The sequence below is a fragment of the Streptomyces sp. SS7 genome, assembly GCF_037993025.1.
Classification (GTDB): Bacteria; Actinomycetota; Actinomycetes; order Streptomycetales; family Streptomycetaceae; genus Streptomyces.
On sequence record NZ_CP141223.1, the window covers coordinates 9,133,652 to 9,363,036 of the forward strand.

The 229,385-nt window shown below is 71.8% G+C and carries 191 protein-coding genes, 25 pseudogenes and 1 riboswitch (2 of these 217 running past the window's edge); of the genes and pseudogenes, 114 read left to right on the plus strand and 102 right to left on the minus strand.

Going from position 1 to position 229,385, the window contains the following annotated elements; translation table 11 throughout:
* From U5640_RS41075 to gndA, 3 genes are all read left to right on the plus strand, one after another.
* Positions 1-552: the 3' portion of an LLM class flavin-dependent oxidoreductase gene (locus tag U5640_RS41075; protein ID WP_340384314.1), read on the plus strand. It extends 360 nt beyond the left edge of the window; 552 of the gene's 912 nt are visible here — the last part of the coding sequence; the start codon falls outside the window, past its left edge; its stop codon occupies positions 550-552.
* Positions 553-554: 2 nt separating this feature from the next.
* On the plus strand, positions 555-1,061 hold the full coding sequence (locus U5640_RS41080) for a MarR family winged helix-turn-helix transcriptional regulator (protein ID WP_340384315.1): 507 nt from the start codon (positions 555-557) through the stop codon (positions 1,059-1,061).
* Positions 1,062-1,205: 144 nt separating this feature from the next.
* Positions 1,206-2,645, plus strand: coding sequence for an NADP-dependent phosphogluconate dehydrogenase (gene gndA, locus U5640_RS41085; protein WP_340384316.1), 1,440 nt, complete (start codon positions 1,206-1,208; stop codon positions 2,643-2,645).
* 103 nt (positions 2,646-2,748) lie between these two features.
* Here gndA and U5640_RS41090 read toward each other — a convergent pair whose 3' ends face one another.
* The 4 genes from U5640_RS41090 to U5640_RS41105 all read right to left on the minus strand — a co-directional run bounded on the left by U5640_RS41090 (position 2,749) and on the right by U5640_RS41105 (position 7,429).
* Positions 2,749-3,768 carry a LacI family DNA-binding transcriptional regulator gene (locus U5640_RS41090; protein ID WP_340385633.1) on the minus strand — a complete coding sequence of 340 codons (1,020 nt, stop codon included), beginning with the start codon at positions 3,766-3,768 and terminating at the stop codon, positions 2,749-2,751.
* Positions 3,769-4,035: 267 nt separating this feature from the next.
* On the minus strand, positions 4,036-5,484 hold the full coding sequence (locus U5640_RS41095; protein WP_340384317.1) for a glyceraldehyde-3-phosphate dehydrogenase: 1,449 nt from the start codon (positions 5,482-5,484) through the stop codon (positions 4,036-4,038).
* Between the two features lie 54 nt (positions 5,485-5,538).
* Positions 5,539-6,999 carry an MFS transporter gene (locus U5640_RS41100; protein WP_340384318.1) on the minus strand — a complete coding sequence of 487 codons (1,461 nt, stop codon included), beginning with the start codon at positions 6,997-6,999 and terminating at the stop codon, positions 5,539-5,541.
* A 28-nt stretch (positions 7,000-7,027) separates the two neighbouring features.
* Positions 7,028-7,429, minus strand: coding sequence for a DUF3291 domain-containing protein (locus U5640_RS41105; RefSeq protein ID WP_340384319.1), 402 nt, complete (start codon positions 7,427-7,429; stop codon positions 7,028-7,030).
* Positions 7,430-7,563: 134 nt separating this feature from the next.
* Here U5640_RS41105 and U5640_RS41110 point away from each other — a divergent pair, with 134 nt between their 5' ends.
* The 3 genes from U5640_RS41110 to U5640_RS41120 all read left to right on the plus strand — a co-directional run bounded on the left by U5640_RS41110 (position 7,564) and on the right by U5640_RS41120 (position 10,191).
* A complete protein-coding gene (locus U5640_RS41110) occupies positions 7,564-8,181 on the plus strand; it encodes a MerR family transcriptional regulator (protein ID WP_340384320.1) in 618 nt (205 codons plus the stop codon).
* Positions 8,182-8,601: 420 nt separating this feature from the next.
* Positions 8,602-9,000 carry an SseB family protein gene (locus tag U5640_RS41115; protein WP_340384321.1) on the plus strand — a complete coding sequence of 133 codons (399 nt, stop codon included), beginning with the start codon at positions 8,602-8,604 and terminating at the stop codon, positions 8,998-9,000.
* Between the two features lie 54 nt (positions 9,001-9,054).
* Entirely contained in the window at positions 9,055-10,191 is a 1,137-nt protein-coding gene (locus U5640_RS41120) for a hypothetical protein (RefSeq protein ID WP_340384322.1), read from the plus strand.
* Between the two features lie 84 nt (positions 10,192-10,275).
* Here the strand turns inward: U5640_RS41120 and U5640_RS41125 are convergent, their stop codons facing one another.
* The 6 genes from U5640_RS41125 to U5640_RS41150 form a co-directional block, all read right to left on the minus strand.
* Positions 10,276-10,668, minus strand: coding sequence for a MarR family transcriptional regulator (locus tag U5640_RS41125; RefSeq protein WP_340384323.1), 393 nt, complete (start codon positions 10,666-10,668; stop codon positions 10,276-10,278).
* A 66-nt stretch (positions 10,669-10,734) separates the two neighbouring features.
* Positions 10,735-11,088 carry a VOC family protein gene (locus U5640_RS41130; protein WP_340384324.1) on the minus strand — a complete coding sequence of 118 codons (354 nt, stop codon included), beginning with the start codon at positions 11,086-11,088 and terminating at the stop codon, positions 10,735-10,737.
* Between the two features lie 113 nt (positions 11,089-11,201).
* Complete coding sequence (locus U5640_RS41135) at positions 11,202-12,233, minus strand: LacI family DNA-binding transcriptional regulator (RefSeq protein ID WP_340384325.1); 1,032 nt, start codon at positions 12,231-12,233, stop codon at positions 11,202-11,204.
* The gene (locus U5640_RS41140; protein WP_340384326.1) at positions 12,230-13,135 is read right to left on the minus strand and encodes a carbohydrate ABC transporter permease; all 906 of its coding nucleotides are present in this window, start codon (positions 13,133-13,135) and stop codon (positions 12,230-12,232) included. Before U5640_RS41140 ends, U5640_RS41135 begins: the two co-directional genes overlap by 4 nt.
* Entirely contained in the window at positions 13,132-14,055 is a 924-nt protein-coding gene (locus U5640_RS41145; RefSeq protein WP_340384327.1) for a sugar ABC transporter permease, read from the minus strand. The genes U5640_RS41140 and U5640_RS41145 overlap by 4 nt, the downstream gene beginning before the upstream one ends.
* Positions 14,052-15,371 carry an extracellular solute-binding protein gene (locus U5640_RS41150; protein ID WP_340384328.1) on the minus strand — a complete coding sequence of 440 codons (1,320 nt, stop codon included), beginning with the start codon at positions 15,369-15,371 and terminating at the stop codon, positions 14,052-14,054. Before U5640_RS41150 ends, U5640_RS41145 begins: the two co-directional genes overlap by 4 nt.
* Before the next feature lie 161 nt (positions 15,372-15,532).
* Here U5640_RS41150 and U5640_RS41155 point away from each other — a divergent pair, with 161 nt between their 5' ends.
* The 15 genes and pseudogenes from U5640_RS41155 (at position 15,533) to U5640_RS41225 (ending at position 31,945) form a co-directional block, all read left to right on the plus strand.
* Positions 15,533-17,554 carry a beta-galactosidase gene (locus U5640_RS41155; protein WP_340384329.1) on the plus strand — a complete coding sequence of 674 codons (2,022 nt, stop codon included), beginning with the start codon at positions 15,533-15,535 and terminating at the stop codon, positions 17,552-17,554.
* Between the two features lie 105 nt (positions 17,555-17,659).
* Positions 17,660-19,228, plus strand: coding sequence for an arabinogalactan endo-1,4-beta-galactosidase (locus tag U5640_RS41160; protein ID WP_340384330.1), 1,569 nt, complete (start codon positions 17,660-17,662; stop codon positions 19,226-19,228).
* 206 nt (positions 19,229-19,434) lie between these two features.
* Positions 19,435-19,722, plus strand: coding sequence for an ArsR family transcriptional regulator (locus U5640_RS41165; protein WP_340384331.1), 288 nt, complete (start codon positions 19,435-19,437; stop codon positions 19,720-19,722).
* Positions 19,723-19,801: 79 nt separating this feature from the next.
* Entirely contained in the window at positions 19,802-20,779 is a 978-nt protein-coding gene (locus U5640_RS41170) for an SMP-30/gluconolactonase/LRE family protein (protein ID WP_340384332.1), read from the plus strand.
* Positions 20,780-20,835: 56 nt separating this feature from the next.
* Positions 20,836-21,297, plus strand: a complete 462-nt coding sequence (gene crcB, locus U5640_RS41175; protein WP_340384333.1) for a fluoride efflux transporter CrcB — start codon at positions 20,836-20,838, stop codon at positions 21,295-21,297.
* On the plus strand, positions 21,297-21,677 hold the full coding sequence (locus U5640_RS41180; RefSeq protein WP_340384334.1) for a DUF190 domain-containing protein: 381 nt from the start codon (positions 21,297-21,299) through the stop codon (positions 21,675-21,677). The genes crcB (U5640_RS41175) and U5640_RS41180 overlap by 1 nt, the downstream gene beginning before the upstream one ends.
* Entirely contained in the window at positions 21,674-22,039 is a 366-nt protein-coding gene (gene crcB, locus U5640_RS41185) for a fluoride efflux transporter CrcB (protein ID WP_340384335.1), read from the plus strand. Before U5640_RS41180 ends, crcB (U5640_RS41185) begins: the two co-directional genes overlap by 4 nt.
* Before the next feature lie 94 nt (positions 22,040-22,133).
* Complete coding sequence (locus U5640_RS41190) at positions 22,134-22,970, plus strand: undecaprenyl-diphosphate phosphatase (protein WP_340384336.1); 837 nt, start codon at positions 22,134-22,136, stop codon at positions 22,968-22,970.
* 195 nt (positions 22,971-23,165) lie between these two features.
* Complete coding sequence (locus U5640_RS41195; protein ID WP_340385635.1) at positions 23,166-23,843, plus strand: FadR/GntR family transcriptional regulator; 678 nt, start codon at positions 23,166-23,168, stop codon at positions 23,841-23,843.
* A pseudogene (locus U5640_RS41200) lies at positions 23,840-25,280 on the plus strand (amino acid permease). Before U5640_RS41195 ends, U5640_RS41200 begins: the two are co-directional and overlap by 4 nt.
* A 41-nt stretch (positions 25,281-25,321) precedes the next feature.
* The gene (locus tag U5640_RS41205) at positions 25,322-26,341 is read left to right on the plus strand and encodes an asparaginase (RefSeq protein WP_340384337.1); all 1,020 of its coding nucleotides are present in this window, start codon (positions 25,322-25,324) and stop codon (positions 26,339-26,341) included.
* A gap of 285 nt (positions 26,342-26,626) precedes the next feature.
* Positions 26,627-28,039, plus strand: a complete 1,413-nt coding sequence (aspA, locus tag U5640_RS41210) for an aspartate ammonia-lyase (RefSeq protein ID WP_340384338.1) — start codon at positions 26,627-26,629, stop codon at positions 28,037-28,039.
* 47 nt (positions 28,040-28,086) lie between these two features.
* A complete protein-coding gene (locus U5640_RS41215; RefSeq protein WP_340384339.1) occupies positions 28,087-29,025 on the plus strand; it encodes a glutaminase in 939 nt (312 codons plus the stop codon).
* Positions 29,026-29,159: 134 nt separating this feature from the next.
* On the plus strand, positions 29,160-30,557 hold the full coding sequence (gene mptB / locus U5640_RS41220; protein ID WP_340384340.1) for a polyprenol phosphomannose-dependent alpha 1,6 mannosyltransferase MptB: 1,398 nt from the start codon (positions 29,160-29,162) through the stop codon (positions 30,555-30,557).
* Positions 30,554-31,945 carry a glycosyltransferase 87 family protein gene (locus U5640_RS41225; protein ID WP_340384341.1) on the plus strand — a complete coding sequence of 464 codons (1,392 nt, stop codon included), beginning with the start codon at positions 30,554-30,556 and terminating at the stop codon, positions 31,943-31,945. The genes mptB and U5640_RS41225 overlap by 4 nt, the downstream gene beginning before the upstream one ends.
* A 35-nt stretch (positions 31,946-31,980) precedes the next feature.
* Here U5640_RS41225 and U5640_RS41230 read toward each other — a convergent pair.
* From U5640_RS41230 to U5640_RS41240, 3 genes and pseudogenes are all read right to left on the minus strand, one after another.
* Positions 31,981-32,874 (minus strand): annotated as a pseudogene (locus tag U5640_RS41230) (serine hydrolase); the annotation flags it as partial.
* A gap of 82 nt (positions 32,875-32,956) precedes the next feature.
* On the minus strand, positions 32,957-34,102 hold the full coding sequence (rho, locus tag U5640_RS41235) for a transcription termination factor Rho (protein ID WP_340384342.1): 1,146 nt from the start codon (positions 34,100-34,102) through the stop codon (positions 32,957-32,959).
* A gap of 438 nt (positions 34,103-34,540) precedes the next feature.
* The gene (locus U5640_RS41240; protein ID WP_340384343.1) at positions 34,541-34,990 is read right to left on the minus strand and encodes a helix-turn-helix domain-containing protein; all 450 of its coding nucleotides are present in this window, start codon (positions 34,988-34,990) and stop codon (positions 34,541-34,543) included.
* Positions 34,991-35,134: 144 nt separating this feature from the next.
* Here U5640_RS41240 and U5640_RS41245 point away from each other — a divergent pair, with 144 nt between their 5' ends.
* Positions 35,135-35,968 (plus strand): alpha/beta hydrolase, encoded by an 834-nt coding sequence (locus U5640_RS41245; RefSeq protein ID WP_340384344.1) that lies wholly within the window; start codon positions 35,135-35,137, stop codon positions 35,966-35,968.
* Positions 35,969-36,108: 140 nt separating this feature from the next.
* On the plus strand, positions 36,109-37,026 hold the full coding sequence (locus tag U5640_RS41250) for a hypothetical protein (RefSeq protein ID WP_340384345.1): 918 nt from the start codon (positions 36,109-36,111) through the stop codon (positions 37,024-37,026).
* Positions 37,027-37,075: 49 nt separating this feature from the next.
* Here U5640_RS41250 and U5640_RS41255 read toward each other — a convergent pair whose 3' ends face one another.
* Complete coding sequence (locus tag U5640_RS41255; RefSeq protein ID WP_340384346.1) at positions 37,076-37,480, minus strand: nuclear transport factor 2 family protein; 405 nt, start codon at positions 37,478-37,480, stop codon at positions 37,076-37,078.
* Between the two features lie 80 nt (positions 37,481-37,560).
* On the opposite strand from U5640_RS41255, the gene U5640_RS41260 reads away from it, so the two are divergent.
* Together U5640_RS41260 and U5640_RS41265 are read left to right on the plus strand one after the other, a co-directional pair.
* On the plus strand, positions 37,561-38,124 hold the full coding sequence (locus U5640_RS41260; protein WP_340384347.1) for a PadR family transcriptional regulator: 564 nt from the start codon (positions 37,561-37,563) through the stop codon (positions 38,122-38,124).
* A 5-nt stretch (positions 38,125-38,129) separates the two neighbouring features.
* Entirely contained in the window at positions 38,130-38,855 is a 726-nt protein-coding gene (locus tag U5640_RS41265; protein WP_340384348.1) for a class I SAM-dependent methyltransferase, read from the plus strand.
* Between the two features lie 17 nt (positions 38,856-38,872).
* Here U5640_RS41265 and U5640_RS41270 read toward each other — a convergent pair.
* The 5 genes and pseudogenes from U5640_RS41270 to U5640_RS41290 form a co-directional block, all read right to left on the minus strand.
* Positions 38,873-40,040, minus strand: a pseudogene (locus tag U5640_RS41270) (serine hydrolase domain-containing protein).
* Between the two features lie 103 nt (positions 40,041-40,143).
* On the minus strand, positions 40,144-41,112 hold the full coding sequence (locus U5640_RS41275; RefSeq protein ID WP_340384349.1) for an acetylxylan esterase: 969 nt from the start codon (positions 41,110-41,112) through the stop codon (positions 40,144-40,146).
* Positions 41,113-41,210: 98 nt separating this feature from the next.
* On the minus strand, positions 41,211-41,798 hold the full coding sequence (locus tag U5640_RS41280) for a hypothetical protein (RefSeq protein WP_340384350.1): 588 nt from the start codon (positions 41,796-41,798) through the stop codon (positions 41,211-41,213).
* A gap of 133 nt (positions 41,799-41,931) precedes the next feature.
* Entirely contained in the window at positions 41,932-42,702 is a 771-nt protein-coding gene (locus U5640_RS41285; protein ID WP_340384351.1) for a ferredoxin reductase, read from the minus strand.
* Positions 42,695-43,300 carry a sulfite oxidase-like oxidoreductase gene (locus tag U5640_RS41290; protein WP_340384352.1) on the minus strand — a complete coding sequence of 202 codons (606 nt, stop codon included), beginning with the start codon at positions 43,298-43,300 and terminating at the stop codon, positions 42,695-42,697. The genes U5640_RS41285 and U5640_RS41290 overlap by 8 nt, the downstream gene beginning before the upstream one ends.
* A 168-nt stretch (positions 43,301-43,468) precedes the next feature.
* On the opposite strand from U5640_RS41290, the gene U5640_RS41295 reads away from it, so the two are divergent.
* Both U5640_RS41295 and U5640_RS41300 read left to right on the plus strand, forming a co-directional pair.
* Positions 43,469-44,395 carry an NADP-dependent oxidoreductase gene (locus tag U5640_RS41295; RefSeq protein WP_340385637.1) on the plus strand — a complete coding sequence of 309 codons (927 nt, stop codon included), beginning with the start codon at positions 43,469-43,471 and terminating at the stop codon, positions 44,393-44,395.
* A complete protein-coding gene (locus U5640_RS41300; RefSeq protein ID WP_340384353.1) occupies positions 44,392-45,093 on the plus strand; it encodes a GNAT family N-acetyltransferase in 702 nt (233 codons plus the stop codon). The genes U5640_RS41295 and U5640_RS41300 overlap by 4 nt, the downstream gene beginning before the upstream one ends.
* Positions 45,094-45,171: 78 nt before the next feature.
* Here the strand turns inward: U5640_RS41300 and U5640_RS41305 are convergent, their stop codons facing one another.
* Both U5640_RS41305 and U5640_RS41310 read right to left on the minus strand, forming a co-directional pair.
* A complete protein-coding gene (locus U5640_RS41305) occupies positions 45,172-45,948 on the minus strand; it encodes a hypothetical protein (protein ID WP_340384354.1) in 777 nt (258 codons plus the stop codon).
* A gap of 109 nt (positions 45,949-46,057) precedes the next feature.
* Positions 46,058-46,492 (minus strand): MarR family winged helix-turn-helix transcriptional regulator, encoded by a 435-nt coding sequence (locus tag U5640_RS41310; protein WP_340384355.1) that lies wholly within the window; start codon positions 46,490-46,492, stop codon positions 46,058-46,060.
* Positions 46,493-46,642: 150 nt separating this feature from the next.
* On the opposite strand from U5640_RS41310, the gene U5640_RS41315 reads away from it, so the two are divergent.
* Positions 46,643-47,443 (plus strand): putative protein N(5)-glutamine methyltransferase, encoded by an 801-nt coding sequence (locus tag U5640_RS41315; protein ID WP_340384356.1) that lies wholly within the window; start codon positions 46,643-46,645, stop codon positions 47,441-47,443.
* Positions 47,444-47,679: 236 nt separating this feature from the next.
* Here the strand turns inward: U5640_RS41315 and U5640_RS41320 are convergent, their stop codons facing one another.
* Entirely contained in the window at positions 47,680-48,378 is a 699-nt protein-coding gene (locus U5640_RS41320) for a hypothetical protein (RefSeq protein WP_340384357.1), read from the minus strand.
* Between the two features lie 140 nt (positions 48,379-48,518).
* Positions 48,519-50,582 carry a SpoIIE family protein phosphatase gene (locus U5640_RS41325; RefSeq protein WP_340384358.1) on the minus strand — a complete coding sequence of 688 codons (2,064 nt, stop codon included), beginning with the start codon at positions 50,580-50,582 and terminating at the stop codon, positions 48,519-48,521.
* A 340-nt stretch (positions 50,583-50,922) separates the two neighbouring features.
* Between U5640_RS41325 and U5640_RS41330 the strand changes: the two genes are divergently transcribed.
* The 3 genes from U5640_RS41330 to U5640_RS41340 all read left to right on the plus strand — a co-directional run bounded on the left by U5640_RS41330 (position 50,923) and on the right by U5640_RS41340 (position 54,182).
* Positions 50,923-51,291 (plus strand): hypothetical protein, encoded by a 369-nt coding sequence (locus tag U5640_RS41330; protein WP_340384359.1) that lies wholly within the window; start codon positions 50,923-50,925, stop codon positions 51,289-51,291.
* Positions 51,292-51,390: 99 nt separating this feature from the next.
* Positions 51,391-53,406, plus strand: a complete 2,016-nt coding sequence (locus U5640_RS41335; RefSeq protein ID WP_340384360.1) for an NADPH-dependent 2,4-dienoyl-CoA reductase — start codon at positions 51,391-51,393, stop codon at positions 53,404-53,406.
* 221 nt (positions 53,407-53,627) lie between these two features.
* Entirely contained in the window at positions 53,628-54,182 is a 555-nt protein-coding gene (locus tag U5640_RS41340) for a PadR family transcriptional regulator (protein WP_340384361.1), read from the plus strand.
* A 40-nt stretch (positions 54,183-54,222) separates the two neighbouring features.
* On the opposite strand, the gene U5640_RS41345 is transcribed toward U5640_RS41340, so the two are convergent.
* Complete coding sequence (locus tag U5640_RS41345) at positions 54,223-54,765, minus strand: hypothetical protein (protein WP_340384362.1); 543 nt, start codon at positions 54,763-54,765, stop codon at positions 54,223-54,225.
* A gap of 191 nt (positions 54,766-54,956) precedes the next feature.
* Positions 54,957-55,904 carry a fibronectin type III domain-containing protein gene (locus tag U5640_RS41350; protein WP_340385639.1) on the minus strand — a complete coding sequence of 316 codons (948 nt, stop codon included), beginning with the start codon at positions 55,902-55,904 and terminating at the stop codon, positions 54,957-54,959.
* A gap of 407 nt (positions 55,905-56,311) precedes the next feature.
* Between U5640_RS41350 and U5640_RS41355 the strand changes: the two are divergent.
* Positions 56,312-57,007, plus strand: a pseudogene (locus U5640_RS41355) (glycoside hydrolase family 75 protein); the annotation flags it as partial.
* Between the two features lie 343 nt (positions 57,008-57,350).
* Here U5640_RS41355 and U5640_RS41360 read toward each other — a convergent pair.
* Genes U5640_RS41360 through dhaK form a run of 3 tightly spaced genes read right to left on the minus strand, consistent with a single transcriptional unit; the run spans position 57,351 to position 59,382 of the window.
* Positions 57,351-57,761, minus strand: coding sequence for a PTS fructose transporter subunit IIA (locus tag U5640_RS41360; RefSeq protein WP_340384363.1), 411 nt, complete (start codon positions 57,759-57,761; stop codon positions 57,351-57,353).
* A 17-nt stretch (positions 57,762-57,778) separates the two neighbouring features.
* Positions 57,779-58,378, minus strand: coding sequence for a dihydroxyacetone kinase subunit DhaL (gene dhaL, locus U5640_RS41365; RefSeq protein WP_340384364.1), 600 nt, complete (start codon positions 58,376-58,378; stop codon positions 57,779-57,781).
* Positions 58,379-58,389: 11 nt separating this feature from the next.
* Positions 58,390-59,382 (minus strand): dihydroxyacetone kinase subunit DhaK, encoded by a 993-nt coding sequence (gene dhaK, locus U5640_RS41370; protein ID WP_340384365.1) that lies wholly within the window; start codon positions 59,380-59,382, stop codon positions 58,390-58,392.
* Between the two features lie 172 nt (positions 59,383-59,554).
* Here dhaK and U5640_RS41375 point away from each other — a divergent pair, with 172 nt between their 5' ends.
* Complete coding sequence (locus U5640_RS41375; protein ID WP_340384366.1) at positions 59,555-60,862, plus strand: MFS transporter; 1,308 nt, start codon at positions 59,555-59,557, stop codon at positions 60,860-60,862.
* Positions 60,863-60,885: 23 nt separating this feature from the next.
* Here U5640_RS41375 and U5640_RS41380 read toward each other — a convergent pair whose 3' ends face one another.
* Positions 60,886-61,215: an FAD-dependent monooxygenase gene (locus U5640_RS41380; RefSeq protein WP_340385641.1), complete on the minus strand. Its 330-nt coding sequence runs from the start codon at positions 61,213-61,215 to the stop codon at positions 60,886-60,888.
* Positions 61,216-61,276: 61 nt separating this feature from the next.
* Here U5640_RS41380 and icmF point away from each other — a divergent pair, with 61 nt between their 5' ends.
* Positions 61,277-64,507 carry a fused isobutyryl-CoA mutase/GTPase IcmF gene (gene icmF / locus U5640_RS41385; RefSeq protein WP_340384367.1) on the plus strand — a complete coding sequence of 1,077 codons (3,231 nt, stop codon included), beginning with the start codon at positions 61,277-61,279 and terminating at the stop codon, positions 64,505-64,507.
* A 117-nt stretch (positions 64,508-64,624) separates the two neighbouring features.
* Positions 64,625-65,215: a TetR/AcrR family transcriptional regulator gene (locus U5640_RS41390; protein WP_340384368.1), complete on the plus strand. Its 591-nt coding sequence runs from the start codon at positions 64,625-64,627 to the stop codon at positions 65,213-65,215.
* A 28-nt stretch (positions 65,216-65,243) separates the two neighbouring features.
* Here the strand turns inward: U5640_RS41390 and U5640_RS41395 are convergent, their stop codons facing one another.
* From U5640_RS41395 to U5640_RS41415, 5 genes are all read right to left on the minus strand, one after another.
* Positions 65,244-65,720 (minus strand): tautomerase enzyme, encoded by a 477-nt coding sequence (locus U5640_RS41395; protein ID WP_340384369.1) that lies wholly within the window; start codon positions 65,718-65,720, stop codon positions 65,244-65,246.
* An 80-nt stretch (positions 65,721-65,800) separates the two neighbouring features.
* The gene (locus tag U5640_RS41400) at positions 65,801-67,321 is read right to left on the minus strand and encodes a sigma-70 family RNA polymerase sigma factor (protein WP_340384370.1); all 1,521 of its coding nucleotides are present in this window, start codon (positions 67,319-67,321) and stop codon (positions 65,801-65,803) included.
* Positions 67,322-67,421: 100 nt separating this feature from the next.
* Positions 67,422-68,714: a sugar ABC transporter permease gene (locus U5640_RS41405; RefSeq protein WP_340384371.1), complete on the minus strand. Its 1,293-nt coding sequence runs from the start codon at positions 68,712-68,714 to the stop codon at positions 67,422-67,424.
* Positions 68,715-68,719: 5 nt separating this feature from the next.
* Positions 68,720-69,493, minus strand: coding sequence for an ATP-binding cassette domain-containing protein (locus U5640_RS41410; protein WP_340384372.1), 774 nt, complete (start codon positions 69,491-69,493; stop codon positions 68,720-68,722).
* Positions 69,494-69,550: 57 nt separating this feature from the next.
* A complete protein-coding gene (locus tag U5640_RS41415; RefSeq protein ID WP_340384373.1) occupies positions 69,551-70,639 on the minus strand; it encodes a substrate-binding domain-containing protein in 1,089 nt (362 codons plus the stop codon).
* Between the two features lie 153 nt (positions 70,640-70,792).
* Here U5640_RS41415 and U5640_RS41420 point away from each other — a divergent pair, with 153 nt between their 5' ends.
* Positions 70,793-73,243, plus strand: coding sequence for a SpoIIE family protein phosphatase (locus tag U5640_RS41420; protein ID WP_340384374.1), 2,451 nt, complete (start codon positions 70,793-70,795; stop codon positions 73,241-73,243).
* A pseudogene (locus U5640_RS41425) lies at positions 73,240-74,067 on the plus strand (substrate-binding domain-containing protein); the annotation flags it as partial. The gene U5640_RS41420 and the pseudogene U5640_RS41425, both read left to right, overlap by 4 nt.
* Before the next feature lie 245 nt (positions 74,068-74,312).
* On the opposite strand, the gene U5640_RS41430 reads toward U5640_RS41425, so the two are convergent.
* On the minus strand, positions 74,313-74,558 hold the full coding sequence (locus U5640_RS41430) for a zinc-ribbon domain-containing protein (RefSeq protein WP_340385643.1): 246 nt from the start codon (positions 74,556-74,558) through the stop codon (positions 74,313-74,315).
* A 208-nt stretch (positions 74,559-74,766) separates the two neighbouring features.
* Between U5640_RS41430 and U5640_RS41435 the strand changes: the two genes are divergently transcribed.
* The gene (locus tag U5640_RS41435; protein WP_340384375.1) at positions 74,767-75,747 is read left to right on the plus strand and encodes a hypothetical protein; all 981 of its coding nucleotides are present in this window, start codon (positions 74,767-74,769) and stop codon (positions 75,745-75,747) included.
* A 1-nt stretch (position 75,748) separates the two neighbouring features.
* Here U5640_RS41435 and U5640_RS41440 read toward each other — a convergent pair whose 3' ends face one another.
* Genes U5640_RS41440 through U5640_RS41455 form a run of 4 tightly spaced genes read right to left on the minus strand, consistent with a single transcriptional unit; the run spans position 75,749 to position 81,071 of the window.
* Complete coding sequence (locus U5640_RS41440) at positions 75,749-77,446, minus strand: amidohydrolase (protein ID WP_340384376.1); 1,698 nt, start codon at positions 77,444-77,446, stop codon at positions 75,749-75,751.
* Positions 77,447-77,481: 35 nt separating this feature from the next.
* Entirely contained in the window at positions 77,482-78,453 is a 972-nt protein-coding gene (locus U5640_RS41445) for an ABC transporter permease (RefSeq protein WP_340384377.1), read from the minus strand.
* Positions 78,450-80,021: a sugar ABC transporter ATP-binding protein gene (locus U5640_RS41450; protein WP_340384378.1), complete on the minus strand. Its 1,572-nt coding sequence runs from the start codon at positions 80,019-80,021 to the stop codon at positions 78,450-78,452. The genes U5640_RS41445 and U5640_RS41450 overlap by 4 nt, the downstream gene beginning before the upstream one ends.
* 9 nt (positions 80,022-80,030) lie before the next feature.
* A complete protein-coding gene (locus tag U5640_RS41455) occupies positions 80,031-81,071 on the minus strand; it encodes a substrate-binding domain-containing protein (RefSeq protein ID WP_340384379.1) in 1,041 nt (346 codons plus the stop codon).
* A 242-nt stretch (positions 81,072-81,313) separates the two neighbouring features.
* Between U5640_RS41455 and U5640_RS41460 the strand changes: the two genes are divergently transcribed.
* Positions 81,314-82,327, plus strand: a complete 1,014-nt coding sequence (locus tag U5640_RS41460) for a LuxR C-terminal-related transcriptional regulator (RefSeq protein WP_340384380.1) — start codon at positions 81,314-81,316, stop codon at positions 82,325-82,327.
* Between the two features lie 249 nt (positions 82,328-82,576).
* Here U5640_RS41460 and U5640_RS41465 read toward each other — a convergent pair whose 3' ends face one another.
* Positions 82,577-83,173, minus strand: a complete 597-nt coding sequence (locus U5640_RS41465) for a sigma-70 family RNA polymerase sigma factor (RefSeq protein WP_340384381.1) — start codon at positions 83,171-83,173, stop codon at positions 82,577-82,579.
* 85 nt (positions 83,174-83,258) lie between these two features.
* On the opposite strand from U5640_RS41465, the gene U5640_RS41470 reads away from it, so the two are divergent.
* Positions 83,259-84,161 (plus strand): alpha/beta hydrolase, encoded by a 903-nt coding sequence (locus U5640_RS41470; protein ID WP_340384382.1) that lies wholly within the window; start codon positions 83,259-83,261, stop codon positions 84,159-84,161.
* Here U5640_RS41470 and U5640_RS41475 read toward each other — a convergent pair.
* Positions 84,097-84,624, minus strand: coding sequence for an SMI1/KNR4 family protein (locus tag U5640_RS41475; RefSeq protein WP_340384383.1), 528 nt, complete (start codon positions 84,622-84,624; stop codon positions 84,097-84,099). The genes U5640_RS41470 and U5640_RS41475 overlap by 65 nt on opposite strands.
* Positions 84,625-84,735: 111 nt before the next feature.
* On the opposite strand from U5640_RS41475, the gene U5640_RS41480 reads away from it, so the two are divergent.
* From U5640_RS41480 to U5640_RS41495, 4 genes are all read left to right on the plus strand, one after another.
* A complete protein-coding gene (locus U5640_RS41480; protein WP_340384384.1) occupies positions 84,736-85,617 on the plus strand; it encodes a hypothetical protein in 882 nt (293 codons plus the stop codon).
* Positions 85,618-85,723: 106 nt separating this feature from the next.
* Positions 85,724-86,179, plus strand: a complete 456-nt coding sequence (locus U5640_RS41485; RefSeq protein WP_340384385.1) for an RpiB/LacA/LacB family sugar-phosphate isomerase — start codon at positions 85,724-85,726, stop codon at positions 86,177-86,179.
* Positions 86,180-86,312: 133 nt separating this feature from the next.
* Positions 86,313-88,697: a phosphoketolase family protein gene (locus tag U5640_RS41490; protein WP_340384386.1), complete on the plus strand. Its 2,385-nt coding sequence runs from the start codon at positions 86,313-86,315 to the stop codon at positions 88,695-88,697.
* A 340-nt stretch (positions 88,698-89,037) separates the two neighbouring features.
* Positions 89,038-90,015: an alpha-L-glutamate ligase gene (locus U5640_RS41495; protein ID WP_340384387.1), complete on the plus strand. Its 978-nt coding sequence runs from the start codon at positions 89,038-89,040 to the stop codon at positions 90,013-90,015.
* Here the strand turns inward: U5640_RS41495 and U5640_RS41500 are convergent.
* Entirely contained in the window at positions 89,999-91,909 is a 1,911-nt protein-coding gene (locus U5640_RS41500) for a PAS domain S-box protein (RefSeq protein ID WP_340384388.1), read from the minus strand. The two genes, U5640_RS41495 and U5640_RS41500, sit on opposite strands and share 17 nt — an antisense overlap.
* A gap of 222 nt (positions 91,910-92,131) precedes the next feature.
* Here U5640_RS41500 and U5640_RS41505 point away from each other — a divergent pair.
* Positions 92,132-93,002: pseudogene (locus tag U5640_RS41505) on the plus strand (fructosamine kinase family protein).
* A 16-nt stretch (positions 93,003-93,018) separates the two neighbouring features.
* Here U5640_RS41505 and U5640_RS41510 read toward each other — a convergent pair.
* Entirely contained in the window at positions 93,019-93,384 is a 366-nt protein-coding gene (locus tag U5640_RS41510; RefSeq protein WP_340384389.1) for a DUF6479 family protein, read from the minus strand.
* A 268-nt stretch (positions 93,385-93,652) separates the two neighbouring features.
* Between U5640_RS41510 and U5640_RS41515 the strand changes: the two genes are divergently transcribed.
* The gene (locus U5640_RS41515) at positions 93,653-94,015 is read left to right on the plus strand and encodes a ferredoxin (protein ID WP_340385645.1); all 363 of its coding nucleotides are present in this window, start codon (positions 93,653-93,655) and stop codon (positions 94,013-94,015) included.
* Positions 94,016-94,022: 7 nt separating this feature from the next.
* Here U5640_RS41515 and U5640_RS41520 read toward each other — a convergent pair whose 3' ends face one another.
* Positions 94,023-96,014 carry a PE-PGRS family protein gene (locus U5640_RS41520; protein WP_340384390.1) on the minus strand — a complete coding sequence of 664 codons (1,992 nt, stop codon included), beginning with the start codon at positions 96,012-96,014 and terminating at the stop codon, positions 94,023-94,025.
* 114 nt (positions 96,015-96,128) lie between these two features.
* On the opposite strand from U5640_RS41520, the gene U5640_RS41525 reads away from it, so the two are divergent.
* A complete protein-coding gene (locus tag U5640_RS41525; RefSeq protein ID WP_340385647.1) occupies positions 96,129-97,307 on the plus strand; it encodes an acyl-CoA dehydrogenase family protein in 1,179 nt (392 codons plus the stop codon).
* Positions 97,308-97,338: 31 nt separating this feature from the next.
* On the opposite strand, the pseudogene U5640_RS41530 reads toward U5640_RS41525, so the two are convergent.
* The 3 genes and pseudogenes from U5640_RS41530 to U5640_RS41540 form a co-directional block, all read right to left on the minus strand.
* Positions 97,339-97,698, minus strand: a pseudogene (locus tag U5640_RS41530) (transposase); the annotation flags it as partial.
* Between the two features lie 129 nt (positions 97,699-97,827).
* On the minus strand, positions 97,828-99,396 hold the full coding sequence (locus U5640_RS41535; protein ID WP_340384391.1) for an alpha-L-arabinofuranosidase B: 1,569 nt from the start codon (positions 99,394-99,396) through the stop codon (positions 97,828-97,830).
* Between the two features lie 244 nt (positions 99,397-99,640).
* Positions 99,641-101,068, minus strand: a complete 1,428-nt coding sequence (locus tag U5640_RS41540) for a glycoside hydrolase family 43 protein (RefSeq protein WP_340384392.1) — start codon at positions 101,066-101,068, stop codon at positions 99,641-99,643.
* A gap of 966 nt (positions 101,069-102,034) precedes the next feature.
* Here U5640_RS41540 and U5640_RS41545 point away from each other — a divergent pair.
* On the plus strand, positions 102,035-104,338 hold the full coding sequence (locus U5640_RS41545; protein ID WP_340384393.1) for a beta-L-arabinofuranosidase domain-containing protein: 2,304 nt from the start codon (positions 102,035-102,037) through the stop codon (positions 104,336-104,338).
* A gap of 248 nt (positions 104,339-104,586) precedes the next feature.
* Here the strand turns inward: U5640_RS41545 and U5640_RS41550 are convergent, their stop codons facing one another.
* On the minus strand, positions 104,587-104,829 hold the full coding sequence (locus U5640_RS41550; protein ID WP_340384394.1) for a hypothetical protein: 243 nt from the start codon (positions 104,827-104,829) through the stop codon (positions 104,587-104,589).
* Positions 104,830-104,963: 134 nt separating this feature from the next.
* On the opposite strand from U5640_RS41550, the gene U5640_RS41555 reads away from it, so the two are divergent.
* The 13 genes from U5640_RS41555 (at position 104,964) to U5640_RS41615 (ending at position 121,445) form a co-directional block, all read left to right on the plus strand.
* Positions 104,964-105,722: a TerD family protein gene (locus tag U5640_RS41555; RefSeq protein WP_340384395.1), complete on the plus strand. Its 759-nt coding sequence runs from the start codon at positions 104,964-104,966 to the stop codon at positions 105,720-105,722.
* Positions 105,697-107,193: an amino acid permease gene (locus U5640_RS41560; protein ID WP_340384396.1), complete on the plus strand. Its 1,497-nt coding sequence runs from the start codon at positions 105,697-105,699 to the stop codon at positions 107,191-107,193. The genes U5640_RS41555 and U5640_RS41560 overlap by 26 nt, the downstream gene beginning before the upstream one ends.
* 34 nt (positions 107,194-107,227) lie before the next feature.
* Entirely contained in the window at positions 107,228-108,442 is a 1,215-nt protein-coding gene (locus U5640_RS41565) for an arginine deiminase (RefSeq protein ID WP_340384397.1), read from the plus strand.
* Positions 108,443-108,460: 18 nt separating this feature from the next.
* Complete coding sequence (gene argF / locus U5640_RS41570; protein WP_340384398.1) at positions 108,461-109,462, plus strand: ornithine carbamoyltransferase; 1,002 nt, start codon at positions 108,461-108,463, stop codon at positions 109,460-109,462.
* Between the two features lie 4 nt (positions 109,463-109,466).
* Complete coding sequence (locus U5640_RS41575; protein WP_340384399.1) at positions 109,467-110,390, plus strand: carbamate kinase; 924 nt, start codon at positions 109,467-109,469, stop codon at positions 110,388-110,390.
* A 334-nt stretch (positions 110,391-110,724) separates the two neighbouring features.
* The gene (locus U5640_RS41580; RefSeq protein ID WP_340384400.1) at positions 110,725-111,351 is read left to right on the plus strand and encodes a hypothetical protein; all 627 of its coding nucleotides are present in this window, start codon (positions 110,725-110,727) and stop codon (positions 111,349-111,351) included.
* Between the two features lie 67 nt (positions 111,352-111,418).
* The gene (locus U5640_RS41585) at positions 111,419-112,324 is read left to right on the plus strand and encodes a universal stress protein (protein WP_340384401.1); all 906 of its coding nucleotides are present in this window, start codon (positions 111,419-111,421) and stop codon (positions 112,322-112,324) included.
* A 44-nt stretch (positions 112,325-112,368) separates the two neighbouring features.
* Positions 112,369-113,391 (plus strand): alcohol dehydrogenase AdhP, encoded by a 1,023-nt coding sequence (gene adhP, locus U5640_RS41590; protein WP_340384402.1) that lies wholly within the window; start codon positions 112,369-112,371, stop codon positions 113,389-113,391.
* 5 nt (positions 113,392-113,396) lie between these two features.
* Positions 113,397-114,269, plus strand: a complete 873-nt coding sequence (locus U5640_RS41595) for a universal stress protein (RefSeq protein WP_340385649.1) — start codon at positions 113,397-113,399, stop codon at positions 114,267-114,269.
* Between the two features lie 84 nt (positions 114,270-114,353).
* A complete protein-coding gene (locus tag U5640_RS41600) occupies positions 114,354-116,735 on the plus strand; it encodes a phosphoketolase family protein (RefSeq protein WP_340384403.1) in 2,382 nt (793 codons plus the stop codon).
* A 34-nt stretch (positions 116,736-116,769) separates the two neighbouring features.
* Positions 116,770-117,783 carry a type I glyceraldehyde-3-phosphate dehydrogenase gene (gene gap, locus U5640_RS41605; protein WP_340384404.1) on the plus strand — a complete coding sequence of 338 codons (1,014 nt, stop codon included), beginning with the start codon at positions 116,770-116,772 and terminating at the stop codon, positions 117,781-117,783.
* A gap of 150 nt (positions 117,784-117,933) precedes the next feature.
* Positions 117,934-120,696, plus strand: a complete 2,763-nt coding sequence (locus tag U5640_RS41610; protein ID WP_340384405.1) for a GNAT family N-acetyltransferase — start codon at positions 117,934-117,936, stop codon at positions 120,694-120,696.
* An 11-nt stretch (positions 120,697-120,707) separates the two neighbouring features.
* Positions 120,708-121,445, plus strand: a complete 738-nt coding sequence (locus U5640_RS41615) for a CBS domain-containing protein (protein ID WP_340384406.1) — start codon at positions 120,708-120,710, stop codon at positions 121,443-121,445.
* 109 nt (positions 121,446-121,554) lie between these two features.
* On the opposite strand, the gene U5640_RS41620 is transcribed toward U5640_RS41615, so the two are convergent.
* Together U5640_RS41620 and U5640_RS41625 are read right to left on the minus strand one after the other, a co-directional pair.
* Positions 121,555-122,136 (minus strand): hypothetical protein, encoded by a 582-nt coding sequence (locus tag U5640_RS41620; RefSeq protein WP_340384407.1) that lies wholly within the window; start codon positions 122,134-122,136, stop codon positions 121,555-121,557.
* A 237-nt stretch (positions 122,137-122,373) separates the two neighbouring features.
* On the minus strand, positions 122,374-122,592 hold the full coding sequence (locus U5640_RS41625; protein ID WP_340384408.1) for a hypothetical protein: 219 nt from the start codon (positions 122,590-122,592) through the stop codon (positions 122,374-122,376).
* A 256-nt stretch (positions 122,593-122,848) separates the two neighbouring features.
* On the opposite strand from U5640_RS41625, the gene U5640_RS41630 reads away from it, so the two are divergent.
* Positions 122,849-123,919 (plus strand): zinc-dependent alcohol dehydrogenase family protein, encoded by a 1,071-nt coding sequence (locus tag U5640_RS41630; protein ID WP_340384409.1) that lies wholly within the window; start codon positions 122,849-122,851, stop codon positions 123,917-123,919.
* Between the two features lie 95 nt (positions 123,920-124,014).
* On the opposite strand, the gene U5640_RS41635 is transcribed toward U5640_RS41630, so the two are convergent.
* The 6 genes from U5640_RS41635 to ppdK form a co-directional block, all read right to left on the minus strand.
* Positions 124,015-124,497, minus strand: coding sequence for a pyridoxamine 5'-phosphate oxidase family protein (locus tag U5640_RS41635; protein WP_340384410.1), 483 nt, complete (start codon positions 124,495-124,497; stop codon positions 124,015-124,017).
* Positions 124,498-124,618: 121 nt separating this feature from the next.
* Entirely contained in the window at positions 124,619-126,190 is a 1,572-nt protein-coding gene (locus tag U5640_RS41640; RefSeq protein ID WP_340384411.1) for an oleate hydratase, read from the minus strand.
* A 122-nt stretch (positions 126,191-126,312) separates the two neighbouring features.
* Positions 126,313-126,735 carry a hypothetical protein gene (locus tag U5640_RS41645; protein ID WP_340384412.1) on the minus strand — a complete coding sequence of 141 codons (423 nt, stop codon included), beginning with the start codon at positions 126,733-126,735 and terminating at the stop codon, positions 126,313-126,315.
* 118 nt (positions 126,736-126,853) lie between these two features.
* The gene (adhE, locus tag U5640_RS41650; protein WP_340384413.1) at positions 126,854-129,535 is read right to left on the minus strand and encodes a bifunctional acetaldehyde-CoA/alcohol dehydrogenase; all 2,682 of its coding nucleotides are present in this window, start codon (positions 129,533-129,535) and stop codon (positions 126,854-126,856) included.
* Positions 129,536-129,669: 134 nt separating this feature from the next.
* On the minus strand, positions 129,670-130,317 hold the full coding sequence (locus tag U5640_RS41655; RefSeq protein WP_340384414.1) for a CBS domain-containing protein: 648 nt from the start codon (positions 130,315-130,317) through the stop codon (positions 129,670-129,672).
* Between the two features lie 16 nt (positions 130,318-130,333).
* Positions 130,334-133,018, minus strand: a complete 2,685-nt coding sequence (gene ppdK / locus U5640_RS41660) for a pyruvate, phosphate dikinase (protein ID WP_340384415.1) — start codon at positions 133,016-133,018, stop codon at positions 130,334-130,336.
* Between the two features lie 172 nt (positions 133,019-133,190).
* On the opposite strand from ppdK, the pseudogene U5640_RS41665 reads away from it, so the two are divergent.
* The 5 genes and pseudogenes from U5640_RS41665 to U5640_RS41685 form a co-directional block, all read left to right on the plus strand.
* A pseudogene (locus U5640_RS41665) lies at positions 133,191-133,373 on the plus strand (hypothetical protein); the annotation flags it as partial.
* A gap of 327 nt (positions 133,374-133,700) precedes the next feature.
* Entirely contained in the window at positions 133,701-133,904 is a 204-nt protein-coding gene (locus tag U5640_RS41670; protein ID WP_340384416.1) for a hypothetical protein, read from the plus strand.
* A 779-nt stretch (positions 133,905-134,683) separates the two neighbouring features.
* Positions 134,684-135,586: a universal stress protein gene (locus U5640_RS41675; RefSeq protein ID WP_340384417.1), complete on the plus strand. Its 903-nt coding sequence runs from the start codon at positions 134,684-134,686 to the stop codon at positions 135,584-135,586.
* A gap of 446 nt (positions 135,587-136,032) precedes the next feature.
* Entirely contained in the window at positions 136,033-137,037 is a 1,005-nt protein-coding gene (locus tag U5640_RS41680) for a hypothetical protein (RefSeq protein ID WP_340384418.1), read from the plus strand.
* 461 nt (positions 137,038-137,498) lie between these two features.
* Positions 137,499-138,323 (plus strand): universal stress protein, encoded by an 825-nt coding sequence (locus U5640_RS41685; protein ID WP_340384419.1) that lies wholly within the window; start codon positions 137,499-137,501, stop codon positions 138,321-138,323.
* Positions 138,324-138,506: 183 nt separating this feature from the next.
* Here U5640_RS41685 and U5640_RS41690 read toward each other — a convergent pair whose 3' ends face one another.
* Positions 138,507-139,160: a CBS domain-containing protein gene (locus U5640_RS41690; protein ID WP_340384420.1), complete on the minus strand. Its 654-nt coding sequence runs from the start codon at positions 139,158-139,160 to the stop codon at positions 138,507-138,509.
* A gap of 34 nt (positions 139,161-139,194) precedes the next feature.
* A complete protein-coding gene (locus U5640_RS41695; RefSeq protein WP_340384421.1) occupies positions 139,195-139,896 on the minus strand; it encodes a CBS domain-containing protein in 702 nt (233 codons plus the stop codon).
* A gap of 232 nt (positions 139,897-140,128) precedes the next feature.
* Here U5640_RS41695 and U5640_RS41700 point away from each other — a divergent pair.
* Both U5640_RS41700 and U5640_RS41705 read left to right on the plus strand, forming a co-directional pair.
* Positions 140,129-140,781 (plus strand): annotated as a pseudogene (locus U5640_RS41700) (universal stress protein).
* Positions 140,782-141,129: 348 nt separating this feature from the next.
* Positions 141,130-142,005: a universal stress protein gene (locus tag U5640_RS41705; protein ID WP_340384422.1), complete on the plus strand. Its 876-nt coding sequence runs from the start codon at positions 141,130-141,132 to the stop codon at positions 142,003-142,005.
* 84 nt (positions 142,006-142,089) lie between these two features.
* Here the strand turns inward: U5640_RS41705 and U5640_RS41710 are convergent, their stop codons facing one another.
* Both U5640_RS41710 and U5640_RS41715 read right to left on the minus strand, forming a co-directional pair.
* Complete coding sequence (locus U5640_RS41710) at positions 142,090-146,748, minus strand: Ig-like domain repeat protein (RefSeq protein ID WP_340384423.1); 4,659 nt, start codon at positions 146,746-146,748, stop codon at positions 142,090-142,092.
* Between the two features lie 166 nt (positions 146,749-146,914).
* Positions 146,915-147,661, minus strand: coding sequence for an IPT/TIG domain-containing protein (locus U5640_RS41715; RefSeq protein ID WP_340384424.1), 747 nt, complete (start codon positions 147,659-147,661; stop codon positions 146,915-146,917).
* 230 nt (positions 147,662-147,891) lie between these two features.
* Here U5640_RS41715 and U5640_RS41720 point away from each other — a divergent pair.
* Positions 147,892-148,266, plus strand: a pseudogene (locus U5640_RS41720) (FAD-dependent monooxygenase); the annotation flags it as partial.
* Between the two features lie 77 nt (positions 148,267-148,343).
* Here U5640_RS41720 and U5640_RS41725 read toward each other — a convergent pair.
* Positions 148,344-148,526, minus strand: a pseudogene (locus tag U5640_RS41725) (transcriptional regulator); the annotation flags it as partial.
* A gap of 253 nt (positions 148,527-148,779) precedes the next feature.
* Positions 148,780-150,579 carry a S8 family serine peptidase gene (locus U5640_RS41730; protein ID WP_340384425.1) on the minus strand — a complete coding sequence of 600 codons (1,800 nt, stop codon included), beginning with the start codon at positions 150,577-150,579 and terminating at the stop codon, positions 148,780-148,782.
* A gap of 442 nt (positions 150,580-151,021) precedes the next feature.
* Between U5640_RS41730 and U5640_RS41735 the strand changes: the two are divergent.
* From U5640_RS41735 to U5640_RS41755, 5 genes and pseudogenes are all read left to right on the plus strand, one after another.
* Positions 151,022-151,126, plus strand: a pseudogene (locus U5640_RS41735) (electron transfer flavoprotein subunit alpha/FixB family protein); the annotation flags it as partial.
* Between the two features lie 52 nt (positions 151,127-151,178).
* Positions 151,179-151,355: riboswitch (cobalamin riboswitch) on the plus strand.
* Between the two features lie 53 nt (positions 151,356-151,408).
* Positions 151,409-152,458 (plus strand): ABC transporter substrate-binding protein, encoded by a 1,050-nt coding sequence (locus tag U5640_RS41740; RefSeq protein ID WP_340384426.1) that lies wholly within the window; start codon positions 151,409-151,411, stop codon positions 152,456-152,458.
* Positions 152,455-153,468 carry an iron chelate uptake ABC transporter family permease subunit gene (locus U5640_RS41745; RefSeq protein WP_340384427.1) on the plus strand — a complete coding sequence of 338 codons (1,014 nt, stop codon included), beginning with the start codon at positions 152,455-152,457 and terminating at the stop codon, positions 153,466-153,468. The genes U5640_RS41740 and U5640_RS41745 overlap by 4 nt, the downstream gene beginning before the upstream one ends.
* Entirely contained in the window at positions 153,465-154,286 is an 822-nt protein-coding gene (locus U5640_RS41750) for an ABC transporter ATP-binding protein (RefSeq protein ID WP_340384428.1), read from the plus strand. The genes U5640_RS41745 and U5640_RS41750 overlap by 4 nt, the downstream gene beginning before the upstream one ends.
* Positions 154,287-154,410: 124 nt before the next feature.
* Positions 154,411-154,686: a hypothetical protein gene (locus tag U5640_RS41755; RefSeq protein ID WP_340384429.1), complete on the plus strand. Its 276-nt coding sequence runs from the start codon at positions 154,411-154,413 to the stop codon at positions 154,684-154,686.
* 90 nt (positions 154,687-154,776) lie between these two features.
* Here U5640_RS41755 and U5640_RS41760 read toward each other — a convergent pair whose 3' ends face one another.
* From U5640_RS41760 to U5640_RS41785, 6 genes are all read right to left on the minus strand, one after another.
* A complete protein-coding gene (locus U5640_RS41760) occupies positions 154,777-155,634 on the minus strand; it encodes a lysophospholipase (RefSeq protein ID WP_340384430.1) in 858 nt (285 codons plus the stop codon).
* A 31-nt stretch (positions 155,635-155,665) separates the two neighbouring features.
* Entirely contained in the window at positions 155,666-156,379 is a 714-nt protein-coding gene (locus tag U5640_RS41765; protein ID WP_340384431.1) for an ABC transporter ATP-binding protein, read from the minus strand.
* Entirely contained in the window at positions 156,376-157,206 is an 831-nt protein-coding gene (locus U5640_RS41770) for an ABC transporter ATP-binding protein (RefSeq protein WP_340384432.1), read from the minus strand. Before U5640_RS41770 ends, U5640_RS41765 begins: the two co-directional genes overlap by 4 nt.
* Entirely contained in the window at positions 157,203-158,399 is a 1,197-nt protein-coding gene (locus U5640_RS41775) for a branched-chain amino acid ABC transporter permease (protein WP_340384433.1), read from the minus strand. The genes U5640_RS41770 and U5640_RS41775 overlap by 4 nt, the downstream gene beginning before the upstream one ends.
* The gene (locus U5640_RS41780; RefSeq protein ID WP_340384434.1) at positions 158,314-159,219 is read right to left on the minus strand and encodes a branched-chain amino acid ABC transporter permease; all 906 of its coding nucleotides are present in this window, start codon (positions 159,217-159,219) and stop codon (positions 158,314-158,316) included. The genes U5640_RS41775 and U5640_RS41780 overlap by 86 nt, the downstream gene beginning before the upstream one ends.
* A 117-nt stretch (positions 159,220-159,336) precedes the next feature.
* Positions 159,337-160,647 carry an ABC transporter substrate-binding protein gene (locus tag U5640_RS41785; RefSeq protein ID WP_340384435.1) on the minus strand — a complete coding sequence of 437 codons (1,311 nt, stop codon included), beginning with the start codon at positions 160,645-160,647 and terminating at the stop codon, positions 159,337-159,339.
* A gap of 264 nt (positions 160,648-160,911) precedes the next feature.
* Between U5640_RS41785 and U5640_RS41790 the strand changes: the two genes are divergently transcribed.
* A complete protein-coding gene (locus U5640_RS41790; protein WP_340384436.1) occupies positions 160,912-161,712 on the plus strand; it encodes a hypothetical protein in 801 nt (266 codons plus the stop codon).
* A 43-nt stretch (positions 161,713-161,755) separates the two neighbouring features.
* Here the strand turns inward: U5640_RS41790 and U5640_RS41795 are convergent, their stop codons facing one another.
* Complete coding sequence (locus U5640_RS41795; RefSeq protein WP_340384437.1) at positions 161,756-163,132, minus strand: aminotransferase class I/II-fold pyridoxal phosphate-dependent enzyme; 1,377 nt, start codon at positions 163,130-163,132, stop codon at positions 161,756-161,758.
* A 204-nt stretch (positions 163,133-163,336) separates the two neighbouring features.
* Here U5640_RS41795 and U5640_RS41800 point away from each other — a divergent pair, with 204 nt between their 5' ends.
* Positions 163,337-163,825 carry a MarR family transcriptional regulator gene (locus U5640_RS41800; RefSeq protein ID WP_340384438.1) on the plus strand — a complete coding sequence of 163 codons (489 nt, stop codon included), beginning with the start codon at positions 163,337-163,339 and terminating at the stop codon, positions 163,823-163,825.
* Between the two features lie 65 nt (positions 163,826-163,890).
* Here the strand turns inward: U5640_RS41800 and U5640_RS41805 are convergent, their stop codons facing one another.
* The 3 genes from U5640_RS41805 to U5640_RS41815 all read right to left on the minus strand — a co-directional run bounded on the left by U5640_RS41805 (position 163,891) and on the right by U5640_RS41815 (position 168,075).
* On the minus strand, positions 163,891-164,568 hold the full coding sequence (locus tag U5640_RS41805) for a response regulator transcription factor (RefSeq protein ID WP_340384439.1): 678 nt from the start codon (positions 164,566-164,568) through the stop codon (positions 163,891-163,893).
* 23 nt (positions 164,569-164,591) lie between these two features.
* Positions 164,592-165,776, minus strand: a complete 1,185-nt coding sequence (locus U5640_RS41810; RefSeq protein ID WP_340384440.1) for a histidine kinase — start codon at positions 165,774-165,776, stop codon at positions 164,592-164,594.
* A gap of 100 nt (positions 165,777-165,876) precedes the next feature.
* Positions 165,877-168,075 carry an MMPL family transporter gene (locus U5640_RS41815; RefSeq protein ID WP_340384441.1) on the minus strand — a complete coding sequence of 733 codons (2,199 nt, stop codon included), beginning with the start codon at positions 168,073-168,075 and terminating at the stop codon, positions 165,877-165,879.
* Positions 168,076-168,350: 275 nt separating this feature from the next.
* Between U5640_RS41815 and U5640_RS41820 the strand changes: the two genes are divergently transcribed.
* Together U5640_RS41820 and U5640_RS41825 are read left to right on the plus strand one after the other, a co-directional pair.
* Complete coding sequence (locus tag U5640_RS41820; RefSeq protein WP_340384442.1) at positions 168,351-169,862, plus strand: glycoside hydrolase family 43 protein; 1,512 nt, start codon at positions 168,351-168,353, stop codon at positions 169,860-169,862.
* Positions 169,863-169,977: 115 nt separating this feature from the next.
* A complete protein-coding gene (locus tag U5640_RS41825; RefSeq protein ID WP_340384443.1) occupies positions 169,978-170,574 on the plus strand; it encodes a cation transporter in 597 nt (198 codons plus the stop codon).
* A 235-nt stretch (positions 170,575-170,809) separates the two neighbouring features.
* Here the strand turns inward: U5640_RS41825 and fahA are convergent, their stop codons facing one another.
* Genes fahA through U5640_RS41840 form a run of 3 tightly spaced genes read right to left on the minus strand, consistent with a single transcriptional unit; the run spans position 170,810 to position 174,059 of the window.
* The gene (gene fahA, locus U5640_RS41830; protein WP_340384444.1) at positions 170,810-172,006 is read right to left on the minus strand and encodes a fumarylacetoacetase; all 1,197 of its coding nucleotides are present in this window, start codon (positions 172,004-172,006) and stop codon (positions 170,810-170,812) included.
* On the minus strand, positions 172,003-172,881 hold the full coding sequence (locus U5640_RS41835) for a hypothetical protein (protein ID WP_340384445.1): 879 nt from the start codon (positions 172,879-172,881) through the stop codon (positions 172,003-172,005). The genes fahA and U5640_RS41835 overlap by 4 nt, the downstream gene beginning before the upstream one ends.
* Positions 172,878-174,059: a homogentisate 1,2-dioxygenase domain-containing protein gene (locus tag U5640_RS41840; RefSeq protein WP_340384446.1), complete on the minus strand. Its 1,182-nt coding sequence runs from the start codon at positions 174,057-174,059 to the stop codon at positions 172,878-172,880. Before U5640_RS41840 ends, U5640_RS41835 begins: the two co-directional genes overlap by 4 nt.
* 238 nt (positions 174,060-174,297) lie before the next feature.
* Here U5640_RS41840 and U5640_RS41845 point away from each other — a divergent pair, with 238 nt between their 5' ends.
* From U5640_RS41845 to U5640_RS41860, 4 genes are all read left to right on the plus strand, one after another.
* Positions 174,298-174,969: a helix-turn-helix domain-containing protein gene (locus U5640_RS41845; protein WP_340384447.1), complete on the plus strand. Its 672-nt coding sequence runs from the start codon at positions 174,298-174,300 to the stop codon at positions 174,967-174,969.
* 195 nt (positions 174,970-175,164) lie between these two features.
* Positions 175,165-176,370, plus strand: a complete 1,206-nt coding sequence (gene hppD, locus U5640_RS41850) for a 4-hydroxyphenylpyruvate dioxygenase (protein WP_340384448.1) — start codon at positions 175,165-175,167, stop codon at positions 176,368-176,370.
* A gap of 200 nt (positions 176,371-176,570) precedes the next feature.
* The gene (locus U5640_RS41855) at positions 176,571-177,245 is read left to right on the plus strand and encodes a hypothetical protein (RefSeq protein ID WP_340384449.1); all 675 of its coding nucleotides are present in this window, start codon (positions 176,571-176,573) and stop codon (positions 177,243-177,245) included.
* 229 nt (positions 177,246-177,474) lie between these two features.
* Entirely contained in the window at positions 177,475-178,368 is an 894-nt protein-coding gene (locus U5640_RS41860; RefSeq protein ID WP_340384450.1) for an oxygenase MpaB family protein, read from the plus strand.
* Positions 178,369-178,815: 447 nt separating this feature from the next.
* Here U5640_RS41860 and U5640_RS41865 read toward each other — a convergent pair whose 3' ends face one another.
* Positions 178,816-179,649 (minus strand): NUDIX domain-containing protein, encoded by an 834-nt coding sequence (locus tag U5640_RS41865; protein ID WP_340384451.1) that lies wholly within the window; start codon positions 179,647-179,649, stop codon positions 178,816-178,818.
* A 49-nt stretch (positions 179,650-179,698) separates the two neighbouring features.
* Here U5640_RS41865 and U5640_RS41870 point away from each other — a divergent pair, with 49 nt between their 5' ends.
* The 4 genes from U5640_RS41870 (at position 179,699) to U5640_RS41885 (ending at position 185,723) form a co-directional block, all read left to right on the plus strand.
* Complete coding sequence (locus tag U5640_RS41870) at positions 179,699-181,264, plus strand: NAD(P)/FAD-dependent oxidoreductase (protein ID WP_340384452.1); 1,566 nt, start codon at positions 179,699-179,701, stop codon at positions 181,262-181,264.
* Positions 181,265-181,343: 79 nt separating this feature from the next.
* Positions 181,344-182,453 (plus strand): nitronate monooxygenase family protein, encoded by a 1,110-nt coding sequence (locus U5640_RS41875; protein ID WP_340384453.1) that lies wholly within the window; start codon positions 181,344-181,346, stop codon positions 182,451-182,453.
* Positions 182,450-184,009 carry an acyl-CoA synthetase gene (locus U5640_RS41880; RefSeq protein WP_340384454.1) on the plus strand — a complete coding sequence of 520 codons (1,560 nt, stop codon included), beginning with the start codon at positions 182,450-182,452 and terminating at the stop codon, positions 184,007-184,009. The genes U5640_RS41875 and U5640_RS41880 overlap by 4 nt, the downstream gene beginning before the upstream one ends.
* Positions 184,010-184,226: 217 nt before the next feature.
* Positions 184,227-185,723 carry an acyl-CoA synthetase gene (locus U5640_RS41885; RefSeq protein ID WP_340384455.1) on the plus strand — a complete coding sequence of 499 codons (1,497 nt, stop codon included), beginning with the start codon at positions 184,227-184,229 and terminating at the stop codon, positions 185,721-185,723.
* A gap of 52 nt (positions 185,724-185,775) precedes the next feature.
* On the opposite strand, the pseudogene U5640_RS41890 reads toward U5640_RS41885, so the two are convergent.
* Together U5640_RS41890 and U5640_RS41895 are read right to left on the minus strand one after the other, a co-directional pair.
* Positions 185,776-186,060, minus strand: a pseudogene (locus tag U5640_RS41890) (phenylacetate--CoA ligase); the annotation flags it as partial.
* 89 nt (positions 186,061-186,149) lie between these two features.
* Positions 186,150-187,603, minus strand: a pseudogene (locus U5640_RS41895) (glycoside hydrolase family 43 protein).
* A 418-nt stretch (positions 187,604-188,021) separates the two neighbouring features.
* On the opposite strand from U5640_RS41895, the pseudogene U5640_RS41900 reads away from it, so the two are divergent.
* Positions 188,022-188,120, plus strand: a pseudogene (locus U5640_RS41900) (SAM-dependent methyltransferase); the annotation flags it as partial.
* Positions 188,121-188,640: 520 nt separating this feature from the next.
* Here the strand turns inward: U5640_RS41900 and U5640_RS41905 are convergent.
* The 3 genes from U5640_RS41905 to U5640_RS41915 form a co-directional block, all read right to left on the minus strand.
* Positions 188,641-188,904: an NAD(P)H-binding protein gene (locus U5640_RS41905; protein WP_340385651.1), complete on the minus strand. Its 264-nt coding sequence runs from the start codon at positions 188,902-188,904 to the stop codon at positions 188,641-188,643.
* A gap of 70 nt (positions 188,905-188,974) precedes the next feature.
* A complete protein-coding gene (locus U5640_RS41910) occupies positions 188,975-189,880 on the minus strand; it encodes an NADP-dependent oxidoreductase (RefSeq protein ID WP_340384456.1) in 906 nt (301 codons plus the stop codon).
* A gap of 88 nt (positions 189,881-189,968) precedes the next feature.
* Positions 189,969-190,958, minus strand: coding sequence for an NAD(P)-dependent alcohol dehydrogenase (locus U5640_RS41915; protein ID WP_340384457.1), 990 nt, complete (start codon positions 190,956-190,958; stop codon positions 189,969-189,971).
* 276 nt (positions 190,959-191,234) lie between these two features.
* Between U5640_RS41915 and U5640_RS41920 the strand changes: the two genes are divergently transcribed.
* Positions 191,235-191,933 (plus strand): TetR family transcriptional regulator, encoded by a 699-nt coding sequence (locus U5640_RS41920; RefSeq protein ID WP_340385653.1) that lies wholly within the window; start codon positions 191,235-191,237, stop codon positions 191,931-191,933.
* Between the two features lie 98 nt (positions 191,934-192,031).
* Here the strand turns inward: U5640_RS41920 and U5640_RS41925 are convergent.
* Positions 192,032-192,445, minus strand: a pseudogene (locus U5640_RS41925) (SDR family oxidoreductase); the annotation flags it as partial.
* A 148-nt stretch (positions 192,446-192,593) separates the two neighbouring features.
* On the opposite strand from U5640_RS41925, the pseudogene U5640_RS41930 reads away from it, so the two are divergent.
* A pseudogene (locus U5640_RS41930) lies at positions 192,594-193,432 on the plus strand (SDR family NAD(P)-dependent oxidoreductase).
* 494 nt (positions 193,433-193,926) lie between these two features.
* Here the strand turns inward: U5640_RS41930 and U5640_RS41935 are convergent.
* The 7 genes from U5640_RS41935 to U5640_RS41965 all read right to left on the minus strand — a co-directional run bounded on the left by U5640_RS41935 (position 193,927) and on the right by U5640_RS41965 (position 199,076).
* A complete protein-coding gene (locus U5640_RS41935; protein WP_340384458.1) occupies positions 193,927-194,601 on the minus strand; it encodes a GntR family transcriptional regulator in 675 nt (224 codons plus the stop codon).
* Between the two features lie 86 nt (positions 194,602-194,687).
* Complete coding sequence (locus U5640_RS41940; RefSeq protein WP_340384459.1) at positions 194,688-195,359, minus strand: RraA family protein; 672 nt, start codon at positions 195,357-195,359, stop codon at positions 194,688-194,690.
* Positions 195,360-195,369: 10 nt separating this feature from the next.
* Positions 195,370-196,059, minus strand: coding sequence for an RraA family protein (locus U5640_RS41945; protein ID WP_340384460.1), 690 nt, complete (start codon positions 196,057-196,059; stop codon positions 195,370-195,372).
* Positions 196,056-197,039 (minus strand): hypothetical protein, encoded by a 984-nt coding sequence (locus U5640_RS41950; RefSeq protein ID WP_340384461.1) that lies wholly within the window; start codon positions 197,037-197,039, stop codon positions 196,056-196,058. The genes U5640_RS41945 and U5640_RS41950 overlap by 4 nt, the downstream gene beginning before the upstream one ends.
* On the minus strand, positions 197,039-198,022 hold the full coding sequence (locus U5640_RS41955) for an amidohydrolase family protein (protein WP_340384462.1): 984 nt from the start codon (positions 198,020-198,022) through the stop codon (positions 197,039-197,041). The genes U5640_RS41950 and U5640_RS41955 overlap by 1 nt, the downstream gene beginning before the upstream one ends.
* The gene (locus tag U5640_RS41960) at positions 198,019-198,435 is read right to left on the minus strand and encodes a RidA family protein (RefSeq protein ID WP_340384463.1); all 417 of its coding nucleotides are present in this window, start codon (positions 198,433-198,435) and stop codon (positions 198,019-198,021) included. The genes U5640_RS41955 and U5640_RS41960 overlap by 4 nt, the downstream gene beginning before the upstream one ends.
* A 20-nt stretch (positions 198,436-198,455) precedes the next feature.
* Positions 198,456-199,076: an RraA family protein gene (locus U5640_RS41965; RefSeq protein WP_340384464.1), complete on the minus strand. Its 621-nt coding sequence runs from the start codon at positions 199,074-199,076 to the stop codon at positions 198,456-198,458.
* 168 nt (positions 199,077-199,244) lie between these two features.
* Between U5640_RS41965 and U5640_RS41970 the strand changes: the two genes are divergently transcribed.
* From U5640_RS41970 to U5640_RS41980, 3 genes and pseudogenes are all read left to right on the plus strand, one after another.
* Positions 199,245-201,029 (plus strand): FAD-dependent monooxygenase, encoded by a 1,785-nt coding sequence (locus U5640_RS41970; protein ID WP_340384465.1) that lies wholly within the window; start codon positions 199,245-199,247, stop codon positions 201,027-201,029.
* A gap of 42 nt (positions 201,030-201,071) precedes the next feature.
* Positions 201,072-201,254, plus strand: a pseudogene (locus tag U5640_RS41975) (hypothetical protein); the annotation flags it as partial.
* 2 nt (positions 201,255-201,256) lie between these two features.
* Positions 201,257-202,114, plus strand: a complete 858-nt coding sequence (locus U5640_RS41980) for an alpha/beta fold hydrolase (protein WP_340384466.1) — start codon at positions 201,257-201,259, stop codon at positions 202,112-202,114.
* Between the two features lie 263 nt (positions 202,115-202,377).
* Here the strand turns inward: U5640_RS41980 and U5640_RS41985 are convergent, their stop codons facing one another.
* A complete protein-coding gene (locus U5640_RS41985) occupies positions 202,378-202,854 on the minus strand; it encodes an MFS transporter (RefSeq protein WP_340384467.1) in 477 nt (158 codons plus the stop codon).
* A 38-nt stretch (positions 202,855-202,892) separates the two neighbouring features.
* Positions 202,893-202,997 (minus strand): annotated as a pseudogene (locus tag U5640_RS41990) (AAA family ATPase); the annotation flags it as partial.
* Positions 202,998-203,215: 218 nt separating this feature from the next.
* On the opposite strand from U5640_RS41990, the gene U5640_RS41995 reads away from it, so the two are divergent.
* From U5640_RS41995 to U5640_RS42005, 3 genes and pseudogenes are all read left to right on the plus strand, one after another.
* Complete coding sequence (locus U5640_RS41995) at positions 203,216-203,497, plus strand: hypothetical protein (RefSeq protein ID WP_340384468.1); 282 nt, start codon at positions 203,216-203,218, stop codon at positions 203,495-203,497.
* An 88-nt stretch (positions 203,498-203,585) separates the two neighbouring features.
* A pseudogene (locus U5640_RS42000) lies at positions 203,586-203,756 on the plus strand (hypothetical protein); the annotation flags it as partial.
* Positions 203,757-203,768: 12 nt separating this feature from the next.
* Positions 203,769-203,855 (plus strand): annotated as a pseudogene (locus U5640_RS42005) (antibiotic biosynthesis monooxygenase); the annotation flags it as partial.
* Positions 203,856-203,947: 92 nt separating this feature from the next.
* Here U5640_RS42005 and U5640_RS42010 read toward each other — a convergent pair.
* A complete protein-coding gene (locus U5640_RS42010) occupies positions 203,948-204,859 on the minus strand; it encodes a helix-turn-helix transcriptional regulator (RefSeq protein WP_340384469.1) in 912 nt (303 codons plus the stop codon).
* 170 nt (positions 204,860-205,029) lie between these two features.
* Between U5640_RS42010 and U5640_RS42015 the strand changes: the two genes are divergently transcribed.
* Positions 205,030-206,070: an NAD(P)-dependent alcohol dehydrogenase gene (locus U5640_RS42015; RefSeq protein WP_340384470.1), complete on the plus strand. Its 1,041-nt coding sequence runs from the start codon at positions 205,030-205,032 to the stop codon at positions 206,068-206,070.
* 61 nt (positions 206,071-206,131) lie between these two features.
* Here U5640_RS42015 and U5640_RS42020 read toward each other — a convergent pair whose 3' ends face one another.
* On the minus strand, positions 206,132-206,833 hold the full coding sequence (locus U5640_RS42020; protein WP_340384471.1) for a GntR family transcriptional regulator: 702 nt from the start codon (positions 206,831-206,833) through the stop codon (positions 206,132-206,134).
* A gap of 154 nt (positions 206,834-206,987) precedes the next feature.
* On the opposite strand from U5640_RS42020, the gene U5640_RS42025 reads away from it, so the two are divergent.
* The 10 genes and pseudogenes from U5640_RS42025 to U5640_RS42070 all read left to right on the plus strand — a co-directional run bounded on the left by U5640_RS42025 (position 206,988) and on the right by U5640_RS42070 (position 214,379).
* A complete protein-coding gene (locus U5640_RS42025; RefSeq protein ID WP_340384472.1) occupies positions 206,988-207,521 on the plus strand; it encodes a YbhB/YbcL family Raf kinase inhibitor-like protein in 534 nt (177 codons plus the stop codon).
* A gap of 8 nt (positions 207,522-207,529) precedes the next feature.
* A pseudogene (locus U5640_RS42030) lies at positions 207,530-207,895 on the plus strand (metal-dependent transcriptional regulator); the annotation flags it as partial.
* A gap of 647 nt (positions 207,896-208,542) precedes the next feature.
* On the plus strand, positions 208,543-209,049 hold the full coding sequence (locus tag U5640_RS42035; protein ID WP_340384473.1) for a flavin reductase family protein: 507 nt from the start codon (positions 208,543-208,545) through the stop codon (positions 209,047-209,049).
* A gap of 89 nt (positions 209,050-209,138) precedes the next feature.
* A complete protein-coding gene (locus tag U5640_RS42040) occupies positions 209,139-209,900 on the plus strand; it encodes an IclR family transcriptional regulator (RefSeq protein WP_340384474.1) in 762 nt (253 codons plus the stop codon).
* A 107-nt stretch (positions 209,901-210,007) separates the two neighbouring features.
* Positions 210,008-211,078, plus strand: a complete 1,071-nt coding sequence (locus U5640_RS42045; RefSeq protein WP_340384475.1) for an LLM class flavin-dependent oxidoreductase — start codon at positions 210,008-210,010, stop codon at positions 211,076-211,078.
* A 14-nt stretch (positions 211,079-211,092) separates the two neighbouring features.
* Positions 211,093-212,448, plus strand: coding sequence for a carboxylesterase family protein (locus tag U5640_RS42050; RefSeq protein ID WP_340385655.1), 1,356 nt, complete (start codon positions 211,093-211,095; stop codon positions 212,446-212,448).
* 454 nt (positions 212,449-212,902) lie between these two features.
* Positions 212,903-213,646: an SDR family oxidoreductase gene (locus U5640_RS42055; protein ID WP_340384476.1), complete on the plus strand. Its 744-nt coding sequence runs from the start codon at positions 212,903-212,905 to the stop codon at positions 213,644-213,646.
* Between the two features lie 45 nt (positions 213,647-213,691).
* Positions 213,692-213,991 (plus strand): TetR family transcriptional regulator, encoded by a 300-nt coding sequence (locus U5640_RS42060; protein WP_340384477.1) that lies wholly within the window; start codon positions 213,692-213,694, stop codon positions 213,989-213,991.
* Positions 213,992-214,046: 55 nt separating this feature from the next.
* A complete protein-coding gene (locus U5640_RS42065; RefSeq protein WP_340384478.1) occupies positions 214,047-214,205 on the plus strand; it encodes a hypothetical protein in 159 nt (52 codons plus the stop codon).
* Positions 214,206-214,247: 42 nt separating this feature from the next.
* Positions 214,248-214,379 carry a hypothetical protein gene (locus tag U5640_RS42070; protein WP_340385657.1) on the plus strand — a complete coding sequence of 44 codons (132 nt, stop codon included), beginning with the start codon at positions 214,248-214,250 and terminating at the stop codon, positions 214,377-214,379.
* Between the two features lie 71 nt (positions 214,380-214,450).
* On the opposite strand, the gene U5640_RS42075 is transcribed toward U5640_RS42070, so the two are convergent.
* Positions 214,451-214,678, minus strand: a complete 228-nt coding sequence (locus U5640_RS42075; RefSeq protein WP_340384479.1) for a hypothetical protein — start codon at positions 214,676-214,678, stop codon at positions 214,451-214,453.
* Positions 214,679-214,941: 263 nt separating this feature from the next.
* On the minus strand, positions 214,942-216,105 hold the full coding sequence (locus U5640_RS42080; RefSeq protein ID WP_340384480.1) for an ROK family transcriptional regulator: 1,164 nt from the start codon (positions 216,103-216,105) through the stop codon (positions 214,942-214,944).
* 223 nt (positions 216,106-216,328) lie between these two features.
* On the opposite strand from U5640_RS42080, the gene U5640_RS42085 reads away from it, so the two are divergent.
* From U5640_RS42085 to U5640_RS42105, 5 genes and pseudogenes are all read left to right on the plus strand, one after another.
* Positions 216,329-217,441 (plus strand): serine hydrolase domain-containing protein, encoded by a 1,113-nt coding sequence (locus U5640_RS42085; RefSeq protein WP_340384481.1) that lies wholly within the window; start codon positions 216,329-216,331, stop codon positions 217,439-217,441.
* An 86-nt stretch (positions 217,442-217,527) separates the two neighbouring features.
* The gene (locus tag U5640_RS42090; RefSeq protein ID WP_340384482.1) at positions 217,528-218,535 is read left to right on the plus strand and encodes a sugar ABC transporter substrate-binding protein; all 1,008 of its coding nucleotides are present in this window, start codon (positions 217,528-217,530) and stop codon (positions 218,533-218,535) included.
* A 76-nt stretch (positions 218,536-218,611) separates the two neighbouring features.
* Positions 218,612-219,676, plus strand: a complete 1,065-nt coding sequence (locus U5640_RS42095) for an ABC transporter permease (RefSeq protein WP_340384483.1) — start codon at positions 218,612-218,614, stop codon at positions 219,674-219,676.
* Complete coding sequence (locus tag U5640_RS42100; RefSeq protein WP_340384484.1) at positions 219,673-220,494, plus strand: ATP-binding cassette domain-containing protein; 822 nt, start codon at positions 219,673-219,675, stop codon at positions 220,492-220,494. Before U5640_RS42095 ends, U5640_RS42100 begins: the two co-directional genes overlap by 4 nt.
* A 739-nt stretch (positions 220,495-221,233) precedes the next feature.
* Positions 221,234-222,300 (plus strand): annotated as a pseudogene (locus tag U5640_RS42105) (IS110 family transposase).
* Positions 222,301-222,400: 100 nt separating this feature from the next.
* Here U5640_RS42105 and U5640_RS42110 read toward each other — a convergent pair.
* The 6 genes and pseudogenes from U5640_RS42110 to U5640_RS42135 all read right to left on the minus strand — a co-directional run.
* A pseudogene (locus U5640_RS42110) lies at positions 222,401-222,565 on the minus strand (IS701 family transposase); the annotation flags it as partial.
* Between the two features lie 192 nt (positions 222,566-222,757).
* Positions 222,758-222,964, minus strand: a pseudogene (locus U5640_RS42115) (transposase); the annotation flags it as partial.
* A 68-nt stretch (positions 222,965-223,032) separates the two neighbouring features.
* Complete coding sequence (locus tag U5640_RS42120) at positions 223,033-223,551, minus strand: transposase (protein ID WP_340385659.1); 519 nt, start codon at positions 223,549-223,551, stop codon at positions 223,033-223,035.
* A 139-nt stretch (positions 223,552-223,690) separates the two neighbouring features.
* Entirely contained in the window at positions 223,691-225,991 is a 2,301-nt protein-coding gene (locus U5640_RS42125; RefSeq protein ID WP_340384485.1) for an XRE family transcriptional regulator, read from the minus strand.
* A complete protein-coding gene (locus U5640_RS42130; protein ID WP_326763422.1) occupies positions 225,988-226,314 on the minus strand; it encodes a helix-turn-helix transcriptional regulator in 327 nt (108 codons plus the stop codon). The genes U5640_RS42125 and U5640_RS42130 overlap by 4 nt, the downstream gene beginning before the upstream one ends.
* Complete coding sequence (locus U5640_RS42135) at positions 226,311-227,423, minus strand: tyrosine-type recombinase/integrase (protein WP_340384486.1); 1,113 nt, start codon at positions 227,421-227,423, stop codon at positions 226,311-226,313. The genes U5640_RS42130 and U5640_RS42135 overlap by 4 nt, the downstream gene beginning before the upstream one ends.
* A gap of 233 nt (positions 227,424-227,656) precedes the next feature.
* Here U5640_RS42135 and U5640_RS42140 point away from each other — a divergent pair, with 233 nt between their 5' ends.
* Entirely contained in the window at positions 227,657-228,331 is a 675-nt protein-coding gene (locus tag U5640_RS42140; RefSeq protein WP_340384487.1) for an SDR family NAD(P)-dependent oxidoreductase, read from the plus strand.
* Between the two features lie 68 nt (positions 228,332-228,399).
* Here U5640_RS42140 and U5640_RS42145 read toward each other — a convergent pair whose 3' ends face one another.
* Entirely contained in the window at positions 228,400-229,023 is a 624-nt protein-coding gene (locus U5640_RS42145) for a TetR family transcriptional regulator (RefSeq protein WP_340384488.1), read from the minus strand.
* Positions 229,024-229,103: 80 nt separating this feature from the next.
* Here U5640_RS42145 and U5640_RS42150 point away from each other — a divergent pair, with 80 nt between their 5' ends.
* A protein-coding gene (locus tag U5640_RS42150) for an oxidoreductase (RefSeq protein ID WP_340384489.1) crosses the window boundary here: on the plus strand, positions 229,104-229,385 show its 5' portion. 651 nt of this gene lie beyond the right edge of the window; the window shows 282 of its 933 coding nt (coding positions 1-282); its start codon is at positions 229,104-229,106; its stop codon lies off the right edge, out of view.

Consider the following 229,385-nt stretch of genomic DNA (forward strand, 5'->3'; position numbering starts at 1 on the left):
GCCCTGCTGCGCCGCCTCTGGGCCGGCGAGCCGTACGGGGAGGGCGCGGCGTCCATCGGACCCGCGCCCCTCACCCCGGGCGGCCCCGAAGTGCTCTTCGGGGGCTTCACACCCGCCGCCCTCGAACGGGTGGGCCGTTTCGGCGACGGCTTCCTCGGCGCCGCACTGGCCCCGAACCACCTCGACGGCCTCTTTCGCCAGGTGGAGGACGTCTGGGAGAGGTACGACCGCCCCGGCCGGCCGCGGCTCGTCGCCCAGATCAGTGTCGCCCTCGGCCCGCAGGACACGGTGGACCGGGCCCGGCGCAACCTCCTCGACTACTACGCGTTCACCGGCCGCGCCGCCTACATGGCCGACGGGCTGCTGACCACCCCGCGGACGATCGGTGCGGCCGTCGCCGACCTCGCCGGCATCGGCGCCGACGAGGTCGTTCTGTACTGCTGGGCCCCCGACCCCGAGCAGGTGGACCGGCTGGCCGAGGTGGTGTCCCAGCCGCTCCCGGCACAGGGGTACGTGAAAATTCGTACAAAGGGCGATCCGGGTACCGTGTGACCATGTCCACGACGCCGCGCTGGCTCACCGCAGAGGAACGACGGGCCTGGCTCGCCTACGTCGACTTCTCCACCCTGCTCGCCGACCACCTCAACCGGCAGTTGCGGCGCGACGCGGGCATGACGCACTCCGACTACAGCCTGCTCGCCTACCTCTCCACGGCCCCCGACGGCGTCCTCGGGATGTCCGAACTGGCCCAGCGGCTGAAGATCACGCGCAGCCGGCTCACCCACGCGGTGAACCGGCTGCGCGAGGTCGGCCTCGTCGAGCGCCGGGAGGACCCCGCCGACGGCCGCGGCCAGCTCGCCCACCTCACCGAGGAGGGCAAGGCGCTGCTCGTGGAGGTCGCCCCCGGCCACGTCGAGGCCGTCCGCCGCGCGGTGTTCGACGTCCTCACGCCCGCACAGGTACGGCAGTTCGCCGAGATCGGCGAGGCCATCAGCGACGCCCTGCACCGCGCCGAGAGCACCGAGGCCGATCCGGCCGTGCTGCCCTGGCGACGCCGCTGAACGAGGGGTCCGCCCCACCTCCGTGACGGATTCCGGCAGTTCGTCGGGCCCGGCATCGAGAAGAACCGGCCCGGCGCGCGTACCTGGAGGTACGGGGCTGCCCGCCCCCTTCGCAACACGCCAACGATCCAAGGGACGTACCTCGTGAACGCAACCGCCGCCATCGGTGTCACCGGCCTCGGCGTGATGGGCCGCAACCTCGCGCGCAACTTCGCCCGCAACGGTTACACCGTCGCCGTCCACAACCGATCCGTCGGCCGTACCCGCGCGCTCGTCGAGGAGTTCGGCCACGAGGGCGCCTTCGTCCCCGCCGAGTCGGCCGAGGAGTTCGTGGCCGCGCTCGAACGCCCCCGCCGACTGATGATCATGGTGCAGGCGGGTACGGTCACCGACGCCGTCATCGACGAGTTCGCCCCGCTCCTGGAGCCCGGCGACATGATCATCGACGGTGGCAACGCCCACTTCGCCGACACCCGCCGCCGTGAGGCGGCGCTGCGCGAGAAGGGCATCCACTTCGTCGGCACCGGGGTCTCCGGCGGCGAGGAGGGCGCCCTGCACGGGCCGTCGATCATGGTCGGCGGGTCGAGCGAGTCGTACGACGTCCTCGGCCCGATGTTCGAGTCCATCAGCGCGAAGATCGACGGCGAGCCCTGCGCCGCCCATGTCGGCACCGACGGCGCCGGCCACTTCGTCAAGATGGTGCACAACGGCATCGAGTACGCCGACATGCAGCTCATCGCCGAGGCGTACGACCTGCTGCGGCAGGTCGCCGGCTACACCCCCGCCGAGATCGCCGACGTCTTCCGCACCTGGAACGAGGGCCGCCTCGGCTCCTACCTGATCGAGATCACCGCCGAGGTCCTCGCCCACACCGACGCCGCCACCGGCCTCGCCTTCGTCGACGTCGTCACCGACGCCGCCGGCCAGAAGGGCACCGGCCGCTGGACCGTGCAGACCGCCCTCGACCTGGGCTCCCCGGTCACCGCCATCGCCCAGGCCACCTTCGCCCGCGCCGCCTCCGGCCAGCGCGAACTGCGCGCCGCCTACGCCGGGCTGCCCGGTGGCACCACCCCGCCGCTCAGCCGCACCGAGGCCGCCCGCTTCACCTCCCAGGTCGAGCACGCCCTCTACGCCTCCAAGGTCATCGCCTACGACCAGGGCTGGAAGATGATCCAGGACGCGGCCGCCGAGTACGGCTGGAAGATCGACCTGGGCGCGGTCGCCAAGATCTGGCGCGGTGGCTGCATCATCCGCGCCTCCTTCCTGGACCGCATCCGCGCCGCGTACGCCGCCGACTCGGAACTGGTCAGCCTCCTCGGCGAGATGGAGTTCGCCATGGAGATCACCGACGCGCAGGTGCCGTGGCGCGAGACGGTCGCCTCCGCCGCCCGCCGGGGCATCCCCGTCCCCGCCTTCTCGGCGGCCCTCGCCCACTACGACACCCTGCGCGCCGGACGGCTGCCCGCCGCCCTCCTCCAGGGCCAGCGCGACTACTTCGGCGCCCACACCTACGGCCGTACGGACCGCCCCGGCGCCTTCCACACCCACTGGGCGCAGGACGGCCGCCCGGAGACCGAGGCCTGAGAGGGCCCCGGCCTACGGGGGCCGGTCCGCGGCGCGAGCGGGTCCGGGCCGACACGGCTCGACCCGCTGCAGCCCGGGCCGGCCCGGTCCCCGTCCGGTGCGGTCAGCCCCGGGCGGTCACCGACTGCCGGATCACCAGTTGGGTGCTGAGCACCACGTGGTCGTCCGCGGAGACCCGCTCCTCCCGCTCCAGCGCCAGCCGAACGGCGGACCGGCCCAGGTCCTCGTACGGCACGCGGACCGTGGTCAGCGCGGGGGTGAGGTCCGCCGCGAAGGGCACGTCGTCGTAACCGACCAGGGAGACGTCGTCCGGGACGCCCAGCCCGGCCTCGCGCAGCGCGGCCAGCGCGCCGAGGGCCACCATGTCGGTGCCGGCGAGGACGGCCGTGAACTCCTGCCCCGCGCGCAGGGCGTCACGGGTGCGCAGATAGCCCGAGGCGCGGGTGTACGGCCCCGGCACGTCGAGTTCCTCCTCGTACGGCACGCCGTACGCCCGCAGCGCGTCCAGGTGGCCGGCCCGGCGCTGCTGGGCGGTGGCGAACCCGGTCTCGCCGCCCAGGAACAGCACGCGCCGGTGCCCCGCGGCGAGCAGGTGGCCGGCGGCCTGGAAGGCGCCCCCGCGGTTGTCGTACTCGATCACCGTGGCCGGCGCGCCGGCGGGCAGCGGCGGGCGTCCGACCAGGACCAGCCGGGATCCCGCCGACGCCAGGCCGTGCGCGTATCCGGCCATCCGCGCGTAGTAGGCGTCGTCGACCTCCGCGCCGCCGACGAGCACCACGGCGGCGGCGTGCTGTTCGCGCATCAGCTGCACGAGGTCGTTCTCGCGGGCCGGATCGCCGTGCGTGGCGCAGACCAGGCTCAGCCGGCCGCGCGTCGCCGCCTCCTGCTCCACTCCGGCCGCCACATGGGCGAGGGAGGGGCTGGTGATGTCGTGGAGGACCAGGGCGACGGGGCCCGGAACGCCGCCCGACAGCGCCTTGGCGTGCACGTTCACCACGTAGTGGAGTGCCTCGACCGCCGCGGTCACCCGGGCGCGGGTCGTCTCGGACACCGGGTAGTTCCCGGCCAGCGTGCGGGACACGGTGGCCACCGACACGCCCGCCCGGGCGGCGACGTCACGGATGGTGGCGGGCTTGTCCCGGCCCGCGGTGCCGCGCCGCCGCCTGCCCCCGCCCGCGGGCAGCCGGCCCGCGCTGTCTCCGGTGGTGTGATCCGTCACGCGGCACGACGTTACTGCATCCGGGGGTGCCCGCAGACGGGCGTGACGGCCGCACTGATCGCGGTCTGCGCCCGGCGGACGGGCGGCCATCGGCTCGATCGGCTTCCGACGGCCGCCCGGTGTCGGACCGGGTGCGCCACACCCGGCGGGATCACCCGAGGTGACGCAGCGCTACTGGGCGCTCGTCGCCGGGTACGTCGGGTACTCGACCCCGGAGACGTGCTGCACGACGCGGACGACCTGGCAGGAGTAGCCGAACTCGTTGTCGTACCAGAGGTAGAGGATGGCGTTGTCGCCGTCGACCTTGGTGGCGCCCGCGTCGACGATCGAGGCGTGCCGCGAGCCGATGAAGTCCATGGAGACCGCGTCGGGGGCCGTGGTGAAGTCGATCTGGCGGCGGAGCGGCGAGGTCAGCGAGACGTCCCGGAGGTGGTCCAGGACCTCGTCACGGGTGGTCTCGCGGCCGAGGCGCAGGCTGAGGATGGCGATCGAGACGTCCGGCACGGGCACCCGGATCGAGCTGCCGGTGATCGGTGCCTTGAGCTCGGGCAGCGCCTTGGCGACGGCGGACGCCGCACCGGTCTCGGTGATCACCATGTTCAGCGGCGCCGAGCGGCCGCGGCGGTCGGCCTTGTGGTAGTTGTCCAGCAGGTTCTGGTCGTTGGTGAACGAGTGGACGGTCTCCACGTGGCCGCGCTCCACACCGAACTCGTCGTTCATCGCCTTCAGCGGCGGGACGATCGCGTTGGTGGTGCAGGAGGCGCAGGACAGGATCTGCTCGTCCGGCTTGATCGTGTCGTGGTTGACGCCGTGCACGATGTTCGGGACGTCGCCCTTGCCGGGCGCGGTCAGCACGACCTTGTCGATGCCCGGCCGCAGGTGCTGCGAGAGGCCCTCGCGGTCGCGCCACTTGCCGGTGTTGTCGATCAGGATGGCGTTGTCGATGCCGTACGCCGTGTAGTCGATCTCGGCCGGGCTGCCGGCGTAGATCACCTTGATCGCGTTGCCGTTGGCGACGATCGTGCCGTTCGCCTCGTCGACCGTGATCGTGCCCTGGAACTGGCCGTGGACGGAGTCGCGGCGCAGCAGCGAGGCGCGCTTGACCAGGTCCTGGTCGCCGCCGCCGCGCACCACGATGGCGCGGAGCCGCAGGCCGTTGCCGGAGCCGGTCTTCTCGATGAGCAGCCGCGCGACGAGCCGTCCGATGCGGCCGAAGCCGTACAGGACGACGTCACGGGGCTCGCGGCGGTCGATCTTGTGGGCGCCCGTGGCGCCCGCGACGGCCTCGGCGGTGAAGTCCAGGACCGACAGACCGCGGTCGTCGGCGCGGTGGCTCTCGGCGAGGATGCCGATGTCGATCTGGGACGGGCCGAGGTCGAGCGTGGTGAGTGCCTCGAGGAACGGCAGGGTCTCGGTGACCGAGAGCTCCTCGCCCGCGATCTGGCGGGCGAACCGGTGGGTCTTGAGGATGCTGACCACCGACTTGTTCACCAGGGAGCGGCTGTGCAGCAGGATCGTCACGTCCCGCTCGCGGTGCAGCTTCCCGATCATCGGGATCATCGACTCCGCGATCTCCTCGCGGTTCTTCCAGTGGGTGAACGAATCGTCGTTGAGCGTCACGGGCCTATCTTTCGAGCTAGGTGGCGCTCAGATGCTAACCCGACGTTCACCTGATCATTCAAGCGGGGGTGTGCTCAGGTGTGCAGGACCGTGCGGCCGGCGGGGGATCCCCAGGGCGCACAGCGCCCCGGCGAACACCACGGCGACCCCCACCCACACCGCGGGATGCAGGCCGTCGACGAACTGCCGGGGGTCCTCGGTGCTGCCGTGGGCCACGAACACCGTGCTCAGTACGGCGATGCCGAGCGCGCCGCCGACCTCGCGCACGGTGGTGTTGGCGCCGGAGGCCTTGCCCGCGTGCTCCTCGGCGACCGAGCCGAGCACGACCGCCGCCGTCGGCGCGAACACGAACCCCATGCCGACACCGGCCACGACCATCGGACCGACCAGCGAGGCGTAGTCCGTGTCGACGTCGGCGACCAGGTTGATCCAGCCCAGTCCGACGCCCTGGAGGAAGAGCCCGAGGGCCATCAGCCGGCCGCCGCCGACCTTGTCGGTGAGCAGTCCGGCGACGGGGGCGACGAACATCGGCATCAGCGTCCAGGCGAGCGTGCGCACACCCGCCTCCAGTGGGGTGCGCGCCGGCACGATCTGGAGGTACTGCGCGAGCAGGAACAGCGAGCCGAAGACCCCGAAGTACATGGTCGCCGAGACGACGTTGGCAAGAGTGAAGGCCCGCACGCGGTAGAAGGACAGCGGCAGCATCGGATGCTCGGTCCGGGCCTCCCGGGCGACGAACGCGGCCAGCAGCACCGCGCCGCCGGCGAAGGCGCCGAGCACCCGTGCGGAGGTCCAGCCGTCGGGCTCGCCGCGCACGATCGCCCACACCGCGGCGCACAGTCCCGACGCCGCCAGCACCATGCCGGGCAGGTCGAGCCGGATGCCGGGCAGGGAACTCTCCTCGAGCGCGAACAGCACCAGCGGGACGGCTGTCACGCACACCGGCACGTTGATCCAGAAGATCCACTGCCAGTCCAGGCCGTCCACGACCGCACCGCCGACCACCGGGCCCATCGCCACGGCGAGCCCGCTCACCCCGGACCACACGCCGAGCGCCATCCCGCGCAGCCGCGCCGGGACCGCCTGCGACAGCAGGGTGAGCGACAGCGGCATGACGGCGGCGGCGCCGAAGCCCTGGACCGCGCGGAAGGCGATCAGCCCGGCGCCGGTGTCCGACAGGCCGCAGCCGACGGAGGCCAGGGTGAACACGGTGATGCCGACGACGAACACCCTGCGGCGCCCGAAGCGGTCGCCGAGCGCGGCGCCGGTCATCAGCAGACAGGCGAAGCTCAGGACGTAGGCGTTGACGAACCACTGCAGTTCCTGCGTGTCCGCCTTCAGGTCGACGGCCAGGGTGTGCAGGGCCGTGGAGACGACGAGGTTGTCCAGCGCGACCATGAACATGGGCACGCTCGCCGCGACGATCGCGAGCCAGAGGGGTGTCCGGCGGCTGCCGGTCGCCGGGGCGGAGGCGGCCGGGTCGTCGAGGACCGGGCTCTGCGCGGACGGTGTCATGGTCGGGCTTCCTCCGGGGTGGGGGGTGTCAGGCGCCGGCGCGTTCCTGGTCGGCGAGGCGGCGTCGGGCGTCCGTCCAGCCGATGGGCAGGCCGGCGGCCGGGACCTGCCAGAACGTGAAGACCGAGTCCTTCATCACGGGACGCAGCCCGATCATGATCGACTTGTGCGGCTCGGTCCGTGCGTACGCGTGGAGCGCTGCCTCGTCCTCCCAGGCCGACAGCGTCCAGAACGTGCGCTTGAGGGGCTCGGCGACCAGCGAGGCGCCGTACGCCCCGGGCGCGCCGGAGATCTGCTTCCACGCGGCCAGCGACTTCAGGAAGAAGCGCGGTACGTCCTGGAGCGAGCGCACCTCCAGCCGGGACGCCATCACGAACGCCACGGCGTCGGGAGCGGGGGTGCTGACTGTCGTCCAGCGCAGGGTGGGCATGGCTGTGGCCTTCTCTCCGGCGAAGCGGGGAAATATTGGATACCTCTACTATCTATGTTAGACAGTAGCAGTATCCAGTTTTTCAGTGGGAGGCCGGACGCAGTGCAGAGCCGGACGAATCGGAGCCGAACCGTATGCGCATCTCCGAACTGAGCCGCCGCAGCGGCGTCTCCGTGACGACGATCAAGTACTACCTGCGCGAGGGGCTGCTGCCGCCGGGCCGTCAGACGGCCGCCACCCAGGCCGAGTACGACGACCAGCACCTGCGCCGGCTCCGCCTGATCCGCGCCCTGACCGGTGTGCGCGGACTGTCCGTCAGCACCACCCGCGAGGTGCTCGACGCCCTCGCGGAGTACACCGGCGACACCCACCGCCTGCTGGGCCTCGCGCTGGGTTCCATCCGGGTCGGCGAGCAGCCCGGGGTCGACACCCCGCAGGCGGCGGAGGTCGAGGCGCTGGTCCGGGAGCTGGACTGGGACGTGCACGCCTCGGCGCCCGCCCGGGACACCCTCGCCGAGACCCTCGCCTCCCTGCGCGCCCTGGGCGTCCCGCTCGACTGGCGGACCCTGCTGCCGTACGCCCGGCTCGCCGAACGCACCGCGGCCCTCGACCTCGACCAGCTCGAAGGGCTCGACGACCCGCTGGAGACCGCCGAGCGCGCCCTGCTGCTGACGGTCCTCCTGGAACCCGCCCTGCTCGCGCTCAGACGCCTGGCCCAGGAGAACGAGTCGGCCCGCCGACACGGGGGCTGACCGTCGGGTGCCGTCGGTACGGGTTCTGGCCGTCGAGCCCGCCGGCACGGTCCGATCGCCGCGTCCCGCTGGCGTGGGCCCCGACGGCCGAGCCCCGCTGGTGTGGGCCCCGACGGCCGAGCCCCGCTGGTGTGGGCCCCGACGGCCGAGCCCCGCTGGCGCGGGTCCCGGCCGTCGAGTGCCGTCGGCGCACGTCCCGGCCGTCGAGTTCCGCCGGTACCCGCGGGCATCGGGCCCGCGTCCGCCGGGGGTGCCCGGGCGGCCTCGCCCTGTCCTCCGGTGTCGGCGCGCTCGCGCGCGGGTGACGGCCCGGGTCGGTGGCGCATGATCCCAGGCCGATCGGGTACGCGAGGCCGGACCGCGTCCGGAGGGAAGCCTTCCGGAGCGGGCCGTACGACCGCCGCGACAAGGGGAACTGTCATGGAGACGCCCGCCCACGACCGCAACGCCGACTCCGCCCGCTGGGCACTGGACGCGCTGGCCCGGGACACCGAGGACACCGTGGCCCTGGACACGCTCGCGCACTGCGACGTCCTGGTTCCGGTGCCGGACGACGCCACCGACGAGGACGTCAGCGACCCCGCCCGGCTGGCCCTGCCGGTCCTGGACAACCCCGGCGCCGCACCCGTGGTCCCGGTGTTCACCTCCGAACCCGAGATGGCCGGACTGCTGCCCGGGATCGACCGCTACCGGCTGGTGCCCCTCGGCGCGCTCGCCGCGCAGTGGCCCACCGGAGAACTCTCGCTCGCCATAGACGCCGCCGGCGACCACCCGCTGACGCTCACCTCGGAAGGAGTGCGCACCCTGCTCGCCCGCTGACCCGCCACCCGGGCGGCCCGTGCCCGCCGACTCGCCGTGATCCAGAATGGCCCCATGATCTGGCTCTCCGGTGCGGCCGGCGGACTCGTCCTCGCCCTGGTGCTCGGAAGCGTCCTGCGCACCCTCGTCGTCCCGCGCGGCCTGTACTCCGTGGTCGTGTACCGGCTCTGGTGGACCCTGCGCCGGCTGCTGCACCTCGCCGCCCTGCGCCGCGGGTACGAGGCCGTCGACCGGTGGCAGACCTGGCTCGCCCCGCTGATGCTGGTCGGCATGCTGGGGATCTGGCTGCTCGGCGCCCTGGCCGGATACGGGCTGCTGCTGTACGCGCTGTCCCCGCTCGACTGGACCACCGCCTTCCGGGAGGCCGGCTCCAGCCTGTTCACCCTGGGCTTCGCCAGCGGCGCCCGGGTACGGCTGTCCGTCCTCGACTTCGCGGCCGCGATCACCGGCCCGGTCGTCATCGCCCTCCAGATCGCCTACCTGCCCACCCTGTACGCCGCCTACAACCGCCGGGAGCTGGAGGTCACCCTGCTCCAGTCGCGGGCCGGCGAGCCCGCCTGGGGTCCCGAGATCCTCGCCCGGCAGTGGCTGGTCGACACCGAGACCGCGCTGCCGGAGCTGTACCGCGCCTGGGAGCGGCTGGCCTCGGACATGGGGGAGAGCCATGCGACGTACCCGGTGCTGCTGGCGTTCCGCTCCCCGCGCCCGCAGCGCAGCTGGCTGGTCGGGCTGATCGCGGTCATGGACGCGGCGGCCCTGCAGCTCGCGCTGTCCCCGCGCACCGCGCCGCCGGAGGCGCGGCTGGTGCTGCGCGCGGGGTTCACCGCCCTGCGGGACATCGCCCGCTCGATCCGCTTCGGCTTCGACCCCGACCCGGCCCCGGACGACCCCGTCCGTCTGACGTATGCCGAGTTCGAGGCGGCGGTGTCGATGCTGGAGTCGACGGGCTTCCGGGCCGAACGCGGCCCCGAGACGGCCTGGCCGCACTTCCGGGGCTGGCGCGTCAACTACGAGGCGGTCGGCTACGAGCTGTGCCGCCGCTGCGACGCGGTCCCCGCCCTGTGGACGGGCCCCCGCGACTTCCCCTCCACCCCGATCCCACCCCGCCGCCCGGCGGACCGCCGCCCGGCGGACCGCCGCCCGGCGGACCGCCGCCCGGCGGACCGCCGGCCGGGGGAGGAACAAGGCTGAGACCAGTACCCCGAAGGGGCGCGGTGCCGTGTCGGTACGCGGCTGCGCCGCGCGGGCGCGACCGGCCACGCCGCCGCGACGTGCTCAGGAACCGCCGAGCATCCGCTCCAGCACGCCCCGCTGCAACGGCAGGACCTCCGCGTGCAGATCACGGCCCTTGCGGGTGAGCGTGACATACACCCCGCGCCGGTCCTCCAGACAGACGGCCCGGGCCACCAGGCCCTCCTTCTCCAGCCGCCCGATCAGCCGGGACAGGGCGCTCTGGCTGAGGTGGACCCGGCCCACGAGATCCTGCACCCGGCACTGCTCGCCCTGCCCGGGCGCCTCGGCGGCGAGGATGTCGAGCACCTCGAAGTCGCTCGCGCCGAGGCCGTGCGGGTGCAGGGTGCGGTCGATCTCGCACATCGTGCGCGCGTGCACCGACAGGATGCCCCGCCACCGCTCCTCGAGGCCCGCCCCGGCCGTCTTCGCTGCCATATCCGCACGGTAACACCCCCGTCCGCTTTTGTTGAGTGTGCAACCAGTGCGGGTGCAAGCACGGTGCTACGAGGGGTCCTGGAGCAGCCCCACCAGGTTGCCGTCGGGGTCCTTGAGCGACGCGATGAGCCGGCCGTTGCCGACGTCCTGCACGTCCTGGAGCACCTCGGCTCCCGCCTCCACCAGGGCCGCCAGCCGCCCGCGGATGTCGGAGACGTGCCAGAACGGAACCGCCCCGGTCAGCCCTTGGGCGTGCCCGTTCGGGTTGAGGCCGACGTCCTGGCCGGCCGCCTTGTAGCCGACGTAGTAGGGCTCGTCGGCGTACGGCTCGACCTGGAGCAGCGCCCCGAACACGGCCTTGGCCCGCTCCAGGTCCTTCACGGGGTAGATGATCGTCTGCACACCGGTGGTGGTCGTCATGGCCGGTCACTCCTCGGTCTTCGCGTGGTTCCGGCGGGATGGGCCGGTGGTCTCACGCTAGGTCCGGGTGAGGGCGGCGCGCTTCTCCGATCCTGACCGACCGGCGCCACCGCTCAGGTCGAGTCCCGCTTCACCAGCTCCGTCGGCAGGATCACCGCCGCCGGGTCCTCGCCCCCTATCTGGGCGAGGAGGACGCGCACCATCTCGGCGCTGACCCGGTCGTAGGGCTGACGGATCGTGGTCAGCGCGGGCACCGCCTCCGTCGCCGCGACGGAGTCGTCGAAGCCGCCCACGGACACGTCCTCGGGAACCCGGCGCCCCGCCCGGCGCAGCGCCGTCAGCGCACCCCGCGCCATCAGGTCGGAGGCGACGAACAGGGCGTCCAGATCCGGGGCCTGCGCCAGCAGCCGTTCGGCGCCCGCCTCCCCGCTGGCCCGGCTGTAGTCGCCGGAGACCACGAGCCGCTCGTCGATCCCGATGCCCGCTTCCGTGAGCACCTCCTTGTAGCCGGCGAGCCGGTCCACACCGCCCGGGGTGTCCAGCGGACCGCTGACCATGCCGATCCGGCGCCGGCCGAGCGACAACAGGTGGCGCACCATGTCCCGGGCGCCGTCCCGGTCGTCCGCCGCCACGTAGCTCACCTTGGAGCGCAGCCCCATCGGCTTGCCGCACTGGACCAGCGGCACCCCCGCCTCGCGCAGCTCCTCCGCCACCGGGTCGCCGGAGTGGCTGGAGACCAGCAGCACCCCGTCGACGTGCCCGGCGGTGATGTAGCGGGTGATGCGCCGCCGCTCGTCCTTGGTGCCCGCCAGCATCAGCAGCAGCGGGATGTCGTGCGCCGCGAGCGCCTGGGTGCAGCCGCTGAGCAGCACATTGAAGTTCGGGTCCTCGAAGAACCGCTCCTGGGGCTCGGTCAGCAGGAATCCCACCGAGTCCGAACGGCCGGTGATCAACGAGCGGGCGTGCCGGTTCACGACGTAACCCGTCTTGCGGATGGCGGCGTTGACCGCCTCCGCCGCCGCGGGGCTGACGTAGTGCCCGCCGTTGAGCACCCGGGAGACGGTGCCGCGGGAGACCCCTGCCTCCCGCGCCACGTCGTGGATCGTCGGCGGTCTGCGCCGGGCCCCCGCATTGCTCATGGTCATGACTTTACGGCCCCGGAGAGCAGATCCAGGCTCCAGAACCGCTGAACGACCAGGAAGAGCGCCACCAGCGGGATCACCGCGAGGAACGCCCCGGTGATCACCAGGGTGTAGAGCGCGGGCTGGTTCGAGCCCTGTTCGAGCAGGGTGAACAGGCCGAGCGTGATCGGGAACTTCTCGTCGTCGCTGAGCATGATGTACGGCAGGAGGAAGTTGTTCCACACCGCCACGAACTGGAACAGGAAGACCGTGACCAGTCCGGGCACCATCATCGGCAGCGCGATCCGGGTGAAGATCCGCCACTCGCTCGCCCCGTCCATCCGGCCCGCCTCCACCACGTCGGCGGGCACGGCGGCCGCCGCGTAGATGCGCGCGAGGTAGACGCCGTACGGCGAGAGGATCTGCGGCAGCAGCACCGACAGGTACGAGTCCGTGAGGTCCGCCTTGGCCAGCAGCAGGTACTGCGGGACGGCCAGGATGATCGGCGGCATCAGCACGCCCGCGAGCAGGACGTTGAACGCCGTCTCACGGCCGCGGAAGCGGTAGGTCGCCAGGGCGTAGCCGCTGAACGCCGACACGCCGGTCGACAGCAGCGCGCCGAGGACGGCGTACAGGGCGGAGTTGCCCATCCACGTCCAGTAGACGCCGTCGCGGTAGGCGGTGAGCTGCCGGACGTTGTCGGTGAAGCCCGTGCCCGGCAGGAAGGTGAAGGTGGAGAACAGCTCGCGGCCCGACTTGGTGGAGGCGATCACCACCCACGCCACGGGGAGCAGACAGTAGAGCGCGCCCAGCAGGAGGGTGACCGTCGGGACGAGCGCCACGCGGCCGCGCAGCGGCGGCCGGCTCTGCGCCGTGCCCGTCGTCCCGGCCGCTGCGGGTGCCTTCTGTACGGCGAGGGAACTCATCCCGCTGCCTCCTGCTTGTCACGGCGGTTCGCCGCCCGCAGGAAGCCGAAGCTCAGCACCAGCGTGGCGAGGGCGATGATCACGGCCTCGGCGGCCGCCTGGTGGATGTCGCCCGTGCCGAACGCGTCCCGGTACACCTTCATCAGCGGACTCCACGTCGTGGACACGGAGTTGGTGAGCGGTTTGAGGGTGGTCGGCTCGTTGAACACCTGGAGCGTGGCGATGATCGAGAAGAAGAAGGTCAGCACCAGCGAGGACGCCACCATCGGGATCTTGATCCGCAGGGCGATCTGCAGCGGCGTGGCGCCGTCCAGCTTCGCCGCCTCGTACACCTCGGCCGGGACGGCCTGGAGCGCGGTGTAGATGACGATCATGTTGAAGCCGGTGCCGCCCCAGACCGCGATGTTGGAGAGGGCGAGGTACAGCGGGCCGCCGTCCAGCAGGTCCGGCTGCGGCAGGCCGAGCTTGTCCAGCACGAAGGAGAAGGGGCTGACGTCCGGCAGGTACAGAAAGCCCCACAGCAGCGCCGCCACCACCCCGGGGATGGCGTACGGCAGGAAGATGGCGAGCCGGGTGAACGGGGCGAGCCGCACCTTCTCGGCGTCCAGCATCAGCGCGAACAGCAGGGCCAGACCCAGCATCACCGGGACGACGATGCAGCCGTAGCCGAGGACGCGCAGCGCGCCGTCCAGCAGCTCGCTGTCGGTGAGCGCGTCCGTGTAGTTCTCGACGCCGGCCCAGACCTCGCTGCGGGCGCCCTTGCCCAGCCCGAGGCCGAAGACGTGCACCTTGTGGAAGCTGAGCCAGACCGCGTAGCCGATGGGCAGCGCGAAGAACGACGCGAACAGGACCGTGGCGGGGAGGAGGAAGGCGTACGGGGCTCCCTTGACCCCGTACGGCTTCCGGCGTGCGGTGGTCACTCCGAGACCTCGAAGCCCTGCTTCTCGAGGTCGGCGACCGTGGCGTCCTGCATGGTCTTCAGGGCGGCGGAGAAGTCCGACTTGTTCTTGGCGGCGGCGCCGAAGGCGTCGTTGAAGGTCTGGTAGGCCACGTTCACGTTGGGGCCCCAGGCGGAGGGAGCGGTGGTGCGCGCGATCTTGGCGGCCAGGGTGTAGAACTCCGGCTGCGTCGAGAAGTAGTCCGGCGGGGTGGCGAAGGCGCCGCTGGTCTGGGCGTTCGTGGCGGCCGGGTAGATGCCGCTCTCCTTGGCCAGTGCCGCGAGGGCCGCGTCGTCGGTGTTCAGCCAGGCCGCGAACTTCGCGGCGGCCGCCCGGTGCCCGGAGTCCGTCGTCACGGCCGTGGAGGAGCCGCCCCAGCTGCCGGTGACGTTGTCGCCGGCCGACCACTGGGGGAGCGGGGCCATGGCCCACTTGCCCTTGGTGTCGGGCGCGGCGGTGGTCAGGGTGCCCGGCGCCCACACCGCCGAGACCCAGGCGATCTGCTTGCCGGTGTTCAGCGCCTTGTTCCAGGCCGGGGTGTACATCGGCTGGTTGTCGACGGCGCCCTCCTTGACCAGGCCGCCCCAGAAGTCGGCGACCTTCTCGGTGGCCGCGTCGTCGATGCCGACCCGCCACTTCTCGCCTGAGGTGGTCCACCACTTGGCGCCGGCCTGCTGGGCGAGGCCCGCGAAGAGACCGGAGTCGTTGGCGGAGAAGGTGGTCAGGTCCGTGTCCGGGGCCTTCTTCTTCAGCGCGCGGGCGGTCTCGGCGAACTCGTCCCAGGTCGTCGGGACCGTCAGGCCGTACTTCTTGAAGAGGTCGGCGCGGTAGTAGAACATCATCGGGCCGATGTCCTGCGGGATCGCGTAGACCGCGTCCGTGCCCAGCGTCGTCTGCTGCCACACGCCGTCGGCGAACCTGCTCTTCGCGTCGCCCACGTTCTTCGCTATGTCCGCGAGCGCGTCATTGCTGACCAGCGTCGGCAGCGCCTGGTACTCGGCCTGCACCAGGTCGGGCGCCTTGCCCGCCTGGTGCGCCGTGAGGATCTTGGTGACCAGCGTGTCGCCGGACGCCTGCTTCTTCACCGTGACGGTGATCTTGTCCTTCTTGCCCGGGCCCCGGTTCCAGAGGTCGACGACCTTGTCCATGCCCGGCGTCCAGGTCCAGTACGTGAGCGAGACCGGGCCGGACGCGGACCCGCTGTCGTCGTCGGACGAGCCGCACGCGGCGAGTGCGGTGCTGCCGAGGGTGACGGCAACGGCAGTTGCCACGAGGCGACGGCGCTTCGTGTGGGGCATGGATCTCTCCCTGACCTGGGTTTCTGGTGTCTGTGAGCGTTCACAGTAGAGAAACATCCTGGACACTTGTCAATGGTTGTTGCTCTGCGGTTATGTTGGGCTCCGAACGCCGCCACCGTGTGTGCACGTTCCCAATTGATCGATTCAACGGGAGACAATCCATGCCGGAGACCACCCCCAAGGGCCTCACCGGGCTCGCCTTCGGTGGGGACTACAACCCCGAGCAGTGGCCGGAAGCCGTCTGGCAGGAGGACGTCCGCCTGATGCGGGAGGCCGGCGTCACCATGGTGAGCGTCGGGATCTTCTCCTGGGCCCTGCTCGAGCCCTCGCCCGGGCACTACGACTTCGGCTGGCTGGACCGGATCATCGGCCTGCTCCACGAGCACGGCATCCGGGTCGACCTGGGCACCCCCACGGTCGTCCCGCCCGTCTGGTTCTACCGCGCCCACCCCGAGGCCCTGCCCGTGACGGCCGAGGGCGTCCGCATGGAGTTCGGCTCGCGCGGCGCCATCTGCCACAGCAGCGCCGACTACCGCGCGGCCGCCGCGAACATCACCACCCGGCTCGCCGAGCGCTACGGCGACCATCCCGCCCTCGCGATGTGGCACGTGCACAACGAGTACGGCGTCCCCGTCTCGGCCTGCTACTGCGACTCCTGCGCCGCCCACTTCCGCCGCTGGCTCGCGACGACGTACGGCACCGTCGAGGCGGTGAACGACGCCTGGGGCACCGCCTTCTGGGGGCAGCGGTACGCGAGCCTCGACGACATCAACCCGCCGCGCGCCACCCCCACCGTCGGCAACCCGGGCCAGGCCCTGGACTACAAGCGCTTCGCCGACGCCACCATGCGCGAGAACTTCCGCGCGGAGCGGGACATCCTGCACCGCCTCGCACCGGGCGTCCCGGTCACCACCAACTTCATGACGGCCCTCAGCCAGTGCGACTCCGTCGACTACTGGGCCTGGGGCCGCGAGGTCGACATCGTCACCAACGACCACTACCTCATCACCGACGGCCGCCGTACCCACGTCAACCTGGCGATGGCCGCCGACCTCACCCGCTCCGTCGCGGGCGGCGCCCCCTGGCTCCTGCTCGAACACTCCACCTCCGGCATCAACTGGCAGCCCCGCAACCCCGCAAAGGCCCCCGGCCAGATGGCCCGCAACTCCCTCGGCCATGTCGCCCGCGGCTCCGAGGGCGCGATGTTCTTCCAGTGGCGCCAGTCACGGCGCGGCGCCGAGAAGTTCCACTCGGCGATGGTCCCGCACGGCGGCACCGACACCCGTGTGTGGCGCGAGGTGGTCGGACTCGGCGCCTCCCTCGACTCCCTGGCCACCCTGCGGGGCACCCGCACCGAGGCCGACGTGGCCGTCCTGTGGGACTGGCACTCCTGGTGGGCGCAGAACCTCGCCTGGCGCCCCAGCGAGGACCACGACGCCAGCGAGCGCGCCGACGCCTTCTACGAGGCGCTCTACGACCGTCACCTGACCGTCGACTTCGCCCGCCCCGAGGCCGATCTGTCGGCGTACCCCCTGGTCGTGGTGCCCGCGCTCTACCTGATGACGGAAGCCGCCGGGAACAACCTCAGGGAGTACGTGGAGAACGGCGGCACCCTCGTGGTCTCGTACTTCTCCGGCATCGTCGACGAGCACGACTGCGTCCACGAGGGCGCCTACCCGGGCGCGCTGCGCGACGTCCTGGGCCTGACCGTCGAGGAGTTCTCCCCGCTGCTGGCCGACGAGAGCGTCCGGCTGACCGGACCCGACGGCTCCGCACTCGCCGGTGACGTGTGGGCCGAGTTCGTCGTGCCGCGCGGCGCCGAGACCGTCTGGACGTACGCCGACGGCCTCACCGCCGGCCGGCCGGCCGTCACCCGGCACCGCCTCGGCGAGGGCACCGCATGGTACGTCTCCACCCGCCTCGGCCGCGAGGGACTGGACGCCGTCCTCGGCCGGGCCGTCCAGGACGCGCGCCTCGCCCCGCGCGCCGACCTGCCGCACGACGTCGAGGTCGTGCGCCGCTCCGGGGAGAGCGGCAGCTACCTCTTCGCCGTCAACCACACGGCGGCCGACGCGAAGGTGCCGCTGGAGACCTCAGGCACCGAACTGCTGACGGGCGAACGCGCCGCCGGCCGCCTCGCGGTCCCGGCGGGAGCCGTCCGGGTCGTGCGACTCGACGGCTGAGCCGACTCCCCCTCCGCCCGTTTGGAGCCGCGAGCCGCGGGCGGAGGGGGTCCCTCCCTCGTCAGAGGGAGCCCACCCCCTACGTCGAAGGGACGACGGACGACGATGTTCCATCCCAGACGCACCCTCAGAGCCCTGCTGCTGCCGCTGGTCGCGGGGCTCGCCCTGACCGCGCTGCCCGCGCAGACCGCCCGGGCGGCGAGCACGCTCACCAACGGCGGCTTCGAGTCCGACGGCACCGGCACCGCCACCCCCGCGGGCTGGGCCACCTACTCGGCGGCGGGCCAGAACGCCGCCTCCTTCACCGAGCCCGGCGGCCACACCGGCGGCTACCGCCTCACCCACTGGGCGTCCACCGCCTACAAGGTGGAGACCTACCAGTACCTCTCCGGGCTGACCAACGGGAACTACACCCTCACGGCCTGGGTCCGCTCCGGCGGCGGCCAGAACTCCGCCTACCTCGCGCTGAAGAACTGCGGCAGTTCCGAGCAGCGCACCGATCTGCCGGTGTCCACCAGCAGCTGGGTGCGGATCGTCACGTCGATCAAGGTGACGAACAACCAGTGCACCCTCAGCGTCAACAGTGACGCGAACGCCGGCAACTGGATCAACCTGGACGACCTGACCTTCACGTCGGGATCGACCGGCCTGTCCGTCAAGGGGGCCGACATCTCCTCCCTCGCCAAGAGCGAGGCCCACGGCGGTGTCTACCGGACCGGTTCCGGCACCACCGGCGACGCCGTCACCCTCCTGAAGAACGCCGGCATGAACTACGCGCGCCTGAAGGTCTGGGTCAACCCCGCCGACGGCTACAACAACAAGACGCGCGTCCTGGCCATGGCCAAGCGGATCAAGGCCGCCGGCATGAAGCTGCTGGTCGACTTCCACTACTCGGACACCTGGGCCGACCCCGGCAAGCAGACCAAGCCCGCAGCCTGGTCCGGCCACTCCTACAGCCAGCTCAGGACGGACGTCTACAACCACACCTACGACGTGCTCAACGCGCTGAAGGCGCAGGGCACCACGGCCGACATGGTCCAGGTCGGCAACGAGATCAACGGCGGCATGCTGTGGTCCGAGGGCTCCACCGACAACTGGTCGCAGCTCGCCGGGCTGCTCAACTCCGGCTACGACGCGGTCAAGGCGGTCTCCTCCGGCACGACGGTCGCCCTGCACCTCGCCAACGCCGGTGACGACGCCACCGTCCGCCGGTGGTTCGACAGCGCCAGGACGTACGGCGTCACCTACGACGTGATCGGTCTGTCGTACTACGGCTACTGGCACGGCTCTCTCGCCGCCGCCCAGACCACCCTCGACGACGTGGCCTCCCGCTACGCCAAGCCGGTGTTCGTCGCCGAGACGGCCTACCCCTTCCGCCTCGACAGCGACGACTCGCTCACCAACCAGATCGACACCACCGGTGAACTGGTCAGCGGCTACCCGGCGAGCGCGGCCGGACAGCTCGCCTGGATGAACGCCGTCGCGAACATCGTGGAGGCGGTGCCGAACGGCCGCGGACTCGGCGTCTTCTACTGGGAGGCGACCTGGACCGCCGTCAGCGGCAACGGCTGGGACCCGGCCGACGCCACCTCCGGCAACGGCTGGGAGAACCAGGCCCTGTTCGGCTACGACGACAAGGCCCTGCCCTCTCTGGCGTGGTTCAGCCACCGCTGACCCCCGCCCCCCGGTGCGCAGGGGGCCCGGCCGCACCCCCGCGGCCGGGCCGCACGGCGCGGCCGTCCGCCCTCCTTCCCGAACCGCCGGGCGCCTCGGGGCTGTTCGATCCCGGCCAAGGCTTGCGGAGTGCGGGACACGGCACCCCCGACTGCGGAAGAGTGGGACGACACGGCACCAGGAGGCCAGGACGGAGGAGGACGACGATGCCGAGGACTCCCGTGGGCGAGAGACGACTGGTCATCCTGGAATGGCTCAAGGAGCCGCACCGGCACTTCCCGCCCCAGCGGCACGCCGACCTCGTCGAGGACGGCGTCAGCGCGGACGCCGTCGCGGCGAGACTCGGGGTGCGCCGCGAGGTCGCCGTGTCCCATCTCGCCCTGCTCACCGACCTCGGCCTGCTGCGCGCCACCCGTGTCAAGCGGCGCGTGTACTACCGGCGGGACGAGATCCGCATCGCCGAGGTGGCGCGCATCTTCGAGAAGGGATGGTGACCGGCCCCTGAACCGGCCCCCGGGAACGGACGCCCGAGCACCTGCGAGGACGGCCGCCTCCTCCAGGAAGGCGGACCCCGTGGACCGGCGGACGGCCCTCGTTCCGATCAGGTACCTCGCTCTCCCCGGGCACGGACCCGAAGACGTCGTGGCCGACTCCCTCGGACGGGTGCTGACCGGGGTGGCCGACGGACGAATCCTGCGGATCGACGGCCTGGACGACCCGTCCGCGACCCGCGTCACCTGCGTCGCCGAGACCGGCGGCCGTCCGTTCGGCCTCGAACTCCTCCCCGACGGTGACCTGTTGGTGTGCGACGCCGAGGGCGCCCTGCTGCGCGTCGATCCCGACGGCGGCCCGGACAACGTGCGCGTGCTCACCCGGACGGCGGCGGGGGAGCGGCTGCGCTTCTGCAGCAACGTCGTCGCCCTGCCCGACGGCACGGTCTGCTTCACCGTCTCCACCCGCGTCCACCCGCTGCACGACTGGATGGGCGACCTCGTCGGACACACCGGTACCGGGCGGCTGCTGCGCCTCGCACCCGGCGCGGACGACGCCGAGGTCGTCCTGGAGGGCCTCCAGTTCGCCAACGGGATCGCCCGCGGCGCCGGCGACACGTTCCTGGTCGTCGCCGAGACCGGCGCCCGCCGCCTCACCCGGTTCCACCTCACCGGCCCCCGCGCCGGACAGGCCGAACCCTTCGCCGAGAACCTGCCCGGCTTCCCCGACAACCTGTGGCGGGGCACCCCCGACGGTCCGATCCGGGTCGCCCTGGCCGGCCCGCGCGTCCCCCCGCCCGACCTCCTGCACCGCGCCCGGCCCGCCGTACGCCGCCGTGCCGCCCGCGTGGCCCTGCGCGCGCCGTACCGCCCCTCGGGCACGATCGGGGTCCTCGCGCTCGACGACGACGGCCGGACCGTCACCCACCTCACCCGGCGCCGCTCCGGCTACCGCATGGTGACCAGCGTCTGCGAGACGGGCGGCCGGCTGATCCTGGGCAGCCTCCGGGAACCCGGCGTCGCCGTCTGCGAGGCACCCCGGCCCGAGCGGCACCCCTGACCGGTCATGACGGCGCCCTCGGTGCCCCGACCCCCCCGGCGATACGCTGGTGCGACATGTCAGCTTCCGAGGCCGAGAGCCTCCGCACCAGGACCCCGCGCGGGACCACCGGGACCGGTCAGCTCCCGGTGGTCGCGGCCGTCGCCGTCGGCGGCGGGATCGGCGCCGCCGCCCGCTACGCCGCCGCGCTCCGGTGGCCCACGGCCACCGGCGGCTTCCCCTGGACCACCTTCTGGGTGAACGTGGCCGGCTGCGCGGTGATCGGCGTCTTCCTGGTGCTGATCACCGAGGTGCTGACCGTGCACCGGCTGGTGCGCCCGTTCTTCGGCACCGGTGTCCTCGGTGGTTTCACCACCTTCTCGACGTACACCGTCGAGGTCCAGCGGCTGGTCGACGCGGGCCGCCCCGGTACCGCGTTCGCCTACCTCGCCGCGACCCTGTGCGCGGCCCTCGGCGCCGTGTGGCTCGCCGCCACCGCGACCCGCCGCGCCCTGCCCACCCGCCTCAGGAGGCAGTGATGACGAGGCTGTCCGGCAACGCCCTGCGCCTGACCGTGTTCGTCGGCGAGAACGACACCTGGCACCACAAGCCCCTCTACAGCGAGATCGTCCACCGCGCCCACGCGGCCGGACTCGCCGGCGCCAGTGTCTTCCACGGGGTGGAGGGCTTCGGCGCCTCCTCCCGGATCCACACCTCGCGGCTGCTCTCGCTCAGCGAGGACCTCCCGGTCGCGATCGTCGTCGTGGACACGGAGGAGCGGGTGCAGGCCTTCCTGCCGCAGCTCGACGAGCTGGTGGTCGACGGCCTCGCCGTGCTCGACGAGTGCCATGTGATCAGGTACGGGGGCCACGCCAAGAACCAGGATGAAACGGACGTGAAGGGTAAGAAGTCGTTGTGAACTGGCTGGTGGTCGTCGCGGGCGGCATGGTCGGCGCCCCCGCGCGCTATCTCACCGACCGCGTGGTGCAGTCCCGGCACGACTCGGTGTTCCCCTGGGGCACCTTCGTCGTCAACGTGACCGGCTGTCTCGTCCTCGGCACCCTGACCGGCGCCGCCTCCGTCGGCCCCGACCTGCGGTTGTTCCTGGGCACGGGCTTCTGCGGGGCGCTGACCACGTACTCGACGTTCTCGTACGAGACGCTCCGGCTGACGGAGACCGGCGCGGGCCTCTACGCCGCCGCCAACGTCCTGGGGAGCCTGGTGGCGGGCCTGGGGGCCGCGTTCGCGGGGGTCGCGATAGGCCAGGCGGTGTGGTCGTAGACGGTCCGCACCCGTCCGCGCCTGGTAGGACTGTGTACACCACTCGACCGTCTACAGCACTGTCGACCGAACCGTCTCCTCAGAACTGGATTCCATGAGCGCCATCTCCGTCGGCCAAGCCGTCGTCCTCGGAGCCGTCGAGGGAGTGACCGAGTTCCTCCCCGTCTCCTCCACCGGCCATCTGAAGATCACCGAGGGCCTGATGAGCATCCCGGTCGACGACGACGCGGTCGTCGGCTTCTCCGCGGTGATCCAGGTCGGGGCGATCGCCGCCGTGCTGGTGTACTTCCGCAAGGACATCGTGCGGATCGTGTCGGCCTGGTTCCGGGGCCTGCGCCACCGCGAGGAGCGCGTCCACCACGACTACAAGTTCGCCTGGTGGGTGATCTACGCGACGATTCCGATCGTGGTCGTCGGACTCGCCGCCAAGCCCCTCATCGAAGGCCCGCTGGCCTCCCTGTGGGTCGTCGCGGGGTCGCTGATCGCCGGCAGCGGGGTGATGTGGGCGGCCGACCAGATGGGCCGGCACAAGCGCGGCGAGGACGACACCTCGTTCAAGGACGCGATGCTCGTCGGCAGCTCCCAGATCCTCGCGCTGCTCTTCCCCGGCTTCTCCCGCTCCGGCGCCACCATGTCCACCGCGCTCATCCTGGACCTCGACCGCGTCGCCGCCACCCGGCTCTCCTTCTTCCTCGGCATCCCCGCCCTGACCGGCGCCGGCCTGTACGAGCTGAAGGACGCGCTCGGCACCGGCGTGGGCGCCGCCCCGCTCGCCGTCGGCACCGCCGTCTCCTTCGTGGTGGCGTACGCCTCCATCGCCTGGCTGCTGAAGTTCGTCGCCAAGCACTCCTTCAACGCCTTCGTGATCTACCGGATCGTCATCGGCGTCCTGCTGTTCGGGCTGCTCGGCACCGGTGTGCTGAACAGCTGATCTCCGGGCGGTCGATCACCGGCCCGGTCACCTGCGCGATCACCGGCGGGCGGGAAGTCCTGGATACAGGTCTCCCGCCCGCTGAATTTTTCGTTTCGGTGCCCTTGACACCAGCCATACATAAACCGGAACATCACTCCCGTGAACCTGTCAGACAGCCAGACAGGTGGTCCGGCACCGCGGCGCGTCAGCGCCATGGAAGCGGTGCTCGGTCACCTCCGCGGCGCCATCGAGCGTGGCGAGTACGCCATCGGTGAGAAGCTCCCCTCCGAGGCGGAGCTCTGCCGCACCCTCGAGGTGTCCCGGCCCGTGCTGCGCGAGGCGCTGCGCGCCCTGCAGACCATGGGCCTGACGGTCGCCAAGACCGGCAAGGGCACCTTCGTGATCGCGAACACCGTCGAGGACCCCACCTTCGGCGACTACGCGGCCAGCGACCTGCTGGAAGTGCGCCGCCACGTCGAGATCCCGGTCGCCGGGTACGCGGCCGTGCGCCGCACCCCGGAGAACCTGGACCACCTGGCCCATCTGCTCGACCGCATGGAACGGGAGACGGACACCACCGCGTGGGTCGCGATGGACACCCTCTTCCACCTGGCCGTCGCCGAAGCCGCCCAGAACCCGGTCTTCCGCCGGGTCATCGAGGAGATCCGGGACGCACTGGCGCGTCAGTCGGCCTTCCTCAACGAGCTGGGCGGCCGGCGCGAACAGTCCAACCGCGAGCACCGGGCCATCGTCGAGGCCCTGATCGACGGTTCCGAGCACGACGCGGTGGCGGCGATGAGCCATCACCTCGACCGCGTCGAGACGACCCTCACCGACATCGTGCGCTCCCCTGGCACGATCACTCCCCTGGAAGGCGGACCCGAGGCGTGAGCGAACAGCACCTCAAAGACGAGACGCGCCCCTCGTCCGGTCACATCGACGCCGGAGACCACGGCTACAGCAAGTCGCTGAAGCACCGGCACGTCAACATGATCGCGATCGGCGGTGCCATCGGCACCGGCCTCTTCCTCGGCGCGGGCGGCCGGCTCGCCGACGCCGGGCCCTCCCTCTTCGTCGCGTACGCCGTCTGCGGCGTCTTCGCGTTCCTCGTCGTGCGCGCGCTCGGCGAACTCGTCCTGTACCGCCCCTCCTCCGGCGCCTTCGTGTCGTACGCCCGGGAGTTCCTCGGCGAGAAGGGCGCGTACACGGCCGGCTGGATGTACTTCCTGAACTGGGCCACCACCGGGATCGCCGACATCACCGCGGTCGCGACCTACACCCACTACTGGGGCATGTTCTCCGACATACCGCAGTGGGTGATCGCCCTGATCGCGCTGGCCGTGGTCCTCTCCGTGAACCTGATCTCGGTGAAGATCTTCGGCGAACTGGAGTTCTGGTTCGCCATCGTCAAGGTCAGCGCCCTGGTCGTCTTCATGTGTATCGGCATCTTCCTGCTGGTCACCCAGCACCCGGTGGACGGCATCACCCCCGGCCCCTCCCTGATCACCGACAACGGCGGCGTCTTCCCCAACGGCCTGCTGCCCATGCTGCTGATCATCCAGGGTGTCGTCTTCGCCTACGCCTCCGTCGAGCTGGTCGGTGTCGCCGCCGGCGAGACCGAGAACCCCGAGCAGATCATGCCGAAGGCGATCAACTCGATCATGTGGCGCGTGGGCCTGTTCTACGTCGGCTCGGTCGTCCTGCTGTCGATGCTGCTCCCGTGGAACAAGTACACGTCCGGCGAGAGCCCCTTCGTCACCGTGCTGTCCAACATCGGTGTCCCGGCGGCGGGCGGCGTGATGAACCTGGTCGTCCTCACGGCGGCCATGTCCTCCCTGAACTCCGGCCTCTACTCCACCGGCCGCATCCTGCGCTCCATGGCCGTCAACGGCTCCGCCCCGCAGTTCACCGCGAAGATGAGCCGCACCCAGGTGCCCTACGGCGGCATCCTGCTCACCAGCGGCATCTGTGTCCTGGGTGTCGGCCTGAACTTCGTGGTCCCGGCGGACGCCTTCGAGATCGTCCTGAACTTCGCGGCGATCGGCATCCTCTCCACCTGGGGCATGATCATGGTCTGTCACCTCCTCTTCTGGCAGAAGACCCAGAAGGGCGAGCTGACCCGCCCGGGCTACCAGCTCCCCGGGCTCCCCCTGGACCGAGCTCGTCACCCTGTTCTTCCTCGCCTCGGTCCTGGTCCTCATGTACGCCGACGGCGGCGCCGGACGCACCACCGTGCTGTGCCTGCCGTTGATCATCGGAGCGCTCGTCGCCGGCTGGTACGCCATCCGCGGCCGCATCGAGCGCGCCCAGGCCAAGGCCGACGCGTGAACCCGGCGCCGGCCCACGACGACTCCCCAGTGATCCAGGCAGTGACGTACAGCAGTTCCCTCGCGGACGCCCCCGCGATCCGTGAACCCCTCCACGCTCCCGTCGCCCACCTCGTCCGAGGCGGAGCGATCGAGGGCGTCCACCACGGCTCGGTCGTCGTCCGCGGAGCGGGCGGTGACGTCGAGTTCCAGCTCGGCGACATCGAGGCCGCGTTCTACCCGCGCTCCGCGCTCAAGCCCGTGCAGGCGGTCGCGATGCTGCGGGCCGGACTGCCGCTCGACGGCGAGCTGCTCTCCCTCGCCGCCGCCAGCCACTCCGGCGAGGAACGCCACCTCGCCGGGACACGGCGGATCCTCGAGCTGGCCGGCCTCACGGAGGACGACCTGCGCAACGTCGAGGACATGCCGTACGGCCCGGCGGTCCGCGACACCTGGATACGCGAGGGCCGCGAGCCCTCCCGTCTCGCGCAGAACTGCTCCGGCAAGCACGCGGCCATGCTGTACACCTGCAAGCTCAACGGCTGGACCCTCGACGACTACCTCGCCCCGGAGCACCCGCTCCAGCAGGCGATCGCGGAGATCGTCGAGGACCTCACCGGACAGCGGATCGCCCGGGTCACCGTCGACGGGTGCGGCGCCCCGCTCTTCTCCGTCTCCCTGCACGGGCTCGCCCGGGCCGCCGCCCGGATCACCACGGCGGCGCCCGGCACCCCCGAGGCCCGGGTCGCCGACGCCATGCGCGACCACGCCGAGATGGCCTCCGGCGCCGACCGCGACGTGGCCGCCCTGATGCGGGCCGTTCCCGGTCTGCTCGCCAAGGACGGCTTCGAGGGCGTCCAGGTCGCCGCCCTGCCCGACGGCCGGGCGGTGGCCGTCAAGATCTCCGACGGCGCGAACCGGGCCCGGATCCCGGTCGCCGCGGCCGCCCTCGCCCGCGCGGGCGTCGACCCCGCCCTCCTCACGGAGTTCGCGGGCGAGGCGCTGCTCGGCGGCGGCGTACCGGTCGGCTCGGTCCGCCCGGTACGGGCCCTGGACCCGGTGACCGTCCGCGCCTGCGCCTGACGACTCCGGTGGCCACCGAGTGTGCGCGGTGGCCACCGGCGGACGGCCCGACCGGTCGTACGGCGACCCGACCGGGTCGTACGGCGGCCCGGTCCGTGAGGCCGTTCCCCGCAGCGTCGGCCGTACCACCCCGGCGGCCCCGAACCCGCCGGTCCGGTCACCACCGGTCCGGTGTTCCGGCCGGCTCGGGCGGACCCACCCCGTTCCGTCCGAGCCGGCCGCGTGCCGCCGCCGTCGCAGGCTCCCCCTCACCCTCATCACCCTCAGAAAGAGGACTCGTACCTCATGACCGCCGCAGCCACCCGCAGCGAACACGACCTGCTCGGCGACCGGGACGTCCCCGCCGACGCGTACTGGGGCGTCCACACCCTGCGCGCCACCGAGAACTTCCCCATCACCGGCGCCACCATCTCCGCCTACCCGCACCTCGTGGACGCGCTCGCCGCCGTCAAGGAGGCCGCCGCCCTCGCCAACGAGGAACTCGGCCTGCTGGCGCCCGAGAAGGCCGCCGCGATCGTCGCCGCCTGCCGCGAGATCCGCGCGGGCAGGCTGCACGACCAGTTCGTCGTGGACGTGATCCAGGGCGGTGCCGGCACCTCCACCAACATGAACGCCAACGAGGTCGTGGCGAACCGGGCCCTGGAGCTGATGGGGCACGAGAAGGGGCAGTACCAGTACCTGCACCCCAACGAGGACGTCAACCTCGGCCAGTCCACCAATGACGTCTACCCGACCGCCGTCAAGATCGCGACGGTCTTCGCGGTCCGTGGCCTGCTCAAGGCGATGGCCGTGCTGCAGGACTCCTTCGGCCGCAAGGCCGTCGAGTTCCGCAGCGTGCTCAAGATGGGCCGTACCCAGCTGCAGGACGCGGTCCCGATGACGCTCGGTCAGGAGTTCTCCGCGTACGCGGTCATGATCGACGAGGACCGCAACCGTCTGGACGAGGCCGTCCAGCTGATCCATGAGATCAACCTCGGCGCCACGGCCATCGGCACCGGGCTCAACGCTCCCGCCGGATACGCCGAGTCCGCCCGCCGCCACCTCGCCGACATCACCGGCCTGCCCCTGGTCACCGCCGCCAACCTGGTCGAGGCCACCCAGGACTGCGGCGCGTTCGTCCAGATGTCCGGTGTGCTGAAGCGGATCGCGGTCAAGCTGAGCAAGAGCTGCAACGACCTGCGCCTGCTGTCCTCCGGTCCGCGCGCGGGCCTCGGGGAGATCAACCTCCCGCCCGTGCAGGCCGGCTCGTCCATCATGCCCGGCAAGGTCAACCCGGTCATCCCCGAGGTCGTCAACCAGGTCGCCTTCGAGGTGATCGGCAACGACGTCACCATCACGATGGCCGCCGAGGCCGGACAGCTCCAGCTCAACGCCTTCGAGCCGATCATCCTGCACTCGCTGTCGGAGAGCATCACGCATCTGCGCGCCGCCTGCCTCACCCTGGCCGAGCGCTGTGTCGACGGCATCACCGCCAACACCGAGACCCTGCGCGCGACGGTCGAGAACTCCATCGGCCTGGTCACCGCCCTCAACCCGCACATCGGGTACACCGCGGCCACCGACATCGCCAAGGAGGCGCTCGTCACCGGCCGGGGCGTCGCCGAACTCGTCCTGGAGAAGGGCCTGTTGCCCGCCGACCGGCTCGCCGACCTGCTCCGCCCCGAGGTGCTGGCCGGCAGCGGGGCACCCCAGCTGTGACCCCTTCCTGACCTGCGGTGACGCACCAGGACCGGCCCGGAGGCACAATGGTGATCATGACAACGACGTCGTCCCTCGCCTTCCAGCCGGTCCTGGAGCGCATCGCCGAGGAGCTGGAGCACACCCCGGGGCGCGGCCGGCCCGCCGACTACATCCCGGCGCTGGCCGCCCGCGATCCGCGCAGCTTCGGCATGGCCGTCGCCGAGCTCGACGGCACGGTGTACGGCGTGGGGGACTGGCGCGAGCCGTTCTCCACGCAGTCCATCACCAAGGTCTTCACCCTCGCCCTCGACCTGGCCCGCGAGGGCGACGCGCTCTGGGAGCACGTGGGCCGCGAGCCCTCGGGCAACCCGTTCAACTCCCTGGTCCAGCTGGAGTACGAGCACGGCATCCCGCGCAACCCGTTCATCAACGCCGGTGCCCTCGTCGTCACCGACCGCCTCCATACCCGTACCGAAGACGCGTCCGGCACACTCCGCGCCTTCCTGCGGGCCGAGAGCGGCAACCCCGGGCTCGACTTCGACGCGCAGGTCGCCGCGTCCGAGTCCGCGCACGGCGACCGCAACGCCGCCCTCGCCCATTTCATGGCGTCCTACGGCAACATCGACAACCCGGTGCCGGACCTCCTCGACCAGTACTTCCGCCAGTGCTCGCTCACCGCGTCCTGTGCCGACCTGGCCCTCGCCACCACCTTCCTCGCCCGGCACGGCATCCGCGCCGACGGCACCCGGCTGCTGACCCGCAGCCAGGCCAAGCAGGTCAACGCGGTCATGCTGACCTGCGGCACCTACGACGCGGCCGGCGAGTTCGCCTACCGCGTCGGCCTGCCCGGCAAGAGCGGGGTCGGCGGCGGCATCATCGCCGTCGTGCCCGGCCGCTGCACCCTGTGCGTCTGGAGCCCGGGCCTGGACGAACACGGCAACTCGGTGGCGGGCGTCGCGGCCCTGGACCGCTTCACGACCCTCACCGGCCTGTCGGTGTTCTGAGCCGACGCCCGACGCCCGACGCCCGACGCCCGGCGGCCGCGGGGAAACGCACCGGTCACGCGCAGGTCCCCGGGCGGAGGGCGGCACGTCAGGTTCCGGCCACCCCGCGTTGACACGCTGACCGAGTGTTGGCCATGGGTTTCCCCGTTGATCTCCGTCGCTGCCAGGTCATGGGCCTGGCCGGTACGGCCTGTCTCGCGCTGGGCGGCGAGAGCGCCGGCGCGCTGCCCGCGCGGGAGCTTCTGGCCCCGTCCTCCGTGCACGCCGTCCTCGGTCTGGTCGGCGTGTACTTCGGGCTGGTGCTGCTGACCGCGGCCTGGGTCCTGCTGGGCGGGCTCGTCCGCGGCGCCGAGCCGCCGACGCCGCGCGCCCTGGTGCTCGTCCTCGCGGTCTGGGCGGCGCCCCTGGTGGCGGGGCCGCCGTTGTTCAGCCGGGACGTCTACAGCTATCTCGCCCAGGGCGCGATGGTGAACGCCCACATCGACGTGTACACCCACGGCCCGGCCCGGCTCGGCGGCCCGCTCGCGGCCGAGGTGGCCCCGCTGTGGCAGCACACCGGAGCCCCGTACGGACCGGTCTTCATGGCCGTCGCCGCCGCGCTGTACGGCCTGACCCACGGAGAACTGCCCGCCGGGCTGCTCGGCATGCGGCTGGTCGCGCTGTGCGGGGTGGCGCTGATGGCGGTCGCGCTGCCCCGGATCGCCCGGCACAGCGGCGCCGACCCGGCCGCCGCCCTGTGGCTGGGCGTCCTCAACCCGCTGGTGCTGCTGCACCTGGTGGCGGGCGCCCACAACGACGCCGTCATGCTGGGCCTGCTCGGCATCGGACTGGTCGCCGCGCTCGCCCGGCGACCGGTCCCGGCGGCCGTCCTCGTCACGCTCGCCGCCCTGGTCAAGGCCCCGGCGATCCTCGGGCTCGCCGCGGTCGTGCTGCTGGCCGTGCGCGCGGGCCGGCATCCCGCGCGGGCCGTGCTGACCACCCTGGCCGCCTGCGCCGCGACCACGGTCGCCGCGACCGCCCTCGCGGGCACCGGTTACGGCTGGATAGCCGCCCTGGACACGCCGGTGTCCCCGCAGAACTGGGCCCTCACCAGCCTCCTCGGCCGCGCCACCGGCGCCCTCCTCGAACACCTCGGCAGCGATCTCGCCCCGCTGGCCGTCCCCGCCTGGCACGCGTTCGGCCTGGCCGTCACCGCCGTCGCCCTGGTCGCCATCTGGTGGCGGCTGCGCCCCCGCCCGGTGTACGCGCTCGGTCTGAGCCTCGCCGCGGTGGCCGCGTTCGGCCCGGCGATCCGCCCCTGGTACGCGCTGTGGGGCCTGTTCCTCATCGCCGCGGCGGCCCCCAGTACCTCGGTGCGGCACCGTATGGCGGCCGTGGCCGGTGTCCTCGCCCTCGCCGTCCTGCCGGACGGCGGGCCCGCCGACGGCAGCCGGCTGCTCCTCGCGGTCTGCGGCGGCGCGCTCGCCGCGGTCGTCCTGTGGCAGGCCCACCTCGCGGCCCAGGCGCCGGCCGCGCCGGTGCGTACGGCATGAGAGCACCCGCCACCGACCGCGGCCGTCTGCTGCTCCTGGGCTGTCTGGTCGCCGCCGTCACCCTGTTCACCGCCACGGTCCCGCTGCTGCGCGACTGGTTCGACCTCCGCGTCTACTACGGCACCGTCAACACCTGGATCCACCACGGCGGCCACGTCTACGACTACCGGGTGCCGGGGACGCCGTACGGCTTCACCTATCCGCCGTTCGCGGCCGTCACCATGCTGCCGATGGCGCTGGTCGGACTGCGGACCGCGATCGCGGCCGCCCTGCTGCTCGACCTGGCGGCGCTGGCCGTCGTCCTCCGGGTGCTGGCGGGGCCGGGCTGGCGGCGGCACGGCTGGTACGGCCTGGTCCTCGCGGCGTGTGTCCTCGCCCTGTTCGAACCGCTGCGGGACACCGTCAGCTTCGGCCAGGTCAACCTGCTCCTGCTGGCCCTGGTCCTGGCCGACGCCTGGCTGCTGGCGAGCGGCCGGGGCCGCTGGGCCGGAGTGGGCATCGGGCTCGCGGCGGCCGTGAAGCTCACCCCGGCCGTCTTCATCGGGCTGCTGCTGGTCGCCCGCCGCCGGCGCGCGGCCGCCGTGGCGACGGCCGTCGCGGTCGCCGCCACGGCGTGCGCGGCCCTGGTCGCCCCGCAGGCGTCCCGGTTCTACTGGACGCAGGCGCTGTGGGACACCAGCCGGGTGGGCCGGCTCGGCTATGTGTCGAACCAGTCGCTCCAGGGCGTCCTGGCCCGGCTCGGCGTGGACAGCAAGGCCGTGTGGGCGGCGCTGGTCCTGGTGGTGCTGGCCGTGTGGGCCCGGCGGGCCCGGCGGGCGGTGGGCGCCGGGGACTGGCAGGCGGCCTTCGCCCTCACGGGCGTCACCGCCTGCCTGATCAGCCCGGTCACCTGGGTGCACCACCTGGTCTGGCTGCTGCCGTCGTTCGCCGTGCTGCTGCGCGCCGGGCACGCGCGCGTGGCGGGTGCCCTGTACGCGGTGCTGTGCACCAGCGTGGTGTGGCTCTGGTTCGACGACGCCTCCGGCGTCGACGGCTTCCTCGGCAGCAACACCTACACCTGGGTCACGCTGGGCCTGCTGCTGTTCCTGCCGGCCGGTCAGTCCCGCGCCGAGCGCCGCCCCACGAGCCACAGCGCCAGCGCGACGACGGACCCGCCGAGGACGGCCGCCCCCGCGATCGCCGCCGCCCGCGACCAGCCGGCCCGCCCGGCCGCGACGGGCACGGCCGCCGCGTGCGCCGCCGACCGCGCCACGGGGTCCGCCCCGGAATCCGCCACGGGTCCGGCGGCGGGCCTGGGCCGGGCGCGCAGCGCGTCCAGCGACCCCACCGGCTCGACCCGTCCGCCGGCCGCGAACCCCCAGTCGAGCAGCTCGCGCGCCTCCTCGTAGACGGCGTGCCCGCCGCCCTGCCGCGGGTTCATCACCGTGACGACGAGGGTGCGCCCGCCCCGGCGGGCGGCGGCGACCAGGGTGTTGCCGGCGTGGCTCGTGTAGCCGTTCTTGACGCCGATCAGCCCCGGGTACGGCTCGACGCCGTCGTGCCCGGTCAGCAGCCGGTTGGTGTTGGCGATGCCGTACGACCCTCCCGCGCGCCCCGGGAAGGTCGCCTCGGCCAGACCGCAGTAGCGCGAGAAGTCCGCCCGGCGCAGCCCGGCCCTGCCGAACACCGCCAGGTCGTACGCCGAGGACACCTGCCCCGGTGTGTCGTAGCCGTCGGGCGAGCGGACGTGGGTGTCCAGCGCGCCCAGCGCCCGCGCCTTCTCCTGCATCCGCGCGGTCGTCGCCCGCCAGCCGCCGTTGAGGGCGGCCAGCACGTGCACGGCGTCGTTGCCGGAGTTCAGGAACACCCCGCGCCACAGATCGGCGACCGAGTACGTCTGTCCCTCGGCGACCCCGACGAGAGAGCTGCCCGGACCGATGTCCGCGAGTTCCTCCTCGGACACCTCGTGCCGCACGCCCGCGGGCAGGACCGGCAGCACGGTGAGTGCGAACAGGGTCTTGAGGGTGCTGGCGGGCGGCAGCCTGCGGTGCGCGTTCGCCGCGGCGAGCACCTCGCCGCTGCCGGCGTCGGCCACCAGCCAGGACAGTGCCGAGAGGTCCGGGACCTCGGGGGCGCCCCGGTGGGGTCTGACCTGCGTACCGGCACGGAAGAGGAGCGACGGCTCCGGCGTGTGCGCCCGTTGCGGCGTCCGTGCCCGTACCGCGGTGGCGGTGGGGCCGGCTCCGGCTGCGGCCGCAGTGGGCCCGAGGGCCAGGGCACCTGCCGCGCAGAAGACACAGGCCGACAGTCCGACCCGAGAAGGGAATCCGATCTTCATATGATCAACGTAGGAATCGGTGGGGCGTTCCCCGCGCTGCCCGTGCCGTAGGCGGGCCGGTGAGCACCCGGATGCCGCACGTTCAGCGGTTCGAGGCCGGGAGCGTCGGCTGGATCCGCCGCAGGAACGTCGCGTTGTCGGGGGTCTCCCGCAGCCGCTCCAGGAGGGTCTCCAGGTTCGCCTGGCCGTCGCGGGCCCGGAGCGCCCGGCGCAGTCCTCGGGTCGCGGTCAACTCGGCGGCGGAGAGGAGGAGTTCCTCGCAGCGGGTGCCGGAGCCGTTGATGTCGACGGCGGGGAAGACGCGGCGTGAGGCCGGTTCGCGGTCGAGGCACAGCTCCATGTTGCCGGTGCTCTTCAGCTCCTCGAAGAAGAAGTCGTCGGCGCGGGAGCCCGTTTCGACCAGCGCGGTGGCGAGGACGGTGAGCGAGCCGCCCTCCTCGGCGGCCCGCGCGGCCCCGAAGAACCGCTTGGGGCCGATCAGCGCGGTCGCGTCGACGCCGCCGCTGAGGGTGCGGCCCCCGGCGGCGGCCGCGTTGTTGTGCGCCCGGCACAGCCGGGTCAGCGAGTCGAGGAGGATCACCACGTCCTCGCCCGCCTCGACGAGCCGCTTCGCCCGCTCGACGACGAGTTCGGCGAGGGCGATGTGCTGCCGCGGTGCCCGGTCGAAGGTGGAGGCGTACACCTCGCCGCGCACGGAGCGCCGCATGTCGGTGACCTCCTCGGGGCGTTCGTCGAGCAGCAGCACCATGAGGCGGGTCTCGGGGTGGTTGCCGGCGACGGCGGCGGCGAGCTGCTGGAGCAGCACGGTCTTGCCGGACTTGGGCGGTGCGACGATCAGTCCGCGCTGGCCCTTGCCGACGGGGGCGATCAGATCGGTGACCCGTCCGGCCAGTCCGGCGGCCGGGTGTTCGAGGCGAAGTCGCCGGTGGGGGTGGAGGGGAGTGAGGTCACGGAAGTGCGGACGGCCGTGGAGGGCGTCGGGCGTACGGCCGTTGACGCGGGCCACCTCGGTCAGGGCGCGCTGGGTGCCGCGCACCCCTTCGACGAGGTCGCCCTTGCGCAGTCCATGACGGCGGATCAGGGCGGCCGGGACCTGGAGGTCGCCGGGCGCGGGCAGACAGTCCGCGGCCCGCAGGTGCCCCGTCCCGCTCGCGTCGATGTCGAGGACACCGGCGGCGACCCGGGCCGGGGTCTGCTGCACAGGGGGGTGTTCGAGAGTGGTGGTCATGGTGGTCGGTCCTTTCACGGACGGAAGGCATGAGGCAGGTGAAGAGAGGGAGCGGGCCGCGAAGGGAGGGCGCGTCGCGCACCTCGGGCGGCGAGGAGCAGCACCTCGGGTACGGCGGAGCGGGTCCGCTGCCGAGGTGGTGCGGGAAAGCCACTGCACCGGCCGATGGAGAACGGCGGGCGGATCAGCGGGCTGAAGGAGAATCAGTACGTTGCCCGGACCGGGACTTACACAGGTACTAACCCTACTGTACCACAGGGTATTCCCGGGCGGGCTAGTGCCGTGACCGGGAAGGTTTGCCGGGAAGCTCGCGGCGTCCGGTGCGGTGCATCGCAAGGCGGAGCGTCGCCCGCGTACTGGATGTACTCGGGTGATGCGACAACGCGGCGAGGTGCCGTGCCGGGCGTCGCGAGCCGGTGAACCTTTCCGGTCACGGCACTAGCGAAGGCGTCCCAGGGCGTCGGGGGAGAGGCGCTCGGCGAGCTGTTCGAGCAGGTCGACCGTGTCGGCGATCCGGTCGGGGTCGTCCGTGCCGAGGGCGTCCGCGAGTGCCGAGTCGACGGGGGTCGCGGCCACCTCGGCGCGACGGCCCGAGACCTCCGGGCCACGGCGCAGCAGGGTGCGGCGCCGGTCGGCCGGGTCGGGGGCGGCGACCACGGAGCCGACCTCCTTCAGCCGGGCCACGCACCCGGACACCGCGCTCTGCGGAAGCCCGGTCCGGGCGGTGATCTCGCCCACGGTGGTGTCGGGGTGGGCGTAGACGTCGAGCAGCACGATCAGCATCGAGCGGGTGCTGGTGGAGCGCGGGCCCATCCCCTCCGTGGGGATGGCCTCCTCGCCGATCTTCATCAGCGTGCGGCCCAGCAGAAAGAGCTCGACTCCGTTCATGGCGGCAGATTACATCGGAGATGATGCATCAGATTTGATGCATCAGTCTTGATGCATCAAAAATGATGGATTACGGTGAAGGTGTCGGTGTAGGTCTCGGCGCGCGATGCCGGCCCAGCAGGAACCCGCCACGGAGGAGGCCCCATGCAGTCCACCCTGACCGTCCCCGGTGCCACGCTGCACTACGAAGTCCGTGGCCGCGGGCCCCTGTTGCTCGTCTCGCAGAGCGGCGAGGGCGACGCCAACCGCAGTGACGCGATGGCCGACCACCTGATCGACGCGTACACCGTGGTGACGTACGACCGCCGCGGCCTCTCCCGCAGCGCCCTGGACCGGCCCGGCTCCGGCGCGTCACTCGACGAGCACGTCGACGACGTGCACCGGCTGCTCGCCGCGCTCACCGAGCGGCCCGTCCTCATGCTCGGCTGCAGCATGGGTGCCGTCATCGGGCTGCGGCTCGCCACCCGGCACCCCGGGCAGCTGAGCACCCTGGTCGCCCACGAGCCCGCCGTCCCCGGCCTGCTGCCCGAGGCGGAACGGCTGCGCACGCAGGCCGAACTGGACGAGATGCGGGCCGTGTTCCAGCGGGACGGCTGGATCGCCGGGGTTCGGCGGATCGGCGAGCTGCTGGGCATCGACCCGGCGCGGCAGGAGACCGAGCCCGGCGCCCGGCTCGCCCCCCTCGACGCCTCGCGCGAGGCCGACTTCGACTTCTTCATCCGTCACGACGCCCTCGCCCTGCGCGACGCCGGTCTGCCGCCCGCCGAGTTGGACGCCCTCAAGGCAGGGCCGGTCCGTGTCGTCCCCGCCGCCGGACGCACCACTCCCCGCACGGTCTTCGACTACCGCTGCGCCGAGGAGCTGGCCGCCGGACTCGGCACCGGCCTGACCCGTTTCCCCGGCGGCCACAACGGCAACCTCACCCACCCGAAGGGCTTCGCGCAGAGCCTGCGCACCGCCCTGGAGGCGACCGCCTGATCCACTGCCGTCCGCACTGCAGGACACGGGAGAGGCCGGGGAAAACCCGGCCTCTCCGATGTTTACGGCAGATGTCCCTAGAGCGTAACGATCCCGCACGTCAAGGGCCTTGACCGCCATCCGGCCCTTATCTTCACGTCATGTCCACGCCGCCTGAGCCGCCGCAGCAGCCCACATCGCCGTCCGACGCTCCGGCCCCGCCGAGCGCCTACCCCTACCCGAGCCCGCAGTCGCCGGGCGTCGGCGGCCCGCTGGGATTCCCGCCGGCCGCGCCCGCGCCCCAGGGTGCCCCGCAGGGCGTCTACGCCCAGCCGACCCTGGTCGGCGTCCCCGCGCAGCCCGGTCAGCCGGGCCCGCCGCAGCCCCAGCCGGGCAATCCCTACCTCCAGCCGGGCCCGTACCCCGTGGTGGGGCCGCCGCCCGCCGGCCGCGGCGGCGGGGCCGGGAAAGCCGTCCTGTGGGCCGCCCTCGGCGCCCTGGTGGCCTCCGCCGCCTGGGCGGCCGGCGTCTTCCTGATCACCGGCCCCGACAAGGCGGACCTGGCCGGTTACACGTCCCCGTCCAACCTGTGCAACGCCCTCGACTACTCCTCCTTCAAGGCGGAGTACCCCGACAACGACGGCTCCCCGACCCGCAACCGGCTCGAGGACGACGCCCTCGACGAGGGCCTGTGCAGCATCAGCCTGAAGAAGACCGCGTCGACGTACGCGGACGCGTACCTCTACGCCCAGCTGGACCTGCACAAGAAGACCGATCCGGGACCGGAGTTCACCGCCGCCTGGAAGAACTACGGCGACAGCCACACCGGCTACGACGTGGAGACCGTCACCGGCATCGGCGACGAGGCCTACCTCGTCAGCAACGACACCACCTCCGGCTCGTCGAGCGGCTCGCTCTATGCGACGCTCGCCGTGCGGGACGGCTGGGTGACGTACACGATGACCTACAGCGCCTACTACTCCTCGTACGACGACGACAAGGACCCGCCGACCCTCGACGAGGTGTCGGACATGCTGAAGACGGACACGAGGACGACTCTGGCGGACCTCAAGGACTGAGGTCCGCCCAGCACACCGGGTTTCCGCGGCACGGTGGCCGGCTTCCGCGTCAGCGGTCGGCCACCGGCGCGTCCAGCGCGTTCGTGATCGCCTCGAACCGTGCCCCCATCGCCGCCGCCAAGGCCTGAAGGCCCGACAACGGCCGGACCATGACCGTCAGTTCGTCGATCAAGCCGTCTTCGTCCACATGGATGAAGTCACAGCCGGTCAGTTGCTTCTCGCCCACGCGCGCCGTGAACACCAGCGCATGGTCGCGGCCCTCGCCCCCGGTGAGCTCACGGGCGTACCGGAAGTCCTCGAAGACCTCCGACACCGCGCGCAGGATCGCCGCGGTGACGGCCCGGCCGGCGTACGGCTTGAAGACGGCCGGGCTGCTGAACACCACGTCCTCGGCCAGCAGTGCCTCGACGGCCCCGAGATCGCCGGCCTCGACCGCCTCACGGAACGCGCGCATCGGATCACCCCAAAGAGTTTCATAATCAATTCGTTTACTAGGTGCGGTCGACAATAATCACCCGCTGCTACCGTGTCCACATGTCCCTCAAGTACGCCGTCCTGGCCGCCCTGCTGGAAGGCGAGGCCTCGGGCTACGAACTGGCCAAGCTCTTCGACGTCTCCTTCGCGAACTTCTGGTCGTCCACCCCTCAGCAGCTCTACCGCGAGCTGGAGCGGCTCGCGGGGGACGGGCTGATCGCGGCACGGGTCGTGGAGCAGGAACGCCGCCCCAACAAGCGGATGTTCACGCTCACCGAAGCCGGCCGGACGGACCTGGACGCGTTCGCCGCCACCGCGCCCCGCCGGCCCACCGCGATCCGCGACGAACTCCTCATCAAGATCCAGGCGGTGGACGGCGTCGACCCCGCGGCGGGCCTCGCGCTGATCGAGGAACGGCTCGGCTGGTCCCGGGCCAGGCTGGCGCGCTACCTGCGCGTCCGCGAGCGGCTGCTCGCCGGGCGCACCGAGGACGTGTACCTGGCCGAGGCCGAACGGATCGGCCCTTACCTGACCCTCATGGCCGGGATCGGCTTCGAGGAGGAGAACATCCGCTGGTGCGAGCGCGCGAGCGTGCTCCTCGGGCGCCGGGCCGCCGTAGGCTGAGGGCGATGTTCAGTCCCCACGGCCCCAGCCTGCGCGAACTCGCCGTCCAGGCCCTGTCGTCCGTCGAGCACGGCTACGACCTCCTCGCGCCCAAGTTCGACCACACCCCCTTCCGTACGCCGGACTCGGTGCTGTCCGCCGTGACCGCCGCCCTGAAGAAGTCCGGCCCCTACGGCGACGGCCTCGACCTGTGCTGCGGTACGGGCGCCGGACTGGACGTCCTCGCGCGTGTCTGCACCCGCAGCGCGACCGGCGTCGACTTCAGCGCGGGCATGCTCGACGAGGCGCGTGGTCGCGCGCCCGGGACGGGGGCGCGGGTGGCCCTGGTACGCGCCGACGTCCGCGCCCTGCCCTTCACGGCCGCCTTCGACCTGGTCGTGAGCTTCGGTGCGTTCGGGCACTTCCTGCCCCGCGAGCTGCCCGGGCTCTTCGCCCAGGTGCACCGGGTGCTGCGGCCGGGCGGACGCTTCGCGTTCCCCGTGCTCGCCCCGCCCCGCCCCGCGGACCCCGCCTTCTGGATGCTCCTCGGCTTCGACGCGGTGATGCGGGTGCGCAACGCCGTGTGGCGGCCGCCGTTCGTGATGTACTACCGCGCCTTCCGGCTCGGCGAGGTGCGGCGGGAGCTGGAGCGGGCCGGGTTCCGCGTGGACCTCCGCGCGCTGCCCGAGTTCGGCACGCGCGGCGACGGAAGCCCACGGGTCCGTATGGTCGAGGCCCGACGGGAGGCGTGACGCCCGGGCCGGGGCGGTCACAAGGCGCTGTACAGGGCGTCGACCAGCGCCATCTTGCGCGGGTCGTCCGAGATCCTCGGCCCCATGCGGTTCATGACATAGCCGAGGGACACCCCGGCCTCCGGATCGGCGAGCCCGCAGGAGCCGCCGTACCCGTCGTGACCGGCCGCGCGCGGGTTGGGCCCGTAGGAGCCTTCCGCGCCACTCAGCCAGAGCCCCAGCGCCATCTCCGTGTCATGTCCGAGTCCGGCCCCCAGCACCAGGTCCCGGCAGGCACCCTGCCCCTCGCGCATCCGCTCGGCGGCCGCGGGGGAGAGCACCCGGCGACCGCCGTGGGAACCGCGCCCGGCGACGACGCCGTAGAGCGCGGCGACCGCGCGGGCCGTGCCGTGGCCGTTCGCCGCCGGGATCTCGGCGGCCCGCCACGCGGGTGAGTTGGCCTCGGCGACGCCGACCAGCGGATTGGCCAGGGCGGCGATCGCCTCGGGAGTCAACTGGGCGAACACGGCGGCCTGTTCGCTGGCCGGTGGGGACGGCGCGGCCACCAGCTCGGCGACCCGCCCGGCTTCCTTCTCCGGCAGCCCCACGGTGAAGTCGATGCCGAGCGGGCCCGTCACCTCCCGCTCCAGGAACGCCCCCGGCAGCAGTCCCGACACCCGTCGGACGACCTCCCCGACCAGGAAGCCGTACGTGAACACGTGATAGCCGGACCGGGTGCCCGGCTCCCACCAGGGCTCCGTCGCCGCGAGGCGCGCGGTGGTCGTCCCCCAGTCGTAGAACTCCTGGAGCGAGTGCGGCTCGCGCAGCCCGGACAGCCCCGCCCGGTGCGACAGCAGATGCCGTACCAGCACGTTCTCCTTGCCCGCCGCCGCGAACTCCGGCCAGTACGCGGCGACCGGTGCGTTCCAGGTCGAGCAGCCCCCGGTCGGCCAGGACGTGCGCGCACAGCGCGGTGGGGCCCTTCGTCGTCGACCAGACGTTGACCAGGGTGTCCCGTTCCCACGGGCGCGTGCGTGCCCCGTCGGCCCAGCCGCCCCACAGGTCCACCACCGGCACCCCGTCGACCGTGACGGCGACCGCGGCGCCCAGCTCGCCCCGGTCGCGGAAGTTCTCCTCGAACGCGGTGCGCACCGCGGCGAAACGCGCGTCGCAGTGGCCGTGAACCTGTGGCACGTGCTCGGACATGGGCCCTCCGTCGGACGCCGGAAACCCCGGACCGCCACCGCGCGGCCCGGGCCCCCTGAACATACCGACTGGTCGGACTGGGGGGAAGGGGTGTGCCGGGGCCTCAGGCGTACGCGCGCAGCCAGCGCAGCTTGGCCGCCTCCTGGTAAGGGCCGCCGCCCTCGTGGTCGTTGAAGTCGTACACCTCGATCGCCTTGTCCTGCCGCGCCCAGGCGTTGAACGCGGCGAACACCGTGGACGGCGGGCAGGTCTGGTCCTCCAGCGCCGCCGAGAACAGCGCGGGCGCGGTGCCGCGCGCGGCGAAGTGGACGCCGTCGAAGTAGGACAGGGTGCGCAGCACGTCCTGGCTGCGGCCCCGGTGCGTCTTGAGGAACAGGCCGATCTCCCGGTACGGGTGACGGTCCGTCAGGGTCGCCGCGCGCGGGAAGTCGCACAGGAACGGCACGTCCGGCGCGACCGCCACCAGGTCCGGTACGAGACCGCCGACGGCGATCGTGATCCCGCCGCCCTGGCTGCCGCCCAGCGCCACGGTCCGGCTCGCGTCGGTCAGCGGGTGCGAGCGGGCCGCCTCCACCGCGCGCACGGCGTCCGTGTAGACCCGGCGGTAGTAGTAGTGCTCCGGCGCGTCGATGCCCCGGGTCATGAAACCGGGGTAGGAGGGCGCGCCGCCCACCGGGTCGGCGGTGCCACCGCCGCCGCCCCAGGCGCTGCCCTGGCCCCGGGTGTCCATCACGAAGTGGGCCCGGCCGGTCGACGCCCACAGCAGGTTCTCGTGCGGCAGCCCGCGCCCGCCGCCGTACCCGATGAACTCCACGACCAGCGGCAGCGGCCCCTCGGCGGCGGCCGGCAGCTTCAGCCAGCCCTTCACCGGGTGCCCGCCGTATCCCGCGAACGTCACGTCGTACACGTCGACCGTCGACAGGCCGGTCTCGACCCGCTCGAAGCGCGCGTCCAGGTCGTGCTCGCGGGTCTCCTGGAGCGTCTTGGACCAGAAGGCGTCGAAGTCCTGCGGTTCGACGGACTCGCTGCGGTACTCGTGGAGCTCCTCGAGAGACAGGTCGAACAGGGCCATGAAGGACCGCCTTTTGTCAATGGGCCATACGAATGATCACACCGTACGTGCCCCTCGACGGCCCCCGCCAGACCGTGTCACCCGCCCCGCCACGAACCTCAGGCAGGCCTGCGCCGCGTCCATTCCGGCTCCGTGCGCGCCCAGGCGCGGTCCCACTCGTCGAGCCGGTGCCGCATCGCCACCCGGCGGATCGCGGTGTGGCCGAGGAGCACCAGGGCGGCGGTACCGCCCGCCGCGCAGCCGCCCATGGTGAGCGTGTGCTGCCAGACCGCCGTGCCCGTCGGCGGCGCCGGAACGCTGCGGCCGTGCGCGTCGAACCACACGTCCACCAGATCTCCCTGGTGCGTGCCCTCGGGCACCCGTGCCGCGGCCGTGCGCGCCGTCCCGCCCGGGGGCGTCCAGCGCACGGTCACCCGGTACGTCCGCTGACGCACCCCGTCCGCCGAGGGTAGGTTCTCGGGCACCCGTCCGACGACCTCGGCCCGCACCCGGTGCCGCTCGGTGCGCTGCTGCACCGCGACGGTCTGCGCCTCGGCATGGGCCCACAGGCCGGCCACCGCCCCGGCCAGCGGCACGGCGACCAGCAGCAGCAGGGCGACGGCCAGCGCCGTCCACGCCTCCACCACGTCCGACCGGCGCCGCAGTGGGTTCTTCCGCCACCGCCAGCCACGTATCCGGCTTCGCATGTCGACCTCCTCGCCGTCACGCGAGTGCCCACATGAAAGTGGTACCCCCATTGGAGTGCATCCGCGACCCGGAGCCGGCCCCGCAACGGCCCCGGAACGGGCCCTGAGCCGGTGCCGGCACGGGCCCGGCCGCTCAGCCGAACCGTTCGATCCGGATACGGTCCACCGGCTGTCCGGCGGCCACCAGCAGCCGCGAGGCATGCTCGGCGAACGCGTTCGACCCGCACACGTACGCCTCCCATCCGCCGGCCGGAACCTCCTCGAAGGCCGGCCGCAGATGCGCGGCGCCGAGCCGCCCCACGGGCACGCCCGCCGGCGCCCGCCGCGTGAAGACGGGCGTGGTCTCGGCGCCGTACTCGCGTGCGTAGATCAGCTCCTCGGGGCCGCGCGCGGACACCAGCAGCCGCAGCGGCACGTCCAGGGCGCGCGCCCTCCGGTGCCGGACCATCGACATCAGCGGCACCACCCCGGAGCCGGCGCCGATCAGCAGGGCGGGCCGGTCCCCGGGCCAGGCGAAGAAGCCGCTGAGCGGACCGCGTACCTCGACCCGGTCGCCCGGCCGGGCCAGGGTGTGGAACCAGCCGGAGACCTCGCCGCCCTCGACATGGTCCAACGTCAGTTCGACGTGCCCCGAGTCGTCGGGCGCGGAGGCCAGGGAGTAGTGCCGCTGGGCGGTGTAGCCGTCGTCGGCGGTCAGCCGCAGCATCAGGTGCTGGCCGGGCAGATGGCCCGCCCAGGCCGGGACCGCCAACCGGAACGTCGCCGCGTGCGGGGTCTCACGGCGGATCTCGGTGAGCGTGGCCGTCTGCCACACGGCGGCGGTCCGGTCGCTCACCGCGATCCGGCCGGGCACGGCGAACCGGGTCGGCGGCACGAAGGACGGCGAGGCGGCGGTCTCAGTCACCGGAGTACCTCTGCTCCTCCCAGGGGTTGCCCCGCGCGTGATAGCCGTTCTGCTCCCAGAACCCCGGCTCGTCGTGGTCGAGCAGCCTGAGGCCCGCGATCCACTTGGCGCTCTTCCAGAAGTACAGATGCGGCACCAGCAGCCGCGCCGGGCCCCCGTGCTCCGCGGTGAGCGGCTTGCCGTCGTACTCCCAGGCGATCCAGGCCCGCCCGCCGGTGAGGTCGGCGAGCGGCAGGTTCGTGGTGTACCCGGTGTGCGCGTAGGCGACCACGTGCGTGGCCGACTCCCGCACCCCCACGACGTCGAGGAAGGCGTCCAGCGACACACCCCCGAACCGCACCCCGAACTTCGACCAGCTGGTCACGCAGTGGATGTCACCCTCGTACGCCGACGCCGGCAGCGTGTGCGCCTCGTCCCAGTCCCAGGTCCGGGGCTCCCGGACCAGCCCGTCGATCCGGAACGACCAGTCGGCGGGGGAGAGGTCGGGGGTGACCTCGGCGGAGAGCACGGGCCAGTCGTCGCCCGCGTCGTACTGCCCCGGCGGAAGACCGGGGTTGTCGACGCGGGCGCGCCCGGTGAAGCCTCGGGTGACGTTCATGCTCCCACCGTACGCTGTCGTCGGGAGTGCTCCGTCCCAGGTCAACGCCCCCGTCATTGCGGCCGTATGAACACTTTGCGGCTCCGGGAATACCCGCCCGGCGCCGCTCCTTGGCGATCGGTGCCGGGGCCGTGCTCCGGACGCAGCGCAAGGAGAGTGAGGAAGAAGATGCCCAAGGCGTACGTCTTCACGCGGTACGGCGGACCGGAGACCGAGGCGTTCGTGGACCTGGAGCGCCCGCGCCCCGGCCCCGGGGAGGTGCTCGTCGCGGTGCGCGCCGCCGGGGTGAACCCGGTCGACTGGAAGCTCCGCCGGGGCTACCGGCGCCCGGGTGACACCGCCGAGCGGGTGTTCCCCTCGGTGCTGGGCAGCGAGGTGGCCGGTGTGGTCGAGGAGACCGGCGAGGGCGTCACCGGGTTCGCGCCCGGCGACGAGGTGTTCGGCACCGCCGTCGCGGGCGGCTACGCCGAGTACGCGCTGCTCGCGGCCGGCATCACCGCGCACCGGCCGGCGGGCCTGTCCTTCGCCGCGGCGGCCACCCTCCCCGTGGCCGCCGCGACCGCCTACGACGGCGTCCACCAGCTCGGCCTGCCCGCCGGGGCGACGCTCCTGGTGACGGGGGCGGGCGGCGGGGTGGGCGTCGCGGCGGTGCAGATCGCCCGCGCCCTCGGGGTACGGGTCGTCGGGCTGGCCGGCGAGGGCAAGAAGGCCCTCCTGGAATCGCTGGGCGTGGTCCACGTCCCCTCGGGGCCCGGCTGGGAGGACCGCGTCCGGGCCGCCGCCCCGGACGGGATCGACGGGGTCTACGACCTGGTCGGCGGCGAGGTGCTGCACACCGCGGCCGCCCTGGTGAAGGACCCCGCGCGGCTGATCACCGCCGGTGCGCCGGCCGAAGAGGCCGAGGCGCTGGGCGGCGCCCGGGTGCTCAGGGCCCGCAGTGCGGACGTCCTGCGGGCCGTGGCGGACCTGGTCGTCGCCGGGGAACTGGACCCGCACATCACCCGGACCTTCCCGCTGGAGCGGGCCGGCGAGGCCCTGCGCGAGGTCGAGAGCGGGCACACGCAGGGCAAGACGGTCATCGAGGTTGCCGGATGAGCGCGCACGTCCTGGACAACCCCGCGCGCGCCTCCCTCACCGGGCCGCACGCGCACTTCGCCGAGCGCCGGGGCCGGGTGCTGCGCTACCCGGTGGACGTCTCGCCCTGGCTGGCCCTGCCGGACGAACCGGACGCCGGCGACTGGGCGGACCTCGCGGCCCTCGCCGGTCCCGGCGCGGAGGTGCCGTTGCCCGGCTTCCGGGGCGAGGTCCCCGAGGGCTGGGAGATCACCTTCCGGATGGAGGGCGTCCAGCTCGTCGACGACGGCCTCGCGGCGGCGCCCGATCCGGAGGCCGTCCGCCTCGGTCCCGCCGACGTCCCGGAGATGCTCGACCTCGTCGCGCGCACCCAGCCCGGACCGTTCGAGCGGCGCACCGTCGAACTCGGCACCTACCTCGGCATCCGCCGCGACGGCGCCCTGATCGCCATGGCCGGCGAACGGCTCCACCCACCGGGCTGGACCGAGATCAGCGCGGTCTGCACCGACCCGGCCCACCGCGGCGAGGGCCTCGCCACCCGGCTGATCCTGGCCGTCGCCCACGGCATCCGCGCCCGCGGCGAGACCCCGTTCCTGCACACCGGCGCCGGCAACACCGACGCCATCCGCCTCTACGAGTCCCTGGGCTTCCGGCTGCGCCGCAGAACCGCGTTCGTGGCGGCGCGGACCCCGGAGCGGCCGGGGGCGCTGGTGCCGTGACCGAGGGGCTGTCGGCCGGGAGGCGTCCGGGACGTCCTCCCGGCCGACGGCCGTGCGAGGGCTCGGGTGCCGGAGGGGTCAGCCGTGCGCCCGCCGGACCGTGACCTCGTACTGGTCGGCGGCGCCCTCCCGCTGGATGACGAGCCCGTCATCGGTCTCCGCGTCCGCCATGGCGTGCAGGCTCAGGGCCAGGTCGTGCGACTCGGGATCGCGGAACGCGGCCAGGTAGGCGCGCAGAGCGTCGTCCCGGACGGCGGCGACCCGCTCGTGCGCCTCCTCCTCGACCTCGTCGGCCGCGTCACCGGGACCGGCGGGCACCTCGTCGGGTCCGGCCGCGGCGTGCAGTCCGGTGGCGGCCCGCAGCGCGTCGAGGAGGCTGTCGCCGGAGGCTATCCGGGCCTCCCACACCCTCCAGGCCCTGCCCGGCACGCCCTCGGCGGCGAGGTCGACGCCGTGCCGCTCCGCGAGCCGGCCCAGCTCGGCGCCGGACAGCAGGTCGCCGTGGGCCGGGCCGAGCGCGGGGAGGTGCTCGGCGAGCCCGGTGGGGAACGCGTCCGCAACCACGGTGAACAGGGACCGGCTCGCGTCGAAGACCAGGACCGTCTCGTCGCGGTCACCGGGCGGCGTCAGCAGCAGATGGTCCGGGCGCACCGGCTCCGCACCGGCAGGCGCCGCGCGGTCCACCCAGGCGGGCTCCCCGTCCACCTCGCTCTCGGCGAGGAAGTTGCCCGTGTAGCAGGCGCCGTAGGGGACGTCCGGGAACGAGGCGAGGGGACGGCCGACCACCTCGCCGAAGGCCTGGGCGAGGCTGTCCCGCCAACTGTCGGCGGACGGGGTCGGATGGGTGCCGGGCATGGGCGAACTCCCGGGACGCGGGGCAAGAGTGACGTACAGGAGGAAGTGAACCGCACGGCACCGACAACGGCACCGCCCCTCGGGCCCGGGACCCCGCACACATGGTCCGTCAGTCGGCCGGCGCGGCGCCCCAGGCGTTGTACCGGACCAGATACGCGGCGAACCGCTCCAGGTCCTCCGGCGGCCACTCGGCGAGCCGCTCCCGGAAGGCCGCGCGGCGGCTCTCGGTGACCTGGGCGAGGATGCGCCGGCCGGAGTCGGTCAGGTGGAGGAGCTGGACGCGGTGGTCCTCGGGATCGACCCGGCGCTCGATCAGGGCGGCCCGCTCCAGGGCGGCCACCTGACGGCTGACCGTCGACTTGTCCAGGGCGTGCAGCGCGGCCAGGTCCGTGGCGCGGCAGCCGCCGCTCTCCTCCAAGTGGCCGAGCAGGGTGTACGACACCAGCGACAGCTCGGGGTGCAGCCGGCCGGCGGAGGCACGGGCGCGCCGGGCGAAGACCGTCATCTCCCGCTGGATGGTCTCCACGGCCTCGGCCGACTGCATCAGGGCTCCCTCACGCTCTTGGTTGCATAGTACAACTCCCCGGGCTGGGGTGCTAAGGTGATCGACCGGCCGTGACCTCACGGCCCGTGCGACGCGAGGAGGTGAGACCGATTACCGCCGTTCGTTTCCCCGAAAGGTGTTCGTCTTTCCATGTCTCCCTCTTCACCGTCCGCTCCGTCGTCCTCCCGTGACACCGTCGTCGCCGCCCTGCGCGCCGCCGGGTGCGTCTTCGCCGAGGACGAGGCGGAGCTGATCCTCTCCACCGCCCGTACGCCCGCCGAACGCGACGCCATGGTCGCGCGCCGCGCGGCCGGTCATCCGCTCGAACTCGTCGTCGGCTGGGCCGAGTTCCGCGGTCTGCGGATCGCCGTGGAACCGGGTGTCTTCGTGCCCCGGCGCCGCACCGAGTTCCTCGTCGAACAGGCCCTCGCCCACGCCCCGCGCGCCTCGGTCGTCGTGGACCTGTGCTGCGGCTCGGGCGCGGTCGGCGCCGCCCTGGCCGCGGCGCTCGGCGACGTGGAACTGCACGCGGCCGACATAGACCCGGCGGCGGTGCGCTGCGCCCGCGCCAATGTCGCCGCCCACGGCGGCCACGCGTATCAGGGCGATCTGTTCGAGGCGCTGCCCGCCGGGCTGCGGGGCCGGATCGACATCCTGGCCGCCAATGTGCCGTACGTCCCCACCGACGAGGTCCCCCTGCTGCCGGCGGAGGCCCGCGACCACGAGCCGCGCACCGCCCTCGACGGCGGCGGCGACGGACTCGACGTGCTGCGCAGGGTCGCCGCCGGGGCGCCCGAGTGGCTGGCGCCCGGGGGGATCCTGCTCGTGGAGACCAGCGAGCGGCAGGCCCCGGCCGCCGTCGAGGCCTTCGCCCGTGCCGGCCTGACGGTCCGCCCGGCCGAGGACGAGGACCGGTACGCCCACGTCGTACTGGGGACCAGGGCCGGGTAGCGACGCCGCCGCCCGTCGGACCGGGGGAGCTGTCCGTCGCCGTGGTTCCGCGGGCTGTGGTGGCGGCTGTCGTGCCTGTCCGTCCGGGGCTGTGGAGGCGGCTGTCGTGGCTGGTCGTCCGGGTGCGGGCCGTGGGCCGGGTCAAGTGGTGACGCTGCCGCCCGTGGGGGCGGGGGAGTGTCGTCCTCGTGGTTCCGCGGGCCGCGGCGGCTGTCGTGCCTGTCGGTTGTGGCCCGTCAGGTGGTGGCGCCGTTGTTCGTGGGGGCGGGGGAGGTGTCGTCGCCGTGGTTCCACGGGCCGTGCCGGAAGCCGTCGTGGCCCTTGTCCCGGTCCGGGCCGCGGTCGCGGAAGCCGGGGAAGTCGCCTGAGACGACCCGGACCGCCGTGTAGGTGTCGCCCGAGCGGGAGCCGACGACGACCACCGTGTCGCCCTTCTTCAGCGCCGACGCCCCGGAGCCGGACGTGCCACCGGTGCGCACCGCGGCGTCCGCGCCGACCGTCCAGGTCCACGAGGTGCCGTCCTCGCTCTTCACCGTGACCCGGTCGCCGTCCACCTTCTCGACCGTCCCGCGCTGCCACACGCGGACGACCCACGTGCCGGTGTCCCGGTCCTTCACGGTCGCCTCGCCGTGCGCCGCGTCACCGCCGAACCCGAAGCCCGACCACGGTCCGCCACGCCAGTGCCCGCCGCCCGGTCCCTCCGAGGGCGACGACGACGCCGGGGCCGGCGAGGGGGAGCCGGACGAGCCTCCCGAGGTCGCCGCGTAGGCGACCGTGCCGCCGAGGGCCAGCACGGCGACCGCCGTGGCCGCGATCACCGCTCGCCCGCGCGCCGACCGGCGCCACGCGCGCGCGGCCGGCGAACCCGGCTCGCGCTCCTCCCCGCCCGGCCCCGAGAGCACCTCGACCTCTTCCGGCTGCTCATGCTCCTGCATCACGGCTCACCTTCCTCGGCCCGGTGGGCGGGCGCGGCGGGAAACAGCTGGCACTCCTCTACTGTGATTGTCGGATCAGCACGATAAGGAAGCGGTAATAAAACCCTGTGAATCGGGCCGCCCGGCTCCCGGAGGCGCTCTCAGTCGCGGGCCCGCGCCACGAGAAGGGCGACGTCGTCGTGGTTGTCGGGATGGTGCAGCTCGGTCAGCAGATGGTCACAGAGCTCCTCCAGCGGGAGCCGGGGATCGTCCAGGAGGGCGAGCAGCGCGGCCAGGCGCTCGTCCAGCGAGTGCACCCGGGTCTCCACCAGCCCGTCGGTGTACAGCACCAGCTGGTCGCCGGGCGCGAACGCGACCTCGGTCGTGGAGAAGGCCACGCCGCCCACGCCCAGCGGCGCGCCCGTGGGCAGCTCCAGTAGCTCCGGCGGCAGGCCCGGGCGCACCCGGACCGGCGGCAGATGCCCGGCGTTGGCGATGCGGCAGCGGCCCCGGCGGGGGTCGTGGACGGCGTACACACAGGTGGCGATGGAGTGGTCCAGCCCCTGGGTGATCCGGTCGAGGTGCTCCAGGAGCACCGCGGGGTCGAGACCGAGCGAGGCCAGGGTGGTCGTCGCGGTGCGCAGCCGGCCCATCGTCGCGGCGGCGTCGATGCCGCTGCCCATGACGTCGCCGACGACCAGCGCGGTCTTGCCGTCCTGGAGCGGGATGACGTCGAACCAGTCCCCGCCGACCTCGGTGGTGGCGCCCGCCGGCTGGTAGCGCGAGGAGACCTCCAGGCCGCCGGTGACCGGCGGATGGCTGGGCAGCAGGCTGCGCTGGAGGGTGAGCGCGGTGGTCCGGGCGTGCTGGTACCAGCGGGCGTTGTCGATCTGCACGGCCGCGCGGGCCGCCAGTTCCCGGGCGAGCAGCAGGTCGTCCCGGCCGAACGGCAGCGGGTTGTGGATCCGCTTGAGGTCCAGCGCGCCGAGCACCTCGCCGCGGGCGATCAGCGGGACGGCCAGACAGGAGTGCACCCCGGCCCGGGCCAGCAGCTCCGCGGCCTCGGCGGAGTGCGCGATCCGGGCCAGGTCGGCCTCCTCGACCCGCGCGATCACGACCGGCTGGCCGGTGCGCACGCACTCCGTCACCAGCTGGCCGGGGGCGTAGCGGACCACCTCTCCGGCCGGGTCGGCGGCGCGCAGGGCCTCGGGCGCGTCGACGGCCCGGACCGCCAGGGAGCGGATGGCGGCCGCCCCGGCGGGGTGCGGACCGAAGGGACGGCCCGCCACCACGTCGTCCAACAGGTCCACCGAGGCCACGTCCGCCAGTTCCGGCACGGCGACCTCGGCCAGCTCGCGCGCGGTGCGCTCCAGGTCCAGGGTGGTGCCGATGCGGGCCGAGGCGTCGGCGATCAGCGCGAGCCTGCGCCGCGCCGCCTCCGCCTCCACGCCCGCCCGGTACTGGTCGGAGACGTCGACCACCGAGGCCGCCACGCCCAGCACGGTGCCGCGCGAGTCCTCCAGCCGGTACAGCGAGATGGACCACGCGTGGTCGCGGTCCGGGTCGGCCCGGGTCCGGCCGACGGTGGACCGGTCGACGAGCGGCTCCCCGGTCCGCAGCACCTCGCGCACCGCCGCCTCCAGCGCGTCCGCCTCCATCGAGGGAAGCACCTCGCGGATCCGGCGCCCGAGGTGCTCCTCGGGAGGCAGGCCGATGATCCCCGCCAGCGCCGGATTCACCGAGACGAACCGCAGGTCCGGGTCGACCACCGCCAGACCGATGGGGGACTGCGCGACCATGCGCGTGGACAGCGCCACGTCCCGCTCCAGCCGGCGTACGGTCGACTGGTCCGCGGCGAGCCCCAGGGCATAGACGGTGCCCTGGTCGTTGACCAGCCGCATGTTGCGGAACTCCACCATCCGGGTGGAGCCGTCCTTGCGGCGGACGGGGAACGCCCCGGCCCAGCTCTGCCCGGTCACCATGACGTCGGCGAACAGCTTGACGACCAGGTCGACATGGCGTTCGTGGATCATGACCTGGGCGGCGTACCGTCCCAGCGCCTCGTCCGCCGTGTAGCCGAACAGCTCTTCGGCCTGTGGACTCCACAGCACGACCCGTCCCTTGGTGTCCAGCACCACCGAGGCCACGTTCAGTACGTCCAGCAGTCCGCTGGGCAGGGCCGGGGCGCCGCCCGCGGCCCGGGACGCTCCGGCTGCCGCGCTCATGCCACGCACCGCCTCCGCTCGTCGCCGAGGCACCCTGTCCCCCGTGCCGACTCCCCCTGTTCCACCGCGCTCAATCCCTCTCGCCCGCGAACCGGGACGTTCTTCTCCATGCTCCTCCAGTACGCGGGCGGACGCCGTTCGCCTCAAGGCCGGACCGGGTCCGTCGGCGCACCGGAGGATCGCCGGACCGGCGTCCCGGCGCGTGAGCGTGGTGCCCGCGCGGGTTCGTGGCGCCGCCCGCCTCGCTGGTACCGCCCGGGAAGTGGTGCTTTTCTGGGGTTGTGCCGCGGTGTGCGGGGAACCCGCCCAGCCGCGCCACCGCACGAGAGGAGCGATCGCGATGGACCGTGCCCGACCGCACGAGGAGCCCGTCTCCCTCGAGATCAGCGGATGCAGCAAGGAGGACGCGCGGATCGTCTTCGACACCCTCTGCGCCTGCTTCGAGTCCGACCGCGGCCCCGACGATGTGCCGCAGCAGCTTCACGAGACCCGTCCGATGGTGTGGCTGGGCACCTTCGAGGTCACCGAGGCCCACGAGTGCCCGCCTCCCGCCCGGCTCTCGGCCTCCGTCGAGGCCGACGCCCAGGGCGGCTACTGGGCGATCGAGCGGCTGCGCTCCACGCTCGACTCGATGTTCTCGGTCCGCGACCTCGCCTCGGCCTCCGGGGACCAGGAACGCGAGCTGCACGTCCTCCTGGAGAGCAGGTGAGTGCCGCAGATCACCGCTGACCTTGTTTTGCAACTAGTTGCATAAACCGTGCCGGTCCTCTACAACTGGAGGCGAACACCGCCGCGCACGGAGGCCGCCATGAGCCGTTACCCCCATCTGCTGAGCCCGCTCGACCTGGGCTTCACCACGCTGCCCAACCGCGTCCTGATGGGCTCGATGCACGTCGGCCTGGAGGAGGCCGACCGCGGCTTCGAGCGCATGGCGGAGTTCTACGCCGCCCGGGCCCGCGGCGGAGTGGGCCTGATCGTCACCGGCGGCATCGCCCCCAACGAAGAGGGGCGCCCGTACGAGGGCGGCGCCAAGCTCACCACCGAGGAGGAGGCCGAGCAGCACCGCGCGATCACCGAGGCCGTGCACCGCGAGGGCGGCCGGATCGCGATGCAGATCCTGCACTTCGGTCGCTACGCCTACCACCGGGACCTGGTCGCGCCGAGCCCGCTCCAGGCCCCCATCAGCCCCTTCCCGCCGCGTGAGCTCACCGACGCGGAGGTCGAGCGCACCATCGACGACTACGCCCGTGCCGCCCGCCTCGCCCGGCGGGCCGGTTACGACGGCGTCGAGATCATGGGCTCCGAGGGCTACCTCATCAACGAGTTCATCGCCGCCCCGACCAACCACCGCACCGACCGCTGGGGCGGCTCGTACGAGAACCGGATGCGCTTCCCCGTCGAGATCGTGCGCCGGGTGCGCGAGGCGGTCGGCGAGGACTTCATCGTCGTCTACCGGCTGTCGATGCTGGACCTGGTGCCCGGCGGCTCCACCCTGGACGAGGTGGTCACCCTCGCGAAGGCCGTCGAGGAGGCCGGCGCGACCCTCATCAACACCGGCATCGGCTGGCACGAGGCCCGGATCCCCACCATCGCGACCTCCGTGCCGCGCGGCGCCTACACCTGGGTGACACAGCGGCTGATGGGGGCGGTGAACATCCCGCTCGTCACCACCAACCGCATCAACACCCCCGAAGTCGCCGAGCAGTTGCTCGCCGAAGGCCGCGCCGACATGATCTCCATGGCCCGGCCGATGCTCGCCGACCCCGACTTCGTGAACAAGGCCGCGGCCGGCACCCCGGAGGCCATCAACACCTGCATCGGCTGCAACCAGGCATGCCTGGACCACACGTTCAGCGGCCGCATCACCTCCTGCCTGGTGAATCCGCGCGCCTGCCACGAGACCGAGCTCGTCCTCTCCCCGACCCGGCTGCGCAAGCGCGTCGCGGTCGTCGGCGCCGGACCGGCCGGCCTCGCCTGCGCGGTGTCGGCGGCCGAACGCGGCCACGACGTCACGCTGTTCGACGCGGCGGACGAGATCGGCGGCCAGCTCAACGTGGCCCGCAAGGTCCCCGGCAAGCAGGAGTTCGACGAGACGCTGCGCTACTTCCGCCACCAGCTCGACGCGCACGGTGTGGACGTCCGACTCGGCACCCACGTCGCGGCCGACGACCTGACGGGCTACGACGAGGTCGTCGTCGCCACCGGCGTCGCCCCGCGCGTCCCCGACATCCCGGGCGTCGACCACCCCAGCGTCGTCGGCTACCTCGACGTACTGCGCGACGGCGCGCCCGTCGGCGACCGGGTGGCGATCCTCGGCGCGGGCGGCATCGGCTTCGACGTCGCCGAGTTCCTCACCGACGGCGGCGACGGGGCGAGCGAGGACCCGGCGGTGTACTTCCGCCAGTGGGGCGTCGACATGGACTACGCCGGCCCCGGTGGCCTCGCCGCCCCGGAGCGACCCGCCCCGCCGCGCACGGTCCACCTCCTCCAGCGCAAGACCAGCAAGGTCGGCGCCGGTCTCGGCAAGACCACCGGCTGGATCCACCGCACCGAGCTCAAGCACCGGGGCGTCACCATGGTCCCGGGCGTGCGGTACGACCGCATCGACGACGCCGGCCTGCACATCACCGTCGGCGACGAGAGCACGGTCCTGGAGGTCGACACCGTCGTGCTGTGCACCGGCCAGGACCCGCGCCGCGACCTCCACGAGGCCCTGCTCGCCGCCGGCACGAAGGCCCACCTCATCGGCGGCGCCGACGTGGCCGCCGAACTCGACGCCAAGCGCGCCATCCAGCAGGGCACCGAGCTGGCGGCGGCACTCTAGTGCCCCGACGGGCAACGTTCGCCCCGTCGCGACGCCCGGCACGCTCTCTCGCCGCACCGGCCGAAAGCCCAAGTACATCCGGTACGAGGACTTCCGGCCGGCACTCCCCCAGCCTTCGGCCGGGGGGACCCCCAGAGCACGCACCGGACGCCGCTCCTTCACGGGCAAACGTTGCCTGTGGGGGCCATAGGCCCCCGGCGACCCCTCCCTAGGATGACGTCATGTCACTCCCGCACGCGATCCTCACCGCCCTGCTCGAGAAGCCGTCCTCGGGGCTGGATCTGACCCGCCGGTTCGACAAGTCGATCGGGTACTTCTGGTCGGCGACGCACCAGCAGATCTACCGCGAGCTGGGAAAACTGGAGGCCGACGGCCATATCCGCGCCCTGCCCGCCGCACAGCCGGCCCGGGGCCAGAAGAAGGCCTACGAGGTCCTGCCCGCGGGCCGCGCCGAACTGGCGCGGTGGACGGCCGCGTCACAGGACCCCAAGCCGCACCGCGACGCGCTGCTGCTCCGGCTGCGTGCCGCGGCCGTCGTCGGCACCGCGGGTCTGGAGGCCGACCTGCGCCGCCACCGGGAGCTGCACCGGATCCAGCTCGCCGAGTACGCGGAGATCGAGAAGCGCGACTTCCCGCCCGGTGACGACAGCGCGCAGGCCAGGCTCCAGCACCTGGTCCTGCGCGCGGGCATCGAGCTGGAGACCTTCTGGATCCAGTGGATCAGCGAGGCACTGGAGAACCTGCCGGTCGTGGAGGACACCCCTCAGGGGCGGTGAAGCGCCAGGGGCGTACAGCGGCTCGGAGTCGGCGCGGCGGCTACAGGCGGTACGGCTTGGCGCGGCGGCGCAGGAACCAGGCTGCCGCGATCACCCCGACGCCCACCAGCGCGCCGCCCACCCCCATCGTCACCGGACCGACGTCCCGGGCCGCGCCGCCGAGGCCGCCCATGACGCCCCGCGACGGCGAGGCGGACGCCGTGGCGGAGATGGTGGGGGTGGACGGGGCCGACACGATCACGGACTGGGTGCCGGCGGTGGTGCCGTTGGAGCACATGACGACCACGGTGTAGGTGCCGGGGGAGACGCCCGACCAGGCGGCGGACTGGCTGACGGTCGTCCCCGACAGCGCCACCTGGCGCCCCTGGGCGAAGCTCGCCTGGCCACTGCCCAGCAGCGCCGCGGTGCCCCAGCTGCCGTTGATCTGGGTGCAGGCACTGGTCACCACCGACACCGTGGAGCCGGTCGTGCTCACGGAGATGCCGGAGACCGCGGCCGCCGGCTGTGCGGTCAGGACGAGCGGCAGCACGGCGGCGGCTGCCACGGCCGGTCCCGAGCGGAGAAGAAGACGGGAAGTGCGCATCGGATGCCCTCCGGCGGCACGGTTGGCGGTACATCCCTTGCGCCGCCGAGGGTCGGGTACGCCCGTGCTGCCTCAGGGGCAGCCAATGTGCCGCCGGAGCCGCCCGCACCCGGACCGCATCCGCGCAGGTGACGGATTCCTTCGGACGGCCCAGGGGGCGGCCCCCGCCCGCACGTTCCGAGGCCCCCCGCTCACACGCCGGTGGTCACCGTCCGCTCCGCCGAGTACGCCCCCCACGTCCCGTCCGGCAGCCGCGCCCGCAGCCGCACCCGGTGCGTGACCCCCTTCTCCCGTCCCGGGCAGAAGCGGTACGCCGCCCTGCCGCGCGGGGGCGTCCCGCCCCACACCAGCGAGGTGACCGTCGAGCCGTCGAGCCGTATCCCGTACTCCGTGACCACGCCGTCCACCGGTGGTGCCACCCAGGACAGGTCGAGGTAGTACGCCCCGTCGGCCGCGCGGTGGGCCGTGGCGCGGAAGCCGGAAGGCGCCGTACCCGCCGTCCCGCCGGCCCCGGCCGGCGTCGACACGCGTACGGCAGGGCCGGCCGGGGACAGATGGTCGGCGGCGTCCCGGGCCCGGACGGTGAACGTGTACGCGGTGCCCGGCCGCAACCCAGTGATGAGGGTCGCCGTCCGGCCCCCGCCGACACTGTGGATCCGCGCACCGCCCTGGTAGACGTCGTACGACACCACCTTCCGGTCGTCCGTGGACGCGGACCAGGACAGCTGGACCGCGCGGCTTTTGGCGGGCCGGCCGGTGACCCGCCCCGGTTGGGCCGGCGCGGAGGTGTCCGCCACGGACGCCGCCGCGGTCGTCGCCCGCACCCGCCGGCTGGGCGGCCCGAGCCGGCCCCGACCGTCGCGGGCCCGCACGGTGAAGACGTAGGAGGTGGCGGGCGCGAGCCGGACGACGTCCAGCATGTGCGCGGTGCCGGGCACGTCGGCGACCTTCGCCGTCCCCCGGTAGACCTCGTAGACGCCGACCGGCGGATCGGCGGTGACCGCGTTCCACATGACGTGCACACTGGTCGCGCTCCCGGCCCGCGCGGTCACCCCCGCGGGGGCGCCCGGGGGCCGCTCCCCGTTCCCGCCGCCGGCCGAGCACCCGCACGACACGGCCAGTGCCAGCCCGCAGAGCATCACACGGCGCACGGCTACGCCTCCCGTCACCGATGCGCGGCGGTATTGGTCCGGACCAATATGGCGGGAGGGTGCGGGCTCGGCAAGAGGGCGAACCCGCGAAGACGGCCGCTGGTCACCGCCGGTTGCGTGACCGCTCAGGAAAATTACGTATGCTGATCCTCCTCCCGGCCCGAACTCTCCTTCGGGGAGACCGAGTTCAGGCCGGTGGCGCGGACCGCTGTCGTCGCTGATCCCGCGCCGGCGCAGCGGGCCGGGGGGCCGGAGCCGAGAGGCCGGCCGGCCCCCCGCCCCTGTCGGGCCGTCAGAAGCGTGCACCGTACGGCCCCCTCGGAATGGCCCCCACGGGCCGCTCCCACCAGATTGGGCTGAGTGTCCGTCACCGTCCCACGAGAGGGTCCCCCCACGTGCGCGCCCAGTCGCTGACCCTGGCCGCGGCCGGCCTCGTCCTGCTGGCCCCGACCACCGGCTCCGTCGCCGCCCGCCACGACCGGGGCAGCCCGGGTGCACCCGCGATACGCCAGGAGGGCGCCGTCCGCGCCGCCGACCTGCTGGCCCGGGTTCGCGACTGCGTTGCCGTCTCCCGGGGCCGCTACCGCACGGACGACGGGATGCCCGCCACCGTGCCGGTCTGCGGCACCCGCGAGGCGGTGTTCTGGACGGCCGACCTGGACATCGACTGCGACGGACGTCCCGGAGCGCACTGCAACAGCGGGACCGACCCGCTGTTCTCCGACGCCACCGCGTACACCCAGTCCGACGGCCGCTACCTCAGCGCCGAGACCCTGCCGTACATCGTGGTGCCCCAGGCGAGCGACCTGTGGAACCCCGGCGATCACGGGGTGCGCGGAGGCGCGGTGGCGGCGGTCGTCTACCGCGACCGGGTCCAGTACGCGGTCGTCGGCGACGTGGGCCCGCCCGACATCATCGGTGAGGCGTCCTACGCGACCGCGGCGGCCCTGGGCATCCGCCCCGACCCGCACGGCGGCGGCACCCCCTCCGGGGTGACCTACATCGTCTTCCGGGACTCCCGCGCCACCCCGATCGAGAGCCATGAGGCCGCAGTGGAGACCGGTGAACGGCTGGCGCGTTCGTTCGTCCGGGCCACCGGCCGGGCGGCGCCGGGGCCGCGAGCGGCGGATGCCCGGCCCCCGGATGCGCCGGCGGGCGGAGGTCCGACGGCCCGCGAGGACCGACGGCCCGAGGCCGGCCCGGCCGCCCGGACGGCGCGCGACGACCAGGCTGCCGAGCAGGCCGAGGACACCGGCGCGCTCCCGGAGGCCACCGACGCCGGGCCGGACGAGGAGACGGGAGCGGACGCCGGAGATGAGGCGGGGGAGGACCCGGGGGAGGAGTAGCGGGGCGGGCGCGGCGGCCCGGACCGAGCCGGCCCGGACCGCCCGCGCCGCCCTCGCCGCCGCCGGAGAGGGACCGGGGTGCGGCCGCTCACACCTTGCGGTAGGCGTACGCCTCGGAGGCCGCCGCCGTGACCGCGTCGAGGTCGGCTCCCGTCGCCGCCGTGACCACCGCGGCCACCGCGCCCTCGACGAACGGGGCGTCCACCAGGCGGGCGGACGCCGGGAGTTCGTCCCCCTCGGCGAGGAGTGCCTTGACCGTGAGCACGGCGCTGCCCAGGTCGGTGAGGAGGGCGACGCCGGCACCCCGGTCGACGGAGGCGGCCGCGGCGGCCACCAGCTCCGCGCTCGTGCCCAGCCCGCCCCCCTCGGTACCGCCCGCCGCCGCGACGGGGACGGCCGCGCCGCCGCCCGCGAGGCCCTTCGCCAGCTCGGCCACGGCGTTCGCCACCGCCGCGCTGTGCGAGACCAGCACGATCCCGACCAGCTTCTCGTCGCTCACCGTCGCCTCACTTCCGTTCACTTCCCGTCGGCCTCGGCGAGCGCCGCGATCAGCAGGGCGGACGAGGTCGCCCCCGGGTCCTGGTGCCCGATGCTGCGCTCCCCGAGGTAGCTGGCCCGGCCCTTGCGGGCCTGGAGGGGGATCGTGGCCTCGGCGCCCCGCTCGGCGGCTGTGCCGGCGGCGCCGAACCCGTCCCCGAGCGCGGCGACCGCCGGCACCAGGGCGTCGATCATCGTCTTGTCGCCCGGGGCGGCGCCCCCGAGCTGCATCACGGCGTCCACACCCGTCCGCAGCGCGTCGGCGAGCTCCGCCTCGCTCACCGCGGCCGCGTCCCCGAGCGCCTTGCCGGTCCGGCGCAGCAGGGTGCCGTACAGCGGGCCGGAGGCGCCCCCGACGGTGGAGATGAGCTGCCGTCCGGCGAGGACGAGAACCGCGCCCGGCGTGTCCGGCTCCTCCTTCGCCAGCGCGGCGGTCACCGCGGTGAACCCGCGCTGGAGGTTGCTGCCGTGGTCGGCGTCCCCGATGGGGGAGTCGAGAGCGGTGAGCCATTCCGCCTCGCGGTGTACGGAAGCGGCGGTCGCCGTCATCCAACGGCGGAAGAAGTCGGCGTCGAGCACAGGATCTCCCCTCACATGCCCCAGCGCAGGCCCGGAGTGCTCACCGGCGCGTCCCACAGGCGCAGCAGTTCCTCGTCGATCTGGCAGACCGTCACCGAGGCGCCCGCCATGTCGAGGGAGGTCACGTAGTTGCCGACGAGTGTCCGGGCGACGGCCACCCCGCGCTGGTTCAGCACCCGCTGCACCTCCGCGTTGAAGCCGTACAGCTCCAGCAGTGGAGTGGCACCCATGCCGTTGACCAGCACGAGGACGGGATTACGCGGGGGCATGTCGTCCAGGACGGCCTGGACGGCGAAGTCGGCGATCTCCCCGGACGTCATCATCGCCCGCCGCTCCCGGCCCGGTTCGCCGTGGATGCCGATGCCCAGCTCCAGCTCGCCGGCCGGCAGGTCGAAGGTTGGGCTGCCCTTGGCGGGCGTGGTGCACGCGCTGAGCGCGACACCGAAACTGCGGGAGTTCTCGTTCACCTGGCGGGCGACGGACTCGACCCGGTCCAGCGGCTGTCCCTCGTCGGCGGCGGCCCCGGCGATCTTCTCCACGAAGAGCGTCGCGCCGGTACCACGGCGCCCCGCCGTGTACAGACTGTCGGTGACGGCCACGTCGTCGTTGACCAGCACCTTGGCGATCTGGATGCCCTCGTCCTCGGCGAGCTCGGCCGCCATGTCGAAGTTGAGCACGTCGCCGGTGTAGTTCTTGACGATGAACAGCACGCCCGCGCCGCTGTTCACGGCGGCCGCCGCGCGCAGCATCTGGTCGGGCACCGGTGAGGTGAACACCTCACCGGGACAGGCCGCGGAGAGCATGCCGGGTCCGACGAACCCCCCGTGCAACGGCTCGTGCCCGGACCCGCCGCCGGACACGAGTCCGACCTTCCCGGCCACCGGAGCGTCCCGCCGTACGACCACCCGGTTCTCCACGTCGACGGTCAGCTCGGGATGGGCGGCCGCCATCCCGCGCAGCGCGTCCGCGACCACGGTCTCCGGCACATTGATCAACATCTTCATGGGTACCTCCTACTGACACGAGCAGGCCTGGTTCCTCCGAGGGAATTATCGACCTTGCGGCGGTGAAGGTCACGTGGGCGGCGGTCCGGGGACCGCGAGGGAGGTCCCGGCCGATCGGGAAAGCGCTTCCCCGGTGTCGTGTGCAAGCAGGTACATTTGCCTGGTCGAGCGGGTGCCGCACGCGGCCTCGAAGCAGCCGTTCCCGCTCCTTCGGAGGAGCAGCCCCAGCAGCCCCCCAAGGAGCAGTCTCATGGACAAGGCCGTGCGCCGCCGCCGTCGGTCGCTCTTCCTTGCCTTCCTGATCGCGGGCATCGCCATGTCCTCGTGGGTGACCCGCACGCCCGCGATCCGGGACCGGCTGGAGGTGTCCACGGCCCAGATGGGGCTGGTGCTGTTCGGGCTGTCGCTCGGCTCGATGGCCGGGATCAGCCTCTCGGGGCGGCTGGTGTCCCGGTTCGGGACCCGGCCCGTCATCGTCTGGGGGACCTGGCTGCTCATCGCGGGGATGGCCGTGATCTGCGCGGGCGCGCTCGCCTCGTCGGTCGCCGGGGTCACCGCGGGCCTGTGTCTCTTCGGCGCCGGCATGGGCGGCGGAGACGTGGCCGTGAACGTCGACGGCACGGACGTCGAGCGGATCAGCGGCCGGACCACCCTGCCGGCACTGCACGGCTGCTTCAGCCTGGGCACGGTGTTCGGGGCCGCCGCCGGGATGGCGGCGACGGCGGCGGGAGTGCCGGTGCACCAGCACCTCGCGGTGGTCGTCCTGCTCGTCGCGGGGCTGCTGCTGTTCGCCGCGCGCGCCATCCCGGCGGGCACCGGCCGGCTCGTGCCGGAGGCGCGGCGGGAGGGCGGCGTCGAGGGGCCGCACCCCGCCGTGTGGAAAGACGGCAGGCTCCTCCTCATCGGCGCGATCGTGCTGGCCATGGCGTTGGCCGAAGGCTCGGCCAACGACTGGCTGCCGCTGCTGATGGTCGACGGACACGGCATGGACGCCACCGCGGGCTCCCTCGTCTACGCCGGGTTCGCCGCCGCGATGACGGTGGGCCGCTTCACCGGCACGTACGTCCTCGACCGCTTCGGCCGGACCACCGTGGTCCGCGCCAGCGCGGCGTCCGGCGCGCTCGGTCTGCTGATCGTCATCGTCTCCGACAGCCCCGTCCTCGCCGGTGCCGCCGTGCTGTTCTGGGGGCTGGGTGCCTCGCTCGGCTTCCCCCTGGCGCTCTCCGCGGCCGGGGAGTCCGGTCCCGACGAGACGGCCCGGGTGAGTCTGGTGGCCGTCATCGGCTACGTCGCCTTCCTCGTCGGACCGCCCGGCCTGGGCTTCCTCGGCGATCACCTCGGCCTGCGCCCGGCCATGCTCGTCGTCCTCGGCTGCGTCGCCTGCGCCGCCTTCCTGGCCCCCGCCGTCGACACGTCCTCCCGCCGGACCACGGACACGGCGACCGGACACCGGGAGACCCCGGAGCACACCCGCTCCTGACCGGCGCGGGCGGGCCCGCACCCTCAGCGGGGCGGCCGGCAGCCCGGGCTCAGCGCGCCGAACGCCTCGTCCAGCAGGTCTTCGAGATCGAGACGCCCGTCCGAAGCCGTCCAGTGGTCCAGCGTCGACGACGAGTCACGGCTCGTCGAACTCCAGGTCGCGCAGGGGCGCCCCGCCCGGACCCGGAGCGTGCTGCTGCCGCCGTCGCACGCCAGGACGTACCGCGCGCGGACCGTGCGCCGGCGCCCCGCCCCGTGGGCCGTCCGGACGATCGCGCCCGTATGTGTATGAACTTCGACAGTCAGGGGTCGATCGCATCGCTCCCGCCCCGGAGCCCCCGCCCTGCGGTAAATTAGTAGGACGTCCTACTATCTCGGGGTCGGCGTACCCCTGATCCGTCCGGGAAGGTCCCCCATGAGCGAAGTGCACCGTCCCGTGCACCCCATTCGGCTGATCACCGCCTCGGCCCTGTTCGACGGGCACGACGCGTCCATCAACATCATGCGCCGGATCTTCCAGTCCCAGGGCGCGGAAGTGATCCACCTCGGTCACAACCGGTCGGTGCAGGAGGTCGTGGACGCGGCGCTGGAGGAGGACGCCCACGGGGTGGCGGTCTCGTCCTACCAGGGCGGGCACGTGGAGTATTTCGAGTACCTGGTCGACTCGCTGCGCGCCCGCGGCGCCGACCACGTCCGGGTGGTGGGCGGCGGGGGCGGGGTCATCGTCCCGGAGGAGATCGCCCGGCTGCGGGGGAGCGGGGTGACCATCTTCTCCCCGGAGGACGGGCAGCGGATGGGCCTGGCCGGGATGGTCAACTCGGTCGTCGCGGACTGCGACTTCGATCTGTGGGACGGCAAGCCGGCCGAGGTGTCCGCCGTCCTCGCGGGCGACCGGTTCGCGATCGCCCGCGCGATCACCGGCGCGGAGCTGGGCAAGCTGCCGGACGACTTCCTGGCCCAGGTGCGGGCCGCGGCGGCGGCCCGGACGGTGCCGGTGCTGGGCATCACGGGCACGGGCGGCTCCGGCAAGTCCTCGCTCACCGACGAGCTGGTGCGGCGCTTCCGGGTCGACCAGCAGGACAAGCTGCGGATCGCGGTGATCGCGGTCGACCCGACCCGCCGCCGGGGCGGCGGCGCCCTGCTCGGCGACCGCATCCGGATGAACTCCCTGGACGGCGCCCGGGTGTTCTTCCGCAGCCTGGCCACCCGGGGCAGCCGTGAGCTGCCCGAGCACCTGTCGGACGTGATCGACGTGATGAAGGCGGCCGGGTTCGACCTGGTGGTCGTGGAGACGCCGGGCATCGGCCAGGGCGACGCGGCGATCGTGCCGTTCGTCGACACCTCGATGTACGTGATGACACCGGAGTTCGGCGCCGCCTCGCAGCTCGAGAAGATCGACATGCTCGACTTCGCCGACGTGGTGGCGATCAACAAGTTCGAGCGGCGTGGCGCGAAGGACGCGATGCGGGACGTGGGCCGTCAACTGGTCCGCAACCGGGAGGCGTTCGGCAAGAGGCCGGAGGACATGCCGGTCTACGGCACCTCCGCCGCCACCTTCAACGACGACGGCGTCACCGCGCTCTACCAGCACCTGCGGACCGCCCTCGGCGAACAGGGGCTGCCGCTGGTCCAGGGCGCGCTGGCCCCGGTCGACGTGCGGCACTCGTCCGGGATCCGGCAGGTGGTCCCGGCGGAGCGGGTGCGCTATCTCGCCGAGATCACCGACACCGTCCGCGCCTACCACGCCGAGACCGCCCGGCTGGCGGCGGCGGCCCGGCGTGTGCAGCGCCTCGACGCCGTACGGGACGAACTCGCCGCGGCCGGCGCGGACGCCGCGAACGTCGCGTCCCTGCTCGACGGCGCCCGTCGCGACCTTCCGCACGCGATCACCGAGCAGCTCGCGAACTGGCCCGCGGTCGTCGCCTCGTACTCCGGCGACGAGCAGGTGGTGAAGGTCCGCGACAAGGAGATCCGCACCAAGCTGACGCGTGAGTCCCTCTCGGGGAACAAGGTGCCCCGGGTCGCCCTGCCCCGCTTCGACGACCACGGTGAGCTGGTGCGGTTCTGGCGCGCGGAGAACCTGCCGGGCAGCTTCCCCTTCACCGCCGGGGTGTTCCCCTTCAAGCGCGACGGCGAGGACCCGGCCCGGATGTTCGCCGGCGAGGGTGACCCGTTCCGCACCAACCGCCGCTTCAAGCTGCTCTCCGAGGGCCAGCCCGCCACCCGCCTGTCCACTGCCTTCGACTCCGTCACCCTCTACGGCCGCGACCCCGACGAGCGCCCCGACATCTACGGCAAGGTCGGTACCTCCGGTGTCTCGGTGGCCACCCTCGACGACATGAAGGCGCTCTACGACGGCTTCGACCTGGTCGCCCCCACCACCTCGGTGTCCATGACGATCAACGGCCCCGCGCCGACGATCCTCGCCTTCTTCCTCAACACGGCGATCGACCAGCAGATCGAGCGGTTCCGCGCCGCCGAGGGCCGTGAGCCGGGCGAGGAGGAGGCGGCCGAGCTGCGCGCCCGTGCCCTGGCGAACGTGCGCGGCACGGTGCAGGCGGACATCCTCAAGGAGGACCAGGGCCAGAACACCTGCCTGTTCTCGACGGAGTTCTCCCTGCGGATGATGGCCGACATCCAGGAGTGGTTCATCGCGCACAAGGTCCGCAACTTCTACTCGGTGTCGATCTCCGGCTACCACATCGCCGAGGCGGGCGCGAACCCGGTCAGCCAGCTCGCCTTCACCCTCGCCAACGGCTTCACCTACGTCGAGGCCTACCTCGCCCGGGGCATGCACATCGACGACTTCGCCCCCAACCTGTCCTTCTTCTTCTCCAACGGCATGGACCCCGAGTACTCGGTGCTCGGCCGGGTCGCCCGGCGGATCTGGGCGGTCGCGATGAAGGAGAAGTACGGCGCGAACGAGCGCTCCCAGAAGCTGAAGTACCACGTCCAGACCTCCGGACGCTCCCTGCATGCCCAGGAGATGGACTTCAACGACATCCGCACGACCCTCCAGGCGCTCATCGCGATCTACGACAACTGCAACAGCCTGCACACCAACGCCTACGACGAGGCGGTCACCACCCCCACCGAGGACTCCGTCCGCCGCGCCCTGGCCATCCAGCTGATCATCAACCGGGAGTGGGGCCTGGCGATGAACGAGAACCCCCTCCAGGGTTCCTTCGTCATCGACGAGCTCACCGACCTGGTGGAGGAGGCGGTGCTGCAGGAGTTCGAGCGGATCAACGAGCGCGGCGGTGTCCTGGGCGCCATGGAGACCGGCTACCAGCGCGGCCGGATCCAGGACGAGTCGATGCTCTACGAGCAGCGCAAGCACGACGGCAGCCTGCCCCTCATCGGCGTCAACACCTTCCGCAACCCGCACGCGGACACCGCCGAACCCGCCACCGTCGAACTGGCCCGGGCCACCGAGGAGGAGAAGGTCTCCCAGCTCGCACGGGTCCGCGACTACCAGGCAGGACACCGCGACCTGGCGCACGAGGCACTGGCCGCTCTGAAGGACGCGGCGGTGAACGACCGCAATGTCTTCGCGGTCCTCATGGACGCCGCCCGGGTCTGCTCGCTCCAGCAGATCACCGACGCGTTCTTCGAGGTGGGCGGCCAGTACCGCCGTAACGTCTGATCCGGCCCCCGGGTCCGCGCCCCGGGAACGGGGCGCGGGTGCGGCCGGGCCCGGCTATGACGAGCGTTACAGTCGAGGGGGCGCGGCCGGACCGGGGCCGCCGGAGGGAGAGCGGTCGTGGGCAAGCCGAGCGCGCCGTCGCGGGAACGCATCGTGGCGGGTGCCGCCGACCTGATCAGCAGGCGCGGCCTGAACGCCGCGAGCATCCGGGAGGTGGCCCGGCATGCCGAGGCGCCGCTCGGCTCGACCTACCACTACTTCCCCGAGGGCAAGCAGCAACTGGCGACCGAGGCGGTGCGGTACGCCGGTGACGCGGTAGCCCGTGTGCTGCGCAAGGAACTGGAGGCGGGTCCGGTCGCCGGACTGCGGGCCTTCCTCGGCCTGTGGCGCGGCATCGTCGTCGAGAGCGACTTCCGCGCGGGCTGCCCGGTGCTCGCCGTCTCCGTGGAGGAGCCGCCGGGCGAGGCGGCGGCGCCCGCCCTCGTGGCCGCCGCCGAGGCCTTCGCCACCTGGGAGCGGCTGCTCACCGACGCGCTGTGCGCGCACGGGGCCGCCCCCGACCAGGCCGTCGAACTCGCGGCCCTGGTCGTGGCCGCCGTCGAGGGGGCCACCGCCATGTGCCGGGCCGGGCGCGGCGTCCAGCCGCTGGACCGGGTCGGGCGGCAGCTCGAAGCGGTGCTCGCGGGCGCCCTCCAGCGCGCCGAGTGACGCGGAGGGCTGGTCCCCGCGTCCCGCGTCAGGCGGTGACCGCCGCGCGGATCGCCTCGGCCTTCTCCTCGGTGAAGACGCCGCTCTCCAGGAGGGAGAGGATCGACAGGACGCCGCCGCGGGATCCCCAGCTGCCCTCCTCGACGACCCGGAAGTTCACCCACCAGGCCGGGGACGGCTCCGGCAGGCCGCAGGCCTCGGCCAGCGCGGCGAGCAGGCGCTCGATGACCTCCGCGCGTACGTCCCGACGCCAGTCGCCGTCCATGACGGCCACGTCGATCACCATGACGTCGAGCTCCTGACCGGCGTCCGTCAGCAGGCGCCCGCCGATCGCCGTCATGTCCGGCTCGCGCTCCACGAAGTGCACCTGGAAACCGGCCCGGGCCGGTGGGCTGAACCGGCCGACCTCGGGCACCAGGACCGCGTCCGTGAGTGTCTCGGCCAGGACCCGGCGCTGGTCCGGGCTCAGGCGACCCGTCGGGGCGTTCACGGTGATGATGGTCAAGACGGCCCCCTATGACGACTGTTATGGGAGCGGCCTGCGCGGCGCCTATGACAGTCGTCATAGGGGGCCGTCGGCCGCGGTCAGCGGGGTCCCTGCCCGGAGTGTCCGCCCCGGTGACGTCCGTGATCGCCGTGCCGGCCCCTGCCGTGTCCGGGCTCCTTGCCGGTGTCCTTGCCCGGGCCGGGCGGGCAGTGCGGGTGCCCGTCCTCGTCGTTCCCGGTTCCGGTCCCGGGCTCGGGCTCCGGTTCGGGGTCCGAGGTCTGCGAAGGCTCGGGCTGCGGGGTCTCGGGAGAGGGGGTGGCGGGCGGCGCGGTCTCCTTCGGGCCGTCGCCCTTGCCGTCGCCCTTGCCGTCGTCGGCCGGGGCTGACGCCGTCTCCTCCTCCGTCGGTGTGGCGGTGGGAGACGGCTTGCCGGTGCTCTTCCCGTCCCCCGGCGGGGCGGGCCGCCCGCTGTCGGCCGACGCCGGTGTCCCGGCCGGCGAGGGCGCGGCGTCGGTGCCCGGGGGGCCGGGGGCGTCGGCCACACCGGCGGACGGCGCCCGCTCCGCGGCCGTCGCCTCGACCGGTGCGGCGGCGAGCACGGGAGGGACCGCTGGCGTCTCCGCCACGGGCAGCCGCCGTACGGGCGCGTCGGCGACCGGGGTGCGCGGGGCCGGTATCGGGGCGGACCTGCCCGGACCGATGACCAGGACGAACGCGGCGGCGCCCGCCACGACCGCGCCCGCCGCCACCGCGGCCTGCGCCTTCGAGCCGCCGACCGCCACCTGGCGCACGCCGTGCAGCAGACCGGCGCCGTGCCCGCCGGCCGTGGCCGCCGCGCCGGCGGTCCCCGCGGTGAACGCCATGAGGAACTTGCCCGTGCCGCCCAGCGCGAACAGCAGCAGCGCCGGCGCGACGATCGCGGGCAGCCGGTCGTTGGCGCGCATCAGCGCGGCCAGCCGGGCGCGGCAGTCGTCGCACGCGTCCACATGGCCGAGCAGCCGTTCCCCCTGGCGCGGCGTCGCGGCGCCCCGGACGTAGGCGGGCATCCGGGTCCAGTGCACCTGGCACGCCGGTGCGTCCGGGGCGCCGGCCTGGGTGCGCAGGAAGGCCTGCCGCATGCCCTCCCGCGCGCGATGCAACAGGACGGCCGTCGCCCCGTCCTTGGTGCCGAGCTGCGGCCCGATCGCGGCCAGCGGCTGCCCCTCCGCCTCCGCCAGCCACAGGGCCTTGACCCAGCGCTCGGGCAGCTGGCCCAGCACCCGCACCACCAGATCCACCTGGGACACCTGCTCGGCCGGGTCGCCGTCGTGCCTGCCCGGCTCCGCGCGCTCGTCGGTGTGCGGGTCCCGTGGTGTCTCGCGCACCGCGGTCCCCGAGGCGATCGCGAGATGCCGCACCGTCGTCCTGAGGTACGCCGGCACGTTCTCGATCTCGTGCCCCTCGGCCAGTCGCCGCCACACCCGGAAGTGCGCCTCGGCGACGAGGTCCTCGGCGGTCCAGGCGTTCCGGGTGAGCGAGCGGGCGTAGGCGACGAGTCGCGGCTGCTGCTCCTCGTAGATCCGGGCGTACGCGGCGGTCGCGGAGGCTTGCGCGGGGACGGCAGTGGACCTGTCGGTCATGGAGGAACGCTCCAGTTGCCTGCTGAGGGCCGAAGGGTTTGTCAGCCTAGATGACAAAACTTTCAAGGAAAGTTGCGAGGGTTGCGTGATGTGGCGCACATCACGCCCGGCCGTGCGCCTCCTGCGAGTGGCGGGACAGCGCGTCGATGACCACCGCCGCGAACAGCACCCCACCGGTGATCACGAACTGCACCGCCGGGGGAGTGTCCGTGATCGCCATGCCCGAGGAGATCGACTGGATGACGAGCATGCCGAGCACCGCGGACCAGGTCGTACCCCGCCCGCCGAACAGGCTGGTGCCGCCGATCACGGCCGCCGCGATGGCGTTCACCAGCAGCACACCCGAGCCCGAACTCTGGCTCACCGACGTGATGCGCGAGGCGAGGAACAGCCCGCCGACCGCGGCCATCGTGCCGGAGATCGCGAACACGGCCGTCTGGACCCGGAACACGCTCAGGCTGGCGCGGCGGGCCGCCTCGATGCTGCCGCCGAGGGCGTACACCTGCCGCCCGTAGTGGGTGCGACGCAGCAGGATGTCCAGGCCGGCCACCACCACGAGGAAGATCAGCAGGGCGAGCGGCAGCCCCTGGAAACGGTTGAGGAGATAGGCCGCGCCGAACGCGACCACCGCCGTGACCGCGGTGCGCACGGCCACCGCAGCCGAGGAGCGGTGCGGCATCCCGACCGCCGTACGGCGTCTGCGGTCCAGGTCGGCACCGAGGAACACCGCCGCGGTGGCCACCGCGGCCACTCCGTAGGCGACGGCGTCCTGGGTGAAGTAGTAGCTGGTCAACCTGGCGACCAGCCCGTTCTCGTCGAGGTTGACGGTGCCGCTGTCGCCGAGGACGGCGAGCATCAGGCCGTTCCAGGTGAGCAGCCCCGCGAGCGTGACGACGAACGCCGGCACCCGGGTCCGGGCGATGGAGAAGCCCTGGACGGTGCCCGTGACGGTGCCGGTGAGCACGCCGACGACGACGGCCAGCCACTCCGGGACCCCGTTGTTCACGTTCAGTACGGCGAAGACGGCCGCCGCCAGGCCGCTGATCGACCCCACGGACAGATCGAGTTCGCCCAGCAGCAGGACGAAGACGATCCCGACCGCGATCAGGCCGGTCCCGACGATGTCCACGCTGAGGTTGGACAGGTTGCGCGGGGACAGGTAGTTCGGGTTGAGGGCCTGGAAGGTGATCCAGACGACGGCGAGCACGAGCACCACGGGCAGGGAGCCCAGCTCCCCCGCCCGCACCTTGCGCTCCAGGAGCGCGAGCACCGCGCGCACGGCACGGACCCCGCCGTCCACGGCCCGGGAGGCGAGCCGCTCGCGCTGCGGCGGGCGGCCCTCGCCCTCGTCGGCGACGACGTCGGCCGCAGTGCCGTCCGTCACCTTGCGCATGTCCTTCACCACCCCGACTCCCGCTGGGCCGGCCGGCGGGGCACGTTCTCCGTGGCGCCGGTGATGGACGCGATGATCTGCTCCTGGGAGGCGGTGTTCACATCGAAGAAGCCGTTGTTGCGGCCCAGCCGCAGCACCGCGGCCCGGTCCGCCAGGGCCTTCACGTCCCCCATGCTGTGGCTGATCAGCAGGACGCCCAGCCCCCGGTCCCGCAGCCGGTCGATGAGGTCGAGGATCTCGGAGGTCTGCTCGAACCCGAGCGCCGCGGTCGGCTCGTCCAGCAGCAGCACGCGGGGGTCGCCGAGGAGCGAGCGGGCGATGGCGACCGTCTGCCGCTGACCGCTGGAGAGCGAGGCGACCGGCCCGCGCAGATCGGGGACCCGCCGGGTCAGGCGCTCCAGCAGCTCCCGGGTGCGGCGCTCCATCTCCATCTCGTCGAGGAACCCGTACCGGCGGATCTCCCGTCCGAGGAAGAGGTTCCCGACGACGTCGAGGTTCCCGCACAGCGCGAGGTCCTGGTAGACGGTGGCGATGCCGAGGTCCCGCGCGTCGTGCGGGCGTCTGATGTGGACCGACCGGCCCTCCCACTCGATGACGCCCTTCTCCGCCGGCGCCACTCCGGAGATCACCTTCACCAGGGTGGACTTGCCCGCCCCGTTGTCCCCCAGGAGGGCGACGACCTGACCGGAGTGGATCTCCAGCTCGATGTCCGTCAGGACGTCGACCACGCCGAAGCGCTTGCACACCCCGCGCAGCGCCAGCAAGGGGGCATCGGGCACGGCAACCAACTCCTTCCCCGGACCCGGACCAGGCCAGAGTCGCGCGATGCGGGCCCGTCAGATCAGCCCCGCCTCCTCGCAGGCGGGCCGGAGCTGGGGGGTGCAGATCTGCTCGGCCGTGTGCAGGCCTTCCTTCACCACGGTGTCCTTGATGGTGTCGGCGGTCACGGGCACCGGCTTGAGCAGCACGGCCGGGACCCGGTCGCCGCCCCGCGGTGTCACCTCGCTCGTCGCGACCCGGTCCAGGCTCTCGCGGCGGGCTGCGGCCACGGCCATCGCCCCGCCGGCCGCGGCTTCCGGACCGAAGGGTTTGAACACCGTCATGTCCTGCTCGCCGGCCACGATGCGCCGCAGCGCGCCCAGTTCGGCGTCCTGGCCGGTGACCGGGGGCAGTGGGGCGACCTTGTTCGCCTTCAGCGCCGAGATGCTGCCGCCCGCCAGTCCGTCGTTGGCCGCGTAGACGCCGTCGATGTTGTCGGCCCCGAGGGCCGCGATGGCCGCGGACATGTTCATGTGCGCGGTCTCCGTCCGCCACTGCAGGGTGTCGTACGCCTTGCCGATCTTCACCTTCCCGCGCAGCACGGACAGCGCGCCCTCCTTGAACAGGGCGCTGTTCGGGTCGGCGGGATCACCGTTCATCATGACGATCTGCGGCTGCGCCGCCCCGTCGCCCATCGCCTTGAGCAGCGCCCGGCCCTGGAGCCGGCCCACCTCCCTGCCGTCGAACGAGACGTACCCGGAGATCGGCCCCTGGGCCAGCCGGTCGTAGGCGATCACGGGGATGCCCGCCGCGTGGGCCTCCGCGACCGACGAGGCGAGCGACTTGCCGTCCACGGCCACCAGCACGATGGCGTCCACCCCCTTGGTGATCATCGAGTCCATCTGTTCCTGCTGGGTGGCGACCTCGCCCCTGGCGTTGGCGTGCTCGATCACGCAGGTGTCGCACAGTTCCCTGATCTTCTTCTCCAGGAGCGGCCGGTCCTGCGCCTCCCAGCGCGCCGTCGTGGCGTCCGGCAGCAGTAGACCGATGCTCGGCGCGGTCTCCCCGGCGGGGTCGTTCCCGGCGTCCGCCCCGCAGGCCGCGAGGGCGACGGCCGCCGAGACCGCGGTCACGGCGGCGGCCGTGTCCCGTATGCAGGCCTTCATGAGTGGTACCTGATGTCGACGACGATGGTGTCGATCGCGGGCGACCGACGAGAAGCTTCGGCAGATATGTCTGGTTGGTTCGTATATGCGATTCTGGTGGGTGGGTGCGCCGTTCTCAACCTGTCGGCACCCGCGGCGGGGACGGGAGGTACGTTGCGGACATGCCTCGACCGGGCCCTGATCTTGGCCGGAGCGACACAGGCGGCGGTCTACACGCCCGGGGCCGGGAACGAAGAGCTTCGGCTGGTGGACTCGGCGGGAGGGACCCCTTCCCAGCCGGGGCCCCCGGTCCGGCTCCCCCTGCCCGGTGACTCGCCCGCCGCACGCGCCTTCCTCACCGACCGCCCCCTGTGGCTGAGCACGGACCCCTCGCAGGGCGCGCTGCCCCTCGACGTGGAGGGCAGGCGCCTCGGCTGCCTGGTCGTCACGGGCGCCTCGGCCGACGGCTTCGAGGCCGACCAGCGCCGCTTCCTGGAGCGCTACGCCGACGCCGTCGCCGGTCTCCTCCAGCCCGTGACGGGCCCGGCCGAGCCGTCCTCGCTGCTGGACCCCGCCCTGCGCAGCCTGCGCGTCGGCTCCTTCGTCCTGGTCCCGGACACCGGTCTGATCGAGGCCGACGACACCCTCCTCGACCTCGTCGGCATCTCCGCGGACGACTTCGACGGCAAGGCCGACACCCTCCTCGCCCACGCCCTCCCGGAGGACATGCACGCCCTGATGTCGGTCCTGGAGCCGTCCCCCCAGGCCTCCGGCCGACGCGAACTGGAGTTCCGGGTCCGCGGGCCCACGGGCGAGATGCGCTGGCTCAGCCTGATCTGCCGGGCCGAACCGGCCACCGCCGACCTGCCGGAACAGGTCCTCGGCGTGGTGACCGCCACCCCGGTGCTGCGCCGCAGCGCCGACGACGTCTCCCGGATCCAGTGGCTGACCGCCGCCCTCGACGACGCAGTGACCGTCCGTGACGTCGGCCGCGTGGTGGTGTCCGCGCTGCGCGAACCGCTGGGCGCCGACCGGGTCGCCCTGGCCGCCCTCCAGGACGACCGGCTGATGGTCACCGTCCTCGACCCGCCGCAGCCCGCCGCCTGGCCCGACGCCTGGCGGGCCGAATGGCGCACCGAATGGCCCGACGCGCCCGTCCGCTCCCTGCCGACCCTGCAGGCCGCCCTCGGCGACGGCCGGATGGACCTGTGGCCCGCCGGCACACCCCTGGAACCCGGCCTCGCCGGCGTCGGGCCGGGCGGGCTCGCCGTCCTGCCACTGCCCGCCAAGGGCCGGGTCGCCGGCGTGTGCCTGGTCGGCTGGGACCTCCCGCACGACTTCGTCCCCGAGGAACGCTCGCTGCTCACCGCCACCGCGGCCCTCGTCGGCCAGGCCCTCCAGCGCGCCCACGCCCACGACGCGGAGCAGGAACTCGCCACCATGCTCCAGCGCAGCCTGCTGCCGCGCCGGCTGCCCGAACTGCCCGGCGGGATCGCCGTCGCCCGCTATCTGCCCGCCCGGCGGGGACTCCAGGTCGGCGGCGACTGGTACGACGTCATCGCCCTGTCCGAGGACCGCGTCGGCCTCGTCATCGGCGACGTCCAGGGCCACAGCGCGGGAGCCGCCACCATCATGGGCCAGATGCGCACCGCCGTCCGGGCGTACGCCATGGAGGGCCACCCGCCCGACGTCGTCGTCTCGCACGCCAACCGGCTCCTCGTCGGCATGGAGACCGACCTCTTCGCCACCTGCTGCTACGCCGAGCTCGACATGGAGGAGGGCAACACCCTCTTCGTCCGCGCCGGACACCTCGCCCCGCTGGTCCGCCACCCCGACGGCGGCACCGAGGAGGTGGAGGTCGCGGGCGGGCCGCCGCTCGGCATCCTCGCCGAGGCGGAGTTCCCCATGACCTCCGTCGCCCTGGCCCCCGGCACCGTGCTCGCCCTCGTCACCGACGGCCTGGTCGAGGCCGCCGACCTGCCCCTCGACGAGGGCATGCGGCGCATCCGCACCGCGCTCGCCGCGGCCGACCCCGCCGATCCGGGCGCCATGGCCGACGAACTGCTCGGCGACGCGGGCCGCCGCGAGGACGACGTGGCGCTGCTGCTCCTGCGCTACGACGGCATGGAGACCCGCCCGATCCGGGCCGGCTGGATGGTGTGGCGGCTGCCCGACGCCGTCATGCACGCCCGCCGCTTCACCGCGCGCACCCTGCGCCGGTGGAAGGTCGCCGAAGCCGGCGACGCGGTCCTGCTGGTCGTCTCCGAACTCGTCACCAACGCCCTGGTGCACACCACCGGACCGGTCCGGCTCGACCTGGTGCTGCGCGGCGACCGGGTCAGGGTCGGCGTGAGCGACGCCTCGCCCCGCGCGCCCGCCAAACCGGTGATCGTGGACTGGGAGTCCACCGGCGGACGGGGCCTGATGCTGGTCGAGGCGATGTCGGAGTCCTCCGGCTCGGTCCCGGTGGCCGGCGGCAAACAGGTGTGGAGCGAGATCGTCGTACCGGACGGGGAAACCGACGGAGAGACGGTCCGGGAAGCGGTCGGCGGGACGGACGGCGGGCACGACGGCCGGACCGGACGGGAGCCGGGCGCCGGGGCGGAAGCCGGTGACGTGCGATGAGACGGCTTGGCCGGCCGGTCACCGCGGCGGTCGCCGCCGCCCTCCTCGCGCTGCCCGCAGCCGCCTGCGGCGGCGACACCGGCACCCGCTCCGACGCCTTCACCGTCGGCCTGCTCCTGCCCAGCCGGTCCGTCCCCCGCTGGGAGCACTCCGACCGGCCGCTGATCGAGGCGGAGGTCAAGAAGCTCTGCCCCCGGTGCACCTTCGAGTACGCCAACGCCGAGAACGACGTGGCCCGGCAGCAGCAGCAGATGATCTCCATGATCACCAAGGGGGCCGCGGTGGTGATCCTCGACGCCGCCGACACCCGCGCGCTGCGCTCCTCGATCCAGGAGGCGCGCAAGTCGGGCGTCCCGGTCGTCGCCTACGACCGGCTCGCCGAGGGTCCCGTCTCCGGCTTCGTCGGCTTCGACGCCCTCCAGGTCGGCCGGCTCCAGGGCCAGGGGCTGCTGGACGGCATGGAGAAGCGGGCCGACGGCCGGACCGTCGTGATGATGAACGGCGACCCGGCCAGCACCAACGCCGCCTGGTACCGCAAGGGCGCCCTCTCCGTCATCCAGGACCGGGTGCGCATCACCAGGTCGTACGAGACCCAGGACTGGAGCACCCAGGCCGCGCACGCCAACATGTCCGCCTCCATCGCCGCCCTCGGCCCCTACACGATCGACGGCGTCCTGGCGGCCAACGACACCATCGCCGCCGGTGTCATCTCCGCCCTCAAGAGCGCCGGCGTCCACCGGCTGCCGCCCGTCACCGGCCAGGACGCCGACCTCGACGCCGTACGCCGCATCCTCGGGGGCGAGCAGTACATGACCGTCTACAAGCCGTTCCGCGAGGAGGCCGCCGAGGCCGCCGGCATGGCCGTCGCCCTGGGCCGCGGCGAGGACGCGCGCGACCACGCGCCGACCACCGTGGACAGCCCCACCAGCCGCGGCATCCCGGCCGTCCTGCTGACCCCCCGGTCGGTGAAGGCCGCCGACATCCGGGGGGACCCTGGTCAAGGACGGCGTGTACACCGTCGAGCAGATCTGCGCCCCACCGGTGCGGGCCGCCTGCGAGCGGGTCGGGCTCATCCCGTGACGGACGCCCCGGCCAGCAGCCGCTGCGCCTGCTGTCCGCTCACCTTCTCCTCCGCGCCGCAGAAGGTGCACTGCGTCAGGTACGTCGTCGATACCGGGAACAACGGCACGAAGAACAGCGTGAACTTGGTGACCCGCTTGCGCAGCGCGTGCGCGGCCGGGTTGCCGCACCGGCCGCACACCAGCGTCAGGATCGCCAGCTGGTACAGATAGCCCTTGGTACCGAAGATGATCACGCGGCTGTCCCTCCCGGTCCGTGCCCGTGCGCTCCGCCCAGTCTCCCGCATGCGGCACCCGGGTTCATGCCCTGGGCCACGCGGGGGAACGCCCGGCCGCGACTGCCGCCGCCGTCACCGGCCCGCCGCGATGTTCGTCAGGCGCCGCACCCCGGCGCCTGTCGCGCTCCCGCAGGGAGCCACCCCCATGCTCCCCCAGGAGAGGCCCATGTTCCGACTTCCCCGGCCGGCGGGCGTCATCGCGGTGACCCTCGCCCTCGGTCTGCTCGCGACGACTCCCGCGGCGGGCGGCGAACCGAGCGTGTCCGACCCGCGCGTCATCGCCCACTTCGACCTCGCGAAGGGGCAGACGCCCGAGAACATCGCCCTCGAACCCGACGGCTCCGCCGACCTGACCTTCTTCTTCGCCCGGAAGATCGTCAACGTCACCCGCGCCGGCGCCACCCGGACCCTCGCCACCCTGCCCGCCGTGGCGGACCCCGATACCCCGGTCGTCACGGCCGCCGTCGTCACCGGCATCGCCCGCGCCGCCGACGGCACCCTCTACGTCAACTACGCCACCGGCACCCGCAGGACCGGCATCTGGCGCCTGGCCCGCGGCGGCGGCGCCCCGCGGCAGATCGCCGAACTGCCCGCCGACGGCTTCCCCAACGGCCTGGCCCTCGACGAGCGCCGGGGCGTGCTCTACGCCGCCGACTCCGTGCTCGGCACCGTCTGGCGCGTCCCGGTCGGCGGCGGCTCCCGCACCGCCTGGGCCACGGGAGCCGCGCTCGCCCCGGGGACCGGAGCCGACGCCTCCGGCTTCGGCGCCAACGGACTGCGCTTCCACCACGGCGCCGTCTGGGTGTCCAACAGCGACGCCGGCACCCTCCTGCGCATCCCCGTCCGCGAGGACGGCTCCGCCGGACCCGTGGGCACCCGGGCCACCGGCCTCACCGGGATCGACGACTTCGGCTTCGTCGATCGGCACCGCGACACCGTCCTCGCCGCGCTGCTCGGCAGCAGCGAGGTGGTCCGTGTCGCCCCGGACGGCGGCCGCTCCGTCGTCCTCACCGCCGCCGACGGCCTGTCCAACCCGACCGCCGTGGCCGTCCGCGGCCGAAGCGCCTACGTGACCAGCGCGTCCTACCTCGAACAGGACGACCCGAACCTCCTCCTCGCCCGCGTCCACCAGCGCGACCGCGGCTGACTCAGCGCTCGTGCACGACCCGCCCGTCGAACACCGTCAGGTCGACCTGCACCTCGGTGATCGCGTGCGGGTCCAGGCCGAGCAGCGGCCGGTCCAGCACACACAGGTCCGCGGCCTTCCCCGCCTGGACCGTCCCCTTCCACTCCTCGGCGAAGTCCTGCCGGGCCGGATGGACGGTGTACGCCCGCAGTGCGTCGACCAGGCCGACGCACTGCTCGGGACCGCTGGCCCGGCCGCTCGCCTTCGACTCCCGCAGCATCATCGCGGCCACCCCCTGGCGCCAGTCCGGCACGGTGATCGGCGCGTCGGAGGAGGCGCAGACCGCGACCCCGGCCTCCAGCGCGGATCGCACGGGCCACTGGTAGGCGGACCGCTCCCGCCCCACCACCTCGTCCATCAGGTCCGACACGGTCCACTTGATCGCCGGGTTCATGTTGACGCCCCACCCGTGCGCGGCCAGCCGCGCCAGGGAGCGAGGGCCGACGAAGTCGCCGTGGATGACGTAGTGCCGGGCGTCCGGGCGGGGCAGGGCCGCATCGGCCGCGACGAACGCGTCCACCACCGCGTCGATCGCCAGATCGCCGGTGACGTGCACGCCCAGCTGGTGACCCGCCGCGTGCGCGACGCGGATCATCTCCCTCAGCTCCTCGGTCCGCAGCGCGGGGGTGTCGCCGTGCACGCACAGCGCGCCGTGACCGCCGCCCGCGTACGGCTCGCTCATCCACGCCGTACGGTTCGGCGGCACCCCGTCGGCGAAGATCTTCACCCCGAGCACGTTCAGCAGGCGCGGATCGGCGGTGAGCGGCGCGCCCAGCTCCGTCAGGCCCTTGCGCAGGTCGTCGGCCGAGCCGCCCATCGGCGCGGGCAGCAGCAGCACACCGACGCGGGCGTCGAGCTCGCCGTCGGCCACGAGTCCGGCGTACGCGGTCAGGTTGTCGGTGCTCAGCCCGCCGAAGAACGTCGTGGCACCGCCCGGCCCGAGCCCCGGCTCGGTGTAGCTCGTGATGCCGCGCGTGTGCAGCTCCGCCACGACGGCCCGGATCGCCTCGCGGCGCCGCGCGACGGTGGGGGAGGGCAGCGCGGCCAGCACCAGGGACTGGGCCGCCTCCCGCAGGATCCCGCTGGGCCGGCCGTCCGCGTCCCGGTCCACCACCCCGCCCGTCGGGACCGCCCCGCCGGCGTCGATGCCGCACACCCGCAGCGCCGCGCTGTTCACCCACACCATGTGCGAGGAGAAGTCGGTGAGACACACCGGATGGTCCGGTGCCACGGCGTCCAGGTCGCGGCGGTGCGGGAACCGCCGCGGATCGCTCACGCACTCCGCGAGATAGCCCGGGTCCCAGCCCAGCCCCACGATCCACTCACCGGGCCCGGCCGTGGCCGCGGCCCGCCCGACGGCCCCGGCGACGTCGGCGATCGACCGCACGGCCGGATGACCGACGTCCAGGGCGAACGGGGGTTTCGTCATCCCGTAGGCGGCCCCGTGCAGATGGGAGTCGTTGATGCCGGGCAGGACCGTCCGCCCGCCCAGGTCGACGACCCGGGTACCGGGCCCGGCCAGGGCGCGCACCTCGGCGTCCGAGCCGACGGCCACGATGTCCCGGCCGCGCACGGCCACGCCTTCCGCGACCGTGAACGCGTCGTCGAGGGTGAGGACCTGACCGCCGGTCAGGACGAGGGTGGGGGTGCTGTCGTTCACGCGAGGCCTTTCTGCGCGGTCGGAGGAGAGGGCGGTCACCGGGTCGTCCGGGGGCCGAGGAAGGCGAGGCCCGCGCCCGCCACCAGGGCCACGCCCTGGGCCATCTGCTGCCAGAAGGCGGGCACGTTCAACAGGGTGAGGCCGTTCTGCAGACAACCGAGGAACAGCACGCCGAGCAGCACTCCGAACACCGAGCCGCTGCCGCCGCTCAGCGCGACCCCACCGAGCAGCACCGCCGTCAGCACGGTCAGTTCGAACCCCGCCCCCGACGTCCCCGCCACCGCGCTGTCCAGCACCGACGCCTTGATCGCGCCGGCCAGCGCCGCCGCCACCCCCGTCACCACGAACAGCGCGAACGGCGCCCGGCGCACCGCGATGCCCGACAGATGGGCCGCCTCCCGGTTCACCCCGATCGCGAAGACGTGCCGCCCCGCCGGGGTGAACGCCAGGAACGCCGCGCCCGCCACCAGCACCAGCGCCGCGATCACCACCGGCGCGTCCACCCCGGCGATCCGTGACCCGCCCAGCCAGGCGAACCCCGGCCCGAAACCGCTCAGCGGCAGCGGGAACAGCTGCTGCGCCAGCCCGCGCACGGCGGTCAGCATCCCCAGCGTCACGATGAACGGCGACAGCCCCAGGTAGCAGCAGAGTGTCCCGTTCACGGCCCCGACGGCCGCGCCCACGGCCAGCGCGCCGAGCACCGCGACCACCGGCGACTGGTGCTGCTCGCCGGCGAGCCGGCCGGCCACCAGACCGCCCAGGGCGAGCGTGGACCCCACCGACAGATCGAGGTACCCGCTGATCACCAGCAGCGCGAGCGGGACGGCCACCACGGCGAGGGTCGCCGCGTCGGTGGCGATCCCGCGCAGATTGCCCGCGTCGAGGAAACTGCCCGTCGTCACCTGGAAGACCGGCACCATCACGGCGAGGACGGCGAGCAGCGGTTGGCGGCGTACGGCGGTGAGCCGCCCGTACGTCATCCCCCGCGGGGCGGTCAGAGTGGTCATGCTGCTCCTTCGTGGACGGCCGACAGCAGCGCGGCCTCGGTGAGTTCGGGTCCGCTCAGCTCGCCGACGACCCGGCCGGCCGCGACGATCAGGGCGCGGTGGGCCAGCGCGACGACCTCCTCGGGGTCGTTGGACGCGAAGAGCACGGCGGTGCCGCGCTCGGCGGCGAGGGTGCGGACGACGCCGTAGATCTCCTGGCGGGCGCCGATGTCGACGCCCTGCGTGGGCTCGTCGAGGAGCAGGACGTCCACCTCGCGAGCCTCGTTGATCCAGCGTCCGAGGACGAGTTTCTGCTGGTTGCCGCCGGAGAAGGCGGCGGCGGGCAGGTCCGGGCGGGCGGGGCGCAGGGCGACCGTGTCCGACAGCGCGCCGAAGATGCGGCGTTCGGCCCGCGCGGAGCGGACTCCGTGCCGGGCCAGTCGGCGGACGGTGGGCAGCAGGGCGTTGTCCTGTGCGCTGAGCACGGGGAACAGGGCCTGGGCGCGCCGGTCGCCGGGGACCAGGGCGATACGGGCGGCCAGCGCCTCCGAGGGGCGCGAGGGGCGGACGGTCCCGCCGCCGACCCGGAGGGTTCCGGCGGTCGCCCGGTGCCTGCCGTAGATCGTCTCGAGGAGGCTGGTGCGGCCGGAGCCGGTCAGGCCGTGGAGGGCGACGATCTCGCCTTCGGCGACGGTGAGGTCGACGGGGCCGAAGCGGGGGCCCTGCAGGGCGTCGAGGGTGAGGCGGTGCGGGTGCGGGTGCGGGTGCGTTTGCGGTTGTGGCTGCGGGGCGCGCGTGGGGCGTCGGCGCGGCTGGTCGCGCCCACGCGCGGGAGCCGCTTCGTGAGACGCGCCGCGCCCCTTCGCGGTGGGGCCGCTGATCGCCCGGACCAGGTCCCGGCGGGACTGGCCGGCCATCGGGGCGTGGTGGGACACCCTTCCGTCTCGCAGTACCGTCACCTCGTCGGCCAGGCGCTCGACCTCCCCCAGCAGATGGGTGACGTACACGATCGCCAGGCCCTGGGTGCGCAGGTCCTCCACCCGTTCCGCCAGGGCCTCGCTCTCCGCGCCGGAGAGGGCCGCCGTCGGTTCGTCCAGGACCAGGACCGAGGCGCTGCGGCTGAGGGCCTTGGCGATCTCCACCAACTGCCGCTGTCCCATGGGGAGTTCGCCTACGCGGGTGCGGGGGGAGCAGGTGGCGGCGACCCGTTCGAGCAGTCCGGCGGCCACCTCCTCCTGGGCGCGGCGGTCGATCCGGCCGTACCGGGTCCACTCCTGGCCGAGGAAGATGTTCTCGGCCACCGTCAGGGAGTCGACGACGCTGAGCGTCTGGAAGATGATCGCCACCCCGGCGGCGATCGACTCGCGGGGGCTCAGCCGGGTGTGGCAGGCGCCGCCCACCTCGATGGTGCCCGCGTCCGGCGGGAAGGCCCCGCCGAGGCAGCGGATCAGGGTGGACTTGCCGGCGCCGTTGTGCCCGAGCAGCGCGTGCACGCGCCCGCCCGGGACGGTCAGGTTGACGTCGTCCAGGGCCCGGACACCGCCGAAGGACTTGGTCAGCCCCCGGATGCGCAGATGGGGTTCGGTCATCGCGGGCGCCTAGGAGTTCTGGGCGAGCAGGGCGTCGATCCGCGCGGTGTCGGAGGGCCCGACCAGGGTGATCGGCACCTGGACCCCCGGGTTCGCCTTCCCGGCGGCCACCGCGAGCGGCACGTCCACGATCGCGTCGGCGATGTCCTGCGGGGCGAGCGCGGCGGAGGCGCGGTAGAAGGTGCCCTGCTTGATCGCCAGGAGGGAGGGGGCGGCGCCGTCCTGCCCGCCGACGAACGTCCGCGCGTCGCCCGCCTTGCGGCCCGCCTGCTGGAGTGCCTTGAAGCCGCCGTACGCCGCCGCGTCCGTGACGCCGAGGACGAGGTTGAGGTCGGGGTGCTTGGCGAGGACGGCGCGGGTTTTCGACAGCCCGGTGTCCGGGTCGATGGCCTGCTCCTGGGCGACGACGTCGACGCCGGGTGCCTTCGCCGTGAACGCCTCGACCATGCCCTGGGTGCGCTCGCGGCCGAGCTGGATGGTGCTGTCGGTGAGGAAGGCGATCTTGCCCTTGCCGCCGAGCGTCTCGTTGGCCCACCGCGCGGCGGCCTCCCCGAGGAGCCGGCCGCCCTCCAGGAAGCTGAACTGGATGTCCGCGCTCTGGTGTTCGAGCGATCCGCCGTACGTCACCCAGATCAGGCCCGCGTCCAGAGCCCGCTTCGCCAGCGCCTCGGTGGCCTCGAAGACCATCGGGAACGACACGATCGCCGGCACCTTCCGGGAGACCCACGTGGTGAGGTTGGCGGCCTGGGTGTCGGCGCTGCTCGCGTCGCTCGTGGTCAGCAGCGAGACGCCGCGCTTCTTCGCGGCGGCGGTGGAGAGCTTGACGAGGGTCGCGTACAGGGGGAGCTGGGTGAAGGGGTAGTCGAGGCCGATCTGCGTCAGCTCCGAGGTCCTCGCCGCGGGCGTGCCCGCCGCCTCGGCCGTGCTCGCGCCGCCGGGGGCCGAGCAGCCCGCGGCGCCGAGCGCCCCGGTCACCACGGTACCGGCCGACCAGGCGAGGAAGCGGCGGCGGGAGGCCGTGGGGGCGGGGACGTACGGGGATCTGGACATGGCGCAACTCCCAGGGAAGGCGGCCCGGCACTGCGGGCGTCCGGCTGTGCCGAACAGGAAAGACCCGGGCGCCGCGTCCCGCCATCCGTAGAAATACCGACCGCCTCCGGGTCCCGCGAACGCCTTGTGGCACACGCCCGCCGGCCCTATCGTTAGGGTCCAAACAACTTGCCCGCCCGCTCGCTGACGGTCCGCCCGCCCGTCCGCTCTCCCGCCCCTCGCAGAACTCCCCGGAGGCCCGCGTGTTCGGTCACCGGCAGATCGCCGCCGCCGCCCGCATCGGCATGCTCACCCGGGAACGGGACACGCTCGGCGCCTGCGCCGAGGCCGTGGCGGAGCTGGGCCGGGCCCTGCCGTTCGACGCGGTCACCCTGCTCTGCATCGACCCCGTCTCCCGCGCCCATGTCCAGGTCGCGGGCCTCGGCTACACCGCCGAGGACTCCCAGGCCATGGCCGCCGAGTTCATCGGCACGCCCTGGTACGGAAACGTCGTGGACCGTGCCCTGCCGATGTCCATCTCCGAGGACGCCGACGACGCCCCCGGCCCGCGCTTCCGGCAGGGCTGGTTCTACGCCGAGCGGGTCCGGCCGACCGGCTTCCGCGACGGCCTGACCGGGGCGCTGCGGCACGACGGGCGGCTGGTCGGCCTGGTGCATCTGTCCACCGAGGGGCGGGACGTCTACGACACCGAGGCGCGCCGCCTGCTCGCCTCCCTGCTGCCCGCCCTCGGCGCGCTCGCCGACCCGGCCGACCCGCGTGACCTGCCCACCGGGGCGCGGGCCGGGCTGTTCACGGCCGGCGGCGCCGTCGACCTGCCGGGCCGGGACGGCGCCGAAGTCCTGCACGACCCGGACTTCCGGCGCCTCGCCGAGGCCTTCGAGGCATCCGGCGGCCTCCGGCTGCGGGTGCTGTGGCCGGTCGGCGCGGGCTGGTGCCGGGTGGTGCTGCGGCGCCGTACCGTCGGCCCCGCGCGCGAGGCGGTGCTGGTCACCGAGGTGCCCGCCGAACTGCCGTACGGCGTCAGCCCCCGCGAGCTCGAGGTGCTGACCCGGGCCGCCACGGGCCAGACCAACCAGGCCATCGCCCAGGCCCTCTACCTGTCACCGCGCACCGTGCACAGCCACATCGAGCACCTGCTGCGCAAGACCGGCTGCGCCTCCCGCGCCGAGGCCACCGCCCTCGCGGTCCGCGACGGCGTCCTGCGCCCGGCCCCCGAGCACCTCGCCCACTTCGTGGAGCGGGTCCCGGCCGACTGAGCCGCGGGGGAGGCTCCGCCTTTGCCGGCCCCGGGGTCCGGCGACGCCGGGCGCGTGGGTGTCCGGTGAGGCTGGCGGGGGGCCGCACTCGACGTCGGCCGTGCCGCGCTGCCGCCTGCTTCGGCGGCACCCCGTGGCCGTCGGTGCTGACCCGGGCGCGCATGGCGCGGGGTGCGCGGGGTCGGGGACCGCTACGGGGCGGGCGCCGCCCGGTCTGGCGCGGTGTCCGGATCGGGGTGGCGGTGCGGCTCAGTCCCCGCGCAGCCGGTCGCGCTGGAGCCGCCTGGCCAGGGCGCGGCGTACCGAAGCGGAGGTGGTGGGAGGCGCGTCGTGCGCGGGCTGGTCGAGGCCGCGGCTGATCGCGTCGTACGCCGCCCGGAATCCGGTGGGCAGTTCCGCGGCGCTCGCCCTCAGGTCGGTCTCGACGAGCCGCCGCAGCGCGTCGACGGTCTGCGGGGTGAAGCGTTTCCTTCCCCGGTCGAGGGCGTCGAGGTGCCGGGTGCAGTGGGCCGTGCCGTCGAGGAGTTCGGAGATCTCCTCGGCCAGGCCCCACAGGCGCCCTTCGAGCCAGGGGGCGTCGGACTGGTCGAGGGCGAGTGCTGGCGGGCCCGACGGACTGACCCGGTGTTTCGTCATCTGCTTGGACACGGCCGGCTGGCTCATCCCGGCGAGCCGGGCGATGGTGTCCTGCGTCCAGCCGAGCCCGGCGAACACCTGGATCATCTCGGCGCGCAGCGCGCGCATCTCCTCGCCCGCGCGGATGACCTCGTTGATCTCCGTCAGCATGCGCTCGGCCTGCTCTTCGGTCAGCGTCTCGGGGGCGCCCCTGCTCTCCTCACCTGCCACAACCCGGTTATACACCCTGCTCGGCGCGGATCAGATCGCCATAACCGGGTTGTACAACCAGGTTATGGCTGCGAGGATCCCGTGCATGCCCACTTTCTGCGCCCCTGACGGCACCCGGCTCGCCTACCGTGAGACGGGCACCGGAGCCCCTCTGGTCTGTGTCCCCGGCGGCCCCACGGACTCCGCGTACCTCGGGGATCTCGGCGGTCTGTCCGCCTGTCACCGGCTGATCGTCCTGGACCTGCGCGGCACCGGGCGGTCCGCCGTCCCCGAGGACGCCTCCTCCTACCGCTGCGACCGGCTCGTCGACGATGTCGAGGCCCTGCGCGCGCACCTCGGACTGACCCGGATCGACCTCCTGGGCCACTCCGCCGGGGCGAACGTCGTGACGCAGTACGCGGCCCGGCATCCCGGGCGCGTCGGGAGACTGGTGCTCGTCACCCCCGGACTGCGGTCCGTCGGCATCGAGATCACCGGTGCGACACGGCGTGAGCTCGCGCGGCTCAGGAAGGACGAGCCGTGGTTCCCGCGGGCGTACGCCGCCCTGGAGGCGATCACCAGGGGCGGGCCCGCCGACGCGGAGGCGATCGTCCCCTTCTTCCACGGCCGCTGGGACGAGGCCGCCCGCCGGCACCATGCGCGGGCGCGCCCCGCCGACGAGCGGATCGCCGCCCTCTTCGGTGCCGCCGGGGCCTTCACCCCCGCGGCCACCCGTGCCGCGCTCGCCGCCCTCCCCGCTCCCGTCCTGCTGCTCGCCGGTGAGTTCGACGTCAACAGCCCGCCCCGCTCGGTCGCGGAGTTCGCCGGACTCTTCCCGGACGGGGCCCTCGTCGTGCAGCCGGGAGCGGGCCACTACCCCTGGCTGGACGACTCCGCGCGGTTCGTCGAGACCGTCTCGGCGTTCCTGGCCCCGGCGGCCGGCCTCAGCGGCACAGGGCGAACAGGTCGTCCTCGAACGTGGGGAACTCGGCCTTCGCCCCCTCGATGACCGCGCGGGCGGGACGGCGCGGGGTGGTGGCGTGCCGTGCGGCCAGCTCGGCGAGTTCCGGGTGGGGACGGACATCGCGGTCGGGGTATGTCGCGGCCTCCATCGGGCCGTATCCGTCGGCGAGGACCCACAGGAAGTCCGACAGGTTCCCCGCCACCACCCCGACCTCGCCCTCCGAGCCGAGGAACACCACCGGCTGCTCGGTGAGCGGCAGCCCCGGGCGCACACACCACAGGGCGGCGAGCCCGCCCGTACCGTCCTGACCGAACACCCGGTAGGCGGCGCCGTCGAGTTCGCGGTTGCCGGTCCAGTCGCGGATCCAGTCGGCGGTCTCCTCGGCGGAGTCGAAGGCGTCGTACGGCTCGAAGTCGAAGCCGTCCCCGTCGTCGTAGGGGAAGTCCGCCGTGGCCACCTCGGCCAGGGCGGGCGGGAAGCGGCGGTCGTCGGTGATCGTCTCGGTCATGGGCGCAGCCTAGGCGCGACCACCGACAACGCCCTCGTGGGGTTGTTGTGACCGCTGTCATGACCGAAGCTGCCCACCGGCAGCCGCCACCGACGAACGGGGAGGACCACCGTGGGGGACACCGTCGCACGCAGCCTGTGGGAGCGGTTCGAACCGGTCCACGGCCTGGTCTACTTCGCCCCCGAGGTCCGCCGGGCCGCCGACGACCTCGGCCTGCGCGGGTACTGGATGGGCTACTTCGCCCTGCGCGCGGCTCCGCTCGGCCCCGCGCCCGCCTCGGTGGTCACCGGCTGCTTCTACGTCTTCCACCCCGACCGCGTCACCCGCGCGCTGCCGGACGCGTGGAGGTACGCCGACCCGGCGGACGTCCTCGCGGTGCGCGCGCGTGCCGTCGCAGCCGCCATGACCGAGGTGTACGGACCCGGGGCCGTCGCCTCCGAGGAGATGTCCGAGGCGGCCGACCTGGCCTGGGCGGCGGCCGAGGCGGCGGACACGGCGGGGCGGGTGCTGGGCGCCGCCAACCAGGCGCTCGCCCGCCCGGCCGAGCCGCACGTCCGGCTCTGGCAGGCCCTGACCACCCTGCGCGAACACCGGGGAGACGGCCATGTCGCCGTCCTCGTCGCCCGGGGAGTGGGGCCGGTCGAGGCGATGGTCCTCAAGTGCGCGGCGGGGGAGTCGGACGAGGAGGCGCAACGGCAGACCCGCAAGTGGGGTCCGGAACCCTGGCGGGCGGCGCGGGCCCGACTGGTCGCGCGCGGCTGGCTCGGCGAGGGCGGGCGGCTCACCGAGGAAGGGGCGGCAGCCCGCGACGGGATCGAGGCCGACACGGACGCCGCGGCCGCCCGGCCCTGGGAGGCCCTCGGCACCGAGGCCACCGCCCGCCTCGCCGGACTGCTCACCCCCCTGGCCCGGACCGTCCTGGACTCGGGGATCGTCCCGCCCGCCAACCCGGTGGGACTGACCCGGGCGTCGTGGGGGAGCGGCGGCAGCTGATTCCGCCCCGGGCGGCAGGTGCCCACCTCACCCCGACTCCGTAGCTGCCCACGTCACCCCGACGCCGGGGGCGACAGCACCGGCTCCGCTCAGTAGGCTCCGGGACATGCGGATCTCCGTCTCCTCGGACATGGACGAAGCCGTGGCGCGCACCCTCGTCTCGGAGCTGCGCGGCCGCGGGCACGACGTCGTGACCCACGGTGCGCTGCGTCCCGGCGACGACCCGCAGTGGGCCGTGTGCGCCGAGGCCGCGGCGCGGGACGTGTCCGGAGGGATCTCGGAGCAGGCCGTGGTGTGCTGCTGGACCGGCACCGGCGCGTCGATCGCCGCCAACAAGGTCCCCGGCGTGCGGGCCGCCCTGTGCGTCGACGCCTACACCGCCGACGGCGCCCGCCGCTGGAACGACGCGAACGTCCTCGCCCTCAGCCTGCGCCTGACCTCCGAGCCGCTGCTCAAGGAGATCCTGGACGCCTGGTTCGGCGCGGAGCCCAGCCCGGACGCCGAGGACCGCCGCAACGTGCGGCACGTCGCCGGTCTCGACTCGGCCCGAGCCACGCCCTGAAAGCCCTCAAGGGCGCATCCGCTCGGCCGTATGGGCCGGTCGGCCCTGTCGGGCGCCCCGAGGACCGGGGAGAGTGGGGAGGTACGGTCCGGCACGCACCCGCGCGCGACCCCCGTCCGGAAGGGAACCCGTGATGCCCGTCGAACCGCAGCAGTCCTCCGCCCGGCTGTCCGACGACGAGCTCAGGACACTGCACGCCCACTGGCGCGCCGCGAACTACCTGTCCGTCGGCCAGATCTACCTCATGGCCAACCCCCTGCTCACCGAGCCGCTGCGCCCCGAGCACGTCAAGCCGAGGCTGCTCGGCCACTGGGGCACCTCACCGGGCCTCAACCTCGTGTACACCCACCTCAACCGGGTGATCCGCAACCGTGATCTGAACGCCCTGTGCGTGTGGGGCCCCGGGCACGGGGGCCCGGCGGTGGTCGCCAACTCGTGGCTGGAGGGGTCGTACACCGAGACGTACCCGGACGTCACCCGGGACGCGCCCGGCATGGCCCGGCTGTTCCGGCAGTTCTCCTTCCCCGGCGGCATCCCCAGCCATGTCGCCCCCGAGACGCCCGGCTCGATCCACGAGGGCGGCGAGCTCGGCTACTCCCTCTCCCACGCCTACGGCGCCGCGCTCGACAACCCCGACCTGCTGGTGGCCTGTGTGATCGGCGACGGCGAGGCGGAGACCGGTCCGCTGGCCGCCTCCTGGCACTCCAACAAGTTCCTGGACCCGGTCCACGACGGCGCGGTCCTGCCGATCCTCCACCTCAACGGCTACAAGATCGCCAACCCGACCGTGCTGGCCCGTATCCCCGAGGCGGAACTCGACGAGCTGCTGCGCGGCTACGGACACGACCCCATCCACGTCACCGGCGACGAGCCGTACGCCGTCCACCGCGCGATGGCGCAGGCCATGGACACCGCGCTGGACCGCATCGCCGCCCTGCAGCGCGCCGCCCGAGTGGAGGGCGCCGGGGAGCGGCCGCGCTGGCCGGTCATCGTGCTGCGCACCCCGAAGGGCTGGACCGGGCCCGCCCATGTCGACCGGCTCCCCGTGGAGGGCACCTGGCGCGCCCACCAGGTCCCGCTGTCCGCCGTCCGGGACAACCCCGACCATCTGCGCCAGCTGGAGGCCTGGCTGCGCTCCTACCGGCCCGAGGAACTCTTCGACGCCCACGGCGCGCCCCGCCTCGACGTCCTCGCCTGCGTCCCCGACGGCACCCGCCGCCTCGGCGCCACCCCGCACGCCAACGGCGGACTCCTGCTGCGCGAGCTCCCCCTGCCCGCCCTCGACTCCTACGCCGTCCCGGTCGACAAGCCCGGCACGACCCTGCACGAACCCACCCGCGTCCTCGGCCGGTTGCTCGAGGACGTCATGCGGTCCACCGCCGAGCGCCGGGACTTCCGGCTGGTCGGCCCCGACGAGACCGCCTCCAACCGCCTCCAGGCCGTCTACGGCGCGAGCGGCAAGGCCTGGCAGGCACAGACCCTCCAGGTCGACGAACACCTGGACCGGCACGGCCGGGTGATGGAGATCCTCTCCGAACACACCTGCCAGGGCTGGCTGGAGGGTTACCTCCTGACGGGACGTCACGGCCTCTTCTCCTGCTACGAGGCGTTCGTGCACATCGTCGACTCCATGGTCAACCAGCACATCAAATGGCTCCGGGTGACCCGGCGACTGCCCTGGCGCGCCTCCATCGCCTCCCTCAACTACCTGCTCACCTCGCACGTGTGGCGCCAGGACCACAACGGCTTCTCCCACCAGGACCCCGGTTTCGTCGACCACATCCTCAACAAGAGCCCCGAAGCGGTACGGGTGTACCTCCCGCCGGACGCCAACACCCTGCTGTCGGTCGCGGACCACGTCCTGCGCAGCCGCGACTACGTCAACGTCGTCGTGGCCGGGAAGCAGCCCTGCTTCGACTGGCTGTCCATGGACGCCGCCCGGGTCCACTGCGCGCGCGGCGCCGGGATCTGGGACTGGGCCGGCACCGAGAACGGCAGCCGCGAGCCCGATGTCGTCCTCGCCTGCGCCGGCGACGTCCCGACCCAGGAGGTGCTGGCCGCCGCCCAGTTGCTCCGCCGCAACCTGCCCGAGCTGGCGGTCCGTGTCGTCAACGTCGTCGACATCGCCCGCCTCATGCCGAGCGCCGAACACCCGCACGGCATGAGCGACTTCGAGTACGACGGGCTGTTCACCGTCGACAAACCGGTGATCTTCGCCTACCACGGCTACCCGTGGCTGATCCACCGCCTCGCCTACCGCCGGGCCGGGCACGGCAACCTGCACGTGCGCGGCTACAAGGAGATCGGCACCACGACCACGCCCTTCGACATGGTCGTCCGCAACGACCTCGACCGCTACCGCCTGGTCATGGACGTCATCGACCGGGTCCCCGGGCTCGCCGTGCGCGCGGCGGCCGTACGGCAGCGGATGGAGGACGCGCGACTGCGCCACCATGACTGGATCCGGGTCCACGGCACCGACCTTCCCGAGGTCGCGGACTGGTCCTGGGACGGCTGAGACGGCAGGTCACGGGCGGCCGGGCAGGGCGCACGACCGGGGGCGGACGGCGCAGGGCGAGGGGCAGGAGGACGGCGCGCGTGCGCCCTGGCACGGCGCCTCGCCCGGTGCCTACAGTGGTCGGCCAGCCCTGCACGCGGATCCGGCGGGGCGACATCCCCGTGGTCCCGGCCGGGCGTCCGCCCGGCCCCCCGGTTCGGCTCCCGCACGCCGGCGCGGCTCCCAGGGCGACCGGCGCGAGGACCGCCCGCGCGACAGGCACCATCCGTGACACCGCTCGCACCGCGCGCACGAGGGCACCCGCGGACGCGAGCGCGCGTCGACATCACTGGAGGCCGCTGTGTCCCGACCGAGCATCGCCCTGATCGCCGATCCCACCTCGTCCGAAGGCTGCCGGGAGTACCTCGCCGACGCGGTGGACCTGCTCACCGGCGCACCGCCCGTCCGAGTCGACGCCCGGCACTTCGCGACCGGCGGCCGTGGCCGCGGCGTCCGCGACGGGGGCCGGTTACGGCTCCAGGTCCCCGAGGAGGGGCTGGACTTCGTCCCCGACGTCGTCCTGCTCTACGAGATCCCCCCGCACCGCCGGCGGGACCTCGCCGCCTTCCAGGAACTCCTGCGCAACCATGACGTGGTGACGCTGGGCAGCGGAGCCGAGGCCTGGCGTACGGCGACGGAGAAGAACCTCACCGTCGCCCGCTTCCGCCGCGACGGCATCGCGCAGATGGAGACCGTGGTGCTGTCCCGGCCCTCTCTCTGGGAGGCGGCCGACGTGTTCGACCGGCTCGGCGGCGACACCTGGGCCCGCCCCGTCGTCGGCACCGGCGGCGACGACACCTTCCACGTCACCACCCCCGACCTGCTGGAGTACGCCACCGCCTACTACGCCGACCACGGCACCGACTGGATGCTCTCCCGCGACGCCGGCAACATCACCGCCGACGGGCTGCGCCACCAGTTCCGCGTCTTCGTCCTCGGCGGGCAGGTCGTCCACGCCCGTGAGCACCTCCAGCCGGAACCCGACACCCCCTGCAACACCTGCCGGGGCGCCACCCCCGTCCACATCGACCCGCCCGACCTGCCTCCGCGCCTGACCGAGCTGGCCGTCGCCGCCACGGCCTCGGTCGGGCTGCCCTTCGCCGGCGTCGACCTGGCGGTCGAGAACGGCGGGGTCGTCTTCGAGGTCAACGTCCAGCCGGCGTTCGTCGACGGACGCCTCGAGGTGGAGAAGGTGGCCGTGCCCTACGTCCAGGCCCATCTGGACGCCTTCGAACTGGCCCGCGGCGGCCCGTCCCGGGGGCTCACAGCCTCAGCGTGAACCAGGTGGTCTTGCCCTCGTCCGTCGGCCGCACCCCCCAGCCGGCGGCGAGGGCCCGGACCAGGATCAGGCCCCGCCCCGACTCCTCCTCCTCGGTGGCCAGCCGGGGCTGGGGCAGCTGCGGACTGCGGTCGCCGACCTCGACGGTGAGATCGGTGGCCGTGCGGTGCAGATGCAGTCCGATCGGGCCCTCGGCGTGCAGGACGGCGTTGGTCAGCGTCTCCGACAGCAGCAGCAACGCGTCGTCGGCGCGTGCCCCGCAGTTCCACGAGGCCAGGGTCCGGCGCAGGAAGGCACGCCCCTGCGGCACGGACGCCGGGGCGGCCGCCAGTTCGGTGGTGACCGACGCCAGCGGCGGCTCCGGGAGCCGGGCGAACAGCAGGGTCACGTCGTCGTTGTGGCTGTCGGCGTCCGGCAGCAGCCCCGCCAGCACCTGGTCGGCGGCGGCCTCCAGCGACGGCGTCCCGGCGAACAGGCCCTCCAGCAGCACGGTGAGTTCGTCGATCCTGACCTCGATGTCGCTGCCGGGCGTCTCCACCAGGCCGTCCGTGTACAGCACCAGAGTGGCACCCGGCGGTATCTCCGTGCTGGACTGCTCGTACAGCACGTCCCCCACCCCGAGCGGCGCGTTCACCGGGCAGGGCAGCGCGGTGATGCCGTCGCCCACCCCCGCCACCAGCACCGGCAGATGACCCGCCGAACAGACCGTGACCGTGCCCGCGTCCGGGGCGATGACGAGGTAGCAGCAGGTCACCAGCTGATCGGGGACGTCGAGATCGGCGACGCACGTGTCCAGCGCCCGCATCAGCTGACGCGGCTGCATCCCGGTCTTCGCCAGCGCGTGCGCGGCCGACCGCAACTGGCCCATCACGGCCGCCGCTTCGAGCCCGCGGCCCATCACGTCACCGATCAGCACACCCACCCGGTCGGCGCCCAGCGGGATCAGGTCGAACCAGTCGCCGCCCACCCCGGCGCCCTGGGTGGCCGGCCGGTAGCGGCTCGCCGTGTCCAGCCCCGGCAGGGCGGGCGGCGTGCCCATCAGACTGCGCTGCAGGGTGAGCGCGATGTGCCGCTGCTGCTCCAGGAGCGCGGTGAGTTCGGCCTCGGCGCGCTTGCGGTCGCTGATGTCCCGCACGATCGCGCAGGCCCCGACCACCGTGCCGTGCGTGTCCCGGGTCGGCCACAGCGTGACGTCCACGTCCAGCAGCGTTCCGGTGCTGGTCAGCCGTAGGGTCTCGAAGTGCTCGACCTTCTCGCCGTGCCGCAGCCGCTTCAGCAGGGAGCGGACCTCGCCCCGCAGCTCCGGCGGTGCGAGCAGCGACACATGACGCCCTATCACCTCCTCGGCCGTGTAGCCGTACAGCCGTTGCGCGGCGGCGTTCCAGTAGGTGATGTACCCGTCGAGCGTCTTCGCGAGGATCGCGTCCTGCGAGGACTCCACCAGCGCGGCGAGCTCGTTGATCCGGGCCTCGGCCGCCTTGCGGTCGCTGACGTCCCGCACGGCCGCCGACACCAGCAGGCCGTCCGCCGTCTCCAGCGGGCTGAGACTGATCTCCACGGGGAACTCGGTGCCGTCCTTGCGGAGTCCGTGCAGTTCCAGACCGGCGCCCATGGGCCGCACCTGGCGGTTGGAGGTGTACGCGCCCCGGTGGCCGGTGTGCTGGTCGCGGAAGCGGTCCGGGATGAGCAACTCGACCGGATGGCCGAGGAGTTCCTCACGGCCGTAGCCGAACAGCGCCTCCGTCTGGGCGTTGACCAACCGGATGGCGCCCCGGTCGTCGACGATGACCATGGCGTCCGGCGCGGCCTCCAGCAGTCCGCGGAAGCGCTCCTCGGCCCCGCTGGGCGCCCCGTCCGGTATGGGCGCGCCGCAGCCGCACCGTTTCTGCTGCACCCTGCCTGAACGCAGCCCGGGATCTGCCTGCATCACGTCGGCCATCTTCCACCTCACCCTGCGCGACGGTTCAGGCCACTACAGCGCCTTTCGGCCGCCACCGCTCCGGGAAGTCGTTTACTGTCCTTTCACTGTCCGAACCTGAACGCGGAGCCACGGGATGACCGCGTGAGGGCGCACGCTGTCCTGCGCCCCGGTCGGGAGCCGCCGTACGCTCGTGACGTGCCCCCGTCCAACCGGCCGGACCCGGACCCCGCCTCCGCCGTCACCGGCCTCACCGGCAGGCCCGTCCACCGGGTGCGCCCGCTGTCCGGGACGCTCTGGGAGGCACTGCTCGACGACGGGCGCACGGTGATGGTCAAACGGGGTGACGGGCGGGACGCCGTACGGGCCGAGGCCGCCGGGCTGCGTTGGCTGGCCGCGGCGGACACCGTACGGGTGCCCGGCGTGCTCGGCGACGACGAGCGGTGGCTGGTGACGGAGCGGGTGGTGACCGGGCCGCCGGGCGCGCGGGCCGCCGTACGGTTCGGCCGGGACCTCGCCGCGCTGCACGCCGCGGGCGCCCCGGGCTTCGGCGCTCCTCCGCCGGGCGGCCCCGAGAAGGCGTACATCGGCCGCGCCTCCCTGCGCAACACGGTCGGCGAGGACTGGCCCCGCTGGTACGCCGAGCACCGGGTGCTGCCCTATCTGCGTGCCGCGGTCGACGCCGGCACGGTGCGCCCCGCCGAGGCGGCCGACGTCGAACGCCTCTGCGCCCGGCTGCCCGGACTGGCCGGGCCCGCCGAGCCGCCCGCCCGGCTCCACGGCGACCTGTGGAACGGCAACGTCCTGTGGGGTGCCGACGGAGACGTGCGGATCATCGACCCGGCCGCGCACGGGGGCCACCGTGAGACCGACCTGGCGATGCTCGCCCTGTTCGGCTGCCCCTGCCTGCGGCAGGTCCTCCAGGGATACGAGGAGGTCGCACCGCTCGCCGAGGGGTGGGCCGGGACGCGTCGGCGTGCACCAGCTCTTCCCGCTGCTGGTGCACGCCGTGCTGTTCGGGAGGCCGTACGCCGAGCAGGCGCTCACGGTCGCCCGGACGGCCCCGTGACCCGCCTTCCCGCGGCTCAGTGGGCGCCCAGTCCGCCTCCGCCGAACGAGCCGCTGCTGCCCTTGCTCCAGCGGGGCCTGTTCTTGTCCGTGCTCGGCCGGGTCTGGAGGTTGGTCAGCTCATAGGGGGTGAGGGGGCGTTCGCCCTTGGCGGCGCGGGGTACCTCCTGCGACTCACGGTTCTCGCGGATCTCGCGCACCGCGCCGTCCTCGGGCAGGCGCGGCTGTTCCTCGGGACGCGGCCGCGGCGACTCGCGCGCCTTGACGCGCGCGCCGAACCAGAAGCTCCCGGCCAGCAGCGCCACGACGACGACTGCGACCAGGAACAGCACCAGGCTCATGAGGCCGCTCGCGGCGGCCAACTGCTCGCTTGCGGTAGTCATATCGCCTCAATACCCCAGGAATCGGTAGCAAACCCCGCGCCGCCCTACCCATTACTCACTGCTCGCAAACCGGCACACAGGGCGCCCGGCGGGGGGCGCGCCCGCGTTTGGCACGCTCCGCCCCGGCTACCCGCGACCCGTGACGACCACGACTGCGACCCCGACGACGAAGAAGACGACGACCGAGACCGAGACCGCGACCGCGACTGCGACAACGGCGGGGGCAACGGCCACGACCCCGGCGTCCTCCCCGCCCTCGCAGGAACTCGTGCGCTTCCTGGAGGACCGCTTCGCCTGTGCCGAGGCGTCCGCCGACTGCGCGCGGGCGTGCGTGCTGCGGGCGAGCGCACTGGATCCGGAGGGCACCGAACGGCTGCGGCTCCTGCGCCGCAAGGCCATCCTGTGCGCGGAGGTGTGCGACGCCACCTGCCGGGTGCTGGCCGAGGACACCCGGGTGGACGAGGCGGGCCTGCGCGTCCAGCTGGAGTGGTGCAGGACCGTCTGCCTGGAGACCGCGCACGCCTTCGGCGACCAGCGGAACCGGCCGTTGCCGCCGCAGGCCGGGGAGACCGCCGAGGCCTGCCGCGCCTGCGCCCGGGCCTGCACGGACTTCATGGCCACACTGCGCTGAGCACCCCTTACACGAGCGTCACCGAGCAGCCCTGCACGAGCGCCGCCCGCGCCTCGTCGACGATCCGCCGCATCACCGCCACCGGCAGCCCCGGATGCCGGGCCGCCGTCTGTGCGGTGGACAGGTCACGCAACAGCCCCACCAGGGTGCGCGCGGGCAGCCCCGGGTGCCGGGCCGCCGTCGCGCGGACGGTCTCGTAAGGGTCGCTGAGCAGCCGTACCGCCGAAGCGGCCGACAGACGGGGATCGGCCGCCGCCCGGGCCCGCACCTCCTCGCTCGCGTCCCGGCCGAACCGCTCGACCAGCTCGGGCGTCGAGTCCGGGTCGTCCAGCGCCAGCCGCCGCATCCGGGGGCTGGGGTCGTCGGCGTACCGGAGCAGATCGCGGCGGGGGAAGTTCGGATGGCTGTGCGGCCGGTCCGGGTGACTGAAGCTGCCGGTCCACCACCGCCACACCGACAGCAGCAGCTCGGCGGGCGCGTCCTCGCAGGACTCGGCGAGGAAGAGGTGGACGATCCGGTCCTCGTCCCGGGCCAGCCGCTCGACGACGTCCGCCGGAAGGTGCCGGGCCCGGGCGACGCTCCGCCGCAGCAGGGGATGGGCGGAGGCGGCCAGCCGGCGCATGGCGTCGGGGTCGCCGTGCAGTTCCCCGACCCAGCCGAGGGTGCGGCACAGGGTCTCCGGATCGAACGGGAAGTCGATACGGCCGCGGTCGTCCTCGCCGATGCCGGGGTGCACCGACGCCGCGAACCGGACGTCGCCGTCCTCGTCCCTGCCGAGCAGGAGGACCAGGTCGGGGTCGAGACGCGGATTCCGGGCGAGGCGCCGGCGCCGGACCGGGTCGGTGTCCCGGACCAGCTCCTCGGCCAGCGGGCGCTCCAGCCGACAGCTCTCCGCCGCCCGGTCCCGGAGCCCCTCGAACGCCTCGAAGACGGCCCGCGGCATCGGCCGGTCCTCATGGTGGCGGAGCAGCGCGGCGGTGCGGACGCCTGTGTCGGCATCGGCCAGGAGGCCTGCGCGCGCCGCCTCGTCCAGATGCGGCCAGGCGGGTCCGCAGACCGCGGCCCGCACGCCGGCGTGGGAGTCCGCCGCGAGGGCCCTCAGGACGGGCACGGGCAGCCCCCGCGCGTACGCCAGCTCCTCTCGCACGGAGGCGGAGGGGTCGGCGGCCAGCCGCTCGCAGAGGGCGGGCGGAAGTCCTGTGAGCCGCGCCTTCCACAGCAGGGCCGCCCGGCGCCGGGGTTCCTGCTCGGCGAGGACCAGGCGGCCGAGCTGCTCCGGCGTCAGGTTCGCCCCGTGCTCGGCGAACCCCGCGCGGACGTCCCAGTCCTCGTGGGTCATCGCCGCCTCGATCACCGCGGCCGACTGGGAGTGGTACGGCAGGAAGCCCGACAGGTCCAGCAGCTCGATCCGCAGGTCGTCGGGGACGCCGGGATTGCCGCCCAGGCTCTCCGCCCACAGCAGCCAGAACTTCCTCGGCACCCCCGACAGCAGCGACTCCCAGGACTCCTCCCGCTGCCGCGGGGTCTCCTCGGCGGCCCGGCACGCCTCCTCCTCGACACGCTCCGCGATCCGGTCCACCACCGTGATCCGGATGCGGTCGGCGTCGGCGGTCACCCCGAGCAGTGTGTCCCCGCCGACCGCCATGGCGACGAACTCCGCCGGCCCGTCCGGCGCCGGGCGGAGTCCCCGCGCGAGACTCCATCCGGGCGTCAGCCGTACCCGCGCCCAGTGCCGGGGGCCGCGGCCGGGGCTCGGGCCGTCGATCTCGACGAGGAACAGGCCGTCGCCGTCGAAGAAGCCGTTCTCCCGCGCGAGGCGGTGCCACCGCGCGTCGATCTCCGCGGGCCGGTCTGCCGGCAGGGTGACCAGCGGCGCGGTCTCCCCGGAGGTGACCCGGCGCCACGCCTCCCGGGGTGGCAGTGGCCCTTCGGAGTACCAGGGGTCCGCGATCTCGAGCCCCGCCCGCTCCAGCCGCGTATGCGTTCCGTCAACCGTCATGGGACGACATCCTCTCCGCACCCTCCCTCTTCCCGCCCTGCCATTCCCAATTAATGGAACACGTTCTACCGTGTGCGCCGTCAGGACACCGGCCTGGGGAAGCCTGGAGGCGCCGTGCACCTCGACCACACACCCGAGCAGCAGCGACTGCGCGCCGAACTGCGCGCCTACTTCGCCGAGTTGGTGCCGGACCATGCCTATGCGCGGCACTCCGACCCGGTCGGTGCGAAACGCTTCTACCGCAAGACCATCCGCCGCCTGGGCGCGGACGGCTGGCTCGGCGTCGGCTGGCCCGAGGAGTACGGCGGCCGCGGCCTGACCCCGATCGAGCAGTTCGTGTTCTTCGACGAGGCCGCACAGGCCGGCGTACCGCTGCCGCTGATGGCCCTGAACACCGTCGGTCCGACGATCATGCAGTACGGCACCGAGGAGCAGAAGGCGTACTTCCTGCCGAAGATCCTCTCCGGCGAGATCGACTTCGCCATCGGCTACAGCGAGCCCGACGCCGGCACCGACCTCGCCTCCCTGAAGACGCGCGCCGTCCGGGAGGGGGAGGAGTACGTCGTCAACGGCCAGAAGATCTGGACGACCAACGGGGACACCGCCGACTGGGTGTGGCTGGCGACCCGCACCGACCCCGCGGCCCCGCCGCACAAGGGCATCACCATGCTCCTGGTGCCGACCACCGACCCCGGCTACTCCTGCACGGTCATCCGCACCCTGGCCTCCCACGACACGACCGCCAGCTACTACGAGAACGTCCGCGTCCCCGTCACCCACCGGGTCGGCGCCGAGAACCAGGGCTGGCGGCTCATCACCAACCAGCTCAACCACGAGCGGGTGACGCTGGCCGCGCACGGCACCATGGCGATCCGCGCCCTGCACGACGTCCAGCGCTGGGCCACCGAGACCAAGCTCGCCGACGGCCGCCGCGTCGTCGACCTGCCCTGGGTCCGCAGCCGCCTGGCCCGGACGCACGTCAGGCTGGACGCCCTCAAACTCCTCAACTGGCAGATGGTGGGCGCCCTGCAGAACGGCACGCTCACCCCGCAGGACGCCTCCGCCGTCAAGGTCTACGGCTCCGAGGCCCGCCGGGACGCGTACGCCTGGCTCCTGGAGATCGTGGCGGCCCCCGGAGCACTCCAGGAGGGCTCGGCGGGGGCCGTGCTCCACGGCGAGCTGGAACGCGGCTACCGCTCCGCCGTGATCTTCACCTTCGGCGGCGGCAACAACGAGATCCAGCGGGAGATCATCTCCTGGATCGGCCTGGGGATGCCGAGGGTGCGGCGGTAGGCGCGTGCGACGAGGATTTTCAGACGTCGTCTCATTCGGCTGGTCTGCGGTAGCAGATGAGGCTGCGGGCGATGGCAGTGAAAGCCAGGAAGTGCCCGGCCTTGCGTTCGTAGCGACGGTGCAGACGGCGGCAGCCGCCCAACCAGGACATCGGGCGCTCGATCGTCCAGCGACGCCGGCCCAGCCGGGTGGAGGACTCGACGCCCTTGCGGGCGATACGGTGCCGGATGCCTCGCTTGCGCAGCCATCGGCGCAGGTGGTCGTAGTCGTAGCCCTTGTCCGCGTGCAGCTTGGCGGGCCGTCGTCTGCGCGGGCTGCGGCGGGAGCGGATCGGCGGGATGCCGCGCACGAGCGGCTCGAGTGCCTGGCGGTCGTGAAGGTTAGCGCCGGAGCAAGGTGATCTTTTGAGCCCTTCTTGCCCCGGTCCGAAGGGGTGCCTCCGGGGCGGAGGCAGGTGCGGGCGGACCCAGAACCTGTGGGCGGCCCCCGGCCCGGAGCCGCCCACAGGTTCGGTCCCTCGTCAGTTCCAGGGAGATGCGGTGAGCCAGGTGGTGTCCTGGGCCCACGACTTCGTGCTGTCCCAGGCGTTGGTGCCGCCGTTACTGGCGATGTAGGCCGTGTAGTTGTAGTGGCGGAGGTACTTCGTCGGGAAGTTGACGGACTGGAAGGAGGTGCCGACCCCGCTGTTGCCCGCGGTGGGGCAGAAGGTGGCGTCCTTCGCGAACGAGCTGCCGCCGTTGTCGGTATTCAGATACAGCTGGTAGTTGGAGTGGCGCAGGAACTGGCCGGGGTTGTTGGCGGACTCGAAGGTCAGGCAGGAGGAGTTGGCCAGGCCGGCGCGGACGATCCAGGTGGCGTCGGCCTTGTCGGTGGCCGAGCTGGAGGAGTTGATGCTGGAGATGACGACCTTGGTGTCGGCGTCGTTGTGGCGGAGGTAGTGCGAGGTGCAGCAGGGGGCGGTGGTCGCCTGCAGGGAGATCCGGGAGCCGGGGGTCAGTGAGCCGGTGCCGGTCGAGCCGCTGTTGTAGCCGGCGGCGGTGATGTTGGCCTGGACGGCGTCCTCGGTGGCGGCAGAGGGGTAACCCGAGGTCATGACGCCTTCGTAGAAGGTGCCTTGGCCGGTGTTGCTGTTGTCACCGCCGATCCCGAGGATGATCGCGCCCTGCTTCTTCATCGGGTTGTAGCCGGTGGCGTTGGGGCGCACGCCGTCGTAGAAGGTGGACAGGCCGCCCGACTGGGCGTTGCCGCCGCGGATGGCCCACTGGTTCGGGCCGCCCTTGACGATGGCGGTCACAAACCGGTGGCTGATGGTCGGGTCGCCCGCGTTGAAGCCGCGGTTGACCCCGGAGAACAGGCCGTTCTCCAGGTCGGCCATGATCCAGGGGCCGCTGCCGCTGCCGGAGCCCCAGCCTGTGCTGTTGCCGAAGTAGACGGCCTCCATGGTGCCGTTGCCGTCGTCGTTGCCGCTCGTCTCGGCGTTGCCGTAGTCGAAGCAGCAGCCGCCGTTGTAGTGCGTGCCGTCGAAGATGGCGTACATACCCTCGGGCTGGTCGCCGGTGGCGATGCCGTTGGTGTTGTTGTTGCGGTAGCCGGTGCCGGGGGCGACGTAGACGCCGTACGCCTTGTGGCCGCCGACCGTGATCGGCGCCTCGAAGGCGTTGGCCAGGTTGTCGTTCCCGCCCTCGGCCGGACCGGGCCAGTAGCCCTTGAGCGCCTGGGTGAGCTTGTTGCCCTTGCCGGACTGGTCGTAGATGACGGTGATGACGCAGCTGGTGTTCGCGCAGAAGGCGTCCTGCTGCGCGGCGTCGGCGACACCTCCGGCGGTCAGCAGGCCGATGTCCTTGGTCGTGTTGTCGGAGGCGCGCTTGACCTGGTACAGCGGGCCGTTGTACGTCCCGTACAGGGCGCGGGTGGTGCTGTGTGCGGCGACGCAGGGGGTGCCGCCCGCGGCGTAGATGTCGCACGGCCCCTGGGCGGCGGCCTGCGAGGGGGCGGCCGTGGCGGTGAGCAGGCCGGCGGCGAGCGCGGCGGTGGCACCGGCCGCGAGGAGCGCGCGTCTGACGCCGCGTATCCACGGTGGCTTGATCATGAAGGGACTCCTTCATCAGTGGGGATGTGAGGGTGAGCGCCGACCAACCCCTGATGTCCGGCGGTGCGGACGACGGGGGGTTGTGTGGACGCCTCCGTGCCTGGGGCAGCTTCGGCCGTCTTCGGCACCGGAATCGGGGCGGGCTGCTCGTCAGCCACCACGCCGCGGCCGCCGGGGCGTTCGGTGACGGACGCCAGGAGGTGCAGGCGTCAGCCCTGGAGGCCGGCACCCCTGGCGATGCGGGTCAGCTCGTCACACGGAAGGTGGCGTCGCTGCGCCCCGTCGCGGTGGTGACCGGGTCGAGCTTCAGGTAGTAGGCGTAGTGGCGGATGTACCGGTCGGGGTGGTTGTACGACTGGAACGACGACCAGGTCGAGTCGGCGAGCCCGGCGACCTTGCGGAAGGTGGCGTCGGCGGCGAACTGGGCGCTGCCGTCGTTGTAGGCCAACTGGAAGTCGTAGTTGGCGTGCCGCAGGAAGTACCCGGGGTAGTTCACCGACTCGAAGGAGACGGTGCCGTCGCTCGTCAGGCCGGGCCTGAGCCGGAACCGGGAGTCCTCGACGGGGGTGACGTCGGGGTCGATGCGCACGTCGAAGTTGATCTGGCGGACGTATCGGTCCTGGAAGTTGTACGACTGGAGCCGCTGGGCCGGGGTGTTGGGCCAGCGGGCAAGCACGCGGCTCTCCTCGGCGGCGGTGAGGGTCGTGATCGCGCCGTGGCGCTTCGGGGTGCCGCCCATGTCGTAGCCGGTCGCGTCCTGAAGCCGGTAGGTGCTGACGTCGAACGGGTTGGTCGTCAGGATCGGCCTGTACTCGCGTACGCCTTGCGGGTTGTTGTAGTCGATGTAGAGGGCCCACTCGCTGCGGTCCCTGAACTTCATCCAGACCGGGCCTTCGACCACATTGCCGGTGAGGCCGATGCTGGAGAGGTTGCCGAGGTTGGTCCACGTCCCCAGGATCGAGTTGCTGCCCTCGACGTTGTTCTGGCCGTCGCCGGAGACCCGGATGTAGCGGTAGGGGCCGGTGCCGGCGGGCATTTCCGTCATCTGGGTGTCGACGACCGGAGTGCTGCCGGGCGGGTCGATCCAGATCTGCGGGGTGGTGATGGTGCGGAAGTCCTTGGTGCGGGCGGAGTAGATGCGGTACTTGAAGATGCCGTTCACCGTGGCGTTGGTCGCCCAGTACAGGACGTAGTCGTTGGTCTCGGGGTTGAAGATCGCCTCCGGCGCCCACGCGTTCTTTCCGCCGGGGATCAGTCCGGCGGCGCCGAGCACCCACGGCTTCGACCAGGTCACCAGGTCGGTCGACTCCCACACCACGAAGTTGGGGCTGCCGTTGGTGTACGTAGAGCCGCAGCGGATGCACAGGTCGGTCGCGATGATCCAGTACTTGCTCCCGTCGGGAGAGCGCACCAGTGCGGGGTCGCGCACCCCCTTCGTGCCGATCAGGGAGTTCAGGACCGGCGCTCCGCCGTTGAGGTCGTTCCAGTGCAGGCTGTCCGTGCTGTGCGCGAGGTACAACATCTGACCGGTCGCGGAATCGCCGGTGAAATGCACCATCAGGTAGCCGGGGTCGGCGGCGGCCGCCCGCACGGGTGTGGTCAGGGCTTGGCCTGTGAAGAGGAGGCATACGGCGAGCAACATCACCGACAGCCGGGCGCGGAGCGCAGACATGGGATCTCCTGTCGCGTGCGGGTGCCACCCCCGGCTGGGGGAAGCGCGGCGGCGGGGGGGAACTTGGTCGCGGAATCGGGCGGGACAGGACCCGAACACCGCGCGAGCCGGAAGGGCGGATCCGGACAACGGTGTTTCACCGCTGCGCCCATGGCGCCATGGTGACGGATGGTCAGGGCGCGCGAGCACGCGCATCCACCCAGGTGGGGAGGTGTTGCGACACGGGCCGGGTGTCTGTGCTTCTCAGGGCCCGTGAAGGTGTTTCAGGTGCGCGGCGCTTCGGCCGGAAGCCTTCATAGCCAACTCACTGTCCACTGAGGCATGTTGAACGATATGTCGAACACTGTTCGTGAAATCGGGCAGAGGTTAAATCCGGACAGGAGGGCGCGTCAAGACATCCAACGCATCCGATCCACTGACGTACAAATGACCGATCCGGCACTCACCCGACCCCCTGGCCCGGCTCATACGAGATGTGCCACGTCCGCTTCCGACGGGACGACGGGGTCCAGTTCCGCTGATCGACCATGGCCGGCGGCGCGAACAAGCGCCGCGCCCCGCGCCGCCGGGTACGCGAAGCTGACCGCCAACCCGCATTCGCGGAGCGGCTGCACGGCCCGTCCGCAGGCCATCGTGTACCGGGGCGTGGAACTGCGCCCCCGCAGCACGTGGCCGCAGAACTACGGGATGGCCCGACAGTCGGTAAGGATTTTGCGTTCACAAGGGCTAGACACAGGCAACGTCCGTGTCCGTTAATCCATCCAATGTGTCAGCGAAGATGTGCGTTCTGCATTTCGGACGACGTTCGAAAAGCCGAACCGCGTGAGGGGGATGTCGTCGGCCTGTCGGCCGTAGGGCGCCGCGTCGGCAGCACACAAGCCCGTGACGCGCCACGCCCGACCGTCGACGTGTGAGCCGGCGCATCAAACGTCCAAGCAGTCGCTCTGCCGTACTGAAAGGCTCAAGATGTCTTCCTCCGTCAGCCGGCGTCGTCTCCTGCAACTGACCGGGGCCACCGTGGCCGCCTCTGCCACCGGATCCTTCCTCGGCGCGTCTTCCGCCCAAGCGGCCGTCCCTCCCGCAAGGGCCGACATCGGGGTCTTGGCGTACCCCTTCGAGCTCGGCCAGGTCCGGCTCACCGCGAGCCGCTGGCTGGACAACCAGAACCGCACCCAGAACTACCTGCGGTTCATCGATGTCGACCGGCTGCTGTACAACTTCCGCGCCACCCACAAGCTGTCCACCAACGGTGCGACCGCCAACGGCGGCTGGGACGCGCCGAACTTCGGCTTCCGCACCCACATCCAGGGGCACTTCCTCACGGCATGGGCACAGTCGTACGCCGTGACCGGGGACACCACCTGCCGGGACAAGGCCACTTACATGGTCGCGGAGCTGGCCAAGTGCCAGGCCAACAACAGCGCCGCCGGTCTCAGCCCCGGGTACCTTTCCGGCTACCCCGAGTCCAACTTCACTGCTCTCGAGCAGGGAACCAGTGGCGAGGTGCTGTACTACACGATCCACAAGACCCTCACCGGCCTGCTGGACGTATGGCGCCACATCGGCAGCACACAAGCCCGGGACGTGCTCCTCGCCCTGGCCGGATGGGTCGACTGGCGCACCGGCCGGCTGACCACCCAGCAGATGCAGACCATGCTGCGCGTCGAGTTCGGTGGCATGAACGCCGTGCTGACCGATCTCTACCAGCAGACAGGCGACGCACGGTGGCTCACCGTGGCCCAGCGGTTCGACCACGCCGCGGTGTTCGACCCGCTGGCGGCCAACCAGGACCAGCTCAACGGAATTCACGCCAACACACAGGTCCCCAAGTGGATCGGTGCCGCCCGGGAGTACAAGGCCACCGGCACCACCCGCTACCGGGACATCGCCACCAACGCCTGGAACATCACCGTCAACGCACACACCTACGCCATCGGCGGCAACAGCCAGGCGGAGCACTTCCGCGCCCCGAACGCCATCGCCGGCTACCTGACCAACGACACGTGCGAGAGCTGCAACACCATCAACATGCTCACCCTCACCCGGGAGCTGTTCACGCTCGACCCGAACCGCGTCGCACTGTTCGACTACTACGAGCGGGCATGGCTGAACCAGATCATCGGCCAGCAGAACCCGGCCGACGACCACGGCCACGTCACCTACTTCACCCCCCTCAAGCCGGGAGGCCGACGCGGTGTCGGCCCGGCGTTGGGCGGCGGCACCTGGAGCACCGACTACGGCACCTTCTGGTGCTGCCAGGGCACGGGCCTGGAGATGCACACCAGGCTGATGGACTCCATCTACTTCCACAACGACACCACGCTGACCGTGAACATGTTCGTGCCCTCGGTGCTCACCTGGACCGAGCGCGGTATCACCGTCACCCAGACGACGACCTACCCTGTCAGCGACACGACGACCCTTCAGGTCACCGGCAGCGTCAGCGGAACGTGGGCGATGCGCATCCGCATCCCGAGCTGGACCACCGGGGCCACCATCAGCGTCAACGGCGTCGCGCAGAACATCACCACCACGCCCGGCAGCTACGCCACCCTGAACCGCTCGTGGACCTCCGGCGACACGGTCACCGTCCGCCTGCCCATGCGGCTCGGCATCCGACCGGCCAACGACAGCGCGAACGTCGCCGCGATCACCTACGGCCCGGTGGTCCTGGCCGGCAACTACGGTGACTCCACGCTCAGTGCCCTCCCTGCGCTGACCACGTCCTCGATCAGACGGACCAGCAGCAGTTCACTCGCCTTCACCGCCACCGCCAACGGCTCCACCGTCAACCTCGGCCCGTTCCACGATGCGCACGGCTTCAACTACACCGTCTACTGGAACACCACCGGCAACACCGTCCGTCTCGTCAACGCGAGCAGCGGTCTCCTGCTGGGCATCCAGGACATGTCCACGTCCAACGGCGGCCGCGCTCTGCAATGGACGGACAACGGCACCGCCGACCACAACTGGGAAATGATCACCGACGGAGGCGCGGTCCGCTTCCGCAATGCCAACAGCGGCAAGGTGCTCGGCGTCCTGAACATGGACACGGCAGACGGCGCGACCGTCCTCCAATGGTCGGACAACGGCACCGCCGACCACAAGTGGACCCTGCTCGACCAGGGCGACGGGACCTACAAGATCCGCAACGTGAACAGTGGCAAGCTGCTCGCCATCGCGAACAACTCCACCGCGGTCGGCGCGTTCGCGGTCCAGGACGCGGACGACGGCACCGCCGACAACCGGTGGCGCATCGTGCTGAACTAGCGTCCGTCGCGGAAGGCGGGCTTGGTCGTTCTCCCTCATTTGCACTCAGCTCCTTCGATCGTCGTTCGTCATACCGGACAAAGCTTGTGGCGGTGCCTCTCGGACCCGCCACAAGCGGCTTCCGATGCCCATCACCTTTCTTGTAGAGCCCGGTTGGGACTCGTGGCCTTCGGGGCCGGTATGACTCTTTGCCCCTGTGACTTCACATCGATCGATGTGTTCTGCACCCTGGACGTGGGCAAGTCCACTCACCACGGCACGGCCCTGCTGCGTGATGGCCGCATCACCTTCGACTTACTCATCTGCCGGGCCTGTCGATGCGCCGACTCTCCGATTGCCACCCCGGCACGGGCAAGACCGGCGCTCGCGACGCCCAGGTCATCGCCGATACCGCCCGCACCATGCCCCACCTGCTGGACAGCATCGACCCCGCCGAGAGCGTGCAGGCCGAGCTGACCATGGTCCTGGGCTGCGACGACGACTTCGCCCAAGACACCACCCACGCCTCCAACCGGCTGCGCGGACTGCTCACCTCCGTCCCCCGGCCCTGGAACGCGTCCTGGGACCGCGACTGCGCCACCCGGGGGCCCTGGCCCTGCTGCAGAGGTTCGGTTTCCCGGCCGCATTGGCCCAGGCCCCCGCCGAGGAGCTCATCGAGGCCAGGACCGACGCAGCCCCACGCATACGGACCCCACGGGAGCTGGCCGGACAGATCCATGCCGCCCTGGCCGAGCAGACCGTTCAGGTCCCCGGCACGGCCTCGGGCGGCGAGACTATCTCCGGGCTGGCCGAGTCTCTCGCCGTTCTTCTCAAGCGCCGCCAGGTCCTGGAGACCCGCATGACGGCCCTGCTGGAGGCCCACCCTCTCGCGAAGGTCCTGACCTCCATGCCCGGGGGCGCGGTCAGGACCGGTGCCCGCATCCTGGCCGAGGTCGGCGACGCCCTTTCCATCTCCCAGACAGGCTCGCCGACCAGGTCGTTCACAGCGCCGGACTTCACGTCCGGGGAGTCGGTCGCGGTGCTGGCGGAGCTCTACCGACGAGATGGCGGATGGAAGATCCGCGCAGTGGGACAGGGCTACGCCTCCGGTCTGGCCGGTCTCGCGACCGACTACGGCGTCGATGCGCTGACCGGCGTCCGGCCACCGCACCCCCGCCCGTCGGGAGCCGGCACTGACGGAACCGCCGGGAGACACCAATCGCGCTGCACGCAGCAGGCGTTGGGGCTGTACGGACCTGTCCGACCGGGACCTTCGGCACCTCCGCGAGCCCCGTACGGCCGCTCCCCCGGTCCGGCACGGCGCAGAAGCATCGGTCCCGACCGACTCATCCGCAGCGACCGGCACAAGGAGCACAGCAATGCCCAGGACCTCAGCGAGTGGTGAACGAGCGGCGCCCGCCCCCCGGGCGGCGCTCGGTCTCCCGGCCGCGTCCGCGCTCGTGATCGGCACGATCATCGGCACCGGAATCTTCGCCCTCCCCTCCGCCCTCGCCCCGTACGGGCCGGTCTCCCTGGTCGCCTTCGTCGTCGTGACCCTGGGCGCGGTGGCGCTCGCGCTGACCTTCGGGGCGCTGTCGAAGCGCGTGCCGGCGAGCGGTGGGCCGTACGTCTACGCCCGGGAGGCGTTCGGGGAGTTCGCCGGATTCCTCAACGCCTGGTCGTACTGGATCACGGCTTGGGCCGGGAACGCGGCGATCGCCGTGGCCTGGGTCGGCTACGTCGAGGTGTTCGTCAACACGGGGCACACGACCTGGATCTCGATGAGTCTCGCTCTGGGCGGGCTCTGGGTCGCGGCCGCGACCAACCTCAGCGGCGTCCGCACCATGGGCGCGTTCCAGGTGGTCACCACCGTGCTGAAGTTCGTGCCGCTCGTCTTCATGGCGACCGTCGGTCTGTTCTTCATCGACCCCGACAACTTCGGTGCCTTCAACTCCAGCGGTCAGCCGGCGGTCGGCGCGATCTCCGCGGCGGCGGCCATCGCCCTGTTCAGCTACCTCGGCCTGGAGGCCGCGTCGGTCGTCGCCGGCCGGGTCCGGGACCCGGAGCGCAACGTGCCGCGCGCCACCGTGTACGGGACGCTGCTGTGCGCCGTCATCTACATCCTCGGCACCCTCGCCGTCTTCGGAACCGTCTCGCACGGAGCGCTCGGCGACACGACCGCGCCGTTCACCGACGCCGCGAACAACATGTTCGGCGGCACCTGGGCGGGAGACGTGGTGGCCGTCGCCGCGATCGTCTCGGGCATCGGCGCCCTCAACGGCTGGACCATGCTGTGCGCCGAGATGCCGTACGCCGCGGCCCGCGACGGGCTCTTCCCCGACGCCTTCGCGAAGCTGCGCGGCGAGAGCGGCGTCCCGGCCTTCGGGGTCATCGCCTCCACCGTGCTGGCGTCGCTGATCACCGTGTTCAGTTACACCCGCTTCGAGGATGTCTTCACGAAGATCGTGCTGCTGAGTGTCCTCACCGCGGTGATCCCGTATCTGTTCTCCGCCGCCGCCCAGATGTACTGGCTGCTGGTGCGCGGCCGGGAGACCCTGAGCCCGCGGCGCCTCGCCCGCGATGTCACCGTCGCCGCGCTGGCGCTGGCCTTCTCCTACTGGTCGATCCAGGGCAGCGGCTACCAGACCGTCTACTACGGGCTGTTCGTGCTGCTGCTCGGCGTGCCGGTCTACGTCTGGCTGAAGCGCGGCCAGGGCCGGTACGGCGACGAGGCCGCGGTGATCCCCGCCGCCCGTGCCCCGCGCGAGGAGCGCGCCCCCGAGACGCCGGCCCCGCCCAAGCGGCTCTCCCGAGGACTGGGCACCAACCGCGTCGGCGGCCCGCGCAAGCGCAACGCCCACCGCCACCAGGACTGACCACCGTCCACCTCACGACAGGGGAAACCACGCCATGACCACGTTCCATGTCGACTCCGAGGCCGGCCGTCTGCGCCAGGTGATCCTGCACCGCCCCGGCATCGAACTCTCCCGCCTCACCCCGCGCAATGTCGACGCGCTTCTCTTCGACGACGTCCTGTGGGCCAAGCGCGCCCGAGAGGAGCACGACGCCTTCGCCCAGGTGCTGCGCGACCACGGCACCCGCGTGCACTACTTCGCCGACCTGCTCGCCCGGACCCTCGACGGCGACGAGGCCCGCGACTGGCTGCTCGACCGGGTGGTCACCCCGGCCACGGTCGGACCGGCGCTGATCGACCCGGTCCGTGACCTGTGCGCCGAGCTCGACGGCGAGACCCTTGCCGGGCATCTCATCGGCGGACTCCTCAAGAGCGACCTGCCGCTCGCCACCCCGCACAGTCTGGTCTGGAACGCGCTGGACGCCGACGACTTCGCGCTCGCGCCGCTGCCCAACCACCTCTTCCCGCGCGACAACTCCTGCTGGGTGTACGACCGGCTGTCGGTCAACCCGATGGCCAAGACGGCCCGGCGGCGGGAGAGCCTGCATGCCGAGGCGATCTACCGCTTCCACCCGATGTTCGCCGGCGTCGCACCGGCGCCGATCCTCGACGGCTCGGTGGGCACGCTCGAAGGCGGTGACGTCCATGTCCTCGGCAACGGCGCCGTCATGGTCGGCATGGGGGAGCGGACCACCGCGCAGGCGGTCGAGAACCTGGCCACCCGGCTCTTCGCCGGCGGCACGGCGCGGCAGCTGATCGCCGTCCAACTCCCCGCCGCCCGCGCCTACATGCACCTCGACACCGTGCTGACGATGCTCGACCGCGACACCTTCGTCATCTACCCGGGCCTCGCCGACTCCCTGCGTTCCTGGACGCTCACGCCCAGCGGCACCCGCGAGTGCGGCTTCGACGTCGCCCCGAACTCCGATCTGGCCACCGCCCTCGCCGAGGCCCTCGACCTCGACAAGGTCCGGATGCTCTCCGCCCCGCAGGACATCCGCAACGCCGAACGCGAACAGTGGGACGACGGCAGCAACTTCCTCGCCCTCGCCCCCGGAGTCGTCGTCGGCTACGAGCGCAACGTCACCACCAACACCTATCTGCGCAAGCAGGGCATCGAGATCGTCACCGTCGCCGGCGCCGAACTCGGCCGAGGCCGCGGCGGCCCTCGCTGTATGAGCTGCCCGATCGAACGCGCCCCGGCCGCCTGAACCCCAGGGGGAACCACCATGACCATCGACCTGCGGGGCCGCTCCTACCTGAGCGAACTCGACTTCACCGCCGCGGAGATCCACCACCTCCTCGACCTGGCCGCCACCCTCAAGGCGGCCAAGCGGGCCGGCACCGAACAGCCCCGGCTGACCGGCCGGAACCTCGCCCTGATCTTCGAGAAGACCTCCACCCGCACCCGCTGCGCCTTCGAGGTCGCCGCCGCCGACCAGGGCGCCGCCACCACCTACCTGGGCCCGGGCGACACCCACATCGGCACGAAGGAGTCCATCGCCGACACCGCCCGCGTCCTGGGCCGCATGTTCGACGCCATCGAGTACCGCGGCTCGGACCAGTCGCTGGTCACCGAACTCGCCGCCCACTCGGGTGTTCCCGTCTGCAACGGGCTCACCGACACCGCGCACCCCACCCAGAGCCTGTGCGACGTCCTGACCATGCACGAGCACAGCCCCAAGCCGCTGCCCGACATCGCCTACTGCTATCTCGGCGACGCGCGCAACAACATGGGCAACTCGCTGCTGTCCATGGGCGCCCTGCTCGGCATGGACGTGCGGATCGCCGCTCCCGCCGTTCTGTGGCCGGATCCCGCGCTGGTCACCACGTGCAGGGAACTGGCCGAGCGCAGCGGCGCCCGGATCACCCTCACGGAGGACGTGGAGACCGCCGTCCGCGGAGCCGACTTCCTGCACACCGACGTCTGGGTGTCCATGGGCGAGCCCGCCGGCACCTGGCGGGAGCGGATCGAACTGCTGCTGCCGTACCAGGTCAACGACAAGACGCTGGCCGCCACCGGCAACCCGGACGTGCGGTTCATGCACTGCCTGCCGGCCCTGCACGACCGCCGTACCCGCCTCGGCAACGACCTCTTCGCCACCTACGGCCTGGACGGGCTGGAAGTCACCGACGACGTCTTCTCCTCGTCGGCGTCGATCGTCTTCGACCAGGCGGAGAACCGGCTGCACACCATCAAGGCCGTGCTCGTCGCCACCCTGGAGGACTGAAACCATGCGTATCGTCGTCGCCCTCGGCGGCAACGCCCTGCTGCACAGAGGCGAACGCCCCGACGCCGCCGTCCAGCAGGCCAACATCGACCGGGTCACCACCGCCCTCGCCGCCCTCGCCCATGAGCACGAGCTCGTCCTCACCCACGGCAACGGCCCCCAGATCGGGCTGCTCGCCATGGAGAGCGCCGCCGACCCCGCGCTCAGCGCCCCCTACCCCCTGCATCTGCTCGGGGCCCAGACCCAGGGCATGATCGGCTCCCTGCTCGCCTGCACGCTGCACGACGCCCTGCCGGGCCGACGCATCGTCACCCTGGTCACCCACACCCTCGTACGGACCGACGACCCGGCTTTCGCACGGCCCACCAAGTTCGTCGGCCAGGTCTACTCCCGGGACATGGCCCGCTCCCTTGCCCGCAAGCGCGGCTGGACCATCGCACAGGACACCACCGGCTGGCGGCGCGTCGTCCCCTCCCCGGCTCCGGAACGGATCCTGGAGACCGACACCGTCCACGAGCTGCTCAACAGCGGCACCCTGGTGATCTGCGCGGGCGGCGGAGGCGTCCCCGTCACCGCCGACGACGACACCGGCGCGCTGACCGGCGTGGAGGCCGTCGTCGACAAGGATCTGACGGCCGCGCTGCTCGCCGAGGACCTGAAGGCCGACTTCCTGCTCATCCTCACCGACGTCCCGTGCGTGTACGAGGACTACGGCAGACCCGACCAGCGCCCCGTCCTCGACGCCACCCCCGCCGAGCTGCGCCGCAGGGGCTTCCCCGACGGCTCGATGGGGCCGAAGGCCGAGGCGGCCGCCCGGTTCGTGGAGCGGACCGGCGGGCTCGCCGCGATCGGGGCCCTGGACGCGGCGTACGAGATCGTGCACGGCCGGTCGGGCACCCTGGTCCGCCCGGACCTCACCGCCGGCTGACCGAGGGGGCCGCGAGCGGATCGGCGTCCGCGACTTCGTCCAGGCCGACTGCACGCCCTACGAGGGCGACGCGTCGTTCCTGACCGGCCCCGCGGACCGTACCCGGGCCGTCTGGACGAAGGTCGGTTCGCTGGTGCCGGAGGAGCGGGCGCGTGGTGTCCGCGTACGCCCTCGCTCTCCGCGCGGCGGTGTCCGCCGAGTCCAACGACTCCTGGAGGCAGGGCCGTTCGGCCCAGCGGTCGTGGACCTTCGGCATCCGGCGCCGACCGGTGTGCGGGGCCAGAGTGAGTGACGTCAGAGAACGACCCGACCCCCCTCGAAGGGAACCACGACCATGGCCGTGCACGAGCACCCTCGCCACAGCTCCGGCTTTCACCTGCCCTCGTTCCGCGGGTACCGGGCCACCTCCGCGCCCGAGTCCGCGTCGGCGCACACCGGCACGCACTCCGCGCGGGCCTACGTCTTCGCGGCCCTGCGTCTGCTCACCGGGTTCGTGTTCCTGTGGGCCTTCCTCGACAAGACCTTCGGCCTCGGCTACGCCACCCCGTCCGGCAAGGGCTGGATCGACGGCGGCTCGCCGACGAAGGGCTTTCTCGGCTCCGTCGCCGTCGGGCCGATGGAGTCGACCTTCCACTCCTGGGCCGGCGGCCCGTGGGCGGACTGGCTGTTCATGCTCGGCCTGCTCGGGATCGGCCTCGCCCTGGTGGCCGGGGTCGCGCTGCGGATCGCCGCATGCGCCGGCACCGCGATGATGGCGCTGATGTGGATCGCCGAGTGGCCGCCCGCCAAGCACCTCTCGGACGGCTCGGCGAGCATGTCGACGAACCCGTTCGTCGACTACCACCTGATCTACGCCGTCGCCCTGGTCGTGCTGGCCGCTGCCGCCGCCGGCGACACCCTGGGCGCGGGCCGGCTCTGGGCCAGGCTCCCGTTCGTCCGCGACCGCGGCTGGCTGCGCTGATCACCGCTGCGGCGAACCCCTCGAAGACGGCGCTGGAACCGGATTCCCTGCCCAGGAGGTGGAGATCATGCTCCGCACCATCACCGTAGGTCTCGACGGCTCGCGTGAGAGCGGGGCCGCCGCCGAATGGGCGGCACGCGAAGCCGAACTGCGCGAGCTGCCGCTGAAGATCGTCCACGTCTGGGAGCCGGTGCCGGAGCCGATGGCTCAGACGCCTCTCCTGGGAGCCGAGACCCAGCAGCACTGGACCGAGCGCATTCCCCGGCGCGCCGCCGAGGGCATCGGCCTGCGCCACCCGGGCCTCGAAGTGATCAGGGAGCAGCTGTCCGGACACCCCGGTGACGTCCTCGGCGAGGCGGCGAAGAGCGCCGAGATGCTCGTCCTGGGCTCGCGTGGCCTCAGCGGCATCGGTGGTTTCATGGTCGGCTCCGTGGGCCTGTCCGCCGTAGCGCACGCGGCTCGCCCCGTGGTGCTGGTCCGCGCGCCGGAAGTGGCCGCCGACGAGCACGAGCCGGACCCGGCCGGCCTTCCCTCCGCGGCGACGCCCTTCCTGCCCGTGGTCCTCGGACTCGACGTCGAGCACCCGGACGAGACGTTGATCGAGTTCGCCTTCGGCGCTGCCGGCTGCCGCGCGACGTCCCTGCGGGTCGTCCACGGCTGGAACCCGCCGCCTTACTACGCCTACGGCATGCCCGCGAACCCCGCACTGCACGAGGCGCTGTCCCTCGCCGACGCCGAGGCCCTGGCCGGGGTGCTGAGGCCCTGGCGGAAGAGGTACCCGGACGTCGAGGTCATCGAGGAGTCCCGTTACGGCAGTGCGGCCGTGCACGTCGTGGACGCCGCGCGCGAGGCCTCGCTCGTCGTCGTGGGCCGGCGTGTCCGCCGCAGTCCGTTCGGCGCGCACATCGGCCCTGTCACGCACGCCGTCCTGCACCACTCCACCGCCCCCGTCGCCGTCGTCCCCCACGGCTGACCCGCCCCGCATCACCCCTGATCACTCGCGAGGAGAAGAGAGCCATGAAGGCAGCGGTCGTACGAGCGTTCGGCGAGCCCCTGGTCATCGAGGAGCGCCCCGACCCCGAGCCCGGTCCCGGCCAGGTCCGCGTCCGGGTGGAGGCCTCCGGGCTGTGTCACACCGACATCCATGCGGCGCACGGTGACTGGCCGGTCAAGCCGAACCCGCCGTTCGTCCCCGGCCACGAGGGCGTCGGCCTGGTGGAGGCCCTCGGCGAGGGCGTCACCCATCTGTCCGTCGGGCAGCGGGTGGCCGTGCCCTGGCTCGGCAAGGCGTGCGGACGGTGCGAGCACTGCCTGTCCGGCTGGGAGACCCTCTGCGAGCAGCAGGTCAACACCGGCTACGGCTGCGACGGCGGCTACGCCGAGAAGATGCTCGCCTGGGCCGACTTCGCCCAGCCGGTGCCCGACGGGATCACCGCCCTGGAGGCCGCACCGCTGACCTGCGCCGGGGTCACGACGTACAAGGCGCTGAAGGTCGCCGACGTCAAGCCCGCCCAGCTCGTCGCGATCTCCGGCGTCGGCGGCCTCGGCCATCTCGCCGTGCAGTACGCGAAGATCGCCGGCGCCACGGTCGCCGCGATCGACGTCACCGACGAGAAGCTCGCACTCGCCGCCGAACTCGGCGCGGACATCGTCGTCGACGCCCGCAAGGAGAACGTCGGCGAGGTGCTCAAGCGGCACGGCGGCGCCCACGCGGCCATCGCGCTCGCGGTGAACGACGCGGCCTTCGAAGCGGTCGACTCCGGACTGCGGCGCGGCGGCAAGCTGGTCATGGTGGCCCTGCCCGCGCACGGCACGGTCCGGCTCCCCATCTTCGACACGGTCCTCAACGGCACCTCCGTGATCGGCTCGATCGTCGGCACCCGGCAGGACCTCGCCGAGGTCTTCCAGCTGCACGCGGCCGGCCGCACCAAGGTCGTCTACGAGGCCCGCCCCCTCGCCTCCGTCAACGACTCCATCGACGAGGTGCTGCGCGGCGAGGTCAAGGCCCGGATCGTCTTCGACCTGGAGGCGGGGCGGTGAGCGCCGTGGTGCTCCCGATCGTCGCCGGAGTGGACGGCTCCGAGCCGAGCCTGCGGGCCGTCGACTGGGCGGCCGACGAGGCAGCCCTGCGCGGGCTGCCGCTGCGGCTGGTGTACGCCTCCCTCTGGGAGCGGTACGAGGGCGAGTCCCTCGCGGACGATCTCGGCCGGACGTCGGAGCAGGTCACGGCCGAGGACATCGTGCGGACCGCCGCACAGCGGGCCCACCTGCGCCGGCCCGGTGTCGCGGTCTCCACCGACGTGCTGCCGGAGGAGCCCGAGTACGCGCTCGTCCACGAGGGACGCAGCGCCGCCGCGCTCGTGCTCGGCACCCGCGGGCGCAGCGGCTTCGTCGAGATGCTCCTCGGGTCGGTCAGCCTGACCGTCGCCGCCCACGCGGTCTGCCCGGTGATCGTGCTGCGCGGCAGCAACGCCCACCAGGCCCGGGCAGGCGCGCACGGCCGGGTGGTCCTGGGTGTCGGCGAGAAGGGCACGCACTCCGCCTCCCTGCGCTTCGCCGCCGAGGAGGCGAGACTGCGCCGTGCGACGCTGGACGCCGTACGGGCCTGGCGGTGCCCCGCGCACGAGACCACCGACCACCCCCTGCTCGCAGGTGAACCCGCCCGTCTGCACGAGCAGCATGCCACCGAGATCCTCGACGAGGCGCTGAAGGACGCGCCGGCGGACGTGGACCTGCGCCGACGCACGGTCGAGGGTCCCGCCCGCAGGGTCCTCCTGGAGGCCTCCCACGAGGCGGACCTGCTGGTGGTCGGCGCCCGGCGCGACCCGGGGCACCTAGGACTCCACCTGGGGCGCGTCGCCCACGCGGTGCTGCACCACTCCGTCTGCGCCGTCGCGGTCGTACCCGAGCAGGGGTGAGAGAAGTGGCCGGCTGCTGAAGCTTCACCAACTCCGCCCGCAAACACACGAGTTCTTTCCCGTACACCACTTCCGGAGTCCCTCATGCCCAAGGTCGACCACCAGGACGCCACCGTACTTTCCGACGACGAGCTGCATACCCTGGACGCGCACTGGCGGGCCGCCAACTATCTGGCCGCCGGACAGATCTACCTGATGTCCAACCCGCTGCTGACGGAGCCTCTGAAGCCGGAGCACATCAAGCCGCGGCTGCTCGGTCACTGGGGCACCTCGCCCGGCCTCAACCTCGTGTACACCCACCTCAACCGGGTGATCAAGGCGCGCGGACTCGACGCCCTGTGCATCTGGGGGCCGGGGCACGGAGGGCCGTCGATCCTGGCGAACTCCTGGCTGGAGGGCAGTTACAGCGAGACCTACCCGGACGTCCCGAGGGACGGCGAGGGGATGGCCAGGCTGTTCCGGCAGTTCTCCTTCCCCGGTGGGGTGCCCAGCCATGTCGCCCCCGAGACGCCGGGCTCGATCCACGAGGGCGGTGAGCTCGGCTACTCCCTCTCCCACGCCTACGGCGCCGCCTTCGACAACCCCGGCCTGCTGGTGGCCTGCGTCATCGGCGACGGCGAGGCGGAGACCGGTCCGCTGGCCGCCTCCTGGCACTCCAACAAGTTCCTCGACCCCGTGCACGACGGCGCGGTGCTGCCGATCCTGCACCTCAACGGCTACAAGATCGCCAACCCGACCGTGCTCTCCCGACTGCCCGAGTCCGAACTCGACGACCTGCTCAGGGGATACGGCCACGAACCCATCCATGTGTCCGGCGACGACCCCGCGCAGGTCCACCGGGCCATGGCCCGGGCGATGGACGACGCGCTGGACCGCATCGCCGTGATGCAGCAGACCGCCCGGGAGGACGGTGTCACCGAGCGCGTGCACTGGCCGGTGATCGTCCTGCGTACGCCGAAGGGCTGGACGGGCCCCGCCGAGGTCGACGGCGTACCCGTCGAGGGGACCTGGCGTGCCCACCAGGTCCCCCTCGCCGCAGTTCGCGAAAACCCCGAACACCTCCGGCAGTTGGAGGCCTGGCTGCGCTCGTACAGGCCGCAGGAGCTCTTCGGCCCGGACGGCCGCCCCGCCGCCGACGTCCTCGCCTGCGTCCCCGACGGCGCCGGGCGGCTCGGTGCCTCCCCGTACGCCAACGGCGGGCTGCTCGTGCGCGACCTGCCCATCGCACCGCTCGACGAGTTCGCCGTCCCCGTCGACAAGCCGGGCACCACCGTGCACGAGCCGACCCGCGTCCTCGGTGACCTGCTGGCCCGGGTGATGAAGGACACCGGCGGTCGCCGCGACTTCCGCCTCGTCGGCCCGGACGAGACCGCCTCCAACCGGCTCCAGGCAGTCTTCGACGTCAGCGGAAAGGTGTGGCAGGGCCTGCACCTGCCGGTCGACGAGCACCTCGAACACCACGGCCGGGTCCTGGAGATCCTCTCGGAGCACACCTGCCAGGGCTGGCTGGAGGGATATCTGCTGACCGGCCGGCACGGGCTGTTCTCCTGCTACGAGGCGTTCGTGCACATCGTCGACTCGATGGTCAACCAGCACATCAAGTGGCTCAGGACGTCGCGGGAGTTGCCGTGGCGCGCTCCGATCGCCTCCCTCAACTACCTGCTGACGTCGCATGTGTGGCGTCAGGACCACAACGGGTTCTCCCACCAGGACCCCGGTTTCGTCGACCACGTCCTCAACAAGAGCCCCGAGGTCGTACGGGTCTACCTGCCTCCGGACGCCAACACCCTCCTGTCGGTCGCGGACCACGCGCTGCGCAGCCGCGACTACGTCAACGTCATCGTCGCGGGCAAGCAGCCCTGCTTCGACTGGCTGTCCATGGACCAGGCCCGCGCCCACTGCGCGCGTGGCGCCGGGACATGGGAGTGGGCCGGCACGGAGAACGGCGGTGAGCCGGACGTCGTCCTCGCCTGTGCCGGGGACGTGCCCACCCAGGAAATCCTGGCCGCCGCGCAGCTGCTGCGCCGGCACCTTCCGGACCTCGCCGTCCGCGTGGTGAACGTGGTCGACATGACCCGGCTGCTGCCGCGCGAGGAACACCCGCACGGGATGAGCGACTTCGAGTACGACGGCCTGTTCACCACCGACAAGCCGGTGATCTTCGCCTACCACGGCTACCCGTGGCTGATCCACCGCCTGGCCTACCGCCGCACCGGTCACAAGAACCTGCACGTGCGCGGCTACAAGGAGTCGGGGACGACGACCACGCCGTTCGACATGGTGGTCCGTAACGACCTCGACCGCTACCGGCTGGTCATGGACGTCATCGACCGCGTCCCCGGTCTCGCCGTGCGCGCCGCCGCCGTACGGCAGCAGATGGCCGACGTCCGCACCCGCCACCAGGCCTGGATCCGCGAGCACGGCACCGACCTGCCCGAGGTCGCCGACTGGACCTGGAACGCCTGACCCCGCCCCTCATTTCCGGAAGGAATTCACCGCCATGACCGTACGCGTCGGCATCAACGGCTTCGGCCGTATCGGCCGCACCTATCTGCGCGCCGCCCTCGACCGTGCCGAGGAAGGCACCCAGGACGTCGAGGTGGTCGCGATCAACGACATCACCTCACCCGCGACCCTCGCCCACCTGCTGGAGTTCGACTCCACCTTCGGGCGCATCGGACGCGACGTCGAGCACGACGACAGCTCGATCACGGTCGACGGGCGCCGTATCGCCGTCACCGCCGAACGGGACCCGGCCGCCCTGCACTGGTCGGACTACGGCGCCGGCGTCGTCATCGAGTCGACCGGCCACTTCCGTGACCGGGACTCCGCGGCCCTGCACCTCAAGGGCGGTGCCCACACCGTGCTGCTGTCGGCGCCCGGCAAGGGGGCGGACGCCACCCTCGTGATGGGCGTCAACGACCGGACCTACGACCGGCACCGGGACCGGATCGTGTCCGCCGCCTCCTGCACCACCAACTGCGTCGCCCCAATGGTCAAGGTGCTCGACGACGCCTTCGGTGTCGAGCGCGGCGTCATGACGACCATCCACGGCTACACCAACGACCAGTCCCTCCTCGACGGCCCGCACAAGGACCTGCGCCGGGCCCGCTCGGCCGCCCTCAGCATCATCCCCACCAGCACCGGCGCCGCCCGCGCCGTGGGCCTGGTGGTGCCGGAGCTGGCCGGCGCGCTCGACGGGATCGCGGTCCGGGTGCCCGTGGAGGACGGCTCGCTCACCGACCTCGCCGTCGTCCTCGCCCGGGAGGCGAGCGCGGACGAGATCAACGCCGCGTTCGAGGCGGCGGCGGCCGGGCCGCTGAACGGCATCCTGCGGGTCTCCAAGGCCCCCATCGTCTCCCGCGACGTGATCGGTGACCCCTCCTCCTGCGTCTTCGACCCCGCCCTGACGCAGGCCAACGGCACCCTGGCCACGGTCTTCGGCTGGTACGACAACGAGTGGGGCTACACGAACCGACTCCTGGACCTGACGGCGCTGGTGGCGGACGACTGACACCTCCGACCGCTCGTCGGCACGGCGGAAGCGGGACCGGTCGGCGGCCCAGAAGGGCCGACCGGGCCCGGGGCGGCCCCGTACAGCCCCTGGGCTCCTCCCGCGCTCCGCCGGACGATCGGAGTACCGAAAGCCATGAGGAGACCTGCGATGACGGACGACCTGCTCGACCGGCCCCCGGTGCACGCCCTGCTCGCGGACGGCACCACCGTGAGCATCCGGCCTGTGCTGCCGGGCGACCACGACCAGCTGCGAGGCCTCTACGAGGAGATGTCGCCGGAGAACCTGCGCCTGCGCTTCTTCGCGGCGAGCCGGCGTGCGGCGGCGATGGCCGCCGACCGGGCCTGCGCCCCGGCCCGCCCGGGGTACCGGGCCCTGCTGGCGGAGGTGGACGGCAGGGTGATCGGACTCGCCGAGTACGACACCGGCGGGGAGAGGGCCGGCGCGGATCAGGGGGGAGCGGACAAGGATGGCCAGGGTGGCGCGGACGAGGGGGGCGCGGACAAGGGTGGCGCGGAGATCTCCATCGCCGTCGCCGACGGCCTGCACCACCGGGGCGTGGGCACCCTGCTCGTCGAGCACCTGGTCTCCGCGGCGCGCGCGGAAGGCATCACCACCTTCACGGCCGACGCCCTGAGCGAGAACCACGAGGTGCTCCGGCTCTTCGCCGACCTCGGGCTGCGCACCTCCCGCCGCTTCGAGGGGCCCGAGGTGCGCTGCACCATCCACCTCGACCAGGACGACGCCTACCTGTCGGCCGTCGAGGCCCGGGGCCGGGCCGCCGACGTGGCCAGCCTGCTGCCCCTGCTGCGGCCGTCCGTCGTCGCTGTGGTCGGCGCCGGACGCACCTCCGGTTCCGTGGGCCGGGCCGTCCTGCACCACCTGCACACGGGCGGCTTCACCGGGCGCCTGTTCGCCGTGAACCCCAACGTCACGTCGTTGCTCGGGGTGCCCTCCCATCCCTCCGTCGCGGCGCTGCCCATGACCCCGGATCTCGTGATCGTGGCCGTGCCGGCCGCCGCGGTCCCGGCCGTCGCCGACGAGTGCGGCCGGGCCGGGGTACGCGCCCTCGTCGTCGTCACCGCCGGCCTCGACCACCCCCAGGCACAGGCCCTGCTGACCGCCTGCCGCACCTACGGCATGCGGCTCGTCGGACCCAACTGCCTGGGCATCGCCCACACCGAACCGGAACTCGGTCTCGACGCGACCTTCGCCGCCGGGCACCCCCGCCCCGGGACGGCCGGCGTCGCGGTGCAGTCCGGCGGGGTCGGCATCGCGCTCCTCGACGGGCTGTCCCGGCTGGGCATCGGCGTCTCCTCCTTCGTCTCGCTCGGCGACAAGTACGACGTCAGCGGCAACGACATGCTCCAGTGGTGGGAGAGCGACGGCCGCACCGAACTCGCCCTGCTGCATCTGGAGTCCTTCGGCAACCCGCGCGCCTTCTCCCGCACCGCCCGCCGCGTGACCCGCCGCATCCCGGTGCTCACCGTCGACGCCGGCCGCACCGAGGCGGGACGCAAGGCGGCCGCCTCGCACACCGCTGCCGCCGCCACCCGCACCATGACCCGCGGCGCACTGTTCATCCAGGCCGGCATCACCGCGACCCGCTCGGTCGGCGAGCTCCTCGAAACGGCGGCCCTCTTCCACTCCCAGCCGCTGCCGGAGGGCAGCCGCGTCGCGATCATCACCAACGCGGGCGGCGCCGGGGTGCTCACCGCCGACGCCTGCGCGGAGGCAGGACTCGTCCTTCCCCCCTTCACCCCCACGACGACCGCCGACCTGCTCGCCGTGCTGCCGGACGGCGCCGCCGTCGGCAACCCGATCGACGCCACCGCCGCCGTGTCGGAGGAACAGCTGACGGAGTGCGTCGACCGCCTCACCCGGTGTTCTGCCCTCGACGCCGTGATCGTGGCCCTCGTTCCCACGGCTGTCGCGGCCGCCACCGGAGACGACCTGGTTCGGGCGGTCACCGCCGCTCCCGGCCGGCGAGGGCGGCCCGTGATCGCCGTACGCCTGGAGCAGGACCGGTCCGTCCGGCTGCTGCCCGCCGCCGACGGTGGCACCATCCCCTCGTACGCCGAACCCCAGGCGGCTGCCCGCGCGCTGGCACACGCCGCCGAGCGCGCCGCCTGGCTCTCCCGGCCCGTCGGCACCGTCCCCGACCTGGACGACACCGAACCGGAGCGGGCCCGCACGATCGTCGAGGAGTACCTGGCGGCGCACCCCGAGGGCGGCTGGCTCGATCCGCGCATCTGCGCCGACCTGCTCGCCTGCTACAGCGTCCCGCAGATCCCGTGGGCCTGGGCCGAGAGCGAGGACGAGGCCGTGCTCGCCGCCGACCGGCTGCGAGGGTTCGACGGCCGGGTGGTCATGAAGGCCCACTGGCCCGGGCTCCTGCACAAGACGCAGCAGCACGCCGTCCACCTCGACCTGCGCGGCGACTCCCAGGTCCGGGCCGCGTTCCGCGACCTGGAGACCCGCTTCGCCGGGCTCATGACCGGCGTGGTCCTGCAACCCCTCGCCGCACGCGGCACCGAACTCTTCGCCGGCGTCGTCCAGGACGAGGTCTTCGGCCCACTCGTCCTGTTCGGGCTCGGCGGCACCGCCACCGAGGTCCTCGCCGACCACGCCGCCCGCCTCGCCCCCCTCACCGACCGCGACGTCCAGCAACTGATCACCTCGCCGCGGTGCGCCCCGCTGCTGCTGGGCGCGAACGGAAACACCCCCGTCGACCTCGCGGAACTGGAAGAGCTGCTCCAGCGGCTGTCCCGGATGGCGGCGGACCTGCCGCAGCTCGCCGAGGCCGACTTCAACCCCGTCCTGGCGACACCGGGCGGCGTCACCGTGCTCGACGCACGCGTACGCCTGCTGCCTCGCCGCTCCCAGGACCCCTATCTGCGCCGACTGCGCTGAGGAGGAACGTCATGCGACACAACAGGGTCGGCTCCGTGATGACCACGGACGTCGTCCGCGCCGAGTACGGCACCCCCTTCAAAGAGGTGGCCCGGCTGCTGGCCGCGCACCGGATCAGCGGACTTCCGGTGGTGGACGAGGACGGGAAAGTCATCGGCGTCCTGTCCGAGACGGACCTGATGATGCACCAGGCGACCACCCCCGACCCGTACGAGCCCAAGCCCCGTAGGCGGCTCGCCGAGCTGACGCCCGGTGCCAAGCGCCGGGCCGCGAAGGGCAAGGCCCGCACCGCCGGCCGGCTGATGACACAGCCACCCGTCACCGTGCACGCCGACGACACCATCGTCCAGGCCGCCCGCATCATGGCCCAGAAGCACGTGGAACGGCTCCCCGTCCTCGACGAGGAGGACCGGCTCGCGGGCATCGTCACCCGACGCGACCTCCTCCAGGTCTTCCTGCGGCCCGACGCCGAGATCCGCACCGCGGTGATCGAGGAGGTACTGCTGCGCGCGCTGTCGCTGCCGCCGCGCAGCGTCGAGGTCTCCGTGACGGAGGGCGTCGTCACGCTCACCGGACACATGGAGCGCAAGAGCGAGACGGAGATCGCCCTGTCCATGACGCGCCGGATCGACGGCGTGGTCGACGTGGTCGGCAGGCTCACCTACCGGCTCGACGACGCACGTCTGCGCGCCGAGGAGCAGGCACGGGCGGTGCGCGGCGTGACCGACGACTGGCTCCGCCGGCTGTGAACGACGCCGTCGTGATCGGCGGCGGGCCCGGTGCCTCCGCCTCCGGGCGGGACATCCCGCCCGTGCGGAGCCCGGTGTCCGTCGGTGTCCGTCGGTGTCCGTCGTACGGTCAGCCGGTCCTGTGACCCCATCGTGGTCCCACCAGATCCCATTCCCTGCCCCACCCGTCGACGCGCCGCCGGTCGAGCCGCCACCGGAGGACCGCTCCGGTGGCGAACACCAGGCCGGCCAGGCCTGCCGCCGCCGCGACGCCCAGGAAGCCCGACTCGATCGCCGCCTCCGTGGAGTTCGGCGGCGCCGGGGTGAGACGGCCGTGGCCGTCCTGCCAGACCGTGACCCTCGATCCTGCATCGAGGCCTGTGTGCACCAGGGTCCGGCCGGTGCGGGTCGAGCCGTCGGATGCCGTCCAGCGAACGGTGGCCGTCCGTTGACCGGAGGTGCCGGCGACCACGGCGGCGGCGAGCGGGACGTCGTCCAGGAGCACGGCACGGACGGACTGCCGCTCGGCCCGCTGCTGTGCGAACACCTCGTCCGCGGCATGAGCGGTCACCAGTCCGGCGACCGTACCGCCCACGACGAAGACCGCCCACACGGCCAGTACGATCCACGCCTCGACGATGTCGTCGTGTCGTCGCAGCGGGTTGCTTCGCCACCGCCACAACCGCTTCCTCGCGTAGGTGCCACTGGGCATCGGTCCGCACCTCCTCCTGTCGTGGTGACACTTCCGAAGGTGACAGCCGAGGCCGTGCCGCTGCATGGGCCGACCAGACGTCGCCGCCGGGCCACCCGGGACCAACTCCGCGGGCCAGGAGGGCCGTTCAGCCCCCTATGGCCCCCCGACCACGACCGTCGGGGCGACTGGCTGCGCGCCGGGCAGGCCGTCGAGCACGTGTGGCTCGTCGTGTACGGGGTCCACCGCCGCGCCGACTCAGCCGGCCGAAGCGGAGACGGAGCGCGCGACCGGCGTGCCGATCAGGTCGGCGGGCCGGCGGGGATGGATGCCGAAGGCGCCGGCCAGGCCCGTGCAGCGCAGGATCCGCAGGAACCACAGCACGCCCAGCCCGGCGCAGTCGATGAAGGACACGGGACGCAGGTCGAGCACCAGGTCGGGGCGCGGACCGGCGGTCAGCGCGTCCAGGCGTGACACGAGCGCGGGCGCCGCCAGGACGTCGATGTGTGGTGATCGGCCATGGAGCGGGCAAAGCGGCGTCGGCGGGACACGCGGAAGGGCCGTTGGGTACCTGTCCGGGGAGGTTCGACAGGGTCTGCTCGCCGCTCGCGGAGGGCAGGGACCGTCCGGCGGGCCGCGGGGACCGGACGGCCCAAGCGGATCGGGAGATTACCGCACAAAATGGATGCAGGTGATGATGTCTTCACGTGCTGGAAGGACGGTGAGAAGCGTCATGAAAGGCTTCGTCTTCCACGGCCCCGGGCAGTCCGCCTGGGAGGAGGTCCCGGACCCTGCTGTCAAGGAGCCCACCGACGCCATCGTACGGGTGGGCGCCGTCACGATCTGCGGCACCGACCTGCACATCCTCAAGGGTGACGTCCCCGAGGTGCGCCCGGGCACGGTCCTCGGACATGAGGCCGTCGGCGAGATCGTGGAGGTCGGCGGCGACGTCCGGACCGTACGTCCGGGGGACCGGGTGCTGGTCTCCTGCATCAGCGCCTGCGGCCGCTGCCGCTACTGCCGTGAGGGCAGCTACGGCCAGTGCCGGGGCGGTGGGGGCTGGATCCTCGGCCACCTGATCGACGGCACCCAGGCCGAGTACGTCCGCGTGCCCTACGCCGACCTCTCCGTGCACGCCCTGCCCAGCGCGGTGGAGAGCAAGGACGCCGTCCTGCTGGCGGACATCTTCCCGACCTCCTACGAGGTGGGCGTCCTCAACGGGCGGGTACGTCCGGGCGACACCGTCGCCGTCGTCGGCGCCGGTCCCATCGGCCTCGCGGCGATCGCCACGGCGCGGCTGTTCGCGCCCGAGCGGATCGTCGCCGTGGACCTGGCCGCCTCCCGGCTGGAGGCCGCACGGCAACTCGGCGCCGACGCCGTGGCCGACGCCCGCGAGGACCCCGAGCAGCTGATCGCCGATCTCACCGACGGGCTCGGCGCGGACGTGGTCATCGAGGCGGTCGGTGCGCCGGAGAGTTTCGAGACGTGCACACGCATGGTCAGGCCCGGCGGCCACGTGGCCAACGTCGGCGTCCACGGCAGGCCCGCCACGCTGCACCTCGAAGATCTGTGGATCAAGAACGTGACGATCACCACCGGTCTGGTGGACACCCACTCCACCCCCACCCTGCTGCGCATGGCCGCCGCCGGCCGGCTGCCCACGGCGCAACTGGTCACCCACACCTTCCCGCTGGAGCGCATGGAGGAGGCGTACGACGTCTTCGCGCGGGCCGCCGACACGGGCGCCCTCAAGGTGGTGCTCGGTGTGCCGTCGCACGAGGAGGTCGCCGTCCGGGCGGCCTGAACCGAGAGGACCTCTCGGGAAGCCGGTGAACGTCTGCCTCGACCAGGACGGCGCGGTTCTGGCGCGCAACCTGGGGACGTCTCGCGTGACGCCGTTCAGGCCCGCGGGGACGGACCGTCGGGTGTGAGGAGGACCCCGGTGACCAGATCGGGGCTGATACGAACGGCATGATCCATTCTCTGGGATCCCCACGGACGCAACAACGCCTGATAGCGAGCCAGTTCCCGCGGGTCCGTGACCAGTCGTGCATAGCCTGTGACGACGACGCTCCAACCGAGGTGGGTGTCGCGGTCGATGTCGTCGGCCTCGTAGGCGACCACGGCTCCCTCACCCCCTGCCTGCCGGGCGTACCGGGTCAGCGTGGCGTCACCGTGGGTGCGGACGACGATGTCGCCGTCGGCCAGCACGTGGTTGACCGGCCGGACGGTCGGCAGCGCGTGCCGGGTGAAGACGATCCGCCCCAGGGACACGCTGCCCAGCAGTCGCAGCGCCTCGACGCCGTCCAGCTCGACACTCCTGCGTGCCTCCGAGGCGCCCGACCCTCCGTCGTCGCCGGTGATGGCAGGTGTCCGTGTCATCGGATCTCTCACTGTCTTCCGTCTCCCGCAGCCACACGCGGCCTGACCGGACCTCGCGAACCGCGAGGGAGCCTCCCGCCAGGGCCGTTCGGCCCGGGGCGGCATCCGGAGGCGTCGGCGATCACCGGTGGTGCATGGTCTCCAGGGCTGCGGCCAGTACGTGGGGATCGTGGTGGCCCTTGTAGACCTCCGGCGGCTGCTTGTCCAGCTTCAGGAGCTGCGCCACGGCCGTCCATGCGGTGCGTACGGAGTACTCGACGGTGAAGACGACGTCGTCGGGCACTTCGGCGAACTGTCCTATGAAGGCCAGGTTGACCGACCCCTCCGGGACGACGTGGGGCCGGTCGTCGCGGCGACGGACCAGGAACTGACTGGTGATGTACGGCATCACGCAGGGCACGACGGTGGAGGTCTCCAGGATCCGGGCCACGGTCCGCTCGTCGAACGGGAGGTGGTGCAGGACCTCTTCGAGGATCTCACGGCCGGTGCACAGGGTCATCGGCTTGGGCGTGTGGTTCCCGGCGCGGGCGGGGAACAGGCCGTAGCCCCACCAGACCCCGACGTCCTCGGGCTGGTCGCGGTAGACGGGCTGGCGGTTGGCGACGACGGTGAGCAGCCAGTTGGAGTCGGTGAAGGTCATCAGACCGCCCTTGCCGGCCGGACGGCCGCTGAAGTCCTCGAGTGCCTCAAGGAAGGCCGGGTCCTTCGTGGTGACGGTGAAGGACTCCCAGCGGGACTCCTTGACGTGCTTGTCGAAGACGGCCGGGTTGCCGAAGTTCTCGCGTCCGCGGGCCAGCCGGTGCCACAGCAGCCAGGCGTCGGAGCGTTGGGGGGCGGGCGGGGGCGCGGAGGTGTGGGTGCCGTGGCTGGAGGCGTCGGTCATGGAGCCGTTGGTGACCAGCACCAGGTCCTCGGGCGTGACGGTGATTTTTTCGTCGCAGCCGTTCCGGCTCAGGTGGATGGTCTCGACCGTGCCGCTCCCGATGCCCGGGGTGAATGCGAGGTCGGTGACGCGGCAGCCGGTGTGGACGGTGACGCCGCGTTCGTGGAGCCACGCGGTCAGGGGCCGGACGATGGAGTCGTACTGGTTGTAGCGGGTCCGGTGGATGCCCGACATCGAGGCGAACTCGGGGAAGAGGTGGATGAAGCGCCTGAGGTAGCGGCGGAACTCGATCGCGCTGTGCCAGGGCTGGAAGGCGAACGTGGTGCACCACATGAACCAGAAGCCGGTCGTGAAGAAGTGCTCGCCGAAGCAGTCGGTGATGCGCTTGTCGTCCAGGTGTCCTTCGGGGGTGGCCAGGCAGCGGACCAGCTCAAGGCGGTCGCGCTCGGAGAAGCCCATTGTGGTGGTGTCGAGGATCTTGCCGTCCCCGTCGACGAGGCGGGCGATGTCGTCCCAGGCGAAGTCCTCGTGTCCGGCCAGGATCTCCTCGGTCACGGTGACGGCGGGGTCGTCGAGGGTGGGTATGCCGGACAGCAGGTCGTACGTGCAGCGGAACTCCGCCTCGAACATCCGCCCACCGCGCATGGTGTAGCCGGCGTCCGGTGTGCCGCCCGCGTCCAGGCTGCCGCCGAGGCTCCGTTGTTCCTCGAAGAGGTGGATGTCGGACCCCTCGAAGCCGCCGTCGCGGATCAGGAACGTCGCCGCGGCCAGTGCCGCGATGCCGCTGCCCACCAGATATGCCTTCGCCATCACACAACTCCTGTTTCGTCAGTGGGCCGTTGGTCACTTCACGGGTCCGGTCGGCCTCGAACCGGGTCCCGGCGGTCCGGTCGACGGACCGTGCCCGTCCGCAGCGGCTGTTCGCTGCCCGGTCACTCCATGCCGGCGGGCTCTCCCGAGCCGCCCGGTCCTGCGCCGGGAACCGGCCGCCCTCCTCCACCGCGCCACGGCGGGACCGCCGTCCGGTTCCTGCCGTCCCGGGTGTGGGCAGCATGATCGGTCTGGCGGCGCAGCCGGTCCTGAAGCCGGTCGACGACCTCCGTGCCGGTCGCTTCCTCGGCCTCCGCGACCACCTGACGACCGCCGATGCGCAGGTCGGCCGTGGCCGACCAGGGGCGGTCGGAGTGGTGGCTGGCCGCTCGCGCGATCCGCACCTCGCCGGTGGCAGCGGGCAGCCCCGGCCGGCCGACGACGGCGTCGATCTTCGTACGGGCGTAGCTCAGGGTCTCCTCGTCCACGGCGCCGTCGGAGCGCAGTCGGACCAGGGGAGTCTCCTGGGTGGGGTCGGTGGTCATGCCGGGTCCTTCCTTCGGGATGTCGGGGGATACGGGGGCAGGCCGCTGCGTCGGCCGCGCGCCTCGCGCATGAAGGTGGTGTCTCGGCGCGCAGGGCGTGGTCGTCGGGGGACGCGAACTACGGCTGTTGGCTCTGCTCGGCTTCCGCGCGGCCGTAGTAGGCGGTTCGCATGAGTTCCCGCATGTCGTCGAGCAGGGGCATCCGGGGGTTGGCGGGGGCACACTGGTCCTCGTAGGCGTTGAGGGCCTGTTGGGGCAGGGCGTCGAGGAAGGTGTGCTCGTCGACGCCGAGGGCCTGGAACGACGGCTCGATGCCGACGGCGCCGCGCAGCCGTTCCACCGCCGCGGCGAGGGACTCGACGCCCTCGGCCGGGGTGGCCGCCGGCAGGCCGAGGGCGCGGGCGATGTCCTGGAAGCGTTCGGGGGCGCGGTAGTGCTCGTACTTGGGCCAGCCGGTGAGCTTCGTGGGGGCGCTGCCGTTGTAGCGGATGACGTGCGGCAGGAGCACGGCGTTGGTGCGGCCGTGCGCGATGTGGAACGTGGCGCCCAGGGTGTGGGACATGGCGTGGACGATGCCCAGGAAGGCGTTGCCGAAGGCCATGCCCGCGATGGTGCCGGCGTTGTGCATCTTCTCCCGCGCCTCGGGGTGGCCCGCACGGTCGCTCACGGCCGCCTCGATGTGGTCGAAGATCATCCGGATCGCGTGCAGGGCGAGGCCGTCGGTGAAGTCGTTGGCGTAGACGGACACGTACGCCTCGATGGCGTGGGTGAGGGCGTCGAAGCCGCTGTCGGCGGCCAGCGCCCGAGGCAGTCCGGTGGTGAGCAGGGGGTCGACGATCGCCACGCTCGGGGTGAGCGCGTAATCGGCCAGCGGGTACTTCTTGCCGGTGGCCGGGTCGGAGATCACGGCGAACGGGGTCACCTCGGCGCCGGTGCCGGAGGTGGTCGGGACGCACACCAGGCGGGCCAGCCTGCCCAAGGTCGGGAAGCGGAAGGCGCGTTTGCGGATGTCGGAGAACTTGTGCCGCATGTCGGCGAAGTCGACGTCCCTGCCCTCGGCCTGCTCCTCGTAGAGCAGCCACATCACCTTGGCCGCGTCCATGGGGGAGCCGCCGCCCAGGGCGATGATGGTGTCGGGACGGAAGTCGCCCATGAGGCGGGCGCCGCGCCGGACGGAGTCGATGCTGGGCTCCGGTTCGACGTTGTCGATGACCTGGACGGTGACCGGCTCCCGGCGCCGGCGCAGCACGCGCTCGACCCGGTCGACGAGGCCGAGGCGGGTCATCGTCGCGTCGGTGACGACGGTGACCCGGTGGACGTCCGGCATCGACGTGAGATAGCGGAGTGACTGGGGCTCGAAGTAGATCTTGGGCGGCACCTTGAACCACTGGAGGTTGTTGCGGCGCGCGGACACGCGCTTGACGTTCAGTAACTGGGCGGCCGAGACGTTGTTCGACACCGATGTGCTGCCCCAGGAGCCGCAGCCCAGCGTCAGCGACGGCAACAGGCTGTTGTAGATGCCGCCGATCGCGCCTTGCGAGGACGGGGCGTTGACGATGATCCGCACGGTCTTCATACGGCGGCCGTACGCCTCCGCCAGCGCGGGGTCCCCGGTGTGGATGACGGCGGTGTGGCCCTGTCCGTGGAAGGCGACCATGTCGGCGGCCAGGTCGAAGCCCTGCTGCTCGGAACCGGCCCGCAGGACGGTGAGGACCGGGCAGAGCTTCTCGCGGGTCAGGGGCTCGTCAGGACCGACCCGGTCGGCCTCCACCAGGATGAGGGAAGTGCCGACGGGCACGGTGAAGCCCGCCTGCTCGGCGATCCAGGACGCGCTCTGTCCGACCGCCGCGGAGTTGACCTTGGGCTCGCCACCCGCGCCCGCCGCGGCGACGGGGAACAGAAAGGTCTCCAGCCTCGCCTTCTCCTCGTCGGTGGCCAGGTGGGCGTGCAGGGTGCGGAATTCGGCGAGAACCGCGTCGTAGATCTCCTCGTCCAGGACGACGGCCTGCTCGGAGGCGCAGATCATGCCGTTGTCGAAGGACTTGGACAGCGACAGGTCGTTCACGGCCCGGCGCACGTCGGCGCTGCGGTGGACGTAGGCGGGAACGTTGCCGGCGCCCACGCCCAGGGCGGGCTTGCCCGCCGAGTAGGCGGCCTTGACCATGGCGTTGCCGCCGGTGGCCAGGATGAGTGAGACCCCGGGGTGTCGCATCAGGGTGCCGGTCGCCTCGACGGACGGCGTCTCGATCCACTGCACGCAGTGCTCCGGCGCGCCCGCGGCGACCGCCGCGTCCCGCACGACACGGGCAGCCTGTGCGCTGCAGCGCTGGGCGGAGGGGTGGAAGGCGAACACGACGGGATTGCGGGTCTTCAGCGCCATCAGCGCCTTGAAGATCGTGGTGGAGGTCGGGTTGGTCACGGGCGTGACCGCGCAGACCACTCCGACCGGTTCGGCGATCTCGGTCATGTCGTCGAGGTCGTCGCGGGCGATGACACCGACCGTCTTCATCGGGCCCATGCTGTGCGTGACGTACTCGCAGGCGAACATGTTCTTGGCGGCCTTGTCCTCGAAGACACCGCGCCCGGTCTCCTCCACTGCGAGCCGGGCCAGCGCGGTGTGCTGGTCCAGGGCGGCGACCGAGGCCTTCTTGACGATGTGGTCGACCTGTTCCTGGTCGAGCGTCTCGTAGTCGGTGAGTGCCTTCAGCCCGTTCGTCACCAGGCGGTCCACCGCGATGCCGATGTCGGACGGCGCGCCGGCGGGGTCGGTGGTCGCTCTGCGGTCGTCGTGGCGGGTCATGGGGGCGAGCCTCCGTCGTCGAGTCGGGGAGCGCCGCGCCGGGGCGGCGCGGAGAAGGAGCGGTACCGCGGGACGGGCCGGTACAGCCTCCGCCGGCAGCGCCTTCCGGCAGCGCCTTCCGGCAGCGTCTCCCGTCAGCGGGGTCCGGGAGCAGGTCCCGTTGGTCCCTTCACCGGGCCGAACGGTCCCGAAGTGCCAAGGAGAAGAGGCCTGTTGACGACACCGATCACGCCGTCGACCCGGTACGTCAGCCGGATCACGAGCGTCAGATCTGCGCCGTGTTCCCAGGGGCCGTGCAGGGTGACCACGCCGTCCCGGACCGAGACGGTCACCTCGGGAGCGGTCCGGCCGAGGGCGCGGGGCAGTACGTCGTCGAGGATCTCCCGGCGGATCTCCTCGTCGGTCCGCAGGAACACCCGCAGCAGGTCACGCCGGGTGGCGATGCCGATCAGCCGGTCCTCCTCGTCCACCACCGGCAGCCGCTCGACGCCACGCCGCTCCATCAGCCGCGCGGCGTCCGCGATCCGTTGCTCCGGATGCACGGTGATCGCGGGCGTCGACATCAGCTCCCGCGCCGTCACGGCCCGGGCGACGGGCCGAGACGCCTGATGGCGGATCAGATCGGTCTCCGAGATGACTCCCACGACCTTGTCGTCGTGATCCAGGACGGGCAGGCCGCTGATCCGGTGTCGGTCCAGCAGCCGTACGACGTCCTTGAACGGCGTCTCCGGGTGCGCCTCGACGACGTCGACGGTCATCACCTCACCGACGATGCGGGCCATGCGACCCACCTCCTTGTCATCTGCTCTCGCTCGTCCCCACCTCGGGGAGCGCGGCTCGGCCGGCCTCGAGACGTGCGACCGGGACGCGGAACGGCGAGCAGGAGACGTAGTCCAGTCCGGCCGCGTGGAAGAAGTGGACGGAGTCGGGGTCCCCGCCGTGCTCGCCGCAGACGCCGATCTTCAGGTCCGGGCGCGTGGCGCGGCCCTCGTCGACCGCGATCCGGACCAGCCGGCCCACACCCGCACGGTCGAGCGTCTCGAAGGGGGAGATGGCGAAGATTCCCCTGTCGAGGTAGGCGGAGAAGAACGCCGCCTCCACGTCGTCGCGGGAGAAGCCCCAGGTGGTCTGGGTGAGGTCGTTGGTGCCGAAGGAGAAGAACTCCGCCTCCTCCGCGATCCGGCCGGCGGTGAGCGCGGCCCGGGGCAGCTCGATCATGGTGCCGACCGGGCAGTGCACCGGGACGCCGGACTCCTCGGAGACCTCGGCGAGGACCCGTTCCACTTCCTCGCGTTCGATGCGCAGTTCCTCCACGGCGCCGACCAGCGGCACCATGATCTCGGCCCCGGGAGAACCCCCGGCCCGGGTGCGCTCCACGACCGCCTCGGCGATCGCTCGCACCTGCATGGCGACCAGACCCGGCACGACCAGGCCCAGGCGCACTCCCCGCAGCCCGAGCATCGGGTTCTCCTCGTGCATCCGGTTGACCGCGTCGAGGAGTGCGGCGTCGTGCGGGTCGGGCTCGGTGCCCCGGGCCTCGGCGGTGGCGATGCGCACGGCGAGGGCGGTGCGATCCGGCAGGAACTCATGGAGGGGCGGGTCGATGAGCCGGATGGTGACCGGCAGACCGTCCATCGCTTCGAGAATGCCGATGAAGTCCTGCCGCTGCAGAGGCAGCAGTGCGCGCAGCGCCTTCTCGCGCTCGGTCTCGTCGCGTGCCAGGATCATCGCCTCGACCAGCTTGCGGCGCTCGCCGAGGAACATGTGCTCGGTGCGGCACAGTCCGACGCCCTGCGCGCCGAACCGCCGGGCCCGGGCGGCGTCCTCGGGGGTGTCGGCGTTCGCCCGCACCTCGAGCCGCCGGGCGCCGTCCGCCCGCTGCATGGCGCGGGCCACGGCCTCGACCAGTCCGGCCGACTGCTCGCCCGTCTCGAAGTACCGCATGACCGCGGAGTCGACCAGGGGAGCGGCGCCCAGGTACACCGCGCCCTCGGAACCGTCGACGGAGACGACCGTGCCCTCCTCGACGACGGTGCCGCCCACGGTGAACCGGCGTGCTGCGGTGTCGACGGTGATCTCCTCGGCGCCGCACACGCACACCGTGCCCATGCCACGAGCGACCACCGCGGCGTGGCTGGTCTTGCCGCCGCGGCTGGTGAGGACCGCCTGTGCGGCGATCATGCCGGGGAGGTCGTCGGGCGTGGTCTCCTGACGGACGAGGACGACCTTCTCGCCCGCGGCAGCCCGGCGGACCGCTTCGGCCGAGTCGAACACCGCCGCGCCCACCGCCGCACCCGGCGAGGCCGGCAGACCGTGCGCGAGCGGCTCGCCGACGGCCGAGGTGTCGAACCGGGGGAACATCAGCCGGGCGAGGCCGTCCCCGCTGACCCGGGCCAGGCCCTGGTCAGGGGTGATCAGCCCCTCGTCGGCCAGCTCGGCCGCGATGGCGAACGCGGCCTCGGCGGTGCGCTTGCCGACCCGGGTCTGGAGCATCCACAGCCTGCCCCGCTCGATGGTGAACTCGATGTCGCACAGATCCTGGTAGTGCGTCTCCAGCGTGCCCATGTGGCCGCGCAGTTGCCCGTACGAGACCGGGTCCAGATCCTCCAGGGCGGTCAGCGGGACGGTGTTGCGGATACCTGCGACGACGTCCTCGCCCTGCGCGTTCGCCAGGTAGTCGCCGTACAGGCCGGGCCGCCCGGTGGCAGGGTCGCGGGTGAAGGCGACGCCGCTGCCGGAGTCGGCTCCGAGGTTGCCGAAGACCATGGTCTGCACGTTGACGGCGGTGCCCAGGTCGTCCGGGATGTGCTCGCGGCGGCGGTACAGCCGGGCGCGCTCGCCCTTCCAGGATTCGAAGACGGCGAGGACCGCGCGGCGCAGCTGCTCGGCCGGGGACTGCGGGAAGTCCTCACCGGTCTCCGCGCGGATCAGGTCCTGGTACGTCCCGACGAGCTCGGCCAGGTCCGCCGCGTTCAGGCCCAGGTCGTCCGCAGCGCCCCGGACCCCCTTGAGGTCGGCCAGGGCGTTCTCGAAGAGAGAGCCGTCGACTCCCATGACGGTGCTGCCGAACATCTGCACGAGACGTCGGTAGGAGTCCCAGGCGAAGCGCTCGTTCCCGGACACCTTCGCCAGGCCGAGCACCGACTCGTCGCCCAGGCCGATGTCGAGGATCGTCTCCATCATGCCGGGCATGGAGAACCGCGCCCCGGAGCGGACGGACAGCAGGAGCGGGTCGTCCGGCTGCCCCAGCCGCCGTCCCGCGGCCTCCTCCAGGGCGACGAGATGTTCGGAGATCTCGCCGGCCAGCGTGTCCGGCTCGGCGCCGGTGGCCAGGAAGGCCCGGCAGGCCTCGGTGGTCACGGTGAAGCCCGGCGGGACGGGCAGGCCCAGCCGGGTCATCTCGGCCAGGTTCGCACCCTTCCCGCCGAGCAGGTCGGCCATGTCCCGGCCGCCTGATGCGAAGTCGTACACGTAACGGACCATGACGCCGGTCTCCTCCGATGGGCTTTCGGGCTGGGTACCTGTCCAGCGTCCGTCCTCCGGGACCGGAAGGGGCAGGTGCTGTCGGTCCCGCCCATGGGGCCGGTCGGCCCAGGCGGGTCCGTCTCCCTCCCGTCGACGGCCCTGATCCGTCGGCCGTGGGGTGCGCGACGCGATGCGGCGGCGGGGGACCTGGACGAGTACCGGTGGGAAGCCCCTCGAGGAGGCACGCATACGGCTGCCGCAGCTGAGGCGGGACGAGCTGCTGGAGGAGCTGCAGGCGCGCCTGGACGCCGTCCGCGGCACCCGGGACCGGGTGGACAGCCTGCCGGAGGCGGTGCTGTCGGTCGGCCGGGAGCCGATGTGCGTCGCTCCGGGCATGGCCCAGGGGCGGGAAGGACGCCACCCGCTTCTCGCGGATCCTGATTGCGCGGTGCGCGGCACTTCGTGACCGCTTCTCCGCGTCCGTGTCGGGTCCTTCCCGCCACCCCCAGCACACCACCGGGACCGGCACGGACGCCAGGGCCGACCGGCCCCAGGTCTGCCGACGCGCACCGGGCCCTGCGGCCCCGCGTACGAGGGCCGCTCCGCACCTCTCCGCGGTTCTCTCGGCTCAAGCGCCGCGCCCCGTCGCGGAGTTGGCTGGAAGCAGGGAGAACGACGCGACCAGGGAGGGCTGAGGACAGTGGGTACCAGTCTCACACCGGAGTTCTGGGAACGGTTCGTGGCGCTGCTCGTGCCGGCCATGGGGCTGACATGTGTTCTCGCGGCGGCCTTCGACAGTCTTGCCGTACGGCTGCTGCGCCGTCGGGCCCCCGAGGCGCCGCCGCAGGCGCCGCAGCGGCTGGCTCGGAAGGACCACCGCCACCGCACGTCGGTGCACTGCTGAGGCGCCTGACCGGTACTGGTTCCGATGGGCTGGGGACTTGGTTCCCGGCCTCGGCCCCTCCTGCGGCAGCGGGGTGCTCCGGAGACTGACGGCGCACCCCTGAAGGAAGTCCGCACATGCCTGCCGGCCTCGCCGCCGCAGACTGGGCCGCCCACCTGCTGCGCGAGACGCGGTCCCGGCTCACGGAACGCCACCCCGACCTGCGGATCACCATGACGCCTGCCGAGGACGAGGCCGTCCCGGCTCTGCCGGCGGCCGCGGAGGACACCGGACCGCTGGTCCGCGGGTCCCGGCGTCTCGACACGGTGGTCCGGTTCCTGGTCGGCTCCGTCGCCCTCGCCGTGGTGGCACGTACGGAACGGCGCGTCGAGCAGCACACCGTACCGCGAGGTCGTTGTGGGGCTGGACCTGGAGGAATCGCCCGCCGTGCGACGCCGGGCGGCGTCGAAGGTCGAACTCGACGACGTCGTCGCCCGGCGGCGGATGAGGCACGGGATGGACTGAGCGGCGTGGCGGTACTGCCAAAAAACCCTGCGCGGGGACATCGCCGACCTCCAGGGCGGCACCACGGGCGAGGGCGTCCACCTGGGTGCCATCCCGGCCCGAGTCATCCGCGTGCCACGGGGCGACATGCGTCACCTCCTCCTACCGGACCGACGGCGGGGCCTCATGCGGAGGGGCCGTACGGCCCCCGGCGGGGACCGGGCAGCCTCTGCCCTCGCACGGGCCGCGGAGTGACGCTGGTACCGGAGGACAGACCGAGCGTGGGAGGTGCCGAGATGCTTCGACCCGTTGTCGCCGGAGTCGACGGATCCGTCGAAAGCCTGGCCGCTGCCGCATGGGCGGCGCGCGAGGCCGAGCGACGGGACACGTCGCTTCACCTGGTGCACGCCTGGGAGTGGCACCCCCGCCGGCAGGAACGCGAGATCGCCGGCGCCGCCCAGCGGCATCTGGCCGGGCGTTCCCTGCGGCAGGCGGAAGCACGCGTCCGTGCCGAGTGCCCCGGCGTCCGTCTCACCGACGAACAGAAGGAGGGCCCGGCCGTCGCCGCCCTGCTGAAGGCGGCGGACCAGGCCGACCTCGTGGTCCTGGGCTCGCGTGGGCTGAGCGGGTTCGCCGGGTTCCTCGTGGGTTCCGTGGCGCTGGGCGTGGTCGCGAAGTCGACGTGCCCCGTCGTCCTCGTCCGGGCGGACGAGGAGGCGGCGGACGAACACGTACCGGCAGGTGACGGAAGCGACGCGACGGACACCGGCTACCGGGACGTCGTACTCGCCGTCGACCTCGCTGAGGCCTGCGACGAGGTCATCGAGTTCGCCTTCGAAGCGGCCCGGCTCCGGCACGCCCGCCTGCGGGCCGTGCACGCCTGGCACACGGCCGACCCCATCGGCCTCGGCCTCGGTGACACCGGTCCGGCGAAGGACACCTGGCAGGGCGAGGAGTGGCTGGCATTCCTCAGGGCCGTGCTCCGGGTGTGGCGCGACAAGTACCCCGATGTCGAGGTCCTCGAGACGGTCGTGGACGAGAAGCCCTCCACGGCGCTCGTCCGGGCCGCCACCGGAGCAAGCCTCCTCGTCGTGGGACACCGCCTCGCCGAACGCCCCGTCGGCCCCCGCACCGGAGCCGTCACCCATGCCGCGATCCACCATGTCGGCTGCCCTGTCGCCGTCGTCCCCCATTTCTGAGGAGGCGGGCATGTCCGAGACGGCGCAGGTCATGACGGGGCCGGTGGTGGCCGGTCCGGACGGTTCGCAGGAGAGCCTCGCAGCGGCTGACCGGGCGGCCGGGAAAGCCCTTCGCCGCAGACTGCCGCTCCGTCCGGTACACGCCTGGGAGGGCCTGCCCGACGACGGTGCCGACGCGGACCTGCCGGAGATCCGCGTACCGCAGTACCACGCGCGGAGAGTGCTGCGTGGAGCCCTTGCAGTCAGGGGACGGGCGGCGTCGGCGGGTTCATGTCGGGCCCGGTCGCCCTGGCCACCGTCGCTCACGCGCACACCGGGCCGGTGGCGCACGCACTGCTCCACCACGTGCGGCGGCCGGTCGTGATGGTCCCGCACGGCTGACGTCGCGGGCGGGGCCTCGGCCGACCCGCCGACCGCACGGTGTCGTAGAAAGGGTGGTCCTGATCATGTTCGCCGTCCACGCAGGCCCCTCTCACGCATCCGGCTACCTGGTCCGGGCCGCCGTCACCGCTCCATCTCCGTGCAACACGCAGCCCTGGACCTTCGTCGCCGAGGACGGGGACAGGGGCATCGAGGTGCACATCGACGGAACCCGGAGACTTCCCGTCGCCGACCCCGCCGGCCGGGAATCGGTCATCAGCTGTGGTGCCGCTCTTCTCAACGTCCGGCTGGCGATGCTCCACCTGGGTTTCACCCCGGTCGTCGAGTACTTCCCGAGCCCGGCGGACCCGGCGTTCCTGGCCCGGGTGGCGTGGGGTGCCCATCAGCGCCCCTCGCCCGAGGTCGAGCGCCTGTTCGGTGCCCTGCGGCGCCGGCACACGGTGCGCGGGCCGTTCCTGGCGGAGCAGCTGCCTCCGTCACTGGCCGACGATCTGCGTGACCACGCACATCGCGCGGGCGCCACGCTCGACTTCGTCACCGGCCGGGCGGGCCGACGGGACTTGGCCGAGCTGGTGCGGCTCGCCGAGGACGCGCACAGATCACGCCCGGACTACGCCGCCGAGCAGCGGCGGTGGACCTGGTGGCCCGACGAGCCGCGGTACGACGGGATTCCCCTCGACATCGACGCGACGCACCCGGACCTCACGACCTTCCCCGGACGGGACTACGTCGGCCTCACCCGGATGTTCCCCGCCCCTCCGCAGCGCCGACCCTCGCGAACCGGACCGGTCGCGATCCTCGGTACGGACCGTGACGACCCCGCGGCCTGGCTCCGCGCCGGTGCGGCCCTCCAGCGGATCCTGCTCGAAGCGGCGGACCGCGGGGTCATGGCGGCCTTCCTCACCCAGCCGCTGGAAGTGCCTTCCCTGAGGGTGAGGATCCGGCAGACGCTGAGCGGCGGCGCCTTCCCGCAGATGATGTTCCGTCTCGGACATCCGTCGTGTGTACGACCGCTGCCCCGGCGGCCGGTCGCCGAGGTCCTCAGGACGCCCGACGCCGACCTCACGTGATCTGGAACGCCTGCGAGTGGCCTCTTCGGCGGCCCACCACGCGGCCGTCACGCTCCCGGACGATGCGTCGAGTCCGATCACGACGGGTCCGATCACGACGGGTGCGGCCCCCACGGGTGCGGCCCCCACGGGTCCGGCCCCCACGGGTCCGGCCCCCACGGGTCCGGCCCCCACGGGTCCGGCCCCCACGGGTCCGGCCCCCACGGGTCCGGCCACCATGCGTCCGGTCATGACACACCTTCCGTGGCCGGCGCGAGAGGTGGCCGGAGCTGTCGACGACCGCGCGCGGTTCCCTCCATTGCCTCAAGCCTCATGACGGTGTCGCGAGCCCGCAGGGACAGGGCCGGACGGTGCGCTTCAGGGACCGACCGGCCCCTGCCGGAGCGATGTGCGCGAAGGGACGGTGGAGCGAGGAAGTAGCACGGGGCCGCCGGGCCCTAGGGGAAAGGGGGGGAGCCGTCATGAGCGGCCCCGTACTGGTGGGAGTGGACGGCTCGGCGACGAGCCTGGCCGCGGTGGAGGCCGCCGCGAGGGAGGCCGAGCGCCTGGGGGTGGAGCTCCGGCTGGCGCACGCCTGCGAGTGGCCGACGGTCCCGGTGCCGCCGGGCGTGCCTCCGTGGGATCCGGGCGGAAGCCGATCACGCGGTCCTGCCGGCGGCGCGCTGACAGAGGCCGAGCGCCGGGCTCGCGGCGCCGCGCCCGGTGTGCGTGTCACCCACACGGTCCTCATGGGTGAACCGGCGTCGGTGCTGGAGACCGAGTCCCGAGGTTCGTCGCTCACCGTCGTGGGCAGCCGACCCGTGAGCCGGTTCGGCGGGGGACGCCGCGGTTCCGTCGCCGCCCGGCTGGCCGCCGGCGGAGGTTCTCCGGTACTGATGGTCCGGGGCGGACCTCAGAGAGTCGGTGTCGTCGTGCTCGCCTGCGACAACGGCCGCCTCGGCCGGCGAGCGGCCGAGTTCGCCTTCGCCGAAGCGGCGGCACGCGAAACCGACGTGGTGGTGCTGAACGGGTCCGCGCCGCGCAACGGGCGGCCTCAGGACGGGAACCACGGCCCACTGGCGGCGCTGCGGGAGAAGTACGGGGACGTCCACGTGCGTCGTGCCCGGGTCCGGGGCGGGACCCGCCGGGCGGTGATCGAAGCGAGCGCACACGCCCAACTCGTCGTGGTCGGTACCCGGCGCCGGGGCGGATGGCCCGCCGCCCTGCGGGCCACGATCAGCCGAGCGGCCCTGCGGCACGCCGACTGCCCCGTCGCGGTGATCCACGAAGAGGGAGAGAACCGGTGACCGGGCCGCCGACGGCCAACTCGCGGGAGCGTACCGTCATAGCGCGGTCCGCGGCAGCGGCGGACGCCGACCGGCTCGCTCCGGCCCGATCGGCGGCCTCCTCCACGTACCGACGAGTGTCTCCGTCCGTCCTGGTCCACGTCGGCCGTTCAAACGGGCGTCAGGCGTTCATCGCTTCCCGCCTCATGCGGTGTCGTGGCCGGTGAGCTGCGGCTCGACGTCGACGACCCCTTCGACGGCGCGTATGAGGCGTACGGCGATCGGGACGAGCGCGGTGTCGCGCACATGTCCGCGCAGGGTGACGACCCCCTCGTGCACGGTGACGTCGAGCGAGTGGCCCGCAGTCGGATACAGGGAGGACACCACCGTCCGGCGGACCTCGTCGGCTATCTCGTCGTCCGGCCGCAGGAAGACCTTGAGCAGATCGGCACGGCTGACGATGCCCTGGAGCATGGCGATGTCGTCGACCACGGGCAGCCGCTTGACGTGCCGGACGGCCATGATCCTCGCGGCCTGGGCGAGCGTGGCGCCGGGATGGACCGTGACGGCCGGGGTGCTCATCAGTTCCTCCGCCCTGGTGGCACCTGCCTTGGCGACATCGGCCAGGCGCTGCCGCTGCTGGGAGAGGCTCTGCTCCTCGTCGTGGAACTCCTCCTTGGGCAGGAGGTCCGCCTCGGAGACGACACCGACGACGCGCCCCTCGCCCTCCAGCACCGGCATGGCGCTGACCTTCCACTGCTCCATGGTCCGCACGATCTCTTTGAACGGAGCGTCACGTCCGACGGCAACGACCGTCTGGGTCATCACATCGCTCACCTTGTACGGACTCCCGGTCATGTCCGGTCACCTCGTCTCGTGTTCGCCTGCCCGCTCATGTGGCCGGTCCCGCACGGCGCGGCACCTCGGGCTCCGGCACCGTGGAGGTGTCGTCCACCCGGTGGTGCAGCTCCGCAGACACGTCGACCACCCCGTCCACGCCCTGGCACAGACGGATGACGACCGGGACGAGCGACTTGCGCTCGACGGTGCCCTTCAGCGACACTCGGCCGTCGACGACCCGCACGGTGACCGCGCCGGGCGCGATGCCGAGCGTGCGCAGGAGTACCTCTCCCGAGATCTCCTCCCGGATGGCGCTGTCGCCCCGGAGGAACACCCGCAGCAGGTCGGTCCGGCTGACCAGGCCCACCAGCCGGTCGGCCTCGTCGACCACCGGCAGCCGTTTGACGTGGTGCCGCTCCATGACCTGGGCCGCCTCCACCGCCGTCCACTGCGGCCTGGCCGTCACGACCGGGCTGTGCATCAGCCCTTCCGCGGTCGTGGCCGCCGCCTTGGCCCGGTCGGCGGGCCGTGGGCGCAGCACCGGCAGCAGGCCCGCCGGATCCAGCAGGGCGGCCTCCTTGCGCAGCAGGTCCGCCTCGGAGACCACACCCACCGCGTGTTCCTCGTCGTCCACGACCGGTACGGCGGTGATGTCGTGCTCGGCGAGCAGTTTGGCCAGTTCCTTGAAGCCGGTGTCCCGGCGCACCTTCACGACCGGCGTGGTCATGAGGTCGCTCACGGTCCGGTGCCGCATGGCTCCCGCCTCCTCGCGTCGCGTACGTGCCTGCTTCCACTGTCCGCCCGGCGGACCTGAGCCGCATGGGCCGGACGGTCCCGACCGGACGGCAACGCGGCCACGGCCCGTCACACGCCGTCCGGGCCGGCACCCTCGTCCGGCCGCGGCGTGCGGCACCCGCCGCAGGGAGTGAGGCTGGAGGGAGAGCGGAGCGGACACACGGCGGCGCGGAGAGCACCCTGGAGGTGCCATGAACGGTGTGGACGGACGTCGGCCGATCGTCGTGGGTGTCGATCCGGACCCCTCGAAGCGGCTGGCTCTCGCCTGGGCCGCCGACGAGGCGGACCGGCGGGCGCTGCCGCTGCGGCTCGTCCATGTCCGGGCAGTGCCCTACGGCGGTTACCGGTCGGGAGAGACACGGCCGTCCTGGGAGCAGGGGAGCCGCACGCTGCGGTCCGCCGGGGAACGGGTGCTCGCGCAAGCCGTCGCCTTCGTCGAGTCCCGGCGGCCGGCGGTGGAGGTGTCGGCGTCGTCGGCGGACGGGGAGCCCGCGTGGGTCCTGCGCGAGGAGGCGCAGAGCGCCTCGATGGTCGTGGTGGGCTCCTGGCACCTGAGCACCGGGGGCGCACCGTTCACCTCTGCCTCGGTGGCGCTTCCGCTCACCGCACACCCCGGGGTGGAACTGCACCACGAAGTCGTCCGCGGCCACCCGGACGGGTCCTCACGCAGGCCTCGCAACACGCCCTCGGCCTGGTCGTGGGAACCCGCGGGCACGGCGGTTTCACGGGCATGCTGCTCGGCTCGGTGAGCCAGGGAGCGCTGCACCACGCCCGCTGTCCCGTCATCACCGTCCCGGTATGCGGGTCCGGACGGCCGCTGGTCCGCCCCGGACGGCCCTGGTGACACCGGGCCGGCCCGCACACGAGGGCAACGCGCCGCCGATTCCGTAGCGGCGAACCGGCGAGACGGCCGCCGAAACCCAGGGAGCCCGTGGCGGACGTGAACCCACGAGCATCGTCCGACAGTCAGGTGGCGGCTCTCGTTCCATGCCGACCCCGACGCGCGCGGCCACCAGGACCGGCACAGCGCCGACATCTCGGCCGGTCGGGGCCCGCACGATGTCCCTGCCTCATCGGGCGTACCACCGCAACCCGACCGGAGTGGCCCGACCCGTGTCGCGGTGGCTCGCGGGCGGTGCGACGGTGTTCACAGGGGGTCTCTCAGCAGCCGTACGGGAAGGCGGTGGCGGCGATGGAACTCCCGCTGGTCGTGGGCGTCGACGGATCGGACTCCAGCCTGCTGGCGGTCGACTGGGCGGTGGATGAGGCGGCACGGCACGGCCTGCCGCTGCGGTTGCTCCACGCCTTCCGGTGGGAGCGTTACGAGCGCGCACTGCCGTCGTTCACCACCGGTCGTCGCGCCGGAGAGGTGATGGCGCAGAACATACTCGCCGCCTGCGCCCAACGCGCCGGGCTCCGGGACCCGGAGGTGAAGGTGTCCGAGGAGGTACTGCCCGACGACGCCGTCTCCGCGCTGCTGCGCACGGCGCCCGACGCGTTCGCCCTGGTCGTGGGGGAACGCGGGCGGGGTGAGGTGTCCGGATTGCTCCTGGGATCGGTCAGCCTCGCGGTCGCGGCACGCGCGGCGTGCCCGGTCGTCGTTGTCCGGGGCGCGGGGCCCAACGTCCGAGGATCCCTCGGCCGGGTCGTGGTGGGCGTCGGTGAAGCCGCCGACCGCTCGGGCGCTGTGCGGTTCGCCGCCCGCGAGGCGCAGGCGCGCGGCTGCGCCCTGACGGCCGTACGGGCCTGGCGTCGCCCGGCCCACGAACACGGGGACAATCCTCCCGCCGCGGATGACTCCGCCGAGGCAGGCGACGCTCGGGCCTCCACGGAACTGGAGGACGCTCTGCGCGAAGTCGTGCGGGAACATCCCGACCTCTCCGTCCACCACCACACGGTCGAGGGGCCGGCCCACCGCGTCCTGCTGGACGCGGCGGCCGACGCCGACCTGATCGTCGTCGGAGCCGTCCGCAGGCACGGACACTTCGGTCTCCAGCTCGGCAGGGTCGCCCACACCCTGCTGCATCACTCCGCCTGCCCGGTGGCCGTCGTACCTCAGCGTGTCTGAGGCCCACGGAGAGGTGGGACTGGATATAGGCACCCGTGCTCCCGTCGGGCTTGACTCATGCGGGCCGCAAGACGGGCCGCCAGGTCAGGGCGCGACGGTGTGGGTGTCCGTGCCGCTGGAACTGGCGAAGTTCGAACTGCCGGTGTAGGCGACGGTGATGGGGTGGGTGCCGACGCTCAAGGTGTTGGTGGTTGTGTCGGCGGTCCCGTTGACGAGGGGGAGAGTGATGGGTGAGCGGTTGCCGATGGTGAAGGTGACGGAGCCGGTGGGGGTGCCCGCTCCTGGTGGAACGGCTGTGACGGTCGCCGTCACGGTCGCGTCCTGCCCCGGACGTGAGGGGTCCGGGGAGGAGACGACCGTGGTCGCTGACTGCGCCCGGTTCACGGTGTGAGGGCCCGTTCCGCCGGACCCGGCGAAGCTGCTGCTGCCGTTGTAGGTGGCGGTGACGGTGAACGGGCCGCTGGACCTGGTGGTGTAGGGGCGGGTGGCGGTGGCGGTGCCATTGGCCAAAGTGGCGGTGACCGGGGTGGTGCCGTCCCCGAAGTCGAAGGTGATCGTGCCGGTGGGGGTGCCCGCCCCGGGAGCGACGGGCGCGACGGTGGCGGTGAAGGTCACCGGCTGGCCCACCACCGACGGATTTGGCGACGAACTGACCGTCGTCGTGGTCGATGCCGGGTTGACGGTCTGCGTGTCCGTGCCGCTGGAGCCGGCGAAGTCGGGGCTTGCGCCGTAGGTCGCGGTGACCGTGTACGGACTGCCGCTCCTGGCGGTGTAAGCCCGCGTGACCGTAGCCGCGCCATCGGTCACGGTGGCCGTGACGGGGGTGGTGCCGTCCCCGAAGCTGAAGGTGACCGTGCCGGTGGGGGTGCCTGTTCCAGGGGCGAGGGGGACGACGGTGGCGGTGAAGGTCACCGGCTGGCCCACCACCGACGGATCCGGTGACGAGCTGACCGTCGTGGTGGTCGATGACCTGCTCACGGTATGCACGTCCGTTCCGCTGGAGCCCGAGAACGCCGGGGTTCCGTTGTAGGTGGCGGTGACCGTGCAGGGGCTGCCGGTCCTGGTGGCGTAGGGGCGGGTGGCGGTGGCGGTGCCATTGGTCAGGGTGGCGGTGACGGGGGTGGTGCCGTCCCCGAAGCTGAAGGTGACGGTGCCGGTGGGGGTGCCTGTTCCAGGGGCGAGGGGGACGACGGCGGCGGTGAAGGTCACCGGCTGGCCCACCACGGACGGATCCGGCGACGAACTGACCGTCGTGAGCGTCGACGCCCGGTTCACGGTGTGCGTGTCCGTGCCGTTCGGGCCTGTGAAGTCCGTGTCGCCGCCGTAGGCGGCGGTGACCGTGTACGGGACATCCTTCCGGTCGGTATAAGCCCGTGTGACGGTGGCGGTGTCACCGGCCAGTGGTGCGGTGACCGGGGTGGTGCCGTCGCCGAAGTTGAAGGTGATCGTGCCGGTGGGGGTGCCCGCCCCGGGAGCGACGGGCGCGACGGTGGCGGTGAAGGTCACCGGCTGGCCCACCACCGACGGATCCGGCGACGAACCCACAACCGTGGCCGTCGACGCCCGGTCCACGGCGTGCGTGTCCGTCCCGCTGGAGGAGACGAAGTCGAGGCTTCCTTCGTAGGTCGCGGTGACCGTGTACGGACTGCCGGCCCTTGCGGCGAAGACATGGACGACGGTGGCGGTGCCGTCGGTCAGGGTGGCTGCGACCGGTGTCGTGCCGTCCCCGAAGTCGAACTCGACCGTGCCGGCGGGGAGGCCTTCTGCGGGGGCCAGAGGTGCGACAGAGGCGGTGAAAGTGACGCTCGTGCCGACCACCGACGGATCCGGCGACGAGGTGACGTTGGTGAGGGTCAACCCCCGGCGCACCCGGTGCGTGTCGGTGGTGGTGGAGCCGGTGAAGTCCGCGTCGCCGCCGTAGGTGGCGGTGACCGGGTACGGGCTGTCGACGGCGCTCGTACAGGTGTGGGTGGTCGTGGCCGACGCCTCGGTCAGCGTCAGCGTGACGGGGGTGGTGCCGTCGCCGAAGTCGAGGGTGACGCTGCCGGTGGGGGTCCCCGCCCCGGGGTCGTCGGCTGTCACGGTGAGGATGAAAGTGACCGGCTCCCCCACCACGGACGGATTCGGCGCGGACACCACCTCGATCTTCGTCGATGCCGGTTCCACGGTGTGGGTGCGCGTCGTGGTGGAGCCGGCGAAGTTCTCCCCGTCGTCGTAGGTGGCGGTGACCGGGTACGGGCTGCCGCTGGCGGCGTAGGCGTGCGTGATCACGGCCGTGCCGTCGTCGACAGGGGCAGCGGCCGGCGCCGTACCGTCCCCGAAGTCAAAGATGACGGTGCCCGTCGGTAGGTCCGCCCCAGCGGTGTCCGGTGTGACGGTCGCGGTGAAGGTGACCGGCCGGCCCGTCACAGATGGCTCGGGTGAGGAGCTGAGCGCAGTGGTCGTGGGGGCCCGGTTCACCGTATGGAGATCGTGCCCCGCGGAGGAGCTGAGCGTTGCAGTGTCGCTGGCGTACACGGCGATGACCGGGTAGGGGCTGCCGGTCGCGGAGGTGTAGGTGTGGCTGACGGCGGCGATCCCGTCCGCCACGGGTGCCTGCCCGGTGGGCGTGCCGTCGCCGAAGTCGAAGGTGACGATGCCGGTGGGGGTACCGGCCCCGGCGGTGACCGGCGCGACGGTGGCGGTGAAGGTCACCGGCTGCCAGGCCGTCGACGGATCGGGTGCGGAGATCACCGTCGTGGTGGTGGCCTGGACACCGGAGCGCACCCGGTGGGTGCTGACGTCGCCGGAGGGGGCGTAGTCGGTGTCTCCGCTGTAGGAGGCGGTGATCGTGTAGGTGGTTTCGGTGGCGGGGTAGGCGTGGGTGACCGTAGCCACGCCGGCCACCAGGGTCTCGACGGCGGCCGGTGTGCCGTCGCCGAAGTCGACGGTCACCGTGCCCGTGGGCTGCCCGGCGCCGGGGGCGGCCACGACGACCCGCGCGGTGACGGTCGCCGGTGTATCGGGGTTGGAGGGCTCCGGGGAGGACAGAACCGTCGTTGAGGTCGGTGCCTGCCCCACGGCCTGCTCCACGGTGTCCGACGACGGGGCGAAGTCGTCATCGCCGCTGTAGGCGGCGGTGACCGTGTACGGGCTGCCGCCGGTGGTGGTGTAGCTGTGGGTCACTGTTGCCAGCCCGTCCACCACCACGGCGGTGACCGGGACGGTGCCGGCGCCGAAGTCGAACCAGACTGTGCCCGTCGGCGCGCCGGCCGCAGGAGCGGCGGGAGCGACGGCCGCGGTGAACACGACCGGCTCGCCGACGACGGGCAGTTCCGAGGAGGAAGTCAGCACAGTCGTCGTCGGCGGGTCGACGTAGGTGTAGGCGGGGCCGATGGAGATGCCGCCCAAGGCGGTCACCACCACTGGCGCACTGACGGTGCGCCTGGGCGGGGCGGGTGGCGCGGGAGGCGCGGCGAGGACGAGCTGGCTGTCGGAGACAACCGTCGGATACACGCTGACGGGCCCGATCCGTACCTCCTGGGTGGTGTAAAGACCGATGCCGGTGACGGTGACGGTGTTGCCGCCCTCGTTCGGCCCGGTGGTCGGGGAGATGGCCCGGATGCGTGGGGGCTGCAGGTAGAAGAACGTCCCGATCGTGCGGGCGACACCCGCGAGGGTGACGGTGACCGGGACGACGCCGGTGCCGGCGGGGGTGACGGCGGCGATGGTGAAGTCGTCCACGACCGAGAACGATGCGGCTGGGCGAGAACCGAAGCGCACTTGGGTGGCGCCGGTGAAGCCGCGGCCGCTGAGAATGACCGTGGTGCTCCCTCCGGTGGGCCCCTGGTCGGGCGAGACAGCCACCGGAATGTTCAGGACGGTGACCGTGCCGGTGTCGCCGTCCGCGACGTAGATGTTGCGGCTGTCGCGGGTCACGGCGATCCCGCCGGGCCGGCCGAGCCCGGTGACGGTGGCGGACCGGACGTTCGTGGCCAGGTCGATCGCCGCGACCGAACCGGAGCCGCTCTCGGTGACATAAGCCAGCGCGCCACGAGGGCCGACGGCCAGGGAGACGGGAGCGTCGAAGCCGCCGATCGCGGTGGCCACTCTGTATGTGGTGGTGTCCACGACACTGACCAGGCCGCTGCCCCGGTCGGCGACGTACAGCCGCTGCCCGTCGGGTGTGACGGCCACAGCCTGTGGCTGGGTGAACCCTCCGATGGTCGCTACGGCCGTGTTCGTATCGGTGTTGACGACGGTGATCGTGCCGTCGCCGAAGTTGCTGACGTACACGTAGGGGGCGTCCGGGCAGAGAGCCACCTCATACGGGGTGTTTCCCACCGCCACGCTCGCCACGGCCACGCGCGTGGCGGTGTCCACCGTGATCAGACTGCCGGTGTCCTGGCTGACCGCGTAGGCGCGGGTGCCGTCGTGGGAGAAGACGATGCCCATCGGTGCGGAGATGCCGCCGATCGTCGCGGTGACGGTCTGGGTCGCGGTGGCGATCACGCTGACTGTCCCGGAGGCGAAGTTGCCCACATACGCTTCCGTCCCGGCCGGGTTGACGGCGACTCCCCACGGGCCGGAGCCCACCGTGACCGTGGCGACGGCGGACCGGGTGACGGTGTCCAGGGCAGTGACCGTGCCCGAGCCGAAGTTCGTCACGTAACCGGCCCGGCCCCGGCGGGCGATGGCCACACCTGCCGGGCTGTCACCGACCGGGATGGTGGCGATGCGGGCAGCGGAAACCGTGGTGCTCACAGCACGCGACCGCGCAAGCAGATCGAGGGACAAGGGCGACACCCTCCTCCTGGGGAACGGGGTTGGCCGGGGACGCCCGGCGATGATGTCGGGAACCATCAGGACGGGGGCCTGACGGGTCCCCGTGCCACCTGACAGCGCGGGGACCGGTCGCTGAGTGGGCGGATCAGATGCCGGGGCCGGCGACGTAGGTAAACGCCCCGACCGCCGTGTCAGACCCGGCAGGGTTGGTGACGACCACGTCGACCGCCCCTGCGGTGCCGGGCGGGGTGACCACCGTAAGGGTGGTCGCGTTGATCACCGAGAACGGCGCCGCGGCGCCGTCGAAGGTGACCGAGTCGGTGGTGTCGAGGTTGGTGCCGGTGATGGTCACCGCCGTGCCGCCCGAGGTCGGGCCCGAGGTGGGCGTGAGGGAGGTGACCGTGGGGGCGTCGACGTAGGTGTACGTCAGACCGTTGTTGGTGCCGCCCGCGGTGGTCACGCTCACCGACACCGGACCGGCGGCTGCACCCGCCGGCACGGTGACGCTCAGGGAGCTGTCGGAGTTCACCGTCGGGGTGGCGGTCACACCGCCGAAGGACACGCTCACGGCCGTCGACAGGCCGGTTCCGTTGAGGGTGATGGTGTTGCCGCCGGCCAGCGGCCCGGAGGTCGTGCCCAGGGCGGACTTGAACGGTGCGCCTACGTAGAAGAACGGCACCGGGTTGCTGGTCCCGCCCGGCGTGGTCACCGTGACCCCGACCGTGCCGGTCCCGGACGGGGAAACAGCGGTGACCTGAGTCGGCGAGACCTGGGTGATGTTCGTGGCCGACTTGCTGCCGAACTTCACCGCGCTGGTGTTGGACAGGTTCGTGCCCGTGATGGTCACCAGCGTGCCACCGCCGTTGGAACCCTGATTCGGAGAGATGGGCATAGCTGTACTCCTCGCTCTAGGTGGGGACTTGCGAGGAACCGGCACAGAGGGCGGCAGCGTCACAGGGACCAGACCGTCACGCGGTCAGGGCAGCCAGGGGCCAGGGAGGACGAACAGAGACAAGGCCTCACCGTGGCCACGGCCGAGCACCCTGCAACCTTCCGGCTTCTCCAGTGGGCAAAGAAAAACCGGCAAACGGCTGCCTGTCCCAACACTCCCCCGGCACGGGGATGGGCAACCCGCCGGTTCACACTCTCAGTGACCCACACGCCCAATCGGGTGACAAGAGTCCAGCCGCCTCTATCACCCGAAGTGAGGAACCACCCGCTCGAGACGGGCCTCCCCGCCGGCCTGCCGCGACCCAGCTCGCACATGGCTTCGCCGACCCGCTGCCGCGGGTGATCGCCGCGACCGATCCGGCGAACGTCCAGCGGTGGCAGCTGCGCGACCGCAAACCGATCAAGCAGTGGACCAAGAGGCGCGCCACCCTGGTCGGCGACGCCGCCCACCCCACCTCGCCCTTCGCGGCCTACGGGGCCGGTATGGCCACCGAGGACGGCCCCTTCCTCGGGCGTCGCCTCGCCGGTGTGGATCTGGGGGACTACGGGCCCGATCTCATGGGCCCGAGGGCTTCTACGCGCGGCACGATGCCGGCGTCACGCCCAGCGCATCCCGAGCCCGGTCCGCCGGTCCAGCCGGAGGTCACGACGACCGGGTGCTCGGGGGTGCCCTCCGGCGGCGCCGGGTCCATCGGCTCCGTGCCCAGCGAGCCGGGGTTGTGGCCGGCCACCCAGTTCCCGCTCGCTTCGTCGCGCACCGCGCGGGTGGGCGGGCGCAGTGCGGTCATCAGCTCCAGCCCGGAGAGCGGTCAGACGGCCAGGTTCCGCCGCCGGCCATTTCGACGAGCTTGAGGGAATGCGCTGCTCGAGCCGGCCGCACTCCGCGCCGACCGCACGGGCAGCGGGGACGCGGCTGCGCGCGCCGCGACCCCGCTGCCTCCCTGGACACCTCCGGCCTGGTGGCCCCGACCGCGGCGTACGACGCTGCCGAGACCCATCTGGCTTCTGCCGCCCAGCAGTTCGCCCCCGGCCGAACAGACCGCGTTGCCGGGCCCTGCCCTAGAAGGTCAGGTTCCAGGCGTCGATCTTGCCCGTGTCGGAGGCGGCGTTGTCGTTGACGCGCAGCTTCCAGGTGCCGTTCGCGACCTCCGAGGAGGCGTTCACGGTGTAGGTCTGGGCGATGTTGTCGGCGCTGCCGCCGGTGTGGTTGTGCAGCGTGTACTCGGTGCCGTCCGGTGCCACCAGGTCGACCTTCAGGTCACCGATGTAGGTGTGCTTGATGTCCACACCCACCTTGAGAGTGGCCGGGGCGTTGCCCGTCACACCGGTGACGGCGATCGGGCTCTCCGCGGTCGCGTTGTCGGCGATGGCGAAGTCCGCGAGGTTCTCGAAGTACGTGCCGGGCGGCGGGGTGGTGCCGACGGCCTTGAGGGCGTCGACCTGTCCTTCGCCGAAGAACGAGTTGTTGGCCGTCGTGCCCGTGCAGCGGCTGTCCGAGGGGCAGGCGATGTCGTTGGCCTGGGCGGCCAGCTTGGCGCGGAGCTGCGCGGGGGTGATGCCCGGGTTGGCGCTCGCGAGGAGTGCCGCCACGCCGACCACGTGCGGCGTGGCCATCGAGGTGCCGCTCTTGCTGCCGTAGCCGCCGCCGGGGACGGTGGAGTACACGCTGCTGCCCGGCGCCGCGACGTCGATGACGCCCTGCCCGTAGTTGGAGAACGAGGCCTTGGTGACGCCCGTGCCGTTGGCCGCGACCGTGACCACGCCCGGCAGCTCGGTCGGGATGTCGAGGCAGGCGTTGGTGATGGTGCGGGTGACCGGCGTCGAGTCGTTGGGGCTCGCTGAGTCGGTCGTCTTGTGGGCGAGGTCGTAGTTCTCGTTGCCCGCGGCGGCGATCTGGAGGGAGCCCTTGCCCTCGGCGTACTCCTGGGCGCGCTTGACGCCCTCGATGATGGCGGCCTGGTCGATGTTGTCCGGGCAGTTGAACTGCCAAGGGTCCGTGTAATAGCTGTTGTTGGTGACCTTGAAGCCGTGGTCACCGGCCCAGACGAAGCCGCAGACGGTGTTCTCGGCGAAGAAGAAGGAGTTGCCGGGCTCGGCGACCCGGACCGCGGCGATCTTCACTCCGGGGGCCACACCGACGACGCCCTTGCCGTTCTTGGCCGCGGCGATGGTGCCCGCCACGTGGGTGCCGTGCGTGTCGACGTCCCGCCAGGCGCCGGTACGGGTGTCGGGCTTGCCGTAGGCGCAGGAGACCGAGTCGGCCGCGTCGAAGTTGGGCGCCAGGTCCTGGTGCTGGTCGTCCACACCGGTGTCCAGGATGCCGACCGTGACGGACGCGGAGCCCGGGTTCACGGCCCAGGCCTGGTCGGCCTTGATCTGGCTCATGTCGGCCCGGACCGGTTCTCCGGCCGGGGTCGAGGCCTGGGCCGGATTTGCCGGGAGCGTCGGGTTGTAGGCATCGGCCGGGACGTCCGAGGTGCGCGTGGCGCCGACCTGCTGCACGCCGGCGACGCCGCGCATGGTGGCGGCGAATCCGCTGGACGCCGAGTGGGCGACGATCACGCCGATGGCGTCGTAGTTCGAGAAGACGGTGCCGCCGTTGGCGGCGATCGCGGAGCGGACCGCCGCATTGTCACCGGGGGCGGTGATCACGAGGTAGGCACGCGTGCCGGCCACCCAGGCCGCGCTCTGGGAAGCCGGCACGGCGGCCGGGGCGTGGGCCTTGGCGGCCGGCGCGGTGGAGGAGACGACGGGGAGCGTGCCGGCGAGGGCGCCCGGGGTGCCGAACGCGAGGGCGGCGCCGAGCGTGGCCGCCAGGACCAGCGTGCGTCTTGGGCGGCTGGATATGTGGGGTATCAATGCGTCCTCCGGAGACGGCCCGGCCGTGCTGGTGGCAGCGGCCGGGCCGTACGAAACGAGTGGTGGATGCAAGATGTCAGGTGCATGCCCTAGTGCGGAAGTACCTTTCCGCGCAGGGGCGTTATGGAGGCATGGCTGAAAATAGACCTGCCCCGGGCGTCGGCGGGGCCCGGAATCCGCTGGGAGCCCGGCGACGCCGACCGCGTTGCAGGGCCGACCTCAAGCACGCGTACCGACGACGGCGTCAGAGCGTCGGCTCGTGCTCGCGCAGATGGGCGATGATCAGGCTTGTGAGGCCTCGGGGGCCTCGTCGGGGACCCAGCGACTGAGATCAACACCAGGACGCCGGGCTCGGCTTTGGCCGCCTCATGGTCAGGGGATACGCGGGGCACCAGCCAGGTTCGCGACCACAACGGTCGTCAGATGCCTCACGCATGGTCAGCCCGAGCTCTGCTTCGCCGCCGGGATCTCCGGCGCCATCCAGCACCGCGCCGGCATGCAGACCTCGAAGACCGTCGTCGCGGTGAACAAGGACGAGGAGGCTCCGTGTCGACGTCGCTCCCCGTGACCGAGCGCACGATCTGACCGTACGTCGGACTTGATAGCCTCGGTGTGCCAGTCGAGCCACACCCGAGGCCAGGGAATCCGGTGCGAATCCGGAACTGACGCGCAGCGGTGAGGGGGACGGGCGGGGCACGACGCCACTGGGAGACCGGGAAGGCGCCCCGACCGGACGAACCCGAGTCCGAAGACCTGCTGGCACCTCCGCGCCCCCGCGCGGGGGACACCCGTAGGCCAGGCTCCGCGTACGAGCCCCGACCCCCGAGGCGTGCCCGTGCTCCGTTCTCCCGCCCCATCCCGTACCGCGGCGTTTCTCCTCGCGTCCGCTGTGCTGCTCACCGCCTGCGGCTCCTCCGGCGACCAAGCGGCATCGAAGAAGACCACGGCCGCCGGCTACCCGGTGGTCCTCGACAACTGCGGTCACAGGAGCACCCTGAAGGCAGCCCCGAAGCGGGCCGTCTCCCTCAACCAGGGCACCACGGAGATCCTGCTCTCCCTCGGCCTCGCCGACCGCATGGCCGGTACGGCCACCTGGACCGACCCCGTGATGAAGGGCCTGGAGAAGGCCAACGCCTCGGTGCCGCGCCTCGCCGACAACAACCCCTCCTTCGAGAAGGTGCTGGACGCCGAACCCGACTTCGTCACCGCCTCGTTCGTCTCCACCCTCGGCGCGGGCGGGGTCGCCACCCGCGAGCAGTTCGAGAAGCTCGGCGTGCCCACCTATGTCTCCCCGTCCGACTGCGCGGCGGGCAAGGACAACGACAGCGGCGGCGACGGATCACGCAGCAAGCCACTCACCCTCGACGCCGTCTACGGCGAAATAGGCGACCTGGCACGCGCCTTCGGCGTCGAGGAGCGCGGCGAGAAGCTGGTCGCCTCGCTGAAGAAGCGGGTGAGCACGGCCACCGCCGGACTGCACGCCTCGGACGTCTCCCTCATGTACTGGTTCGCCAACTCCCAGTCGCCCTACCTCGCCGGCTGCTGTGGTGCGCCCGGCGCCGTCACCCGCGCGGTCGGCGCGGAGAACGCCTTCGCCGACACCCACGACGAGTGGCCCCAGGTCAACTGGGAGACCGTCGCCGACCGTGACCCCGACGTCATCGTGATCGGCGACCTGACCCGCAAGCAGCAGACCGCCGAGACCGCGCAGGCGAAGATCCGCTTCCTGGAGACGAACCCCGCCACCCGCAACCTGACCGCCGTGAAGAAGAAGCGGTACGTCCTGCTCAGCGGGCAGGCGATGAACCCGTCCATCCGCACGATCGAGGGGATCGAGAAGGTCGCAGCCGGTCTGCGTGACTTCGGGTTCGCCAAGTGAACGTCCGCTCGCTGCTGTTGACGGGCGGGGGACTGGTCGCGCTGTTCGTGTCGATCGCCGTCGCCGTGACGATCGGGCCCGCCGACATCTCCACCGGTGACGTCTGGGCGTCCGTCGCGGCCCATCTCGGCCTGGGGGAGGGCACGTTGGCTCCGCTGCGGGACGGCATCGTATGGGACCTGCGGATGCCGCGGACCCTGCTCGCCGCGGTGTGCGGGGCCGGACTCGCCGTCTGCGGCGCGGTCATGCAGTCGCTGCTGCGCAACCCGCTCGCCGACCCTTTCGTGCTCGGGGTCTCCTCCGGCGCGTCCACCGGGGCGGTCGCCGTGGTCGTGCTGGGGGTGGGCGGGGGAGCCGTGTCCCTGTCGGCGGGCGCCTTCCTCGGCGCGCTGCTCTCCTTCGCCCTGGTGCTGCTGCTCAGCCACACCCTCGGCGCGAGCACGGACCGGGTCGTGCTCTCCGGGGTCGCGGCCATGCAGCTGTTCTCCGCGCTGACCTCCCTCACCGTCCTGACCTCGGCGGACGCGGAGACCACGCGGGGCGTGCTGTTCTGGCTGCTGGGCTCGCTCACCGGCGCCGACTGGGGACAGGTGCTGCTCTGCGCCGTCGTCCTGGCGGTCGTGCTCGTGGTCTGCCTCGGGTACGCCCGTACGCTCGATGCGTTCGCCTTCGGTGACGATGCCGCCGCGGGACTCGGGGTCCGGGTCGCCCGCACCCGCCTGGTCCTGCTCTGCGCGACCGCGCTGCTCACCGCCGCGCTGGTCAGTTGCGCCGGCGCCATCGGCTTCGTCGGCCTGGTCCTGCCGCACGCCACCCGGGCCCTCACCGGCTCCGGGCACGCCCGTCTGCTGCCGGTCACCGCGCTGACCGGCGCCGTCTTCCTGGTGTGGGTGGACACGCTCGCCCGTACCGTCCTCGATCCCCAGGAGGTCCCGGTGGGCGTCGTGACGTCCCTCATCGGCGTGCCGGCGTTCGTGGCCGTGCTCTACCGAGGACGGAGCAGGGCATGAGCAGCCTGCACGCGGACGGGGTCGTACGGCGCCTGGGAGACAAGGTCGTCGTCGACGGCGTCACGCTCACCCTGCACCCCGGTGAGACCGTCGGCCTGCTCGGCCCCAACGGCTCAGGAAAATCGACGTTGTTGAGACTGCTGGCCGGTGTCCTCGCGCCCACTGCCGGAGTCGTGACCCTGGACGGGCGCCCGCTCACCGAGGTCAGCCGCCGTGCCACTGCCCGCCGTGTCGCCACCGTCGAGCAGCACGCCGACACCCAGACCGAGCTGACCGTCCGGGACGTCGTCGCCCTCGGCCGCATCCCGTACCGCCGCGCCTGGGCGCCCCCGACGACGGCCGACGCGCAAGCCGTCACCGAGGCCCTGGCGCGCACCGGCCTGGCCGACCGCGCCGGACAGTCCTGGCACACGCTCTCCGGCGGCGAGCGCCAGCGCACCCAGATCGCCCGCGCCCTCGCCCAGCAACCCCGCGAACTCCTCCTCGACGAACCCACCAACCATCTCGACATCCAGCACCAGCTCGACCTCCTGGAGCTGATCGCCGGCCTGCCGGTCACCACGGTGATCGCCCTGCACGATCTGCATCTTGCCGCGATGTACTGCGACCGCCTGCTCGTCCTGCGCGACGGGCGCGCCGTCACGGAGGGCACCCCCGCCGAGGTTCTCACCCCGGCCCTCATCGAGCAGGTCTTCGGCGTCCGCGCCGAGGTGACCCACGGCCCCGGCCACCCTGTGATCCGCTTCCTGCGCCCGGCTGCCCGGGACGTATCTTCCCCGAGGAAAGGTGTGACGAGCGATGCCTCGACAGCGCCCTGAAGCAGCCGGCCCGGACCGCACCCTTGCCGCACCCGCACCCGCACCCGCACCGGCACCGGCACCGGCACCGTGCCGCGTCGTCGTCTGCCGGGACTGCTGCTGCGGAACCCCGAAAGTCACCGGCGTGGATCACGACCGGCAGCTCGCGCGCCTGGCCGAGGAGGTACCCGTCCGCGTCTCGGACTGCCTCGACGTGTGCGAACACGCCAACGTGATCGTCGTCCAGCCCTCCGCCGAGGCTCGCGCCGCAGGCGCCCGCCCGGTCTGGCTCGGTCTCGTCAACGACCCCGACGCCGCCGAGGACGTCGCCGCCTGGGTCCGGGCCGGCGGCCCCGGAATCGCTCCCTGCCCCGACATCCTCGACCTCTACGTCTTCACCCCGCCCCGCAGGGCGCGATGAGCACGAGGGTCGGCCCGGTCGGGGCCGACCCTCTGCCTGGCACCCGGGCGGGGTCGACCCTTTGCCCGGCACAGGGGTCGCAGGGTTGACCTACGTCTCCGTGCGCGTCGTGAACATGGCCTGGTCCAGCCAGGTCAGCAGGTCGTCGACCACCTCCTTGCCGTTGGTCTCGTTGAACAGTTCGTGGCGGGCCCCCGGATACGTCCGGTACGTGATGTCCGTGACGCCGGCCGTGCGGTAGCGCTCGACCAGCAGGTCACTGAGCCGGAGTCCTTCGTTGAGCGGGTCCATGTCTCCGACCATGACGCACAGGGGCAGCCCGGCCGGAATGCCCTGGGGATCGGCGAGCAGGGGCGTCGCCGCGGCGAGGTCCCCCATCGCCTGGGGGTCCAGGCTGAAGCCGCACAGCGGGTCCGCGAGGTAGGCGTCGACGACGCGTTCGTCGCGGCTGAGCCAGTCGAAGGGGGTACGGGCGGGCTCGAACGCCACGTTGAGCGCGCGCAGGGGGTCCGCGCTCGTGGTCTGGCCCGCCAGCATGAGGTCGACCGCCGTGGTGCCGGTCAGTGCGACCGCGTCGACGAGGTCGGCGTGCCGCAGCAGGTAGTGCTGGGCCGCGAAGGACCCCAGGCTGTGGCTGATCAGTACGAGGGGGACGCCCGGGTGCCGCTCGCGGGCGATGGCCGACAGCGCGGCCAGGTCCTCGACGAGCCGGTTCCAGCCGTCGTCACCGAGGTGCCCCAGCGAGGCGTGCCTGCTGAGTCCGTGTCCGCGGTGGTCGTTGGCGTAGACGGCGAAGCCCTGCTCGATCAGGGCCGCGGCGAGCGGGGCGTAGCGGCCGGCGTGTTCTCCCATGCCGTGGGCGATCTGCACGACGGCACGCGGTGGTGCGTCGGGCCGCCATTCGTGCACGTGGATCGTGACGTCGTCCGTGCTGTCGAAAGTGAACAACTCAACTCCTGATGTGGGGATCCGGGCAGCGTCAGACGGGGTGTTCGCCGAGATAGCCGGCGACGATCCTGGCCTGGTCGGCACCGAGGTCCCGGGCCGCTGCGTGGGTGGTGATTTCGCCGTGGGAGAGGACGTAACCGTGGTCCGCGATCTCCAGGGCCAGGCCGACGTGCTGTTCGACGAGCAGCACTCCGCAGCCGGAGTCGTCCGCGTAGCGCCGTACGACGGGAAGCAGCTCCTCCACGATGATGGGTGCCAGACCGAGGCTGAGTTCGTCGAGCAGGAGCAGTGTGGGGCGCCGGGCCAGTGCGCGTCCCATGGCGAGCATCTGTTGCTCGCCGCCGGAGAGCAGGCCCGCCCTGCGGTCCTTGAGGCGGGACAGGACGGGGAAGTAGCGGTAGGCGGCGGCCTCGTCCAGGCGCTCTCCCCGATGGGCGAGGCGCAGATGTTCCGCCACGGTGAGCGAGGAGAAGATGCCCCGTCCCTCGGGGACATGGGCCATGCCGAGACGGGCCCGGGTGGCGGCCGGGACCCTGTCCAGGGGCGAACCGGCGAAGGCGATCGTGCCGGCCATGGGACGCAGCAGTGCGGAGATGGCCTTGAGCGTGGTCGACTTCCCCGCTCCGTTGGCTCCGAGCAGGGCCACGACCTGTCCTGCCTCCACGGTCAGGTCGACGTCGCGGACGACGGGGGCACCGTCGTATCCGGCGGTGAGTCCGCTCACCTCGAGAACAGGGGTGCTCATGAAGGCTCCGGTGTGCTGGTGGCGGCCTCGGACGGGCCGGGGGCGGACGGTGTGCCGGCGTGCTGCCGGGGTGCGGCGGTGGGCCGGACGGCGGAGGCCCCCAGGTAGGCGGTGATGACGGCCGGGTCGGTGCGGACCTGCGCGGGTGGCCCGGAGGCGATGACCTTGCCGAATTCCAGGACGACCACGTGGTCACAGATGCCCATGACGAGACTCATGTCGTGGTCGATCAGGAGCAGTGACGTGCCGTCGTCCGCGACGGCACGCAGGCGGCGTCCGAGTTCGGCGCTCTCCGCCGTGTCCAGCCCGGCGGCGGGTTCGTCGAGGCAGACCACGCGCGGCCGGGCGGCCAGGGCCCGGGCCACGCCGACGAGTTTGCGCTGGCCTTGGGACAGTTGCTGGGCCGAGGCGTGCGCGAGATCCTCCAGCCCCAGGGCTGACAGGGCCTGTGTGGCGGCGGTATCGGGGGACACGCGGCGGCCCAGGGTTTCGCCGAAGGCCCTCCACCAGCTCGGCCGGTCCGCCGTGATCTGCAGGTTCTCCGCAACCGTGAGGTCCTCGAAGAGCTCACTGCTCTGGAACGTACGGGCGAGCCCGCGTCGAGCCCGCGCGTGCGGCGGCAGACCGGTGAGGTCCCGGCCGTCCAGCTCCACCCGTCCGCGTGCCGTGACGAGGCCGGTGACGGCGTCCACGAACGTGGTCTTGCCCGCGCCGTTCGGGCCGATCAGCCCGACGAGTCGGCCTTCCCCGACGTCCAGGGACACCTCGCTCAGTGCGTGCACCCCGCCGTAACTGACGCTGACCGACTGGACCGACAGGACGTTCACGAGGCGACCTCCGAGGTGTCGAGCGCGGTGGGTGCGGGGTGCTCCGCGACGGGATGCCGGTCGTCCGGCGCACTCACCCGGGCCGCGGCACGCGCGGCTCTCTTCGCCGTTCTCCGGCGGTGGTCGGCGCCCGCGATGCCGTCCGGGTTGGCGATCAGCGTCACGATCAGGGACACCCCGCCGAACAGCAGCGCCCAGGTCCCCTTGATCCCGAACCAGGTGTCCAGGGCGTGCGGCAGCAGGGCCTCGGTCGACATCAGTCCCGCGATCACGGCCCCGGACACCATGGTGATGCCCCCGATGTAGGCGAAGCCGATGAGGCTCAGCGCGGCCAGCGCGGTGAACCGGGCCGCGCTGACAGAGCCGAAGTTGTAGCCGTACAGGGTGCCGGCGACGCTGGCGATGAAGGAGCTGATGGCGAAGGCGGCGATCTTCACGGCCCGTACGTCGACTCCCGACGCCGCCGCGGCCCGTTCGTTGGAGCGGACGGCGAGCATGCGCCTGCCGAGACCGGTGCGCCGCAGATGGGCGACGTACAGTCCGAGACAGACGGTGACGGCCAGTACGAGGAATCCGAACATGGGGCTGGGCTCGTTGCCGTCCAGACCGCGGAAGTCCGCTCCCGGGCCGAGGTTCACCCCGAACAGGCGCGGCGGGGGCACGGACACACCGGCGGTGCCGCCGAAGGAGGTGTTCCCGAACAGGGCCTGTTCCATGGCCAGGGCCGCGGCCAGGGTGACGACGGCGAGGCTCACACCGCGCACCCGGAGGGCCGACACGCCCGCGGCCACGCCGAGCAGGGTGGCCAGCACAGTGGCGCCGAGGGCGTCGAACGGGAAGGGGACGTGCCACTGGACCGCGAGGTGGGAGAGGGCGAAGCCCGCGGTGCCGGAGAGGGCCAGCTGCATCACGGAGATCTGTCCCACGTAGCCGGTGATGACGACGTACGACAGGACGATGACCATGCCGATCATCGAGTTGGTGAGTGCCTGGCGGAAGTCGAACGGCAGGACCACCAGGGCCACCGCGGCCACGACCGCGGCCAGCAGGGCCGGACGGAGCAGCCGTTCGGGCAGCGGGACGGCGGGCAGTCGCTGTTCCACGGCTTCACCGCGGCGCGGCAGGCCGGCGCCCCGGACGTACAGGGCGACCACCATCAGGGCGAAGACCAGGAGCTGCTGAAGTCCCGGCATGGCGTTGCCGTTGTCGGTCGGGAACCAGCTTCTGCGTGGAGAGGTAGTACACGATCGACTGCAGCACCCCGATGAGGATGCCCGCGGTGCAGGCGATCCACAGCGACGTGAACCCGGCGAAGAGGGCGGCCGCGAGAGCGGGGACGACCTGGAGCGGGAGGGTGAGGGAGTCGACCTGGACGATGGGCGCGGCCAGCACGCCGAGCAGGCCGGCGACCAGGGCGGCCAGGAGCGTGTTGGCCAGGGAGATGCCGTTCGGGGACAGGCCCGCGAGCAGCGCGGCCTGTTCGTTCTCCGACGCGGCGCGGGTGGCGAGGCCGAACCGGCTCCACCGGTACAGGGCGCCCAGCGCCAGGGCGATCGCGACGACCAGGCCGGTCAGCAGGAACCGGTCCGCCGGTGTGGTGATGCCGAGCACGGTGACGGTCTCGCCGGGAAGGACGCTCGGTGCCTGCTGGGGCTGGGTGCCGAAGACCAGCAGCACCGTGGCCTGCAGGGTGAGCAGGATGCCGAGCGAGGCGGCGAGCTTGGCCAGCGGTGAGACGGTGCGCAGCGGCCGGAACACCGCCACCTCGATGAGCACTCCGACGGCGAGCGCGGCCATGAGCGCTCCGACGAGAGCGGCCGCGGTCGGCAGGGTGAAGCCGAAGAACCCGGAGGTGAGCGCCCAGAAGATGTAGGCCGAGGCCATGGCGACGGCTCCGGTGGACAGGTTGATGATGCCCGAGCCCCGGTAGGTCACCACGACGCCGAGCGCGATACCGGCGATCAACGCTCCCTGGCCGAGTCCGAGCACGGCGAAGAGCAGGATCTGATCCATGCATGACTCCTGTCATGGCTGGGGGAGTCCCGTGGCGACGGTGCGCCGTCGGGGAGGGACGGCCGCACCGTCGCCACGGGGTGAGCCCGAGGGCCCGTGGGAGGGTGGGCGCAGGGCTCACCGGGGCGGGCGGATCCAGTCGGTCAGCGGCTTGAACTGGCCCTTGCCCTGGTACTGGTAGAACCGCGCCTGGTCGTTGCAGACCGCGGGGGCGTCCTGGTACTTGCCGCACTCGACCTCGGCGGCGCCCATGATCACCGGCCCGGTGAACTTCCTCAGCTGCTCGGTGACCGACGCGGGGGTGATCTTGTCGGGGCCGAGCGCGTCGAAGATCTTGGCGTACGTCAGCACCGTGCTCCAGGCCAGCGGTGCGAAGACCTTGGCTGCCGTGTCCTGGGGCAGCCCCACCTGCGCCGAGGCCGTCAGGAACGCCTTGGAGTCCGCTGCCGAGGAGTCGGCCGTCAGCGTCTGGGCGACCCCGTACGTCCAGGTGGGCAGGTCGCCGCCGAGGCCCTGGGCGACGTCCGGGGACATGCACAGGGGGGTCGAGACCACCGGCTTGGTGACCCCCAGTTGCTTCAGGGCCTTGGCCACGCCGACACAACCGGAACCGACGGTGATGGGGACGACGACGTCGGCCGTGCTCGCCCCCGCCGCGGTGACCGGGCCGATGAGATCGGTGGCCTGGGCGTCGAATCCGACGGACTTCACCTTCAGACCGGCGGCCTCGAGGCCCTTCACCGCCGCGCCGGAGGCGATCTTGTCTCCCGGTGTGTTCGTGTGGATCACCGCCGCGGTCTTCGCCTTGAGCACATCACGGGAGTACGTCCCCCAGGAGCCGAAGATGTGCGGCAGGTCGCCGAAGGTGCTGAAGGTGTTCTTCGCCGTGGACATGGTCGGGCCCGTCGCCACACCGACCAGCACCGGCTTCCTGCCCGCGATCACGGCGTTGAAGGAGGCGTCACCGACGTAGAGATTGCCGACACCGATGGCGGAGACACTCTGGTCGCCGAGCAGTTGCTGGCCGCACTTCTGTCCCTCCTCCTCGGCCGACACCACAGCGCAGACCTTCAGTTGAAGCGGGTGCCCGCCGATTCCGCCCAGTTTCTCGTTGACGTACTTCACGGCGGCGCGGGCGCCCGCGGTCGCCTCGGGGTTGCCTCCGGGGCCGCCCTCCACGTTCACCCAGCCCAGGCCGACCGGGGAGAGGCTCTCGTCGGCCTTGCCCGTCTTGCCTGCCACGTAGTCCAGGTAGTCGGTCACGACGGCGCTCGACGGGCGCGAGTCCGTGGTGGTGGAGGCCGCCTGCGAGTCGGCGGGCGATGTCGACGCGGGTGTGCTCGGTCCTCCGCACGCCGAGACGCCCAGCAGGGACGTCATGACGGCGGAGACGAGGACAAGTGTTCGGGGACCTGGGGTTGCGGGCATGCGGGATCCTCCGTACTGGGAACAAGGGCAGGGCAGTGCCCGGCGGGGCATGCGGAAGGAGAGGCGCGAGGCGGCGAGAAGCCCGGGGCGACCCGGGGTGACCGGCGCGGCGGACTGGCTCGAAGGGACACGAAAGGCCTGATCATTTGGCCTTCCGAGCTTTCGTAACTTTCTTACGGAGCTGGAATCTAGGTGTAGGCTTTCCGTCGTGTCAACGCCTTGGTGACACCGAATTAACGATCAGGCAATGGGGAGGGGCAGGGCATGACAACGGAAGCTGGGCGGCGCCGGCTCCCGCGGCGTTCCCTCGAGGAGACGCGGGCGCTGATGCTCGAAGCGGCCACCAAGCTCGTATGCGCCGGCACGGGCGACACCAGTGAGGCAGCCGTCTCCGCCGCCCTCGCCCATGTCCGCGTGAAGCAGGTCACCGAGGAAGCCACGCGCATCATGCGGGAGCGGCTGGGCGACGACCGGGCACCGGCGATCACGACCGGATCGATCTACCAGATCTGGCCGGCGCAGGCGGATTTCCAGGCGGAGCTCCTCTTCCATCTCACCAGCCGCCAGGCCGAGTTGGTCCCGAGCCTGCCGGACAGCATCCGCCGCTTCGAGGAAGCGGTCGACAGGGGTGCCACGTGGCAGGAGGCACTCAACGGCGTGCTCACCCACAACCACGAGAACCACCGCGTCGACCCGATCTACCGCGTGATGCTCGGCTTCTACGCCAGCGCGGCCAACCCGCGGGTGCGCGAGGCCCTCGGGCATTACGGCGATTCGTTCACCGAGATCGCCTGCGAGGCGTACCGGGCCCTGCTCGACGTGTACGGACTGCGGATGCGCGCGCCCTACAAGGTCGAACACCTCGCCACGACGCTCGCGGCCCTGCTCGACGGCTTCCACATGCGATGGATCGCCGGATACGCCGATCTGGACGACCCGGAGCGCCAGGAGGGCTGGTCGCTCCTGACCCGGGCCGCCGTCACGCTGTTCGACCAGTTCACCGAGCCGACCGGGCCGAGCGGCACCCCGGGGCGCGCCGAGGCGACCCCGAGCACACCGGCCTGACGGCGGCGGTGCCGACGGGGCCGCATGCGCACGAGCGGACCGCTCAGCCGTCGGCGCGCGCGGCGCGGGCGAGCTGTTCGACCCGGGCGTGGACGCGGTCGACGTGGTGCTCGGATTCCGGCTTCATCAGGACGCTGCGGAGGATGCGCGCGCCGTCGGCGTCCGCAACCGTCCTGGGGTGGCGCGAGGTGAATGCCTCGCGGTCGGCTCGCAGGGTGCTCAGGAACACCGGGTCGGGAGCGGTCATCCCGTTGGCCAGGACGCGCGCTGACGCGGCGTCGACAGCGCTCAGGGCGGCGGGGTCGGTGGTGGGGAAGTAGGTGACGATGTCCAGCTCGGGCTGCTGGTAGAGCTCCAGGCTGCTGGACTCGGTGATCAGTTCGGTCCACTTCAGGGCGGCCCGGCGTCCCGCGGCCAGCACCTGCCCCAGCCCGCCGGGGGTCGGCGGCAGCACCTGGAAGGTGAGCCACAGGGCGGCGGCGGAGGCGCCGGCGCGCGAGCACTCCAGGCTGATCTCGCCGAGGTGGAGTGCGGTCGACGTGAAGTAGGTGTACGGCGAGTCGTGCAGGTAGAAGCGGCCGACCTCCGGATCGCGGAAGAGGACGGCTCCGCAGCCGTAGGGCTGGAGGCCGTGCTTGTGCGGGTCGACCACCACCGAGTCGCAGCGTGCGATGGCCCGCCAGGGCTCGGGCGGGAGACCTTCGGGACCGTCGGCGCCGGCGAGCAGGGTGAAGAACCCCCCGTAGGCCGCGTCGACGTGGACGCGGACACCGTGCCGCTGGGCCAGGTGGAGCACCTCGTGGACGGGGTCGACGGCCCCCAGGCCGGTGGTGCCGGTGGTGACGACGACGGTGCCGACCCGCCCGGTGCGCAGTGCGTCCTCCAGGGCGTCGAGGTCCATGCGTCCCCGGTCGTCGGTGCGCACGGGGTGACCGGTGACGCCGAGGACGTGGCACATGCGGCCGTGGGTGTAGTGGGCGTCCGCGCTGTAGGCGACACCCCGGTCGGGATGGAGTTCCCGGGCGACGAAGAGGGCTTCGAGGTTGGCGATCGTGCCACTGGTGGTGAGGTGCCCGAGATGTGTCTCGTAGCCGAACATCGCGGCGAGTCGGGCGACGGCCTCCCGTTCCATCGAAGCGGTGGCGGGGCCGCCGTCCAGGGCGTGGTTGTTCGGGTTGATCAGCATGGCGGTGAGGTGACCGACCACGGCGGCGGGGTGCGGGGGCTTGAGCATCTGCCCCGCGTAGTGCGGGTGGAAGAAGGGGTAGTTGTCCTTGAGTCTCCCCTTGAGCTCCTCGAACGCCACGGCGAAGCGGTCGTCGTCGACGTGGAGTGAGGGATGTGTGTCGTAGGGGCCGAAGGTGTCGGCCCAGTCCTGTATCGCCTGGGCGCCTCTGCCGAGCCAGTGCTGCAGGTCCATGGCTTGCCCTCTTCTCGACTCGCTCCGGTGTGGGGCGCCCAGGATAGGATTTATTTGATGAGTCAGCAATTGAGTGCTCAGTAATTGATAGATCAGTAATGAAGACCTCAGTGACGATGAGGTCAGTGATTGAGGAGTCTGTAGATGATGAGGCAGTAAAATCGCCGGGGGCAGACACGGGCGTCGGCGTGAGGGGATCAGCGGGTGGACGCGGAGAGTCAGGAGGGCGGCCGGGTCACCCGGGCGGCCAACAGCCGGCTGGTCCAGGACTTCGGCCTCCTGATCAAGGCCGCCACCCGCCTGGAACGTCGTATCGACGCCGTCCTGCGGCGGGACTGCGGCATCGACCACACGGCGTTCGAGGTGCTCATCCGGCTGTGCCGGCAGCCCGGAGAGAAGACCACGCAGCGCGAGCTGGCCGAGGACCTGACGCTCACGAGCAGTGGCATCACGCGTCTGGTCGACCGGATGGAGCAGATGGCTCTCGTGCGGCGGGTTCCGTCGCCCCGGGACCGCAGGAGTGTGCTGGTGGAAGCGACCGACCATGGTCGCGCCGTGTTCGTCGAGGCGGCGGACGCCCACGCGCGCGTGGTCGAGCGGTTCTTCGTCGCGGCCCTGGCCGGGGACGACTACACACGGTTGATCCACTCGCTGGGCGCAATCGAGGCGGGCCTGCGCGACGACGCCGACTGACGCCGACCGACGCCGACTGCCTCTTGTCGGACCGGCTCCCGGCTCCCGGCTCGTCGGCCGCCCGGTCAGCCCTGCCGTTCTCCCGCGCGCACCAGGCCGGACTCGTAGGCGATGACGACGAGCTGGGCACGGTCCCGGGCGTTCAGCTTGGCCATGGCCCGGTTGGCGTGGGTCTTGACCGTGACACGGGTGACGAAGAGGCGTTCGGCGATCTCCTCGTTCGACAGGCCGGCGGCGACCAGGGTCAGCACCTCCCGTTCCCTGGGCGTGAGGGAGGCCAGCCGGCGGGGGTCGACGAGATCGCCGGGGGCGGGCTGGGAGAGGGCGCGGGCGATGAGGCCCTTGGTCGCCGCGGGGGAGAGCAGTGCCTCGCCCGCGGCCACCAGCCGTACGGCGTCCAGGAGTTGCGCGGGTTCGACGCCCTTGCCCAGAAAGCCGCTCGCGCCGGCCCGGAGCGCCTCGATGACGAGGTGGTCCTCCTCGAAGGTGGTGAGGACGAGGACCTTCACCCCGGCCAGGTCCTCGTCCTGGGCGATCAGACGCGTGGCCTCGATACCGTCCACCTCGGGCATCCGGATGTCCATCACCACGACGTCGGCCCGCTCGGACCGGGCCAGCCGCACCGCCTCCCGTCCGTCGGAGGCCTCCCCGACGACCTCCAGCTCCGGCTGTGCGTCGATGAGCAGCCGGAAGGTGCCCCGGAGGAGGGCCTGATCGTCGGCGAGCAGGACGCGAATCGTCATGGGCGGTTCTTCCTCACGGGGTGTCAGACGACGGCGGGGTGGAGCGAGAGGGGGAGTTCGGCCACCACCTGGAATCCGCCCTCCGGACGGGGGCCGGCCGTGACGGTCCCGCCGATCGCGACGGCCCGCTCGTGCATGCCCATGAGCCCGTGACCGGTTCCCGCGCCCCGGGGCGAGCCGGGAAGCCCGTCGTCCGTCACGGTGACCCGAAGACGGTGCGCACCGTAGTGCAGGACCACGGCGGTCCTGGTCGCGGACGCGTGCTTGTGGGTGTTGGTGAGGGCTTCCTGGATGATGCGGTACGCGGTCAGCTCGGTGGCGGGCGCCAGCGGCGAGCACGTACCGGTGCGGGCCACCCACACGGACATCCCGCTCGCGCGGAACCCGCCGACGAGGCTGTCGAGATCGGCCAGGCGGGGGATGGGGGCCCGGGTGCCGGGCGAGTCGTCGGGCTGGCGGAGCAGACCGACGGTCGCGCGCAGTTCGTCGAGGGCGGCGCGGCTGTTGTCCTTGATGTGGGCCAGTGCCTCGTACGCCCGGTCGGGGTGGGCGCGCATGAGGTGGTGAGCCACCCCCGCCTGGGCGTTGACCAGGGTGATGTGGTGGGCCACGACGTCGTGCAGATCGCGGGCGATACGCACGCGCTCCTCGGTCACCCGGCGCCTGGCCTCCTCCTCCTGCATACGCTCGGCGCGCTCCACGCGGGCCCTCGCGTCGGCGAGGTGGTCGCGGCGGCTGCGGACGGCGCGGCCCAGCGCGGTGGCCGCGATCGCGAAGTCGAGGCGCAGCAGGCTGGCTCCGCCCACCACGGACTCCTCGTGGGTGGCGGCGTAGACACCGGTGATGGCCACGGCCGCGGCCAGACCGACGGTCCACGCGGTGCGTCGGCTGCCGTGCGCGGCGAGCGTGTACAGCGCGACCAGGCTCGCCGACGGGGCCGGCGCGAGGTCCGGTTCGAGGACCATCAGCGTGAGCCCGGCCGCCAGCGTGACCAGGGCGACGCCCAGCGGCCGGCGGCTGCGGACGGCCAGGGGCAGGCAGGACAGCGCCGTCCACGCCGTCTCGTCCCAACGGGGCTCGTGCCAGCTGGACTCGCCGACGGCGGTCGCCGCCGCGGCGATCACGACCAGCGGCACGGCGGGGAGCGCGTCCCTGAGCCGGTCGTGACCGGCCAGCCACTGCCGCCACACCACCATTGCCACGTCCATTCCCTTACTGTATGCAGCCGGTAGGAGGGCGCGGACCGACGGGAAGCCGGGCCGACCCCGACCGGCCGGACCGCGCCCGGGTTTGTGTGCGGTGGGCCGGCTAGAAGACTCGCCTTCCGGCCGTCTGCGGCTCCCGCACCGGGGGGTGCGGCTGCGTCGGCCCGTCCGCGGGGCCTTCGACGGACACGCGCGGCAGGGCCTTGTCCAGTCGGCGCGGCAGCCACCAGTTGGCCCGTCCGCACAGGTGCATGAGGGCGGGGACGACGACCATACGGATCAGGAGGGCGTCCACGGCGACGGCCACCGCGAGGCTGACCCCGAACTCCGAGATGACCCGCATGCCACCGAAGACGAAGGAGCCGAAGACACAGACCATGATGGTGGCGGCGACGGCGATCACCTTGCCGGTCTCGGCCTGCCCGACCCGGACCGCGCGCCGGCTGTCGCCGGTGTGCGCCCATTCCTCGCGCATCCGGCTGACCAGGAAGACCTGGTAGTCCATGGAGAGACCGAACATGATGCCGACGACCAGGATCGGCACGAACGACTCGATCGGTCCGGCCGAACCGAGGCCGAGGAGCCCGGCGCCGAAGCCGTACTGGAAGACGACGACGATGGCGCCGAAGGCCACCCCGATGCTGAGGATGTTGAGCACGGCGCCCACCGCGGGGATGAGCAGACTGCGGAAGGCGACGGTCAGCAGCAGGAAGCCGAGCGCGGCGATCACCAGCACGAACAGCGGCAGCTTGCCCATGAGCACCGAGGCGAAGTCGTCATTGCTCGCCGTGACACCGCCCACGTAGACCTTCATCGACGTGCCCCGTTCCGCCCGCGGGAGCACGTCGGCACGCAGGTGGTGGATCAGGTCCGAGGTGGCGGCCGACTGGGGGGAGGTCGTCGGGACGACCGATATCACACCGACCGTCTGGCCCTCCTTCATCGGCGCCGCGTGGGCACCGGCGACACCGTCGACCCGCGCGAGGTCGGTGACCAGCCTCGTCGCGGCAGTTCTGTCGGCGGCCGTGGGAGCCTGGACGGCCAGGACGAGCGGGCCGTTGAAGCCCGGCCCGAAGCCGTCCGCGATCATGTCGTACGCCTGACGGTTCGTCGAGGTCGTGGGCAGGTTGCCGTCGTCGGACGCGCCCAGGCGCAGCGACAGCGTCGGGAACGCGAGCGCCGCGAGCACGGCCAGGGCGACCAGACCCAGGGCCCTGGGGTGAGCCTGGACCCGTGCGGCCCACCGGTCCCACAGGCCGGGCCGCCCCGAGCCCCGCCGCGCCGCCGGTCCGGCCTGCTCGCGGCGCTCGCTGCGGCTGAGGACCCGCGTGCCGATCATCCCGAGGAGGGCCGGCAGCAGGGTGACGGCGGCCAGCACGGTGAGGACGACGGTGACGGCCGCACCGACGGCCATGCCGTTGATGATGCCGACGTCGAGGGTGAGCATGCCGAGCAGCGCGACGACGACGGTCAGCCCGGCGAAGAGCACGGCGCGGCCGGAGGTGTCGAGGGCCTTGGCGGTCGCCTCGGCCACGCCCAGGCCCGCCGTCAGATGGGCACGCTGACGGTTGACGATGAACAGGGCGTAGTCGATGCCGACCCCCAGGCCGATCAGTGAACCGAGGGTCAGTGTGGTGTCGGAGAGCGTGATGACATGGCTGAGGAGGATCACGGTGACCGCGGACGTCCCGACCCCGACGACGGCCGTGATGATGGGCAGGGCCGCCACCCACACCGCCCGGAAGACGAACAGCAGCACCACGAAGGCGAGGACGATGCCCATGGCGTCGGCGACGGCGTTCGGTTCGGGGTTGACGGTGAAGGCCTGCCCGTTCAGCGCGATGCGCAGGCTCGCCGACTCCGGGGCGGTCGCGAGTTCCTTCACGCGGTCGATCTGCGCGTCGGACACGTTCTCGTCGAACGCGACCGTGGCGTAGGCCGTGCCGCCGTCCCGGCTGACCTGTGCCCTGCCGTCAGGCGCATAGGGGCTGGTCACGGCGGCGACCCCGGGGGCGTCGGCGATGTGCTCCAGCGCCTCGGTCATCGCCCTCTCGGCCGCGGGCCCGGTGACCCTGCCGTCCGTGGACTGCCAGACGACCCGGCCGCTCCTGCCCGCCGCGCTGTTCGAGGACCGTTGCAGCAGGGCCGTCGCCTTGGCCGAGTCGGTGTTCTGCGAGATCGGGCTGTTGCCGAAGTCGTTGCCGGCCGCGCCGACCGCCGCGCCGAGGGCGAGCAACAGGCCCACCCAGGTCAGGACGACGACGAGCCGATGCCTGTGGCACCAGCGGGCGAGAGGTGACATCGACGAGCCTTTCCGGAGAACGCCATGAGGTCGGGCCGACGATCACGGCCCGCACTCACGGTCGCAGCTCCCCGGACCGTCGTCGTCGGTCGCTCGCAGACACTTGCGCGTACTGCGCTCGCAGCAGGAGGCGCGACGAGCCCCATGACGGTCGACGGAAAAACCAGGACCCGCCGACGACACCCCGGGCATAGTCGATCGTGCTCGTACGGCTCGGCCCGGCCCGCTGAACCGGCGGTCCGGGAAAGACGCGTGAACCGAGAGGACCCGATCAGGTGTCGAGCTTGCCCGCGACGGGAACCACCACCTTCACCAACCCCGTGCTCCCCGGCTTCCATCCCGATCCGAGCGTCTGCCGGGTGGGCGAGGACTACTACCTCGTGTGCTCCAGCTTCGAGTACTTCCCCGGTGTGCCCGTCTTCCACAGCCAAGACCTGGTGCACTGGACCCAGATCGGCAACGCGCTGGACCGCACGAGCCAGTTGCGGCTCCCGCCCGACTCGCCGTCCTCGGGCGGGATCTACGCGCCCACCCTCCGTCACCACGACGGCCGCTTCTGGCTGATCGTCACGAACGTCAGCGCCGACGGCAACATGCTCTTCACGGCCACGGACCCGGCGGGCCCCTGGTCCGATCCGATACGGCTGCCAGGGGTCCCCGGCATCGACCCGGACCTGGCCTGGGACGAGGACGGGACCTGCTGGTGCACGGTCGCCGGTGTCGGCCAGGTCCGCCTCGACCCGAGCACCGGGGAGACCCTCGGCCCCTGTCGCAGGATCTGGTCCGGAAGCCCCGGCGCCAAAGCCCCCGAGGCACCGCACCTCTACCGGATGGGCGACCACTGGTACCTGCTCATCGCGGAGGGCGGCACCGAGCGCTGCCACGGAGTCTCGATCGCCCGCTCCCGCACCCCCGACGGCCCTTTCGAGCCCTGCCCGGCCAACCCGATCCTGACCCATCGCGGCACCGACCACCCCATTCAGAACACCGGGCACGCGGACCTGGTCCAGGGGCCCGACGGTTCGTGGTGGATGGTGCTGCTCGGTGTCCGGCCGGGTGGCGGCACCCCCGGCTGGCACGCGCTGGGGCGGGAGACCTACCTGGTGCCGGTCGAGTGGGCGGACGGCTGGCCGGTGGTCGGTGAGCTCTCGCCGACGATGGCCGCGCCCCCGTGGCCGCTCCGGCCCGGTGCGACGACTCCCGCCCGGGACGACTTCGACGTGAGCGACCTGGCCCCGCACTGGATCTCGCTGCGGGACCGCCCTGCGGAGAACTGCACCACGAAGGAACGTCCCGGCTGGCTCACCCTGCGGGCCCGCGGCGCGTCGCCCGACGCCACCGACGTGACCTTCGTCGGCCGGCGGCAACAACATGTGTCCTGCCGGGTGCGTGCGTCCATCGACGTGGGTGAGGGGCGCGGTGGCCTGACGGTCCGCCTCGACGAAGCGCACCACTACGCCGTCGAGGCCACCTCCACGGAACTGGTGGTGACCGCTCGGATCGGCCCGTTGAGCACGGTCGTCGCGTCCGGCCCGGTACCGCCGGGGCCCGTGATCCTCAGGGTCGAGGTGGCCGCCGTCGAGGAGGTGCGCGACGCACGCACCGGCCCCGACACCGTTGCGCTCGGGTTCGAGGACCAGGACGGCACCTTCCGCGCGCTCGCCGCACTCGACGGCAAGTACCTCACGACGGAGGTCGCCGGGGGCTTCACCGGCCGGGTCCTCGGCATGTTCGCCGCGTCCGGCTCGGTGCACTTCGACTGGTTCGACTACGAACCCGCTCCCTGAACCCAGGTCGTCGGTCACCGCCCGGGGCTGAACGACGGCGCGCACGCAGCCGTAGGACAAGGTGGGGTGAAGCCCGTTCCACCGTCCCCGGGGAGACCGCTGCGAGACTCGCCGGGTGAGCGACGCGAAAGAGACTTCCCGTCAGGCCCTGCTGCGCCGGGGCTTCTTGCTGGAATACGGGACCTTGGGCTGGAACGTGATCGGCATCGTCGTGCTGGCGGTCGCGGCCCTCGCGGCGAAGTCGGTGGCACTGGCCGGTTTCGGCCTGGACTCGCTGGTCGAGATCGGCGCCTCGACCGTGGTGATCTGGGAGTTGTCCGGCACCGGTGAGGACCGCCGGCGCCGTGCCCTGCGGCTGATCGGTGTCGGCTTCGCGCTGCTGTCCGGGTATCTGCTGGTGCAGTCGACGTGGGTGCTGATCAGCGGCTTCCGCCCGCACCACGCGCCGCTCGGGATCGGGTGGACCGCGCTGACCGCTGTCGTGATGTTCGCCCTGGCCTTCGGCAAGGCCCGTACCGGTGCCGCGCTGGACAACCCGGTGCTGAGGACCGAGGGCCGCGTCACCCTGATCGACGGGCTGCTCGCGGTCGCGGTGCTGCTCGGCCTGGTCCTCAACGCTCTGGCCGGGCTCTGGTGGGCAGATCCGGCAGCCGGTTACGTGCTGGTGTACTACGCGGCGCGCGAAGCGAAGGAGATCCTCGGGGACCATTGAGAGCGGGGGGTGCCGCCCCGTGCGGAGCGGAACGCGGTGAGCATCCTCGGCTGGGCGCCGACCACCCAGCGCGTCCTGCCGGTCAAGGCCGCGCCGTGGATCCGGCGTGCGACGGAGCAGGGGTGGCCGATGCGTCCTCGTGGTGCCGGAGGCGGTTCACCACGAGCCCTCGGCCGGTGCCCGGATCGGGCGGTCCGGGCTCCCGCGAAACCCGGACCCGCCGACGGCGCGCTCCTCACGCCTCCCGGCGCTCGCAGCCGATGATCCGGCCACGGGCCTCGCCGAAGCCGATCCGGGTGCCGTCTGCGCCCGGGGCCGTGGCGGTCAGGACGATCTCGTCGCCGTCCTCCAGGAATGTGCGCTGTCGGCCATTGACGGTGACCGGATCCGTGCCGCCCCAGGTCAGCTCGATGAAGGCGCCGCGCTGCTCCTTCCCGGGACCCGAGACGGTGCCGGACGCGAACAGGTCCCCGGTGCGCGAGGGAGCGCCGCCCACGGTCTGGTGGGCCAGCATCTGGGCCGGGGACCAGTACATCGCGGCGTACGGCGGCCGGGAGACGACCTGGCCGTTCCAGGCGACCGTGAGGTCGACGTCGAGGCCCCAGGGCTGTTCCATCCGCAGATACGGCAGAACGGCCGGTACCTGGACCGGGGTCGGGACCCGGGCGGCGTGCAGGGCGAGCAGCGGCACCACCCACGGCGAGATCGTCGACGCGAACGACTTGCCCAGGTTGGGGCCGAGCGGGACGTACTCCCAGGCCTGGATGTCGCGCGCGGACCAGTCGTTGAAGAGCACCGCACCGAAGATGTGCCGCTCCGCGTCCTCGGCGCGGATGGACTCGCCCATGGCGTTGCCGGTCCCGAGGACGAAGCCGAGTTCGGCCTCGATGTCGAGGCGGGTCGAGGGCCCGAAGACCGGTGCCGCGTCGTGGGGGCCCTTGCGCTGCCCGGCCGGGCGGATGATGTCGGTGCCCGAGACGACGACGGACGCCGCCCGGCCGTGGTAGCCGACCGGAAGGTGCTTCCAGTTCGGCGTCAGAGGGTCCGGGTTGTCGGGCCGGAACAGCCTGCCCAGGTTGGAGGCGTGGTGCTCGGAGGCGTAGAAGTCGACGTAGTCGGCGACCTCGATCGGCAGGTGCAGCGTCACCGCGTCCAGGTCGTGGACGGCCTCGGCGGGAACCGGGCGCCGGAGCCGCTCGGTGATCTCGGCCCGGACCTCGACCCAGCGGGCGTGGCCCTGCGCCATGAAGGCGTTCAGGCTGGGCCGGGCGAACACGTCGTCGCCCAGCAGCACGGCCAGGTCGATGACGTGGTCGCCGTAGCGGACGGCCACGCGCGGCGCCCGGCCGGGCGCCGAGTAGACGCCGTAGGGCAGGTTGGTCGGGCCGAACAAGGAGTCGGCCGGAACGGTGAGTCGAATGCTGCTGCTCATGCGGACACCTCGGTCAGGTCGGCGATCGTCGCCGCGGGCAGCAGGCCCAGTCCGGCCGATTCGGTGGCGGGTTCGGCGACCGAGCAGGTGCCGAAGGAGCGGAACAGGTCCCGGACTCGGGGCGACAGGGCGCGAACCTGTTCGGCGACCCGGTCGCCGTCGCGGTCGGCCAGCAGCCCGACCAGCTCCGCCTCCCCGGCCCCCTTCAGGGCCGCGTCGGCGGCGACGAGCAGGTTGAGGAAGCCGTGCTGCTCGAAGCCGGTCTCCGGGTCGGTGTTGCGCAGGGCGTGGTGCAGCCCCGCGGTCGCCTTGAACGCGACCCCGGCCCGCGCCGCGGCCAGGACGGTCGCCGCGAGTTCACGCTCGTCCGGGTGGAGATCGGCACGTACGCCGCCGGTGCGGAACTTGGCCAGGTACGGCCTTCCGGCGAGTTCGGCGAGCAGCGCGTCGCGCCGGGTGTCGCGCGGCACCTCGACATAGACGGTGAGGCCGGTGCCGTCGTCGATCGCCTCGGCCAGGGCGGGGACGACCGCCTCGGCCGCGACACCGTCCGGCACGGTGACCTCCAGCCCGACCAGCCGCACGGCCGGGATGCGCCGGGCCGCGGCGACCGCGTCGGACACCCCGGGCAGGGCGACGGTCACGGAGAGGTCGAAGGAGCCGTCGGGGAGGCCGCCGGTCAGCTCGATGAGCCGGTCCACGTCCCCGGCGCCGAGGACGAACGCCCCGATCAGGCCGCCGTGGGCGCCGTCGGTGTGCGCCACGTGGGCCGCCACGGCCTCCTCGATCGGCAGGCTGCCGGGCGGGAAGACGGCCGCGTCGTCGAACAGGCCCGCGAGGACCGGCGGGACCTCGGGCGACTGCGGGGCGCTCACCGGTTCTGCTCCCAGGAGTAGGCGTACGCCCCGTCGTCCGTCGCGCGGGCGGCTTCGCCGAGCTGGAGGGGCCGGAAGGTGTCGACCATGACCGCGAGCTCGTCGAAGAACTCCGCCCCGATCGACCGCTCCATCGCGCCCGGCTGGGGACCGTGCGGATGACCGCCCGGGTGCAGGGAGACCGAGCCCTGGCCGATCCCGGAGCCCTTGCGTGCCTCGTAGTCCCCGCCGCAGTAGAACATCACCTCGTCGGAGTCGACGTTGGAGTGGTAGTACGGCACCGGGACGGCCAGCGGGTGGTAGTCCACCTTGCGCGGCACGAAGTTGCAGATCACGAAGTTGTGGCCCTCGAAGACCTGGTGGGCCGGTGGAGGCTGGTGGACCCGGCCCGTGATCGGCTCGAAGTCACGGATGTTGAACGCGTACGGATACAGGCAGCCGTCCCAGCCGACCACGTCGAAGGGGTGCTTCGGGAGGGTGTGGACGGTCCCCGCGACGCCGCCGGGACCGCGGTGCTTGAGGTACACCTCGACGTTCTCGCCCTCGACGCGCGTCGGCCCGTCCGGGAGGCGGAAGTCCCGCTCGCAGTAGGGAGCGTGCTCAAGGAGCTGACCGTGCCGGGACAGGTAGCGCCGCGCGGGCCCGATGTGCGAGTTCGCCTCCACGGCACAGATCCGAACGACCCCGTCCGGGACGATCCGGTACGTGGTCGCCCGCGGGACGACCACATAGTCCCCGTCGCCGGCCTCCAGGTCACCGAAGACCGTCTCCACACGCGCCCGCCCGTCCTCGACGTAGAGGCACTCGTCACCCAGGGCGTTGCGGTAGTAGGGGCTGACCGCGTCGGCCGCGACATACGCCAGCCGTACGTCCTCGTTGCCCAGCAGCAGCCTGCGGCCGGTCACCGCGTCGATGCCGGACCCGCCGTCCGGGAACAGCTTGTGCGGGGTGAAGTGACGGGGGATCAGGGGGTGGTTGGGCACCAGGGACTGGTCCCCGAGGTCCCACACCCGGTACTCCCGCACCGCCGAGGGGATGTGCCGGTGGTAGAGCAGGGACGAGTCCGAGGAGAACCCCTCTTCGCCCATCAGCTCCTCGTAGTACAGGTTCCCGTCCGGGTCCCGGTGCTGGGTGTGGCGTTTCGGCGGAACCGCTCCCGCCCGGTGGTAGTACGGCATGTCTCTCTCCTCGGGACTCGGAGTCGCGGTGCCGCGCCTGGCATGATGTGCGCTGAGCGCACACTTTTGCGCGTTGGAAGAAACAACGTGAAGTTAGGTCCCGGGCGGCGGTCCGGTCAAGGTGCCGTCTGCCGCTCCCGGGCGCCGCTCGTGGGCCGGGCGTGGCCTAACGTGGCGCCCGAGGAAGATCTGTCGGTTTCCGCGGCGCCGTGCGCGGCCGCGCCCTCAGGAGGTGTCGATGGCCACCCTGCAAGGCCTGGACCGTGGGCTTCGGGCTCTGGACCTGATCTCCCTGACGGCCGATGGTCTGACGGTGGCGGACCTGGCGGCGCAGCTGGAGATCGATCGGGCCGTCGCGTACCGGATCGTGCAGACGCTGGAGGAGCACGCGATGGTCTCCCGGCAGGGCAAGCGGGTACGGCTCGGGGCCGGCGCGGCCACCCTCGCGGGGCGGTTCCGGCATCAGCTGGTGCAGGCGGCCCAGCCGGTTCTGCAGGGGCTGGCCGACGCCACCGGCGCGTCCGCCTTCCTGACGGTGGCGCACGGCGCGCGGGAGTGTGTTCCCGTGGCGGGCGCGCAGCCGTCCGTCCAGCACGGGCCGGTCGAGGTGGGCTACCGCATCGGCGTCCGGCATCCGCTGGAGCGGGGGGCGAACGGCATCGCCATCCTCGCGTTGCAGCCGCCCCTGCAGGATGAGCCGGAGGGGGTCGTGCGGGCTCGGGAGCTGGGCTACAGCGTCACCTCGGGACAGCTCCAGCAGGGCGCCACCGGGGTCGCGGCGGGGTTCGAGGTCCCGGGCGCCGTCGGCGCCTCGGTCGGCGTGGTGGCCATGCACGAGTTCGACGTCGAGACGGTCGCCGCCGAGGTGAAGGAGGCGGCCGCGCGGCTGGCGTCGCTCGGCAGGGCCTGACGGCGCCGGGCGTCCGCGGAGGCGTGGGCAGGGGACCACCCCCTCGCGACTAGGCAGATTGTATGCATGAGGCGCCCTTGGGTGAGGCAAACTGAGCAGCCTGAACAGCTCGGAAGGTCACTCTTGTGCAGCTGCCGGGCCCCGGTGTGTTCTACCGCCACGCGCCGGAGACAGGCACACCGAAAGGGATGACGTATGAGCATCGAGCAGACCCTCACGAGCCAGGAGCGCCTCGCGGAGCTCGACCTGCAGCAGCTCCGGCAGCTGGTCGGGCTCGTGGAGTACGACGCCGACGGTGACCCCTTCCCGGTGACCGGGTGGGATGCGGTGGTCTGGGCGGTGGGCAACGCGACGCAGGCCGCGCTGTACTTCCAGGTGGTCTTCGGCATGGAGCTGGTCGCCTACTCCGGCCCGGAGACCGGTAACCGCGACCACCACGCGTTCGTGCTGCGCTCCGGCGCCATCCGCTTCGTGGTCAAGGGCGGCGTCGACCCGGACAGCCCGCTCCACGACCACCACCGCCGTCACGGCGACGGCGTCATCGACATCGCCCTCGAGGTCCCCGACGTCGACCGGTGCGTCGAGCACGCCCGCGCGCAGGGCGCGACCGTGCTGGAGGAGCCGCAGGACGTCACCGACGAGCACGGCACGGTCCGGACCGCGGCCATCGCCACGTACGGCGACACCCGCCACACCCTGGTCGACCGCTCCCGCTACACCGGGCCCTACCTGCCCGGCTATGTCGTCCGCACCTCCGGGTACACGAAGCCCGAGGGTGAGCCCAAGCGGGTCTTCCAGGCCCTCGACCACGTGGTGGGCAACGTGGAACTCGGTCACATGGACGAGTGGGTCGACTTCTACAACCGCGTCATGGGCTTCACCAACATGGCCGAGTTCATCGGCGACGACATCGCCACGGAGTACTCGGCGCTGATGAGCAAGGTCGTCGCCAGCGGCAACCACCGGGTGAAGTTCCCGCTCAACGAGCCGGCGGTCGGGAAGAAGCGTTCGCAGATCGACGAGTACCTCGACTTCTACCGCGGCCCGGGTGCCCAGCACCTCGCCCTGGCCACCAACGACATCGTCAGGACCGTCGACGTGCTGCGGTCCAAGGGCGTCGAGTTCCTCGACACGCCGGAGAGCTACTACACCGACCCCGACCTGCGCGCCCGGATCGGCGAGGTCCGCGTGCCGATCGAGGAACTGGCCGCGCGCGGCATCCTCGTCGACCGCGACGAGGACGGCTACCTGCTGCAGATCTTCACCAAGCCGATCGGCGACCGGCCCACGGTGTTCTTCGAGTTCATCGAGCGCCACGGCTCCCTCGGCTTCGGGAAGGGCAACTTCCAGGCCCTGTTCGAGGCGATCGAGCGCGAGCAGGCCAAGCGCGGCAACTTCTAGACCGCGGCGCAGCGAGGTGCTGGTGCACGGGCTCCGCGGACCGTGTCACCGGCGGCCCCGCATTCAGGTCACGCCACAATTGTGGCCAATTTCAGCCGTCAACGAGCACGGAATGCCACGGTAGTTGACACCTCCTGCCCCTGGGCAGCAGGATCGGGACGCCGCGTGAAGGCGGCACGGGCAAGAGGGGTGACCTCCCGATGGCGTTTCAGGCAGGAGGGCAGCGGTTGGTACCGCGGTCCGTCCCCGACACTCTCGAGGCCCAGGCGTATCTGCAGGACTACGCCACCTACCTGGAGGCCGTCCCCTTCCCGTCCGTGGTCCTGGACCACCGCTGGGACGTGGTCCTGGCCAACACGGCTTTCGAGACACTCTTCGGAGGCGTGGGCCCGCACCCCACCGCCCTGCCCTGGGACAACTTCCTGCGGTTCGTCCTCTTCCACCCGGACGCGTCGTCCGTCCTTGCCGACCACGAGTCGGGCTGGTGCCTGCCGATGCTCGCCTGCTTCTCGGCGGCCGTGGAGCGGCACGGGCACGACGCCGGACTCCAGGCGATCCGGCGGGAGATCGCGCAGGACCCCATCATGGAGGCCGCCTACCGGCAGGGGCTGCCGCACTGGATCCGTGCGGTCGGCGCGGTCGCCGTGGAACTCGACGGGGCGGTCCGCTCGCTGCACCACCCCGACGTCCGCCGGGGCGACACCGCGTGCCGAGTCGTCGTCGAGACCCCGACGACCCTCCTCGACATGGGGTACAGGCGGCTGACGATGGTGCTGCGCGAGCCGCGCCCGATGCCCGCGCCTCGCCGCACCCGTCGTAGCCAGACGCGACGCACAGCGGGCCACCTCAGCGTCGTCCCCGCCCCCCGGGTCTGACCGGGCACCGTCGGCGTTCAGGTCGCCGACGGCGCCCTGGTCAGCGGGCGCGGACGTCCTCGGTGACGAGGCCGACGCCGTGACTCGGCCCGGCAGAGGTCCCGCCGACAGGGGATTGACCCGGTGGTGCTCCGGGGAGGACCCGGGGTGACAGCGTGGTCGGTGATGCGCCGGTGAGGGCGGTCGCGGGGACGAGGCGCGCCTTCCGCGGCGCAGGGCGGGAAGAGCGATGGATCGGTACAGCGGACAGCCGGAGCCCGTGGCCGTGCAGGCCGGCACGACGGCCGACCCGGGCCTGTTCACGCCGGCGAGCGTGACGTGGCAGATGCACGGCGATCCCATGATGTGGGTCGCCGGCATCCGTGCCCTCTATCTCCAGGCCCTCCATCCCCGTGCCGTGCGCGGCGTGATGGAGAACTCCGACTTCCGGCGCGACGCCTGGGGCCGGCTCATGCGCACCGCGAACTTCGTCGGCACCACGACGTACGGCACCACGGAGGCCGCCGAGAAGGCGGGCGCCCGGGTCCGCCGGATCCACCGCCTGCTCTCGGCCACCGACCCCGAAACCGGCGAGCGGTATCCGGTCGACGAACCCGAGCTGCTGCTGTGGGTGCACTGCGCCGAGATCGACTCCTATCTGCACGTCCTGCGCCGCTCCGGTTACCCCCTCACCGACGCCGCCGCCGACCGCTACGTCCGCGAACACCGGGTCAGCGCCCGCCTGGTGGGCCTCGACCCCGCCGACGTGCCCGCCGACCGGGCCGCGATGGACGCCTACTTCGCGCAGGTACGGCCCCGCCTGGCCGCCGGTGCCGACGCCCTGGCAGTGGACGACTTCCTGCGCAGCCCGCCCACGCACCCTGTGCTCGTCCCGGCGCGCGCCCTGCTGTGGCGGCGGGTGGCGCGTCTCGCCTACGCCTCGCTCCCGCCGTACGCCCACGAGCTGTACGGCCGACCGGCCCCGCGCCCCGCCGCCGTCACCCGGGAACTGCGCGCCGTGGGCACCCTGCTGCGCTGCGTCCCCGCCCGCGTACGCTGGCAGCTCCCGCCCCAGCACATCCTGCGCGCCATGGCGAGACTGGGCCCCGAGGCCCGGCCCGCACCGCACAAGGTCCCGCTGTAGCCGGCCGCCACCTGCACCTGACGCCGCTCTTCGCCGGTGTCGGCGAACCGCTCGACGCGAGCCGCAAGGGCGTCGGTGGCGACGGGCGGCCCCAGGGGTTCGCGCTCCTGTCCCCAGAGAGCTTGTGCGGGCAAAGGGTCGACCAGGCATGCGACGACGTCGACGAAGGGGGCGACCGGACCCGAGCTGTCCGGTTCCGGGTGGTAGTGCAGTCGCAGGCCTTCGAACGGTCCTGGACGGTGGTGCGCCACAGAGCCCCGCGCGAGGGGATACAGCCAGATGACGGGCTCGTCCGTGTCTTCGTCGAGGACCGCGAAGTAGTCGTCGACCTGTTCGAAGCGCAAGTGGTCCAGCGAGCCCCAACGGTGGTCCGTGGGCGGGAAGTCCGGGTTCTCCTCACCGCACAGAAGGAAGACATCGCCGAAGCCGGGCCGCTCGGGCCCGCACTCAGGCCCAGCCCAGCTCCGTGTACGGCCGTCCGTTCCGGATGCCGTCGATCGCCGCTCGCGCGTAGTCGACCATCGGTTCCGGGAGCGCGTCCAGTGGCCACCAGTCCCAGCTCAGACACTTGTCCGGTTCCATGAGCCGCGGCTCGCCGGTCCAGCGGCGGGCGCGGAACACGAGCTGGATGCGGGGGCGCCGCAGGAAGCCGTTGTCGACGTGGACGGTGTGCACCAGCTCCACGTCCGCCGGGTCGATCTCCAGGCCCGCCTCCTCCCTGGCCTCCCGCACCAGACAGGTCACGGCCGACTCCTGTTCGCAGTGCCCGGCCAGGAAGTGGTGGGTGCGGGGCGCGAAGGCGGCGTCCGGATGGCGCAGCCCGAGCAGGATCTCGCCGTCGCGCTCCAGGTAGAGGTGGACGCCCAGGACGTGCGGGGCCTCCCGCCGCACCGGCACGCTCGCGTCGCCCCGGTGCAGGGCGAGCACCTCGGCCGCCCAGGGCGCCATGACGAGATGCCGTACGGTCGCCGCGTCGAAGAAGGCGAACATGATGCCCTCGCCGACCGGGATCCGGGCCGGGTCGCCGTCCCAGCGCCCCAGGAACACCGTGGTGTCGTTGATGACCGTGAACCGGGTCATCCCCTCGATCACCAGCCCGGTCTCCTCCAGCAGCTCCCGCGCGACCGCCTCCTCCGGCGTCTCGTCGCCCTCCCGCGCCCCGCCCGGCAGCGACCAGGCGCCCGGATCCCAGATCGCCTTGTACGCGTCCCGCAGATGCAGCAGGTACTGCCCCCGCTCGTTGACCAGGAGCGCGGCCGTCTGGCTCGGCTCGATGCCCATGGGATCCCCCCTCGTATCCAAGCCGGCGTAGATCGTGTTACGAAGAACCATGCCTGCTCACGAGGGACACCACACCTACGACGCCGTAGTCGTCGGCGGCGGACACAACGGCCTGGTCGCCGCCGCCTACCTGGCCCGGGCCGGACGGTCCGTGCTGGTGCTGGAACGGCTCGACCACACCGGCGGCGCCGCCGTCTCCACCCGCCCCTTCGCCGGCGTCGACGCCCGCCTCTCGCGCTACTCCTACCTGGTCAGCCTGCTCCCGCGGAAGATCGTGGACGACCTCGGCCTGCGCTTCCGCGTCCAAGGGCGCACGATCTCCTCGTACACCCCTGTCGAGCGCGGCGGACGCCCCACGGGGCTCCTCGTGGGCGGGGGAGAGGACCGCACCCGGGAGGCCTTCGCCCGGCTCACGGGGGGCGAGCGCGAATACGCGTCCTGGCAGCGCTTCTACGGCATGACCGGGCGCGTCGCCCGGAGGGTCTTCCCCACGCTCACCGAACCCCTGCCCAGCCGGGACGAGCTGCGCCGCCGCGTCGACGACGAGGACGCCTGGCGCACGCTGTTCGAGGAACCGATCGGCGCCGCCGTGGAGGCGAACTTCAGCGACGACCTCGTCCGGGGCGTGGTCCTCACCGACGCCCTCATCGGGACCTTCGCCGACGCCCACGACCCGTCCCTCAAGCAGAACCGCTGCTTCCTGTACCACGTCATCGGCGGCGGTACCGGCGCCTGGGACGTGCCCGTCGGCGGGATGGGCGCCCTCACCGACGCCCTGGCAGCCGCCGCGCGCGACGCCGGGGCCGTCATCGCCACCGGCCACGAGGCCGTCCGTATCGCCACCGACGGCCACAGCGCCGAGGTCACCTGGCGCACCGCCGACGGCGAGGGCGTCACCGCCGCCCGGCACGTCCTGGTGGGCGCCTCCCCGCAGGCCCTGGCCGCGCTCACCGGCGACGCGCCGCCCGCCCCCGCCGAGGGCGCCCAGCTCAAGGTGAACATGCTGCTCACGCGGCTGCCCCGGCTGCGGGACGGCTCGGTCGACCCGCGCGAGGCGTTCGCCGGCACCTTCCACATCGCCGAGGGCTACGAGCAGCTCGCCACCGCCCATGCCCAGGCCGCCGCCGGTGAACTGCCCGCCGCACCGCCGTCCGAGATCTACTGCCACTCCCTGACCGACCCGACGATCCTCGGCCCCGACCTGGTCGCGCGGGGCTACCAGACCCTGACCCTGTTCGGCCTGCACGCCCCGGCGCGGCTCTTCGCGCGCGACAACGACTCCGCCCGTGACGAGCTCCTCAAGGCGACCCTCGCCCAGCTCGACGCCCACCTCGCCGAACCGCTGGCCGACTGCCTCGCCCCGGACGCCGACGGGCGCCCCTGCATCGAGGCGAGGACCCCGCTCGACCTGGAACGCGACCTCGGGCTGCCCGGCGGCAACATCTTCCACCGCGACCTGTCCTGGCCGTACGCGGACGAGGCCACCGGCCGCTGGGGCGTGGAGACCCCGCACGCCAACGTCCTGCTGTGCGGGGCGGGCGCGGTCCGCGGGGGAGGGGTGAGCGGGGTGCCGGGGCACAACGCGGCGATGGCGGTCCTCGAAGCCGACCGGTAACGGCCCGCGCGCACAGTAAATCTGACGGTCTATCAGAAAACCTCTTCCGTCGTCCGGCCCGCTGCGGCATTCTGCGCCCATGCAGACGGAGCTGAGCAATCACCTGGGAGTCGAGCACGCCGTCTTCGGCTTCACGCCGTTCCCCGCCGTGGCCGCGGCCATCAGCCGCGCGGGCGGTTTCGGCGTGCTCGGCGCGGTCCGCTACACCGCCCCCGACGACCTCAAACGCGACCTCGACTGGATCGAGGCCCATGTCGACGGACGGCCGTACGGGCTCGACGTCGTCATGCCCGCCAAGAAGGTCGAAGGCGTCACCGAGGCCGACGTCGAGGCGATGATCCCCGAGGGGCACCGGCAGTTCGTCCGGGACACCCTCGCCAAGTACGGCGTCCCGGAGCTGGCCGAGGGCGAGGCCTCCGGCTGGCGGATCACCGGCTGGATGGAGCAGGTCGCCCGCAGCCAGCTCGACGTCGCCTTCGACTACCCGATCCGGCTGCTCGCCAACGCCCTCGGCTCCCCGCCCGCCGACGTGGTCGCCCGCGCCCACGAGCGCGGCGTGCTGGTCGCCGCGCTCGCCGGCAGCGCCCGGCACGCCCGCAAGCACCGGGAGGCGGGCATCGACGTCGTCGTCGCCCAGGGCTACGAGGCCGGCGGCCACACCGGGGACATCGCCTCGATGGTCCTGATCCCGGAGATCGTGGACGCCGTCGACCCGCTGCCCGTCCTCGCCGCCGGCGGCATCGGCAGCGGACGCCAGATCGCCGCCGCCCTCGCCCTCGGCGCCCAGGGCGTCTGGCTCGGCTCCCTGTGGCTGACCACCGCCGAGGCGGACCTGCACTCTCCCGCCCTCACCCGCAAGCTCCTCGCGGCCGGCTCCGGCGACACGGTCCGCTCCCGCGCCCTCACCGGCAAACCCGCACGCCAGCTCCGCACCGAATGGACCGACGCCTGGGACGACCCGCACGGCCCCGGCACCCTGCCCATGCCCCTCCAGGGCCTGCTCGTCGCCGAGGCCGTCTCCCGCATCCAGAAACACGAGGTCGACCCGCTGCTCGGCACCCCCGTCGGGCAGATCGTCGGCCGGATGAACGAGGTCCGCCCGGTCCAGGCGGTCTTCGACGACCTCACCCGCGGCTTCGAACAGGCCCTGGACCGCGTCAACCGCATCGCCGGAAGGAGCGGACAGTGACCGGCACGAGCACACCCCCCACGGGCTTCTGGGCCCAGGCGACCGCCGACCCCGACCGCCCGGCACTGATCGCCCCGGACGGCGAGGAGTGGACCGCCGGACGGCTGCACGCCGCCGCGAACCGGCTGGTGCACGGACTGCGCGCGGCCGGCATGGAACGCGGCGACGCCTTCGCCGTCGTCCTCCCCAACTCCGCCGAGTTCTTCACCGCCTACCTCGCCGCCAGCCAGGCCGGCTTCTACCTCGTCCCCGTCAACCACCACCTCGTCGGCCCCGAGATCGCCTGGATCGTCGCCGACTCCGGCGCCAAGGTCCTCATCGCCCACGAGCGCTTCGCCGAGCAGTCCCGCCGCGCCGCCGACGAGGCCGGCCTGCCGCCCAGCCACCGGTACGGCGTCGGAGCGGCCGAGGGCTTCCGGCCGTACGCCGAACTCCTGGACGGACAACCGGAGTCGGCCCCGGACGGCCGCACCCTCGGCTGGGTCATGAACTACACCTCGGGTACGACGGGCCGCCCGCGCGGCATCCGGCGTCCGCTGCCCGGGAAGCTCCCCGAGGAGGCCTACCTCGGCGGCTTCCTCGGCTTCTTCGGCATCCGCCCCTTCGAGGGCAACGTGCACCTGGTCTGCTCGCCGCTCTACCACACGGCGGTCCTGCAGTTCGCGGGCTCCTCGCTGCACATCGGCCACCGCCTGGTCCTCATGGACAAGTGGACCCCCGAGGAGATGCTGCGCCTCATCGACGCCCATCACTGCACGCACACCCACATGGTCCCCACCCAGTTCCACCGGCTGCTCGCCCTCCCCGAGGCCACCCGGCAGGCGTACGACGTCTCGTCCATGCGGCACGCCATCCACGGCGCCGCGCCCTGCCCGGACCACGTCAAGCGGGCGATGATCGACTGGTGGGGCGAGTGCGTCGAGGAGTACTACGCGGCCAGCGAGGGCGGCGGTGCCTTCGCCACCGCCGAGGACTGGCTGAAGAAGCCCGGCACGGTCGGCAAGGCGTGGCCCATCAGCGAGTTGGCGATCTTCGACGACGACGGCAACCGCCTCCCGCCGGGTGAACTCGGCACGGTCTACATGAAGATGAGCACCGGGGGCTTCGCCTACCACAAGGACGAGGCGAAGACGCGCAAGAACCGCATCGGTGACTTCTTCACCGTCGGTGACCTGGGCGTCCTCGACGAGGAGGGCTATCTCTTCCTCCGCGACCGCAAGATCGACCTGATCATCTCCGGCGGCGTCAACATCTACCCCGCCGAGATCGAGTCCGCGCTCCTCGCCCACCCCGCCGTCGCCGACGCCGCCGCCTTCGGCATCCCGCACGACGACTGGGGCGAGGAGGTCAAGGCGGTCGTCGAACCGGCCCCCGGGCACGAACCCGGTCCCGACCTCGCCGCCGCCCTCCTGGCCCACTGCGCCGACCGCCTCGCCGGCTACAAACGCCCCAAGTCCGTCGACTTCGTCACCGAGATGCCCCGCGATCCGAACGGCAAGCTGTACAAGCGCCGCCTGAGGGAGCCCTACTGGGAGGGCCGCACCCGCCCGCTGTGACGGCGGCGGTGCACCGCCGGACCGCCGGGTGGGACCGGGCGCCGACGCCGACGAGCACCTCGTCGGCGGGGCGCGCACCGCATCGGCCCCGCCCTGGGTCCGGTGCCGGTCCGGTGCCGGCGACCTCCGTCCGGGCGGCGTCGGGGGCAAAGCGCCCGACGCCGGCCGGACGGCCCCGACTTGACCTGTCCCGGTGGCGCGCCGAGGATCATGTGCCATGACGTCCGGACACGGCAGCACGGTCGACGGGGTGCTGCGGCGCAGCGCCCACCGCACCCCGGCACGCGTCGCGGTCGAGTACCGCGACCGCACCTGGACCTACCAGGAACTCGACGACGCGGTCTCGCGCGCGGCGGCCGTCCTGCTCGGCGCGGGGCTCGGGCGGGGCGACCGGGTCGGTGCCTACGGCCACAACTCCGACGCCTACCTCATCGCCTTCCTCGCCTGCGCCCGCGCCGGCCTGGTCCATGTGCCCGTGAACCAGAACCTCACCGGGGACGACCTCGCGTACATCGTCGAGCAGTCGGGCAGCGCCCTCGTGCTGGCCGACCCGGGTCTGCGGGACCGGCTCCCGGCGGGCGTACCGACCCTGCCCCTGCGCGACGCCGACGGCTCCCTGCTCGCCCGGCTGGCGGACACCGCGCCGTACGACGGGCCCGAGCCGCGCACCGAGGACCTGGTCCAGCTGCTGTACACCTCCGGCACGACCGCCCTGCCCAAGGGCGCGATGATGACCCACCGGGCGCTGGTGCACGAGTACCTCAGCGCGATCGCCGCCCTCGACCTCAGCGCCGGCGACCGCCCCGGACACTCCCTGCCGCTGTACCACTCCGCGCAGATGCACGTGTTCCTGATGCCGTACCTCGCGGTCGGCGCCACGAACCTGGTCCTCGACGCACCCGACGGCGAGCAGCTCCTCGACCTGATCGAGGCCGGCCGCGTCGACAGCCTCTTCGCCCCGCCCACCGTCTGGATCGGTCTCGTCGGCCGCCCCGACGTCGCCACCCGTGACCTGAGCGGTCTGCGCAAGGCCTACTACGGGGCGTCGATCATGCCGGTGCCCGTCCTGGAACGGCTGCGCGAACGCCTGCCGAAGCTCGCTCTCTACAACTGCTACGGCCAGAGCGAGATCGGCCCGCTCGCCACCGTCCTCGCCCCCGACGAACACAAGGGCCGCATGGACTCCTGCGGGCGCACCGTCCTCTTCGTCGACGCCCGGGTCGTGGACGAGAAGGGCGACGAGGTCCCCGACGGCACGCCCGGCGAGATCGTCTACCGCTCCCCGCAGCTCTGCGAGGGCTACTGGGAGAAGCCCGAGGAGACCGCCGAGGCCTTCCGGGACGGCTGGTTCCACTCCGGGGACCTCGCCGTGCGGGATGCCCACGGCTACTTCACGATCGTCGACCGGGTGAAGGACGTCATCAACTCCGGGGGCGTCCTGGTCGCCTCCCGCCAGGTCGAGGACGCCCTCTCCACCCATGAGGCGGTCGCCGAGGTCGCGGTGATCGGCCTGCCGCACGAGAGGTGGATCGAGGCGGTCACCGCGGTGGTCGTCCCGCGCGGTGAGGTCACACAGGACGAACTCCTCGCGCACGCCCGCGGGAGGCTCGCCTCCTTCAAGGCCCCCAAGCGGGTGGTGTTCGTGGACGAACTGCCGCGCAACGCCAGCGGGAAGATCCTCAAGCGGGAGCTGCGGGACCGCTTCGGAGCATGACCCCGGCGGGCGGTACGGCCGGCGGTCCGGCGGCCGGTCCGGTGGGCGGGAGCTACTCCTTGGGGCGCTCGTCCACGATCCGCCGGATCTTGCCCACCGACCGTTCCAGCGACTCCGGTTCGACGATCTCCACGGTCACCGACACCCCGATGCCGTCCTTCACGGCCGCCGCGACGGCGCGCGCGGCGCGGTCGCGGTCCGCGGGCCCGGCGTCCGGCCGGGCCTCCGCGCGGACGGTCAGCGCGTCGAGACGGCCCTCACGGGTCAGCCGGAGCTGGAAGTGGGGCGCGACCCCCGGGGTGCGCAGCACGATCTCCTCGATCTGCGTGGGGAACAGCGCCGGACAGCTCCTTTCGGTCTGTGGAGCGATGGGTGGGTGGGGGCGCCGTGCAGGCGCCCCCACCTTGTCGGCGTTGTCGGCGTCGGTCAGCTCGTTACGCGGAAGGTGGCGTCGCCGCGTCCTGTCGCGGTGGTGATGGGGTCGAGGCGGAGCTGGTAGGCGTAGTGGCGGATGTAGCGGTCGGGGTAGTTGTACGACTGGAAGGACGACCAGGTGGCGTCGGCGAGGCCGGGGACCTGGCGGAAGGTGGCGTCGGCGGCGAACTGCGCGGTGCCGTCGTTGCGGACCAGCTGGAAGTCGTAGTTGGCGTGGCGCAGGAAGTAGCCGGGGAACTTGACCGACTCGAAGGAGACGGTGCCGGTGCCGGTGAGGCCGGGCCGCATCCGGAACTGTGCGTCGTCGGCGGGGCTCACGTTGGGATCGATGCGCACGTCGAAGTTGGTCTGGCGCACGTACCGGTCCTGGAAGTTGAACGACTGCAGGCGCTGGACCGGGGTGTTGGGCCAGCGGGCGAGGACACGGCTCTCCTCGGCGGAGGTGAGGTTCATGATCCAGCCGTGGCGCTTCTTCGTGACGCCCATGTTGTAGCTGCCGGCCGCCTGCTTCTGGTAGGCGGCGGGGTCAGGGACGGGTCGGTCGTCACGACCGGCATGTAGCCGCCGTTGATGGCGTACTGGTCGAGGTAGAGAGCCCACTTGTTGGTGCCGTTGAACTTCATCCACATCGGGCCCTCGACCCGCGTGCCGGTCTGGCCCTGCGTGCCGGTCAGGCCGATGCCGGAGAGGTCGCCCAGCCTGGTCCACGTCCCGAGGATGGAGTTGCTGCCCTCGAGGGTGATCTGTCCGTCGCCGGAGGCCCGCACGTAGCGGTAGTCACCGACACCGGCCGGGAGCTCGATGATCTGGGTGTCGATGATCTCCTGGGCGCCGGGGCGGTCGATGTAGATCTGCGGGGTGCTGATCGTGTGGAAGTCGCTGGTGCGGGCATAGAAGATGCGGTGCTTGGTCTTGCCGTCGAGGGGCACGTTCGTCGCCCAGTACAGAACGTAGTCGTTGGTCTCGGGGTCCCAGATCGCCTCGGGGGCCCAGGCGTTGCGGCCGTCGGGGATCGCGCCGGCGACGTTGAGCAGCCACGGATCCGACCATGAGACCAGGTCCGACGACTCCCACACCACCAGGTTGCGGCTGCCGTTGTTGATGGAGGCGTTCCAGTCCTGCCCGCAGCTGATGCACAGGTCGGTCGCGATGATCCAGTACTTGCTGCCGTCGGGGGACCTCACGAGTGCCGGGTCGCGCACCCCCTTGGTGCCGATCGTGGAGCGCAGCACCATGGCGCCGCCGTTGAGGTCGTTCCAGTGCAGGCCGTCGGTGCTGTGCGAGAGGTACATCTGCTGGTTGGTCGACCCCTCGCCGGTGAAGTGCACCATGAGGTAACCCGGGTCGGCGGCGGCGGCACGCTGAGGTGTGGTGACGACTTGGGCGGTGAAGAGCAGGCAGGCGGCGACAAATATCGCCGCGAGCCGTGAGAGAACCGCGGGCATATGCGTTCCAGTCTTTTGGGGTGCCGTGATCAGGGGCAAGTGAGGTCGAGGGTGAGGCCCGGCCTCCGTACTGTTGGGGCAGGACCGGCCCAGCGCGACGTGGGCGCCGCGTCGCGCTGGTCAGCGGCCGACGTGCCGCGGTTTCCGCGTGAGCATGGCAGCGACCAGGGACCCCGCCGTGGCGGGTCGGGTGACGAAGGCGGCGCAGAGGGCTGCCGGAGCCGGCTCACAAGTACGCCGGAGACGGGTGCGCAACACGGGCTGTCCCCTTTGACGGCCATGGTTCGAAAAATCGAACACTGTTCGCAAGTTCGATCAGAAGATAAGTCTCAGCCAGAAGGGCGTCAACGAAACCGGCCAGTTCGATTTCCGCGCGGTCGCACCCTGCAACCGCCCATGACGGTGAGACTTCCTGACCTTTGCGGACATCGTTCGCGACGCCCACCAGGCGCTACCCGGTGCACGGCTGCACCGACGACTGTTTTGGCGCTACGCGCTGGTCTGGCACCGGCACTAGGAGGTCGGCCTTACGGCTTGGCCTGGGGCCAAAAGGCACCGCTCGTCCACCGTGGTCTCCTCGAACCCGTGCCGGGCGAACAGGCCGAACCCGATCCGCTCCAGCTCGGCCCGCGAGGTCACCTGCGGCCGTCCCGCCCTGGCCGGCTCGGCACGAGCTCGCCTCGTGAGGCGTGCGGATGGCGCACGCGCAGTTGGAGAACGGTTCCCACGCCTGACCACCCCGTACGCTCGCTTACCAGTCGTCCAAGAGGGTCGGTCGGAGTCGACTGCGGTTCGGCCGCGCCCTGAAGGGGCGCGGGGAACTGCGCGACCAGCCGCGACGGTCCCGCAGACGACCGACCACACAGCGCGGCGCCCCCAGAGGAGCGCTTAGCCACGCACCGGAGCGCGTCAGACTCGCCCTGGCGGGACGCGCCGGCGCCCGACTGGCCGTCGAACCGGGCTTGGGCGGCGGCCGGATGAGTCGCGGCGTCGGGTCATGGCACTGCCCGATCCGCAGCGCAGCACGCCCATCAGCCTTACGCGCTCCATACGAGGGGAGCCTTGCGGATCCAGGTGCCCTGCTCGACGGTGTCCACCAGGAAGTCGGCGAGGCCGGCACGGCTGATGCGCATGCCCGGCTTGTCGGTGCCGGCCTCGGCGGCGCGCGGTGGGGCGCCGGCCGGCTTGTTGGAGAGGGCGACGGCCCTGGCGAGGGTCCAGTCGGTGCCGGAGGCGCGTACGACCTGGTCGACGCCGTGGTGGTCCTCGAAGCCGGCCTTGACGTTGGAGACCTTGACCAGGGCGACCGGTGATGCGGAAGTAGAGCATCGGACGGAGGGGCTGTTCGGCCTTGGGGCCGTGCGGCCTGTTTCAGATCTTGATGACGAGCTTGCCCCGGGCGTGGCCGGCCTCGCTGCGGGCGTGGGCCTCGGCGATCCGGTCGAGGGGGTACGTGGCTTCGATGTGCGGGACGTACGCTCCGGCCGCCCCCGATTCCGCGGCCTCCACCAGCGCGGACGGCGTGGGAATGTCGGGGGCGACCGAGAGACGGGCGCCGTGTTCCTGAGCGCTCGGGTCGGCGATGGAGACCACGGCTCCCGGAGCGGGCGCGATCTTGACGAGGTCCGGCAGGGAGCCGGCGCCCGCCAGGTCGGCGACGACGTCCACACCGGCGGGAGCGAGCGCGCTCACGCGGTCGGCCAGCCCGGGCCCGTAGGTCGTGGGCGTGGCGCCGAGCGAGCGCAGGTATGCGTGGTTGGCCTCGCCGGCGGTGCCGATCACGGTGGCTCCCCGGGCGACGGCGAACTGGACCAAGGCACTGCCGACACCGCCGGAGGCACCCTCGACCAGCAGCGTGGTGCCCGCACCGACCTTCAGGTCGTTCAGCACGCGGATCGCGGTTTCGGCCGCCACCCCCACGGCTGCAGCCTGCTCCATCGTCCACGCGTCCGGTACCGGCGCCCATTCGTAGAGCACCGCGTACTCGGCCGTGGTCCCCACGCTCGAGTTCCCGAACACCCGGTCGCCGACGGCGACACCCGTCACCCCGTCACCGACCTCGTCCACCACTCCGGCCGCGTCCCGGCCCGGGATCTTCGGGAACTGCAGCGGCATCATCTCCTTCAGGTACCCGGCCCGGAGTTTGACGTCGATCGGGTTGACACTGGCGGCCTCGACCCGGATCCGGACCTCGCCCGGGCCGGCGTGCGGCTCGGGCACGTCCTCGACCCTCAGCACCGACGGGTCGCCGTACTCGTGATAGGTCACTGCTCGCATCGAAAAGGACCTCCAAGTCCTTTATGAAATCGGGTAGTTGGCAGTCGACAGTCGGGTGGGCGGTCACAGGCGCCACGCCGCGCGGCGCTCAGGCGGCCCCGGTGACCCTGACGACGACCTTTCCGCGGGCGCGTCCCGTCTGGCGATAGGCCATCGCGTCGGCCGTGTCGCGCAGCGGGTAGGTCCGGTCGATGACGGGGGTGAGCTTTCCGGCCGCGACGACCTCGCTCAGCTGCTCAAGGTCCGAGGCGGTGGGCATGACCGCGAGCGCCCGCACCTTCTGACTGATGAACGGTGACAGCGCCAGGCCCTTCACCACGCGGCCGATCGGTCCGACGACGCGGCCGGACGCCTCTCCGCTCAGGAGGACCACCGTGCCTTTCGGCGTGGCGAGACGCCGGAGCGTCGAGGCCGTATCGGTTCCCCCGGCCTGGAGGACCACGTCGTAGCGTCGCCCGGTCGTGGTGAGATCCGTCTTCGTGTAGTCGATCACGTGGTCAGCGCCGAGCGACCGGACGAGTTCGGCGTTCCTGCCGCTGCAGACACCGGTGACCTCGGCGCCCATCGCCTTGGCGATCTGCACCGCGCACGTCCCGACACCGCCCGACGCGCCGATGACGAGCACCCGCCGCCCCGGCTCGACGCCTCGCGGACCGCCGAGTCCTGTCAGTGCGGTCACTCCCGAGACGGGCAGGGCCGCCGCCTGGTCGAAGGACAGCTGCGGCGGCTTGTGCACCAGGAGGTCTTCGGGGGCCGCCGCGTACTCGGCGAACCCGCCGTCCCGGATCGACCCGTACACCTCGTCACCCGGCTGGAACCTGGTGACGCCCGAGCCGACGGCCTCGACCCGCCCGGCGACATCGCCGCCGAGGACGGGCTTCCTCGGTCGGCGCAAGCCGGTGGCCGGGCGCTGGTACAGATACGGCTCGGCACGCAGCTTCTGGGTGTCGAGCGGGTTCACCGCCGCGGAGAGGATCCGCACCAGCACTTCCCCAGCCTTCGGCACTGGCCTGTCGATGTTCTCCAGCCGCAGGACATCGCTCGCGGAGCCGTACTTGCGGTAGACGATCGCTTCCATGGCGGGGGCCTCCTGATGGTGTTGCCGACCGGGCCGCATCCGTGCGTACGGGCGAGCACCGGGCAGGTCTCGGGTGGTGCGGTGCCGTCCCCGCGTTGTCGACCGGGAGCCGGGCAGGGCGTCGCCGATACCCGCGACGGTTCCCGCTGGGGGACACCGATGCATGGCCCCGTTTCTCACCGACATGTTTCCCAGACTGTCATTGATGACACGCTGAGTCAAGAAGGTCCTGGCGGGCCTAAAGTAGCGCAAGGTAGCATCGGAGTCGTGGTGGATATGAACGCAGCACCAACGGCCCGCATCGCGGAGCGCAAGCGTCAGCTCGTACGCGGCGAACTGGCCGAGGCTGCGGTGACGTTGCTGGCCGAGCAGGGATTCGAGGAGACGACGGTCGACCAGATCGTGGCCGCCGTGGGGATGTCACGACGCACGTTCTCCCGCTACTTCCAGTCCAAGGAAGACGTGATCGTGCACATGCTCGCGGGAGCCGGTGCACAGATGTGCGCGGAACTGCGCGCCCGACCTGAGGATGAGCCACCCGCACCGGCGCTCCGCCACGCGCTGTCCGTGTTCACCTCCGTGTGCGGCGCCGATCCGGAGAAGGCGCTGCAGGTGAGCAGGCTGATCTTGGACACGCCGGCCCTGCTGGCCCGGTTCTTGGAGCGGCAGTCGCAATGGCAGACCGAGATGACCGGCATCCTTGCCCACCGAACCGGGCTCGATCCTGACGCCGACATGCGCCCTGCCCTTGCCGTCGGTGTGGCACTCGCCGCGTTCCAGACCGGGCTGCGCCACTGGGTGGACAGCGAAGGCACCAAAGCCATGGATGGGCTCGTCGGCCAAGCTCTCGCAATGGTCACCCCGGCGGTCGACCTCGGCACGGAACCCGGGCTGAACCTGACCGCGGCCCGGCAGGCGCCGATCCCGCCGCCGAGACCGAGCGCGTCCCCCGGTGCCGCGTCCGCGCCCGCCTGAGGAGCCGCTGCCCCCTCGGGAAGCGACCTCATGAAGCATGAGCGCGCGGTGTCCGGCCCCGCCGAGGGGGCCGGACACCGCAGGGGTGCCCTGGGTCGGACGGCCGACCAGCCGTTGTCCACGGGGAGCACGGCCCCGCTGATGTTGCTCGCCGCGTCCGAGGCGAGGAACACGATGGCCGCGGCGACTTCGTCCGCGGCGGCCACGCTGCCCACGTTCTCCTGGTAGCGGCCCATGAGCGATGCGCCGTCGCCGTCGAACACGCGGATGCCGCGGTCCCGGTACATGACCGCGGTCGACTTCGTCAGGCCGATGATCCCGTGCTTGGAGACGGTGTACGCGGTGCCGGCGGCGCTGCCGCGCAGGGCCGCCTCGGAGGCCGTGTTGACGATGGCGCCGTTGCCGCGGGCCGGCAGGTGGGGCAGGGCGGCGCGGGCGAGCAGGAACGGAGCGGTCAGGTTGATCCGTACGACCCGCTCCCACTCCGCGTCGCTCACGTCGGCGGTGGCGGATGCCCTTCCTCGATGGTGTGCGTCGGTGGCCCGCCGTGAATGGTGGGCTGCGCCCGGATCGACCTGGGGCCAAGGTGCCGATTCGCGCTCAATCCGTCTCGCCGGGGTCTGATTGACGCACTGGGACATGAGAGTCATGATGGGTCACATGAATCGGGGCAAGTGGGCGGCCGACCGGATTCCGGACCTGACCGGAAAGACCTTTGTCGTCACCGGGGCCAACAGTGGCCTCGGACTGGCGACCACTTGGCACGTGGCCCGCGGGGGCGCGCATGTCGTGATGGCCGTGCGGAACGAGACCAAGGGGCGGCAAGCCGCCGGGGAGATCAGCGACGCCCATCCCAGGGCGAGCCTCGAGGTGCGCCACATCGACCTCCTCGACCTGGACTCGGTGCGCGCGTTCGCCGACGGGATGCACGCCGACGGCGTGGGGGTGGACGTCCTGGTCAACAATGCCGGGGTGATGGCGCCACCGCGTCGGCTGTCCCCGCAGGGGCACGTGTCGCAGTTCGCCGGCAACCACCTCGGCCAGTTCGCCCTCACCGGCCTCCTGCTGGACCTGCTGCAGGCGGGTAGCGATCCCCGGGGAGCAGTCGAAGTTCGCCAATGTCCTGTTCGGGCTGGAACGCGATCGCAGGCTGCGCGCTGCGGGGAGCCCGGTGCGCAGCCTGCTGGCCCATCCCGGATACTCGGCCACGAACCTGACCTCCACCGGCCCGACCGGCATGATCAAAATTGGGCGGCGTGCCGTCAAGGCCGTGTGGTCCCAGGACGTCGAGCGGGGCGTGCTGCCCCAGCTGTACGGGGCGACCGCGTCGGGCGCGCGGCGGAGAGCTGTACGGTCCCGACGGCTGGAAGGAATTCCGCGGCTATCCCACGACGGTCCGTCCCGACCCCGCGGCCGAAGACCCGGACACGGCACGTCGGCTGTTGGATCCGTCCGAGGAGCTGACAGGGGTCCGCTTCGCCCTCGCCACCTCGTCCTGACCCGGGCTCACTGGTGGAGTGTCGGTATTCGAGAGTTGCAGTATTCGCCCGCAAGGTGGCTGCTACGTATGGTGCACGACATCTGCCGTGTGCTGACTCTGGGCCCGGCCCTCGTATCCGCGTCAGCCGCGTTGCCGGCGGGTGGCTTTGTAACCGGGGGCGGGAGTCGTTTCGACGTGACTGTGGGAGTCGCCTTCTGACCGAGTTTGGGATGTCGGTTTGTCTTCTCACTGACATTGATCATGAATTAGCGACCGAGGTGACTCCCGAACTCACCTTGAAACGGCATCCACGGAAAGTGACACAGCCACGCCCGGGCCGCGACGGCGCTGAGCTCGTGTGCCGGGAGGTCCGCGAACGCACCCCCGAAGTCACCGATGGGGTGCGGGCACCGTCGAGTACGAGGATCTTCTGCTGCTGCGCCATGTACGGCGTCCTTCCGTTGGTAGGCCGCGGAACGCCGTCGCCCCGGGGGGACCGAAGAGTCCGCTGCTTCACGTACTGCGGTGCATCATGCCCGCCTGGGCTCCGATGCCGGTGGCATCACGGTGGTCGCGCATGCTCTTGAGGAGGCGGGCGCGGCTGCGGGCGGCCAGCGCCTTGATGATGCGCTCGTGCTGTGCGACGGTCTGCCGTCGCCGCTCGCGGGTCGCGTAGTTGATCGCGATGAACACGTCGAGCATCAGCCAGAGCCGCCGTACCTCGTCGAGCACGAGGTTGAGCGGAGAGAGGCCGAAGATACGCAGGTGGAAGTCATGGTTGATGGGCACCATGTCGGCCCACTCGGGCTCATCGACGAGTCGTGCCATCTCTTCGTTGAGCGAGCGCAGTTCGTTGAGGAACTCTTCGGCCGGCCAGACGATGGTGCGGGCCAGTTCCTCTTCCAGCAGGACGAGCATCAGACCGATCTGGGCCAGTTCTTCAGGGGAGCGTTTGGTGACGAAGTACCCCTGGTGGCGACGGTGCGTCAGCAAACCCTCGCTCGTGAGGATGCCAAGTGCCTCTCGCACCGGAACCCGGCTGATGCGGAGTTGCTCCGCGATCTCCTCTTGTCGGATCTGTTCGCCGGGCAGGAGCCGCCCTTGCAGGATCTGGTTCCGGAGTTCGCGCACGGTCCGCTCCGCGCCGGCTCCTTCCTTGACAAGAGCGCGCCGATCGGAGCCAGCCACGCCAATCACTCCCTACGTTGAATCCAATCTTGCAGGCAGTATAAAGACCGCCTCTCCGGCCGACCGGCGCGTCTCGGGTCCGCCCGTCAGTCGTCGGAGCCGACCCGGGTCTGGAGCGTGTGGTAACCGGCCTTGGCACGTGCGTCCGCAAGGCTCATGCCTTGTTCGACATCGGCCCGGATGCGGTCCTCGGCGTCCCGGATCTCCTCGGCCGCGGCGATGACCTCGTCGGCTCGGGACGCCGGAATGGCCACGATGCCGTCGGCGTCGCCGAGGAGAAGATCGCCCGGTTCCACGCGGACACCACCCACGGTGACCGGCACCTGGTAGCCGTCGACCTGGACGCGGTCCTTGCCGGTGCGCATCCAGCGGCCCCGGCTGTAGACGGGGTAGCCGAGTTCGAGGGCACGGTCGGAGTCCCGGCACACACCGTCGATGACGGTGCCGCCGATGCCGCGCCGCGCGGCGGTCGCGGTCAACAGGTCGCCCCAGACGGTGGCGTCCAGGCGTCCGGCGTTATCGAGTACGACGACCGAGCCCGGGGCGAGGTCGTCGATGTAGTCGCCGACGCTGCCCGGCTCGGTGCCGACCGGGCCGTAGCGGACCGTGAACGCGGGTCCGGCCAGGCGGAAGCCTCGGTCGAGCGGCATGATGCCCAGGCACTGCCCGGCGATGCCGAGGCGGTCCATGGCATCGCTGACATGACTGGTGTCGAGGTCCTTCAGGGCCTTCACCGTGCTGTTCGCGATATCCGTCATTGGGGGCTCCTCACCTGTCCAGCATGGTTTCGTAGTCGGTGGACATGACGTCGGCCATCGCGTGCCCGGCCCGTATCCGCTCGACCATCGCGCGTTCCTTCGCCGCGATCGCCTCGGCCGTGGCGAGCACCTCTTCGGCGTGCGCGTCGGGTACGAAAACGACTCCGCTGGCGTCCGCGATAACCAGATCGCCGGGGGCGACCGGGACACTGGCGATGTCGACGGGCACGTTCCAGGCATGTTCGACGACCCGGCCGCGGGCGGTGACCGGCACTCCGGTCGTCGCGTAGAGGGGCAGGTCGAGCTCGCGGGCCTCGTCCACGTCCCGGCAGGCGCCGTGGACGACGACGCCCTCGACGCCGTTGCGCCGGGCGCCCGTGGAGAGGACGCCTCCCCAGCCGGCGGCGTGGGTCCGGCCGCCGTGGGCCACCACGATGACGTCGCCGGGGCCCGCCGCGTCCACGGCCGCCGTGCCGAGATGGCGGCCGGAACCCGCCACCTCGGCACTCGGCTCGGCCAGTTCCACCGTGACCGCACGACCCGCGATGCGGCGTGGCGCGGCTAGCGCGGTCAGGCCCAGGACGGCCCCGGGCAGACCGAGGCTGTCCAGCGCGTCGGAGACCGCGCAGGCATCCAGCCGGGCCAGCCGGGCGACTGCCTCGTCCCTCTCACGCCGCTCCCTCTGCGGGCCGGCGCTCATGCCCACAGCCCGAAGGCCAGGCCGATTCCGGTGCCGGCAGGGGTGCGGTAGGCGGGCTGGTAGTCGACCCACTTGGTGTCCAGGTGGGCGCCCGCGCCCGCCGCGGTGATCCAGTTGCGGATCTCGGAGGTTCCGGAGTCCAGGCGGTGGGCGGGCAGGCCGCGCAGGGTGGCGGCGTCGTGGTCGCTCATGGCGTCGAGGAGGGTACGGTCCAGCTCGGCGTCCACCACGAAGTGGCTGAGCCCTCCGGAGGCCACCACACCCACCCGGGCGTTGCCGGGAGCGGCCTCGACGGCCTTGCGCAGCGCCACGCCGAGGTCGTGACACCGTGCGGGCGTGGGCTGGTTGGGCTTGAAGTAGGTGTTGAGGAGGATGGGCACGGTCGGGACCGTGTGTCCCTTGAGGAGGCGTCCGGTGACCCAGGCGAAGGCGTGTCCGAAGCCGGTGTCCGGTGCGGTGGAGTTACTGGAGGAGACGTCGAAGCCCTGGTCGACGAGGCTCTCGATGATGCGCCGGCCCAGCTCGGCGTCGCACGGGTAGCTTTCCCCGTCCATCCCGAGCAGCCGTTGCACCTCCACCATCTCGGCGCCCAAGCCCACGTCGATGGCGTGGTGGGTGGTCATCTCCGTACCGTGGTAGACGGCGATGGACGGCAGGTTCTGGTGGGAGAACAGCTCGTCCTGGTCGTCGCCGACGACGAGGACCGCGTCCAGATCGAGGGCGATCAGGTCCTCGGCGAGCCTGGCGATGTCCGCCTGCGCCTGCTGGAACTTGCGGTCCCAGACCTCCGGCTTCAGCTCGGCCAGGTAGCGGTCCCCGGCCCGCTCGGCGAGTTCGTCGTAGGAGCGGACGACGCCGTCGGTGTCGTACAACTCCGGGTTGGACCTGTCGTGTTCGGCGCGCAGCTTCCACATCTTCTGCGGTTCCATGGCGAGTACGGGGCTGTGCGAGGTGCCCGCCACGGCGACGATGTCGGCCATCACCGCTCCTGGAGGTCGTCGAGCCGGGTGTAGACGCGGCGGGCGTTGCCCTCGTAGACGGCCCGGCGGTCGTCGTCGGACAGGGACGGGAGCTTGTCGAGCACCGGCTTGAGGTCCTCCAGGCTGCCGCCGCTGCCGGGGCGTTCGGTGCCGAACAGGACGCGGTCCGCGCCGACCACGGCGAAGAGCAGCTCCAGGGCTTCCGGGGTGTAGAGGCAGGTGTCGAACCAGAACCGCTTGAGTGTCTCGGCGAAGGTCTCGCGGTCGCCGGACTTGGCGGTGATGAGTCCGCGGTCGTGGGCGATCCAGCGGCCCAGCTGGTAGGGGACCGAGCCGCCGCCGTGCGGGACGACGACCTTCAGGTCGGGGAAGTCACGGAACACCCCGGCGCGGATCATGCTGTTGATCGCCAGGCTCTCCTCGGTGATGAAGTGCTCGCTGTAGCTCTCGCGGCCGTAGCAGGCGGCGGAGTGCAGCAGGGCCGGCACATCGCGTGCGACGAGCCGCTCATAGAGCGGGTACCAGTACTCGTCCCCCATCACCGGCGTGGTTCCGGCGCCCTCGCTGGGGTCGGGGTTGAGCAGCACCCCCACGAAGCCGCGCTCCAGGTTGCGGTCTATCTCGTCGAAGAGAGTGCTGACCGGTTCGCCCGCGACCTGCGGCAGGGCGGCGATGCCGCGCAGCCGGTCGGGGAAGGCTGCGGCCTGGACGGCGACGGCGTCGTTGTTCGCCTCGATCCACCAGTGCACGATCTTCGACGGGCGGGCGGAGTGCTTGAGCACGTAGGGGCGCGGCGAGGTGAGCTGCACATCGGTGCCGACCTCATCCATCAGAGTGATCTGATGCCGGGCGGAGGAGATGAGCTGCTCGTCGGTGGCCTTGGACGGGATCCGCCCGTGGTAGGTGCCGGCCGCCTCCAGCTGGGTCCACAGACCGTAGAAGGAGTCGGGCGCCACCAGGTGGGCGTGGCTGTCGATGATCACGGCTGCTCCTGGGGGGAGGGGGTGGGCAGTACGGCGGTGAACTCGCACTGGATCAGCAGGGAGGGCGGCAGGGCGGAGGGCACGGTGTGCCGTACCGGGCGGTCGTCGGCGTCCGGGAACATCGCCACCCATTCGGCGTTCAGGGATTCGCGTGACTGGCCCTCGGCGAGGAACACCGCGACCTTGGCGATGTCGCCTGGCCCGGCACCGGCGGCGGCCAGGATGCGGCGGATGTTGGCGAAGACACCGGCGGTCTGCGCCTCCAGGGTCTCGGGGACCTTCCCGGTGTCGGGGTCCATGCCGTGCACGGCACTGGAGACCAGCAGGTCGCCGACCACGACGGCGAGCGGGAAAGGGGCCCCGCCATGGTGCACTCCGGGTATCTCGATCGGTCGTCTACGGGGATTGGGCATCGGTGATCGCTCCTTCGGGGTCACTGCCAGCCATAGAGGTCGAGGGTCCGTTCGCCCGCGCGGATACGGCGCATCAGTGCGGCCTCCTTGGCATCACGCTCGGCGCCTGCCTTGACCACGGCCTCGGCGTCCGCCCGCGGGATCACCACGACCCCGTCCGCGTCGCCGACCACCAGGTCCCCGCGCTCGATGAACACCTCGCCGATACGCACCCGTTCGCCCAGCGAACCGACGGCGTCGAAGTCCTTGCCGGTGCCGCGGATGCACAGGCCGGTGGCGAAGACCGGCAGACCGAGGTCGGCGAGGGCGTCCCGGTCGCGGACCCCGCCGCTGATGACCAGGCCGGCCAGGCCGCGGGCGAGGGCGGCGGTGCTGAGGATCTCGCCCCAGTAGCCGAACTCCGTTCCGCCGCCCACGTCCACGACGAGCACGTCGCCGGGCTCGGCCGCGTACACGGCGCGATGGATCCACAGGTTGTCGCCGGGCGGCGAGGCGACGGGGAAGGCCGGTCCCGCGAGGCGGGCACCGGCGAAGGCGGGGCCGATGACCGATGGCAGCGCCCCCCTCCGGCCTGCCGCCTCGTGCAGAGTCGCCGAGGATGCCGAGGCCAGGGCCTCGGCAGGGGTGTCCCACTGGGTCACGGTGTGCCGTCCCTTCGTTGGTCGGCGGGATGGGGCCCACCGTAAACGGATGCAAGATTGAATGCAATCACCCATCCAAAGAAATCCCTTTGACGCCACTATTGCATTCAATCTTGGCTAGATCTACGGTCGAGCGGACCAGCCCGCTGTTGGCAAGGGAGCCAATCGATGAGCAGTCATCCCCACCGTGCGCCCGACGTCCTGATCGTCGGCGGCGGCCCGGCCGGACTCTCCGCGGCCGTCCTGCTCGGCCTGAGAGGCGTCGACGTCCTCCTGGTCGAGCGGCATCCGGCCGCCTCGCGGCTGCCCCGAGCGCATCTGCTCAACCAGCGCACCATGGAGATCTTCACCGACATGGGCGTGGCCGACGCCGTCTACGACCTCTCCCCGCCTGAGGACCGCTGGCACAAGGTGGCCTGGCACACCACACTCGCCGGGGACGCGGTGCCCTTCGGACAGGTGGTCGGCGAGCTGCCCGCCTGGGGCGGCGGCCCGGACGCCGGGCGCTACGCCGCCGCCAGCCCCGCCCGCTACGCCAACGTGCCGCAGCTGCGCCTCGACCCGCTGCTGCGGACCCGGGCGGAGGAGGTGTGCGGAGCCGACAGCATCCGCTTCCACCACGAACTGACGGCCCTTTCCGAGGACAGCTCCGGCCGGGGCGCGGTAGCGACCGTCCGGGACCGGGACAGCGGCGACACATACGAGGTACGCGCCCGTTACGTCATCGCGGCCGACGGCGGACGGCTGTGCGCCGACCTGCTCGGCATCGAGATGGACGGCCCGACGGGGCTGCTCGGCCAGGTCACCCTGCACGCGACCATGGACCTGTCCAAGTGGATCTCCGACGACGAGGTCCTGCTCCGCTACTTCCTCGCACCCGAGGGGCGCGGCTCCTTCTCGGGCGTCCTGTGCGCGATGGGCCCCGACCGCTGGGGCGGCGACTCCACCGAGTGGGCCGCGCACGTCGGCTACCGCACCGACGATCCGGAACGCAACGACCTGACCGCCGTCCTCGACCGGGTCCGCCGGGTGCTCGGCCTGCCCGACCTGGAGATCGAGGTGCACCAGGTCAGCCACTGGGAGTTCGAGGGCGTGGTGGCCCGGCGCCAGCGGCAGGGGCCGTTCTTCCTGGCCGGCAACGCGGCCCACCGACACCCGCCGACCGGCGGTCTCGGCCTGAACACGGCGGTCCAGGACGTGCAGAACCTGGTCTGGAAACTCGACGCCGTCCTGTCCGGAAAGGCAGGCGACGCCCTCCTCGACACCTACGAGACCGAGCGCCGCCCGGTGGGCGAGTTCAACGTCCGGCACTGTCTCAGAAACGCCGGCGGACACGCCCGTATCGCCGCCGCGCTCGGTCTGCGGGCAGACCAGAGCGAGACGGAGGGCTGGGACGCGGTCACCGAATGGTTCGCTGACACCCCGGCGGGAGAGGCCAAGCGCGCCGCCGTCGCCGAGGCCGTCGCGAGCAACGCCGACGACTACAGCCAGCTCGGAGTGGAACTCGGCTACCACTACGAAACCGGCGCCCTGGTCCCCGACGGCACACCAGCCCCGAAGCTACGGGATCCCCTGCGCGACCATGTACCGACCACCCGCCCGGGCCACCACCTCCCCCACGCGTGGCTCGACCACGGCGCGTCCCGTGAGTCGGTGCACCAGCTGATCGCGCCGCGCGGCCTGACCCTGCTGGTGGACGCCGAACACGCCCCCCGCTGGACCGCCGCCGCGCTCATGGCCGCCGCCACCGGAGCGACCGTGCGGGTCCGTGCCGTCGGCCCCGGCGCCGAATGGACCGACCCCGAGGGGGAATGGGCCGCCGTCCGTGGTGTCGGCAGCGGCGGCGCCCTGCTGGTCCGCCCGGACCGACACATCGCCTGGCGGGCACCCGACTGGACCGAGGACCGCCCCACGGAACTCCGCCGGGCCGTTTCCTCCGTACTGGGCCTGTGAGCCACCGCGTCGCGACAACCGCAGCAGCCCACGAGGAGCGGCATGTTCAACGAAGAGCTCATCGCCCACTGCCGTGAAAGCCTCGCCGACTTCAAGTCGCCCAAACACATCGCGTTCGCCGGGTTGCCCAAGAACGCCAGCGGCAAATTGCTCAAGCGTGAACTGCGCACCCGGGTGCGGGCCCCCTGGATGGCCCCCGCCGCGACCGACGAAACAAAGGAGTGATCATGTCCGCCGATTCAACGCCCGTGCTGTTCCTGCACGGCTTCTGGCATGGTTCCTGGTGCTGGAGCGAGGTGGCAACCCGGGTGGCCGGCACCGGCCGAACCGCGGTGGCCGTGGACATGGCAGGCCACGGGCTCCGGGCCCGTCGGCCGAGATGTCTCACCGAACGCCCCTTCCCGCCCGAGTCGCTGGCCACGGAAGTGTCGCCGGTGGCGGACGTGGATCTCGATCAGGCCGGCGATCTGCTGCTGTCGCAGATAAAGGAGGTCGGCCGCGGCGGCCCGGTCACCGTGGTCGCGCACAGTATGGGCGGCACCGTGCTGACCCGGGTCGCGCAGATCGCACCCGACCTGGTGGCGCACGCGGTGTATGTGGCCGCGTTCATGCCGGGCTCCGGTATCCCGGCGGTCGCCTATGTGCAGCTGCCGGAGAACACGGGAGAACTGGTGGGGCCTTCCCTGCGGGCCGACCCGGCCGTGGTCGGCGCGCTCCGGCTCGACCTCGCCTCCGACGACCCGGCCTACCGCGCTCAGCTGCGCGAGATGTTCTACGGAGATGTCACCGAGGCCGTCGCCGACGCCGCCCTCGCGCTGATGACACCCGACGCCCCGGCCGCCATCCCACTCGGCACCACCACGCTGACCCCGGACGGCTGGGGCTCGGTGCCCCGCACCTACATCACCTGCTCCAAGGACATGGCGCTCCGGCCGGCCCTCCAGCGGAAGTTCATCAGCGACGCGGACGCGGCCTTCCCCGGTAATCCGACCTCGGTGGCGGAACTGGACGCCTCCCACTCCCCCTTCCTGTCCATGCCCCGGCAGGTCGCGGACGTCGTCGGGCAACTCGGCAGCCGTACCTGAGTATGTCGATGACGGGCAGCAACGCCTGTCGGTGAGTTCTAGCAACGACTGGGTGGGGTCGGCGTCTGGAATGTCGGTGAGTTTCAGCAACACTGCCGGGGCCGCGGGAGCACCGACGAATGCGCTGATGACGCGCCAACGGAACGGGCGGCATCATGACCACGATGCCGCCCGTTCTGTCTTGTCAATCGTCGAGGCGGCCGGGCAGCTCCGGGCGGTGGTCCGCAGGTGGAAGACAGCCCAGACACAAGCGGCCCGCGCCTCTACAGCTGCTTGGGCCCCGAGACACGCGGCGGCGAGCCCTCCGCCCTGTCGTGGGGAGAGCCGGTACGGTCCATCTGCCTCCAGACCGGGAAGATCAACGGGCACAGCGTGGCGAGCAGATACACACCCCCCACCGCCAGCAGCGTGCAGGTCAGGCCGGCCGAATCCACGAGGAAGCCCGCAGCCAGTCCGCCCAGCGGAGTGACCAGCTGGACCGAGGCCGTCGTCGCACTCAACACGCGGCTGCGCAGTTCCTCCGGCACCGTCTCATACGTCACTGTGGCCATGATGGGATTGAGTACACCGAAGGCGAGACCCTCAACCGCCATGATCACGACCAGCGGCGTGAAGGTGTCGGTGAAGGCGGCGACCACGAAGCGCGGCAGGCCCCCGATGAGAAAGGCGATTGGTGAACACTGGCCACCGCCGAAAGCGGCTGCCCACCGCCCCAAAGACCAGCGCCCCCGCGAGTGCACACACCCCGAACGCCGCGTTCAACAGACCGGGACCGACCAAGCTCGTTCACGAGCTTGGTCGCCAGGGTGTACTTCACCCGGAAACCGGCCATCGCGGCCTCGGTTCCCAACGCGATCACAGGCCACGCACGACCTGCGCCTGCTGTGTCGCGGCACCGTCCACCACGCGGGCGCTGCCGCCCACATCCCCGACTTCGCCACTGCCACCAGCCGTGACCCCGACGGCGCCCTCACCTTCGCCAGCCTGCTCTACCTCGCCGACCAGGAAGAAGGCGCCCGGTTTTGGTGGCACTAGGCCGGGGCCGGCATCACCACCACCGCAGCCCTGTGCCTCTACCTCCTGCACCTGCGCCGCGGCGACATGCGCGACGCCGCCCACTGGGCCGACCAGCTCCACCGCCTCAACACCCTCGGCTGGAGCACCTACACCTCCGTCGCCCACCACGCCGACATCCAGCACCCCTCTTGCGCGGCGGGCCCGGCCATCTACTACACGCTGCCCGCCCCCGGACCCGCCCTGTGTGAAGGGGCCCTCAAAGACGCCGTCGACGATCTGCGCATCCCGCACGACGGTGATCTGGGGCCCATTCCGCAACCCATGCCCGCCCTTGCTGCCCACTGGGAAGACCCGGTGGCTTCCTGAGCACGGTGCCGGGCCTGGACCGTGGTCGAACCCATACTGCTGACGAAGGTGACCTGGGTTGTCAGTGGGGCAGGGCAGACTGGCCACCGTGACGACGTTCGATGTTCGGGGCCCGGAGCAGCTTGAGCACGCCGTCCTGGACGACACTGTCCCTCTCGCCTCTGCCCTCCGTCAGTGCCTCATGCTTGCTGGCTACGCCCACCATGAGGAACTGCGTGCCTGGGCACTGAAGGAGTTGGAGGGATACTCGGCAGACGATGAGATGCCCTCTGTGGAGTGGAAGACCCGCCTCGCCGTCTACTTCTCGGGCCCGGACGCCAAGCCGCCGGCGGAGCAGCCGGTGCCGCGGTGGACGTGAGGGACGATGCCGCCGTATCAGGGGGGAGGCCTTTCAGCGGCGGTCTGGGGGCGGCAGCCCCCAGCAGCGACGCACGAACCGCCGGGCACGGCTCAGGAAGACGTCGCCGACTGCCCCGCCCGAGTGGCGTCCGCCCCCCAACTGGCCAGCAGCCGCAACGCCTCCGCCGAGGGCGAGCCGGGTTCCGCGTGGTAGACGCTCAGGCACTGATAGCTGCCGTCGGTCACGGGGAACGACTCGTAGTTCAGCAGCAGGTCGCCGACCAGCGGGTGGTGCAGGTGCTTGACGCCGTGACTCTTCTCCTTGACGTCGTGCATGGCCCACAGCCGCCTGAACTCCTCACTCTTGACGGAGAGCTCGCCGACCAAAGCGGACAGCCGCGGATCGTCCGGATAGAAGCCCGCCTGCATGCGCAGCAGGGCGACGACGTCGGACGCCTTCTCCTCCCACGCCACGAACAGCTCGCGGTACGCCGGATTCAGGAACACCAGCCGGGCCCAGTTCCGCTCCTGCGGCGCCAGCTCCCCCCAGTCGCCGAAGACGGCCGCGGCCATCCGGTTCCAGGCGAGAATGTCCGAGTAGCGGCCCCCGATGTACGCCGGCACCGAGTCCATCGAGTCCAGCAGCTGCCGCAGCGCACCCCGCACCTGCTGCGACCGCGCCGCCGGCTTCTTCTTGTGCTGCTTCGGCTTGGCGAGGTGGGTGAGGTGCGCATGCTCGGCGTCCGTCAGCCTGAGCGCCCGCGCGATGGCGTCGAGTACCTCCGCCGACACGTTCCGCCCGTTGCCCTGCTCCAGGCGCGTGTAGTACGCCACCGAGACGCCCGCCAGCTGCGCCAGCTCCTCTCGGCGCAGCCCGGGCACCCGCCGGTGCCGGCCGAAGTCCGGCAGCCCCACGTCCTCCGGCTTCAGCCGGGCGCGCCGGGTGCGCAGGAACTCGCTGAGCTCGGCACGCCGGTCCAGCGCCCCCGCGGGCTCGGGTACGGGATGGGGCTGTTCGTCCATGCCTCAAGTATTCACTGTCGTAAGCCCGCCATCCTGACCCCGCCAGTGGTAGGCACAGCGGACGTACGCAGAAGCGTGGTCTGGGTGAAGTCCGTGCGGTCCGGCATGCTCAACGACATGCCCGGTCAGAAGGCAGCCGGGCGCGTAACCACTGCTAGGAGACCCTCGGCATGACCACTGTTGCCGCTTACGCTGTCCCCGCCGCGAAGGCTCCGCTGGAGCGCACCACCATCGAGCGCCGCGAGGTCGGTGAGTTCGACGTCCTGATCGACATCAAGTTCGCCGGTATCTGTCACTCCGACATCCACCAGGCGCGGGAGGGCTGGGGCGAGGCGACCTTCCCGATGGTCCCGGGTCACGAGATCGCGGGCATCGTCTCCGAGGTCGGCGCGGGCGTCACCAAGTACCAGGTCGGCGACCGGGTGGGCGTCGGCTGCCTGGTCGACTCCTGCCGGGAGTGCGAGAGCTGCAAGGCTGGCGAGGAGCAGTACTGCACCGGCGGCAACGTCTTCACGTACAACGCCATCGGCAAGGACGGCGAGCTCACCTACGGCGGCTACTCGCAGAAGGTCGTCGTCCACGAGAACTTCGTCGTCCGTATCCCCGACGCCCTGTCGCTGGACGTGGCCGCACCGCTGCTGTGCGCAGGCATCACCACCTACTCCCCGCTGAAGCACTGGAATGCCGGCCCCGGCAAGAAGGTCGCGATCCTCGGCCTGGGCGGCCTCGGCCACACAGGCGTCAAGATCGCCCACGCGCTCGGCGCCGAGGTCACGGTCCTCTCGCAGTCCCTGCGCAAGAAGGACGACGGCCTCAAGCTGGGCGCCGACCACTACTACGCGACCAGCGACGAGCAGACCTTCAAGGACCTGCAGGGCTCCTTCGACCTGATCCTCTCCACGGTCTCGGCCCCGCTCGACCTCGGCGCGTTCCTGTCGCTGCTGAAGCGGGACGGCGCGCTGGTGAACGTGGGCGCCCCCGAGGAGCCGATCGCCCTGAACCTCTTCTCGGTGATCGCCGGACGCAAGACCCTCGCCGGTTCCATGATCGGCGGTATCGCCGAGACCCAGGAGATGCTCGACTTCTGCGCCGAGCACGGTTTCGGCGCCGAGGTCGAGGTGATCCGCGCGGACCAGATCAACGAGGCGTACGAGCGGGTCCTCTCCAGCGACGTCCGCTACCGCTTCGTGATCGACATCGCGACGATCTGACTCGTCCGACAGGTGAGGCCCCGGCGGAAGGTGCTACATCTGGCCAGGTCGGCGAGGGTCATCAGGCCTGCTTCGCGGCTTCGCCGCGGGTGCGGCCGGTCAGTCCAGCCGCGGTCTGGGTGAGGTGCTGGGTCAATGCCTCGGCCGCGGTGTCGGCATCGCGGGCCAGCGCCGCCTCCTCCAGTCGGCGATGCTCGCCAACGTGGTCCCGGCCCGGGACGCGGTGCGCCGACCAGCGGCGAGCCAGTTCACTCGCGGTCCACATCCGGTCGACGGTCTCCAGCAGAACAGGGTTGCCGCATCCCTCCAGCAGGGTGCGGTGGAAGACCCGGTGGGCTTCGGACCATGCGCTGCTGTAGTACTCGCCCTCCTCAGGCGCGTACGCGGGGGTGCGGGCCAGACGGTGGTGGGCGGCTCGCAGGCGGGCCTCCCAGTCGACGTCCCCGCGCGCGATGGACATGCGCAGCACGACCGGTTCGATGGTCCGGCGAGCCTCCGCGATCTCCTGCCAGCGACGGTCGGAGAAGGCCGGGATGGCGAAGCCCCGGTTGGGCAGCCGGTCGGCGAGACCTTCGCCGACCACCCGCACGAGCGCCTCACGCACGACGGCCAGGCTCACCCCCTGTTCCTTGGCGAGCTCCTGCGGCTTGAGGGCGTCACCGGGGGCGTAGTCCCCCCGCATGATCGCATCCCGCAGGCGTGCGTAGACCCGCTCGGAGAGCATCTGCTTCCCCGGTGAGGTCAAGGGGTGGGCCTGAGTCATGCTCCCAGCATAGACGATCCAGAACATAATCGATTATTAGTGTTATGGTCGATCTCATGGCGGTGATGCGGCCGACGGTGCCTCTGCGCGACCCTGTGGGCCCGTTCGGCCGCATCACCGCCATCCCGTAGCCCGGCCTGAAAGGAACGACGCGATGAGCGCCAACGACCCCTTCGCCCGCCTCCCCGAGGCGGCCTCCTTCACCGTTACCAGCACCACCGTCACCGACTGCGCCGCATGGTCGCCCGAGCAATACGCCTCTGGCGTTCCCGGCGGCAAGGACGTCTCCCCGCAGCTGTCCTGGAGCGGCGCCCCGGAAGGCACCAAGAGCTACGCCGTCACCGTTTACGACCCTGATGCCCCCACCGGGTCCGGGTTCTGGCACTGGGCGGTCGCCGACATCCCCGCCACCGTCACCGAGCTGCCCGAGGGCGCCGGCGACGACACCGGCTCGGGCCTGCCCGACGGCGCCTTCCAACTGCCCAACGACGCCCGCGCAGCCCGCTTCATCGGCGCCGCCCCGCCGGCCGGGCACGGCCCGCACCGCTACTTCGTCGTGGTCCACGCCCTCGACGTCGAGTCCATCGGCGTCCCGGCCGACGCCACCCCGGCAGTTCTCGGTTTCACCATGGCCGGCCACATTCTCGGCCGCGCGGTCCTGACCGCAACCGCCGAAACCCCCGCCTGACGAACAGCATGTCCCCACTCATCAACACCACCGAGAGGTATCTCCGCACGATCCTGGAGCTCGAGGAGGAAGGCGTGGTCCCGACGCGTGGCCGCATCGCCGAGCGGCTGGACCAGAGCGGCCCCACCGTGATCCGGACCGCCGCCCGCATGGAGCGCATTAGCCTGCTGCACGTTGCCGCCGACCGGCGCCCGGAGCTGACGGAGGAGGGCCGGCGGCTCGCCACGCGCGTGATGCGCAAGCACCGGCTCGCGGAGTGCCTGCTCGTCGACGTGATCGCGCTGGAGTGGGAGCAGGCCCACACCGAAGCCTGCCGCTGGGAGCACGTGCTGAGTGAGGCCGTCGAACGGCACGTCCTTGAGCTGCTGCGGCACCTGATGCCAAACCGCACCGCCGGCACCGCCCACTGCTGGACATCCTCACCGCCCTGGCGGTCCGCCTCGCCGACGCAGTCGACGCGGACATGTTCAAAGCCAGCAGCTTGAACATCCACGGCCTTCTGCCCCTTGGAGGCACCTGCCAGCGGTCATGTAATTCGGCTCTGTCGGGGATCTTGTGACGACTTCGCGGTCATGGGCTGTGGAGGATGCGTTTGCGGAGAAGCGGGAGGTGCGCGCGGCCGAAGCCCATGCGCTTCAGGAGCTTGGCTCTCGTGACGTGACCTTCGACCTGGCCCGAGCTGAAGCACGCGAGTTCGCGGATTCCTGGAGGGGGTAACCGCTGAACCCGCGCGTGTCGCCTGGTTGGTGGCAGGAACGAGGGCGTGCAGGCCAGGTTCTCGCTCGTGCGCTCCCGGTCGAACCCCGGGCGATGACCAGGCGACGCGCCTCGGAGGTGTCGATCGCCCGCACAACTCGGGCTCGGGTCGGACTGCTCCTGACGGTGCTGTCCTGGCTGCTGTCGCCGACGACGGACAGGCCCCGTGCCAGGCCTTCCAATCCGTGGAAGGAATTCTTCGACAGGCACCTGCCGGGCGATGACAGTGGAGATCACACTGTCAGTGATTCCGAGGTGATCAGCAATGACGACTCAGGCAACAGCACCGGTCAGGGCAGCCGAACACAAAGAACTCCGCCGCGCTTTCTCACTCTTCCCCTCCGGGGTTACCGCGGTCGCCGCGCTCGTCGACGGGTCTCCGGTCGGTCTGGCCGCGAGTTCGTTCACGACTGTCTCCCTGGACCCGCCACTGGTGAGCGTCGCGTTCGGGAACCAGTCGCGGACTTGGGCGCGGCTGCGCGAGGTGAGGCAACTCGGCATCAGCGTCCTGGCGGACCAGCACGCGGACTACGCGCGCGTGCTGGCCGGGCCCGGCGACCGGTTCGCCGGCGCCGACTGGACCGCCACACCCGCCGGTGCGGTGCACATCGGAGGCAGCGCACTGATACTGAGCTGCTCGATCGCCGAACTCACCACGATCGGGGACCACGAGATCGCGTTCCTCCTCGTGGAAGACGCGCATGCGCAGTCGGCCGTCGAACCGCTGCTGTTCCACCACAGCAGGTTCCGCCGCGTGACCGACCGCATGTAGTGAGTGCGCGTGACCGACCGCATGTAGTGAACGCCCGATTGGCTGGTTAACATCAGGGATATCTGAGGGTGGACGTACTTGGAGTCTCGATGGCGCAGAAGCCCGGCGGCGAGTCCAACAGCCACGTCGGGCGCGTGTTCGGCCTGATGGATCTCCTCGGCGCGGAAACCTCGCCGCTCACGCTCAGCGAGCTGGCGCGCCGCGCGGACCTGCCGATTTCGACGGCGCATCGGCTGCTGGGCGAGCTCGTCGCGTGGGGCGGGGTGGAGCGGACCGAGTCGGGGACGTACCGGCTGGGAGAGAAGATCTGGCGCCTGGGCGTGTCCTCGGCCTGGGAGCGCGAGCTGCGCAGGACTGCCCTCCCGTTCGCCCATGAACTCGCCGCGCGAACCGGGGCGGCCGTCGCGTTGAGCACGATGATCGGCGACCGGCTGGTGTGCATCGACACCGTGCGCGGCAAGCTCGACAGCATCCGCCTGACGCACGCGGGCGACGATCTCCCTCTGTTCGCGACCAGCGCGGGCAAGTTGTTGATGTCGACGGTGGACAAGACCGCGCTCTCGGAAGCGCTCCGTACGCGCCTGGAGAGGCACACGCCGTACACGCAGGTCCTGCCGCGCCTCGTCGTGGCGCAGGTCGAAGCTGCACGACAGGCCGGGTACGCCATCGCCCGCGCGGAGAGCTCCCCCGGGCAGTCCTCGCTCTCCGTGCCCGTGGCGACCGGGATCGACCGCACTCCGATGGCGCTGACGGCGCTGGTCCCCGCGTCTGACGCGAACCTCCCGCGGCTGATCCCCCCGCTGCGGGAGTACGCCCAGCTGATCTCCCGGGAGATCGCGAACCCCGGCTGATCATCCGGAGCGTTTCCGCATACTGGAAAGATCTCCTCGACCGCCCTCCCGCCTCCCGCGCACAGTGATCGAAGGTCACGAACACCGGGAAGCGGAAAGGCCGTCTCATGTCTCTGGAACTAGGCATCTTCGACTCGTTCGATCTCGCCCACGGCAGTGTCGGGGAACTGCTCGACGACCGGTTCCGCTTCGCCCAGGAGGTCGAGCGGCTGGGGTTCGCGCACTATCACGTGACCGAGCACCACGGCACGCCGCTCTCCGTCGTCCCGTCGCCCAACCTCTTCGTCGCGGCCCTGAGCCGGATCACCAGCACGCTGCGCATCGGCACCCTGGTGAACGTCCTGCCCGCCTACGAGCCGTTCCGCCTGGCCGAGGAGATCGCCGCGCTGGACCAACTCTCGCACGGCAGGCTCGACTTCGGCGTCGGCCCCGGTGTCAGCCCACTGGAACTCGGCATCCTGGGCGTCCAAGGCGATCAGGCCCGTGCGATCTACGAGGAGACGCTCACTGCGGTGACGACCGCGCTTCGCACCGGCCGGATGAAGCATCAAGGAACCCTGCTGCGCGATTACGACGCGGCGCTGTCCGTGCTCCCGGTCCAGAGCCCGTACCCGCAACTGTGGTATGCCTCCGGCAGCGCGGCCACCGCGGAGTGGGCGGCATCCAACGGCATCAACTTCGTCACGCGCTGGGAGAACGGCCGGGTCGCCGAGGTGGGCAACACCTTCTGGACGACCTGGGAGAAGCACCGCGCCGACGAGGACCGGCTCAACCCCATCACCGGCCGGCCGCGTCTCGGCATCTCCAGCCCGGTCGTGGTCGCGGGCAGCCGGGCCGAGGCGGAGGACCTCTTCCACCGCGCGAGCGACCTGTTCCAGCAGCGCATCCTGCACCTGTGGCACGAGAACGACGACCACCGGCTGGACAGTGTCTTCTCCGCCGAGAAGCTCCTCGCCAAGGGCAACGCGTTCGTCGGCACCGCGGACTCCGTGCGTGACGAGATCGTCGCGCAGATAGAGGCGTCCGGCATCAACTACCTCGAACTGTCGATCATCTTCGGCGACATCGGGCTCGCCGAAGCCACCGCCACCGCCAGGGCCGTCGCCGAACACGTCGCCCCAGCAGCCCGCGATGCCGCGGAGAAGACGCTGAGCCTCCGAGGAGTCCCGGTCGCATGACGAAAGGCACCACGATGCGTGTGCGCGTCGAATCAGGAGAGCTCGAAGGGACCGTCGAGGACGGTGTGGCCGCGTTCCTCGGTGTCCCCTACGCGGCCGGTCCTACGGCCGGATCGCGGTTCCTCCCGCCCACCCTGCCGCCCAAGTGGGAGGGTGTCAGGCCGGCCACCCGATTCGGGGCGGCCGCACCACAGCCGGGCAGCCTTCGAGCTCGGATGATCCTCGGCCAGTCCGGACCGTCCGGCCCCGACTACCTCGTACTCAACGTATGGACACCACAGCCGGACCGCCAAGCGAATCTGCCGGTGCTCGTATGGATTCACGGCGGCGCGTTCACCAACGGATCGGGCGACGTGCCCGCATTGCGTGGAGCGACGCTCGCCAAAGACACCGAAACCGTCGTCGTCACCGTCAACTACCGGCTCGGCCCGCTCGGCTTCGCCTGGCACCCCGAACTGACCGGCGACCACGCCAACCTCGGCCTGCTCGACCAGAGGGCCGCACTCGACTGGGTCAGCCGCAACATCACCGCGTTCGGCGGCGATCCCAGCCGTGTCACCCTGGCCGGGGATTCGGCAGGCGCGATGAGCGCGGCAATACAGTCCGTACTGCCCGGCGCCGACACACCAATCGCCGCACTGGCCCTGCACAGCGGAGCCCCCCGCCTCACCGAACCGGACCCCGCAGCCGACGTCGTGCAGCGCCTGGCCGCACAACTCGACGTACCTGTCCGACAGCTGGCAGAGCTCGATGACAGTACTCTGATCGCCGCCGCATCCGCGATCGCCCCGACCCACCGCTTCGGCCCTGTCGCCGCGGGCGAACTCGCAAACGGCCTCCCCGCGCCCTCCGCGATCCCGACCAGGCTCAACACGACGTCCGACGAGGGCACGTTCTTCGTGCTCGACGAACGCTCCCCGCGCCGGCTGACGTCAACCGAGGCCGAAGCCATCGCCGCGGCGATGCTGCCCGGCGACGGCCACCGCCGCTACAAGGCAGCAGCCCTCTCCCTCCCGCCGGCCCGAGCAGACGACGCACACTGGGCGCTGTCCGCCGCCGTGACCAGCGCCCTTTTCGAAGAACCCGCCGACGCCTGGGCCGGCACCGCACCAAACCACGTCTGGCGCACCCGCTACAGCCGCCCCGCGACCCTGTGGGACGGCTGGCTCGGCGCCACCCACACCCTCGACGTGCCCGTACTGTTCGGCAACCATCGCCACCCCGAACTCGCCCCCCTCTACGCAGGCGATGAGGGAATCGACGAGGTCTCCATCCGCCTACGACGCGACTTCCGAGCATTCCTCTACGGTCACCCGCCGACGACAGAGCGACCAGACGAGGATCACAGCGGAACCTGTCAAGTCAGCTGAAGCGGTGGGTTCCAGCAGCTCACGCATGCGCGGCACCTCACTCACATCGACGTCATCAACAGATCCCTCTCGGTGGTAAGTCCATCGGCTTACCTCACGTCTCGACAAGGAACAGGCACTTGACTTCTACCCCAGCTGAAGCAGGGAGATTCTCCCCTCACGGGTTGAGCTTTCTGCTTCCCAGACAGCAGCTGCCCCGAACTAACGGCACGGGACGTTGGTACGCCCAGCAGTCTTACGCCAGCTCCACAGACCTGACATCCCGCCAGCCCGGCGGTAGGCCCGGCCAGCTTGGTTATCGCCGACCGGACGACCGACAAGCCACCACTTACCTGAGGGTGGTTGGCGGTGAACGCCGATCCCCCCTGGCGACGCATCGGCTTTTCCCGCCCTGCTCCGCAGGAGTCCGTTTCCTCCCCCGCCTGACGGCGGGGGTATCCACGGAGGAATCCCGATGAATCGTCTTGCGGGCAAGCGCGCCCTCATCACCGGCGGCACGAGCGGGATCGGTCTGGAGACCGCGCAGCGCTTTGTCGCAGAGGGAGCGGACGTGCTGGTCACAGGCGTAACCCCGGCCAGCATCGACAAGGCGCGACAGGTCCTCGGGGACAAGGTGCCGGTGGTCCGGGCGGATGCGCGCGATCTCGATGCGCAGCGCGGCCTGGCGGAGCGGGTGCGTGAGCACTTCGGAGAGCTGGACGTGGCCTTCCTGAACGCCGGCGTCTCGGACTGGCGGCCGTTCGAGGACCACACGGAGGACAGTTTCGACCGGCTCTTCGACATCAACGTCAAGAGCGTCTTCTTCCTCACGCAGGCCCTGGTACCCGTGCTGGCCAACTCGTCCTCGGTCATCCTCAACGCGTCCAACAGCGCGCACGGCGGCTATGGGCAGTCGAACGCCTACGCCGCGACGAAGGCCGCTGTCAGCTCCCTGATGCGGTCATGGAACGCGGACCTGCTCAAGTCGCACGGCATCCGGTTCAACGCGATCAGCCCTGGGCCGGTGGACACCCCGCTGTACTCCAAGTTCGGAGAGCAGCGCGCGGCGATGCTGGAGGCGATCAGCTCCGGCATCCCTGTGGAACGCATGGGTATGCCCGCAGAGATCGCGGAAGCCGTCGTGTACCTGGCCTCCGATGCCTCGGCCTTCACTGTGGGCCAGGACCTTATCCTGGACGGTGGCCAGACCATCCTCTGACAGCGAGGATGCACTGGGAGACGGGCGAGGGGCGCAGGAATATCGGTGGCGGACCGTGACCGAGCGAAAACCGGTGGCGATACGTGCGGGGCCGGGTATCACGCGCAGATCAAAGCGGGGAACCGCGCGCGCATCATCCGCGCCGCCCGCGACCTCTTCCTCGCCCAGGAATACGACAAGACCTCCCTGGCCCAGATCGCCGGGGAGGCCCGCCTCTCCACCGGCACCCTCTTCAGCAGGTCCCCTCCAAGGCTGCGCTGTTCGCGGCCGTCGCCTCCGAGCAGTGGCAGCTGGATGTGCAGTACGTTGAGCCGCCTCCGCCCGGCTGTCCCCGGAACGGCCTGACTCACATCGGCCGCGACTACGCCTACCTGGTCTCGCGGCCCGGCACGGCGGCGCTGTGCCGGGCCGCGACATCACCGAGCTTCCCCAGATGCCGGAACTCGCTGACATCGTCGGCACCGGCTTCGCCATCGATCGCGGCCCCTTCTTCGACCGGCTCCGCGACTACCTCGAGGCCGAACTGGCTGGCACCCTCATCTTCTGTTCTGCCGGCTGACAGACGCAGACGGCATCCGCAGTGGCCGGACAGTTCCTCAGCATGATCTGCGGCCAGCTCCAGTGGCCCCAACTCGTACGGACCGACTTCGTCCCTCCGGCCGACCCAGTCGACAGTACGGTCGTGGACGAAGCCGTCGCCCTCATGCTCACCCACTATCGAGCCCGATCCTGAACCCAGGACGCTGCGGCTACTGCTGGCGGACCGCAGAAGCGTCTGACGCAGAGTGGCGGCCCGCACGTGAGTCAGCTCGGTCTAGCGGAGCGCCCGGAGTCAACAGGTGAGTCCGCAGCCGGACGAAACCACCGATTGTAGGCGTCGGCTCCGACCTGGCCGATGCAGCCCATGACGACCTCATCGACATCTCCGGGGGCGACGCGCTCACGGGCCAGGGCCGCCCTGGCCGCGACGGGGCCGAACTCGTGTGCCGGGATGTCCGCGAACACGCCCCCGAAGTCGCCGATGGGTGACACAAGTACGTGGACACCGCACCCAGAACACGACGCCGAGTCCTAACAGGGGTTGCCCAACCAACGCGAGACAAGATCGCTTGAGTTGCGCTACCGGCCGCAGCCGCTCACGCGCCCGGAGTCGCTGCCTCGGCTGCGGCAGCCCGGGTACCCGGCGCTTCAACAGCGACCTCGACGGCTTGATGGTGGCAGGGCTCACGTGCTGAGCGCGTGCGCCCCGACCACCAACCGGAAGCCGGAAGCCGGATCAGCGGACGCGCGGCGTGTCACCTCGGGTGCGCCGTCCTGTTCGCCAGCTGCGTGAAGGCGAGGCGCACCGCGCCCATGGCCGAGGCTTCCGGGCCCAGGTTGGTGGCGAGCACCGCGACGTTGTGGTTGGTGGGCAAAGCCAGCGTCCTGATGCAGTTCTTGATCTCGGGGATGAGATGCTCGGAGGCCCGGGCGAGAGCGCCTCCGATGATGACGGCGTCGGGGTTGAAGGCGTTGCACAGCAGGCTCGCCGTCTGGCCCACTTTGCTGGCGGCCTCGCGGAAGACACGTCGGACAGCGGGGTCGCCCGCCTCGACCAGGCGGGTGGCCTGGGCGAGGGTGAGGAGTCCGTGGGCCGGGCGCAACGCTTCGAGGATGGCGGGGATTCCCGCGTAGACCTCGAGACAGCCGCGTGCTCCGCAGCGGCACACGGGGCCTGTCAGGTCCAGGCCGACGTGTCCGAACTCGCCCGCGCTGCCGTTGCCGCCGTCGACGATGGTGCCGCCCAGGACGAGGGCTCCGCCGACACCGGAGTGGAGCTTGAGGAAGAGGTACGCGCCGTAGCCCCGTCCGGCCCCCCAGTACGTCTCGGCCGCGGCGGCGAGCTTGGCGTCGTTGTCCACCGTGACCGGCAAGTTCAGGACGTGTCGGAGGTCTGCGGCGACGTCGCGTCCGGCCCAGGTGGGGATCATGCTGGAGTGCGAGACCCTGCCGGTGCGCCGGTCGATCGGTGCCGGCACCGCGGCGCCCGCGCCGAGGAGCGCGTCGTCGGGCAGCCGGGCCTGTGACAGTGCCTCGCCCACCAGCTCACCGGCCACCCGCACACCCGTTTCCGGCGGGTAGTCGACGTCCAGCTCTCCGACCGCGATGGCGCGGATGCGGTGCGCGGCGTCCGCGACCACCGCTCGTATGTGCCGGTAGCCGAAGTCGATCCCGACGGTGCATCCGGCGTCGGGGTTCAACGTCAGCAGCCGGTGCGGGCGTCCGCGGCTGCCGGTCATCACGGTGTCGGTCTCGACGACGAATCCGTCCGCCACGAGTTCTCCGATGACGCGGCTGGTGGTCGACCGTGCCCAACCGGCTTGCTCGGCGAGGGCCGCCCGGTGCATCGGGCCGTTGACGATGAGGAGGTCGATGGCTCGCGTGGACAATGAGCCGCTCGGCCGGGGAAGCACTGGCATGGCTTTAATTTTGCCTCGTGAGGTCAATATTAGCTAGCAGTTAGTCCCTATTACGAATGAATTACGTCCCTAGTGGAACGAAATATGCGCGACATACGGTCACTGCCATTCACGGCTCCGAAGGTGCTCCGGAGCAACTCCGAAGCAGCTCGTAGCTCCGACGTAGGGGAGGTGGCCGGTGGCGAACGCAGTGACTGCGCCTCGGCCAGAGGTGCACGGTTGGGTGGCCAAGGACTTCGCGCAGCTGCGTGACGCCCTGGAGACGAATCTGCGCACGGGCGACGACAAAGGGGCGATGGTCGCCGTCTACCGCCACGGTGCTCTGGTGGCCGATCTGTGGGGCGGAGTGTCGCAGGACGGACGGACACCGTATCCGCGGGACGCCCTGCAGGTGGTCTTCTCGGTCAGCAAGGCCCTTCTCGGGCTGATGGTGACGGCGATGCTCGATGACGGTCTGATTGCCCTGGGGCACCCCGTCGCCCGGTACTGGCCCGAGTTCGCGGCGGGGGGCAAGGAACTGGTCACCCTGGGCGAACTGCTCGCGCATCAGGCCGGGCTGCCGGCGTTCGCCACCCCCATGACGCCCGAGGGCCTGGCCGACTGGCAGCGGTGCGTCGACGACCTCGCCGGTCAGACGCCGCTGTGGAAACCGGGGTCCGCCCACGGTTATCACGCACTGACCATGGGCTATCTCGCCGGGGAGATCATCCGCCGGGTGACCGGGCATACGCCGGGCGACTACCTGCGGACCAGATTCGCCGAACCACTGGAGGCCGAGGTCTGGATCGGGCTGCCCCCGGCCCTCGGCCACCGGGTCGAACGGCATGTCGTCGCCGACCCGGCACCCGGGATCGGGGAAGTCCGCCGGGTGCGGCAGGCCGACCCGGCGACCATCACCCACCGGGTCCTCACCAATCCCGAGATCGCCTTTGCGGTCTTCGACACGCCGCCCATGTGGGACCCGCAGATCCCGGGCGCCAACGCGATCGGCGACGCGCGGTCGCTGGCACGGCTGATGGCCACTGCTGTGGACGGGCCACTGCGGTCGCTGTCCCCCGAGGCGGTGACGGTCGCCACCGCACAGCGGGGATACGGGCCCGACCTGGTTCTGGTCGACCAGCCCAGCCGTTTCGGAACGCTGTTCATGCTGGCCTCACCACGGGAGCCGATGCTGGGCACCCGCTGTTTCGGCCACAACGGGGCGGCCGGCGCCCTGGCGTTCGCGGACCCCGAGAGCGGCATCTCCTTCGCCTACGTCGGCAACCGGGCCCACCCGGATCCCACCCCCCACCGTCGCATCCACCGCCTCCTGTCAGCGGTGCGCGACGCGCTGTGAAGCGGTACGTCCTCGATCACCGAGCCCGGGAAGCGCCGGCACTGCGTGCCGTCCTCTCGCGGCCGGCCACTAAGAAAGGAAACGCCATGAGACCAGTGATCAAGGCAGCCTGCGCGGCGGCCGTGGCGGCCGCGGTACTGACGGCCTGCAGTGCCAAACCGACCGCCGCCGGCGGCAGCAAGTCCGCCGGGAGAAGCGGACGGCATTTCGTCATCGACATCTCCGGCCCCCTGTCGGACCCGTTCTTCGGCGCCACGAAGCAGGGCAGCGACGCCGCCGCCAAGGAACTGGGCGTCAAGTACGAGTACAGCGCCTCCAAGGACGCCAACGACATCATCGCGGTATACACCCGCCTCATGGAGTCCGCCATCGGGCGGAAGCCGGACGCGATCGTCGTCGGTGACTACTTCCCCGACGCGCTGAACCCGCTGATCAAGAAGGCGACCGCGGCAGGCATCCCGGTCGTCGTGACCAACTCGGGACGCGCCTCGTGGCGTGCTCTGGGCGCCGTCGGGTACGTCGGCGAGGACCCGGTAGCCATGGGCATGGTGGCGGGCACCGCCCAGGCCAAAGCCGGTGTCAAGAAGGGACTGTGCGTCAACCAGGTGCCCGGCAACCCGGTGCTGGAACAGCGGTGCAAGGGGTACGAGAAGGGGCTGAAGGCGGTCGGCGGGAGCGTCGTGAACCTCACCATCCCCTCGGAGGACGCCAACAACGACCAGAAGGTCCAGCAGGACATCGCCGGAGCGCTGCGCTCCCACCGGGATGTCGACGGCGTGTTCACCCTCGGTTCGGCTATCGCCATGGACGCCGTCACAGCAGCCAAGCAGTCCGGCCGCAAGCTGACCATCGGGACGACCGACCTGTCGACGAACGACCTCAACGCGGTCAAGTCGGGTGACCTGCTGTTCGTCATCGACCAGCAGCCCTTCCTCCAGGGCTACTACGGGCTGCTCATCGCCGAGCAGTATCTGAAGTACAAGGTCGCCCCCACCTCCGAGATCTCCACCGGCCCTTACCTGATCACCAAGGACAACGTGGACACGGTCCTCAAAGTCGGATCCACCTACCCAGGCAGCCGCGGCGCCAACTGACGCCGGAGGTGATCCGGTCGCCGCCCCACGGCGACCGGCCGCCGCAGGCACTTCTCCCCGGAGGACGTCAACCAGCATGAGCCAGACCACCATTTCGCGCGGGCCGACGGACCGGCCCGCACCCGCCGTCGGCGCCGCATCCGTCTCCCGGCTGACAAGGCGGCCCGAATTCGGGGCCCTCGTCGCCGCGGTCGCGCTGTTCGCCTTCTTCGCCGTCGTCGCCAATGACGCCGGGTTCCTCTCCTTCTCCGCCACCGCCGGGTGGCTCAACACGGCCGCGGAACTGGGCATCGTCGCGGTTCCCGTCGGCCTTCTGATGATCGCCGGTGAGTTCGACCTGTCCGTCGGCTCCGTCCTCGGCGGATCCATGATCATCACCGCCGCAGGATCCGGTTACTACCACCTGCCACTGATCGTGAGCATCCTGATCGCGCTGGCCTTCGGTGTCCTCGTGGGCCTGGGCAACGGCTTCCTGGTCAACCGGACCCGCCTTCCCTCATTCATCGTGACCCTGGCGGCCAACTACGTCTGCTTCGGTGTCGCGCTGGGGGCGTCACGCGGACTCACAGGTACCAGCACCATCTCGCTGGCCTTGTCGGGCCCGTGGAAGAAGGTGTTCGCAGCCAAGCTCGGCGACTTCAACATCGCCATCCTCTGGTGGCTCGTGATCTGCCTCGCCGCCGCCTGGGTGCTGCGCAGGACACCCTTCGGCGCCTGGATCTACGCCACCGGCGGGAACACCGACTCCGCGCGTCGCGCCGGGGTCCCGACGTCCCGGGTCAAGCTAATCCTCTTCGTCGCCACAGCCGCCGCCAGCGCCCTGTGCGGGGTGATCCAGACAGCGGAGTTCAACAGCGGGAACGCGGCCTCGGGACAGGGATTCGTCTTCCAGGCGCCCATCGTCGCGGTCATCGGCGGCATCCTCCTGACCGGCGGCTACGGCTCGGTCATCGGCGCCACCCTCGGCACCATCACCTACGGCATCGTCAACATCGGCCTGTTCTATACCGGCTGGAGCACCGACTGGACCACCGCCATCGTCGGCATCCTTCTCGTCCTGGCCGTCATCGGCAACAACGCCATCCGCAAGCTGGCCCTGACCCGAGGCCCCGACCGGCCGCGAAAGGAACCGACCCGATGAGCACATCCCAGGAAACCCCCGCCATCGAAACGCCGGCCGTCACACCCGTCCTCCGGCTGCGCGAGGTGTCCAGAACCTTCGGCGGCGTCGTCGCTCTCCGGAACGCCTCGGTCGATGTCCACCCGGGAGAGGTCCACTGCCTGCTCGGTGACAACGGCGCCGGGAAATCCACCCTCATCAAGATCATGTCCGGGGTCCACCCACCCAGCAGCGGCACGGTGGAAGTCGCCGGCGAGGCGCAGTCCTTCCGTTCCCCTCGCGACGCCCAGGCGGCGGGCATCGCCACGGTGCACCAGGACGTGGGCGCGATCCCGCTCATGAGCGTCTCGCAGAACTTCTTCCTCGGCCTGGAACCGACGAAGGGCCGAGGACCCTTCCGGCGCACCGACACGGCCACGGCCAACCGCATCGCGCTGGAACACATCGCGGCCATGGGCATCCGCCGCGTCACCGACCCCACACAACTCGTCGGCACCCTGTCCGGCGGGGAACGCCAGGCCCTCGCCATCGCACGCGCCATGTACTTCGGCGCCCGCGTACTCATCCTCGACGAACCCACGTCCGCGCTGGGAGTCAAGGAAGCCGCCGTCGTCCTGCGGCAAATCGACGCGGCACGGCGATCCGGCATCGGCACCGTCTTCATCACCCACAACGCCACACACGCGATCAGAATCGGCGACCGGTTCACGGTACTCATCCAGGGAGAAGTCGCGGCCCAATTCTCCCGAGGCGAGAAAACCCGCCACGAAATCCTCGACCTGATGGCCGGCGGAACAGAACTCGACGACCTCCGTCACACGATCGACGACGAGGACTGACCCGCCCGGTCACCCAGCTCAGTTCTGACCGAAGGAGTCGCAGATGGTAACGATCACGAACGAACAGCACGACCGGCACACTCTGCCGTACTGGCAGACCATTCCCGCGGATCTTCCCGCGGCTATACGCGAGATCAAGGCCGCGCTACTGGCCCGCATCTAGGCATCTGGCAGCACAGAAGACGTCTTCGCCGTTGTGGAGAAGCGGAGCGCCGCCCGCGTCACCGCGCTCCAGGCCCAGAAGGCGCGCGGCGAGCAGGTGTGGCCGGTCATCTACTACGCCGACCTGGAAGCCGGGGGAGTGTCAATCTAACGGCGGATCCGACGATCATGGGTGAGACGTCAAGTGACCGATGCCGCCGTGGAGTTGGAGACCGTGGAGCCTGTCGAGAGTGCTCCGCAGGGGCCTGTGCCAGTGTCCGACGAACAGCTGGTCGCGATGCTGGTGGAGCGTGCCCGGTCGGAGGGGCTGCAGCTGACCGGGCAGGGTGGGCTGCAGCAGCTGACAGTGATGATGTAGCCCGCGGCACCGCTTGGAGGTCTGACCGGCAGCTGACCGGCACTTGGGTTGTCCTTGCTTGGAATTGTCGATCTTCCAAGTGGTGTTGCTGCGCGCGGCCGGTCGAGCGTCTGTGACTTCAGGAGCCCGGCCAAAGGTCCCATCACTGTCTTGTCCCTCTGCCTGACCGGCGCGCGTGCCGCCTCTCACGTGTCGTACGGAAGGACAGCAGACACCAGCATGGCAGCAGATGAGATAGCCGTCATCGGCGGGATCGACACCCACACCGACACCCACCAGGCCGCGGTCATCGACACGGTTGGCCGTCACCTGGCCACGGAGCCGTTCCCCACCAGCCCTGCTGGCTACCAGCAGCTACTGGACTGGCTGCGCTCTCACGGCGAGGTCCTGGCCGGCGGCGTCGAGGGGACCGGCGCCTACGGAGCCGAGCTGGCCCGGTTCCTGTCGGCGAACGGCATCACCGTCGTGGAGGTCGACCGGCCGGACCGCAAAGCTCGAAGAGACAACGGCAAGTCCGACCCTGTCGACGCCTACGCCGCAGCAACGGCCGTGCTCTCGGGCCGCGCAAAGGGGACGCCGAAGTCCCGCAACGGCATCGCCGAGGCCATCCGCGCCCTGCGGGTAGCCCGAGCTCAGCCGTCAAGGCCCGCACCCAGACCATCAATCAGATCCGCACCCTGATTGTCACCGCCCCTGCCGAAGTACGCGAGCAGTTCCGGGGATTGCCCGTGGTGGAGCTGATCGACCACCTGGCCCGCTCCCGCCCCGCCGGCGATCTGGCGGAGCCGGCCTGCGCCGTCAGGACAGCTCTGCGGCGTCTCGCCCGCCGTTACCGGGCGCTCAGCCAGGAGATCGCCGATGCGGACGCTGAGCTGAAGCCCCTGGTGATGAGGGCCGCACCGCAGCTGGTCGCCTTGCCGGGTGTCGGTCCCGAAACCGCCGGACAGCTCCTGATCACGGCTGGTGACAACCCCGGGCGGCTGAGGTCCGAGGCGTCCTTCGCGCATCTGTGCGCGGCCGCGCCCATTCCAGCATCCTCCGGCCGTACGAACCGGCACCGGCTCAATCGTGGAGGTGACCGTCAAGCCAACCGGGCCCTACACACGATCGTGATCGTCCGCATGCGACACGATCGCCGGACTCAGGAGTACGTGGCCCGTCGCACCGCCGAAGGCATGTCGAAGAAGGACATCATCCGCTGTCTCAAACGGTTCGTCGCCCGCGAGGTCTACAAACACCTCCCGCACCCGGACATCACAACCGCGCAGCTCCAGCAGGCCGCTTGACGACGTATAGGAGCTTCAGTGAGGGGGCGGCCGCAGGTGGTGCAGGTGCCGTCCCAGCACCGCAGCAGGTCCTGTAACGCGTCGAGGACTTGGTAGAGACTCAGGCTGTCGTGAGGGCTTTTGGGTCGTAGCGCCGCAAGGTGAGGAAGGCTTGTGCGGCGGTGACGAGGGTGACGTGGTGGTGCCAGCCGCGCCAGGTGCGGCCTTCGAAATGGCCCAGGCCCAGGCCGGGTTTGAGTTCGCGGTAGTCGTGCTCGATGCGCCACGCCACCACCGGCCGCTTGTGGTGGGCGTTGAAGGTCTTCCAGCGCTGGTTGAGCCGTTGATTGCCCAGGTGTCCGCGGGCCCGCGCTGCGGCTGGTGCGCGCTGCCAGCGGGCCTGGATCGTGGCACCGGCCCGGTAGCGCTTGCGGTGGTGCCAGGCGGCTTCGACCAGCAGCCTGCGGGCATGGGAGTTGCCGGTCTTGGTGATCGGTCCTTGCGAGCGGGACTGGCCGCTGGAGGACTCACTGGGTACCAGCCGGAGGTAGGCGCCGATGCTTGCTCCGGTGAACCGCTCCCAGTCGCCGATTTCCACGGCCAGGGCGAAGGCGGTGAGCGTGTCGATTCCGCGCAGGCAGCCGAGCCGGGCGACCACCGCAGACCACGGGGAGTCGGTGGCCATCGCGGCGATCCCTTGTCGAGGCGGGCCCGGCGTGCCTCGGCCAGGACCACCGCCTCGTAGGCGCTGTCCTAGGCGGCCTGCAGCGCCAGGTCGTCGAAGCGCTGCGCGCCGAGCCAGGCATGGTGCGCCGGCCTCCACGTGACCCCGCCGCTCCACACGAGCCCGTGGCGCAGCAGGAGTTTGCTCACCCGATGGCGCGCCCGCATCAGGTCCGAGCGCACGTCCTCGCGCGCCCGCACCAGATCCCGGGCGGCTTCTTCGGCCGTCGAGGGCACCCGCACCGCGGTGAACTCGTCCAGGCGCAGCAGCTTCGCCAGGTGCAGAGCATCGCGGGCATCGGTTTTCACCCGCTCACCGGCCGGACGCTGCAGCCTCGAGGGCGCGAGTACCTCGCAGCGTATGCCCGCCACCGCAAGCGCCTGGGCCAGGCCGAACCCGGTCGGCCCGGCTTCGTAGGCCACCGCGGCCGGACCGGGCAGACGGCTGATCCACCCGAGGACGTCAGCATGCTGCGGCGTGAGCCGACAGCGGATCAACTCCCCGCTCACCGTGTCGATCGCGCACGCCACCACGCTGCGGGCATGCACATCCAACCCGACGCTCGTACGCTCAGAAAACACCGGGCCTCCCGCAAATGTAGGCACTAGCGGCCAGGCTGCGCCCGGCCGGCAACCCACGACACCTTGCGAGCGAGGCCCGGGCCCCCGACCGGCACCTACATACCGTCTAGCCCTGCGGGGCGGCCCGTCGCACTGCCAGGTATTCGGACCAGTTCCCGCCGGCGAGGGTGGCCCAGCGTTCGGCTGTCTTGGGGTGGATGCCGAGCAGGTCGGCGATGACCATGGGCGGCAGATCTACCAGGGCGTCCATCATGGCGGTGTTCCGTGCTGCGCGGGCGGGTAGACCGTGGTGTCTCAGGGTGTCGGCGAGGCCGAGGGGGTTGCGCGGGCGTCCAGGGCTGTGACCGGGCAGGAGGTACCTGCACCCGGCCGTGTTGCTGTGCCGGGGGCTTCGCTGGAGCTGGTCGTCAATGAGGCGGGCGAGCTTCGGCGGGAGCACAAAGGGGTGATGGTTGACCGTCAGATAGGTGTGCCCCTGGTCGTGGCTGATGCGGTCCTCGGTGAGTTCGACGATGCGGGTCAGGGGAAGAGCGTAGAGACGGACGAGAGCAGCTGCGACGCGGACATCCAGGGGCAACGCGGTGTCGTTGAGGCAGCGCAGCAGCTCGTTTCGGGCCTCATTTTCCGCTTGGAAGTGGCCGGGGAGTTGCGAGGCTGGGTGCTCGATGCTCAGACCGGGCGGGCAGAGGCGTCGTGCGGTGCTCCAGCGGAGGAAGGGGATGGAACGGGAGCGCAGGGTTGGCCGGTCAATCGCCCAGATGTCCAAGTGTCGCTGTTGGAGCCGGCGCAGGCTCAGGTGCTGGGAGTCGAGCCAGTTCAGGAAGTCGATGGCGGCGAGCACGTTGCCGCAGTCGCCTTTGTGCGCGGCGTAGGTGTAGCGGCCGCGGGCTGAGCGCCGGCGGGCATCGCGGATGATGTGCCACTCGGCGAACGGGCGAATGAGATTGGCCTGCCGTGCTGGGAGTTCGGCCACGGTCCGTGCGACCCAGTTGATGAGCAGGGCGAGATTCTCATCGCGTGCCGGCAGGATGCCGGCGGTCACGAGCAGCCCGCGCACGTAGGCGGTGACAGCCCGTTGCGGCAGCGTGTCGAGGGACTCATGGTTCAGAGCTCCAGGCTCGAGGACCAGGTGTCGCAAGAGGTGGGCGGCGGGGCTTCGGCGCAGCCACTGCAGGACGCGGTAGGGGTTCTCCGCACCGGTCAGCACCGCGGCGAGGGGTTGGAGCGGCTGGGGCACGCCTGCGCCGTCCGCGGCGAGCAGGTCGGTCACGCGGGCGGCCAGGGTGCAGCGGGGACAGCGGCGGCCGGAGTAGAGGTCCGCCGGCTCACCGCAGGCCGAACAGCGCTCGACCGGTTCGTCGGGCAGCGAGCACGCCTTGCACAGGAGGCTTCCCTCGGCCGTCTGACCGGTCAGAATGCGATGCCGAGTGCATGAGGCGCACGGTGCGGGGGTCGACAGGGCTGTTCTGTAGCAGGGACCGCACACCGGCCCTCGCGGCCAGAAGACCTTGACCTTCCCGACTCGGCCGCACAGGGCACATGCGCACTCTTCGCGAGGACGGCACGTGTCGCAGTGGAACGGGCCGCGGCCACCGTTGATGTGGTGGCCTGGGCGGACCCTTTCACAGATGACGCAGGTCTTCTCGTGTCGCTTGTAGCACCGTTCGCAGGTGTCCGGCCTGGTGCCGTCGGCCCGGGCGACGATGGGAACGATCTGTCCGCAGACACCGCACAGGCGGGCAGGGCTGGAGTAGCAGCCTCCGCAGAGCGGCCCGTCGGAGGTCAGCGCGTTGACCCGGCGTAGTCGTCCGCAACGGCAACAGGTCTGCGTGTTCTTGGGAGCACAGGCCTGGCAGAGGCTGGTGCCGTCGGGCAGGCGCCGGTACGAGATCATCATTCGGCGGCAATCGACGCATTCCTCCCTGGCGTCCGGCTCTTTGTTCCTGCACGGATTGCAGATGCCGCCCTCCGGTCGGCGGGCGTAGATGCTGGTCACTTTGCCGCAGCGGGCGCACGGCTTCTTGGAACGTCGGCCGGCGCAGCGTGAACACAGCCGCCCCTCCGGTCCGTTGTTGGTGGGAAGAGGGTCGGTCCGTCCGCAGTCGCCACAGGCCACCAGGGCGACCTTGTCACCGTGCCCGGCGGCGGTCAGCGCGGCCAGCAAACGCACCACACAGGTCGGACAGTCGCTACTGGGCACGCTCAGAGCGTCAGGCCGCTCGGACAGATAGCGCACCAGGCGGAAGGCATTCGCACCACGCCATGCCCGAGCCTCCGCCGCCACGGCCTGCGCCTGTTCGGGGACCAGGGAATCGCCTACCGCTGACCGCAGCAGCGCGATGATCTGTTCCTGGGCGGCGGCGAGTTCGGCGCGTAAGCGGATCTGGTCCGGTGTCAGCGGCCTCACGGCTGACCCGGGCGCCGGATCGTGGTACGCCGCTCCTTGAGCGGCAGTGGCTCGGCTTGTCCATCCGCGGTCTTCTTAACCTGCGCGTTGACCACCTTCGGCTTGATGAGATCGTTCGGCGTGCACCCGAAGATGTCGCACAGCGCGACCAGGGTGTCCATGCTCATCCGCTGGGGCGGCTGCGTCACCAACCGGTAGACCTGCTCACGCGACAAGGTCACTCCGCGTTCCGCCAGGAGCGGCACCAGGTCCGAGGTCTGGAACATCTGGTGCTCGGCCATCGTCGCCCGCAGACACCACTCGTAGCCCATCTTCTTGATCATTTAAGGTCCCAGTCGTCACCCAGCCGACGCTTCAGCGAAGCCTCCAGTAGCTGGTTCCGGTACTCGTCGGAGACACCCATGTAGATGGCCGTCGTAGCGGCGTGGCTGTGACCCACCTGTTCCTGGACAAAGCGGGCAGGGTAGCCGAACTCGGTCAGATGCGTGATGTAGCTATGGCGCAGGCAGTGCAGGTCGAGATCCTCGTCAAGGCCGGCATCCTGGCGCGCCGCCACGAACGCCTCGTTGATCGAGCGGGGAGACATCCGGCCAGCCCGCTCGGTCACCCACAACGCCGGGTGCCGGCCCGGCGAAAGCCGCGGACGAACCTCGCGCACCCACTCGTCAAGCACGTCCACCACCCAGTCCATCTCCGGGACCAGAAGCACGGTCCGCCGCTTCGGCGGTGTCCCCTTGGAGGACTTTCCATACCGGACGGTCATGCTGCCGGCGGTCCCGAACTGCGGCGCCTTCCTATGACGTCGCAGATCCACCAGGTCGACCTTTGAGGACTCAGTCCGCCGGGTGCCGTAGGCGTAGATCGTCTTGAGCGCGGCGGCATCGCGCAGCGCGGTGAGCGTGCCCTTGCGACCCTGCCCGTGAATGCGTCGAGGTCGGGCATCGGCGGCGTCAAACAGGGCCTGGACCTCGTCGTAAGTAAGAGGCCGACGTCGGGGGTCGCCCTCGTACTCCACCGAGTGCAGAACGGAGTTGCCCTCGTGGAAGATTACCTGCGGTGACAGACCGAACCGTTCCTGGCAGGTCTCGACCCACCCATACCGGCGGTCCAGCAGGTACTCCACGAACAGCTCGATCACCACCTCGTACGCCCGAGCCGTAGACAACTGGATCGGCTTGGACCCGCTGCGGAGGTGCACGATGAACGCCTCGCCATCGGCAGGAGTCCACTGCCACGGGTACAACCCAGTGAACTCCTCGAACCGTTGGATCAGGCGCAGCCGAGGCTGGATCGTCGACGCCTGGAGAAACCGCGCGGACTGCTGCCGTGCCCAACCCTCTTTCATTGCAGAGGAAACTGCTGGCTCCGGGTCCAGAAGGACAACGTTCGGGGCCAGGGCAAGACGCACCGAACCGGGTGCCTCAGCGACCATGCCCGCCGTTGTATCAAACGCATCATTGTTGCGTCCAGGTTGAGCGATGCTGGCCAGTTACGTAGGGAACTCCGGGCAGTCCCGCGTCTGGGTCTCTGATCAGTAGCAACGCCCGAGGCGAAGGTCTACGAACTGTTGCAGCTGATGCAATTCATCCTGTATGTCGACTTCAGCCCTCCTCGAAGACCTGCCCGATATCACCATCTGACTGCTTTTCTCGGAAGGACATTTTCATGCCTACCATCGCCATCGTCGGGGCCGGCTCCGGCATGGGCCTCTCGATCGCCAAGGTGTTCGGCCGTAACCGTTTCTCCGTGGCACTCGTGGCGCGCACCCAGGAGAAACTCGACGGACTCGCCGCGGAACTGGGCGAGGCGGGGATCGAGGCGGCCGGATTCGCGGCCGACGTCACGGACCGGGAGTCCCTGGCCTCCGCGTTCACCGGCATCAAGGAGCGGTTCGGCCAGGTCGACGTACTGGAGTACTCGCCCGCGCCGAAGATGAGCCCCGAGGCCATGGTCGCTCCGCTGGACGCGACGGTGGAGAACCTCCAGCCGGAACTGGACTACTACCTCTACGGCGGCCTCACCGCGGCGCGGCAGGTGCTCCCCGAGATGATCGAACGCGGCGTCGGCACCCTCCTGTTCACCACCGGCGGGTCCTCGATGGACGCGCTCGCCGGGCCGCCGGAGTTCGGCAACATCGCCGTCGCCACGGCCGCCCTGCGGGCCTACGTGCTCAAGCTCCACCAGGTGCTCACCGGCTCGGGCGTGTACGCGGCACACGTGCCGATCTTCGCCTGGATCGGCTCCGGTGGCCCGGAAACCCAGGCCGACACCATCGCCGAGCGCTACTGGGACATCTACACCAAGCGCGAGGGCGCCGAGCACCCCTACGACATCCGGTGACCTGACCATGCGCGGTGTGGGGCGCTACGGGCGGCCCTCACCGCGCCTTGCCGGCGGAGCGCCGGGGGTCAGTGTGCGCGGGTGGCGAGGTCGAGGGCCGGCGTGACAACCGTGAAGGCCTCGTCGACCAGTTCGTCCATGTCGACGGTGCCGCCACCGTCCGCCCAGCGACGCAGCGCGGCATTGAACGCGGTCAGCGCGACACCGGCGGCGAGCCTCGGCCGCAGGTCGGCCTCCGGCGAGAGGCCGGTGCGTTCGGCCAGGATCGTCGTCATCTCGTCCTGCCAGTGCGACTGCCGTTCCAGAAACCGGGCCAGTAGGGCCGGGGTGCCGAGGATCAGCCTGGTCACATGCTGCGTCTTCTCCGGATGGCCCGCCATCATCGCCGTGAACACCGACAGCGCGTGACGCAGTGCCACCGCGGGTGACTCGCCAGTGGGCCGGGCGCGCAGTTGCGCGCACAACTGCGTGCCGGCTCCCGCGAGCATGTGCACGATGACGTCTTCCTTGGACTCGAAGTAGCGGGAGAACGTGCGGCGCGACATTCCCACGGCGGCCGCGATCTCGTCGACCGTCGTCTCCTCGAATCCCTTGTTGGCCAGCAACTTGACTGCGGCTTCGGTCAGTTCGTCGCGGACGAGCTGACGTTTGCGCTCGGACATGTTGACCGCGGGGGCTCTGGTCGTATCCATCACCGTATGCTACATCGCGTTAGTTCAGGCTCATGAGGAAAAATTTGACTCACTGAGCCATAAATGACAGCCTGGGAATCATGGCAGGAAGCAAGTGGACCGCTGACAGCATCCCTGACCTGAACGGCCGGACGGTCGTCGTGACCGGCGCCAACAGCGGCCTCGGCCATGCCACCAGCCGAGAGGTCGCCCGGCACGGGGCGCACGTCGTGCTGGCGGTCCGCGACGAGGCCAAGGGGCGTCGAGCCGCCGCGGCGATCAGCGATGTCCAGCCCGGGGCACGCCTGGAAGTGCGGCGTCTGGACCTGGCCGACCTGGACTCCGTCAGGGCATTCGCCGCCGGGATGCACCAGAGCGGGCTC

Excerpts from the sequence above, each read along its gene's own strand:
- U5640_RS41560 (WP_340384396.1), top strand. The coding sequence starts at position 105,697 with ATGCCCAGGACCTCAGCGAGTGGTGAACGAGCGGCGCCCGCCCCCCGG.
- U5640_RS41295 (WP_340385637.1), top strand. The coding sequence starts at position 43,469 with ATGCCCAAGGCGTACGTCTTCACGCGGTACGGCGGACCGGAGACCGAG.
- U5640_RS41535 (WP_340384391.1), bottom strand. The coding sequence starts at position 99,396 with ATGATCAAGCCACCGTGGATACGCGGCGTCAGACGCGCGCTCCTCGCG.
- U5640_RS42090 (WP_340384482.1), top strand. The coding sequence starts at position 217,528 with ATGAGACCAGTGATCAAGGCAGCCTGCGCGGCGGCCGTGGCGGCCGCG.
- U5640_RS41105 (WP_340384319.1), bottom strand. The coding sequence starts at position 7,429 with ATGCCCACCCTGCGCTGGACGACAGTCAGCACCCCCGCTCCCGACGCC.
- U5640_RS41600 (WP_340384403.1), top strand. The coding sequence starts at position 114,354 with ATGCCCAAGGTCGACCACCAGGACGCCACCGTACTTTCCGACGACGAG.
- U5640_RS41165 (WP_340384331.1), top strand. The coding sequence starts at position 19,435 with ATGCCGAGGACTCCCGTGGGCGAGAGACGACTGGTCATCCTGGAATGG.
- U5640_RS41330 (WP_340384359.1), top strand. The coding sequence starts at position 50,923 with ATGGACCGTGCCCGACCGCACGAGGAGCCCGTCTCCCTCGAGATCAGC.
- aspA (WP_340384338.1), top strand. The coding sequence starts at position 26,627 with ATGACCGCCGCAGCCACCCGCAGCGAACACGACCTGCTCGGCGACCGG.
- U5640_RS41080 (WP_340384315.1), top strand. The coding sequence starts at position 555 with ATGTCCACGACGCCGCGCTGGCTCACCGCAGAGGAACGACGGGCCTGG.
- U5640_RS41980 (WP_340384466.1), top strand. The coding sequence starts at position 201,257 with ATGTCCGCCGATTCAACGCCCGTGCTGTTCCTGCACGGCTTCTGGCAT.
- icmF (WP_340384367.1), top strand. The coding sequence starts at position 61,277 with ATGAGCGAAGTGCACCGTCCCGTGCACCCCATTCGGCTGATCACCGCC.
- U5640_RS41775 (WP_340384433.1), bottom strand. The coding sequence starts at position 158,399 with ATGCCGGGACTTCAGCAGCTCCTGGTCTTCGCCCTGATGGTGGTCGCC.
- U5640_RS41255 (WP_340384346.1), bottom strand. The coding sequence starts at position 37,480 with ATGCGCGCGTTCCGTGAGGCGGTCGAGGCCGGCGATCTCGGGGCCGTC.
- U5640_RS41400 (WP_340384370.1), bottom strand. The coding sequence starts at position 67,321 with ATGACCGACAGGTCCACTGCCGTCCCCGCGCAAGCCTCCGCGACCGCC.
- U5640_RS41640 (WP_340384411.1), bottom strand. The coding sequence starts at position 126,190 with ATGGCGAAGGCATATCTGGTGGGCAGCGGCATCGCGGCACTGGCCGCG.
- U5640_RS42015 (WP_340384470.1), top strand. The coding sequence starts at position 205,030 with ATGACCACTGTTGCCGCTTACGCTGTCCCCGCCGCGAAGGCTCCGCTG.
- U5640_RS41310 (WP_340384355.1), bottom strand. The coding sequence starts at position 46,492 with ATGCAGTCGGCCGAGGCCGTGGAGACCATCCAGCGGGAGATGACGGTC.
- ppdK (WP_340384415.1), bottom strand. The coding sequence starts at position 133,018 with ATGGTCCGTTACGTGTACGACTTCGCATCAGGCGGCCGGGACATGGCC.
- U5640_RS41120 (WP_340384322.1), top strand. The coding sequence starts at position 9,055 with ATGATCTGGCTCTCCGGTGCGGCCGGCGGACTCGTCCTCGCCCTGGTG.
- U5640_RS41180 (WP_340384334.1), top strand. The coding sequence starts at position 21,297 with ATGACGAGGCTGTCCGGCAACGCCCTGCGCCTGACCGTGTTCGTCGGC.
- U5640_RS41520 (WP_340384390.1), bottom strand. The coding sequence starts at position 96,014 with ATGACGGTTGACGGAACGCATACGCGGCTGGAGCGGGCGGGGCTCGAG.
- U5640_RS41545 (WP_340384393.1), top strand. The coding sequence starts at position 102,035 with ATGTCTTCCTCCGTCAGCCGGCGTCGTCTCCTGCAACTGACCGGGGCC.
- adhP (WP_340384402.1), top strand. The coding sequence starts at position 112,369 with ATGAAGGCAGCGGTCGTACGAGCGTTCGGCGAGCCCCTGGTCATCGAG.
- U5640_RS41580 (WP_340384400.1), top strand. The coding sequence starts at position 110,725 with ATGGCCGTGCACGAGCACCCTCGCCACAGCTCCGGCTTTCACCTGCCC.
- U5640_RS41940 (WP_340384459.1), bottom strand. The coding sequence starts at position 195,359 with ATGACGGATATCGCGAACAGCACGGTGAAGGCCCTGAAGGACCTCGAC.
- U5640_RS41620 (WP_340384407.1), bottom strand. The coding sequence starts at position 122,136 with ATGCCCAGTGGCACCTACGCGAGGAAGCGGTTGTGGCGGTGGCGAAGC.
- U5640_RS41805 (WP_340384439.1), bottom strand. The coding sequence starts at position 164,568 with ATGACGATTCGCGTCCTGCTCGCCGACGATCAGGCCCTCCTCCGGGGC.
- dhaK (WP_340384365.1), bottom strand. The coding sequence starts at position 59,382 with ATGAAGATGTTGATCAATGTGCCGGAGACCGTGGTCGCGGACGCGCTG.
- U5640_RS41810 (WP_340384440.1), bottom strand. The coding sequence starts at position 165,776 with ATGGACGTGGCAATGGTGGTGTGGCGGCAGTGGCTGGCCGGTCACGAC.
- U5640_RS41950 (WP_340384461.1), bottom strand. The coding sequence starts at position 197,039 with ATGGCCGACATCGTCGCCGTGGCGGGCACCTCGCACAGCCCCGTACTC.
- U5640_RS41690 (WP_340384420.1), bottom strand. The coding sequence starts at position 139,160 with ATGACCGGGAGTCCGTACAAGGTGAGCGATGTGATGACCCAGACGGTC.
- U5640_RS41695 (WP_340384421.1), bottom strand. The coding sequence starts at position 139,896 with ATGCGGCACCGGACCGTGAGCGACCTCATGACCACGCCGGTCGTGAAG.
- U5640_RS41635 (WP_340384410.1), bottom strand. The coding sequence starts at position 124,497 with ATGACACGGACACCTGCCATCACCGGCGACGACGGAGGGTCGGGCGCC.
- U5640_RS41215 (WP_340384339.1), top strand. The coding sequence starts at position 28,087 with ATGGTGATCATGACAACGACGTCGTCCCTCGCCTTCCAGCCGGTCCTG.
- U5640_RS41455 (WP_340384379.1), bottom strand. The coding sequence starts at position 81,071 with ATGTCCAGATCCCCGTACGTCCCCGCCCCCACGGCCTCCCGCCGCCGC.
- U5640_RS42100 (WP_340384484.1), top strand. The coding sequence starts at position 219,673 with ATGAGCACATCCCAGGAAACCCCCGCCATCGAAACGCCGGCCGTCACA.
- U5640_RS41680 (WP_340384418.1), top strand. The coding sequence starts at position 136,033 with ATGTTCGCCGTCCACGCAGGCCCCTCTCACGCATCCGGCTACCTGGTC.
- U5640_RS41945 (WP_340384460.1), bottom strand. The coding sequence starts at position 196,059 with ATGAGCGCCGGCCCGCAGAGGGAGCGGCGTGAGAGGGACGAGGCAGTC.
- adhE (WP_340384413.1), bottom strand. The coding sequence starts at position 129,535 with ATGACCCGCCACGACGACCGCAGAGCGACCACCGACCCCGCCGGCGCG.
- U5640_RS41125 (WP_340384323.1), bottom strand. The coding sequence starts at position 10,668 with ATGGCAGCGAAGACGGCCGGGGCGGGCCTCGAGGAGCGGTGGCGGGGC.
- U5640_RS41585 (WP_340384401.1), top strand. The coding sequence starts at position 111,419 with ATGCTCCGCACCATCACCGTAGGTCTCGACGGCTCGCGTGAGAGCGGG.
- U5640_RS41130 (WP_340384324.1), bottom strand. The coding sequence starts at position 11,088 with ATGACGACCACCACCGGTGTGCAGACGATCATCTACCCCGTGAAGGAC.
- U5640_RS42070 (WP_340385657.1), top strand. The coding sequence starts at position 214,248 with ATGATCTGCGGCCAGCTCCAGTGGCCCCAACTCGTACGGACCGACTTC.
- hppD (WP_340384448.1), top strand. The coding sequence starts at position 175,165 with ATGAGCATCGAGCAGACCCTCACGAGCCAGGAGCGCCTCGCGGAGCTC.
- U5640_RS41655 (WP_340384414.1), bottom strand. The coding sequence starts at position 130,317 with ATGGCCCGCATCGTCGGTGAGGTGATGACCGTCGACGTCGTCGAGGCG.
- U5640_RS42010 (WP_340384469.1), bottom strand. The coding sequence starts at position 204,859 with ATGGACGAACAGCCCCATCCCGTACCCGAGCCCGCGGGGGCGCTGGAC.
- gap (WP_340384404.1), top strand. The coding sequence starts at position 116,770 with ATGACCGTACGCGTCGGCATCAACGGCTTCGGCCGTATCGGCCGCACC.
- U5640_RS41875 (WP_340384453.1), top strand. The coding sequence starts at position 181,344 with ATGCAGACGGAGCTGAGCAATCACCTGGGAGTCGAGCACGCCGTCTTC.
- U5640_RS41415 (WP_340384373.1), bottom strand. The coding sequence starts at position 70,639 with ATGAAGGCCTGCATACGGGACACGGCCGCCGCCGTGACCGCGGTCTCG.
- U5640_RS41485 (WP_340384385.1), top strand. The coding sequence starts at position 85,724 with ATGCGGATCTCCGTCTCCTCGGACATGGACGAAGCCGTGGCGCGCACC.
- U5640_RS41960 (WP_340384463.1), bottom strand. The coding sequence starts at position 198,435 with ATGCCCAATCCCCGTAGACGACCGATCGAGATACCCGGAGTGCACCAT.
- U5640_RS41435 (WP_340384375.1), top strand. The coding sequence starts at position 74,767 with ATGTTCCGACTTCCCCGGCCGGCGGGCGTCATCGCGGTGACCCTCGCC.
- U5640_RS41340 (WP_340384361.1), top strand. The coding sequence starts at position 53,628 with ATGTCACTCCCGCACGCGATCCTCACCGCCCTGCTCGAGAAGCCGTCC.
- U5640_RS42045 (WP_340384475.1), top strand. The coding sequence starts at position 210,008 with ATGTCTCTGGAACTAGGCATCTTCGACTCGTTCGATCTCGCCCACGGC.
- U5640_RS41995 (WP_340384468.1), top strand. The coding sequence starts at position 203,216 with ATGCGCGACGCCGCCCACTGGGCCGACCAGCTCCACCGCCTCAACACC.
- U5640_RS41300 (WP_340384353.1), top strand. The coding sequence starts at position 44,392 with ATGAGCGCGCACGTCCTGGACAACCCCGCGCGCGCCTCCCTCACCGGG.
- U5640_RS41575 (WP_340384399.1), top strand. The coding sequence starts at position 109,467 with ATGCGTATCGTCGTCGCCCTCGGCGGCAACGCCCTGCTGCACAGAGGC.
- U5640_RS41110 (WP_340384320.1), top strand. The coding sequence starts at position 7,564 with ATGCGCATCTCCGAACTGAGCCGCCGCAGCGGCGTCTCCGTGACGACG.
- U5640_RS41885 (WP_340384455.1), top strand. The coding sequence starts at position 184,227 with ATGACGTCCGGACACGGCAGCACGGTCGACGGGGTGCTGCGGCGCAGC.
- U5640_RS41910 (WP_340384456.1), bottom strand. The coding sequence starts at position 189,880 with ATGCGAGCAGTGACCTATCACGAGTACGGCGACCCGTCGGTGCTGAGG.
- U5640_RS41970 (WP_340384465.1), top strand. The coding sequence starts at position 199,245 with ATGAGCAGTCATCCCCACCGTGCGCCCGACGTCCTGATCGTCGGCGGC.
- U5640_RS41615 (WP_340384406.1), top strand. The coding sequence starts at position 120,708 with ATGCGACACAACAGGGTCGGCTCCGTGATGACCACGGACGTCGTCCGC.
- U5640_RS41750 (WP_340384428.1), top strand. The coding sequence starts at position 153,465 with ATGAGCAGCCTGCACGCGGACGGGGTCGTACGGCGCCTGGGAGACAAG.
- U5640_RS41190 (WP_340384336.1), top strand. The coding sequence starts at position 22,134 with ATGAGCGCCATCTCCGTCGGCCAAGCCGTCGTCCTCGGAGCCGTCGAG.
- U5640_RS41715 (WP_340384424.1), bottom strand. The coding sequence starts at position 147,661 with ATGCCCATCTCTCCGAATCAGGGTTCCAACGGCGGTGGCACGCTGGTG.
- U5640_RS41815 (WP_340384441.1), bottom strand. The coding sequence starts at position 168,075 with ATGTCACCTCTCGCCCGCTGGTGCCACAGGCATCGGCTCGTCGTCGTC.
- U5640_RS41540 (WP_340384392.1), bottom strand. The coding sequence starts at position 101,068 with ATGTCTGCGCTCCGCGCCCGGCTGTCGGTGATGTTGCTCGCCGTATGC.
- U5640_RS41450 (WP_340384378.1), bottom strand. The coding sequence starts at position 80,021 with ATGACCGAACCCCATCTGCGCATCCGGGGGCTGACCAAGTCCTTCGGC.
- U5640_RS42080 (WP_340384480.1), bottom strand. The coding sequence starts at position 216,105 with ATGCCAGTGCTTCCCCGGCCGAGCGGCTCATTGTCCACGCGAGCCATC.
- U5640_RS41445 (WP_340384377.1), bottom strand. The coding sequence starts at position 78,453 with ATGACCACTCTGACCGCCCCGCGGGGGATGACGTACGGGCGGCTCACC.
- rho (WP_340384342.1), bottom strand. The coding sequence starts at position 34,102 with ATGACCACCACTCTCGAACACCCCCCTGTGCAGCAGACCCCGGCCCGG.
- U5640_RS41915 (WP_340384457.1), bottom strand. The coding sequence starts at position 190,958 with ATGGAAGCGATCGTCTACCGCAAGTACGGCTCCGCGAGCGATGTCCTG.
- U5640_RS41245 (WP_340384344.1), top strand. The coding sequence starts at position 35,135 with ATGCAGTCCACCCTGACCGTCCCCGGTGCCACGCTGCACTACGAAGTC.
- U5640_RS41305 (WP_340384354.1), bottom strand. The coding sequence starts at position 45,948 with ATGCCCGGCACCCATCCGACCCCGTCCGCCGACAGTTGGCGGGACAGC.
- U5640_RS41320 (WP_340384357.1), bottom strand. The coding sequence starts at position 48,378 with ATGCAGGAGCATGAGCAGCCGGAAGAGGTCGAGGTGCTCTCGGGGCCG.
- U5640_RS41155 (WP_340384329.1), top strand. The coding sequence starts at position 15,533 with ATGCCGGAGACCACCCCCAAGGGCCTCACCGGGCTCGCCTTCGGTGGG.
- U5640_RS41475 (WP_340384383.1), bottom strand. The coding sequence starts at position 84,624 with ATGACCGAGACGATCACCGACGACCGCCGCTTCCCGCCCGCCCTGGCC.
- U5640_RS41225 (WP_340384341.1), top strand. The coding sequence starts at position 30,554 with ATGAGAGCACCCGCCACCGACCGCGGCCGTCTGCTGCTCCTGGGCTGT.
- U5640_RS41780 (WP_340384434.1), bottom strand. The coding sequence starts at position 159,219 with ATGGATCAGATCCTGCTCTTCGCCGTGCTCGGACTCGGCCAGGGAGCG.
- U5640_RS41610 (WP_340384405.1), top strand. The coding sequence starts at position 117,934 with ATGACGGACGACCTGCTCGACCGGCCCCCGGTGCACGCCCTGCTCGCG.
- U5640_RS41290 (WP_340384352.1), bottom strand. The coding sequence starts at position 43,300 with ATGAACGTCACCCGAGGCTTCACCGGGCGCGCCCGCGTCGACAACCCC.
- U5640_RS41345 (WP_340384362.1), bottom strand. The coding sequence starts at position 54,765 with ATGCGCACTTCCCGTCTTCTTCTCCGCTCGGGACCGGCCGTGGCAGCC.
- U5640_RS41115 (WP_340384321.1), top strand. The coding sequence starts at position 8,602 with ATGGAGACGCCCGCCCACGACCGCAACGCCGACTCCGCCCGCTGGGCA.
- U5640_RS41920 (WP_340385653.1), top strand. The coding sequence starts at position 191,235 with ATGAACGCAGCACCAACGGCCCGCATCGCGGAGCGCAAGCGTCAGCTC.
- U5640_RS41645 (WP_340384412.1), bottom strand. The coding sequence starts at position 126,735 with ATGACCACCGACCCCACCCAGGAGACTCCCCTGGTCCGACTGCGCTCC.
- U5640_RS42025 (WP_340384472.1), top strand. The coding sequence starts at position 206,988 with ATGAGCGCCAACGACCCCTTCGCCCGCCTCCCCGAGGCGGCCTCCTTC.
- U5640_RS41845 (WP_340384447.1), top strand. The coding sequence starts at position 174,298 with ATGGCCACCCTGCAAGGCCTGGACCGTGGGCTTCGGGCTCTGGACCTG.
- U5640_RS41565 (WP_340384397.1), top strand. The coding sequence starts at position 107,228 with ATGACCACGTTCCATGTCGACTCCGAGGCCGGCCGTCTGCGCCAGGTG.
- U5640_RS42140 (WP_340384487.1), top strand. The coding sequence starts at position 227,657 with ATGCCTACCATCGCCATCGTCGGGGCCGGCTCCGGCATGGGCCTCTCG.
- U5640_RS41675 (WP_340384417.1), top strand. The coding sequence starts at position 134,684 with ATGCTTCGACCCGTTGTCGCCGGAGTCGACGGATCCGTCGAAAGCCTG.
- argF (WP_340384398.1), top strand. The coding sequence starts at position 108,461 with ATGACCATCGACCTGCGGGGCCGCTCCTACCTGAGCGAACTCGACTTC.
- U5640_RS41765 (WP_340384431.1), bottom strand. The coding sequence starts at position 156,379 with ATGAGCACCCCTGTTCTCGAGGTGAGCGGACTCACCGCCGGATACGAC.
- crcB (WP_340384333.1), top strand. The coding sequence starts at position 20,836 with ATGTCAGCTTCCGAGGCCGAGAGCCTCCGCACCAGGACCCCGCGCGGG.
- U5640_RS42095 (WP_340384483.1), top strand. The coding sequence starts at position 218,612 with ATGAGCCAGACCACCATTTCGCGCGGGCCGACGGACCGGCCCGCACCC.
- U5640_RS41870 (WP_340384452.1), top strand. The coding sequence starts at position 179,699 with ATGCCTGCTCACGAGGGACACCACACCTACGACGCCGTAGTCGTCGGC.
- U5640_RS41405 (WP_340384371.1), bottom strand. The coding sequence starts at position 68,714 with ATGCGCAAGGTGACGGACGGCACTGCGGCCGACGTCGTCGCCGACGAG.
- U5640_RS41855 (WP_340384449.1), top strand. The coding sequence starts at position 176,571 with ATGGCGTTTCAGGCAGGAGGGCAGCGGTTGGTACCGCGGTCCGTCCCC.
- U5640_RS41195 (WP_340385635.1), top strand. The coding sequence starts at position 23,166 with ATGGAAGCGGTGCTCGGTCACCTCCGCGGCGCCATCGAGCGTGGCGAG.
- U5640_RS41150 (WP_340384328.1), bottom strand. The coding sequence starts at position 15,371 with ATGCCCCACACGAAGCGCCGTCGCCTCGTGGCAACTGCCGTTGCCGTC.
- U5640_RS41160 (WP_340384330.1), top strand. The coding sequence starts at position 17,660 with ATGTTCCATCCCAGACGCACCCTCAGAGCCCTGCTGCTGCCGCTGGTC.
- U5640_RS41490 (WP_340384386.1), top strand. The coding sequence starts at position 86,313 with ATGCCCGTCGAACCGCAGCAGTCCTCCGCCCGGCTGTCCGACGACGAG.
- U5640_RS41260 (WP_340384347.1), top strand. The coding sequence starts at position 37,561 with ATGTCCCTCAAGTACGCCGTCCTGGCCGCCCTGCTGGAAGGCGAGGCC.
- U5640_RS41795 (WP_340384437.1), bottom strand. The coding sequence starts at position 163,132 with ATGGACCTGCAGCACTGGCTCGGCAGAGGCGCCCAGGCGATACAGGAC.
- U5640_RS42145 (WP_340384488.1), bottom strand. The coding sequence starts at position 229,023 with ATGGATACGACCAGAGCCCCCGCGGTCAACATGTCCGAGCGCAAACGT.
- U5640_RS41325 (WP_340384358.1), bottom strand. The coding sequence starts at position 50,582 with ATGAGCGCGGCAGCCGGAGCGTCCCGGGCCGCGGGCGGCGCCCCGGCC.
- U5640_RS42035 (WP_340384473.1), top strand. The coding sequence starts at position 208,543 with ATGACGACTCAGGCAACAGCACCGGTCAGGGCAGCCGAACACAAAGAA.
- U5640_RS41630 (WP_340384409.1), top strand. The coding sequence starts at position 122,849 with ATGAAAGGCTTCGTCTTCCACGGCCCCGGGCAGTCCGCCTGGGAGGAG.
- U5640_RS41140 (WP_340384326.1), bottom strand. The coding sequence starts at position 13,135 with ATGAGTTCCCTCGCCGTACAGAAGGCACCCGCAGCGGCCGGGACGACG.
- U5640_RS41275 (WP_340384349.1), bottom strand. The coding sequence starts at position 41,112 with ATGGCCCTGTTCGACCTGTCTCTCGAGGAGCTCCACGAGTACCGCAGC.
- U5640_RS42130 (WP_326763422.1), bottom strand. The coding sequence starts at position 226,314 with ATGATCAAGAAGATGGGCTACGAGTGGTGTCTGCGGGCGACGATGGCC.
- U5640_RS41470 (WP_340384382.1), top strand. The coding sequence starts at position 83,259 with ATGCCCACTTTCTGCGCCCCTGACGGCACCCGGCTCGCCTACCGTGAG.
- U5640_RS41280 (WP_340384350.1), bottom strand. The coding sequence starts at position 41,798 with ATGCGAAGCCGGATACGTGGCTGGCGGTGGCGGAAGAACCCACTGCGG.
- U5640_RS41785 (WP_340384435.1), bottom strand. The coding sequence starts at position 160,647 with ATGCCCGCAACCCCAGGTCCCCGAACACTTGTCCTCGTCTCCGCCGTC.
- U5640_RS41135 (WP_340384325.1), bottom strand. The coding sequence starts at position 12,233 with ATGACCATGAGCAATGCGGGGGCCCGGCGCAGACCGCCGACGATCCAC.
- U5640_RS41705 (WP_340384422.1), top strand. The coding sequence starts at position 141,130 with ATGGAACTCCCGCTGGTCGTGGGCGTCGACGGATCGGACTCCAGCCTG.
- U5640_RS41100 (WP_340384318.1), bottom strand. The coding sequence starts at position 6,999 with ATGACACCGTCCGCGCAGAGCCCGGTCCTCGACGACCCGGCCGCCTCC.
- U5640_RS41350 (WP_340385639.1), bottom strand. The coding sequence starts at position 55,904 with ATGCTCTGCGGGCTGGCACTGGCCGTGTCGTGCGGGTGCTCGGCCGGC.
- U5640_RS41335 (WP_340384360.1), top strand. The coding sequence starts at position 51,391 with ATGAGCCGTTACCCCCATCTGCTGAGCCCGCTCGACCTGGGCTTCACC.
- U5640_RS41685 (WP_340384419.1), top strand. The coding sequence starts at position 137,499 with ATGAGCGGCCCCGTACTGGTGGGAGTGGACGGCTCGGCGACGAGCCTG.
- U5640_RS41315 (WP_340384356.1), top strand. The coding sequence starts at position 46,643 with ATGTCTCCCTCTTCACCGTCCGCTCCGTCGTCCTCCCGTGACACCGTC.
- U5640_RS41790 (WP_340384436.1), top strand. The coding sequence starts at position 160,912 with ATGACAACGGAAGCTGGGCGGCGCCGGCTCCCGCGGCGTTCCCTCGAG.
- U5640_RS42135 (WP_340384486.1), bottom strand. The coding sequence starts at position 227,423 with ATGGTCGCTGAGGCACCCGGTTCGGTGCGTCTTGCCCTGGCCCCGAAC.
- U5640_RS41860 (WP_340384450.1), top strand. The coding sequence starts at position 177,475 with ATGGATCGGTACAGCGGACAGCCGGAGCCCGTGGCCGTGCAGGCCGGC.
- fahA (WP_340384444.1), bottom strand. The coding sequence starts at position 172,006 with ATGAGCAGCAGCATTCGACTCACCGTTCCGGCCGACTCCTTGTTCGGC.
- U5640_RS42055 (WP_340384476.1), top strand. The coding sequence starts at position 212,903 with ATGAATCGTCTTGCGGGCAAGCGCGCCCTCATCACCGGCGGCACGAGC.
- U5640_RS41840 (WP_340384446.1), bottom strand. The coding sequence starts at position 174,059 with ATGCCGTACTACCACCGGGCGGGAGCGGTTCCGCCGAAACGCCACACC.
- U5640_RS42020 (WP_340384471.1), bottom strand. The coding sequence starts at position 206,833 with ATGACTCAGGCCCACCCCTTGACCTCACCGGGGAAGCAGATGCTCTCC.
- U5640_RS41265 (WP_340384348.1), top strand. The coding sequence starts at position 38,130 with ATGTTCAGTCCCCACGGCCCCAGCCTGCGCGAACTCGCCGTCCAGGCC.
- U5640_RS42050 (WP_340385655.1), top strand. The coding sequence starts at position 211,093 with ATGCGTGTGCGCGTCGAATCAGGAGAGCTCGAAGGGACCGTCGAGGAC.
- U5640_RS41865 (WP_340384451.1), bottom strand. The coding sequence starts at position 179,649 with ATGGGCATCGAGCCGAGCCAGACGGCCGCGCTCCTGGTCAACGAGCGG.
- mptB (WP_340384340.1), top strand. The coding sequence starts at position 29,160 with ATGGGTTTCCCCGTTGATCTCCGTCGCTGCCAGGTCATGGGCCTGGCC.
- U5640_RS41510 (WP_340384389.1), bottom strand. The coding sequence starts at position 93,384 with ATGACTACCGCAAGCGAGCAGTTGGCCGCCGCGAGCGGCCTCATGAGC.
- U5640_RS42040 (WP_340384474.1), top strand. The coding sequence starts at position 209,139 with ATGGCGCAGAAGCCCGGCGGCGAGTCCAACAGCCACGTCGGGCGCGTG.
- U5640_RS41240 (WP_340384343.1), bottom strand. The coding sequence starts at position 34,990 with ATGAACGGAGTCGAGCTCTTTCTGCTGGGCCGCACGCTGATGAAGATC.
- U5640_RS41250 (WP_340384345.1), top strand. The coding sequence starts at position 36,109 with ATGTCCACGCCGCCTGAGCCGCCGCAGCAGCCCACATCGCCGTCCGAC.